Source organism: Streptacidiphilus sp. MAP12-16 (assembly GCF_041262165.1).
Lineage (GTDB): Bacteria > Actinomycetota > Actinomycetes > Streptomycetales > Streptomycetaceae > Streptacidiphilus.
The window spans coordinates 1-181,032 of sequence record NZ_JBGCBY010000017.1; the positions used below are offsets into that span (position 1 = coordinate 1).

A 181,032-nucleotide genomic window follows, 5' to 3' on the forward strand; every position below is an offset into this window, starting at 1 on the left:
CCGCCCCCCGTCCCCCTCGCCCCTTTCAACAAATATAAAACCCCCTTTTTTTCACAAAAAAAAACGGGGGGGGGGGGCCCCCCCCACCCCCCCCCCCCCCCCCCCCCGACTGCGTTGCCCGACGGCGGGTCAGTCCTCGCCGAGATAGGCCTTGCGGACCGACTCGTCGGTGAGGAGGTCCGAGCCGGGGCCGGAGAGGACGATCTTGCCGACCTCCATGACGTGGCCGGTGTCGGCGAGCGACAGGGCGGCCTGGGCGTTCTGCTCGACGAGCAGGATGGTGGTGCCCTGGTCGCGGAGTTCGGTGATGGTCGCCATGATCTTCTGCATCATGATGGGGGAGAGGCCCATGGAGGGCTCGTCCAGCATGAGCAGCTTGGGACGGGACATCAGGGCGCGGCCCATGGCTAGCATCTGCTGCTCGCCGCCGGAGAGCGTGCCGGACGCCTGCTTCTTCCGCTCCCCGAGGATGGGGAAGAGGTCGTAGGCGCGCTGCACGTCGCTTCGGATGCCGTCCTGGTCCTTCCGCAGGAACGCGCCGAGGAGGAGGTTCTCCTCGATGGTCATACGGGGGAAGATGTGACGGCCCTCGGGGGAGTGAGCGAGCCCGAGGGATACGATCTTGTGCGCGGGGACCGCACCCAGGGGCTGCCCGTCGAAGCGGATGCTGCCTCCGACGGGGGTAAGGAGGCCGGAGAGGGTGCGCAGGGTCGTGGTCTTGCCGGCACCGTTGGTGCCGATCAAGGTGACCACCTGGCCCGCCTCGACGCTGAAGGAGATGCCCTTCACCGCTTCGATCTTGCCGTAGGCGACGCGGAGGTCCTCGACCTCGAGCAGGGCGGTCACTGGTCCTCCTCGGGGGTGCTGCTTTCGGTGGTGCCCTCGGCCTCGGCCGCACCCTCGTACGGGGTGCCGAGGTAGGCGGCGATGACGCGCTCGTCGGCCTGGACCACCTCGGAGGTGCCCTCGACCAGTTTCTGCCCCTGGACGAGGACGGCGACGCGGTCGCACAGGTTGAAGATGAAGCGCATGTCGTGCTCGATGACGAGGACTGCGATGCCTTGGTCACGGATCGCGAAGACCAACTCCTCGGTGGCCCGGGTCTCCTGCGGGTTCATGCCTGCGGTGGGCTCGTCGAGGAGCAGCAGGCCGGGCTCGCTGGCGAGGGCGCGGGCGATCTCGAGCTTGCGCTGCTCGCCGTAGGGGAGGTTGCGGGCCAGGTGCTGGGCCTTGCGGGCGAGGCCGGTGAACTTCAGGAGTTCCATGGCCTTCTCGCGCGACTCGGCTTCCTCGCGGCGGTAGCCGGGGCCGCGGAGGATGGCGGAGAGGATGCCTTCCTTGGTGCGGGTATGGCGGCCGACGAGGACGTTCTCCAGCACCGTCATGTTGTGGAACAGCCGGATGTTCTGGAAGGTGCGGGCCATCCCGGCTTCGGTGACCTTGTAGGGCTTCGCCGGGAGGATCTTGCCCTGGTAGGTGACCTGTCCCTCGGTGGGGACGTAGAGGCCGGTGAGGCAGTTGAAGAAGGTGGTCTTGCCGGCTCCGTTGGGGCCGATCAGGCCGATGATCTCGCCGGTGTTGACGGTGAGGTCGACGTTGTTGACAGCGGTGAGGCCCCCGAAGCGCATGATGACGCCGCGTGCTTCGAGGAGCGGGGTGCCGGGGGCGGGGGCGCTGTCGGCGGCGGGTGCTGTGGTGGTGTCGGTCATCTGGTCACGCCCCTGCTGTGCTGAGTGTGGCTGCGGGCTGCTCCTCGGCTTCGTGGAACTCCAGCTGGCGGCGCCGGCTGGCGATGATGCCTTCGGGACGGAAGCGCATGAAGAGGATCAGGGCGATGCCGAACAGCAGTAGTTGCTGGCTCTGGACGAACTGGAGCTTGGCCTGCAGCAGGTAGAAGAGGGCCGCGCCGATGAGCGGGCCGCTGACGGTCCCCATGCCGCCGATGACGACGGCGGCGAGGAGGAAGGCCGAGTTGGGCGGAACAGGTCCGGCGAAGACGAAGGGGTCCGGTACGACGCTGAAGTTGACGTGCGCCATGACCGTGCCGGCGAGGCCGGCGAGTGTCGCGCCGAAGGCGAAGGCGAGCAGTTTGAATCGGAAACCGTTGATACCCATGGCGGTCGCGGCGATCTCATCCTCGCGGATCGCGGTCCAGGCACGTCCGATTCGGGAGTTGCTTGACCGGCTGAAGACGAGGGCGATGAATGCCGTGAGCAGCAGCATCAGCTCGAAGTAGTTGGCGAAGCGGCCGAGGGTGAAGCTGCCGAAGGTGTGGGACGCACCGAGGTTGAAGCCGAAGACACTGAGGTCGGGGATGTTGACGATGCCGTTGGGGCCGTTGGTGACATTGGGTCCGGAGATGCCGTCGAGGTTGTTGACGACGATACGGAAGATCTCGCCGAAGCCGAGGGTGACGATGGCGAGGTAGTCGCCGCGGACGCGGAGAGTGGGCGCGCCGAGGAGGACGCCGAAGAAGCCGGCGACGGCGGCGCCGGTGAGAGCTGCAGCCCAGAAGGGGAAGGTGACGTGGAGCACGGAGGTTGCCGCGCCGGACACCAGGGCTCCGGCGTAGGCGCCGACACCGAGGAAGGCGACATATCCGAGGTCGAGGAGACCTGCGAGGCCGACGACGACGTTGAGGCCGAGTGCGGTGGCTCCGAAGATGAGGATGTTGACGCCGATGGTCGCGTTGGCGTCGTTGCTCTGCGTGAACGGGAAGGCTGCGGCAGCGACGAACATGCCGATTGCTGCGAACGCTCGGTGGCGTGCGGTGATCGAGGAGATGCGGTCGAGGAGGCCGGAACGGCTGAACGCCCAGATGGCGAAGCAGAAGACGACCAGGAAGCCGACGAAGAGCTCACCGTAGGCGGTGTCGATGCCGAAGGTGAAGATTCCCAGGCCGAGCGCCAGAAGTCCGGTGATGATGAGGAGTTCGACGTACAGGGGCAGCGGGGCGCCTGGTTTGACGTCGCCGCGGGGGCCGAGGTAGCGGTTGATCGTCCGGCCGACATAGGCGAGGACGACGGCTCCGGCAACGCGGTCGAGGAAGGTGGTGAAGTCGGGGGATACGTTGTGTACCAGGAGGCCGAAGAGTAGGAGGCCGGCGATCGTGCCGAGGCCCTGGATCACCTCCTTCCTGGTGGTGCGCGGTGACGGGACCGTGCTGGCGCGAGGAAGTCCGAGCGCGCCGATGACGCCGATCAAGCTGGCGATTCCGGCGATCCAGCCCCCGGAAGTGAGGTTGGCCAGGCCGCCGAGTTCGGCGGTGATGGCACCGAGAGTGAACCACGTCGTGGCCAGCGCGCCAACGGCGAGGAGGAACGTGGGGCCTTCAGCGTTGCCGGGGGCGATCCAGCCAAGTCCGCGTGGACGGTAGGTCGCGAGGGCGAAGACAGCGGTCAGGGCGCCTGCGGTCAGCGTGAGCCACTGGAGCCCGCCCGGGAAGCCGTTGACGGTGAGGTCGCCGGGGAAGGTGGAGCTGTAGGTCCAGGCCAGGAAGGCGGAGGCGGCGGTGAGCAGGCCGCCTGCCAGGGTGAGTCCCCGGGCCACGCTGGCGGGCATGGGGATGGCCGGGCGGGGGAGGGGAGCCGGGGTCGGCTGGGTGTCGGTCATGGTGATCACGCCCTGTCCGCGACGCGCTCGCCCAGCAGACCCTGCGGCCTGATCATGAGCACGAGGATGAGGATGATGAAGGCCCAGACGTCCTGCCAGGCGCCGCCGCCGAACTGGCTCATGCCGGGGAGCTTCTGGATGTAGGCGGCTGCGAGGGACTGGCTGACTCCCAGGACGATGCCACCGAGCATGGCGCCGTAGATGTTGCCGATACCACCGAGGACGGCGGCGGTGAAGGCCTTGAGCCCGGCGAGGAAGCCCATGTCGAAGGAGACCTGGCCGTAGCGGAGGCCGTGGGACACTCCGGCGACGGCGGCGAAGGTCGCGCCCAGTGCGAAGGCGATGACGATGACCCGGTCGGTGTTGATGCCCATGAGCTTGGCGGTGTCGGGGTCCTGGGCGGTGGCCTGCATGGCGCGGCCGGTGCGGGTGCGCTGGACGAAGTAGGCAAGGAAGAGCATGGAGACCACGGACGAGACGACGACGAAGATGTCGGCCGACTGGAAGATGACCGAGCCGATGTGGAAGGGGCCGCCGGGGAGGGACGGGAAGATCCGGGGCGACTTGGCCTTCGGGTAGAAGCCCCAGACGAGTTGCTGGAGCGTGATGGAGAGCCCGATCGCGGTGATCAACGGTGCCAGACGTGGTGCGCTGCGCAGCGGCCGGTAGGCGAAGCGCTCGGCGACGATGGCGATGACCGTGGCTGTGAAGATGCCGCCGAGGAGCATCAGCGGCAGCGCGATCCACATGGAGGTGCCGGCGCCCAGGCCGAGGTAGACAGTCAGGGCGCCGAACGCGCCGGTCATGAAGATCTCGCCGTGGGCGAAGTTGATGAGCTGGACGATGCCGTAGACCATCGTGTAACCGACGGCGATGAGTCCGTAGGTTGCGCCGAGTAGTAGGCCGTTGGTTAGGTTTTGCGGCAGTTCGTGCACCGCTGGCCTCCGTTGTCGTGGCGGCGGGAGCCGGCTGGGGGTGGTTGTGGAACCGCGCGGGGGCGCCGCCGATGCAGCGCCCCCGCGCGGTGATCGTGCTGAGGAGTGGTGGCTGTGGGGTCAGCCGGAGAAGGTGCCCGTCTTGACGGTCGCCCAGACGCCACCCTTGACGCCGTAGACGGTGAGCTGCTTGTTGGTGGCGTCGCCGTACTGGTCGAAGGAGACGGTGCCGGTCACGCCGTTGAAGCTGACCTTGGACATGGCCGCCTCGATGGCCTGGCGCGGGTTGGCCGGCAGCTTGCCGTTGTTGGCGGCGGCCACGGACTTCACGGCCTCGATGATCGCCCAGGCGCTGTCGTAGGAGTAGCCGCCGTACGCCGCGTAGGGGTCGGTGTAGCCGCCGGAGGCGTAGTCGGAGATGAACTTCTTGGCGGAGTCGAGGGTCTCCACGGGCGCGCCGACCGAGGTGGCGTAGTCGCCCTCGGCAGCACCCTGGGCGAGCTTGATGTAGGTCGGGTCGTACATGCCGTCGCCGCCGATGAGCGGGATCTTGTCGCCCGCGGCCTTGAGCTGCTTGGTCAGCGGGCCGGAGTCCGGGTACTCGCCACCGAAGTAGACGAAGTCGGCGCCGGAGTTCTTGATGGCGGTGACGGTGGAGGAGAAGTCGTTCGCACCACTGGTGACGTGGTCCTGACCGACGACAGTGCCGCCGAGCTTGGTGAACTCGTCCTTGAAGGTGGAGACCAGGCCGACGCCGTAGGTCAGCTTGTTGTCGACCAGGAAGACCTTCTTCTTGCCCAGGGTGGTGAAGGCGTACTGGGCGGCGAAGGGGCCCTGGATGGCGTCGGTGGTGGCGGTGCGGAAGTAGGACTTGAACGGGCGGACCTTGGTGCCGGTCTGCCAGTTCGGGCCCTGGGTGAGGGTGGGGTTGGTGTTGGCGGGGGAAACCTCGACCAGGTTGGCGTCGTCGAAGATCTTCTGCATGGAGACGGCTACGCCGGAGTTCAGCGGGCCGACGACACCGACCACGTTGGAGTCCGCGACCAGGGCCGTTGCGTTCTGCTGGCCCTGCTGCGGCGACTTCTTGTCGTCCGTCGCCTCGATCTTGAAGGTGACCCCCGGGACCTCCTTGGTGGAGTTCGCCGTCTTGATCGCCAGATCGACGGAGTTCTTGATGCCGAGACCCAGTGCGGAGAGCGACCCGGTGAGCGGGGCGTCGACGCCGATGGTGACGGTGGTTGTGGCACCTGCGTTGCTGTTGTTGCTGCTGGCACGGGAGCCGCAGGCGGTGAGGCTGAGGGCGCCGGTAACGGCAAGAGTGGTTGCAATGAGCAGGGAACGGTTTCGCACGTTCAGTCCTTTCCTCATGGGCGAGGGTCGAACCGCGCGCAGGCCCCGACCTGTCGATCCGATGGCGCGGTGACTGGGCGTGACTTTAGGCCCCGATCAGCCGATTGGGCAGGGCTAACACGCTTGATGTGACGGTCTTGTTATGAGCTGAGGAAAACTTGAGCCTTCGCCCCGGGGTCCAGGGGCGGGACGGGGAATGTCCGGAGCATCCGAAGGGGTGCCGAATTTTCTACGGGCGAGCAGGTCAACGGACGGATGGGCGGGGACCTGCCGATGGTTTGACCGGAAAGCCTGTGCATGCCCGAGTGAGGAGTCGATCGACGTCTGCGGTGTACGAGTCGCCCAGGATTTCGCTTTGCGTCTGTATTGCGCGCGGGTTACTCAACGTTACGTCGATGAAAGGAAGATCATCATGCAGGGGCGCGTTCAGGCAGTTCTGTACGTCCACTGCCAGGCGTACCACCTGCGGTTTGCCGGGGTAGAGCACGATGGGCATGGCCGGCTGGACCGAAACGACCATTCCCCGGTAGGACTGTGCGATCTGAGTGATCGTCACGTTGTGATCACCGCTGTCGGTGAAGGTCAGCAGTAGCGTGAAACGTCGCCCGCTCGCGTCCGGGGGCGGGCCCACGCCGCTGTAGTCGACCTTGGTGATCTGGGCCGGCCAGGGAGGTGGGGGCGCCGCAATGGTCACTCGGTGGTGCTCATAAGCGACGAGAGCGCCGAGCAGAACGAGCACGACCGTGCCGGTGACCAGCAGGGTCCAGCGGCGGCGCCGGACTCCGAGGCCGCGCCACCAGGCGCCGAAGCGCCGCTCCAGGGCTGAACCGCCCGACTCGCTGAGCACGGTCGCGGGGGCGCCGGAGCCGCTCTCCCGGGACAGCTCGTGCGGGGTCTCGAGCGGGCCGATGTCTCCTGCCCGCTCGAACGGCTCCCGGCCGCCGGTCATCGGCCTCACCCCCTTCGCTGGGGCGTGCGATGCCCGGCGCGGGCGTGTGCCAAACATTCCGCGCCGGGCCCGTTGGCCGCTACTCGCGGGTGGCTCTCAGGTGTCGCGGAGCATGCAGGTGAGCCGGCAGCTGGTGATCCGCCGCCCCTGGTCGTCGGTGATCGCGATCTCGTACGTCGCGGCGGTGCGCCCACGGTAGACGGCGGTGGCGACACCGGTGACCAGGCCGGAGGTCGCGGAGCGGTGGTGGGTGGCGTTGAGGTCCACGCCCACGGCGTACCGTCCCGGTCCCGCGTGCAGCATCGCGCCGACGGAGCCCAGGGTCTCCGCGAGCGCCGCCGAGGCGCCGCCGTGCAGCAGGCCGTAGGGCTGCTGGTTGCCCTCCACCGGCATGGTGCCGACGACGCGCTCGGGGGAGGCCTCGACCAGGTGGATGCCGAGGCGCTCGCCGAGGTGCCCGCCGGAGAAGGTGGCCGCGTCGACGCCAAGCTTCGCGAAGTGGTCGATCACGTCCTGCGGGACGTTCAGCTTGAGGGCCGGCTCTGGGTGCTGCTCGGACATGGTGCTCCTGAGGGAGGTCGGGTGGTGCGTGAGCTGCCTGCGATCGTACGACCCGGCCTACGGGTAGCAGTGGTGGCGGTGTCAGTGGGAGGCACTGTCAGTGGCGGGCCATAGGATTTCGCCTGGAACCAGACCCGGCGGAACGGTGGCAGTAATGGCGAGCAAGACCGGTAACAGCAGCGCGGCGCGGCCCCGGCTGCTGCTCCTCGACGGCCACTCCATGGCCTATCGCGCCTTCTACGCCTTTCCCGCCGAGAACTTCGCCACCACCACGGGACAGCCCACCAACGCGGTGTACGGCTTCACCTCGATGCTCGCCAACATCCTCCGCGACGAGACGCCCAGCCACTTCGCGGTGGCGTTCGACGTGTCGCGGAAGACCTTCCGGGCCGGGATCTACCCGGAGTACAAGGCGACCCGCTCCTCCTCGCCGGAGGAGTTCCGCGGCCAGGTCGAGCTGGTCAGCGAGCTGCTGGACACGATGCGGGTGCCGCACCTGCGGCTGGCCGAGTTCGAGGCCGACGACATCATCGCGACGCTGGCGACCCGGGCCGCCGCCGAGGGCTTCGAGGTGCTGATCCTCACCGGCGACCGCGACGCCCTGCAACTGGTCACCGACGACGTCACGGTTCTCTACCCGACCAAGGGCGTCTCCGAGATGACCCGCTACACCCCCGAGAAGGTGTTCGAGAAGTACGGCGTCACCCCCGCCCAGTACCCCGACCTGGCGGCGCTGCGCGGCGACCCGTCGGACAACCTGCCCGGCATCCCCGGTGTCGGGGAGAAGACCGCCGCCAAGTGGATCAGCCAGTACGGCTCCTTCGCTGAGCTGGTGGCGCACGCCGACGAGGTCAAGGGCAAGATCGGCGAGAAGCTGCGGGGCGGTCTCGACGCCGTGAAGCTCAACCGCGAACTGACCGAGCTGGTCCGCGATGTGGAGCTGTCCCTGACCGTGGACGACCTCGGACGCCGGCCGTACGACCGGGACGCGACCATGGAGCTGCTGGAAGCGCTGGAGTTCCGCAACCAGGCGCTGCGGGACCGGCTCTTTGCCGTCGACCCGGGCGCGGCCGAGCCGGGCGCCGCCATCCAGGCCGCCGCTCCCGGCATCGAGGTCCAGGGCGAGATGCTCACCGCCGAGGGCACGCTGGCGGCGTGGCTGGCGGAGCACGCCTCGGGCGCGGCCAGGACCGGCCTCGCCGCCGACTACACCTGGGCCCTCGGCGAGGGCAGGGTCGGCGCGGTGGCGCTGGCCGTCGAGGGCGGCCCCGCCGCCTGGGCGGACCCGGCGGCGCTGGCCGAGTCCGACGAGCGGGCGCTCGCGGCCTGGCTCGCGGACGCCGCGCGCCCCAAGGCGCTGCACATCGCCAAGCAGGTCATGCGGGCCTTCGCCGAGCACGGCTGGCAGGTCGACGGCGTGGTCGCGGACAGCGCCCTGGCCGCCTACCTGGAGAAGCCCGGCCGCCGCACCTTCGGCCTGGACGTGCTCGCCGAGGAGTACCTCGGCCGCCAGCTCGGTTCGACCGCGGCCGCCGACATGGGCCAGTTGGCGTTCGGCGACGAGACGGGCGACGCCCACGACGAGACGGCGGCCGCTGCGCAGTCGCTGATGGAACAGGCCCGCACGGTCCTGGACCTGGCCGAGGTGTTCGAGTCCCGCCTCGCCAAGGACGGCGCGCTGGAGCTGATGCGGGACCTGGAGCTGCCGATCGCGTCGCTGCTCGCCCGGATGGAGCGGGCCGGCATCGCCGCCGATCTGGAGTGGCTGACGCAGCTGGAGATCCAGTTCGGCGCGGCGGTGCAGCAGGCGGTGAAGGAGGCGCACGCCGCGGTCGGCCACGAGTTCAACCTCGGCTCGCCCAAGCAACTGCAGGAGATCCTCTTCGGCGAGCTGGGCCTCCCCAAGACCAAGAAGATCAAGACCGGGTTCACCACTGACGCCGACGCGCTGACCTGGCTGGCCGCCCAGACTCCGCACGAGCTGCCGGTGATTCTGCTGCGGCACCGCGACCAGACCCGGCTGCGCAGCACCGTCGAGGGCCTGATCAAGACCGTCGCGGCGGACGGCCGGATCCACACCACCTTCAACCAACTGGTCGCCGCGACCGGCCGGCTCTCCTCGACCGACCCCAACCTGCAGAACATCCCGGTGCGCACCGAGGAGGGCCGCATGATCCGCCGGGCCTTCGTCGTGGGCGCGGGATACCAGGAACTGCTGACCGCCGACTACAGCCAGATCGAACTGCGGATCATGGCGCACCTGTCCGAGGACGAGGCCCTACTCGCTGCCTTCGGCAGCGGCGAGGATCTGCACACCACGGTCGGCTCGCAGGTGTTCGGCGTGGAGCCGGCCCAGGTCGACGCGGAGATGCGCCGCAAGATCAAGGCCATGTCGTACGGACTGGCGTACGGCCTCTCGGCGTTCGGCCTCTCGCAGCAGCTGAACATCGCCACCGGCGAGGCGCAGCGGCTGATGGACACCTACTTCGAGCGCTTCGGCGGGGTGCGGGACTACCTGCGCCGGGTCGTCGACGAGGCCAGGAACACCGGCTACACCCAGACCGTGCTCGGCCGCCGCCGCTACCTGCCGGACCTGACCAGCGACAACCGCCAGCGCCGGGAGATGGCGGAGCGGATGGCGCTGAACGCCCCGATCCAGGGGTCGGCCGCCGACATCGTCAAGATCGCGATGCTGAAGGTCGACGAGGCGCTGACCGCGGCGGGTCTGGAGTCGCGGATGCTGCTCCAGGTCCACGACGAGATCGTGCTCGAGGTCGCCGCCGGTGAGCGCGAGCGGGTGGAGGAGTTGGTCCGCCGGGAGATGGCCGCGGCGTATCCGCTGCGCGCGCCGCTGGACGTGTCGGTGGGCTCGGGCCGCGACTGGGAGACCGCGGCGCACTAGGCCTGTCCGGCCGATTTTCGTGTGCGCACGCCGTCTGCCACTCCACCTCGCCGTGTTGGCAGAGCGCTCTGGTAGCTCCGCTACGAACGGCGCTCCGCCGCCTCGCGAGGCACCGCCTCGCGAGGCACCGCCACGCGGCGGAGCCGCTGATGCCCGCAGCGGCGAAGATCGACCGGACAGGCGCTAACGCCCCCGGGGCGTACGGCCGGTCGGCCTGAGCTGCCGCCGGCTGAGCGGCGGTACGGACGTCGGTCAGCGCAGGGCCTCGCCGCTGAGGCGCTGGGCCAGGTAGACGGGCAGCACCGACAGCACGATCAGTGCCGCTGCCACCACGTCCACGATCGGGCCCTGGTTCGGCCGGGCCAGGTTGTCGAAGATCCACAGCGGCAGGGTCTGGGTGCCCGGCCCTGCCGTGAACGTGGTCACGACGATCTCGTCGAAGGACAGCGCGAAGGCCAGGAGTGCTCCGGCGAAGAGCGCGCTGCGCACCGCCGGCAGGGTGACGTACCAGAAGGTCTGGAAGGTGTGCGCGCCCAGGTCCGCCGACGCCTGCTCGCTCGACGGCGCGAGGCGGCGCAGCCGGGCCGAGACGTTGTTGAAGACCACGACGATGCAGAAGGTCGCGTGGCCGACCACGACCGTGAACAGTCCGAAGCCCACCCCCAGCGGGGTGAGCACGGTGCGGAAGGCGGCGTTGAGGGCGATGCCGGTGACGATGCCGGGCAGCGCGATCGGCAGGATCAGCAGGAAGGACACCGACTGCCGGCCGAAGAACCGGTAGCGGGTCGCGGCGAAGGCGGCCATGGTGCCGAGCACCAGGGCGATCGTGGTCGCCCCGAGCCCGGCCTTCAGCGAGGTGTACAGGGCCTGCCGCAGCCCCGTCTCCTGCCACGCGGCCGACCACCAGCGGGTGCTGAGCCCGGTGGGCGGCCAGGCGAAGGAGCGCGAGGAGTTGAACGAGTTCACCAGCACCAGCAGCAGCGGGACGTAGATCACGGCCAGTCCCAGTGCCATCGCGGCGCGCAGCGCGATCCGGGAGCCACGGGAGAGGTGCATGCGTGCCTCACAGGTTGTCGAGTGCGCCGGTGCGGCGCACGGCGAGCAGGTAGCCGATGATCAGCAGGACCGGGACGCAGGAGGTGGCCGCTGCCAGTGGGAGGTTGAGCGTGACGTTGGACGCGATGACGTTGCCCAGCATCTGGCTGGTGCCGCCGACGATCTGCACCGTCAGGTAGTCCCCGAGGCTGAGCGAGAAGGTGAACACCGACCCGGCGATGAGGGCCGGCTTGACCAGCGGGAGGACGACTCCGGTGAAGGTGCGCCAGGGTCTGGCGCCGAGGTCGGCGGAGGCGGCGAGCAGGCTGTCCGGGAGTTGTTCCAGCGCGGTGTACAGCGGTAGCACCATGTAGGGGAGCCACAGATAGGTCAGCACGATCACCACGGCGGGGATGCCGAACCCCGGTGAGGAGCCGCCGAACGGACCGGTGATCCAGTCGATGACCCCGCCGTGGCTGAGCATGACCCACCACGCGTAGGCCTTGACCAGGTATCCGGCCCACAGCGGGGTGAGCACGGCGACGAGCAGCAGGTGCCGGTTACGGGGGCGGGCGACCCGTGCCATGTAGAAGGCCATCGGGAAGGCGAGCAGCGCGTCCAGGACGGTCACGGCCACGGCGATGCCCAGGGTCCGCAGGGTGACCGAGCGGTACAGCGGATCGGTGAGCACCTGCTGGAAGTTGTCGGTGTTCCAGAGGTGTTCGATGTTGGACGTGAACTCGTTGGTGGTCCAGAAGGCCGACAGCAGCAGCACCGCCAGCGACCCCAGGTAGGCCAGCACCAGCCACGCCATCGGCGCGGAGAGCAGCGCGGCCAGGCGCAGGCCGGGGCGGCGGTGCAGCGCCCCGGCCAGCCTGCGTACGGGAGCGGGCATCAGCTCTTGATCTCGTTCCAGGCGTTGACCCACTGCGCGTACGTGGTGCAGTCGTTCTTGCCGCTGCCGTCGACGCAGAGCTGGGTCGGGGTGTTCCAGTAGTAGACGTTCTTCCAGTAGGCCTCGTCGGCCGCGTGGTAGTCGGTGCAGAAGTTGGCGTTGTCGGTGATCTGCGCGCAGGCCAGCGAGTTGGCCGGCGCCTCGCCGAAGTACTCGGCGACCTGGGCGTTGACCTTCGGTGAGACGATGTAGTTCATCCACTGGTAGGCGCAGTTGGGGTGGGCCGCATGGGCGGAGACCATCCAGGTGTCGGACCAGCCGGTGGCCCCTTCGCTGGGCAGGATCGCGTTGGTCTTCACCTTGCCGTCAGCGGCCACGGCCTGCTGGATGACCTCCCAGGTGGTGCCGAGCCAGTCGTCACCGGAGTCGAAGGCGGCCTGCTCCTTGGTGTAGTCGCTCCAGTAGGAGCTGACCTGCTTCTTCTGTGCCTTGAGCAGGGTGGTCGCGGCGGCGAGCTGCGTTGTGGTGAGGGCGTAGGGGTTCTTGATGCCCAGCGAGGGCTGGGACTTCATCAGGTAGAGGGCGGCGTCGGCGATGTAGATGGGGTCGTCGTAGGCGGTGATGTGCCCGCTGTAGGGGGAGCCCGGGGTGAACACGGCGGCCCAGGAGGTGGGGGCGGGGGTGACCTTGGCGGTGTTGTACATCAGCAGGTTGGCGCCCCGGCCGTGCGGGATGCCGTAGGCGACGCCCTTGACCGAGTTCCACGGCTGGTTCTTCAGACTGGGGTAGATCCCGGCGTAGTTGGGCACCAGGTCGGTGTTGACGGGGGCGACGTCGCCGCCCGCGATGAGGCGCAGGGTGGCGTCGCCGGAGGCGGAGACGGTGTCGTACTGGCCGGTCTTCATCAGTGCGACCATCTCGTCGGACGTGCCGGCGACCTTCAGGTTGACCTTGCACCCGGTGCTCTTGGTGAACGCCGAGACCCAGTCGACCGTCTTGCTGTCCTGGCCGTACTCGACATAGCCGGCCCAGGCGACGATGTTCACCACGCCCTCGCCCGGGCCCAGGGTCTTCTGCATGGGTATGCTCGGCGGGACGAACTGCGGAGTGGCGGCGCCGCTGCTGCCGGCCTTGGCCGAGCAGGCGGCGCTGAGCAGCAGGGTCGCCGCGGCGGCGAGTGCGGTGAGGGAACGGGCATGGCGCATGGGGTGCTCTCCAATCGCTGAACTGCTGGCTGCTGTGCTGGACCACCTGACGGGCTGGTCGTCAGTGGTCGTCAGTGGTCGTCATTGGTCGTTCAGCTGGACGGTGTGCTCCCGGCGCCAGGCCAGGACGACCGCGGAGCCGCGGTGGCGGGCCACGTCGGCGCTGGACTCGTCGAGGTTCTGGCGCAGGGCGACCAGGCGGGGGCCGGCTTCCAGGTCGACCAGGAAGCGGGTCTGCGCGCCCGCGTAGACGACCTCGGAGATCGTTCCGGCTGCGGAGCACTCGTCCGGTCCGGCCGGGTCGTCGGGGTGGGCGATGCGGATCTTCTCCGGTCGCACCGAGTAGCTGCCGGGGGCGCCGAGAACCTGTTCTGCGGCGGCTCCCTGGAGCAGGTTGGAGGTCCCGACGAAGCCTGCGACGAACGCGGTCGCGGGGCGCTCGTAGACCTCTGCGGGCGTTCCGGTCTGCTCGATCCGGCCGTTGTTGAAGACGGCGATCCGGTCGCTCATGGTGAGCGCCTCGTCCTGGTCGTGGGTGACGAAGACGAAGGTGATCCCGGCCTGGCGCTGGATCTCCTTGAGCTCGATCTGCATCTCCAGCCGCAGTTTGAGGTCCAGGGCGCCCAGGGGTTCGTCGAGCAGGAGCACGGACGGCCGGTTGACCAGGGCGCGGGCCAGGGCGACGCGCTGGCGCTGGCCGCCGGAGAGCTCGGCGGGGCGCCGGTCTGCGTAGTCGTGCAGCCGTACGGCAGCGAGGGCCTCGGTGGCCCGGCGGCTCCGCTCGGCCCTGGCGACGCCCTTCACCTTGAGCCCGTACTCGACGTTCTGGCGTACCGACAGATGCGGAAAGAGCGCGTAGTCCTGGAACACCGTGTTGACGTCCCGGTCGAAGGGCGCGAGCCGGGTGACGTCGGCGCCGCCCAGGAGCACCCGCCCGCTGCTCGGCTCCTCGAAGCCGGCGATCATGCGCAGGACGGTGGTCTTGCCCGATCCCGAGGGGCCGAGCATGGAGAAGAACTCGCCGGGGTGGATCTCCAGGTCGACGCCGTCGACGGCGCGTACCGCGCCGAAGGTCTTGGTCAGGCCCTGCAGGGCGACCGCGCCCGGGCCGGCCGTCGGAGGGTCGGGCGGTGGACTGCTGGGGGCCTGGGTGTCCGTCACATCGTCCTCGGCTTCCGGTCCCGGTGGTGATCTGCTGGGCCAGGAACTTAGGGAGTCGGGTGACGATTGGGCTATGGACCGTCGCACGGTCTTCCGACCCCGGGTTGTGCGCCAATACAGTCCGCGCCATGCCCGTGCTTCTGCGTGACCTCCTCGCCGTCGAGAGCCTCGCCCTGCGCTCCTGCACCGGCGGCGCGGGCCTGGACCGGTTGGTCAGCTGGGTCGCGCCGACCGAACTCGCCGACCCGACGCCCTGGATGGACGGTGGTGAGCTGATCCTCACCACCGGGCTGCGGCTGCGTACCGCCGCCGCGCAGGCCGCCTTCGTCTCCCGGCTGGCCGAGGCCGGAGCGGCGGGCATCGGCTTCGGCACGGGGCTGAGTCACACTGCGGTGCCCCGCGCGCTGCTGGCCGCCGCACAGGGGGTCGGCCTGCCGGTCCTCGACGTCCCCTACGACACGCCCTTCATCGCGGTCGGCCGCCATGTGGCGGAGCGCATCGCCGCGGAGCGGCACACCGCGCAGCGACGGCTGGTCGACGCGCACGACCGGCTGACGCAGGCCGTGCTCGCGGGGGAGGGCCTCGACCAGCTGCTGCGGACGCTGCGCCGTCAGATCGGCGGCCCCGCCGCGGTTCTGGCCGCCGACGGCGGGATGCTGGCGGGAGCGCTGCCGCCGACCCAGGCGCATCGCCTGGAGGTCGAGGTCGACGGGGTCGCCGTGGCGTGGCTGGTCGCGGGTGTGAGCGAGCGGCCCGAGCCGCTGCCCTACGCGGCCCGGCTGGTCGGGCTGGAGCTGGCCCGGCGGCTGTCCTTCCTGGCCGGTCGCCGGGTCCAGCTGGGCCGTCTGCTGGAGGAGGTGCTGACCGGCCCGCCGGACCGGTCAGCAGGGTCGTCGCCGGGGTGGGCGCCAGGGTGGTCGACGGGGTCGTCGCCAGGGTCGGCCGACCAGGGCGAGGACCGGCTGCTCGCCGTGCACGGCGTGGATCCGGGGCGTCGGTACCAGGTACTGCTGGGCCACTGGACGGCCTCCCGGCCCGGCCGGGAGGAGGAGACCCGGCGCCGCCTGGGCCGCCTGTCCTGGTCGCCGGCCCAGCTCGGTGACCGGGCCGACGATTCGTCGGCGGGGCCTGCCCACCCGCCTCTGTCGGCCGTCGTCGAGGGCGTCCTCATGGTCCTGCTGCCCGAGGACCGGGGGAACCCGGAGGACTTCGCCGAGGCGCAGGCCAAGGGACTGTGGGAGGCGCTGCGTCGCGACCCCCTGCGCGGCACCTCGGCCGCCGTCGGGTTGAGCGCTCCGGGCAGCGGCGCGCGGGGCCTCCAAGAGGGTTACCTGGAGGCCCGCGCCGCCCTGAGCCGGGGCGCCGCCGCGCCTGTGGCCGCCCCGCTCCGCCTCGCCGACCTGCTGCTGAGCCGGCCGTCGCCGGCGGTACGGCAGTTGAGCGAGCAGATGCTGCTGCCGCTGTCCCGCTTCGACGCCGAGCACCGGGCCGACCTCGTGGGCACGCTGCGCCGCTATCTCGCCACCGACGGCTCGGTCCAGGCCACGGCCGAGCAGCTGTTCGTGCATCGGAACACAGTGCGTTACCGGCTGACCCAGATCGAGGAGTTGACGGGTCGTTCGCTGAGCTCCACGAGTGACCGGGCCGAGCTGTGGCTGGCCCTGCTGGCGATCGGCCGGACGCCGATCGAGTAGAACCTGTTCTCATTTGGCACCTTCCGCGTTACGGTGCGGGCGGCCTGACGAGGGAGGTGGCCGGTGCGCGTGCTGATGGCTGCGGCGATCGGAGTGGTGCTCGCGGTGGGGCTCGCCCTGGCCCTGGTGCCGCTCGCGCATCAGGGCGGCCGCACCTCGTCCCCTCCGATGGTGACCAGCGCCCCGGCGCATCCGTAGAGGGGGCCGGTCGATGCATCGCAGGTCGAGTCTGCTGCTGGTCGCGCTCGCCGCCTTCCTGGCGGCGCTCGGCCCGCTGCTGCGCTGGTACGACTACCCGCGTGTGGTCGAGGTGCCCGCCAACCAGTACCAGGTCGTGGTGCTGCAGGCCAGGGACGCCACCCTGATCGACTACAGCACCCTCACCGGCGTCCCGCACCGGACCGTGACCATCGTGCAGACCCTCAGGGGGGACAGCGCCGCGGCCGCCGCCGAGAAGCGTCGCACCGGCCGCGACGTGGTGGTCTGGGACACCCTCTCCTACGTCCTCGGCAACGACGGCAGGATGATCTCCAGCATCCCGGAGGTCTACGTCTTCGACGCCCACACCCAGGACCCGGTGCACTGCTGCGGCGAGAGCGTCGACGGCGACCCGGTGACCCGCACCGGGATCGAGTACAAGTTCCCCTTCGACACCCAGCCCCGGGACTACCAGTACTACGACGAGCAGACCAGGACCTCCGCGCCGATCCACTACCAGGGCGTCCGAATGTACCGGGGGATGCGGGTCTACTACTTCGAGCAGACCATCCCCTGGACCCAGGTCCCCTTTCCCCGGACCATGCCGGCCGGTGTCACCGGCCTCACCCCGGCGAGTATCGCCGCGCTCGGTTACCAGCGCTGGTACACCACGGTCCGCACGTTCTGGGTCGACCCGGTGACCGGAGCCCCCGTCAACGGCGAGGAGCAGCACCACGAGGAACTGCGCTTCCCCGCCGCCGGCGGCAGGGCCCCGGTGACCGTCTTCGCCGGGGACGTGAAGATCCGGTCCGACTACCTGGACTCCACCGCTGCCCTGGTGAAGCAGCAGCGGATCCTCGTTCTGGCGCTCAGCACCTACATCCCCTGGGGCTTCCCGGTGGTCGGTGCGCTGCTGCTGGGCTGCGCGTTCCTGCTGGAGCTGCGCGGCAGGCGAAGGGACGGCCGGGCCTCGGCCGGTTCGGCGGGTTCTGCGGGCTCAGTCGGCGACGGTGACGAAGATGGCGGTGCCCGGCAGGTGCCGCCCCCGCAGCGGGCTCCAGCCGCCCCACTCCTGGGTGAGTCCGTCCGGCCACTCGGGTTCGACCAGGTCGACTAGCCGGAAGCCGGCGGCGGTGAGCTCCCGCACCCGGTCGCCGAGGGTGCGGTGGTGTTCGACGTACACCGCGCGGCCCTCCTCGTCCTGCTCGACATAAGGGGTGCGGTCGAAGTACGAGGACAGTGCGGTCAGCCCCTCCGGGCCCGGCTCGTCGGGGAAGGCCCAGCGGATCGGGTGGGTGACCGAGAAGACCCACCGCCCACCCGGGCGCAGGACCCGGTGCACCTCGCGCATCAGCTGCGCCGTGTCGGCGGCGAAGGGCACTGCTCCGTACGCGGAGCAGGCGTGGTCGAAGCTGCGGTCGGCGAAGGGGAGCACGGATGCGTCGGCCTGGACCAGCGGGACGGGCGGCAGGCCGAGCTGCTGGTCGATTCGCAGCGAGTGCTGGAGCTGACGGTGCGACAGGTCGAGGGCGACCGGTCTGGCCCCCTGGGCGGCGAGCCAGCGGGAGCACTGCGCGGCGCCGGCGCCGATCTCCAGGACGGTGCGGCCGCGCAGGTCGGCGGGGTCGCCGAGGAGGCGGGCCTCGGCCTCGTCGAGGCCCTCGGGGCACCAGGTGAAGCGGGCGTCGCCGAGGAAGGAGCCGTGCTCGTCCTGGTACTCGTCGGCGTTCCGGTCCCACCAGCGACGGTTGGCGTGGCTGCTCTCGCCGGCTCCGGCGTCGCGGCGGACCGCCTCGGCGTCGTCGAGGACAGGGTCGAGCTCGGCGTCGAGGTCCGTGTCGAGGTCGAGGCCCATGTCAGAAAGGTCGGTGGCGTCAGCGGGGGTTGCGGTGTGCTCGGTCATCTCCGGCGTAGCGTAACCTTCCCTGTGTAGCGTCGGGCGTCGCCAGTCGGGGTCGCCGTGTGTGTGTGCTGTGGGCTCCGGAAGTGTCCTGATTGACCATTTTGATGTGGTCTGTGTGGGCCCCTCCCGGCCTGCGGCATCCCGCATTGACCGTGCATGGCTGTCCCCGTATGCTACAAGTTGCGCTGCGGGCCTGCGCGCCTCGGACGGAGCAGGTCGCGCTCGCATCTGTTGAAGACCCCACAGTCACAGCCCGGGGTATCGGCTCCCAGAACAGGTCTGGGAGAGGCGATACACCGGCTCTGCCCTGTCTGGTCCTTGGTGGAGCGATAACGGGTCCCCGGCGTAGTAGTACCTACGACTTCATGTCCGTACCGGAGCCCTTTTCCTAATGACGACCAGCAGCACCGAGGCCCGTACCACCCCGCAGGTGGCGGTCAACGACATCGGCGACGCAGAGGCCTTCCTCGCGGCGATCGACGAGACCATCAAGTACTTCAACGATGGCGACATCGTCGAGGGCATCATCGTGAAGGTCGACCGTGACGAGGTTCTCCTCGACATCGGTTACAAGACCGAGGGCGTCATCCCCTCCCGCGAGCTGTCCATCAAGCACGACGTCGATCCGCATGACGTCGTCAAGGTCGGCGACAACATCGAGGCCCTTGTTCTCCAGAAGGAGGACAAGGAGGGTCGTCTCATCCTGTCCAAGAAGCGTGCTCAGTACGAGCGCGCCTGGGGCACGATCGAGAAGATCAAGGAAGAGGACGGCATCGTCACCGGTACCGTCATCGAGGTCGTCAAGGGTGGTCTCATCCTCGACATCGGCCTCCGCGGCTTCCTGCCGGCCTCGCTGGTCGAGATGCGTCGTGTCCGCGACCTCCAGCCCTACGTGGGCAAGGAGCTCGAGGCCAAGATCATCGAGCTGGACAAGAACCGCAACAACGTGGTCCTGTCCCGCCGTGCGTGGCTGGAGCAGACCCAGAGCGAGGTCCGTCAGACCTTCCTCACCACCCTGCAGAAGGGCCAGGTGCGCTCCGGCGTCGTCTCCTCCATCGTCAACTTCGGTGCCTTTGTGGACCTGGGCGGCGTCGACGGCCTGGTGCACGTCTCCGAGCTGTCCTGGAAGCACATCGACCACCCCTCCGAGGTTGTCGAGGTCGGCCAGGAGGTCACCGTCGAGGTTCTCGACGTGGACATGGACCGCGAGCGCGTCTCCCTGTCGCTGAAGGCGACCCAGGAGGACCCGTGGCAGCAGTTCGCCCGGACCCACCAGATCGGTCAGGTCGTCCCGGGTAAGGTCACCAAGCTGGTTCCGTTCGGTGCGTTCGTCCGCGTGGACGAGGGGATCGAGGGTCTGGTCCACATCTCCGAGCTGGCCGAGCGCCACGTGGAGATCCCGGAGCAGGTCGTCCAGGTCGGCGACGAGATCTTCGTGAAGGTCATCGACATCGACCTCGAGCGTCGTCGCATCAGCCTCTCGCTGAAGCAGGCCAACGAGTCCCTCGGTGCCGACCCGGCGTCGGTCGAGTTCGACCCGACCCTGTACGGCATGGCTGCCTCCTACGACGATGCGGGCAACTACATCTACCCGGAGGGCTTTGACCCCGAGGCGAACGACTGGCTGCCCGGCTTCGAGAAGCAGCGTGAGGAGTGGGAGCGCCAGTACGCCGAGGCGCAGACCCGCTTCGAGCAGCACCAGGCCCAGGTCATCAAGAGCCGCGAGGCCGACGCCGAGGCCGCTGCCGCGGGCGAGGGTGCGGCCCCCGAGGCCGGCGCCAGCGCCGGTGCGGGTGCGCTCTCCGGTGGCTCGTACTCCTCGAGCAGCGACGAGACCTCGGGCGCCCTGGCGACCGACGAGGCCCTCGCCGCCCTGCGCGAGAAGCTCGCGGGTGGCCAGAGCTGATCAGCGCCCTGCGCTGAGCATGAGCTCCAGCTGAGAAGAGCCCCCGTCCGGATCATCGGGCGGGGGCTCTTTCGTATGTCCACGCAGGCAATTCGGGCATCAGGGTCTTCTTACCGTGAACTAGGTCATAGATCATTAATCTTCCGATCCGGTGAATTCTGGGCGATGGTGTCAACAGCCCCTTCCCCGGATGCAAGGTCCCCGCATGCACGCACCCTCTTCCCGCTGTGGTGGGCCGTTCGCCGCAGTGGGACGGTTCAGCTTCCGGCATCGGCGTTGGGTGCTCGCCCTGTGGGCCCTGCTGCTCGCCGCCGGGCTGCTGTTCGGCACCAAGGTGTTCGACGCCGCCGCGCCGTCCGCGAGCGCCGCGGGATCGGAGTCGGCGACCGGCAGCGCGCTGCTGACCGCGTCCAGCGCCTCGGACCGGAGCATCACCGCACTCGTGGAGGGCAAGGCGGTGGACGACCCCGCCGTGAAGGCCGCCGTCGGTGCCGCTGCCACCGACCTGGTGCGGATACCGGGCGTGAGTGGGGTCACCGACACCTACAGCGCCGGAAGCACGGGGACGGCACTGCGTTCCAGTGACGGGCAGGCGAGCCTGATCCAGGTTCAGCTCAGCACCGACGAGGGCACTCCCAGCGGACAGAAGACTCTGGCTGCGGCCTCGCAGCGGCTCAGCGAGATCTCTGGCGCAGCACCCGGTACCACCGTGAAGCTGGGCGGCGCGCAGATCCTCGACGCCCAGGTGCAGCAGCAGACCAAGCACGACACCGAGCTCGGCGAGTTCGTCACCCTGCCGCTGACACTGCTGGTGATGGTGCTGATCTTCGGCGGCTTCCTGGCCGCCGGACTACCGCTCATCGGTGCGATCGGCTCGATCGCCGGGGCGCTGCTGGCCCTGCTGGGCTTCAGCCAGATCATGCCGATGGACACCAGCGTGCTGCCCATCGCCACCGTGCTCGGCCTCGGCCTGTCCATCGACTACGCGCTGCTCATGGTCAACCGCTTCCGGGAGGAGCGAAGCCGGGGCGCGGACGTCGCCGCAGCGGTGGAGCGCACCTCGGCCACGGCAGGCCGTACCATCGCGTTCTCGGCGCTGACGGTCGCCGCCGCGCTGTCCGGGCTCTTCGTCTTCGTCAGCCCGATCTTCCGGGCGGTGGCGGCCGCCGGGGTCAGCGTTGTGGTGATCACCGTCCTGTCGGGCCTGACTCTGATCCCGGCGCTGCTGGGCTTCGTCGGCCGCCGGATCAAGGCGCCGGTGGCGCCTGTCCCCGACGACGGCGTGTTCGCCCGTACCGTGCGCCGGGTGCAGCGCCGGCCGCTGCCGGTGGCGCTGGGGGTCGGAGCGATCCTGCTGGCCATGGCGGCTCCGTTCCTGACCGCGCATGCGCAGAGTGCCGGGGCCGACGTCCTGCCGAAGTCGTTCAGCAGCAGGGACGTGGCGGACGCGCTGGCCACCCGTTTCCCGCAGCAGCGACAGGCGGCGGTCACGGTCGCGGTGCAGGGGAGCACGGCGCAGGCCGAGGCGTATGCGCAGCACATCCGTACGCTTCCCGGCGTGTCTGGGGCGACCGTGCAGGCGAGCAGCGGAGCGTCCAGCACCGGGTCGTCCGCCACCGGGCCGTCCGCCACCGGGTCGTCGTCCGTCTCCGGGCTGGTCAGCGTCGGCGTGGACGTGAACGGCAGCATGCAGGGGGCGACGGCGCAGCGGGTGGTCGGCGAGCTGCGGGCCGACCGGGGTGGGTTGACCACCTGGGTGACCGGTGACGCGGCGACGGTGGTCGACTTCAAGCACGAGGTGGCCACGCGCGGGCCGTGGGCTCTCGGCCTGGTCGCCTGCGTGACCTTCCTGCTGCTGTTCCTGATGACCGGTTCGGTGCTGGTGCCGTTGAAGGCACTGCTGATGAACCTGCTGTCGCTCGGCGCTTCGCTGGGCGTGCTGACCCTGGTGTTCCAGGACGGATGGTTCAGCGGCCTGCTGGGCTTCACCCCGACGGGCGGCCTGGAGGCGTGGATTCCGGTCCTGGTGTTCGCCTTCGCCTTCGGGTTGTCGATGGACTACGAGGTGTTCCTGCTCTCGCGGATCAAGGAACTCCATGAGGAGGGGTATCCGTGCCGCTCCTCGGTGGAGCTCGGGGTGCAGCGCAGCGGGCGGATCATCACTTCGGCGGGGTTGCTGATGGTGGTGGTGTTCGCAGGCTTCTCGACCGGGAGCATGCTCGACATCAAGGAGATAGGTCTCGCGCTGGCGGTGGCGATCCTGGTGGACGCGACGCTGGTGCGGATGCTGCTGGTGCCCGCGACGATGACGCTGTTCGGAAAGCTCAACTGGTGGGCGCCGGCCTGGCTGCGGCGGTTGCACGCCCGCTTCGGACTGCGCGAGAACCAGACCCTGCCGGCGCTGGCCGTGCCGACCGAGGCGGCAGCGCTGCTGCCGTCGCCACGCACCTCGGACCCGACGTCGGTCGCCGCCTGACCGGAGGCCGTATGCTGCGGCCATGCTGAAGGTCGGGCTCACGGGTGGTATCGGGGCGGGCAAGAGCGAGGTCTCGCGGTTGCTTGCCTCGTACGGGGCGGTCGTCGTGGACGCGGACCTGATCGCCCGTGAGGTCGTCGCGCCCGGGACGGAGGGCCTGGCGGCGGTCGTCGCCGAGTTTGGCCCCGAGGTGCTGATGCCCGACGGCTCCCTGGACCGGCCGAAGCTCGGCGCCGTCGTCTTCGCCGACCCGGCCCGGCTGGCGGCGCTCAACGCGATCGTGCACCCCCTGGTCGGACGGCGTTCGGCGGAGCTTGAGGCGCAGGCCGGTACCGACGACGTAGTGGTCCACGACGTTCCGCTGCTCGCCGAGAACGGGCTCGCGCCCCGGTACGACCTGGTGGTCGTCGTCGACGCGGCCGACGGCACCCGGCTGGAGCGACTGGTGAAGCTGCGCGGCATGGCCGAGGCGGAGGCGGGCGCTCGGATGGCCGCGCAGGCGTCCCGCGAGAAGCGCCTCGCCGTCGCGGACCTGGTGATCGACAACGACGGACCGATGGAGCGGCTGGAGCCGCAGGTGCGAGCGATATGGCGGGAACTGCGGGAGCGGGCGGCGGGCTGAGCTGCCTGTAGGAAGCCACAAATTGCTCAACATTCTGTTGACGGTGGTTGTGGCTGGATCTAGGTTTCCTGCAACCGAAAAAGTAATTTCGAATCACGGAATCTCCGGATCGCCGTCCGGCCCTCGCTTCGCCCGGTCCGCAGGCCGTCCCCTGCCCGCCGGGCATTCCCCCCCATTCCGGTGAACGCACCGCACCCCTGGAGGCACCCGCGTGGACTCCGCACGTCCTGATTCGGCCGAAAAGTCCGCTGTTCACCCCGTCGACGAACTGCTTCCGGCTCCCAAGCTCATCGCCTACGGCCTGCAGCACATCGCCGCGATGTACGCCGGAGTCGTCGCGCCGCCGCTGATCGTCGGCGCCGCCTGCGGCCTCAGCGCCACCGAGCTCACCGTCCTCATCGGCGCCGCGCTGCTCACCTCGGGGCTGGCGACGCTGCTGCAGACCCTGGGCGTCTGGAAGGTCGGCTCCCGGCTGCCCTTCGTCAACGGCATCTCCTTCGCCGGCGTCGCCCCCATGGTCGCCATCGCGAAGACCGCGCATCCCGGTCAGGCGCTGCCGCTGATCTACGGCGGCATCCTGGTCGCGGGAGTGGCCGGATTCGTCGCCGCCCCCTACTTCGGCCGGCTCAACCGGTTCTTCCCGCCAGTGGTCAGCGGCACCGTGATCACCCTGATCGGGCTCTCGCTGTTCCCCGTCGCCGCCAACTGGGCGCAGGGCGGCAACCCCACCGCGGCCGACTTCGGGTCACTGCGCAACATCGGTCTCGCCGGAGTCACCCTCGCGGTGATCCTGCTGCTCAACCGCTTCCTCGGCGGATTCCTGCGCAGCATCTCCATCCTGATCGGCCTGCTGGCCGGCACCCTCGCCGCCGTCCCGCTCGGGAAGGCCGACTTCGGCCGCCTCGCGCACGTCCCTGTCTTCGCCGTTCCCTCTCCGTTCCACTTCGGCGCACCGCAGTTCCAGGCCGGTGCGATCATCTCGATGCTGATCGTGATGATCGTGTCGATGACCGAGAGCACCGCCGACATGCTGGCGCTGGGCGAGATCGTCGACAAGCCGGCCGACGGGGCCACCATCACCGCCGGCCTGCGCGCCGACGGCGCGGCCAGCGCTCTCGCCGCGCTGCTGAACGGCTTCACCGCCACCGCGTTCGCCCAGAACATCGGCCTGGTTGCGCTCACCAACGTGCGCAGCCGCTTCGTCGTCGCCGCGAGCGGTGTGATCCTGGTGCTGCTGGGCCTGTTCCCGGTGGCCGGAGCGCTCGTCGACGTGGTGCCGCAGCCGGTCCTCGGCGGGGCCGGCCTGGCTCTGTTCGGCACGGTCGCGGCCAGCGGCATCCGCACCCTCACCCGGGCCCGGCTCCAGGAGAACGGCAACCTGCTGGTCGTCGCCGTGTCCATCGGCTTCGGAGTGCTGCCGATCGCCGCGCCGACCTTTTACCGCGCCTTCCCGCAGGCGGTGCAGACGGTGATGACCTCCGGGATCAGCGCCGGCTGCCTGGTCGCCATCGCGCTCAACCTGCTCTTCAACCAGACCGGGCGGAACCGGGACGCGGAGGCGTCCCCGGCCGCCGAACCGGTCCTGGAGCCGGCAGCGGGCTGACCAGCCGTCAGTGACGCTGTCCCGCCGAGGGGTTGCCGCTCAGTCGGAGTGCCGGCCTCCGGTGCGCACGACGGCGGTGGAGTAGGCCGGCAGGGTGAGCTCGCTGCCTGCGGCGTGGTACGGGCCGTAGGCGGCGAGCACGTCGGTGCAGGGCCCACCCAGAGGGAGGGTGCGCTGCTCGGAGGACAGGTTGACCGCTGTGCGGTACGGCCCGCGGTGCAGGACCAGCCAGCGCTGCTCCTCGTCGTGGTCAACCCGGACGGCGGAGAGGTCCGGGTCGGTGAACGCCGGGTGGGCGCGGCGCAGCGCCAGCAGCGTGCGATACCAGGCGAGCAGGGTCGCGTGCGGCTTTCGGTGGGTCTCGGTCCAGTCGAGTCTGGAGCCGAGGAAGGTCGAGGCCGCCTGCGGATCGGGGACCTCCTCGGCCGACCAGCCGTGGCCGGCGAACTCGTTGCGGCGACCCGTGCGCACCGCCTCTGCCAGGCCCGGGTCCTGATGGTCCGTGAAGAACTGCCAGGTAGTGCCGGCGCCCCACTCCTCGCCCATGAACAGCATCGGTGTGAACGGTGCGGTGAGGACGAGGGCCGCGCCCGCCGCCAGCAGGCCGGGGTCGAGGGTGGCGGAGAGGCGGTCGCCCAGGGCGCGGTTGCCGACCTGGTCGTGTGTCTGCAGGTAGCCGAGGAGCCGGTGGGCGGGGGTGCGGCGGGTGTCGAGCGGGCGGCCGTGGGTGCGCTCGCGGAACGAGGACCAGGTGCCGTCGTGGAACCAGCCCCGGGTGAGGGTCCTGGCCAGTGCGCCGAGCGGCCGGACGGCGAAGTCGGCGTAGTAGCCCTGGCGTTCGCCGCTGAGCGCGGTGTGCAGGGCGTGGTGGAAGTCGTCACTCCACTGCGCGGCCAGGCCGAGACCGCCGCCCTCGCGGGGCGTGATCAGGCGGGGATCGTTGAGGTCCGACTCGCCCACCAGGAACAGCGGTCGGCCGGTGGCGGCGGCGAGGGAGTCGACCGCCGTCGCCAACTCCTCCAGGAAGTGGACCGCGCGGTTGTCGGCCAGGGCGTGCACGGCGTCCAGCCGCAGTCCGTCGATCCGGTAGTCGCGCAGCCAGGCCAGCGCGCTGCCGATCAGGTACCTGCGCACCTCGTCGGAGCCGGGGGCGTCGAGGTTGACCGCCGAGCCCCAGGGGGTGTGGTGGCGCTCCGTGAAGTAGGGGCCAAAGCGCGGCAGGTAGTTGCCGGAGGGGCCGAGATGGTTGTGGACGACGTCCAGGACGACCCCGAGGCCGAGCCGATGTGCTGTGTCGACAAAGCGCTTGAGTCCCTCCGGTCCGCCATAGGGCTCGTGTACGGCCCAGAGCGACACCCCGTCGTAGCCCCAGCCGTGGGTGCCGGGAAAGGGGCAGACCGGCATCACCTCGACCAGGTCGACACCGAGCTCGACCAGGTGGTCGAGCCGGGCGGCGGCGGAGTCGAAGGTGCCCTCGGGGGTGAAGGTGCCGATGTGCAGCTCGTACAGCACGCTGCCGGGCAGCGCGCGGCCCTGCCAGGGACTCGTCGACCAGCGGAAGGCGGTGTGGTCGACGAGCTGTGACGGCCCGTCGGGGCCCTCGGGCTGGCGCGGGGAGCGCGGGTCCGGAAGCAGCACGGGGTCGCCGTCCAGGCAGAAGCCGTAGCGCGTGCGCTCCGGATCGGCGGGCGCGTCCGCCTGCCACCAGCCCGGACGGGAGGGGTCACGGTGCATCGGATGGGGGGTGCCGTCGACAACCACGTCCACGCGGTGGAGGACTGCGGGGGCCCACAGCTCGAAGCGTTGCTGCGGGAGGCTGCTCGGCACGTCGCTGCTCCTCGGGACCTCGGGGTCGTCGGCGGTTGATGCTGCTGGCGGTTGATGCTGAGGGGGGGACCGCCCGGGGTTACCGGGCGCGGGCGAGCAGGGCGACCGGGAGCTCGGCGAGCAGCTCGGCCAGCGGCGTGCGGCCGTGCAGCCCGGTGCGCCCGGCGAGGGTGTCGGTCCAGACTCCCGGCGGCAGCTGCAGGGTCTGCCCGGCGTTCCAACCGCCGCGCCGGTCGTGGGCGTGCGGGAGCCGGGTGGCCAGGGCGAGGACGTCGTCGCCGCGACGATAGGCCACCAGGTGCTGGTCGGCGGGCACGGGGGTGTAGGCGCCGGTGAAACTGTCGGGGCGGGCGCGGCGCAGGCGCAGCGCGGTAGCGGTGAGGTGGAGCTTCTCCGATCGCAGGGAGTCGCGGCCGGACGGCTCGGCTGCCGCGGCGGAGCCGGTGGCGGCTCCGGCGGTGGACCCGGCAGTGGACCCGGAGTTGGCGCCGGGGTTGGCGCCGGGGCTGAAGCCCGGGTCGGCGGAGTCGAGGCGGGCGGCGAGGCCGGCCAGGTCCACCGGGTGGCGGTTGTCGGGGTCGACCAGGGTGCGCAGGGGCTCCTCGCTGCCCTGGTAGACATCCGGCACCCCCGGCATGGTGAGGTGCAGCAGGGTCGCCGAGAGGGTGTTGACCCGGGCGTACGGGGCGATCCGCTCGACGAAGGCGCTGATCCTGGCGGCAAGGCCGGGGGTGCCGGGGATGGCGCGGGCGAAGCGCTCCACGGCCCGCTCGTACCCGTCGTCGGGTTCCGTCCAGCTGCTGCGCAGCTTGGCCTCGCGGACCGACTTGAGGGCGGTGGCGGCCAGCCGGTCGCCGTCGACGGGCCAGGCGGCGAGCGCGGTCTGCCACAGCAGGTAGGAGGTGTGCGGGTCGAGCTGCTCGGGGACCAGGTCGGTCCAGACGTCGATTTCGTCGTGCCACTCCTCGGGGAGCTCGGAGAGCACGGTGAGGCGCGCACGAGCGTCTGCGCTGCGTTTGGTGTCGTGGGTGGAGAGCGCCGTCATGGTGCCGGGCCAGTCGCGCTGCATCCGCATGCAGTAGGCGTGGAACTCGTCGGGGGTGGTTCCCGGGCGGCCGGGGTCGCCACCGACCTCGTTCAGGGACAGCAGCGGGTAGCGGCGGTAGAAGGCGGTGTCCTCAACCCCCTTGGCGGCCACTGCGGAGGCGGTCTGTGCCAGCCTGACCCGGAACTCGTCCTTGGCCGGGCTGCGGCCGAGCCGGCCCAGGGCGAGGTCGCGGACCAGATCGGCGCTGGCGGCGTGCGGTTGGCTGAGCAGTGCGCGGGCGTCGGCGGTGGCGGTGGTGATCCGCTTGATGTCGGTGGGGTCGTCCGGTTCACCGGGGACCGGGTAGGGGCGGTAGACCGGGTACGCGGCCAGCGTTCCGGCGATGGCCTGGCGCAGCGCCCAGTAGGCGTGGTCGCGCAGGGCCGGGTCCTCGGCGCAGATCATCGTGGCGAGGCGGGCGAGCCGGGCGACCTCGGCGGCGAGCTCGCCGAGGGGGGCGACCATCTCCTCCCGGCCGCGCCGGGCGACGGCGGCTGCGTTCTCGACGTTGGCGGCGACGTAGCAGGCGTAGTCGGCGGTGATGTCCGCGACGCCTGCGCTGTCGGTGAGCAGGCTGTCGATCTGGCGCAGCGCGTCGTAGCCGGTCGTCCCGGCGCAGGCCCAGCTGCCCGGCAGGCGCTCCTCGCCGGTGAGTATCTTCTCCACGACGACGTAGGCCCCGCCGGTGGCGTCGGCGAGCCGCCGCAGATAGCCGTGCGGGTCGGCGAGGCCGTCCGGATGGTCGATCCGGAAGCCGCCTATCACGCCCTCCGCGTGCAGTCGCAGCAGCGTCGCGTGGGTGGCCCGGAACACCTCGGGCCGTTCGACCCGCACTCCCGCCAGGTCGGAGACGGTGAAGAAGCGGCGGTAGTTCAGTTCGGTACGGGCGAGGCGCCACCAGGCCAGCCGGTAGTACTGGCGGTCGAGCAGGTCGGGGAACGGCAGCCGTTCGGAGCCGGGGCGGAGCGGGAAGACGTGGTCGTGGTAGCGGAGCACGGGCGTGCCGTCCCAGTCGTCCAGCTTGAGCCGGGGCAGCTCGCTGCCGAGGCGGTCGCCGAGTACCGGCAGCAGGACCCGGCCGTCCTGCGCCGCCCAGTCGACGTCGAACCAGGCCGCGTACGGTGACTGCGGTCCCAGCCGCAGCAGCTCCCACCAGGCGTGGTTGAGGTGTTCCGGCACGGGTGTCGCCATGTGGTTGGGCACGGTGTCCACGATCAGGCCGAGGCCGTGGGTGCGGGCCTCGGCGGCCAGGGCGCGCAGGCCCGCCTCGCCGCCCAGCTGGGGGCTGACCCTGGAGTGGTCCACCACGTCGTAGCCGTGGGTGGAGCCGGGGACGGCTTCCAGCACCGGGGAAAGGTGGAGATGGGACACCCCCAGCCGGGCGAGGTAGGGCACGGCCAGCCGGGCCTCGGCGAAGCCGAAGCCCGGCTGGAGCTGCAGGCGGTAGCTGGCCGTCGGTGTGGTGCTGGCTGACGGTGCGCTCGCGGTCCGTTCGCTGGCATCTACAACGGTCATGCCTCACGCTTACCCCGTAGAGCGCCTGCGCACGACCCCGGCGGCCCACCCGGGGGAAGCGGTTTGCCGCGCGGCAGCTCAGCGACACCTCAGGAGGGGGAGGAGTAACGACCTGGGGAGCGATAGGGCTCGGGTCAGCGCACGCCGTCGCAGTGACACTGTGCGGCTCCGCCGCGTGGCTTCGATTGCCAGGCGCCGGGACGCCCTTGTAGCGGAGCTACTTGGGCCCCGCGGCGCCGGCCGCTGATGTCAGAGCGGCAACGCGGCAAGCGGAGGTGCCGGGCGGTGGGCGCCCGAACCCTATCGCTCCCCAGGTCGTAAGCCCGGGCTCGCCTTGACACCCCTGATGGGCCGGGGTACAGAGGAGAGATGCGCCAGGGTGTGCCGACAGACCCGCAAGGGTCGCGCGTGACCGGCGGTACCACGGCGACGCGCGCCGGGCTCGGGCCCGATGGTGCCCGCCGCCCTCGGCGCGATCCCGGTTCCACGCAGACCCCTGCGGACGGCGCCGCCCGCGAACGGCCGCCCGACCCGGCCGGGGAGCGGGACGAACTGCTGGCCCACGCGGTGCGGAAGGCACTCAAGGGCACCGACGCCTACAGCGGCATGGTGTACCTGCGCTCCCGCGACCGGCGTTCGCTCGTCCTCAGCACCGTCGCCGGCGTCCCGGTGTCCGTGCTGGGCTCGTTCCGCCGGCTCTCGGTGAACAGCCCGCTGCCCGCGCCGCTCGCCTACCGCTCCGGGCGCAGCGTCTCCCTGTCCGGCGCCGAGGAGACCATGCGGCGTTTCCCGCAGCTGCTGGTGGGCCTGCCGTACTCGTTCGCTTCGGCCTACGCGCCGATCGTCGCCGGCGAGGAGACCTTCGGGGTGCTGTGCGCGCTCTGGCCCGCCTCCGCCGCTGGGGTGCCCACGGGGGCCCGGCGGCATCTGCGGACCACGGCCAACCGGCTGGGCGGCGCTCTGGGGGCGCTGGTCGCGAGGGGAGCGCCGGTGGAGAGCGTCGGCGAGATGGCGGTGATCGAGCTGCCCACCGCGTCGGGCCCGGGAACCCGGGTGGGGTTGTTCGACTGGAACCTCGCCACCGGCGAGGTCTGGGCCGACGAGGTGGTGTGTGCGATCTTCGGGCTGGACCCCGACCGGTTCGACGGCCGAGCCGAGAGCGTGGCCGCCTCGATCCACCCCGACGACCTGCCGCAGCTGCGCGCGGCGGCCCGTCGCGCGCTGGTGAACGGGCAGGTGCTGGCGCATCGCCTGCGGGTGGTGACGGGAGTGAACCGGGCGCGAGCCGTCGAGCTGTGGGGGCGGGTGCCGGACGCCGCGGTCGGTTCGGGGCGCTCGCATCTGGTCGGCGCCGTGCTCGACACCGGGACGGGAGCGGCAGCCGCCGAGGCCGTCGAGCGGCTGAGGCACGGCATCTTCTCCCTCGATCCCGACGGCCGGGTCACCTATGCGAACCTCAGCACCGAACTGCTGCTCGGATCCCACCGGGAGGAGCTGCTGGGCCGGCACCTGTGGGAATCCCTCGAGTGGCTCTCCGACCCCGGGTACGAGGACCGCTACCGGGCGGCGATGATCTCCCGGCAGCCGACCGCGTTCCTCGCCTGCCGGCCCCCCGACCGCTGGATGGCCTTCGCGCTGCACCCCGACGCCCACGGGGTGACCGGCACCGTGGTCCCTTCGACCCAGCCTGCCGAAGGCGCCGGCACGGGACCGCCGGTGGCGGCCCCCTCGCCCGTACCGGCCACGATCGTCGGGCAGACCCCCGCGCCCGCGCGCGCCAGCCTCGGAGCCATCTACCACCTGGTGCAACTGGCCAGCGCGCTGACGCAGGCGGTGACCGTCCGCGAAGTGTGCGCGACCGTGGCGGAGGAGATTCTTCCGGCCTTCGGCGGCCAGGAGTTGGCGATCTACGTGATCGAGGACAACCGGCTGAACCTCGCCCTCCAGGTGGGCTATCCCGACGGGTTCCTGGACCGCTTCGAGGGGGTCCCGATGCGGGCCCGGCTGCCGGGGGTGGAGACGCTGAGCATCGGCGCGCCCATCTTCTTCGAGTCCGTCGACGAGCTCTCGTCCGCCTACCCCGGGATAGCGCTGGACGAGATGTGCGCCTGGGCGTTCCTCCCGCTGATCGCCTCCGGGCACCCCGTCGGCAGCTGCATCCTGGGCTTCGACGAGTCCCATCCGTTCACTCCCGACGAGCGCGGCGTGCTCACCGCACTCGGCGGACTGATCGCCCAGGCGCTGGAGCGCGCCCGCCTGTACGACGCCGAGTTCGCCCTCGCCCGCGGCCTCCAGCACGCGCTGCTGCCGCACCGGCTGCCGGAGGTGCCCGGTGTCACCATCGCGGCCCGCTACCTGCCGGGAACGCAGGGCATGGAGATCGGCGGCGACTGGTACGACGCCATCGTCACCGCCCGCGGACTCTGCCTGGTCATCGGCGACGTCGAGGGGCACAGCGTGGCCGCCGCCGCGACCATGGGCCAACTCCGCAGCGCAGTACGGGCGTTCGCCACGAGCGGGAACCAGCCGAACGAAGTGCTGGCCCGCACCAACGAGTTGCTGCCCGATCTCGGCCCCGGCCTGCTCGCCAGCTGCTGCCTGATCGAGGTGGACCCGGCCACCGGATGGGCCCGCGGGGTGCGCGCCGGGCACCTCCCGCCGCTGCTGCGGCACGCCGACGGCCGCACCGAAGTACTGGACGTGCCAGGCGGTGTCCTGCTCGGCGTCGATCCCCTCGCCGAGTACCCGATCGGCGAACTGCTGCTGCCGCCGGGGTCGTTGCTCGCCCTCTACACCGACGGGCTGGTCGAGGAACCGGGGATGCAGATCGACCAGGGCATCGACCTGCTGCGGGTGGCGCTCGCCCATGCCGATGCGACCTCCCTGGAGCAGCTGGCCGACCGGCTGTTGGGCCACGCCCGCCGTTCGACGACCCGCGCCGACGATGTGGCCCTGTTGCTCACGCAGTTCGCAGCCGAGCCGTGACCGCTACTCTGGACTCTCGCGATCAAGCACTGCGCGATCAGGCGCTGCGCGATCAAGCACTGGGAGGGTCCAGGCATGACCACCGGCAACGCGTGGATAGGTGAGCGGTCCGACGACCGGAGGCCGTCCGCGGACCTCCGCCCCGACATCCCGCACCCGGCCCGGATCTACGACTACTGGCTCGGCGGCAAGGACAACTTCCCGCCCGACCGGGCGGCGGCGGAGCACGCCATCAGCGCCTCACCGGACATCCCGGCCGCCGCGCGTGAGAACCGCGCGTTCCTGCAGCGCGCCGTGCGCCTCTGCGCCAGAGCGGGCATCCGGCAGTTCATCGACATCGGCTCGGGCCTGCCCGCCCGCGGCAACGTGCACGAGGTCGTCCACGAGACGGACCCGGACGCCCGGGTCGTCTACATCGACAACGACCCGATCGTGCTCGCACATGGGCGGGCCCTCCTGGCGAACAACCGCACCACCACCGTGCTGACCGGCGACCTGCGCGACCTCGACGAGCTGCTGGACCGTCCCGAGCTGCGCCGGCTGATCGACCTGTCGCAGCCCGTCGCCGTCCTGCTGGTCGCGGTCCTGCACTTCGTCAGCGACGAGGAGGCGCGCGCCGCGGTGAAGGCCGTGCACAGCCGGCTCGCGCCCGGCAGCTATCTGCTGCTGTCCCACAGCACGTTCGAAGGCAACCCGCAGCGGGCCGCCGAGGTGGCGAAGACCTGGGACAAGACCGACTCCCGGATCAAACTGCGCGGGCGGGCCGCTGTCGCGGAGTACTTCGAGGGATGGGAACTGCTGGAGCCCGGTGTCGAGTTCGTCCCGCTGTGGCGTCCGGACGGCTCCACCGAGAACACCACGCGATGGATGTACGCCGGCGTCGGCCGAAGGGCCTGAGCCCCGAGCGGGTGCCGAAGATCTAGGCCGGCCGCTGGAGCACCATCATCGAGCGGTCCGCAAGGTGCAGGCCGTCCCCGGCACGGACCTTGGCACCCGTGCCCGGGGCGATCACCCAGGGCAGGGCGGTGTCGACGACGACCTGCCACTCCCGGCCGTGGTTGACCGGGACGGTGAAGTCGATGCCGGAGGAGCCCGCGTTGAACATCAGCAGGAAGGAGTCGTCGGTGATCTTCCCGCCGCGCCGGTCCGGTTCGGAGATGGCGTAGCCGTTGAGGAAGACGCTGAGCGACTTGGCGTAGGACGCCTTCCAGTCCCGGTCGGTCATCTCCACGCCGGCCGGGGTGAACCAGGCGATGTCGGTGAGGTCGTCGTGGGTACCGGAGACCGGGCGGCCGTGGAAGAAGCGGCGGCGGCGGAACACCGGGTGGTCCCGGCGCAGCCAGACCATGTGCCGGGTGAACTCCAGCAGTTGGGAGGACGCGTCCTGGGAGGCGCCGGTCTCGTCCTCCTCGGCCTCGACCGGGCTCCGGCTGGGGCCGATGGCGGCCAAGGGCCAGCGGACCCAGGAGATCTCGCTGTCCTGGCAGTAGGCGTTGTTGTTGCCGAGCTGGGTGCGGCCGAACTCGTCGCCGTGGGAGAGCATCGGCACGCCCTGCGACAGCATCAGCGTCGCGATGAAGTTTCGCTGCTGGCGGGCCCGCAGCGACAGCACCGCCGGGTCGTCCGACTCGCCCTCCACGCCGCAGTTCCAGGAGCGGTTGAAGCCCTCGCCGTCGCGGTTGCCCTCGTGGTTGGCCTCGTTGTGCTTGTAGTTGTAGGAGACCAGGTCGCGCAGGGTGAAACCGTCGTGGCAGGTCACGAAGTTGATGGAGGCGATGGGTCGGCGGCCGTCGTCCTGGTAGAGGTCGGAGGAGCCGGTCAGCCGGGAGCCGAACTCGGCCAGGGCCGCGTTCTCGCCGCGCCACAGGTCGCGGACGGTGTCGCGGTACTGGCCGTTCCACTCGGTCCACAGCGGGGGGAAGTTGCCGACCTGGTAGCCGCCCTCGCCCACGTCCCACGGCTCCGCGATCAGCTTGGCCTGGGAGACCACCGGGTCCTGCTGGACCAGGTCGAAGAACGACGACAGCCGGTCGACCTCGTGGAACTGCCGCGCCAGGGTCGCCGCGAGGTCGAAGCGGAAGCCGTCGACGTGCATCTCGGTGACCCAGTAGCGCAGCGAGTCCATGATCAGCTGGAGCACGTGCGGGTGGCGCATCAGCAGGCTGTTGCCGGTGCCGGTGGTGTCCTCGTAGTAGCGGCGGTCCTCGGCGAGCCGGTAGTAGGCGGAGTTGTCCAGGCCGCGGAAGGCCAGCGTCGGGCCCAGGTGGTTGCCCTCGGCGGTGTGGTTGTAGACCACGTCGAGGATGACCTCGATGCCGGCGGCGTGCAGGGCCTTCACCATCGACTTGAACTCCTGCACCTGCTGGCCGCGGTCGCCCAGCGAGGAGTACGCGCCGTGCGGCGCGAAGAAGCCGATGGTGTTGTAGCCCCAGTAGTTGGCCAGGCCCAGTTCGACCAGGCGATGGTCGTGGACGAACTGGTGCACCGGCATCAGCTCGATCGCGGTCACACCCAGTTTCACCAGGTGTTCGATCACCGCCGGGTGGGCGATCCCGGCGTAGGTGCCGCGGATCTCCTCCGGGATGCCGGGGTGGAGGTAGGTCAGACCCTTCACATGGGCCTCGTAGATGACCGTGCGGTGGTAGTCCGTACGCGGCGGGCGGTCGTTGCCCCAGTCGAAGAAAGGGTTAACCACTACCGAGGCCATGGTGTGCGGGGCGGAGTCCAGGTCGTTGCGCTGCTCCGGGGAGCCGAAGTGGTAGCCGTAGACGGACTCGTCCCAGTCGATCCGGCCGCTCATCGCCTTGGCGTAGGGGTCCAGCAGCAGCTTGGCGCCGTTGCAGCGGTCGCCGTTGCCGGGCTTGTACGGGCCGTGCACCCGGAATCCGTAGCGCTGACCTGGCTGGATGCCCGGCAGAAAGGCGTGCCGGACGAAGGCGTCGGTCTCCCGGAGCTCCACCGAGGTCTCCGAGCCGTCGTCGCCCAGGAGGCACAGCTCGACCCGCTCGGCGACCTCGGAGAACACGGCGAAGTTGGTCCCGGCACCGTCGTAGGTGGCGCCCAGGGGGTAGGGCTGTCCCGGCCAGACCTGCATCGTCGTCAACAACTCCCGCTCGCGCCCGTGCCGACCCCTGCTGGAGGGGAGCGGCGACCGTCACGTGCCCTATGCCCATCGGGCGGGCCCGTTATGTCCACTCGCATGGTGTCGCAGGGTAACCGCAGACATGGCCGTTTCACTCGTTCTTCGCCCGAACGGGTGTCCCAGTACCCCCTGGTGACGGACCGGTACGGTGCCGACACGTGACGCCACTTGTCACTCCAGCCCCGCACGCTCCTGTGCTACCAGGTCCCTACAAAGTACTCTTGATCGTCCGGAGTCACTCGGACGGCCTACTCCGGACCCCTCGGCGCGGTACGTTGTCGGCGAAGGAAACGCTTTGCCGGCGCGGGACCTCACCCGGGGTCAGGTCGTCGGCGGCCGGTGGAGCAGCAGCAGCCTACGCAGCCCGAGCAGTCCATGCGGCACGCGCGGGCAGTCCACACCCGTGACGCAGGCAGGACACGCAGGCAGACAGCACACGCAGGCAGACAGCACACGCAGGCAGGACGCGCAGGACGTGCAGGAGAGGAACGGTGAGGTCCGGGATGGTCGTCCCCGACGGGGGTGCCGCAGGAGGCACGGCGCGGGGAGAGGCCCCGACCGCGGTCGTCCGCACCGGGTCGGGACGGACCGTGCCGCACCAGCCGGGCTCGCTGGAGCCCTCCCTCGCCTGGCCCGCCGCGGCCTGGGACGAGGCCAGGCTCCGGGTCCGCCGCGCCGGACGCGCCTACGTCTGGCTCAACCTGGTCGAGCAGCGGCTCCGCTCCGTCGTCGCCGAGGTACTGCGACCCGTGTACGAACCCGTGCACGGAGAGGACTGGGTGATCGCCGCCGCCGGTCCGGCCGGCGAGGAGTGGGTACAGCGCGCGGGCGCCGTACGCGAGGTCAGCCGCCGCAAGGGCTACCTGCTCGACCCCGACGACGACAACCTTGTGGTCTTTCTCACCCTCCCGCAGTTGCGGGAGCTGATGGTCCAGCACTGGCCGTGCTTCGAGCCGTTCCTGAGCGACCGTCGCGAGGTCGAACTCGCCCTCGACGAGCTCGAGGTCGCCCGGCACGTCGTCTCCCGCAACCGCGCGCTGTCCGAGAACGTCCTCGCCCAGGCCGAGCGCGCCGCCGCCCGGCTGCTGATGCTGCTCGACGGAGGGTCGGACGCCGTCCGGCTGCGCGCCCCCGTGGACGTGGTCGAGGAGCTGGTCGGAGACCGCTACGCCGACGTCATCGGCGTCCACCCGGACCGGGTCCGGCTGCAGCGCGCGCTGCCGGTCGAGGACCTGCTCGCCGGGGCCAGGCGGCTGGACGCCGTCGGCATCTCGCTCAGCCTGCTCTGCCAGAACTTCACCGGCCGTCGGCTGGTCGCCCTGGCCGACAGCGGCTGCCGGGTCCGGCTGCTCTTCCTCAACCCGGCCAGCAGCGCCCTGCGCCGCCGCGAACGCGAACTGGGCCTGGGGCGAGGCGAACTGGGCAAGGCCGTGGAGACCAACATCATGCACGTCCGGCGGGTCCGCGCCCGGCTGCGCGACGCGGGCGCCTTCGAGATCCGGGTCCACGACGAGCTGCCGCGCTTCACCGCCTACCTGGTGGACGGCGACGGTCCGGACGGCCTCGGCGTCGTCCAGTCGTACCTGCGCCGGGCCCGCGGCATCGAGTCCCCGGCGCTGGTGCTCCGGGGCGGCACGCCCGGGCCGATCCTGTCCGGGCGGCCGCCGGAGCCCGGGCTGTTCCAGGTCTACCAGGAGGAGTTCGAGGGCGTGTGGGGCGACTCCCGCCCCGTCTCCTGACCCCGTCTCCTACCCCGTCCCGGAGTTGTCCCCTGCTCCGCCTCCTGTCGTCACCCCGGGCTCCTGTTGTCAGTGGTGCACGGGATGATGGTGCAGCACCTGGAGGAGAGGACGGCACATGAGCTGGCTGCACGACACCCTGGTCGGGTTCGACCTGGAGACCACAGGGACCGACCCGGCCGAGTCCCGGATCGTCACCGCCGCGCTGGTCGAGGCCAAGGGCGGGGTGGTCGTCCGGCAGCGCGACTGGCTCGCCGACCCCGGCGTCGCCATCCCCGCGGACGCCGCCGCCATCCACGGCATCGGCACCGAGCGCGCCGTCGCCGAGGGCCGACCGGTCGCGGAGGTCGCCGACGAGGTCGCCGCCGCGCTCTGCGAGTACTGGCGCTCCGGCGTCCAGGCCGTGGTCTTCAACGCCGCCTTCGACCTCAGCCTGCTCAGTGCCGAGCTGCGCCGGCACGGCCTGCCCTCGCTGGAGCACCGCCTCGGCGGCGGGCCGATCGGTCCTGTGCTCGACCCGCTGACTGTGGACCGAGCCGTCGACAAGTACCGCAAGGGCTCCCGCACCCTGCAGAGCACCTGCGCGGTGTACGGGGTGGAGCTCGCCGACGCCCACCAGGCCGGCAGCGACGCCCTCGCCGCGCTGCGCGTGGCCCTGGCGCTCGGCCGGAAGTACCCTGCCGAGGTCGGCGGTCTCGCCCCGGTCGAGCTGCACCACCGTCAGATCGGCTGGCACGCCGCCTGGGCCGAGGGGCTGCAGGCCTGGCTGCGGACGAGCAAGGAGCCGCAGGCCGTGGTCGACGGCAGCTGGCCGCTGCGGGTGGCGACAGCAGTGGGCTGACCCTCTCTCCCCGTGCAGAGAGGGTCAGCCCACCGGACTGTGCCCGGCGAAGGCGTCACACGCGGGCCGGGACGGACTCCTCCGTGTGAGTCGCGGGCTGCTCGGTCGGCAGCTCGCCATGACCGAGGTCGGGCAGCCAGTCCAGCCAGCGCGGCAGGTACCAGTTGCGGTCCCCGAGCAGGCTCATCACCGAGGGCAGCAGCACCGCCCGGATGACGGTGGCGTCGATCAGCACGGCCACGGCCAGGCCGATGCCCATCTGCTTCATGGCCTGCATGTCCAGGGTGCCGAAGACCGCGAACACCGCCACCATGATCGCCGCGGCGCTGGTGACCACACCCGCGGTGCTGCTGATGCCGTGGGCGACTGCGGCGCGGGTGGCCAGGCCGCGGTCGTGCGCCTCCTTGATCCGGGAGACCACGAACACGTGGTAGTCCATGCTCAGCCCGAAGAGGATCACGAACAGGAACAGCGGGACCCAGGTCTCGATCGCGCCCACCCCGGCCGTGCCGAGCAGGGACGCGCCAACGCCGTGCTGGAACACCAGCGTCAGCGCGCCGTACGAGGCGGCCACCGAGAGCAGGTTGAGCGCCAGGGCGGTGGCGGCGATGGTGACGGAGCGGAAGGAGAGCAGCATCAGCAGGAAGGCGAAGCCCATCACGAAGGCGAACACGGGCAACAGACTGCCGGTCATCTGCGCATTGAAGTCCGCCGAGCCCGCCGTCCGGCCGGTCACCTCGGCCTGAGTGCCGGGCACGGCGCCGAGGGTGTGCGGGACGACCGTGCCGCGCAGCGCGGCCAGGGCGTCGTTGCTGGTCTTGTCGTTGCCGCTGCCCGCCATCGGCACGTCGACGAGTTCGAGGTGCTGCGCCGGATAGCGGGTGACCGTGATCGGGTCGTGCAGCAGTCCGGTCGCGACGGCCTGCTGCTTGAAAGCGCTGAGGGCGGCGGTCATGGCGGCCGAGTCGAGCTGGTCGGACGTGACGACGACGGTCGCCTGGTTGGGGTTGCCCGGGAAGGCGGCGGCGATCCGCTGCTCGGTCAGGACCAGGGGATTGCCCTTGGGCAGTTGCTGGGCGAAGGTCAGGTTCGCGGTGTTCATGCCGAGCATGGGCGCGGCCAGAGCGAGCAGCAGCGCGGTGGCGATCCCGGCGGAGATCACCGGGCGGCGCAGCACCCGGCCCAGCACGGCGCGCCAGAAGCGGCTCCCGGCCGGCGCAGCGGCTGCGGCCTCCGTGGTGCGGCGCCGGCGGAGGAAGGGGATGCGTCCCTTCTCGACCCGGTCGCCGAGCATGGACAGCAGCGCGGGCAGTACCGTGACCGAGCCGAGGACCGCGGTGATGACGACGAGGATGGTGGCCATGCCCATGGCCTCGAAGTCGGCGATCCCGGTCAGGAACATTCCGGCCATGGCGACGACCACGGTCAGACCGGAGACCATGACGGCCCGTCCGGAGGTCGCGGCGGCGATCTTCAGCGCGGCCTCGGGCGAGTGGCCCTTGGCGCGCTCCTCACGCTCACGGCGCAGGTAGAAGAGGCAGTAGTCGACGCCCACGGCCAGCCCGACCAGCAGCATCACCGAGGAGGCGTCGTTGCTGGTGTGGAGCAGGTGGCTGCTCAGCGCGACCAGCCCGCCTGCGGCGATGAACGCGGTCAGCGCGAGCAGTACCGGGAGTACGGCGGCGACCAGCGCCCCGAAGGCCACCAGCAGGATGCCCAGCGCGAGCGGCACCGCGGTCCACTCGGCCCGGCTGAAGTCATGGGTGAACATGTCGTTGAACCACTTGTTGGCGCTGGCTTCGCCGAACTCCTCGACCGTCAGCTCGGGGTGGTGCGCCTGGGTGGCCGCGACGGCGGCGAGAAGGGGCGCGACCCGCTGGTCGGCGGTGTCGGGGTCGCCCGCCATGGTGATCTCGACCAGCGCCGAGTGCTGGTCGGGGGCGATGGCCCCGCTGGTGTAGGGGGACTTCACGGCCGAGCTGGCGCCGGTGGCCCGGACGGCGCCGATGGTGTCCTCGACAGCGGTACGGAAGCGCGGGTCGGTCGCGGTGAAGGTGCTGCTCTGGATCAGCACGGTCTCGTGGGCCGGGGACTTGATGCCGGACTGCTCGATCAGCTGGTCGGCGCGGCCGGACTGGCCCACCCCGTTGTCCTTGCCGGTGGTCTGGATGCTGCCGGCCATGCCGCCGAGGACGGTGGCGAGGACGACGAAGAGCAGCCAGCCGAAGACGGCCGTCTTTCGATGCCGGGCACTCCAGCCGCCGATGGCGGCGGCGAAGCCGGGCCTTGCGGTCTTGTGGGCGCGGGATGTCACGGTGGTCCCCCTGGACTCTGGACTCCGGGCCCGGAGCCGTCGCGGGCTCCGGGCTGAGGTCTGCGCGGGCTGTGAGGTGTGCTGAAGCGCACAGACGACGCTACGGAGCCCGGATCTGACGGGACATCCGGCCAGCGGGCGATCCGCCCCTGGGCTTGGCCTCAGGGCGACTCGGGGGTTACCCCTACCCTCTCCGATCTGCTTCTCCGCCCTGAGGGGGAGAGGGATCCACCCGGGGGACGAGGAAACGGCCGGTCGGGAGGGGTGAAGATGGTGCAGGGGATCGCGGGGGTTCCGTCAGGGCGCCGGGGCCGAAAGGCCCGACTTGCCGGGCGGCTAGTCAGCTTCCTAAGATGCCTGAACAGAACTTACCTGCCGACCGGCTAGTCATTCGGTCCGATCGCGCTGCCCGTGCACCGACGCTGGGGCGGGGTGGTCCTCGCCTTGGAGGCGCACTCGCATGTTTCACCGGATAGGACGCACGGTCGTGCGTCACCCGATCTGGACGATCGTGGCGTGGATCGTCGCCGCCGTCGTGATCGTCATGACCGCGCCGACGCTGGCGTCGAACAGCGATGAGAGCAGTTTCCTGCCCAAGAGCTACGAGTCCATCCAGGCGATGGAACTGCAGCAGAAGGCGTTCCCAACGGCCTTCACCCCGGCCGCAGAGGTGCTCTACCAGCGCACCGACGGCCTGGCGCTCACCCCGGCCGACAAGACCGCGGTGCTGCAGCTCAACAAGGACCTCGCGGCCAAGAAGGTCGACCAGGTCCAGGGTGTCTTCCCCGGCCCCTTCTCCGCTGACGGCAAGTACGGCCTCGGGCTCGTCAAGATGGACGACAAGAGCGCCGGCCAGCCCAAGCAGGCAGACGCGGCCAAGGCCCTGCGTGACGACCTCCAGCAGCTGACCAAGGGCACCGACCTCAACGCCAAGCTCGGCGGTTCGGCGGCGCAGGTGCTGGACCAGCAGGACGCGTCCCAGCGCGGTCAGGCGCTCATCGGCGTGGGCACCTTCGTAATCATCATCCTGGCGATGCTGATCATCTTCCGGGCGCCGCTGATGGCGATCCTGCCGCTGGTGCTGATCGGCATCGTCGCGACGGCGGCCAACGGACTGATCGCGGACATCACCAAGCTGCTCGGGCTGCAGTCCAACAGCTCTGTGTCCGGCATCCTCATCGTCGTGCTGTTCGGCGTCGGCACGGACTACATCCTCTTCCTGATGTTCCGTTACCGGGAACGGCTGCGAGCGGGCGAGGACGCCAAGGAGGCCATGATCACGGCCGTCGGCCGGGTCGGCGAGGCCATCGCCTCCGCCGCAGGCGCCGTCATCATCGCCTTCCTCGCGCTGTCGCTGTCCTCGGTCTCCTTCCTCAAGCAGATGGGTCCGGCCCTGGGCATCGCGGTCGGCGTCACCCTGATCGCCGGTCTGACCCTGATCCCGGCCGTGTTCTCGCTGATCCCGCCGAAGGCGCTGTTCTGGCCGTCGAAGAAGTGGCAGGTCGAGCCGCAGAGCTCGAAGTTCGCCAGCGTCGGGCGCCTGGTGCAGCGCCGTCCGGCCATGGTCGCCCTGGTCTCCGGACTGCTCATGGTCGCCCTGGCGCTCGTGGCCACCAGCTACAAGGCCAGCTTCGACTTCGCCTCGGGCTCCATGCCCAAGACCAAGGAGTCGATGGTCGTCCAGGACACCATGACCCGGGCGTTCAGTGCGGGCGCAGCCCAGCCCACCCAGGTCTACCTGACCAGCGACAGCGGTACCGTCCTGGACAAGTCGGCGGTCAGCGGCCTGGAGGACAAGCTGAAGACGGTCCCCGGCGTCGCCCAGGTCGCCCCGGCCCGGTTCAACGCGGCGGGCAACACCGCGGACATCTCGGTCGTGCTCACGAACGACCCGCAGAGCTCGCAGGCCATGAACACGGTCGACAGCATCCGCACGGTCGCCCACGCCGCGGCCCCAGCCGGGGACAAGGCGCTGGTCGGCGGGGTCTCCGCGATCTACAAGGACATCAACAAGGCGATCAACCACGACTACCTGGTGGTCTTCCCGACCGCAGGGCTGCTGATCATGCTGATCCTGGGCCTGATGCTGCGCAGCGTGGTCGCCCCCTGGTACCTGATGGCCTCGGTGGGCCTCGGCTTCGCCGCGACCCTGGGCGCCACGGTGCTGGTCTTCCAGCACATGCAGAACCAGTCGGGGCTGATGTTCATGCTCCCGGTGTTCATGTATCTCTTCGTGGTGGCGATCGGCACGGACTACAACATCCTCATGATCGCCCGATTGCGGGAGGAGGCCCGGGAGGGCCGCAACCCGCGCGAGGCGGCGGCGCAGGCCCTGCGCCACGCCGGGCCGACGGTGGCGGCGGCCGGCGCGATCCTCGCCGGAACCTTCGCCAGCATGATGCTCGCCGGGAACACCCTCTTCGCGGAGATGGGCTTCTCGATCAGCTTCGGCATCGTGATCGCCGCGTTCGTCATGGCGATGTTCTTCACCCCGTCGCTGACCGCGCTGATCGGGCACGCCGCGTGGTGGCCAGGACACGCGGACCGTGGGCACTCCGGCCACGGGGAGAGCAAGGTCGTCGCCGGGAACTTCCCGGTACGGGACAGCGACGCCGAGGTGGACTCGCCGTCCCGCAGGTAGCAGTCAGCTCAATGCTGGGGCCGGGCACGCGATGACCGCGTGCCCGGCCCTGTCGGCAGATGAGCAACCACAACCAGGGGCGCGAGGAACTGCGCGACCAGCCAGCAACGAAGGTGCATGGTTGGCAGCGCAGTTCCCCGCGCCCCTGCTGTGCTACCTCGTGTGCCTCAGCTCAGGCTCAGGCGCTGAGCGCCTGCGGGCTGGTGCGGGCGAGCAGGGCCTCGTCGTATCGGCGGAGCAGAAGGCGGGCGAGCTCGGGAGTCGCGCCCAGGGGGGCGGCGACGGCGTCCACGCCGGCGGCGGCGGCCTCGGCGGCGATCCGGTCCGGGAGCAGGCCAGGGGCGAGCAGGTACGGAGCGACGGCGATCTGCCGGGCGCCGCGCGCCCGGAGGGCGGCGACGGCGGCGGCGACCCGGGGCGGGGCCGCGGAGGCGTGGGCCACCTCGACGCCCGCCCAGCCGCGCAGGCTCTGCCACGCGGCGGCGACCCGGCGGGTGACCGCGTTGGCGGCCGGGTCGGAGGACCCTGCCGCGGCGAGGACGATCCCGGTGCCCGCGGAGGGGTCCACGCCCGCCTCGGCGAGGCGGCGGTCCAGGGCGTCCAGGAGCAGCGGGGACGGGCCGAGGACCGGTCCCTGACGGATGATCAGGCGCGGGTTGCGGGCGGCGGCTTCCGCGAGGACGCCGGGGATGTCGCTGCGCGCGTGGAAGGCGTGGTTGAGGAGCAGCGGAAGGGCGACGACCTCACCCTCCAGGCGGCTGAGCAGTTGCGGGATTCGGGGCGCGCAGTGGTCCAGGTAGCCGACCTCGACGTCCAGGCCAGGGCGCCGCGCCCGCACCTGCGCCGCCAGGTCGGTGACCGTGGCGGCGTGGCGCGGATCGCGGCTTCCGTGGGCGACGAGGAGCAGCGTCGAGGAGGCGGGTCTCATCGGCGCGCCACCAGCAGACCCCGCGAGCGCAGCACCCGCCGCTCCAGCGGAGCGAAGATCAGCAGCTCGATGCCGATGCCGACGAGCAGGATCAGCAGGATCGTCGACAGCACGCCGGGCATGTCCTGGACCTCGCGGGCGTTCTCCAGCGACTGGCCCAGACCCAGACCCAGCGCCGGCGAGCTGGCGATCAGCTCGGCGGCCATCAGCGAGCGCCAGGCGAAGGCCCAGCCCTGCTTCAGGCCGGCCAGATAACCGGGCAGCGCGGCGGGCAGCAGCACGAACCAGACGCCGCGCAGCCCGGTTGCGCCCAGGGTGCGACCGGCCCGCAGGTAGAGCGGTTGGACCTGGTCGACGCCCGCGACCAGGCCGTTGGCGATGGACGGCACCGCGCCGAGCAGGACGACGGCGTAGATCGTGGCGTTGCTGAGCCCGAACCAGATGACCGCGGCCGGGACCCAGGCGACCGAGGGGATGGACTGGAGCCCGGACAGGATCGGCCCGATCGCCGCGCGTACCGGCTTGACCTTGGCCACGAGCAGGCCGATGGGCGTGCCGATGACGACGGAGGCGAGGAAGCCGAGCGCGCCCCGGGACAGCGAGGTCCAGATGGTGCCGAGGATGGTGCCCTGCAGCCACTGGTCGTAGAGGCTGTTCCACACGTCCAGCGGGCTGGGCAGCAGGTCCGGCCGCTTGAGGTGGGCCGCGTACGCGCCCTGCCAGAGGAGCAGGACCAGGACGACGGCGATCAGCGGCGGCAGGGCCTTGGAGAGCAGGACGCGGCGAAGCGGCGTGCCTTCGACGGTCTCGGTCTCCAGGGCGTCGAGGCCGGCGCCGAGGTCGGCCGCCTCGTCGGAGGTGCTGACGCCGGCCGGAGCCGCCTTGACGCTGTCGACCGCCGCGTCCACGGGCGCCTCGGCGTCGGTCGCGGCCGTCGTGGCTGTGGTGGTGTCAGTGCTGGACATGGCGGCGGATCTCCCCACGGAGCTGGTCGGTGATCTCGACAGAGAGGTCCGCCACTCCGGCGGACTCGATGCGGCGCGGCTGCGGCAGGTCGATCCGCCATTCGCTGGCGATCCGACCCGGGCGGGACGAGAGCAGCACGACGCGCTGGGCCAGGCGCACGGCCTCGCGCACGTTGTGGGTGACGAACAGGACGGAGACGTTCGTCTCGGCCCAGATCCGGGTCAGCTCCTCGTGCAGCACATCGCGGGTGATGGCGTCGAGCGCCGCGAAGGGCTCGTCCATCAGCAGCACGTTGGCGTCCTGGGCGAGCGCGCGGGCCAGGGCGACGCGCTGGCGCATGCCGCCGGAGAGCTCGTGCACGCGCTTCTTGTGCGAGCCGGTGAGGCGCACCAGGGTGAGCAGCCGCTCTGCCTCGGCACGGCGCTCGCCGCGCGGCAGGCCGCGCAACCGCAGCGCCAGCTCGATGTTCTGGCCGGCGGTGAGCCAGGGGAAGAGGGCGTGCTCCTGGAACATCAGCGCGGCCCGGCCACCGGGCACCTCGATGCTGCCGCTGGTGGGGCGGTCGAGGCCGGCGACCAGGTTGAGCAGGGTCGACTTGCCGCAGCCGGACGCGCCGAGGAGGCAGACGAACTCGCCCGGCGCGACGTTGAGGCTGATGTCGTCCAGGACCGGGTGCGCGTGGCCGCTGCGCCCGAACGTCTTGCTGACATGGTCGAGCGTCACGGCGGGGGGTTCGGTGGCGAGTGCGGGGCTGGTGGGCAGTTGTTCGGTGACTACCGGGGCCATCCGGTCACCTCCTGGGCTTTGTGCTGACGGGCGGGGAAAGAAAGAGGAGAGGGGGAGAGGGGCTCTGCCGGGGCCCGTCCCGGTCCGTGTGATCGGGCATCGACGCGGACACGGGACGGGCACCGGGGCTCAGGGGGTGCCGGGCTACTGCGCGCCCAGTCCGGCGGCGGAGACGGGCTGCTGGCCCGCCGCGCCGAGGACCTTGTTGAGCAGCGTCAGGTCGTAGATGCCGGTGAGGTCGGGCTTGGTGACGAAGCCGGCGGCGACGGAGTGGTCGGCCTGCGTCTTGAGGGTGGTGGCGAGCGGGTCGTTGGTGACGGTCAGTTCGGACCAGGCAGCGTCGAGGACCTTGGTCGGCAGCGCCTTCTTGGTGAGGGTCGTCAGCGCGGTGTTGGCGTCCTTCTTGGCCTGGTCGGGGTTGGCGAGGATCCAGGCGTTGGTGTCCACGGACGCCTTCAGTACGGCCTGGACGACGTCCGGGTGGGCCGTCAGGAAGCTCTGCGAGACGATCACGTTGGTGGAGACGAACTGGCCGTTCGGCCACAGCGACTTCTCGTCGACCAGGACCTTCGCGCCCTCGGCGACCAGCTTGGAGGCGGTCGGCTCGGGCACCCAGGCGCCGTCGATCGACCCGGAGGAGTAGGCGGTCGGGGTCAGCGAGTTGTCGGTGCGGACCACCGAGACGTCGCCGGCACCGGACTTGGCGTTCTCCTTGTAGCCGTTGGTGGCGAGGAAGTTGAGCAGCGCCACGTCCTGGGTGTTGCCGAGCTGCGGGGTGGCGATCTTCTTGCCCTTGAGGTCCGCGATGGTCTTGATCTTCGCGGGGTTGACGACCAGCTCCACGCCGCCGGAGGTGGCACCGGAGATGATCTTCAGCGCTGCGCCCTTGGACTTCACGTAGGCGTTGATCGCGGGGGAGGGGCCGATCCAGCCGATGTCGATGGCACCGGAGTTCAGCGCCTCGGCCTCGGCCGGCCCGGCGTTGAAGATCTGGGTCTTGATCGTGGTCGAGCCCAGGTCCTTGGCGAACAGGCCGTCCTGGACGCCGATCAGCGGGGTCGCGTGGGTGAGGTTGGCGAAGTAGCCGATGTGGACGGTGTCGGCGGACAGCTTGACCGTCGACGCGCCGCCGGAGCCGGCGGAGACGGGTGCAGCGGCCGTGGTGGCGGCCTTGGAGCCGTAGCCGCAAGCGCTGAGCAGACCGATGGTGGCGAGTCCGGCGGCGGCAGCGGAGACGGCGCGTCTGATGCGAGTGCGGTTCAGGGCAGACATGAATGGTCCTCACGAGGATGGCAGGAAGCGGGCTGTGGCGCTCAGCCGTCGCGCCATGGGTGCGCGGGGGCTGGGGCAGTCCGGGTCGGGCGGCGGGAATGCCGCAACGAGGACCCGGCGACGGGGATCAGCAGTTCCCCGTCAGCACCCACATCGGGCGACGCCGCCCTGGCCCGCGCCGAGCGCGCCGCTGCCTACGCGGCCGCCTTCCTTCGCCATGCGGGAGAATGCCTCGCCGCCCATCGTGAGAAGTCCCGTCATCAGAGGGTTCCGAACTCTAGAAAGCCTCGCCGGCCATACCGGCCGTGAGGGTGGTGCCGTCCGCCTGGTCGATCAGCAGGAACGAGCCGGTGCGGCGGTTGACCGCGTACGGGTCGAGCGCCAGCGGCTCGGAGGTGCGCAGCACCACCTGGCCGATGTCGTTGACCTGCAGGCTCTCGGGCTGTGCGACCCGGTCCAGGCTGTCGATGTCGATGCGGTAGGGGATGTCCTTGACGATCGCCCGCACCGTGCGGGTGGTGTGCTTGAGCAGCACCTTGTCGCCGACCCGCAGTGGACGCTCGTGCAGGTGGGAGACGGTGGCGACGACGTCCTGGGTGGACTGGGGCGCTGCGCCGGCCGCGATCAGGTCGCCGCGGGAGACGTCGATGTCGTCGGTCAGCCGCACCGTCACCGACTGGGGGGCCCAGGCGATGTCGGTCTGCTTGCCGAGGACGTCGATCCCGGCGACGGTGGTGGTCAGCCCGGACGGCAGGACGGTCACCGGGTCGCCGGCCCGCAGCACGCCGGAGGCCAACTGGCCCGCGTAACCGCGGTAGTCGCGGTGCTCGCCGCCCTGCGGGCGGATCACGTACTGGACCGGGAAGCGCGCGGGCTCGTCGGACGGGTCGCCGCCGACCGGCACCGTCTCCAGGTGCTCCAGCAGGGTGGGGCCGCCGTACCAGTCCATGTGCGCTGACGGCTCGACCACGTTGTCCCCGGCCAGCGCGGAGATCGGGATGGCGGTGACGTCGGGCACGCCCAGCGAGGCGGCGTACGCGCTGAACTCCGCTGCGATAGCGGCGAAGACCGGCTCGGCGTAGTCGACCAGGTCCATCTTGTTGACGGCCAGCACGACGTGCGGCACGCGCAGCAGGGCGGCCACCGCCGCGTGGCGGCGGGTCTGCTGGACGACGCCGTTGCGGGCGTCGACCAGGACGACGGCCAGCTCGGCGGTGGAGGCGCCGGTGACCATGTTGCGGGTGTACTGCACGTGGCCGGGCGTGTCCGCGAGGATGAAGCGGCGGCGCGCGGTGGCGAAGTAGCGGTACGCCACGTCGATGGTGATGCCCTGCTCGCGCTCGGCCCGCAGGCCGTCGGTGAGCAGCGCCAGGTCCGGCGCCTCCTGGCCGCGCTTGAGCGAGGCGTGGGTGACCGCCTCCAACTGGTCCGTCAGGATCGACTTGGAGTCGTGCAACAGTCGGCCGACCAGGGTCGACTTGCCGTCGTCCACCGACCCGGCCGTGGCGAAGCGCAGCAGCGCGGTCGCCGAGCCGGTCTCCAACGCGGGGGGTGTGTGGTGCAGTTCGGTCGACATGTCTAGAAGTACCCCTCGCGCTTGCGGTCTTCCATGGCGGCCTCGGACATCTTGTCGTCGGCCCGGGTGGCCCCGCGTTCGGTCAGGCGGCTGGCAGCCACCTCGGTGATGACGTCGGCGACGGTGGCGGCCTCGGAGTCGACCGCGCCGGTGCAGGACATGTCGCCCACGGTGCGGTAGCGGACCAGGCGGCGCTGCGTCGTCTCGTTCTCCTTGGGGCCGCCCCACTCGCCTGCGGTCAGCCACATGCCGTTGCGCTGGAACACCTCGCGCTCGTGGGCGTAGTAGATCTCGGGGAGCTCGATGTTCTCGCGCTCGATGTACTGCCAGACGTCCAGCTCGGTCCAGTTGGACAGCGGGAAGACGCGGACGTGCTCGCCGGGGGAGTGGCGGCCGTTGTAGAGCGACCACAGCTCGGGGCGCTGGCGGCGCGGGTCCCAGGCGCCGAACTCGTCGCGCAGCGAGAAGACCCGCTCCTTGGCGCGGGCCTTCTCCTCGTCGCGGCGCCCGCCGCCGAAGACCGCGTCGAAGCGGTTGCTCTCGATGCCGTCGAGCAGCGGCACGGTCTGCAGCGGGTTGCGCAGGCCGTCGGGGCGCTCACGCAGCCGGCCGCTGTCGATGAAGTCCTGGACCGAGGCGACGTGCAGGCGCAGGCCGTGCTCGGCGACCGTGCGGTCGCGGTAGGCCAGCACCTCGGGGAAGTTGTGCCCGGTGTCGACATGCAGCAGCGAGAACGGCACCGGCGCGGGCCAGAAGGCCTTCAGCGCCAGGTGCAGCATGACGATGGAGTCCTTGCCGCCCGAGAAGAGGATCACCGGGCGCTCGAACTCGCCGGCCACCTCGCGGAAGATGTGCACGGCCTCGGCCTCGAGGGCGTCCAGGTGCGACAGCGCGTACGGATTGTCGTAGGCGTCGGCGGTCAGGATGTCGGCAGCGGTGGTCACGCCAGTCCCCTCTCGGTGAGCAGTGCGTGCAGGGCGGCGGCCGAGTCGGCCACCGGCTGGGTGTGCGCCTCGATGCGCAGGGCGGGCGCGGTGGGCGCCTCGTAGGGGTCGTCCACCCCGGTGAGGCCGGAGATCTCGCCGGCCGCCTGCTTGGCGTACAGGCCCTTGACGTCGCGGACCGAGCAGACCTCGACCGGCGTGGCGACGTGCACCTCCAGGTACGGCGTCCCCTGCTCGGCGTGCCGGGTGGCGACTGCGTCGCGGGAGGCGGCGTAGGGGGCGATCACCGGTGCGAGCACCTTGACGCCGTTGGAGGCCAGCAGTTCGGCGACGAAGCCGATGCGCTGGATGTTGGTGTCGCGGTCCCCGGGAGTGAAGCCGAGCCCGGCGGAGAGGAAGGTGCGGATCTCGTCGCCGTCCAGGATCTCCACCCGGTGGCCCTCGGCGCGCAGGCGCTCGGCCAGGGCCAGGGCGATCGTGGTCTTCCCGGCGCTGGGCAGGCCGGTCAGCCACACGGTGGCGCCGCACTGCTGCACGGCGGCCGCCGTGGCGGGCGGTGCGTCGACGGTGGTGGTCATCAGGTCTGCTCCATCAGGGGGTGGGGGTGAGAGGTGGCCGGGCCGGAACGTCTAGAGGTGGATGCCGCACTCGGTCTTGCCGGCGCCGGCCCAACGGCCCGAGCGGGCGTCCTCGCCTTCGAGGATGCGGCGGGTGCAGGACTCCGGGGCGCAGCCGATGGAGGCGTAGCCGTCCATGAGCAGCGTGTTCAGCAGGATTCCGTGCTCGGCGACGTACGCGTCCACATCCGCCTGGGTCCAGCGGGCGATGGGTGCGATCTTCACCTTCTGCCGCTTGGGGTCGAAGGAGACGACCGGTGTGTTGGCGCGGGTCGGGGACTCGTCGCGGCGCAGGCCGGTCGCCCAGGCGTCGTATCCGGCGAGGCCGCGGTTCAGCGGCTCGACCTTGCGCAGCGCGCAGCAGCGGTCGGGGTCGCGGTCGTGCAGTCGCGGACCGTACTCTGCGTCCTGCTCGGCCACGGTCTGGCGCGGCGTCAGGGTGATGACGTTGACCGGGTAGACGGCGGCGACGGCGTCGCGGGTGCCGATGGTCTCCGCGAAGTGGTAGCCGGTGTCCAGGAAGATCACGTCGACGCCGGGCAGGGCGGTGGACGCCAGGTGCGCGACGACGGCGTCCTCCATGGAGGAGGTCACGGCGAACCGCCGACCGAAGGTCTCGGCGGCCCAGCGCATCACCTCCTGGGCGGAGGCGTCTTCCAGGTCGCGCCCGGCCTGGACGGCGAGGGCTTCGAGTTCGGCCGGAGAGTACGGCGATATCTCAGTCTTGGTGGTCATCTGACGGCCCCCCAGATGTGGATGAATGAGCGGAAAGCAGGCCAAGGAACTTCAAGGAGAACGCGCGCCGGCAGGATGCGCATTCCCAACTGCCGTGCCCGCCGTCCTCGCTCGGGCGCAGATCCTCGTCCCCGCAGTAGGGGCAGTAGAACGGTGCTGCGCGCTCGCTCATGCGCCCGCCTCGCTTCGCTCGGCAGTCGCTTCGCGAAATGCGCTTCGCTCGCTCACTTGAGAGCCTCCTCGTCCGCGCGCAGCGCCCACTCGGCGAAGCGCTCGTCGGCGGTCCGCTCCGCGTCGAAGCGGCGCAGCACGCGCTCGACGTAGTCGGGCAGCTCGTCGGAGGTGACCTTGAGGCCGCGGACCTTGCGGCCGAACGCGGCGTCGAAGCCGAGGCTGCCGCCCAGGTGGATCTGGAAGCCCTCGACCTGCTCGCCCTCCGCGTTCAGGACCAGCTGGCCCTTGAGGCCGATGTCCGCGGTCTGGATCCTGGCGCAGGCGTTGGGGCAGCCGTTGATGTTGATGCTGATCGGCTGCTCGAAGTCCGGAAGGCGCTTCTCCAGGTCGGCGATCAGGTCCTGGCCGCGGCCCTTGGTCTCGACGATCGCCAGCTTGCAGAACTCGATGCCGGTGCAGGCCATCGTGCCGCGCCGGAACGGGGAGGGGTTGACCTGGAAGTCCAGTGCCTCCAGCGCCGCGACCAGGGAGTCGACCTGGTCCGCCGTGACATCCAGGATGATCATCTTCTGCTCGACGGTGGTCCGCAGCCGGTCCGAGCCGTGGGCGGCGGCGACATCGGCGATCTTCGCCAGGGTGGCGCCGTCGACGCGGCCGACCTTGGGGGCGAAGCCCACATAGAAGCGGCCGTCGTTCTGCGGGTGGACGCCGACGTGGTCGCGCCACTGCGTGCTGGGCTCGGCCGGGGCGGGGCCGTCGACCAGCTTGTACTTCAGGTACTCGTCCTCGAGTATCTGGCGGAACTTCTCCGGTCCCCAGTCCGCCATCAGGAACTTCAGGCGGGCGCGGGTGCGCAGCCGGCGGTAGCCGTAGTCGCGGAAGATGCCGACCACGCCCGCCCACACGTCCGGGACCTCGTCCAGCGGCACCCAGGCGCCGAGGCGCTCGGCGAGGCGGGGGTTGGTGGACAGGCCGCCGCCGACCCACACGTCGAATCCGGGACCGTGCTCGGGGTGGACGACGCCGACGAAGGCGATGTCGTTGATCTCGTGCACGACGTCCTGGACCGGCGATCCGGAGATCGCGGTCTTGAACTTGCGCGGGAGGTTGGAGAACTCCTTGTTGCCGATGTAACGCTCGTGGATCTCGTCGACGGCGGGGGTGCCGTCGATGATCTCGTCCTGGGCGATACCGGCGACGGGGGAGCCGATGATGACGCGGGGGCAGTCGCCGCACGCCTCGGTCGTGGACAGGCCCACGGCCTCCAGCTTCTGCCAGATCGCGGGGACGTCCTCGATCCGGATCCAGTGCAGCTGGATGTTCTGGCGGTCGGTGATGTCGGCGGTGCCGCGGGCGTAGGTGTCGGAGACCTCGCCGATGGCACGCAGCTGCGCGGTGGTCAGCCGGCCGCCGTCGATACGGACCCGCAGCATGAAGTGCTCGTCGTCCAGCTCGTGCGGTTCGAGGATGGCGGTCTTGCCGCCGTCGATGCCCGCCTTGCGCTGGGTGTAGAGGCCCCACCAGCGCATCCGGCCGCGGAGGTCGGCCGGGTCGATCGAGTCGAAGCCGCGCTGGGAGTAGATCGTCTCAATGCGTGTCCGCACGTTGAGACCGTCGTCGTCCTTCTTGAACTGCTCGTTGGCGTTGAGCGGGGTGAAGTGACCCATGGCCCACTGGCCCTCACCGCGGTGGCGGGTCACCTTGCGGGTGGCCGCCGGGCGGCGCGCGGCGGCGTCGTCGGAGGTGGGGGTGGAGGCCATGGTGCGATCCTTCGGCAGATTGGGGCGGGGCCTGATGTTCGGCGGCGGTTCCCGGTCTGCACAGCGGCATTGACCTGCACGGGGTTGTGCGTGGAGCGTGCGGGTGTGCAGCGGTGACCTGACCGGGCCGACAGGCGGCGGGGTGAAGCGGCAGTATGGGCTCAGGTCACCGGACAGATGGCGCTGGACATGCGGCCGAGATCGACGTGAAGTCGACCGACCAAGGCAGTTCCGGCACCAGACATGGCAGAAGCGTCGCACGCCGATCTTTCTGGCGTCCACCGACGTCCAGTATGTGAACAATCCGGTCTCTCATGTCGAGACCGGTGGGTGACGGCTCAGATCGACGTCGGCTGCGGCCCGCGATCACCGCCGGCTCCATCCGCAGCCTGGGGCCTCTCAGCAGCGTACCGAAGGTCGCCTCCACGCTCTGCCGCGCACCGGCTGCCGGTCGGCGCCCGGCCGTCCACCATGTGGACGCCAGGACCGGCAGTCGGCGAGGGGTCGGCCGGGCGGAGGTTCCTCACCCCGGGTTCCTCACCCCGGGTTCCTCACCCCGGGTTCCTCACCCGGGTTCCTCACCCCGGGTTCCTCACCCCAGGTCGAAGCGCGCGGCGACGCGCAGCAGACCGGGGGAGAGGCGGCCGATCAGCCGGGCAGCCTTGGCCTCGACCGTCACCGGGACGACGGCGCGGTCCTTCCGCACCGCGCGGAGGATCTCGGCCGCCACCTTCTCGGGCGGGAAGTTGCGCCTGGCGTACATCCCGGAGACCCGCTGCCGCTGCGCGCTCTGCTCGGCTGCGTCCAGCCCGGAGAAGGTGGTGCTGCGGGTGATATTGGTGTTCACGATGCCGGGGTAGATCGCGGTGACGCTGATGCCGGACGCGGCGAGTTCGGCGCGCAGGCAGTCGGAGAGCATGGACACGGCTGCCTTGCTGGTGGCGTAGGCGGCGAGCATCTTGGACGGCAGGTAGGCGGCGGCCGAGGCCAGGTTGACGATGTGCCCGCCTTCGCCGCGCTCTGCCATCAGCGTCCCGAAGGCCCGGCAGCCGTGGATCACGCCCCACAGGTTGACGTCCAGCACCCGCTTCCACTCCGCCTCGGTGGTGGCGAGGAAGGTCCCGGAGTGGCCCACGCCGGCGTTGTTGACCACGATGTCGGGGACGGCGTGCTCGGCCGCGACCTTCGCCGCGAAAGCGTCGACTGCCGCGCCGTCGGAGACGTCCACCTGGTAGGCGTGGGCGTCCGCCCCGAGCAGCCGGGCGAGCTCGACGGTGCGGGTCGCCGCTTCGAGGTCGAGGTCGCAGACGACGACCTCCACCCCGTCCTCGGCGAAGGCCAGCGCGGTGGCCCGGCCGATACCGCCGCCCGCGCCGGTGATGACCGCCAGCCGCCGGTGCGTCCGAGGGAGGGCGGGCCCGCCCTCGTGGTGGGCGACGAACTCGCGGACCATGCGTGCCACTGTGGTTCCCTTCTCCAGCAGCGCCGACCAGTGGGTGGCCGGAAGGGTGCGGCGCCACAGCTGCGGCGCCCATCGCTCCAGGCCCTCGGTCAGCGCCGGGCTCACGTAGTTGTCCCTGGTCAGAGTGATCACCTGAACCGGTACGGCGGTCGGCCGCCGGCCGGGGCGCAGCAGCCGGGGCAGCATGTTCGCCCGATAGAGCGAGATCCCGCGGACGGCGTCGCCGGCAAGGGTCGGTTGCGGGTGTCCGGCGCGTGCCTTCACGCCCTCGGCCAGGCGCAGCACCGTGTCCCAGTGAGTCGCGAGCCCGTGCTGCCAGGCGGTGGGGGCGAGGCCGGGCAGGTGGAAGGCGACGATGTACCAGGAGTGTGCGGCCTGGGCGAGCAGCTGGGCGACGTGACGCGGCGTGGGGCGGCCGAGCCGGTGCCGGGCCCAGTGGCCGATGTGGTCCAGGCAGGGGCCCGAGATGGAGGTGTAGGAGGCGATACGGACGTCCGCAGCCGGGCGGGTGACGGCCTCCCAGGACTGGATGGAGCCCCAGTCGTGCGCCACGACATGGACCGGACGGTCGGGGCTGACGGCGTCGACGACGGCGAAGAGGTCGTCGGCGAGGAGCTCCAGGCGGTAGTCGCGGGTGCGCTCCGGACGGCCGGACGCACCGGCGCCGCGTACGTCGTAGCGGACCACGTGGTGGTCCTCGGCCAGCGCGGCGGCGACGTCGTCCCAGACCTGGTGGGTGTCCGGGTAGCCGTGGACGAGCAGCACGGTGGGGTGGGCGGGGTCGCCCTGTTCGTGGACGGCGAGCCGGAGGCCCGCGCCGCCGGCGACCGTCGACGTCCGGACGGCGGGGGCACTCATCGGGCGGCCTCGGCGGCAGCGGCGTTCGCGGCGTTCGCGGCGTTCTCCCAGCGGCGGACGTGCGGCAGGTCGTCGTCGAGCCAGTAGGCGTCGTCCTCGGTGACCACGAGCAGCTCTTCGAACTTCAGCCCCACGTCGCGGAAGCCGACATGCGGCTCGACGGCCCACAGCCCGGGTGTCGGCGCGTGCCGCGAGGAACGTCCGTCCGCCCAGAGCGGGGAGCGGCCCTGCAGCCGCTCGCTGACCAGCTCGCGGCCCAGGGTCTGCAGCGTGCGCACGCCGAAGCCGAACAGGTTCACCCCGGCCGGACCGCGCGCGGTCATCCGGGTGACCTGATGGCCGATCACCCGGCCCGGGTAGACCCGGTGCCGGTTGTCGTAGCCGTGCTTGGCGATCAGCGCGTCCACGGCGGCGTACACCTCGTTCAGCGGTTTGCGCTGCCGGACCTCCTGCAGGATCAGCTCGCGGTACTCGCGCAGGTCGAGCGCGATCCGGTCCCAGAGCGGGTTGTCGCCGATCTTCCCGGCGTAGCCGATGTCGGCGGTGTAGCCGTCGACGACGGGCGCGCAGTCGAGGACAAAGCACATGCCCTCCTCCAGCCGGCGGCCGGTGGCGAAGAACTGCAGCGGAGTCCTGAAGTGCCGGAACGCGGTGCGGTCGCCGAACCAGGCGAACGGCACGTGGAAGAAGTCCTGGACGCCTGCGGAGACCAGTTCCCGGCGCAGCCGGGAGGCGGCCTCACGCTCCGTCACCCCGGGGCCGAGCCAGTCGGCGACGTTCTGGGCGCAGCGGTAGGCCAGCTGCTGGAGTTCCCGGAACCGGTCCAGGTCCTCGGCGTCGAAGCGGAAGCGGGGTGGGGCGGACGTGCGTGCGGTCATCGGATCATCCGTCCAGTTCGAGGCATTCGCCCTCGGGGGCGCGGGACACGCAGACGAGCATCTGGCCTTCGGCCCGCTCCTGGTCGGTCAGCTTGCGGTCACGGTGCTCGACGGCGCCGGACGTCACCCGGCGGCGGCAGACGCCGCAGAAGCCCTGACGGCAGGAGTAGGGGGTATCGGGGTCGTTCTCCCGCAGCACGTCGAGGGCGGAGCGGTCGGCGGGTACCGGCAGGACCCTGCCGCTGCTGCGCAGCCGCAGGTCGAACGGACGGCCGTCGACGATCGGCGCGGCGCTGAAGCGCTCGAAGTGCAGAGCGGTGGCGGCGCAGGCGTCGAAGGCGCCGCGTACGGAGTCGAGCATCGGGGCGGGTCCGCAGACGTACACCGCCGATCCTGCGGGTGCGCGGCGCAGCAGCTCCGCGCCGTCGGGCGTTCCGTGCTCGTCGTCCGGCAGCAGCTCGACGCGGTCGCCGCCCAGCGCCGTGAGCTCGTCCGCGAAGGGCATCGAGGCGCGGGAGCGACCGGTGTGGACCAGCCGCCAGTCCAGGCCGCGACCGGCTGCCTCCCGGGCCATCGCAAGGATCGGGGTGATCCCGATGCCGCCCGCGATCAGGAGCACCGCCGGGTCGGCGGCGAACGGGAAAGCGTTGCGCGGTCCGCCGCCGGCGACCCGGGTGCCCGTGAGCAGGGTGTCGTGCACCTCGACCGAACCGCCCCCGCCGTCCGGCAGCCGGCGGACCGCGATCCGGTAGCTGCGGCGGTCGGCCGGGTCGCCGCACAGCGAGTACTGCCGGCGCAGGCCGGAGGGCAGCACCAGGTCGAGGTGGGCGCCGGGCTGCCAGGGCGGCAGCGGCCGGCCGTCGGGTGCGCTCAGCCGCAGCGAGACCACGTCCTCGGCCTCGGTCGCGCGGGCGGCGACGACCAGGTCCAGTGCGGCCGGCGGGGGCGGGAAGACACGGCGGCCGTAGCGGTCCTTCCTGGTGGCGATCGGCAGGTAGAAGCGGGTGACGGCGTCGAGGAAGCGCAGGAAGCGGTCGTCGCGGCCGCGCCCGTACAGGTCGGGTGGCAGCGGCACGGGGTCGTGGTTCATGGGTGGCGGTCCTTGTCCGTTCGCCGGTGCGGGGTGGCGGGCGTGTCTGCGGACGTCTCAGTGGGCGGACGTATCGGTGGACGTTTCCATGGACGTCTCAGTGGGCGGCGGCGCGGGCCGCAGGAGAGCTGCCCAGGTAGGCGACGGCCTGCCGGGTCGACCCCTCCTGGGTCGGGTGGTAGCGCGGGCTGAGGTAGCGCGCCGCAGAGCGAGACGCGCTGCCGAGCCGGGGGAGCAGCCCGCGCCGCGAGGCGGCGCGGTATCCGCGCCAGGTGGGTCGGGCTCCGGGGCCGAGCTCCGGGTCGGCCGCCATCAGGAAGCGGGTTCCGCGGACCCACAGGTGGAACAGCACAGGGCCGGTGATCGCCATGCTGCGGATGCGGCGTACGTAGCTCGGGTCGAGGTGCTGCAGCAGGTCGTAGGCGACACTGCGGTGCTCGACCTCCTCGGCCCCGTGCCAGCGGATCAGGTCGAGCATGGTCGGGTCGACGCCGACCCGGTCGAGGCCGTCGGCGTTGAGCACCCAGTCGCCGAGGAAGGCGGTGAAGTGCTCGACCGCCGCGATGATGGCGACCCGCTCGACCAGGTTCTCGCGCGCGGCGGTACCGGTCAGCTCCGGGTGCTCGCCCAGGACCCGGTGGAACAGGAACTCGGCCTGCCGGACGTAGGGGCGCGGGTCGAGGCCCTTCGCCAGCAGGTGGTCCAGGACTCCCTGGTGCGCCTCGGCGTGCACGGCCTCCTGGCCGATGAAGCCGAGGACCTCCTCGCGCAGCCGGTCGTCCCTGATCAGCGGCAGCGCCTCCTTGAGCGTGCGCACGAACCAGCGCTCTCCCTCCGGGAGCAGCAAGTGCAGGACGTTCACTACGTGCGTGGCCATCGGCTCGCCCGGCATCCAGTGCATGGGCAGGGCGGACCAGTCGAAGTGGACGTCCCTGGGCTGGAGCACCAGGCCATGGTGCTCCTCGCTCCGCGCCGGCTCCCGCTGCGTCGTGGACTGGGACATCGTCGCCCTCCTTATTGATGGTTACTCAACAGTAGGGGCTATTGAGGGCAAGTCAATAGGATGGGCGCATGGTTCGTTCTTCCGGTGCCCGGTTGTCCCCTGCCGATCGCAAGGCCCAGATCCTCACCGCCGCACGCGGCCTCCTGGAGGTGCGCGCCATCGACGCGATCTCCGTGGAAGCCGTGGCCGAGGAGGCGGGGGTCTCCCCAGGGTTGCTGTTCCACTACTTCGGCTCGCAGCGCAAGCTGCGCCAGGCCGTGCTCCGCGCCGTGGCGGACGAACTTCTCGACCATGTCAGACCTGACCCGGCGCTCAGCCTGGAGGAGCAACTTCGTTCCAGCGTCGAGGCGTTCGTCGAGCAGGTGTCCCGCCACCCCTCCGTCTACCTGGCCGTGGTCCGGCTGACCACCACCGGCGGCAACGCGGAGGCGCGGGCCCTGCACCGCGCCGTCCGGGCGACCTTCACCGACTGGATCACCGCCGGCCTCACCGGTGCGGGCATCCCGCCGAGCCCGCGGGTCGCGCTCGCTCTGGACGGTTGGCAGGCGTTCGTGGAGGAGATCGTGGCGACCTGGCTCGACCAGCCGACGTCGGTACGGATGGACCGGGCGGACCTGGTCGACCTCTGCGAGCGCAGCTGCTACCAGCTGGTCATGCTGGCGCTGGACGACGCCGGATCATGGGAGCAGATCCTCCCCAGGCTGCGCCGGTCGATCTAAGCGAGGCATAGGTCGCGCTTATGGGTCCATAGGCACAAGGCGGCTACCCAGGCAGGCCGACGGCGTCGAGGGTGGTAGCGAGGACCAACCTCCTCCCTCCGCCCCCCAGGCCTCCCTGTTCGTGCGAGCACGTACCCTTGCCGGAGCCCGCCCACCAGCCCCGGAGCCCGCCCACCAGCCCCGGCGCGCTCCCATCGGTCCCGCCCGCCCCGCCCCCAGCGGCCCTGCCAGTCAAAGGAACCATCTCCATGCCCCGCCCCCTGAGGGTCGCCATCGTCGGAGCCGGCCCGGCCGGCATCTACGCCGCCGATGCCCTGATGAAGTCCGACGTCGCCGTGGATCCCGGTGTGTCCATCGACCTCTTCGAGCGGATGCCCGCGCCGTTCGGACTGATCCGCTACGGCGTGGCTCCCGACCATCCCCGCATCAAGGGCATCATCACCGCCCTGCACCAGGTCCTCGACAAGCCGCAGATCCGCCTCTTCGGCAACGTCGACTACCCGGCCGACATCAGCCTGGACGACCTGCACCAGTTCTACGACGCGGTCGTCTTCTCCACCGGCGCCAGCGCCGACCGCGCGATGGACATACCCGGCATCGAACTTGACGGTTCGTACGGCGCGGCCGACTTCGTCTCCTGGTTCGACGGCCACCCCGACGTGCCGCGCACCTGGCCGCTGCACGCGGAGAAGGTCGCCGTGCTGGGCGTCGGCAACGTGGCCCTGGACGTGGCCAGGATCCTCGCCAAGACCGCGACGGAACTGCTCCCCACCGAGATCCCGCCGAACGTCCACGAGGGCCTCGCCGCCAACAAGGCGGTCGAGGTGCATGTGTTCGGACGGCGCGGTCCCGCGCAGGCCAAGTTCAGCCCGATGGAGCTGCGGGAGCTCGACCACTCCCCGAACATCGAGGTCATCGTCAATCCCGAGGACATCGACTACGACGACGGCAGCATCGCCACCCGCCGCGCCAACAAGCAGGCCGACATGGTCGCCTCGACCCTGGAGAACTGGGCGATCCGCGATGTCGGCGAGCGTCCGCACAAGCTCTTCCTGCACTTCTTCGAGTCGCCCACCGAGGTCCTGGGCGAGGACGGCCGGGTCGTCGGCCTGCGCACCGAGCGCACCCGGCTGGACGGCACCGGCAATGTCACCGGCACCGGAGAGATGCACGACTGGGACGTCCAGGCGGTCTACCGCGCGGTCGGCTACCTGTCCTCGGAACTGCCCAAGCTGCCGTTCGACACGCTCACCGGCACCGTCCCGCACGAGGCCGGACGCGTCGTCGAGGGCGGCGAGCACCTCCCCTCGACGTATGTGACGGGCTGGATCAAGCGCGGCCCGGTCGGCCTGATCGGCCACACCAAGGGCGACGCCAACGAGACCGTGGCCAACCTGATCGAGGACCACCTCGCCGGTCGGCTCCGTACCGCCGCCGCGCCCGGCGAGGACGCCGTCGTCGCCTTCCTCGATGACGCAGGTGTCCCCTACACGACCTGGGACGGCTGGTACCGGCTGGACGCCGCCGAGCGCGCACTCGGTGTTCCCGAGGGCCGCGAGCGCGTGAAGATCGTCGACCGCGAGGCCATGCTGGAGGCGAGCGCGGCACCGGTGACCACCGGTCAGCAGTAGTACCGGAGTAGGAGGAGTAACGGCCAGGGGAGCGATGGGGCAACGCGGCAAGCGGGGGTGCCGGGCGGTGGGCGCCCGAGCCCTGTCGCTTCCCAGGCCGTAGGCACTGCGGGGCGCCACCCGGGCCGGGTGGCGCCCCGCAGCGTCGGGCCCTCCGGCCCCGGTCCGGGCGGTGGGCCGGGAGGGGGTCCGCGAGGGGTGTCGGGGGAGGGGTCCGCCCCGTTCGTGACCATGGGCATGGCACCAAGTTGGATACCCTCGGTACTGTGCAACCAGCAGGCGAATCATCCCCCAAGGCCCGGCACCGGGCCCGGCGTTCCCGGCGCGCGGCCCGTCGCCGCGCCGGTGCGCCGTACCGTGATATCGCCTGGCAACTGCTCAGGGACACGACGAATACCTGCCTGGAGTACCGGGTCACCGGACTGGCCGCCGAGGTGGCCTTCTTCACGCTGATGTCCGTGCCGCCGCTGCTGCTGTGCGTGGCCGGGACGCTCGGCTACCTCAGCGCCGGCACGATCAAGGTCCTGGAACAGGACATCCTCAATGCGGCGAGCACCGTGCTGTCCGCCTCCTCCATCGACCAGACGGTCAAGCCGCTGCTCAAGAGCGTCTTCAGCGCCGGCAGACCGGATCTGATCTCGATCGGCTTCCTGCTCGCGCTGTGGTCGGGCTCGCGTGCCCTCTACGTGTTCGTGGAGACGGTCACCATCATGTACGGGCTGGAGGGCAAGCGCGGGATCATCCACACCCGGATGCTCTCCCTCGGCCTGTACGTGGTCGCGCTGATCGTCAGCACGATCGTGCTGCCGCTGATCGTTGCCGGGCCGGGCATGGTCGTCAGGGCGTTCCCGATGTCCGCGGGGACGGTGCACGCGCTGTACTGGCCGGCCGCCATGGTGCTGTCGGTCGTCTTCCTCACGACGCTCTACCACGTGGCAGTCCCGGTGCGGACGCCGTGGAAGGAGGACCTGCCCGGAGCGCTGGTCGCGCTGCTGATGCTGGTGGTCGGCAGCGCCATGCTCCGCTTCTACCTGGTGCACGCCGTCGAGGGCCCGACCGTCTACGGGTCGTTGGCCGCGCCGGTCGCGGTGCTGCTGTGGATCGGGGTCACCGCGCTGGCGGTGCTGATCGGCGCGGCGATGAACGCCGCGATCGACCGGATGTGGCCCAGCCGGGAGACGGCACTGGCGCGGGCGGAGAACGAACGAGCCCGCGAGGAGGCCGCCGCGGAGTTGGTCCGGCGGTCCGAGGCGCGCCGCGCGGCGGTCCGCAACCGAGCCGCCAACCCGCCGCCGGAGGGTGAGGAGGCGGAGGGGGAGGCCCCCGCCGAGTACCCGGAACGCTGGGCCGACTTCCTGCCGCCGACCAACTTTCGCGGCCGGATCCAGGCGGCCGGCGGGCAGCGCCGCAACCCGTACCCGCCGCCGGAGGAGCCGCACCGGCCGGGACGGGGTCAGCGGAACCGGAGTGACCGGAGCGACCCGGACGGACCGGACGGCCGGGAGCAGGACGAGCCGTGACGTCGTCCTGCGTGACGTCGCCGGGCGTGACGCCGCAGGTCATAAATGCGTTGCGGGCGCGCCGAGCGCTGTCGTAGCGTCACCTCCGTCCGGTGCAGGGTGTACCGGGAGTCGCAAGAGAGAGGGGTGAGCCCCGTGAACGTCACCTTCGTCACGGCTGCCCTGGGCAGCAACCCCGCCGACCTCTCCCACCTCCCGGCAGCAGACTGACACCGCAGCGCCCTTCGATCGACCAGCTGCGTCTGCCCGGCCGGGAGCATCTCCCGAAGGGCCCACCGCGTTGCTTCAGGCATCGTTCGACTCCGCTTACCCGAACCACCCCCAGCCGCTGTACGCCTACGGCTGGACCTCCGAACTCGACGACCTCTTCGCGCCGCTGGCCGGAGCCGGTCTCGTCCCCGGCCGCATCGTCCGGGTCGACCGGGGGCGTTGCGACGTCGTGGTCGCCGACGGCGACTCCGTCTCCACCGTGCGCGCCGACACCGGACCTGTCGCCGACCCCGATCCCCTGCGCCTGCCCTGCACCGGCGACTGGGCGGCGCTCTCCGTCGGCGCGGCGGGGACGTTCGTCCAGACACTACTGCCGCGCCGGACCGCCGTCGTGCGCTCTACCTCCTCCTTGCGATCCGAGGGCCAGGTACTCGCGGCCAACGTCGACACCGTCGTCATCGCCGCCTCCTTGGCCGTCGAGCCCGACCTCGGCCGGATCGAGCGCTTCCTCGCCCTCGCCTGGGAGAGCGGCGCCCAGCCCCTGGTCGTCCTCACCAAGGCCGACCTGGCCACCGACGCCGACCACATCCGCGAGGACGTCGAACGCGTCACGCCGGGCGCGGACGTCCTCGTCGTCAGCGCCGCGACCGGGCGCGGCATGGACGTCCTGGCCGCCTGCCTGCCCGGGACCAGCGTGCTGGTGGGCCAGTCCGGCGCGGGCAAGTCCACCATCGCCAACGCGCTGCTCGGCACCACCGCCATGGAGGTCCAGCAGACCCGTGGCGACGGCAAGGGCCGCCACACCACCACGACCCGCGAAATGCTGCCGCTGCCCGGTGGGGGAGTCCTCATCGACACTCCTGGGCTGCGCGGCGTGGGCATGTACGACTCCGCCGAGGGACTGCACCAGGTGTTCTCGGAGATCGAGGCTCTTGCCGCGGACTGCCGGTTCGGTGACTGCGGCCATGTCTCCGAGCCGGGCTGTGCCGTCCTCGAAGCCGTCGAGGACGGGTTGCTGACGCAGCGTCGGCTCGACAGCTACCGCAAGCTGCTCCGCGAGAACATCTGGATCGCCTCCCGTACCGACGCCCGCCTGCGTGCGGAACAGCTCAAGGTCTGGAAGGCACGCGGCAAGTCGGGCACCGAGGCCATGAAAGCCAAGGGCCGCCGCTGACAGCGTGCCCCGGTCAACCGGGTGGGGGCCTGCGCCGGAATCTCCGGGGCAGGCCCTGTCCGTCGTTCCACAGCGAGAAGGCGACGGCGGCGACCGCGAGAACCGCGATCACGATGCCGAGCAGGACCACACCAATCATCGGAACCTCCGCTGGACGGGGGTACAGCAGTAGTGCCCGGTGCCGTCGACCCCCACACCTGGCCACCTCTCCGAAGCGTCCGGTGGCAAAGCTGTTGCCCAGTCGTCGAACTGACGGGACCTTGCTTTCGCCGCCGGTGGGTAGGAGACCAGTCGAGGGCGCCAGAGCGACGCCCCCTGGTAGAGGAGACACGCCCATGAGGTCCCTGCGTGGCAACGCGGTCGAGACCGAGCGGCCCGTCGCCCAAGCGCGACGGTACGACCGGCGCCGCGTCCCCTGGTATGTCAGCATCCCGGTCACCTTCGCGGTGATCGTCGCGCTGTTCCTCGCAGCTGGTAAGTTCAACTGGCTGCCGGGACTGCCGAATCCGTTCGCCACCCGCCAGGTCGACCGCAGCCAGCCCGCGGTTCTGCAGTCGATCGAGAACATGAGCCGCTACGACGCTGCGGCGGGCAACTTCCAGATCGTCGTCGACCTCGACAACGAGGCGAAGTTCATGCCCTCGGCACTGCTCGGCAGCCGCACCCTGTATGTCGCGGCCGGCACCGTCGACTCCTTTGTCGACCTGAGCAAGGCCGGGGTGACCGTGTCCGCCGACCGCAGGACGGCCACCATCGTGCTGCCGCACGCGCAGCTGGCCCAGGCCGCTCTGGACCCCAAGCGGTCCTATGTGTTCGCCCAGCAGCGCGGCCTGTTCAACCGGATCGGGGACTTCTTCTCCGGCAACCCCGGCGACCAGCAGAAGCTCAACGTCCTTGCCGCGGAGAAGATCCAGACCGCGGCGGGGGCCAGCGGCCTGACCCAGCGCGCCGAGCAGAACACCGGATCCATGCTCAAGGGACTGCTCGGCTCGCTCGGGTTCACGCTTGTCACCGTCAGCTACAAGTGACCTGAGGGGGCGTCAGCAGGCGCAGGAGATGCCCGAGCGCGGAGCGGTCAGGTCGTCGATCGGCCGCTGTTCCGCGCCCTGGGCGCTCTCGTAGCCGAAGCCCTCGCGGACCCAGTACTCGAACCCGCCGAGCATCTCCTTCACGGAGTAGCCGAGCCGGGCGAAGGCGAGGGCGGCCCGGGTCGCACCGTTGCAGCCGGGTCCCCAGCAGTAGGTCACGACGGTGGCGTCGGGGTCGACGAGCTGCGGTGCGAGCTCGGCGATCCGCGCGGTGGGAAGGTGCAGGGCGCCGGGGATGTGTCCTTGGGCCCACGAGGCGTCGCTGCGGGAGTCCACCACGACGATGCCGGGGACGCCGGCCAGGAGGTCGGCGTGGACGTCGGAGACGTCGGCCTCGAAGGCGAGTCGGGCGGCGAAGTGTGCCGCGGCCTCGCCGGGGGCGGCGGGAGCGACGCCCAGCACGGCGCTGGTGCTGGTGCCGGTGCCGGTCGCAGCGCTCGCCGTGGACGCCGTGGTCGTTGCGGTGCTGCTCATGTGCGGACTCCTCGATGCGGGGTTTTCTTCTTGATGCACCGATCCTGCATCGGCCGCCGGAGCCGCCACGAGTGGCGTGAACGCCGATGGTCACGAAGATTCCGCCAAGCGCGATCGGGTGTGATCGCCATGTCCGATTACCGCCAGTTCCCTGCCGCCCGATGGCGCAGACTGGAGCATGTGATTGACGAGGAGACCGGTTACCGGGCCGTGAGCAGCCGGGACGCACGCTTCGACGGAGTGTTCTTCACCGCCGTCCGCACCACCGGCATCTACTGCCGTCCCAGCTGCCCCGCGATGACGCCCAAGCGCCAGAACGTCCACTTCTACCCGACCGCGGCTGCCGCCCAGGGCGGCGGATACCGCGCCTGCCGCCGCTGCCGGCCGGACGCCGTGCCCGGCTCCCCGGACTGGAACCTGCGCGCCGACCTGGTCGGACGCGCGATGCGCATGATCGGCGACGGCGTCGTCGACCGCGAGGGCGTCACCGGCCTCGCCGCCCGCCTCGGCTACAGCGAGCGCCACCTCAACCGCGAGCTCGTCGCCGAGCTCGGCGCCGGGCCGCAGGCCCTCGCCCGCTCGCAGCGTGCCCACACCGCCCGGCTGCTCCTGCAGACCACCGACCTCAGTGCGACCGACACTGCCTTCGCGGCCGGCTTCGCCAGCGTTCGCCAGTTCAACGACACCATGCGCGTGGTCTACGGGCTCACCCCCACCGAGCTGCGGCAGAAGCCGGCCCGGCCCGCGGCGACCCCCGGCACGATCCCGCTGCGCCTCGCCTTCCGCGGGCCGCTGGACGCCGGGCACGTCTTCGACTTCCTGGCACTGCGCGCCGTCCCTGGAGTGGAGGAGATCGTGACGACCGGGACGAAGGCCGGCGCCGCGCGGACCTATCGCCGAACGCTGGCACTCCCTGGCGGCCCCGGCATCGCCGAGGTCGACGAACCGCGCGGGCCGCAGGTCTGGCTGGACTGCCGGCTCCGGCTCGCCTCGCTCCGCGACCTCACCACGGCCGTTCAGCGGCTCCGTGCCCTGTTCGACCTCGACGCCGACCCGGACGCGGTCGACCGCGTTCTCGGCGCGGACCCCTACCTCGCGCCGCTCGTCGCCGCCCGCCCCGGGCTGCGCTCGCCGGGGCACGTCGACCCGAATGAGCTCGCGGTGCGGGCCGTCCTCGGCCAGCAGGTCACCGTCGCCGCCGCCCGTACCCTTGCCGGACGCCTCGCGGAGCACTACGGCGAGCCGCTTGCCACCCCCAGCGGCGGCCTCAGCAGGCTGTTCCCCACGGTGGAGGCGCTGGCCGAAGCGGACTCCGCCGACCTGGCGATGCCCGGCGCGCGGCAGCGTGCGCTGCGCGGACTGTGCGCGGCGCTCGCCTCCGCCGAGGTGGACCTGCGCCCCGGCGTCGACCGCGAGCGGGCGGCAGCGGCACTCCTCGCGCTCCCCGGCATCGGCCCCTGGACGGTCTCCTACGTGCGGATGCGCGCCCTCGGCGACCCCGACGCCCATCTGCCCACGGACATCGGAGTCCGGCACGGCCTGCGCGCGGTGAACGCACCCGAGTCGCTGGACACCACGAGCTGGCGGCCCTGGCGCTCGTACGCCGTCCACCACCTCTGGGCGGCGCTGAACTCCCCTGCCTCTTCCGAGAACTGACGATGGAGCACCTGATGATCCGTTACACCACGATGGACTCCCCGCTCGGCGCGCTGCTCCTGGTCGCGGACGAGGACGGCAGGCTCACCGCTGTACTCGCTCCGGACACCCGAGGGCAGGTGAGCGCCCCCGACCCGGCCTGGACCGAGGACTCCGCGCCCTTCAGCGCCGCAGTCGAGCAGCTCACCGCGTACTTCGAGGGTGACCTCAAGGAGTTCGACCTTCCCCTCGCGCCGCGCGGCAGCGACTTCCGTCGCCGGGTCTGGGACGCCCTGGACACCGTCCCCTACGGCACGACCGTCACCTACGGCGAACTCGCCGCGGCCGCAGGCAAGCCCCCGAACTCGGTACGGGCCGTCGCCGGAGCGGTCGGCGCCAACCCGCTGCTGATCGTGCGGCCGTGCCACCGCGTCGTCGGCGCCAACGGCTCGCTCACCGGCTTCGCCGCCGGGCTCGATGCCAAACGCCTGCTGCTGCGCCTCGAAGCGGCGGACCAGACCCTCTTCAGCTGACCCGCTCGCGCTCAGCCAGTGGAAGTGCCACTACCGGCCGTCGGCTGCTCCGCGCCCAGCGCCACCGCCAGCCGTTCCAGGCCGCCGAGGGCGTCCATCACCGCCGCGCTGTCCTCCGCCGAGAGCGCGGACAGCGCGGCGGCCATCCGCTGCTCGTGTGCGCGCTGCCAGTCGGCGAGCTGCCGGTGGCCCGCTTCGGTGACCGCGATCCGTGCCGTGCGGCGGTCGCCGGGGTCGGCCTGACGGTCGACGAAACCCGAGTCGAGCAACTTGCCGATGAGCCCGCTCACCGTGTTCGGCGCGAGCCGCTGACGGGACGCCAGCTCGCCCACCCGCAACGGCCCGGAGGCCAGCGTCTGGAGCAGCTCGACCTGCGCCATCGGCAGCGACTCCCAGGGGTAGTCGGTACGGATGCTGCTGCGCAGCGCGCGGCGCAGCCGGGTCACCACATCGGTGAGGCGCTGCACCTGCGCGGGGTCGGTGGCAGGAACGGCGGTGGTGGCGGCTTCGGCGGCTGGCTCGGGCATGTGCTCAGGGTAGCGAGCAGCGCCGACACCCCGGTCCCGGCCTAGGAGGGTGCTGAAGATCTAGGCCGGGCTCGCGACGCCCTGCGCTCGCGACGACAGCGGCTCCGCCGCGGGCGCTTACCGCGTTGTCTCCCCACCCTTCGGGCGGGAGGTACCCCCTGGTCGCCCTCTACCAACCACGGTTGGCTCCCTCCTCCGCCTTGCAATCGAAGCCGCATGACGCCGCTCCCTGATCCAGCCTAGATCTTCAGCACCCTCCTAGCGGCCACGCCTACGACTGCGGGGGCGAGGGCCGCCGGGCCACCCAGCCGCGCTCGTAGGCGTGCCAGCCCAACTGCATCCGGGTCGTGACCTCGGCGAGGTCCATCAGCCGCTTGACGCGCCGCTGGACCGTCCGGAGGCCGAGGTCGAGCTGCTTGGCCACGCTGACATCGGTCATCCCCACCAGCAGCATCGAGAGGATCTGCAGATCGATGCCGTCGGGCTGCTCACCCGCTTCGACCACGACGCTCTGCGGTTCCCCCGCGCCGCCGAGGCGGATCGGCAGCGCGTGGTCCCACACCGAGTCGAAGAGTCCGACCAGGGCCTCCAGCATTCCGCCTGCGCGGACCATCAGCGCGGACGGTTCGCCGGGCGCCGCCAGCGGGCGCAGCGGCATCATCGCTACCGAACGGTCCGCCAGGATCAGCTTGGTGGGGACCCGGTCGGCCACCCGGACCTGCTCGTCGCGTTCCAGCGCGGTCGTCAGCACGGTGCCGCCCTCGGGGGAGTCGAGGGCCGCGCGTTCGATGACCACCCGGTACGACACCCCGCGCGCCACCGCGACCGGCTCGGCCTCGTTGTCCAGCCCGCTGACCACGACCGGCGTATGGGTGACCAGGGCGAGCACCTCGCGCTCCGCGCCGAGCTGCAACTGCTCGAAGCGGTGCCGTACGGCGTCCGCGCCGGTGATCACCTCGACCAGGTCGCCCATGGTCAGGCCGACCGCGTTGCGCCGGTACTCCTGGGCGAGCGTGTCCACCGCCCGTTCGGCCTGCGTCAGTTCGTGTCTGCGTTGGGACAGCACCGCGCCCAGGGCGACGGCAGGCGGCGCTGCCACGTGCTGCCCTGGCTCGGTGGACGAGGGCGAGGCCAGGCCTAGCCGCTCCAGGCCGGCGAGCGTCCGGCCGACCTGCCCCTCGCGGAGGTCGAGCTTCCGGGCGAGCTCAGCCGCCGAGGCTGACCCGAGGCCGACCAGGAGTCGGTACACCTCTTCGTCCTCCCCGTCCAGTCCGACGAAGCCCAGCACCTGACCACCTCGCTCGTTCGTCCGCCCTTCGACTTCCCCGCAAGCGCTGGAGAGTCCGTCGTCCTCAAGGTCATCATGCCTGGCCAGGCGCTTCTGGGGTAGTCGGATTAATGGACCGGGCGCGCGGATCGCCGCGCGACCGGTTCGGCGCCACTGCTCCAAGAGTGTTCTGATTCGCCGGTTCCGCCCGGTGACCGGGTCCGCGACGTGGAGAATGGCGTCGGTCCAGGCATGCCGCATGTCGCTGAGGAGACGAATCGATGAGCAGCCAGGGTGCGTCTGCATCGGGTGGGGCGGACGGTTCGTGGTGGGACGCCGTCTACGCGGGGCCGGGGGACGAGGTTCCCGACACACCTCGCGCGGACTCGCGGCCGGGGACTGTCGACGACTGGTTCGATACCGCCAGCGGAATGATCGGTGGTGCGGCCGATGTGCAGGATGCCGAGCAGGGTCCTGCGGAGGCTCCCGCAGAGGCTCCCGCGGTGGGCCCCGAGACGAATGGGCCGCCGACGCTCGTGGACGAGCCCGTGCGAAAACCGGCTGTGCCCGAGCAGCCGCTGCGAACCCAGCCGCCGGTGATGCCTCCGCTGCCGAGGCGTCCGCCGCGGGTTCCGCCGCTCACCCCTGATCCCAGGGTCGTCGCTCCGCGCACCCCCGAACCGCGCACCCCCGAACCGCGCACCCCCGCTCCGCGCACCCCCGCTCCGCGCGCCGCCGAACCGGCGGACCGCTACGACGGGGACGTCTTCGAGGACGACGGTTACGACGGGTACGACGGCCTTGAGGGTTTTCAGGGCCGGGACGACGAGCGGGAGCCGCAGCCTCCTATCCCGGCCCCTGCCTCCGGCACCTCCTCCGCCCCCACGACCGCCGTCACCGAGCCGCTGCCGCACGTCGGCGAGCGTCCGCCGACCTACGAGCCCGAGCCGACGGCTCTGCCCGCCGCCGACCCCGACCGGCTCGCCGGTCTGGTCCCCGACACCGCCCTGGACGGTGCCCGCTACGGCACCATGACGCTGCGCGCCGCCTCGATACGAGGGGACTCGGCCCGGCACCGGGGCGAGTCGCGCGCCGACCGGCTGCTGACCGTGCGCTTCGGGGAGGGCAGCGAGGCGCTGCTGCTCGTCGCCTTCGCGACACCGCCCCACGCGGAAGACCCGGCGGTGGCGGACGAGGCATGCCGCCAGCTCGCCGCCGCCGTGGGCCGCAGCCGTACCGAGCTGCTGGCCGACCTGCGGGTGGGCGCGCAGGAGCGGCTCCGCTACGGCCTGCAGCGGCTGACCGCCCGCGCCGCGCTGCCGCTCCAGCGCTCCGCCGGGCAGGTCGGCGGCGCGGGCGGCGGCGCGGGCGGAGCCCTGCATGCGCTGATCGCGCCGCTGGACCCGACCAGTCGCCTGCGCGCCGGATTCGGCCTGGGCCCGGGCGGGTTGCTGCTGCTCGGCGACGACGCCTGGTACGACGCCTACGCGGGGCGCCGGTTGGTGTCGCAGCAGGGCGCCCCGGATACCGTCGCGCAGTCGGCAGCCGCGCAGGAGCCCGACCGCTTCCGCTTCCGGGTGGTGGTCCCCGAGCCCGGTGACGTGCTGCTGCTGTGCAGCGACGGACTCGCCCAGCCGCTGCGGGAGGAGCCCGCGGTGTCCGACTTCCTCGCCGACCACTGGGCGCATCCGCACCCGCCGGGCACCGTCGACTTCCTGCGCCATGTGCAGGTCCGCGCCAAGGGCTACGCGGCCGACCGGACCGCGGCGGCGATCTGGGAGGACTGACGCAGGATCAGCCGGCCGGGTCCTCGTCGGCTCGCTCCTTGGCCAACTCGACCGCCGGCGGCAGTACGGCAGGCTCCGGCACCGGGTCCTGCGCGGGAGCCGGGCGCGGGGTCACCGGGCCGGTCAGCGGCGACAGTCCGCCGTCCAGCGGCGGCGACTGTACGTCCTGGGGCGGCACCTGCGCCGCCGGCGCCGCCGACGCGTCCTGGACGGGCTGCGGCTGGTAGGGCTGCGGCGCGTACGCCGTCTGGGGGTACGGCATGGACGCCGCCTGCAGCGCGTACGGGTGGTCGGCGCCCGGGCCCTGCAGAATCCGCACCCGTTGCATCGTCGTGATCTTCCTGACCACGAGCAGCGCCAGCAGGGCCGCGAGGGCGCGCATGAAGTCAGTGGCGATGCCGAAACCGGCGGCCGTCTGCAGGTGGGACAAGGAGAGCCGGTCGCCCGCGACACCAACGATGCCTCCGATGACGCCGACCGCCCAGAACAGGCACCAGCCGGTCCACCAGGCGTTCAACAGCCCGGATCTCCGGGGGAACTGGTTGGGCGTCGGTTCCAGGGGACGGCTGGCCGCCCAGATGTCCCCGGCGACCCCGCGCGGGATCCAGAAGAAGCCGACAGGGATGAACCAGCCTCCGATCGCGAATCCCCGGGAGAAGGTCTTGGGATGGTTGGGTCCGAGGATGTCGGAGAGCACCCGAGACTTGTGGAACCAGATGATGAACACCACGACGACGGCGATGAAGGAAGGGAAGCCGATCAGCGCGCTGAGCACACCGACCGCGGCCGCGGCCGCGCCAATGGTTCCGTTGGCGGCCAGCGAGGACAGTTCGAGCACGCCGCCGACCACCGCGACCAGCCCGGCGAGGATCTGCACCCCGAACAGGAGCTGTGCCGCGATGGCGATTCCGGTCGGCGCAGCCGGGGCGGTGTAGGCCACCGGGTACAGCCCGGCGGCCTGCATGCCGCCGGGGGGCGCGGCGGTGTAGCCGCAGGCGGGGCACCGTCCGTACGGGTCGAGATACGCGGACGAGCAGGACGGACAGTGCACCGGGGGCTCCACCAGTTCAACCCGCTCCTGAGTGGCGGGGGCGGCTGATGCTATGCGACCGGTATGACAACCGTCCATTGACTTGATAGCCGCACGCCTGAGGTGATCAGCGCAGGTGAAGGGACTCGTCCAGGTATTCGCCGATGTGCGCCAGCGCTGACTCCCGGCCGGCTCCGGGAAGCCCTGTCACGATGGGCGTGCCGAAGCCGTCGAGCAGTGCACCGAACCGCACCGCGAAGCGTTCCGCGTCCACCTCCCGGAACTCGCCGCCCGCGATGCCCTCGCGCAGCAGCGCGACCAGGTCGGCACGCCAGACCGCCTCGATGCCCACCTGTCCGGAGCGCATCGGCTCGCTGGACAGCGCCCGTCCCCACACCTCGACCCACAGCGTCCAGCGCGGGTCGCCCGTCCCGGTCGGGAGGTAGAGCGCCACGTAGTCGTCAAGGCGACGGGCGGCGGAGGCAGCCGTCGCGAGCGCGGCGCGGCGGCGCTCCCCCAGCTCCGCCTCGCTCCAGCGCAGGGTCTCCAACAGCAACTGGTCCTTGCTGCCGAAGTAGTAGAGGAGGTGGCCGCCGCTCATGCCCAGTTCCCTGCCGAGACCGGCCATGGTCAGGCTGGCGAGTCCGTGCTCGGCGATGGCCGCCATCGCGGCGGCGAAGACCTCCTCGCGCGGCGGCGCGGGGCGCCGGCCCTGGGTCTGGCCCTGCGTCACGCTGCGCACCCCCTGAACTGCCTCGATGATGTCCGCCACCAGTAAACCAGCGGATGCCTGTGTGCCGTCTGCGCCGGATCTATTGACATGTCAGTGGCGCTCCACTGTTATGTGTTTCGCCAAGTTTGATTCTGTCCAAAGCTGATTCGTTTTGTGGTCCCTTCACCGCCACGCCCGGAGGTCCCCTTGCGCAGGTCCACCATGCTCGCCGCTCTGGCAATCGCAATGGCAGCGAGTCAGCTGACGCTCCTTCCGGCCTCCCCGGTAGCGGCCCAGGCCAACGGTGCGGGTCTCACCCCTCCCATGGGATGGAGCAGCTGGAGCTTTCTTCGTAAAAATCCTACAGAATCAAACATCGAGGCCCAGGCAGCCGCCCTGGCCAGCAGCGGACTCGTCTCCCACGGCTACCGCTACGTCAACATCGACGACTTCTGGTACCTGAACCCGTCGAACACCGTCGACGCCTACGGGCGTTGGGTCACCGACCCGTCCCACTTCCCCAACGGCATGGGAGCGGTGGGCAGCTACGTCCACGGCCTCGGCGAGAAGTACGGGATGTACCTGACCCCCGGTATCCCGGTCGCCGCCTATCAGCAGAACACCCCCATCCAGGGGACGTCCTTCCATGCCAGGGACATCGTCTCCAACACCAGCAGCTACGAGACCAACTACAACTTCGGCAGCGGGTCGATGTACTACATCGACTACGCCAAGAACCCCGCCGCCGCCCAGGCGTACCTCAACTCCTGGGCCGACCAGCTCGCCTCCTACGGGATCGACTACCTCAAGATCGACGGTGTCGGCGACTGGGACGTCCCCGACATCCAGCACTGGTCGCAGGCGCTGAACCAAACCGGCCGCACCATCCACCTGGAGCTCTCCAACAGCCTCGACGTCAACAACGGCTCGACCTGGAAGCAGTACGCCAACGGCTGGCGGATCGACGGTGACGTCGAGTGCTACTGCAGCAGCACGTCCTACCCGCTCACCAACTGGAACAACGTCTCCAGCCGCTTCGGCGACGTACCGCAGTGGACCGGCTTCGCGGGCCCCGGCGGCTGGAACGACCTCGACTCGGTCGAGGTCGGCAACGGTTCCAATGACGGCCTCACGCCGGACGAGCGGCAGAGTCAGCTGACCCTGTGGGCCATCTCCGGCGCGCCACTGCTCCTCGGTACCGACCTCACCCACCTCGACAGCGCCGACCTGGCCCTGCTCGGCAACGACGAGGTCGTCGCCGTCGACCAGGCGGGTCACCCGGCCCGGCCGGTCGACCGGCTGACCCAGCAGCAGGTCTGGTCCGCGCCCAACGGGGACGGCAGCTACACCGTCGCGCTGTTCAACCTGACCGGGTCCAGCGCCCCGGTCACCGCCCGCTGGACCGACGTCGGCTTCAGCGGCTCGGCCACGATGCACGACCTGTGGAGCCACACCGACCTAGGCAGCGCCGCGGGCAGCTTCACCGCCACCATCAATCCGCACGGTGTGCGCCTGCTCCGGGTCACCCCGACGGCGGGGTCCGGCTACACGGCCCTGCACTACAACCTGGTCAACGCGGCGAGCGGCAAGTACCTCGACGTCAGCGGCGGCTCCACCGCCGATGCGGCCGGAGTGGTGCAGCAGCCCTCGAACGGCGCCGCCGACCAGCAGTGGCAACTGGTGCCGACGGGCGACGGGTTCTACAAGGTGGACAACGTCAACAGCGGGAAGCTGCTCGACGTTCCCGGCGGCTCCACCGCCCAGGGCACCCAACTCGTGCAGTACCACGACGACAACTCCGCCGGATCGCAGTGGAAGCTCACGCCCACCGGCAACGGCTCCTACACCGTCACCGCCCGCTCCGACGGAAAAAACGCGGACCTGGCCGGCGACTCCGTCGTCCAGTCGGCCCCCGGCACGGCGACCAGCCAGCAGTGGAAGCTGGTCCCGGTGCCGACGCCCGGGGCACAGTACAAGCTGGTCAACGGAGCCAGCGGTGGCCGGATGGACGTCACCGCGGACTCCACCGGGGACGGCGCGAAGATCCTTCAGTGGCACGACAACGGTCAGGCCGACCAGTTGTGGACGTTCAACGCGCAGGGCGGGGGCGTCTACACCATAGGCAACGTCAACAGCGGCAAGCTGCTCAACATCCCGGGACCGACGACCAGTCAGGGAACCCAGCTGATCCAGTACCACGACGACGGCGGCTCCAACGCCCGGTGGACCCTGGTCGACGCGGGCCCCAACCAGGTCCAGCTGAAGAGCGTCTACGACGGGCAGTTGATCGACCTCGCCGCCAGCTCGCTCTCCGACGGCGGCACGGTACTGCAGTGGCCGGCCGACGGCGGCGCCAACCAGCTCTGGTCACTGGTGCCGCCGGCGTAGGAGTCGAGGCCGGTGGGTGCTGCCGGGTGCCGGTCCCAGACGAATGCTCGTACGATCTGCGCCATGAAGTACTCAGGCGCCTTCGGCCGTAGAGACGCGATGCTGGACGCCATCGCCCTGGTCGAGGCGAAGCGCCGCGAGCCCCACAACAACCCGGTGGGGCCCGCGATGACGCTCGTCGGAGAGGACCTGCGGCTGACCCTGGACGCCCTCGCCACGATCGCCGTGAAGGCGGCCGCGGCGACGGGCGATCCCGAGGCGGTCTTCCGGTCGCTGCGCTCGGCGACGCTCGAGATGGAGGCGTAGCGCCGGACACGGGCGCGAGCCGGACGGAGTACGCAGCGCCGAGGGCGGCGTCGAGCGGAGCGTCAGATGACCCTTCACGCGCGGCCGCCGACGGCTGGACGCCCTCGAATCCGCATTACCCCGAGTAGCACCCTGGCACATCCCATCGTGTACATGCCATCATAATCCGGCGTCCACATGGCCCTGGGCGCCCAACGGCGCCCCGCCCAACCCATGCGGGGCGCCCCCGGACCAGCTGCTGACCTTCCGTCACCCCGCAGGCGACGCCGCCCCCCATTCGCCGGTCGGTCTTAGGCCCTGGGCTGCTGCTGGGTGATGCAGTGGATGCCGCCGCCGTTGGCGAAGATCTCCCGGGCGTCGACGAGTTCGACCTTGCGGTCCGGGAAGTGGTGGGCGAAGAGCTCGGCGGCCTGCTGGTCGCGGGGGTCGTCGAAGGCGCACAGGACGACCGCGCCGTTGCAGAGGTAGTGGTTGATGTAGGAGTAGTCGACGGGCTCGCCGTCGTCCTCGAAGAGGACGGTGGGGGCCTGGAGTTCGACGACCTCCAGTTGGCGGCCGCGCGCGTCGGTGGCGGTGCGGAGAAGCGCGGCGATCTCCTGGGTGACCTCGTGGTCGGGGTGTGCGGAGTCGGGTTGGGTGTGGACCACGACGACGCCGGGCTTGAGGAAGGCCGCGACGATGTCGATGTGGCCGCGCGTGCCGAAGCGCTGGTAGTCGCGGGTGAGGCCGCGTGGAACCCAGATCGCCTTGGTGGTGCCCAGGTAGGCGTGGATCTCCGCCTCGACCTGCTCCTTGGTCCAGTCGGAGTTGCGGCCCTCGCCCAGTTGGACGGTCTCGGTGAGCAGCACGGTGCCCTCGCCGTCGACGTGGATGCCGCCGCCCTCGTTGATCAGGCTCGAGGCGAACCGGGGCACGCCGGTGAGGTCGGTGATCGCCTCGGCGATGTGCTGGTCGTGCTCCCAGCTGGCCCACTCCTGCGCGCCCCAGCCGTTGAACACCCAGTCGGCGGCCGCGAGTTCGCCCTTGCCATTGGTGAGGAAGGTCGGGCCGATGTCGCGCATCCAGGCGTCGTCCAGCGGTCGCTCGACGATCTCCACCTCGGCGGAGACATAGCGACGGGCGTCGTCGGTCTCGCCGACGTTCACGATCAGGGTGACCGGCTCGTAGCGGACGACGGTGTTGGCGACTGCGGCCCAGGCCTCGCGGGCGGCGTGCAGTTCGTCGCCGGCGAAGGTCTCGTTGGAGGTGGGGAAGGCCATCCAGGTGCGGTCGTGCGGCTGCCATTCGGCGGGCATGGAGAAGCCCTGCTCAGCGGGGGTGTTGGCGGCAGACATGAGCATGCGTGGGGCTCCTTTAGAGGAAGTAGAGGCGGCTGAGGGAAACCGAGTCGGCGGGCTCGGACTGGAGCAGTTCGCCGTCGAGCGAGACCAGTCCGCTGCGGGGGTCCACGTCGACCTGCCCGACGCGTCCGTTGCGGAGCAGGTCGCGCGGGCCGATGCCCCGGGTGTTGCGGACGGCGACGCGGCGGCGGCGGGTCGGCATGGAGTCGCCGTTCTGGACGGCCGCCTCGGCGACGAAGGCCACTGAGATGTCGGCGGCGGTCGAACCGTGCGCGCCGAACTGCGGGCCGAGGACCAGGGGTTCGCAGCGGTCGGTGGAGGCGTTGGGGTCCCCGGTGACCCCGTAGGCGGGGAACCCGGACTTGAGGACGAGCTGCGGCTTGGCGCCGAAGTGGTCCGGCCGCCACAGCACGAGGTCGGCGAGCTTGCCGACCTCGATCGAGCCGATCTCATGGGCGAGGCCGTGGGCGATGGCGGGGTTGATGGTGAGCTTGGCGATGTAGCGCAGCACGCGCTCGTTGTCGTCGCCGCCGTTGACCTCGCCGAACGAACCCGTGCCGTCCATTGGGCCGAGCTCGTACTTCATCTTCCCGGCCATGGCGAAGGTGCGGCGCACGGTCTCGCCGGCGCGGCCCATGCCCTGCGCGTCCGAGGAGGTGATGCCGATGACGCCGAGGTCGTGCAGCACGTCCTCCGCGCCCATCGTCCCGGCCCGGATCCGGTCGCGGGCCAGGGCGGCGTCACCGGGCAGGTCGACCTTGAGGTCGTGCGAGGTGACGATCATGCCGAAGTGCTCGCCGAGGGCGTCCCGGCCGAACGGCAGTGTCGGGTTGGTGGAGGAGCCGATGACATTGGGGACGCCGGCCATCTTCAGCACGTTGGGGACGTGTCCGCCGCCGCAGCCCTCGATGTGGAAGGCGTGGATGGTGCGCCCGGCCAGCACGGCGAGGGTGTCCTCGACCGAGAGGCACTCGTTGAGGCCGTCGGTGTGCAGCGCGACCTGGACGTCGTGCTCCTCGGCGACGCGCAGGGCGGTGTCCAGGGCGCGGGTGTGCGCGCCCATGTCCTCGTGCACCTTGAAGCCGGACGCGCCGCCCTCGGCGAGCGCCTCGACCAGCGGGGCTGCGTCCGAGGACGAGCCGCGGGCCAGGAAGCCGATGTTGACCGGCCATGCGTCGAAGGCGTTGAAGGCGTGCCGCAGCGCCCAGGGGGAGTTGACGCCGACGCCCCAGACCGGGCCGAACTCCTGGCCGATGATGGTGGTGACGCCGGAGGCCAGCGAGGCCTCCATGATCCGGGGCGACAGCAGGTGGACGTGGGTGTCGATGGCGCCGGCGGTGGCGATCATGCCCTCGCCGGACACGATGGTGGTGCCGGTGCCGACGACGATGTCCACGCCGTCGAGGGTGTCCGGGTTCCCGGCCCGCCCGATCGAGCAGATCCGGCCCTCGCGGATGCCGATGCTGGTCTTGCGGATGCCCTGCACGGCGTCGATGACCAGCACGTTGCTGATGACCAGGTCGCAGGTCTCGCGGACGGCCGCGGCCTTGAGGTGCAGGCCGTCCCGGGCGGTCTTGCCGAAGCCGGCCAGGAACTCCTCGCCGGGCTGCTGCGAGTCGGACTCGACCCGGACGATCAGGCCGGAGTCGCCGAGCCGTACCCGGTCGCCGGCGCGCGGGCCGTGGACGGCGATGTAGTCGTGCGGAGTGATGGTGCTGGTCGGGGCGTTCGCCGAGGGGTGGCCGTGGCAGCCCCTGGGCTCGAAGCTGCTCGCGGTCACTGCTGACCCTCCTCGAACGTCGTCAGGTACCCGGTGGCGCGGGCCTTCTCCAGGGCTTCCTCGCGGGCCCCCGGCGCGTCCAGCGGTCCGTCCACCAGCCCCGCGAAGCCGATGGCGACGCGGGCGCCGCCGATGGGCAGCAGCTCCACCTCGACGGTCGCACCGGCGTCGAAGCGCACGGTGGAGCCTGCGGGGACGGCGAGCCGGGTGCCGTAGGCGGCCGCGCGGTCGAAGGCGAGGCGCGGGTTGGCCTCGAAGAAGTGGAAGTGCGAGGTGACGCTGATCGGCACGGGCGAGGTGTTGCGCACCGGAAGCCGCAGCGACGGCTGCTGGGGTCGGTAGCCCGCGCCGTCGCCGGGCAGCGCCGCTCCGGGGGCGTCCGGACCGAGCGAACCCGCGCCGCGGAACGGGTCGTCGATGACGCAGAGCCGCGTGCCGTCGTCGAAGACTGCCTCGACCTGCAGAGTCGTCACGACGTCGGGGACGCCGGGCAGCACGTCGTCGGCACTGAGCACGCTGCGTCCGGCCTCGATGGCCTCGGCGAGGCGGCGGCCGTCGCGGGCGGCCTCGCAGACGGTGTCGGCGATCAGCGCGGTCGCCTCGGGCACGTTCAGCCGCACGCCGCGCGCACGGCGGGCACGGGCCAGCTCAGCGGCCGTGAAGATCAGGAGCCGGTCCCGCTCGGTCGGTGTCAGTCGCACAGTGCCTCGCCCCGTGTCATTCGAACGGCTGGAAGTTTAGAACGGCGTTCAAACCATTCCCCGCATTGAACCCCGACCGGGCTTCCGATGTCCAGCGTGGTGGCGGAGTGTCGTGCTCGCGCGACCGGTGTGGGTGTCAGTGGCGTCTGCGAGGGTGAACCGACCGGCACAGGTACAGACAGATCCAGACGTACGTAGCACGCGGCCCGCACCGAGCGTCGCTGGATCGTGGCGGCGTTGGCGGGTCGACCGCTGCCGGACCTGCGGCCGATCACCGACTTCGGCGCGGACTTCCGGCGGGAGGCAGGCGAAAGCGTGACGTCTCTGCTGGAGCACTACGCGGAGACGGAGGCGGAGATCGAGAAGATCGTCGGCGGTCTCGACGATCTCGGCGCGCTGTGCGCGCTGGAGTCGGCCCGGCAGTGGTCGGCCCGCTGGGTGCTGCTGCACCTGATGGCGGAGACGGCCCGCCATGCCGGCCACGCCGACGTCGTCCGGCAGTCCATCGACGGCCGGCATGCGGGAGAGCTGATGCAGGCCGCCGAGGGGCGTCCGGACGAGTGAACGGCGTCCGGCTCCGGTGGGCGGCGGGAATCAGGCAGCCCTCAGGCGGGCGTGAGGCCGAGGAGGGTGTCGCGGCGAGCGAACCAGGCGAGGGTGTCGGCGATGCCCTGGTCGAGGCTGAGCTGGGGCTTCCAGCCCAGGAGGCGGGCGGCCCGGTCGCTGCGGGTGAAGGCTCCGGCGTTGTCGCCGGGCCGGGGGCCGGCCTCCGCCACCGGAAGCGGTGCTCCGGTCACCCGTTCGAACGCGGCGATCAGCTCGCGGACCGTGGTGCCCTCGCCCGTGCCGAGGTTGATGACCTGGTACGGCTCGGGGCCGTCGGCGGGCACGGCCCGGTCGAAGTGCAGCAGTGCGGCGACGTGCGCGCGGGCGAGGTCCCAGACGTGCACATAGTCCCGGATGCCGCTGCCGTCCCGGGTGGGCCAGTCGGTCCCGGTGATCCGGAACGTCCCGCCGTTCCGCCGGGCCTCGATCAGCTTGCCCAGCGCGTGCGAGGGGAGCCGCACCTGCAGCCCGGTGCGCAGCTGCGGGTCCGCCCCGATCGGGTTGAAGTAGCGCAGCGACAGTACCCGCAGCGGCGTGGCCTGGGCGGTGTCCTTGAAGGCCAGTTCCATCAGCATCTTGGTACGGGCATAGGGACTGAGCGGGTCCAGTGCAGAGCCTTCGTCGACCGCGAAGTCCGCCCCCGGGGTGTATATCGAGGCGGAGGAGCTGAACAGCAGACGGTCGCAGCCGTTGCGCTGCAGGTGTTCGAGCAGCGCCACGGTCTTGGCGACGTTCTCCCGGTAGTAGCGCAGCGGCTCGGCCACGGACTCCGGTACGACGATGAGCGCGGCGCAGTGGATGACGGCACTGATCTCCGGGTGCTCGGCGAATATCCGGTCGACCAGCTCGCCGTCGGCGATGTCGCCCCGGTAGAAGGGTCGCCCCTCGGTGAACTCCTGCCGCCCTGTCACCAGGTTGTCCAGGATCACCGGAATGATGCCGTTGTCCAGGCAGGCCGAAGCGACCGTGCTGCCGATGAATCCGGCCCCGCCCGTGATCAGTACCTTCATGCCGTCCTGAGCCTCCATGCGCCGACCTCCCCCCGCGCGGTCGCTCTTCGATCGCGCTGACGTCCTGCTATGTGTCGACGTACGGACGGCCGAGATGGTTCCGTTATCGGGTCTCCATCAAACAGTGATGATCCGCGAGTGAGGGTGCGCCGCCATTGCCGCAGGTGCGATCATCCGACAGGATGAAGTCCGGATACGTGTCCGACAGCCTGAGCAGTTCGTTGGTCCCTGCGACTGGGCGGAGCTGAGCAGCCAAGGCCAAGAGCGGCAGGAGAACGATGGCGTCCACACCCCAGTCGCCACGGCTTCCTGCCGGTTCGGTCGGGACGCCGGTCGTGACCCCGCTCGTGCCGGAGCTGACGGAACTCGTCGGCGGCAGGCCCGACTGGCTCGAACCGGCGATGGCTGCCAACGGCATCGGGTCCTTCGACTGGGACATCCGCACGGACGTCATCGCCGGGGACGCCCGGGCCTGCCTCATCCTCGGCCTCGACATCGACGACTCGCTCGCGGACGAGACCGGCGACCATCACCACGCGGACCGCCCCGGACTGAACTCCGAGTCCTTCCTCGCGATGCTGCACCCCGAGGACGCCCCCACCGTGCGTCGCCGGGTCGAGCGCGCCGTCCAGGAGCTCGGGCAGTGCGGCGCCTATTACCGCACGGTCTTCGCGGACGGGGAGATGCACGCCGTCCGCTTCCGCGCCCGGGTCCTCGCCGACGAGCACGGACGGCCCGCGCACATGGTCGGCTTCGTCTGGGACGCCACCGTCGAGCTGCACAAACGGGTCCGCGCCGACCACCTCGCCGTGCTCCGCGAGGAACGCACCCGCTTCATCAAGGAAGCCGCGCGCGCCCTCTCCGAGGCCACCACCATGCAGGACGTCGCCCGCGTCTTCACTGAGCTGCCGCTGCCGGGCATCCCCCCGGACGGGCTCATCCTGGCGGTGCTGGAGAGCGGCCGAATCCAGATCCTCCGCTCCAGCGGCTACACCGAAGGCGCCCCGCCGCCGCACGACCACGTCCCGCTGGACGCCGACCACCCCGCCGCGCTCTGCCTGCGCACCCGCACCCCGGTGTTCCTGGGCAGCCGCGCCGAGTACAAGGACCGCTTCCCGGGGGCCTGGCAGCAGGTCGCCCCGGCACCCTCGCCTCGCAGCGCCTGGGCCTTCCTGCCCCTGGTCGCCAGCGGCCGTCCGATCGGAGTCTGCCTGGTCAGCTTCGACGAGGACCGGGCCCTCGACTCCGAGGACCGCACCCTGCTCAGCACCCTCGGCGGCATGGTCGCCCAGTCCCTCGCCCGGGCCCGGCTCCACGACGCCGAGCACGAGCTCGCCGCGGGACTCCAGCGTGTGCTGCTGCCCCGCCGCGTTCCGCCGTTGCCCGGCTTCACCACCGCCGTGCGCTACCTCCCCGCCGGGACCGGACTGCAGATAGGCGGTGACTGGTACGACGTGGTGCCGCTGCCGGGCGGACACGTCGGCCTGGTCATCGGCGACGTGCAGGGCCACGACGTGCACGCGGCCGGGGTCATGGGGCAGCTGCGGATCGCCCTGCGCGCCTACGCCGCCGAGGGCCACCCCCCGGCCGCGGTGATGGCCCGCGCCTCCCGCTTCCTCGCCGACCTCGATACAGGACACTTCGCGACCTGCCTCTACGCCGAGGTCAACGTCGACTACGGCGCCGTGTACGCGGTGCGCGCGGGCCACCTCGACCCGCTGGTGCGCCGTGCCGACGGCAGCAGCGCCGTGCAGCCCGTCGCGGGCGGCCTGCCGCTGGGCATCGACCCGGAGAGCTCCTACCCCGTCACCCGGTTCACCCTCGACCCCGGCGAGTTGCTGTTGCTGTGCACCGACGGGCTGGTGGAGACCCGCAGCGTCGACATCGACGAGGGCATGGAACGGCTGCGCCGCGCCATCGGCGGGCACCAACCGTACGGTCCCGGTGAGTTGGAGGCTCTGGCAGACCGGATCGAGACGGCGGCTGCGGAGAGCCACGAACGCGACGACGACATCGCCCTGCTGCTGCTCCGCTGGGACGGCCCGGCGGAGAGCCGGCCCCGGCAGCTGCGCCGGCGCATCCCGCAGGCGGACCTGGAGCAGATCTCCGAGGTGCGGGGCGAGCTGCGCGACGCCGTACGCCGCTGGGGTGTCGGCGAGCTCGCCGACACCGTGGAACTGCTCACCTCGGAGCTGGTCACCAACGCCCTGGTGCACACCGACCGGGACGCCCTGCTCACCGCGCGCCTCTACCAGGAGGGCGGGGATTCGGGGCCCGCCCGCTTGCGGGTCGAGGTCGACGACGAGTCCGACCTGTGGCCGCGACGCCGTACACCCGGCGAGCAGGCGTCCTCAGGGCGCGGACTGATGTTGGTGGAGGCACTGGCCGACGCCTGGGGCGTGGACCCGCGCGGCAGCGGCAAACGGATGTGGTTCGAGCTCATCCACCGGGACGGCTGAGCCACCGGGACGGCTGAGCGCGGGACGGCTGACCCACGGCGACGGCCGAGCCGCGGCATTGACATTCCGTCAGCCGTACAGCTGCTCCAGGTCCTTGAGCTTCTGTTCCAGCGAGTCCAGCCGGGGCAGCGTCAGGGTGTCGTCCTCGGCCGTCAGGTCGAAGGTCCGCTCCTCGGGGCGCGGACGCACCGGCAGCTCGACCACCGGTTCGACTGCCGCGACCTGTTCCTGAGCGGCTATGACGGGCTCCGCAGGAATGGATTGGCGCTCGCCGGAGGCGCTGCGGTGTGGCGCCGCGGGCAACGCCATCCGTCGGCCGTCCCTGCCCCGTGACCAACCCCGGCTGCTCAACGCCCGTAGCTCCGCCCGCTCATGGCGCGAGGCGCGGCGCTGCTCGTCCCGGTCGACCAGCCGCTGCCGCTTGTCGTCGCGCACCTCCTCGACCGCCTCGTCCAGCGTCCGGACGTTCTCCAGCAGCATCAACGACCAGGCGGCGAAGGTCTCCTTGGGCGCGCGCAGCCAGCGCACGATGCGGATCTGCGGCAGCGGGCGCGGAACCAGTCCCTGCTCGCGCAGTGCCGCACGGCGGGTCTGCTTGAGCGCCCGGTCGAACAGCACCGCCGCGGACATCGACATCCCCGCGAAGAACTGCGGCGCGCCGTTGTGGTCCACCCCGCGCGGGGCGTGCACCCAGTTGAACCAGGCCGACGCGGCGGCGAACAGCCACACCAGGATGCGCGAACCGAGAGCCGCGTCACCGTGGCTCGCCTCGCGCACGGCCAGCACCGAGCAGAACATCGCCGCGCCGTCCAGACCGAACGGGACCAGGAACTCCCAGCCGCCGGACAGCCCCAGGTTCTGCACGCCGAAGCCGACCAGCCCGTGGAACGACAGTGCCGCGGCGACCGCGGCGCAGCAGAACAGCAGCACGTACGAGGCGGACCCGTACAGGGCCTCCTTCTTTCGGCGGCGCTCCTCGCTGCGCTCCCATGAGTCGCTGCTCTCCCGTGCCGTCGCGCCGCGTGAACGCAGCAGGGTCGCCAGACCGGCGACGAGCAGGAGACCCACGACGGCGGCGACGCCCCACCCCAGCGTTATGTCCGTAACTCTCATCGTCTCGCCCAAACCTCGGCTTGTGCCCGAACGTTCCCCAAACCCCGGCTGCCGCCGAAGTGGGAACCATCCTGGCCCAAGCCGCCGTTGCCCATGGTGCTTTTGGGGCGGATACACCGGGAAGGGTGAAGTCTGGCGTCCTTGGCGCTAAGACCGACCGGCCGTGCGATCCGCGGGCTGCCCGTCGGCGAGCCACACCGGCACATTGCCGAACGCCCGGACCAGGCGGGACGCCTGGGCGCGCAGCAGGACCGCCTCGGGGGCGGGGGAGACCTCGGCCAGCGAGGCGAGCGCGGGGGCGATGCCGACCGCGAAACCGGTCTGCTCGCGCAGTCGCAGCGACTCGGCGAAGCCGTGCCGGGCCCCGGCGAGGTTGCCGTCCTGCTGGGCAATGGAGGCGAGATGCCGCCAGGTGTAGGAGAGCAGCAGGTTGTCCTGCTGCTGCTCGGCCCCGGCGTGGGCGCGGCGGTACGCGGAGCGGGCGGCGGCCGGGTCCCCGAGCAGGTTCTCCGCGACCAGGCCGCGTCGGAAGTCCAGCAGCGGTCGTCCCGCTGCGTCGGGCGGCAGCAGGGCAGACGCGCGGCCCAGCGCGGCCTGGGCCTCGTCCAGCCGGTCGTGTTCGCGCAGCAGCGTCGCGCAGTAGGCGAGATAGCCGCGGGCGCAGGCCGCGGCGGCGCGCTCAACATCGGTGCGGGCACCGGCCTCGGCCAGGCGCAGGGCGCTCTCGGCGGTTCCCCAGCCGTCGCCCTCGAACAGAGTGCGCTCGATCAGGAGTTCAGCCCGAGTCAGGGCAGCGTCGGGGGAGTGGGCGGCGCGGGCTTCCAGCAGTGCGGCTGCGGCCTCCCAACAACCCCGGGAGCGCAGCCGCCAGATCGTCCCCGCCTCGACGGCGACGGCCGGCTCGGTGGCCGGGGCGCTGCGGGCCACGCCGGCGGGGGTTCCGGGGGCGCGGCCGAGGTGGTTCGGGGCGGGGCCGGGCGCGGGGCCCGCTGCGGTGCCGTCACGTGAGTCGTCGATCCGGGCCGTTCGTTGCTCCGACGCCGTTCGATGGTCCGACAAGGACGGCTCCCCTCCGTGCTGCGGGCCGGTGGTGACGGAATTCCAACACGCGGCCGGTGAGCCACGCAAGATCAAACACACACCTGGTCGGGATTGATCGCGAAACGACCGCCGGACCGTGCCGGCGTCAGCTGCTGCCGCCGGTGCGCAGCAGCTCGCGTGCGGTCGAGTTCACCGGTTGCGGTACGCCTGCGAGATCCAGCTCGAACAGGGCGACCAGCAACTGGTCCGCCCGGTTGCGCGACTCCTGGTTGTATCCGGCGAGGGTGAACATGATCGGTTGCAGCTCGTCGGCGTGCAGCGTGTTCAGCCAGAGGCACTCGACGGCGCGCAGGTCGGCCGGCTCCGTCCAGGTGTCGACCTGGGCGACCACCCTGGTCCCGAGCAGGCAGACGCCCTCGCGGTCCTGCGAGTCGGAGACCTCCAGCTCGCCGAATCCGAGCCATTCCAGGTAGCGGGCGGCGGCCAGTACCGCGTCGTCGGAGGTGCGGACGGGGTGCGGCAGGAACGGCGGCCGGGTCGGGGCGGGTCGGGGCCGCGCGGGCGGTTGCACGGCCGGTTGCATCGGCGGCTGGACCTGCGGCCGTCCCGTGGCGGGACGCGGTGCGGGCCCGCTACGGGTCGGTGGTGAGACCGGGATCGGCCTGCGGGCGGTGTCCACCGGCAGCCGCACGGTCGCCCCGCAGCCGCAGGTGAACTCGGGCTGCGGCCACTCCTCGGAGCGCCCGCAGGAGGGGCAGCGCATGCTCAGCCAGGAGTCCTCCCAGGAGCGGAAGCGCACCTGGACCGGGATGCCCCCGCGCAGCAGCGGCACCTTGAGGCTGGCACCGCAGGGGCAGGGGAACACCGAGGGCTCGTAGGAGTGCTCCCTGCGGCAGGAGGGGCAGCGCACCGGCCGGGCCGAGGACTGCCGGGCGCCGGCGCCCTGATCCGAACCGCCCTGGCCCGAACCGCCCTGACCTGGGGTGTTCTGGCCTGGCGGGTTCTGGCCTGCGGCGTTCTGGCCGTCCAGGTGGTGGCCGCCCGTGCTGTCGGGCTGCGGCGTACCGGGCATGACGGACCATCCGTTCGGCTGGGAGTGTGCACCTGCCCCACCATCGTCCCTGATCCAGGGCGGTTCGGGGAGGGGCTTTCACGGAGACTCGGCCATGCGTGCCGTCTTTCGGCGCTGCGGCTCAGCCACCGATGGCCGACATGGGTCGCTCCGGCTGGCGGAAGTCCGCGCTGTTGATGTCGTGACCAGGGCCCTTGCCAGCCACCGAGGCCCGCCAGGCAGCCTCCACGGCGTCGTCGTCGGCGCCGCCGCGGAGCAGGGCACGCAGGTCGGACTCCTGGCAGGCGAACAGGCAGTTGCGAAGCTGGCCGTCGGCGGTCAGCCTGACCCGGTCGCAGCCGCCGCAGAAGGGTCGGGTGACGCTGGCGATCACGCCCACGACGGAGTCGGTGCCGACGACACGCCACTCCTCGGCGGGAGCGTTGCCCTCGCGCGGCAGCGGCTCCAGCACGAAACGCTCGCCGAGGCGTTCCAGGATCTCGTCGGCGGTGACCATGCGGCTGCGGTCCCAGGCGCCCTGGGCGTCCAGCGGCATGGACTCGATGAAGCGCATCCGGTAGCCGTGGTCGACGGCGAAGGCGGCGAGGTCGGCGATCTCGTCCTCGTTGACTCCGCGCACCGGCACAGCGTTGATCTTCACCGGGGCCAGCCCGGCGACCTGCGCGGCGGCGAGACCCAGCAGGACGTCGGAGAGGCGGTCGCGCCGGGTGATCTCGGTGTAGCGGTCCCTGCGGAGGGTGTCCAGGCTGACGTTGACGCGGCGCAGTCCGGCGTCACGGAGCGCGACGGCACTGCGTGCCAGGCCGATGCCGTTGGTGGTGAGGGACAGCTCGGGTGCGTCGGGTAGTCCGGAGATCCGCTCGACCAGACCGGGCAGGCCGCGCCGCAGCAGCGGCTCGCCGCCGGTGAGCCGTACCGAGCGGATGCCCAGCCGCCGCACCCCGATGTCGACCAGCCGCAGCATCTCATCGTCCGTCAGCAGTTCCGGCTTCGGCAGCCAGGCCAGGCCCTCCTCCGGCATGCAGTAGGTGCAGCGCAGGTTGCACCGGTCGGTGAGGGAGACCCGCAGGTCGGTGTGGATCCGGCCGAAGCGGTCCAGGAGCGGGAGCGGGCGAGTGCTGGGCATTGGCCCAGTAGAACGGGAATTCGAGTACGAGGTCCAGCGGGTGAAGCCCCGGTGAACTGAGGAGGCGGACCGAGTGGGCCTGTAGTTTCCTACAGGATGAGAGTGGCCGCCGTAGCGCCAGACTGGACGGATGACGTCCTCCCTCGTCGCCGTACCGGCCGCCCCGACCGCCCTGCTGCTCGCCGCCGGTAGCGGCAGCCGGCTCGGGTTGGGCCCGAAAGCGTTGCTGCCGCTCCAGGGGCGGCTGCTGGTTGAACACGCGGTGGACGTGCTCCGGGCGGGCGGCTGCCGGCGGGTGGTAGTGGTGCTCGGGTCCGGGGCGGACGAGGTGCGGGCGCGGGCGGATCTGGCGGGCTGTGAGGTGGTCCGCAACCCCGACTGGGAGTCGGGGATGGGCTCGTCGTTGCGTGCCGGTCTGGCGGCGCTGGCCGCGGACTCGCCGGCCGCGCTGGTCTCCCTGGTGGACACGCCGGGGGTGACGCCGGAGGCGGTCGCCCGGCTGCTGCGGGCGTACCGGGGCGGCGCGCAGCTCGCTGCGGCGGCGTACGGGGGCAAGCGGGCGCACCCGGTGCTGATCGGCTCCCGGTTCTGGCCGGAGGCGATACGCGGCGCGGTCGGCGACTCGGGCGCGCGGGCCCTACTCGCGGCACGCACGGCGGAGTTGACCCTGGTGGAATGCGGCGACGTGGCGCGGCCGGACGACATCGACACCCCGGAGGCCTGGTCCCGCTGGAGTGGACGGCGCTCCCGCTGACCCCCTCCGGGGTTGGTGCCCGACCGAGCGCGGCCCCTGCGGGCCGGCGCTCCGGTCGCGGTGCGGTGCGGGTTGCGGGCGTACCCGTGCTACCCACGCCCGGCTGAACCCGCGCGTCAGCTGAGCCCGTGCGGGGACGGTGCGTAGCCCGTGCTACCCACGCCCGGCCGGCCCCCGCCCGTCAGCTGAGCCCCTACGGGGCCGGTGCTCCGGTCGCGGTGCGGTGCGAGTTGCGGGCTACCACGCCCGGCCGGCCCCCGGCGCATCAGCTGAGCCCCTACGGGGCCGGTGCTCCGGTCGCGGTGCGGTGCGGGTTGCGGGCTACCACGCCCGGCCGGCCCCCGGCGCGTCAGCTGAGCCCCTGCGGGATGGTGCTCCGGTCGCGGTGCGGTGCGGGTTGCGGGCAGCAGTCCGGGCAACCCACGCCCACGCTTGCGCCCTGCGCGGAGCGCCCCTGCGCTGGAAGGGTCAGCCGCTGGCGGCGAGAGCGTGGCCGAGGCGGCCCGCGATCTCCTGCATCTGCGGGATCAGCCCGCCCAACGCGTCCCGCGCCTCCAGCGCCCTGATCCGCGCCTCGGGCCCGGAGATCGACAGCGCGGTCGGCGTCGGCGCCCCGGGGACGACGACGGCGACGCAGCGGACGCCGATCTCCTGCTCCTGGTCGTCCACGGCGAACCCGCCGGCCTTCACGGCGTCGAACTGCTGCAGCAGCCGCGCCGGCTCGGTGACGGTGTGCTCGGTGTGCGCGGGAAGCGGCCCGCGGCCCAGCACTCCGGCGGCCTCGGGCCGCGGCAGCTGCGCCAGCAGGATCTTGCCCACGGCCGTGCAGTGCGGCTGGACCCGCCGTCCGACCTCGGTGAACATCCGCATCGAGTGCCGCGAGGGCACCTGCCCGACGTACACCACCTCGCCCGCCTCCAGGACGGCGAGGTTCGCGGTCTCGCCGGTCGCCTCCATCAGCTCGGCCAGGTACGGCCGGGCCCAACTGCCGAGCAGACGCCCGGCGGTCTCGCCGAGGCGGATCAGTCGGGGGCCGAGGGTGTAGCGACGAGCGGTGTCCTGGCGGACGTACCCCTGTTGTACCAGCGTGCGGATCAGTCGGTGGATCGTCGGCATGGGCAGCCCGGAGGCGGACGCCAGGTCGCTGAGGGTGCTCACACCGCCTGAGTCGGCCAGTATCTCCAGCAGGTGGAAGGCGCGCTCGACGGACTGGACGCCGCCGGAACGGTCGGCCGCCGGAGCGTCGAGCGATGCGGGAGAAGCGGCCACGGGGCTACCTTCCTAGGGACGTGCCAGGGCAGGAGTACGGTGTGCCGCGAGAAACCTCAACAAAATGTTGAATTTCTGTATCGCGGAAACTAGCCTCCACCTTACAGAACCACGTCAGGGTCGACATCACTTTCGATCAACTGTCGTTCACCGCCGCCGACGGTGTGACCTCCCCAGTTTGAAGGAGCTTTGGACCACATGTCCGGACCGCAGGAATCCGACCTCTCCTCCATCACCCTCGCCGGCCTCCCGGTCGACCGCGGCGAGGAGGTCCTCACCACCGAGGCCCTGAACTTCCTCGCCGCCCTGCACCGTCGCTTCGAGCCCCGCCGCCGCGAACTCCTCGCCCTGCGCAAGGAGCGCCGCGCCCGCATCGCCGCCACCGGCACCCTTGACTTCCTTCCCGAGACCGCTGACGTCCGCGCCGGGGACTGGCGGGTCGCCGAAGCCCCTCGCGCACTCCAGGACCGCCGCGTCGAGATCACCGGCCCCACCGACCGCAAGATGGCCGTCAACGCACTCAACTCCGGTGCCAGAGTCTGGCTCGCCGACTTCGAGGACGCCACCGCCCCCACCTGGAGCAACCTGGTCGAGGGCCAGCTGAACCTGATCGACGCCTTCCAGCGCCGCATCGACTTCAGCACCCCCGAGGGCAAGTCCTACGCGCTGCGCCCCGACGCCGAACTCGCCACGGTCGTCGTCCGCCCGCGCGGCTGGCACCTGGACGAGGCCCATCTGCTCGTGGACGGCGAACCGATCGCCGGCGCCTTCTTCGACTTCGGCCTGTACTTCTTTCACAACGCCGCCCGGCTGATCGCCCGAGGTGCCCAAGACCCCAACTCCGGTCCTTACTTCTACCTCCCCAAGACCGAGAGCCACCTCGAGGCCCGGCTCTGGAACGAGGTCTTCGGCTACGCCCAGCAGGCCCTCGGCATCCCGCACGGCACCGTCCGCGCCACCGTGCTGATCGAGACCATCACCGCGGCCTTCGAGATGGACGAGATCCTCTACGAGCTGCGCGACCACGCCGCCGGTCTCAACGCCGGACGCTGGGACTACCTGTTCTCGATCATCAAGAACCTCCGCGACGCGGGGGAGCGCTACATCCTCGCCGACCGCAACTCCGTGGGCATGACCTCGCCGTTCATGCGCGCGTACGCAGAGCTCCTGGTCCAGACGTGCCACAAGCGCGGCGCCCACGCCATCGGCGGCATGGCCGCGTTCATCCCCTCCCGCCGCGACCCGGCCGTCAACGCCGCCGCCATGGAGAAGGTCACCGCGGACAAGGAGCGCGAGGCCGGCACCGGCTTCGACGGCTCCTGGGTCGCCCACCCCGACCTGGTCCCGATCTGCACGGCCTCTTTCGACGCCGTGCTGGGCGACCGACCCAACCAGAAGGACGTCGTCCCGGCGGGTACGATCACCGCCGCGGAACTGCTGGACGTCGCCGGAGCGGGCGGCAGCTGCACGGCCGCGGGGCTGCACAACGCCGTCCAGGTCGGCGTCCGCTACATCGAGGCGTGGCTGCGCGGCCACGGCGCGGTCGGCATCTTCAACATGATGGAGGACGCCGCGACCGCCGAGATCTCCCGCTCCCAGATCTGGCAGTGGATCTACAACGGCGTCGTCCTCGACGACGGCGCGAAGGTCACCCCGGAGCTGGTGCGCGCGCTCGTCGCCACCGAACTCGCGGAGCTGCGGGCCGAACTGGGCGACCAGGCGTACGCGGCGGGACGCTGGGCCGAGGCGGCCCAGCTGTTCGAACAGGTCTCCCTCGCCGACGAGTTCGTCGACTTCCTGACCCTACCGGGCTACGCCCTGCTCGGCTGAGCGGAGCACCCGCGGGTCCCACGGACCGGCGGCGGTGACCGAGGAAAAACCTGGGGAGGTCCTCCCTGGTCACCGTCGCCCGATTGATCAGCAGCCTGCATCCGAGAGTGTCAGCGGCAGTTCGGACGCCTGCCGTGGTTGGCCTTGCGCCGGCGCCAGCTCCGCTTGCGGGTGCGCTTGGACATCCTGCCTCCCTGGATTCCTGCTACAGGGAGATGATGGCGCGTCAGAAGCGCTGTGCCTACCGGCTGGGGTCGAGGATCAGCTTTCCGGTCGTGCGCCGGGCCCGCAGGTCCTCGTGCGCGCGGGCTGCTTCCGACAGCGGGTACGCCTCGCCGACCAACGGCTTCAACTCCCCGCTCGCGGTGAGCCGCAGCAGCTCCGCCATCGGCTCCGCGTGCAGCGCCGGCTTTCCGACGCAGTGCATCAGCCAGAAGCCGATGACGGCTCGCGAGTGTGCCATCAACTGCCCTGCGGTGACCGGCTTCGGCTCGGTGCGCGAGGCCATCCCGTAGGTCACCAGGCGTCCGAACGGCGCCAGCGCTGCCAGCGACGCGTCGAACACCGGCCCGCCGGTCATCTCCAGGACGATGTCGACCTTCGCGCCGCCGTTCGCCGCCACCAGCCGCTCCTTCAGGCCCTCCGCCTCGGCCTCCACGGCGACGTCCGCGCCCAGTTCGAGAGCCAGGTCGCGCTTCTCCTTGGTGGAGGCGGTGGCGATCACCCGCCCGGCCCCGAAGTGCTTGGCGAGCTGGACGGCGAGCGAGCCGGTGCCGCCCGCGGCGGCGTGCACGACCACCGTCTCGCCGGGGGCCAGTCGCGCGGACGTGCGCAGCAGGTGCCAGGCCGTGAGGCCCTGGACGACCAGGGCCAGCGCCGCGCCGTCGGACACCTCGTCGGGCACGTCCAGTGCCATGTTCTCCCAGGCCACGGCGCGTTCGGCGTAGCCGCCGGTCGCGGTCAGCGCGACCACGCGCCGCCCTTCCGGAGTCCGGCCGACGACCTCGCCGCCGGGGACCATCGGCAGCGTGCTGCTGGACAGGTAGGAATTCTCGACGGAGTGGGTGTCCGCGTAGTTGATACCGGCCGCGGCCACGTCGATCAGCAGCTGCCCCGGCTGGGCGACCGGTTCTGCCAGCTCGGCCAGTCGCAGCACCTCGGGGCCGCCGAACTCGGTGATCTGAATCGCCCGCATGCCCTGCTCCTTACCAGTGGGTAACACTTCTCGCCGCCAACATACCCGTTGGTATGTCGTAGTGGCAGGGGCGGGGTCAAACCCAAGCGACCGAACAATTCCACGCGAGGGTTCGCTCATTCTGCAACAGATATTGACGCCGCTGCCGCCATGCAGTTGAGTGCCAGTCGCCCCGGACATGCCACAGCGGCCTCCCTCCGCCTCTCCGTCAGCCGGGGCGTACCTCGGCACGTCCACTCACGTCCCAGGTCAGACCCGGCGAGGATGGAGAACCTCATGCCCACACGCACCACCAGCACGACCAGACGACTGCTCGCGGCGCTCACGGCAGGCGCGGCCGCGCTGACCGCGGCGTTCGCGGCCGCCATGCTGCCGGCTCCGGCGGCGCACGCCGAGAACAACGGCGTCGGGCTCACGCCCGCGCTGGGCTGGAGCAGTTGGAGCTTCGTCAGGCACAACCCCACCGCCGCGAAGATCAATGCGCAGGCGGACGCCATGAAGAGCAGCGGCCTCGCGGCGGCGGGTTTCCAGTACGTCAATGTGGACGACTTCTGGTACCAGTGCCCCGGCAGCCAGGGACCCAACGTCGACCAGTACGGCCGCTGGGTCACCGACACCACCAAGTTCCCCAACTCCGGCTCCACGGACGGCATCCAGGCCGTCGCCGCGCATGTCCACGCCGACGGCCTGAAGTTCGGCCTGTACGTCACCCCCGGCATCTCGCACCAGGCCGTCACCCAGAACACGGCGATCCAGGGCACCAGTTACCACGCCGCCGACATCGCCACCAGCACCGCCGAGAAGAACTACAACTGCAAGGGCATGGTCGGCATCGACTACACCAAGCCGGGCGCGCAGGCGTTCATCAACTCCTGGGCCGACGAGTTCGCGGCCTGGGGTGTCGACTACATCAAGATCGACGGAGTGGGCACGAGCGACGTCGGCGACCTCCAGGCCTGGTCGCAGGCGCTGCAGCAGACCGGCCGACCGATCCACCTCGAACTGTCCAACAGCCTCGCCATCGGCAGCGCCGCCACCTGGAAGCAGTACTCCAACGGCTGGCGCACCGGCGGCGACATCGAGTGCTACAGCTGCGAGTCCGGCGGCAGCAGCTACCCACTGACACACTGGGCCAGCGTCCAGTCCCGCTTCGCCCAGGTCGCTAGCTGGCAGCCCTACGGCGGCCCCGGCGGCTTCAACGACTACGACTCCCTCGAAGTCGGCAACGGCAGCAACGACGGGCTCACCGCGCCCGAACGGCAGTCGATGATGAGCCTGTGGGCGATGGGCGCCTCCCCGCTGATTCTCGGCACCGACCTCACCAACCTGGACGCCACCGACCTCGGCTACCTGAAGAACAGCGGGGTCCTCGCCGTGGACCAGGACGCGATCGACGCCTCACGCATCGTCAGCAACGGCAACCAGCAGGCCTACAGCAAGACCGAGAGCAACGGCGACGTCATCGTCGGCCTGTTCAACTACAGCGACACGAGCAGCACCACGGTGACCGTTCCGCTGTCCTCCGCCGGAATCAGCGGCAGCGCCACGGCGACCGACCTGTGGACCGGCGGCTCCCTGGGCACCATCAGTGGAAGCTACAGCGTCACCCTCGCCCCGGGCGCGGTCCAGCTGATCCGTGCCACCCCGACTTCCGGCGGTGGCGGCACTGTACGGGTCGAGGCGGAGGCGTCGGGCAACACCATCGCCGGTGCGGCCCGGATCGCCACCTGCTCCGCCTGCTCCGGCGGCGCCAAGGTCGGCTACATCGGCAACGGCGCGGCCAACTACGTCACCGTCAACGGCATCAACGAGGCGACGGCCGGCAGCCGCACGCTGACCATCAGCTACCTGCTCTCGGGCAGCCGCAGCTTCTACGTCAGCGTCAACGGCGGCCCCGACGTGCAGGTGAGCCTCACCGGCAGCAGCTTCTCCACGGTGGCCACGACCACCGTTCCGATCACGGTCCAGGCGGGAGCCAACACCATCAAGTTCCACAACGACACCGCCTATGCCCCCGACCTCGACGTGATCACCGTCGGCTGATCGCACCGGCCGGCCGCGAAGCGGGCACGCCGCTGCCCCGGACCCTCGCCGTGGGTCCGGGGCAGCGGTCCCCTCCGCGCGAGCGCGTCGGGGAGTCCGGGCGGCACACCGTCCAGTGGCGCCCGGAGAATGGGGGGTTCAGGAGCGGGCGGCGAGTTCCCTGGCCGCGTCGGCCGCGGCCTTCGCGATGCGGTCCTCGTTCACCGTGGTGAGGTGGCCGTTCTCGACCACCGCGCGGCCGTTGACCAGCAGCAGCGACAGCGGCGGCAGCGCGCCCAGGGTCAGCGCGGCGACCGGGTCGGCGATCGACGAGTGCATGATGCCGTCGACCTTCCACAGCGCCAGGTCGGCCAGCTTGCCGACCTCGATGGAACCGATCTCGTTCTGGCGGCCGAGCACTCGCGCCCCGCCCATCGTGCCGAGGCGCAGCACCTTACGGCCCGTCAGCGCGTCCGGGCGGCCGTGCAGCCGGTTGATCAGCAGCGCGTTGCGCAGCTCCGTGCCCAGCTCGCCGGACTCGTTGGAGGCGGTGCCGTCCACGCCCAGGCCGACCGGGACGCCGGCCGCGAGCATGTCCGGGACGCGGGCGATGCCGGCCGCGAGGCGCGCGTTGGACGAGGGGCAGTGCGCGACGCCGGTGCCGGTCTCGGCGAACATGGCGATGTCCGAGTCGTACATGTGGACGCAGTGCGCCATCCACACGTCCTCGCCCAGCCAGCCCACGCTCTCGAAGTAGTCGGTCGGGCCCATCCCGAACAGCTCCTTGCAGAACTGCTCCTCCTCGGCCGTCTCCGAGCCGTGGGTGTGCAGCCGTACGCCCTTGCGGCGGGCGAGAACCGCCGACTCCCGCATCAGCTCGGTGGTCACCGAGAACGGCGAGCAGGGGGCGATGGCGATGTGCAGCATCGAGTCGAACGAGGCGTCGTGGTAGCGGTCCACGGCGGTCTCGGACGCGATCAGGATGTCCTCGGTCCGCTCCACCGCGTGGTCCGGCGGCAGGCCGCCGTCGCTCTTGCCACGATCCATCGAGCCGCGGGCGGCCGTGAAGCGCATGCCCAGCTCGGCCACTGCCTCGATCTCGGCGCTGAGGATGTCGCCGGAGCCGTGCGGGAACACGTAGTGGTGGTCCATTGCCGTGGTACAGCCGGACTTGAGCAGGGCGGCGGCCGAGCCCTGGGCGGCGGCGTGGACGAGCTTGTCGTCGATCCGTGCCCAGGTCGGGTAGAGCGCCACCAGCCAGTCGAACAGGATGTTGTCCTGCGCCAGCCCACGGGTGATCCACTGGTAGAAGTGGTGGTGCGTGTTGACCAGGCCGGGGGTGACCAGGTGGCCCTCGGCGTTGATCCGGCGGACGACGCCCTGCAGCCACTGCGGGGCGGGGCCCTCGCCGACCGACTCGATGCGGTTGCCCGCGATGACGACGTGGCCGCGGCTGTACTCGTTGTCAGCGGCGTCCACCGTGGCGATGGCTGCGTTCTCGATGACGATGCGTTCGTCGGAGGACGGGGGGAGGGTGGTCATTGCGCCTCAGCTCCTTCAGCGGTGTCAGAGGTGCAGCGGTGGCGGGCCGCCGCGCCTGTGGAGTACCGCCGTCGAGTGGGCTGCCCAGGGCGGGACGGCGGGAGAATCCCTGGGGTACTTCTACACGCGACGGGCGGTGCTAGCTGACCGGAATCACCGGCACGACGCCCTCGCGGTGCACCGTACCCTCGATCAGGCCGTAGGGGCGATCCGCCGCGAAGTAGACCTCGTTGTTGTTCTTGAGGCCGAACGGCTCCAGGTCCACCAGGAAGTGGTGCTTGTTCGGCAGCTCCAGGCGGACCTCGTCCACCTCGGCGCGGTTGTTCAGCACCCGGCTGCCCATCGCGTACAGGGTCTGCTGCAGCGAGTAGGAGTAGGTCTCCGCGAACGCCTCGAGCAGGTGGCGGCGTACGTGGGTGTACGAGCGCTCCCAGTTGGGATGGAGCTCCTCGCCGCTCCAGGAGTGCTTCCAGCGGGCGGTCACCTGAGTGGCCAGGATGCGGTCGTACGCCTCCTTGAGGGTGGTGTACTTGTCCTTGATGTAGCCCCAGAACTCCGAGTTGGTGGAATTCATCACGGTGAGCTCCTTGAGCCCGGTGATCACCTGGAAGCTGGTGCCGTCGTAGACGATCTCGGCCGTGCGCACCTCGCCGCCGTTACGGACGAAGGAGTGGCCGACCTCCTCGGACCCTATGAAGCGTGCCGAGTTGTCCGGGGTCCTGATGCGGTCCCAGGTGTACTCCTCGATCCGGATCCGGGCCCGGTGGATCGGCTCGTTGTTGTCCACGAAGTGGCGCGCGAGGTGGATGCCGAAGGCTTCCGCCGACTCGATGCCGTGCTCCTTGGCGAAGGCGTACACCGTGTTCTTGGTGGTGTCCGTCGGCAGGCAGTTGGCATTGGAGCCGGTCAGGTGGACGTCGTCCAGGTCGCCGGAGAGCGCGACCGAGACGTTCAGGTCCTTGATCTCGTGGCGGGAAGTGTCACGGTAGACGCGGACGACACGGGTCTCCGCCTTTCCGTACTGGTTCTGGCCAAGAACGTGAGCCATGAGGCTTCTAGCTCCCTCGGTAGACGGAGTACCCGTACGGGTTCAGCAGCAGGGGTACGTGGTAGTGGGACTGGGCCGGGTCGACGGCGAAGACGATGGAGACCTCGGGGAAGAAGGGGCCCGCAGTGGTGAAGTTCAGTCGCAGGACCGTGCCCGCAGCCAGGTCGGGGACCGGCAGGTCCGTGCAGCGGCCGTCCGCGTCGGTGCCGGACGCGCCGAGGACGGTCCAGCCGCCGTCAGGAGCGCGCTGGGCCAGCTCGACCGGGACGCCTTCGGCTGGGCGGCCGGCGCTGGTGTTCAGCACGTGGGTGGAGATGGACGTCATGATTCCCGTCAGCTCTCGTTCAGTCGTCGGTGATAAGGCGGTCGATGCGAATGTCGTTGATCTTCCGCAGTTCGCCGCGGACGATCTCGCGCTCGGCCTCCGCGTCGTTGCCGAAGCGCCCGCGCAGCGCGGCGAGCATGGTCTCGGCGGTGCGGCCGGTGGCGCAGATCAGGAAGACATGGCCGAACTTCGCCTCGTAGGCGGCGTTGGCGGAGTCCAGATCGTCCAGTAGCGCGGTGTCGGCGCCGTGGACGCCGGACTGCTCCCGCTGAGAGGCGGCGTCGCCGGCCTTGGGCTGGCCGATCCGGGCGTGGCCGGCCATCGCGTCGTTCAGGTCGGCGGTCACAAGTTCCGCCATCGCCGCCGCGTTGGCGGCGTGGAGGGCGTCGGCGTCGGCCCAGGGGCGCGCCGAGCGGACGAGCTTCGCCCAGGTCGGACTGCTGCAGATCTCGACGAGCAGAGCGTCGAGGTCGGCGTCTGCCGCACCGTTCAGGCGGTCGAGCGGGGAGGTGGCGGACTCGGCCACGGGTGACCTCCTAGGAGGGGTGTCACCAAAAGCTAGAACCACCACCCCGTTACGTCAACAGTTTGTTGAAGAAAGGTGGTGCGGCAGGAGTCTGTCAGGCGTCCTTGCCGTTGGCCTGCTGCCGGTTCAGGTAGTTGTACACCGTGAAACGGCTGACGCCGAGCGCCGCCGCGACGGTTTCCACGCCGTGTCGGATGGTGAACGCGCCGCGCTCCTCCAGTTGGGCGACCACGCGCTGCTTGCTGGCGCGGTCCAGCGCGGTCAGCTCGCCGCCGCCGAACTGCCGCCGCACCTCGCCGAGCAGCCGGTCCAGTGCGCTCTCCAGGCCGGGCAGCCGCACCGCGACCGCAGGCTGCCCCTCCCACTCCAGCAGCACGTCGTCGGGCCGGGCCTCGTCCGGGTCGACCGCGCTGGCGCCCACGGCGTCCAGCAGCGGCTTGATGGCGTGGGCCAGCGGGTGGTCGATGGCAGTCATCCGGATTCCTCCGCACGGTCCGCTATAGGTCGGCCGTTCTCGTCCAGGGTGCTGACCTGGACGGAGATCCGGGTCGCGCCGCTGGTCAGGGCATCCTGGAGGAGTCGCGTGATCGCGGCCAGGGTGTCGGCGGCCTCACCCTCCGCGCTGGTGCCGAACGGGCCGACGTCGACCGTCAGTCCCGCCTCGTCCACCGCGCGGCGGGCGGCCTTGGCATGGTCGGGGAAGCCGTCGAGTGCAAACGGCTCTGTCGTGAACTCCACCTTCAATCGCACGCGCGCAGCGTATCCGACTACCCGTCGCCCGGATCCCTTCGCTTCAACAAAATGTTGCGGCACTCTTGACAGCCCGGCGACCCGGCATGCCATAGTTCCATCAAGCAGAAACTTGCTTCCGCATTGTGGAATTGGATGGTGACCGCATGACCGCCGCCGCACGCAACTGGCTCGACCAGCGCTGGACCGCGAACCTCTCGACCCTTTTCACCGAGCTGCCGCTGGTGCAGCGTCCCGCCGCGGCGGCCGAGGCCGGCTTCGACGCCGCCGAGATCTGGTGGACCCTCGACGGACCCACCCCGCCCGACGGCGACCTCGACGCGCTGCGCCGCGCCTTCACCGACGCGGGCGTCCAGCTCACCGGGCTCAACTTCGACGCCGGGAACATGGCGGCCGGCTCCAAGGGACTGCTGTCCCGGCCCGCCGACTCCCAGCAGTTCCGCGACAACATCGCGGTCGCGGTCGGCCTCGCCGACTCCCTAGGCTGCAAGGCCCTCAACGCCCTGTACGGCAACCGCGTCGAGGGCCTCGACCTCGCCGTCCAGGACGAGCTGGCGCTGGAGAACCTCGCGCTTGCCGCTCACGCCGTCGAGGCGATCGGAGCGGTCCTGCTGGTGGAGGCGCTGAACGCGCCCGAGGCCCCGCAGTACGGCCTGCTGTCCAGCAAGGACGCCGTCGCGGTCGTCGACCAGGTCAACGCGGCCACCGGCCTCGGCAACACCTTCTTCCTCTGCGACCTCTACCACCTGGCCCGCAACGGCGAGGACCTGCCGCAGGTCATCGAGCAGTACGCGGACCGCATCGGGCACGTACAGATCGCGGACGCCCCGCAGCGGAACCAGCCCGGCACGGGCGAGCTCGACTTCGCGGACCTGCTCGGGCGGCTGGACGCCGCGGGGTACGCGGGCTACATCGGCCTCGAGTACAAGCCGGCGCCGGGCGTGGCCACCGTCGACACCGTCGACTGGCTGCCCCGCGAGCTGCGCACCAGCGCCCGCGGCTAGCCAGAGGCACCTGCTCGGCCAGGCAACGACGTCAGGGGCGCGAGGAACTGCGCGAGAAACCGCGCACCTCCGTGGAGGGTTGATCGCGCATTTCCCCGCGCCCCTGGAAGTTGCCTGGCTGCCCCGGAACTTGACTGACCCTCATATGCGTAGGAGAACGACAATGTCCCGCACCATCGCGTTCATCGGCCTCGGCATCATGGGCAGCCCCATGGCTGCCAACCTGGTCAAGGCCGGCCACACGGTCACCGGCTACAACCTGACCCAGGAGCCCATCGACAAGCTCGTCGCGGCCGGTGGCAGGGGCGCCGCCGGCATCGCCGAGGCCGTGGCCGACGCCGAGGTCGTGATCACCATGGTCCCCGCCGACCCGCACGTCGAGCAGGCCATCCTCGGTGAGGGCGGCGTCCTGGACAACGTGAAGCCGGGCACGCTGATCATCGACATGAGCAGCATCACCCCGCAGACCTCGATCAAGGTCGCCGCCGCCGCCAAGGAGAAGGGCGTCCGCACCCTGGACGCTCCCGTCTCCGGTGGCGAGGCCGGCGCGATCGAAGCCGTGCTCTCCATCATGGTCGGCGGCGAGGCGGACGACTTCGCTGAGGCCAAGCCGCTGTTCGACGCGCTGGGCACCACGGTCATCCACGTCGGCCCGGCCGGTGCCGGACAGACCGTCAAGGCCGCCAACCAGCTCATCGTGGCCGTGAACATCCAGGTCGTGGCCGAGGCCGTGGTCTTCCTTGAGAACGCGGGCGTCGACCTGGAGGCCGCGCTGGACGTCCTCGCGGGCGGTCTGGCCGGTTCGACCGTGCTGAACCGCAAGAAGGCCAACATGGTCAACCGCGAGTTCGCCCCCGGTTTCCGGATCGACCTGCACCACAAGGACATGGGCATCGTCACGGCCGCCGCCCGAGCGGTCGAGGCCCCGCTGCCCGTCGGCTCCCTGGTCGCCCAGCTGGTCGCCTCGGCCCGCGCCAACGGCGACGGCTCGCTGGACCACTCGGCCCTGCTGCGCGGCGTCGAGCGCCTCGCCGGCCGCACCGTCTGAGTCCCCCACCCGACTTCTCTTCTACCGGAGGCCTCAATGGCTCGTATGACAGCCGCTCAGGCTGCAGTGGAGATCCTGAAGCGTGAGGGCGTCACTCACCTCTTCGGTCTGCCCGGCGCAGCGATCAACCCGTTCTACTCCGCGATGCGGACCAACGGCGGCCTGACCCACATCCTGGCCCGCCACGTCGAAGGCGCCTCGCACATGGCGGAGGGCTACACCCGCGCCAAGGCCGGCAACATCGGCGTCTGCATCGGCACCAGCGGCCCGGCCGGTACCGACATGATCACCGGCCTCTACTCGGCCAGTGCGGACTCGATCCCGATCCTGTGCATCACCGGCCAGGCGCCGGTGTCCAAGCTGCACAAGGAGGACTTCCAGGCGGTCGACATCACCTCGATCGCCAAGCCGCTGACCAAGGCGGCGACCACCGTCCTTGAGGCCGCCCAGGTCCCCGGCGTGTTCCAGCAGGCCTTCCACCTGATGCGCTCGGGCCGTCCGGGACCGGTGCTGATCGACCTGCCGATCGACGTTCAGATGACCGAGATCGAGTTCGACATCGACACCTACGAGCCGCTGCCGGTCTACAAGCCGGTCGCGACCCGCGCGCAGGTCGCCAAGGCGCTGGACATGCTCCAGGCCGCCGAGAAGCCGCTGATCATCTCCGGCGGCGGCGTCATCAACGCCGACGCGGCGGACCTGCTGGTCGAGTTCGCCGAGCTGACCGGTGTCCCGGTCGTCCCCACCCTGATGGGCTGGGGTTCCATCCCGGACGACCACGAGCTGACGGCCGGTATGGTCGGTCTGCAGACCTCGCACCGCTACGGCAACGCGACGCTGCTGGAGTCGGACTTCGTCCTCGGCATCGGCAACCGCTGGGCCAACCGCCACACCGGCGCGATCGAGCAGTACACCGAGGGTCGTACCTTCGTCCACGTCGACATCGAGCCGACCCAGATCGGCCGGGTGTTCGCGCCGGACTTCGGTATCGCCTCCGACGCCAGGGCCGCCCTGGAGCTCTTCGTCGAGCTCGCGCGGGAGCGCGGGGCCGCGGGCGAGCTCAAGGACCGGACCGCCTGGGCCCGTAGCTGCCAGGAGCGCAAGGGCCGGCTGCTGCGCAAGACCGACTTCGACAACGTGCCGGTCAAGCCGCAGCGGGTCTACCAGGAGATGAACAAGGCCTTCGGTCGTGACGCCCGTTATGTCACCACCATCGGCCTGTCGCAGATCCAGGCCGCGCAGATGCTGCACGTCTACGGTCCGCGCAACTGGATCAACGCCGGTCAGGCCGGCCCGCTGGGCTGGACCCTGCCGGCCGCGCTGGGCGTCGCCACCGCCGACCCGGCGGGCAACGTCGTCGCGCTGTCCGGCGACTACGACTTCCAGTTCATGATCGAGGAACTGGCCGTGGGCGCGCAGTTCCAGATCCCCTACATCCACGTCGTCGTCAACAACGCGTACCTGGGCCTCATCCGCCAGGCGCAGCGGAACTTCGACATGGACTACCACGTCCAGCTGTCCTTCGAGAACGTCAACGCTCCCGAGGTCAACGGCTACGGTGTGGACCACGTCAAGGTCGCCGAGGGCCTGGGCTGCAAGGCCGTCCGGGTCTTCGACCCGAACGAGCTCGGTGCGGCGTTCGAGCAGGCCAAGAAGCTCATGGCCGAGTTCCGCGTCCCGGTGGTCGTCGAGGTCATCCTGGAGCGCGTCACCAATGTGTCGATGGGCGGCGCCGGACTCGACTCGGTGAACGAGTTCGAGCCCGTCGCGACCCGGGCGTCCGACGCCCCGAGCGCCATCCTCAACACCCTCGGCTGACCACGGCGCCGAGCTGCGGTGCCGCCGCCTCGGGCCCCCGGCCCTGACAGCTCGCGGGCCCGAGGCGGCCGCCCACCCTCCCCCACCCTTCGGGCGGGGGGACCTCCAGCCCGCCGCCACCCTTCCAACGGCGCGCTGCGCGCGGCACCCCCAGACCTCTCCCCGTGCCCGGAGATCCCATCCGGTCGTGCCCCCGGGCACGGGGAGGGCCCAACCGGGCCAATAGATTTCCTCCCGGCGGTGTGACCCCTCCCTAGGTGGGAACATCCGGTCGTGCCCGCACCGCCGGGAGGATTCAGCCATGGCGAACCAACCTGACCCACCTGTGAGGACGACGATGCCGCAGTCGCAGACCAGTACCGGACATGTGGTCGTCGCCCCCGACAAGTTCAAGGGCAGCCTGACCGCCGCCGAGGCCGCCGAGCGCATCGCCGCCGGAATCCGCCGCGTCGCGCCCGGCACCGAGGTCCGGTTGCTGCCGGTCGCCGACGGTGGCGAGGGCACGGTCCTGGCCGCGCTCGCGGCCGGCTACCAGCGCGTCGAGGTGACCGTGAGCGGCCCGATCGGGGTTCCGGTCAAGGCGGCCATCGCCGTCCAGGGCGGCACCGCCGTAGTGGAGGCGGCCCAGGCCAGCGGCCTCACGCTGCTGCCGGAAGGAGTCAAGGCCCCGCTCACCGCGAGCAGTTACGGCACCGGACAGCTCATCGCCCGCGCGCTGGAGCACGGCTGCACCCGGATCGTCCTCGGCCTCGGCGGCGTCGCCTGCACCGACGGCGGCGCCGGCCTCGCCCAGGCACTCGGCGCGACCCTGCAGGACGCCGAGGGCAACGAGCTCCCGCCGGGCGGCGCCGCGCTGCGCCGACTGCACCACCTCGACCTCGGAGCCCTGCCGGGCACGCTCGCCGGTGTCGAGGTCGTCATCGCCGGCGACGTCGACAACCCGCTGCTCGGCGAGCGCGGAGCGCCCGCCGTCTACGGCCCGCAGAAGGGCGCGAACCCGGACGACGTGGCCGAGCTGGACCGGGCGCTGGCCTGCTGGGCCGACGCCGTCGCCAAGCTGACCGGCGCGGACCTGCGTGATGAGCCGGGCGCGGGCGCGGCGGGCGGCCTCGGCTTCGGAGCACTGGCCCTGCTCGGGGCCCGTATGCGGCCCGGGATCGAGCTTCTGCTCGATCTGCTGGGCTTTGACCAGGCGGTGCGGGGAGCCCGTCTGGTCGTGACCGGCGAGGGATGCCTTGACGTGCAGACACTGCACGGCAAGGCCCCTGCCGGGGTCGCCGCGGCGGCCACCGGGGCGGGGGTTCCGGTGGCCGCTGTGGCCGGCCGACTCGAACTCGACGAGGCCGCGTGGCGCGGTGCCGGTTTCGCCGCCGCCTACGCCCTCGCCGACCTGGCCGGCCCGGACGCGCCGGAGGGCGACAGCCTGACCCGCGCGGGCGAGCTCGCCGAGCTTGCGGGGGAGCGGCTTGCGGCGCAGTTCCTGGGCGACGACAGCTGACCTCCGCTCCCCTGAACTCCGCTCTCTCCGAGGGCGGCTCTGCAGAAAATGGGACATTGACGTTTTGTTGAAGGCGGTCGTAGGCTCGCCCTACTCAAACCGCCAGGTTGTTCCGGCTGCAGCGCACCATCCGCAGCTTTCCCAGCCGCACCGTGCCGTGCCAGCTCTGCCCGCCTGACCAGTCGGGCGGCCGCAGGCGCCCCGCCGATCCAGCCCGGAGGTTTTCTTGACCGCCTCGTCGCAGACCACCGTCTTCCGCTCCCGCCGCGCCGTCCTGCCCGAGGGCGAGCGCGCTGCCGACGTCGTCGTCCGCGCCGGGAAGATCGTCGAGGTGCTGCCGTACGGCGAGGCCGGGCAGCAGGGCGAGTTGGTCGACCTGGGTGAACTCGTCCTGCTGCCCGGCCTCGTCGACAGCCACGTGCACGTCAACGAGCCGGGCCGGACCGAATGGGAGGGCTTCGCCACCGCCACCCGCGCCGCCGCTGCCGGCGGGGTCACCACGATCATCGACATGCCGCTGAACTCCATCCCGCCGACCACCACGGTCGCCGGCCTCGACGCCAAGCGGAAGGCGGCCCACGGCCAGACCTTTGTGGACGTGGGTCTGTGGGGCGGGGCCATCCCCGGCAACACCGGCGACCTGGACATCCTGCACCAGGCCGGGGTGTTCGGCTTCAAGAGCTTCCTCGCCCCCTCGGGGGTGGACGAGTTCCCGCATCTGACCGGCAGTCAACTCGAGGAAACCCTCACCGAACTGGCCCGGATAGACGCGCTGGCGATCATCCACGCCGAGGACCCGGCGGTCCTGGAGGCCGCCCCGCAGCAGCCGGGCCCGCACTACTCCGACTTCCTCGCCTCGCGCCCCGACGACGCCGAGGCCACCGCGGTCGCCGGACTGCTGGCGACCGCTCGCCGCACCGGCGCCCGGGTCCACATCCTGCATGTCTCCTCCGCCGCCGTGCTGCCGATGCTGCGGCAGGCCCGCGCCGAGGGCGTCAGAGTCACCGCCGAGACCTGCCCGCACTACCTCACCCTCGCCGCCGAGCAGGTGCCCGACGGCGACACCGCGTTCAAGTGCTGTCCGCCGATCCGCGACGAGTCCAACCGCGACCTGCTCTGGCAGGCCCTGGCGGACGGCGAGTTCGTGGCTGTGGTCTCCGACCACTCGCCCTCCACACCCGATCTCAAGCATCTGGCCAGGTACGGCGGCGACGGCGACTTCGCCGCCGCCTGGGGCGGCATCGCCTCGCTGCAGCTGGGCCTGCCTGCGATCTGGACCGAGGCCCGCAGGCGCGGGTTCCAGCTCGCCGATGTCGTCCGCTGGATGAGCGCGGGTCCTGCGTCCCTCGCGGGGCTCTGTACGAAGGGGGCGATCGCCTCCGGTAGGGACGCCGACCTGGTCGCCTTCGACCCCGACGCCGCCTTCACCGTCGACCCCGAGGGCCTGCACCACCGCAACCCCGTCACCCCATACGCAGGCCGCACGCTGACCGGCGCCGTCCGCACCACCTGGCTTCGTGGCCGGGTCGTGGAGCTGGACGCGGACGCCGAGCCCATCGGCCGCATCATCGCCCGAGGAGAAGCATGAGCAGCAGTCAGAACCCTGCCCAGGCGCCCGCCGCCTTCACCGAACTGGTCAACCTCGCCGCCCGCAGTCTGGGCGCGGGCGTGGTGGACACCAACGACGAGTTGTTCGCCGAGAAGGAGAACCTGATCGTCGCGGCCCCCGCCGAGTTCCGCCCGCACACCTTCGGGCACAAGGGCCAGATCATGGACGGCTGGGAGACCCGCCGGCGCCGTGGCGTCTCGGCCGACGAACCGCACCCGACCGACGACGACCACGACTGGGCCGTCGTCCGGCTCGGCGCCGCCGGCGTCGTCCGCGGCGTCGTCGTCGACACCGCCCACTTCACCGGCAACTACCCGGAGACCGCGTCCGTCGAGGCCGCCTCGGTACCCGGGCAGCCCTCGCCGGCGGAGCTGGCTGCGGCGGAGTGGGTCGAGATCGTCCCGCGCTCCGCACTCAAGGGCGACACCGCGCACGAGTTCCCGGTCGACGTCGAGCAGCGGTTCACCCACGTGCGGCTGAACATCTGGCCGGACGGCGGCGTCGCCCGGCTGCGCGTCCACGGCGAGGTCGTCGCCGACCCGCGCGACCTCGACGGACTCACCTTCGACCTCGCCGCGCAGGAGCACGGCGGCGTCGCCACCGGCGCGTCCGACCGCTACTTCTCCTCCCCGCACAACCTCAACTCCCTTGGCCGCGCTGCCGTGATGGGTGAGGGCTGGGAGACCCGCCGCCGCCGCAACAAGGACAACGACTGGGTGGAGCTCGCCCTGGCGGGCACGGGAGAGGTGCTCGCCGTCGAGATCGACACCACCCACTTCGTCGCCAACTGCCCCGGCTGGGCCTCCGTTTCCGGCCGCGACGAGGCCGGGGAGTGGATCGAGTTGCTGCCCCGCATCCGGCTCCAGCCCGACACCCGGCACCGCCTGCGGGTCGAGCCGCAGCACCCGGTCACCGCGGCCCGGCTGGATGTGTTCCCGGACGGCGGCATCGCCCGGCTGCGGCTCACCGGCCGCCTCACCGAGGCCGGCCGCGCCGCGCTCGCGCTGCGCTGGCTGAACCTGGTCCCGGCCGCCGAGTCCCGGCAGGCGCTGGCCGAAGCCGGACTCACCGAGGTCGAGGCCGCAACGATCACCGCCGTCCGTCCGCTCGCTGACGCTGCGTCAGTGCATTCGGCCGTGGCCGCGCTCCAGCCCGCCGACATCCCGGACGGAACCGAGACCTCGCGCCGCCGGGCCGCGATCTGGCGGCTGCTGGGCGTCTGACGACGACGGCCCGTCCAGCAGCCGCCGCTCCACTTCCACCTACACGTCACCACCACCCGAGCCACTACCGAGGTACCTCCATGTCTCAGCTCCTTACCACTGAGTCCGGCGCACCCGTCGCCGACAACCAGAACTCCGCGCAGGCGGGTGTCGGCGGCCCGGTCCTGATCCAGGACCAGCAGCTGATCGAGAAGCTCGCCCGCTTCAACCGCGAGCGCATCCCGGAGCGCGTCGTCCACGCCCGCGGCTCCGGCGCGTACGGCTACTTCGAGGTGACCGACGACGTCACCGCGTTCACCCGCGCCGACTTCCTCGGCGAGGTGGGCAAGCGCACCGAGGTGTTCCTTCGCTTCTCCACCGTCGCGGGCAACCTCGGCGCCGGCGACGCGGTCCGTGACCCGCGCGGTTTCGCGCTGAAGTTCTACACCGAGGAGGGCAACTACGACCTCGTCGGCAACAACACCCCGGTGTTCTTCATCAAGGACCCGATCAAGTTCCCCGACTTCATCCACTCCCAGAAGCGCGACCCGTTCACGGGCGTTCAGGAGGCGGACAACGTCTGGGACTACTGGTCCTACTCGCCGGAGTCGCTGCACCAGATCACCTGGCTGTTCGGCGACCGCGGCATCCCGGCGTCCTACCGGCACATGAACGGCTACGGCTCGCACACCTACCAGTGGGTCGCCGCCGACGGCGCCGCGTACTGGGTGAAGTACCACTTCAAGACCAACCAGGGCATCCGCAGCCTCGACGCCGCCCAGGCGGGCGAGCTCGTCGGCCAGGACGCCGACAGCCACCAGCGCGACCTGCACCAGGCCATCGAGCGGGGCATCTTCCCGTCCTGGACGGTCCACGTGCAGCTGATGCCGGTCGCCGACGCCGCCGACTACCGCTTCAACCCGTTCGACCTGACCAAGGTGTGGCCGCACAGCGACTACCCGCTGCAGAAGCTCGGCCGACTGGTCCTGAACCGCAACCCCGACAACGTCTTCGCCGAGGTCGAGCAGGCCGCGTTCTCACCGAACAACTTCGTCCCCGGCATCGGGCCGTCCCCCGACAAGATGCTCCAGGGCCGGCTGTTCGCCTACGCGGACGCGCACCGCTACCGCCTGGGCGTCAACCACACCCAGCTCGCGGTCAACGCCCCCAAGGCGACCACGGTTCAGAACTACGGCCGCGACGGCGTCGGCGCCGCCAACTCGGCCGGGCGCGCCAAGAACTACGAGCCCAACTCGTACGACGGGCCGCGCCAGACCGACGAGGCCCTGGCCGCGCCGACCGCCGTTCAGGGCTGGACCGGCGCCCACGTCGCGCCCTCGCACGCGAAGGACGACGACTTCTTCCAGGCCGGCGAGCTGTTCCGGCTGATGTCGGCGGGCGAGCAGGAGCGTCTGATCGCCAACGTGGCCGGCTCCATCGGCTCGGTCAGCCGGGACGACGTGGTCGAGCGCGTGCTGCCGTTCTTCCACGCCGCCGACGCGGACTACGGCAAGCGCCTCCAGGCCGCGGTCGAGGCCTTCCGCAACGCCGAAGAGGCGTGACCTCCTAGCGGGAGGCGGCAGTCGGCAGCAGCCGGCCGACATCAGGACCAGCGGGCCCCCGGTGCAGCGTCGCACCAGGGGCCCGCTCGTGTCCGCCGCCCGCGCGTGCAGGGATGGCGGCGTGTCCCGTCGTCGGCGTGTCCCGGTAGCGGGGCGACTCCGTTCGGTGAAGAGTGGTCGCCGGGGGGATCGTCCGTACGCTCCGATCCGGAGGCATCGATGCCCGAAGTCAACGCCCCCTACGCGCCCGGCACGCCCTGCTGGGTCGACCTGATGGTCCCCGACCAGCAGGCCGCGCTCGAGTTCTACCGCGACCTGTTCGGCTGGGAGGGGGAGCCGGGACCGGGCGAGACCGGCGGTTACGCCATGTGCCGCAAGAACGGGTACGCCGTCGCGGGCATCGGCCCGTCGATGGACCCGTCCACGCCCACCGTCTGGACCACCTACCTCGCCAGTGACGACGCGGACTCCACGCAGGCCCGGATCACCGCGGCGGGCGGCAAGGTCATGATGCCGCCGACGGACGTCCGCACCTTCGGACGCATGGCCGTCGCCGGCGACCCGGCCGGTGCGGTCTTCGGCATCTGGAGCCACCAGGACTTCTACGGCGCGGAGCTCGTCAACGAGCCCGGGTCGATGGTCTGGAACGAGTGCAACTCCCGTGACGCCGACGCGGCTGCCGCCTTCTACCGAGCCGCCTTCGGCGTGGAGGTCGCGGAGATCGACGGGATGGGCGGCGGCTACCTGGGCATCCAGGTCAACGGCCGTCCCGTGGGCGGGCTGCAGCAGATGACCGAACCGCCCTTCCTGCGGGAGACGCCCTCGCACTGGATGACCTACTTCGCCGTCGAGGACACCGACAAGACCGTCGACGTCGCCATCGAGTCGGGCGCGGGCGTCATCATGCCCGCTGTGGACACCCCCGTCGGACGTATGGCCGCGCTCCTCGACCCGTGGGGGGCAGTCTTCTCCGTCATCCGCCCGATCGACCGCGCCTGAGCGGTCCACCCCTGTCAGCGCCATGCCCATCGGCCCAGTTGACGGATAGTCTGATGGGTATGGCGGCACAGAACAGCAGTCACCAGCTGGATCGGGCGCAGCCCCACGCGTCCCCGCGCAGCACCCTCCAGCGCGCCCTACGGCTCCTGGAGGCCGTGGACCGCAGGGCCCATGGCGCGACCGCGGCCGAGCTCGCCCGCGACGTCCAGCTCCGCGTGGACCCCGCACGCAGGCTGCTGCGCGCGCTGGAGCGCGAGGGCTACGTGCAGCGGCTCGACGACGGCGGATACGTGCTCGGCGGGGCATTCGCCATGCTCGGGCAGGCAAACCGCGAGCAGATGGTGCAGGCGCGGTTGCTCGCCAAGCTGTCCTCGCTGCGCGACGAACTCGGCGCTGCGGTGTACTTCAGCCGCTACCAGGACGGCGAGGTGTACGTGGACGCGGTGGTCGACGGCCCGTCCACTCCGAGCGTCCACGAATGGGTGGACTTCCGCGCCACCGGCCACGCCAGCGCCATCGGCAAGTGCCTGCTCGGTCAGCTCGACGACGACGCCCGTCGCGAGCACCTGAGCCGCCACCCGGTCGCCCGCTTCACCTCGCGCACCGAGGTCGACACGGACGCACTGCTGCACCGCCTCGACCGCCAGCCCGCGACCGTACCCGTCCTCGACCTGCAGGAGTACGCCCTCGGCACGGTCTGCGCCGCGGTCCCCGTCACCGCCGGCGACACCGTCGGCTGCCTGGCCTTCTCCCTCCCCCTCGACCAGGCCTTCCGCCTGCGCGAGGCCGCCGAGACCCTCTCCTCCCGCGCCGCCCCAGTACTGCTCGCCCTGGCCCTCTAGCGCCCGCCTGCCCGCCCGCACGCCCGCAGAGGTTCGAGCGGGACCCGCTGCTGGCCCTCACTCCCGTGCACCCGGCTCCGTTGTCCACCCGGGCGCTATCGCTCCCCAGGACGTAAGGACGCAGAGCCGCCGTCTCAGGTGACGCGGCCGGTCCCGGGCTTTCGGGCCAGCAGGCGTGCCTGCGGCCGCTTCTTCCCCTCCGAGATCAGCCGCGCGGTGACGCTGATCCCGGCCTGGCCCAGCAACTCGACGATGTGGTCGGGCCGCCACAAGTAGGTGTCGTAGGACACCGGGTGGCCGTACGCGCGCTCAGGGCGCAGCTGCTCGTCGCCGACATGGAAGCCCATCAGCACGTGGCCACCCGGGGCCAGGGTCCGATGGAACTCCGCGAATACCACCGGCAGCACCTCCGGCGGCGTGTGGATGATCGACCACCAGGCGACGATGCCGCCGAGTTCGCCGTCACCGATGTCCAGGGCGGTCATCGAACCCACGTCGAACCGCAGGTTCGGGTACGTCCGTCGGGCGATCGCCACCATGTTCGGCGACAGGTCCACGCCGAGCGCGGACACACCGAGCGAGTCGAGGTGCGCGGTGACGTGTCCCGGACCGCATCCGAGATCGGCAACCGGCCCACCGCCGTTGGCCTGTACGAGCTCGGCGAACGCAGCCAGCATCGTGCGTCCCAGCGGCTCTTCCGCGAAGAGTGTCTTCACCAGCTCGGCGTAGTCGTCCGCGACGGTGTCGTAGGACGAGCGAGTGGTGGTCAGGAAGGAAGGCTCAGTCACGCCGGACGACCCTAGTGCCTGTCCGGTCGCCGGCCCGCCGGTTTGGCCCAAACCCCGTGCTGAGGAGGTCAGGCGATGCGGCGGGGGAGGTCGGTCTCGCGGAGCGGGTGGTCGTGGTGGATGGGGCCGCTGTGGGCGGACAGCGGCAGGCAGGTGCCGCCGCGGCGATGGGCGACGATCTCGGCGGCCACCGCGACCGCGGTCTCCTCGGGGGTGCGTGCGCCCAGGTCCAGGCCGATGGGGGAGCGCAGACGGGCCAGCTCCAGCTCGGTCAGGCCCGCCTCCCGCAGCCGGTCGAGGCGTTCGTCGTGGGTGCGGCGTGAGCCCATCGCGCCGACGAAGCCCAGCGGCATCCGCAGCGCGCGTTCCAGCAGCGGGATGTCGAACTTGGCGTCATGGGTGAGCACGCACAGCGCGGTGCGGGAGTCGATGCGCCCAGCAGCGGCCTCCGCGTCCAGGTAGCGGTGCGGCCAGTCGACCACGACCTGGTCGGCGGTGGGGAAGCGGCGCTCGGTGGCGAAGACGGGCCGGGCGTCGCAGACGGTCACGTGATAGCCGAGGAAGCCGCCGATGCGGGCGACGGCGGCGGCGAAGTCGATGGCCCCGAACACGATCATGCGTGGCGGCGGGACGTGCGCCTCGACGAAGAAGGTGGCGACGTCGTCGGCGGCCGGGTCGCAGGGGCGGCCGTCCAGGGCGAGGGTGAACTGCCCGGTGCGGCCGGCCTCGAGCATGGCGCGGGCCTGCAGGACGGCGGAGTTCTCCAGCGCCGTGTGGGGGAGGCCGAAACTGCCGCGGTGGGCGTCGCCGGTGACGGCCAGCGCCGCGCCGAGCAGGTCGTCGGGTGCGCTGACGGCGCGGACCAGAGCGACCGGGCTGCCCGAGTGGACGTGGGCGAGAGCCGCGTCCAGGCCGGCCGAGGTGCCGGGGACCACCGGCTGGACAAAGACGTCGATGATGCCGCCGCAGGTCAGTCCGACCGCGAAGGCGTCGTCGTCCGAGAAGCCGAAGCGGTGCAGCACCGGCCGCCCCGACTCCAGCGCCTGCTGGCACAGTTCGTAGACGGCCCCCTCCACGCACCCACCCGACACGCTGCCCACCGCCTGGCCGTCGCCGTCCACGGCCAGCGCCGCGCCCGGGTCGCGCGGAGCGCTCCCGGACACGGACACCACAGTGGCCACGGCGAAGGAGGCTCCGGCGGAATGCCAGGCGTTGATCTGCTCGGCGATGTCCTGCACGGGGTGCTCCTTCGGTCGGTTGGAGGTGGTCGATGGAAGCGGTCGGGTGAGGGGTCGATCGGGTGGAGGGGGCGGGACGAGAGGTGGTTCCTGGAGGGTGGTGCCCCAGGACGCCTAGTGGATGCCGAGCCAGTCCTTGATCGGGTGCAGCGCGAAGAACACCACGAACACGATGGACAGGCCCCACATCAGGACGCCGGGTTCGCGCCACTTGCCGTTGCCGGCCTTGATCGCGACGTAGGAGATGACGCCCGCGCCCACACCGGCGGTGATGGAGTAGGTGAACGGCATCAGCGCGATGGTGAGGAAGGCCGGGATGGCGATCTCACGGTCGGCCCACTCGATGTGGCGCGCCTGGGAGAGCATCATCGACCCGATCACGACCAGGGCGGCGGCCGCGACCTGGCCGGGAACCATGCCGGCGAGCGGCGTGAAGAACAGCATGAAGGCGAAGACCGCACCGGTGACCACGCTGGAGAGACCGGTGCGGGCACCGTCGCCGACGCCGGTGGCGGACTCGATGAAGACGGTCTGGCCGGAGGCGCCGGCGATGCCGCCGATCGCGCCGCCCGCGCCGTCCACGAAGAGGGCCTTGGACAGGCCGGGCATGCGGCCCTGCTTGTCGGCGAGCCCGGCCTCGGTGCCGAGGCCGATGATGGTCGCCATGGCGTCGAAGAAGCCGGCCAGGACCAGACTGAAGACCGCGAAGCCGGCGCTCAGCGCACCCATCGCGTGGCTGCCGAACGCGCCGAGCAGGTCGACGTGGCCGAAGAGTCCGAAGTTCGGGGCCGCGATCGGGTTGCCCGGCCACTTGGGCACGGAGAGGCCCCAGGTGGAGGCCGGCAGGTTCAGGACGGCCTGCAGGGCCAGCGAGAGCAGGGTGCCGATGGCGATGCCGATGAGGATGGCGCCGCGGACCTTGCGGACCTGCAGGATGAAGATCGACAGCAGGGTGACGCAGAAGATGAGGACCGGCCAGCCGGTGAGGTTGCCGATCGAGCCGAGCTGCACCGGAGCATCCGAGTGGGCGGCGTCCGGGATACGGGTCACGAAGCCGGCGTTCACCAGGCCGATCAGCGCGATGAAGAGGCCGATGCCGATGGTGATCGCGTGCTTCAGTGCCAGCGGTATGCCGTTCATGATCATCTGGCGCAGGCCGGAGACGACCATGAGCACGATCATGAGTCCGTAGATGACACAGAGTCCCATGGCTTGCGCCCAGGTGACATGTGGTGCCATGACGGCGGCGAGGGTGTTGGACACGCTCAGGCCGGCGGCTGCGGCGAGCGGGGCGTTGCCGACGACGCCGAGCAGGATGGTGGTGACTGCGGCGGCGAGGGCGGTGGCCGTGGTGACCTGAGTGGGGTTCAGGTGCACGCCGGTGACGTCCGCGCCCGACAGGATGATCGGGTTCAGCAGCAGGATGTAGGCCATCGCCATGAATGTGGTGAGGCCACCACGGATCTCGTTGCCGATGGACGAGCCACGGGCGCTGATCCGGAAGTACCCGTCCAGGGCGTTCTTCGGTGCGGGCGATGCTGCGGGTGATGCTGCGGGCGACTCGAACTCGCTGTCAGCGGTAACTCTGGATTCCGTGGGGATCTGGGTCACGGGTTCCACTCCCAAGGTTCACAGGGGGTTGGGGTGGGGCTCGCGGCCGGCCTGGTGCCCGTCAGGTAGGGAGTCCAGGGGACGGTGCGGCTCGCTTGTTTGAGTGCCTGGGATGTACCGGCCCCGGCGAGGGCTGGTACGGCGATTGATCCGGTCGTGTGCCTTGTCATGCGGTGCTGCTCATTGCAGTGCTACTCATTGCGGTCACGCCATTGACGTGTTTCGTGCTCTTGGTGCTTCCCCGGGGCGGCCGGGAAGACGGGAGCCGCCCCGGGGAGGTAGGGGGTCTGACCGGGGGTCAGGTACGGGTGATGTGCTCCGGACGGACGGGGACCCGGTTCAGGGCCAGGCCGGTCGCGGCACGGATGGCCGAGACGATGGCCGGGGTCGAGGAGAGGGTGGGGGCCTCGCCGACGCCGCGCAGTCCATAGGGGGCGTTGGGGTCGGCGAGTTCGAGGATCTCGACCGGCTGCGGCGGGGTGTCCAGGATGGTGGGGATCAGGTAGTCCGTGAAGGAGGGGTTCCTGACCTTGCCGTCCCGGGTGATGATCTCCTCCATCACCGCGAGGCCGAGGCCCTGGGTCGAGCCGCCCTGGATCTGACCGATCACCGAGAGCGGGTTGAGCGCCTTGCCGACGTCCTGGCAGGCGGCCAGCTCGACGACCTTGACCAGGCCCAGCTCCACGTCGACGTCCACGACGGCGCGGTGCGCGCAGAAGGTGTACTGGACGTGGCCGAAGCCCTGCCCGGTCTCCTTGTCGAACGGGACGGTCGGGCGGTGGTGGTGCTCGCGGGTCAGGTCGATCGCCTGGTCGCCGAGCAGGTCCACCATGGAGATGAGGACTCCGGCGGAGGCCGAGACGACCTTGCCGCCGACCAGCGAGAGGTCGTTGTAGGTCCAGCCGTAGCGCGAACGCCCCAGGTTGAACAGCTCGTTGCGCACGGCCTCGGCCGCGAGCTTCACCGCGCCGCCGGTCATGTAGGTCTGGCGCGAGGCGGAGGTGGAACCGGCCGAGCCGACCTCGGTGTTGGCCGGCTGGATGGTGACCCGCTCGACGCCCAACTCGGTTCGGGCGATCTGGCCGTGGACGGTGACGCCGCCCTGGCCGACCTCCGCCATGGCGGTGTGCACCATCGCGACCGGCTCGCCGCCGATCACCTCCAGGCGGACCCGGGCGGTCGAGTAGTCGTCGAAGCCCTCGGAGAAGCCGACGTTCTTCAGACCCACCGCGTAGCCGACACCGCGGACGATGCCCTCGCCGTGGGAGGTGTTGGACAGCGCGCCCGGCAGCTCGCGGATGTCGAGGTTGGCGGTGTCCAGGGCGGGCGGCAGCGGCAGGTCCTTGACCCTCTGCAGCAGCTCCGCCACCGGCGCCGGGGCGTCGATCATCTGACCCGTCGGCAGGTACGAGCCCTGCGAGACCGCGTTGAGCTGGCGCAGCTCCACCGGGTCCATGCCCAGCTTCGCGGCGAGCCGGTCCAGCTGGGTCTCGTAGGCGAAGCACGCCTGGACCGCGCCGAAGCCGCGCATCGCGCCGCAGGACGGGTTGTTGCTGTAGAGCGCGACGGCGAGGACGTTGACGTTGGGGATCTCGTACGGGCCCACGCTCAGCGAGGAGGCGTTGCCGACGACGGCCGGGGAGGCCGAGGCGTACGCGCCGCCGTCCAGGACGATCCGGGCGTCCATGTAGACGAGCTTGCCGTCGCGGGTCGCGCCGTGCTCGTAGCGCATCTTCGCCGGGTGGCGGTGGACGTGCCCGAAGAAGGACTCCTCGCGGGAGTACACGATCTTGACGGGCTTACCGGTGCGCTGTGCCAGCAGGCAGGCGTGGATCTGCATGGACAGGTCCTCGCGCCCGCCGAACGCGCCGCCGACGCCCGCCAGGGTGAGCCGGACCTTGTTCTCGGGCAGGCCGAGGACGGGCGCGACCTGCTGGCGGTCCACGTGCAGCCACTGGGTGGCGATGTAGAGGTCGATGCCGCCGTCCTCGGCGGGTACGGCCAGGCCTGACTCGGGGCCCAGGAACGCCTGGTCCTGCATCCCGACCTCGTACTCGCCGACGACGACCACGTCGGCGAGGGCGCGCACGCCGTCGTTCACCCCGAGACCGGAGATCACCTTCTGCTGGTGCACGATGTTGCCGGAGGCGTGGCCTTTGTACTCGGCCGGGTCGTGGACGTAGCCGTAGGTCTCCGGGTCGAGGCACTGCTCCTCGGTGGTGATCGGCGGCAGGACCTCGTACTCGACCTTGATCTTGGCGAGGGCGCGGCGCGCGGTCTCCGGGTGGTCCGCGGCGACGATGGCGATGGCCTCGCCGTGGTAGCGGATCTTGTCGATGGCCAGGGCCGGCTGGTCCTGGATCTCCAGGCCGTAGTACTTGCTGCCGGGGATGTCCTCGTGGGTCAGCACGGCGTAGACGCCCGGCTGGGTGAGGGCCTCGGAGATGTCGACCGAGAGGATCCGGGCGTGGGCGTGCGGCGAGCGCAGCGCCATGCCCCACAGCATGTCCTCGTGCCACAGGTCGGAGGAGTACGCGAACTCGCCCTTGACCTTGAGGGTGCCGTCCGGGCGAAGTGGCGAGCCGCCGATGCCGTCCGGGTGCGCCGTGGTGATGTCCTGGAGGTTCTTCTCGCCGCGGATGGTCCGCGTGGCGCTGTTCCTGGTGCTCTCGGGACTCCTGGCGCTCACTGGGACACCTCCTGCTGCTGGCACTTGCGGGCGGAGGCGAGGCGGACGGCGTCCATGATCTTCTCGTAGCCGGTGCAGCGGCAGAGGTTGCCCGACAGGGCCTCGCGGATGTCGCCGTCGCTGGGTTGCGGTTCGCGCTCCAGCAGGTCGTGGGTCTGGACCAGCAGGCCGGGGGTGCAGAAGCCGCACTGGACGGCTCCGGCGTCGATGAACGCCTGCTGCACCGGGTCGAGGCCGGTCTCGGGGTCCGCCAGGCCCTCCACGGTGCGGACCTCCCGGTCCTGCACCTGGCCGGCCGCGACCAGACAGCTACAGACCGGCGCACCGTCGAGGTAGACCGTGCAGGAGCCGCATTCGCCCTGCTCACAGGCGTTCTTGGAACCCGGCAGGCCCAACCGCTCGCGGAGCATGTAGAGAAGGCTCTCGCCCTCCCAGACGTCGTCTGCCTCGACCGGGCGGCCGTTGGCGTTGAAGGTCACCCTCATGCTGCACTCCTCAGCGACTGCGTGTACTCGGTCCAGGTCCAGGTCAGCGTGCGGCGGGCCATCACCGCGAGCGCGTGGCGGCGGTAGGCCGCGCTGCCGCGCACGTCGTCGATGGGGGATGCGGCAGCGGAGACCAGCTCGCCGAAGCGCTGGATGGCGGCCGGGCCGATCAGTCCGCCGGTCGCCCACAGGTTGCGGTCGGCCAGTTCGTCGGCGAGGAACTGCTCGGCCTCGGTGGCGCGGCGCGGGGTGGGCGCGGCCGAGCCGATGCCGGTGCCGACGGTGCCGTTCTTGGGGTGCAGTGCGAAGCCGAAGGCGCAGACCGCGATGACCATCGCGTTGCGGGTGCCGATCTTCGAGAACTGCTGGGGTCCGTCCGCGACCGGGATGCGGATCGCGCGGATCAGCTCGTCCGGCTCCAGGGAGTTCCGCTTGACGCCCACGTAGAAGTCGTCGATCGCGATCAGCCGGGTGCCGCGCACGGAGGCGGCCTCGACGAAGACGTCCTTGCCGGCCGCCAGCAGGGCGGGGTGGGCGTCGCCGGCGGGGGAGGCCCCGCCGAGGTTGCCGCCCACGCTGCCCCGGTTGCGGATCTGCGGGGAGCCGACGGTGTTGCCCGCGATGGAGAGGCCCTGCAGCGGCCCGGAGAGCTCGCTGGTGATCCGGGCGTAGGGGACGGCCGCGCCGAGGCGGATGACCTCGCCCTCCTGGCCCTCGTAGGTGCCGGACTCCCAGTCGGTCAGCTCGGTGATCCGGTTCAGGTCGAGCAGCGCGGTGGGCCGGTGGCGATCGAAGTTGAGCTCGACCATCACGTCCGTACCGCCGGAGATCGGCAGTGCGGACGGGTTCCCGGCTTTTGCCGCGAGTGCCTCGTCCCAGGTGGCGGGCCGCAGGAACTCCATGCGGTGTCTCCTTCGTCAGATCTCTTGTAGTGCTGTGGAGCGGTGGTCGTCCGAGACGAGTGCTACAGACGAGTGCTACAGCAGTGGCTGGTGGCGACGCGGAAGGTGATGCGGGGCGGGCGCGTCGACCAGATTCGGTCGTGGCTCTGCGGTGTGTGAGCCAGTACACATTCGCGAGGGCAGGGAGAGGCAGTCACTGATGCCATGAAGCAGCGACCAGGTGCCCCTCCCCGGCGCTGTACTTTTCTCCAAGCCGAATGGTCGGCTGGCTGTCACCTGCCGGAGGCCGGGCGTTCACCTGGCTCCGGTGCTCGGCGCGGCGTCCGGGTGCACTGCCCGCGACCGGCGAACCACCCGGAAAGCGACCCGAAAACCGGGACGCGGAGCCGCCACCCCCGGGCGTAGTGTCTGGCGGATGACGACGCTGAACCCCTTCCTCAGCTCCAGCACCTTGCCGTACGGACTTCCGCCGTTCGGAGACCTCCGCGAGGAGCACTATCTACCCGCATTCGAGGCGGGAATGCGCCTGCACCTCGACGAGGTGGCCGCCATCGCGGGCAGCGCGGAGGCGCCGACGTTCGAGAACACGATCGAGGCACTGGAGCGCGCGGGCGCGGTGCTGCGCCGGGTGTCGCTGGTGTTCTTCAACCAGTCCTCATCCGACACCACGCCGGGCGTGCAGCGGCTGGAGGCGGAGATCAGCCCCCGGCTGGCAGCGCACGAGGACGCCGTCCACCTGGACGCCGCCCTGTTCGCCCGCGTCGACGCCCTGCACGGGCAGCGTGAGGAACTGCGCCTCGACGCCGAGTCGCTGCGGCTGCTGGAGCGCTACCACTCCCGCTTCGTCCGGGCCGGGGCGCGGCTCGGCGAGGCCGAGCAGGCGCGGCTGCGCGAGCTGAACGCGGAGCTCGCGACGGCGTCCACGACGTTCGAGCAGAACATCTTCGCCGACACCCGGGCGGCCGCGCTGATCCTCGACAGCGCCGAGGAGCTCGCGGGCCTGTCCGAGGACGCGATCGCCGCTGCGGCGGAGAACGGGCGGGCACTCGGTCATGAGGGTAAGTACGTCATCAGCCTGAAGAACTTCTCGAACCAGTCCGAGCTGGCGTCGCTGGATGATCCCAAGGTTCGCCGCCGGCTGCTCGCTGCCTCGCTGGCCCGGGGAGGGGAGTCCAACGGCGGGCTCGCCGTTCGGATGGCCGTGCTCCGGGCCGAGCGTGCCGCCCTGCTGGGCTTCCCCAGCCACGCGGCCTACGAGGTCGCCGACCAGACGGCGGGCACCACGGAAGCCGTCGAGGGGATGCTGGGACGCCTGGTCGGCCCCGCCGTCGCCAACGCGCTCCGGGAGGCGGAGGCGCTGGCCGCCCAGGCGGGTGTGGACGGCATCGAGGCGGCGGACTGGCAGTACTACTCGGAGAAGGTCCGCAAGGCCCGGTTCGACATCGACGGCTCGGTGATGCGTCCGTACCTGGAGCTGGAGTCAGTACTCAGGGACGGTGCGTTCTTCGCCGCCGGGCAGGTCTACGGCATCAGCTTCGCCGAGCGCCCCGACCTGGTCGCCCACCACCCCGACGCCCGCGTCTTCGAGGTCACCGACGCCGACGGCAGCCCGCTGGGCCTGTTCGTGGGCGACTTCCACGCCCGCGAGTCCAAGCGCGGCGGAGCCTGGATGAGCGAACTGGTGCAGCAGTCGCACCTGCTCGGCCAGTTGCCCGTGGTCGTCAACAACCTCAACATCGCCAAGCCCCCGGCGGGCGACCCGGTGCTGCTGACCTGGGACGAGGTCAGCACCCTGTTCCACGAGTTCGGCCACGCCCTGCACGGCCTGTTCTCGGACGTCCGCTACCCCCTGGTCTCCGGCACCGAGGTGCCGCGCGACTTCGTCGAGTACCCCTCGCAGGTCAACGAGATGTGGGCGGACTGGCCCCTGGTCCTGGCCAACTACGCCAGGCACCACGTCACCGGCGAGCCCATGCCGGCCGAGCTGGTCACCCGGATGAAGCAGGCGGAGTCCTTCGGCCAGGGCTTCCGGACCGTCGAGTACCTCGCCGCCGCCCTGCTCGACTGGGCCTGGCACACCCTGCCCGCCGGGGCCGAGCCCGGCGACGCCGAGGCGTTCGAGGCCGCGGCCCTGCGGCGGTACGGCCTGGCGCTGGACGCGGTTCCGCCGCGCTACCGCACCGGCTACTTCGCCCACATCTTCGCGGGCGGCTACGCGGCCGGCTACTACGGCTACATCTGGTCCGAGGTTCTGGACGCCGACACTGTGGAATGGTTCAAGGAGAGCGACCGGACGATCCGCGAGAGCGGTGAGATCTTCCGCCGCGAGCTGCTGAGCAGGGGCGGCAGCGTGGACCCACTCGGTGCCTTCGCCGCCTTCCGGGGCCGGGCGCCGGAGATCGAGCCGCTGCTGGCGCGACGCGGTCTCACCGGCTGAGCTGTCCGGGAGGCCGGGCTCGACGGTGCCCCGCCCGGCCTCCCGGGAGTTGCCGCTCGGCAGGCCCGGTCGGGTAACGTGCGGCAACACCCGCGCCACACTCGGCCACATAGACGGAGGTACCACCGTGCGGATCGGAGCCCTGCTCGCGCCAGCCGCACCCCGTCTGCGGCTGCTCGCCGGGCGTGAGGAGCTCGACCGGGTGGTCTCCGGCGTCATGACGACCGACCTGCACGACCCCGGCCGCTACCTGCAGGGCGGCGAGCTGGTGCTCACCGGCATGCTGTGGCGCTCCACGGCGGAGGACTCCGAGCGCTTTGTCCGTGGTCTGGCCGCAGCCGGGGCCGTGGGTCTGGCGGCGGGCGAGGCCGAGGTCGGACCGGTCCCCGAGGACCTGGTCGCCGCCTGCGAGCGGCACCGGATGCCGCTGTTCGCGGTCCCCGAGGACGTGGCGTTCGCGCAGCTCACCGAGTACGTGGTGCGCCAGGTGTCGGCCGACCGGGCGGCCGATCTGTCCGCGCTGGTGGAGCGGCACCGGGTGCTGGTGACGGCGAGCGGCGGCGCCGGTCTCGACGCCGTCCTGGAACTCCTCGGCGGCGACCTCGACCTCGACTGCTGGGTGCTCACCCCCAGCGGCCGGGTCGTCGCCGGACCACCCGGCCGGCTCAACCCCGCCGAACGTGAACAGCTCGTCCGCGCCCACCTGGACGGCCAGCGCCGCCGCTCGGGCCCGTCCGTGCGGGTCCGGGTCGGCGGCCGGCCGTTCTCGGTGCTGCCGGTCGCCGCCGAGGGCACGAGCCTGCTCTCCCAGTGGCTGCTCGCGGTCGAGGGGGACGTCACCGAGTGGACCCAGAAGCGGCAGCAGCTCGCTGAGAACCTGGCCCGGCTCGCCGGAGCCGAACGCGAGCGCCGCGACGAGAGCCGCAAGCTGCGCAGCCGCCTCGCCGACGAGGTGATCACGCTGCTGCAACGGGACGCCCCGCCGGAGGAGCTGAGCCGCGCCCTGGAAGCCTCGCTGGCGATGGCGCAGGGCGACGACAGCGCCCCGGAGGCATGGGTCGTGGTGTCCGCCGAGGGCGTCGGCCTGCCCGACGGAACCGTACGCGCGGCCCTGGTCGAGGCGCTGACCGGCGCGGACGACCGGGCGCTGGTCGGCGGCGGCGGGACCGGCGCGATCCTGCTGGTGCCGCAGGCGGAGGACGGAGAGCCGATGGCGGAGCGGCTGCGGGCGCTCCTCGCCCCGCTGGAGGCCGGGCTCGGCGCCGAGGGCCGCCTCACGCTGGGCGCGAGCGCCCCCGCAGGCTCGGCCGGCGGGCTGCGCGGCGCGCTGGAGGAGGCCCGGCACGCACGCCGGATCGCCGCCGCCCGGGTCGGCCGGATCTGCGTCAGCGGCCCGGAGGAACTGGCCTCGCACGTGCTGCTGCTCGCCGCCGTGCCGGACGAGGTGCGCCGGGCCTTCCGCAGCCGGCTGCTGGACCGGGTCGTCGGCTACGACCTGGAACACCAGGCCGACCTGGTCCGCACCCTGGAGGCGTTCCTGCGCTACGACGGCTCCTGGACCCGCTGCGCGGCCGCGCTGCACGTGCACGTGAACACGCTGCGGTACCGGATCGGCCGGATCGAGGAGCTGACCGGGCGCGACCTGTCCAAGCTGGAGGACCGGGTCGACTTCTACCTGGCGCTCGAACTCTCCTGACGCGGCCGCCGCGTCGTCGGAGATCGCTTCTCACTGCCAAAACGAGGCAGGATGGCAGCAGCCACCCGAAGACCCTGGTGAAGGATCGGAACAGACGTGAGCGGTGCGTACACACGGACGAGCGGCCGGCGGGCGACCCGGCGACGGGACGGCGCTCCGCGCCCGGGGCTGCTCCGCCTGCCGACCGTCGGCATCGACATCGGCGGCACGAAGATCGCCGCCGGGGTGGTCGACGGCGAGGGCCACATCCTGGAGCAGCTGCGCACCGAGACCCCGCACAAGAGCAAGAGCCCGAAGGTGGTCGAGGACACCATCACCGAACTGGTACTGGACCTGGCGGACCGTCATGACGTGCACGCCGTGGGCATCGGCGCGGCCGGCTTCGTGGACGCCGACCGCTCGCGGGTCCTCTTCGCCCCGCACCTGTCCTGGCGCAACGAGCCGCTCCGGGACGCGTTGAGCTCCAGGCTGCGCCTGCCCGTCGTGGTCGAGAACGACGCCAACGCCGCCGCCTGGGCCGAGTGGCGCTTCGGCGCGGGTGCGGGCACCGACCACCTGGTCATGGTGAACCTCGGCACGGGCATCGGCGGCGCCATCGTCCGCGACGGCTGGCTGGAGCGCGGACGCCACGGCATGGCGGGCGAGTTCGGCCATATGACGGTCGTGCCTGGCGGACACCGCTGCCCGTGCGGCAACCGCGGCTGCTGGGAGCAGTACTCCTCGGGCAACGCCCTGGTCCGGGAGGCCCGCGAGCTGGCCGCCGCCGAGTCGCCGGTGGCACAGCCGCTGCTGGACCGGGTCTTCGGCGATGTCAGCGCGATCACCGGGCCGCTGGTCACCGAGGCCGCGCAGCAGGGCGACGCCGTCGCGATCGAGCTGCTGCAGGAGATCGGTCACTGGCTCGGCCTGGGTATCGCCAACCTGGCCGCCGCACTGGATCCCGGACGGTTCGTCATCGGCGGCGGGGTCTCCGCCGCCGGCGAACTGCTGCTCGGCCCGGCCCGGGAGGCGTTCCGCCGCAACCTCACCGGGCGCGGCTTCCGCCCCGAGGCGGACATCGTGCTCGCCCAACTCGGCAACGACGCCGGTCTCGTCGGCGCGGCCGACCTGGCCCGGCAGGTGGCGCGGCGGTTCCGCACCGTCAAGCGCAGCCGGGTGGAGCGGCCCCGCCGCTGACGGCCTGCGCCCGTGGCACGCGGTGCCTCCGGAAAGTGAGCAGGTTTTTGCACCGGTGAAACGCTGACGCAACGTCAGGGCAACGGCGGGGCTCGACCTTCCGGTTGGATGCGCGCGGCTCCGCCGCGTCGCGCAAGGCACGCTCTCGACCTCCGACGGGAGGCACCGCGCAGTGATTCCCTATCCAAGTTGGCTCAACTCAGGCGACAACACGTGGCAGTTGGTGGCCGCGACACTGGTCGGACTGATGAGCATTCCCGGTATCGCGATCCTCTACGGCGGCCTGGTACAACGCAAGTGGGCCGTCAACACCATGCTCATGGCGTTCAGCGCATTCTCCATCGTCCTGGTCGCCTGGGTGCTCTACGAGTTCAAGATGAGCTTCGGCCAGCCGCTGCACCTCGGCCCCGGCATCCTGCACTCCGCGGTAGGCAAGCCCGGCCCCATCACCAGCGCCGCCGCCGAGACCAGCAAGGCGAACATTCCTCTGGTCAGCGGCCTGGGCCTGATGCCGGACTTCCGCTTCCCCCAGTCGACCCTCGCCTACTTCCAGTTCGCCTTCGCGGCGATCACCCCGCTGCTCTTCCTCGGCAGCGTCATCGGCCGGATGAACTTCAAGGCCTGGCTGCTGTTCGTGCTGCTCTGGTCCGGCCTGGTCTACTCGGTCAACGCCTTCCTGCTCTGGGGCGGCGGCTGGTGGGCGCAGATGGGCGCGCTGGACTACTCCGGCGGCTACGTCATCCACCTCGCCGCCGGGACCTCCGGCTTCGTCGCGGCGGCCGTCGTCGGGCCCCGGCTCGCCCGCGACCGGGCCCGGGCCGTTCCCAACAACCTGCCGCTGGTGGCCTGCGGCGCGGGCTTCCTGTGGCTCGGCTGGAACGGCTTCAACGGCGGCGACATGTACTTCGGCGGCCAGAACGCGGCCGCCGCCGTCCTCAACACCAACCTGGCCACCGCCGTCGCGCTGCTGACCTGGGTGCTGCTGGACATGTTCCTCGGCGCCCAGCGCAAGCCCACCTTCCTCGGTGCGGTCAACGGCATGATCGTCGGCCTGGTCGCGATCACCCCGGCGGCGGGCTTCGTCACCGGCGTCGGCGCCATCCTGATCGGCCTGATCGCCTCCGTCCTGGTATGGCTGTCCTGGAACAAGCTCGCCAAGCTGAAGTTCATGAGCAGGGTGGACGACGCCCTCGGCGTGGTCCACACGCACGGTGTCGCCGGCCTGGTGGGCGGCCTGCTGGTCGGCCTGTTCGCCGACCCGGCCATGGCGATCTACTACAACAAGGACGGCAGTGTCGTCTCCGTCGCCGGACTCTTCCACGGCCACGCCAAACAGCTCGCACTGCAGGCGGGCGCGGCCGGGACGATCATCGTCTGGGACGGTCTGATGACCTTCCTCATCCTGCGGCTCATCGGACTGTTCATCAAACTCCGCTCCCCGGACGAGGTCCTGGAACTGGGCGACCTCGCAGTCCATGACGAGGAGGCCTACCCGAGCGAGGAGGGGCTCGCTGCGGTCGGTGTCGGCAGCAGCCCGCCCCCGGCGGTCGAGGCTGCTCCGGCGAAGAGCGCCGAACCCGCCGCCGAGCCGTGAAACTGATCACGGCGGTGCTCCCCATCGCCGGGTTCGAGCAGGTGCGCGAGGCGCTGCGCACGCTCGGCATCCCTGGCGTCACCGTCAGCTCGGTGTTCGCCCGGGTCAGCCGTACCCCCCGGTTCGAGGTGTACCGGGGTGTGCGACGGCAGGTGGAGCTCCACCCCGCGGTCCGGATGGACATCGTCGCCTCGGACGCCGACGCGGCGGACGTGGTGCAGGTCATCACGGTCGCCGGCGGCGGCCGTGGCGGCTCGGTGTGGGTCCAGCCGGTGGAGCAGCTGGTCCGCATTCGCACCCGCGAGCGCGGAGAGGCCGCGCTGTAGTGGTGCGCTCCTCCGTACGCGACGAGGCCCGCACCCCCTGCCATCGGGGGTGCGGGCCTCGCCGGTGCTGTTGCTGGCGGCTGCCGTTGGTCACGCGGGCTGCTGTCGCTCGCTGGTGCGGGTGCCTAGGAGGGTGCTGAAGATCTAGGCCGTGAGCAGGGGGCGCAGGAAGCCGGACTGGAGCCGGACCACCAGTGGCGGGCCGAAGCGCTTCGCCAGCAGCATCACCGGAACCGCCACGACCGCGCCGACGACCAGGCCGACCAGCACGTCGTGCGGGTAGTGCGCGCCGACCCAGATCCGCGAGAAGCCCATCAGCAGCGCGGCGAGCGTGGCGATGATCCCCAGCCTGCGGTCGACCATCCAGAGCGCTGCCGCCGCTGCCGCCGCGATGGCGGAGTGGTTGCTCGGGAAGGACCAGTCGCCGATGCCGGGGCAGGGCAGCAGCGTGGCCGGGGAGGTGATCACCTGGCAGGGCCTGGCCTCGTCGAAGATGGTCTTGACGATGTCGTTGGCGATGTAGGCGATCACCACGGTGACCGGCACCGCCAGCGCCAGGGCCATCGCGGTGGCGCTGCGTGCGTTCCGTGCCTGCCACCAGCCCCAGATCATCATCAGGGCGAACAGTCCCAGGCCGTAGTCGGCGTAGGCGGAGATCACGTTGTCGAACCAGTGCGGGGCGTTCTGCGCCTCGGTGATGAACCAGTGGTACAGGCCTCCGTCGATGGAAGCGCCGTTCAGGGCTGCGAGGTAGATCACTTGCCGGACTCCGGGGAGGTGCTGTCGGTGCTGCTTGTGCCGGTCGCCGCCTTGCGGCTGCGGAGGATCTCCAGGGCGATCGGGATCACCGAGACGACGACGATCACCGCGATGATCGGGAGGAGGTACTTGTCGATGTTGGGAATGGTGTTCCCGAGGCCGTAGCCGGCCAGCGTGACGCCGACCGTCCACAGCAGGCCGCCGAGGACCTGCCAGACGGTGAACGTGCGCACGGGGACGCCGAGCGCGCCGGCCATCGGGTTGAGCACGGTGCGGACAACCGGGATGAAGCGGGCCAGCACGATGGCCTTGGCGTGCCCGTACTTGGCGAGGATCTCCTCGGCCCTGACCGCGCCCTGCTGCAGGTGCTTGTTGCTGCTGCGGGCCAGCAGCGACTTTCCGCCCTTCTGCCCGATCAGGTACCCGACCTGGGCGCCCGCGATCGCGCCGACGATCGCGCAGACCAGAACGGCGGCGAGGTTGAGGTGCACACCGTTCTTGCTGGTGGTGCAGAGCAGTCCGGCGGTGAAGAGGAGCGAGTCGCCGGGGAGGAAGAAGCCGACCAGCAGACCGGTCTCGGCGAAGAGCACGGCGGCGATGCCGAACGCCCCGAAGGCGGCGAGCAGCGAGTTGGCGTCCAACGGGTTCACCGCCAGATTGATCAGGGCCGTCGGGTCCGGGGCCATGGACGTCACACTCCTGCGATGGGGGACACTGGTTCGAGTCCGGGTGGCGGTGCGAGCTCATTGTCTACATGCGTGTAGTCAACGTGTGCCACTCTAGTGGATGGAAGTAACCGTCCCGGTGAGAGGTTGGAGTCGTTGGAGCGGAAGGTCGGAGTCCCGTGGCGATGATCGGACCGCAACGGCGCCACCCGGGAGAGCTGGAGGCTGGAGTCCTGGCCGTTCTCTGGGCCGGGAACCGCGGTCTCACCCCCGGTGACATCCAGCACGCACTCGGCGGAGACCTCGCCCGCACCACAGTCAACACCATCCTGTCCCGGCTGTACGAGAAGGGCGTGGTGGTCCGCACCCGGGTCGGGCGCGCGTTCGCGTACGCGCCCGCGCAGGAGGCACAGGACGCGCCGGGGCTCGCGGCCCGGAGGATGCGCTCCGAACTGGAGAAGGAGGAGGACCGGCAGACCGTGCTGGCCCGCTTCGTCTCCGGTCTCAGTGAGGACGACGAGCAACTGCTGCGCAGCCTGCTCAGCGAGGGCCAGGGCGGCGCCGACGGTGACGGGGCAGCGGACCTGGACGGGGCAGGGGAGGCGCGATGACCTTCGACGTCTGGGCGCCGCTGGTGCTGCCGCTGCTGCTCGCCCCCCTCCTCGCCCTCTCCTCCGTCCGCTCCCTCCCCGACCGGCTGCCTCCCCGGCTCGCCGCATGGCTGCTCACCGGGACCGCGGTCGGCCTCGCCGGGGCCGGCGCCGTCTCGCTCGGGTTGCTGGCGCTCGCCGCCCTGCTGCACCTGCCCTTCGTCGCGGCCGTTGGCCATCTCGACGTGCCGGTCGCACGGCACCTCGCCCCCGGCGCGGTGGTGCCTGTGGGCACCCTCGCGGCCGTGCTGCTGCTCGTCGTCGGGGTACGCGCCGCCCGGGTGCTGCACCGCCATCTGCGGGACCACGCCGAGGCGCGGCGGATCATCCACGGGCACCGCACCGGCGGCGACCTGGTCGTGCTCCAGGACGCGGTCCCCGACGCCTACGCCCTGCCGGGCGGCCCGCTGCCGCGGGCCCGGAACAGGGGCAGGATCGTTGTCACCACGGGCATGCTCAGAGCCCTCTCGGCAGCCGAACGCGAGGTGCTGCTCGCCCACGAGCGGGCCCACCTGACCTGTCGCCACCACCGTTTCCTGCTGCTCGCCGACCTCGCCGCCGCCCTGCACCCGCTGCTCCGCCCGCTGCGCGAGGGCGTGGCGTACAGCGTCGAGCGCTGGGCGGACGAGACGGCGGCGGTCTCCGTCGCGGACCGGCGCCTGGTCGCCAGGGCCATCGGCCGTGCGGCGCTCGCCGGCGCCGGCGGCGGTGACCTCAGCGGACGGTCGCGGCGGCTCGCCGGCGTTGCCATGGGCGTCGCGGCCGGACCCGTGCCGCGCCGGGTCGCCGCACTGCTCGGCCCCGACCTCGCCGTGTCGCCAGCCAGGATCCGGCGGCGCTCGGCGCTGACGGCCGCTCTGCTCGCGACCGTCCTCGCGCTGTCCGTGGGCTCCACCCTGGACGCCGCGAAGGACCTGCACCACCAGGTGGAAGCCGCGCAGCGGCCGGGCCCCGCCGGCTTCTCCGAGTAGCGCTGGGCGGACAAGCCCTGGGGCCGGCCGGTCGAAGTGCCCGCGGGTGCACCGGCGCGTGCACCGCTGCGCCGACCGGCGGGTGGGCGAGGATGTGCCCATGGCCTTCAGGACGCTGATCCTCGAACTCACCACCGGCAGCCGCGAGACCGTTCTCGACCTCACCGACCGCTGCAACGCCTTCCTCGGCAATGTCGCGGCCGGGCGTGACGGGCTGCTCAACGTGTTCGTGCCGCACGCGACGGCGGGCGTCGCGGTGATCGAGACCGGCGCGGGCAGCGACGACGATCTGCTCGCCACACTGCGGGAGCTGCTTCCCGCGGACGACCGCTGGCGGCACCGCCACGGCAGTCCGGGCCACGGTCGGGACCACGTGCTGCCGGGGCTGGTCGCCCCGCACGCGACCATACCGGTGCTCGGCGGGCGGCTGGCGCTCGGTACCTGGCAGTCGGTGGTGCTGGTCGACACGAACGGCGACAATCCCCGACGAACCGTCAGATTGTCCTTCCTGGACTGAGACCGACCGTCCTGGACCGATCGGTGCGTTCCAGAAGAATTCTTGGCATGGACACTTTTGTTCGAGGTTACCGGCTGGTACTTATCTAGTGGCACACATCACACCGTGTGCCACCACCCAGCAGTGGAGGCCCCATGCGCCCACCCAGCGCACGCTCGCTCCGCACGCTCACTCTCACCCTCCTCACCGCCCTCGGGCTCACTCTCACCGGACTGGCCGCCGTTCCGGCGAGCGCGTCCGAGCCCGGGTACGCCGCCCTCGGGGACTCGTACTCCTCCGGGCTCGGGGCCGGCAGCTATCTGGGCTCCAGCGGCAGCTGCGAGCGCAGTACGAAGGCATACCCGTACCTGTGGCAGGCCGCACACGCACCGGCCTCCTTCACCTTCGTCGCGTGCTCGGGGGCGACCACGGCGGATGTGCTGAACAGTCAGCTGTCCGGCCTGAACGGGTCGACGGGGCTGGTCAGCATCACCATCGGCGGCAACGACGCGGGATTCGCCTCCAGCATGGAGACCTGCGTCCTCGCCGGCACCAGCGCCTGCCTCTCCGCGGTGTCGACCGCGGAGAGCTTCATCAACAACCAGCTCGGCGCGCTGCTGGACAACACCTACGCGGCGATCCGCGCGCACGCTCCCAACGCGCATGTGGTCGTGCTGGACTACCCGCATCTCTACCAGGTGCCGGGGAGCTGCGTGTTCGGGATCAGTGACACCTCGCGCAACGCCATCAACGGCGCGGCGGACCAGCTGGACGGCGTGATCGCCAAGCGCGCCGCCAACGCGGGCTTCAGCTTCGTCGACGTGCGCGGCGCGTTCACCGGGCACGAGATCTGCTCCAGCGACTCGTGGCTGCACAGCACCACGTGGCCGATAAACGAGTCCTACCACCCGACGGCGGCCGGGCAGTCCGGCGGCTACCTGCCGGGGTTCACCTCCGCCGCGGGCTGATCCAACGGCGGCATGCAGCATCATTGGCGGCATGACCGACGATCAGGGGAGCCAGGCGTCCAGCCCCTTCATCCACCATGTGGAGCTGTGGATGGACGACCTGGCCACCGCCGAGCGGGAGTGGGGCCCGGTGCTGCTCGCGTTGGGCTGCGAGCCCTTCCAGCACTGGGAGGACGGCCGCAGCTGGCGGCGCGACGGCAGCTATGTGGTGATCGAGCAGTCCCCGGACCTCCGGCCCGGCGGCCACGACCGCCTGCGGGCGGGGATCAACCACCTCGCAGTGCGGGGAGAGCGGGAGTCCGTGACGAGAGCAGCGCTCTCGGCGGGCTGGAGCGTGCGGACGGACACCGGCCGGGCAGTGCACCTGACCGACGGTCAGGGTTTTGAACTCGAGGTCGTCTACGTCGAAGCGCCCGAAGTCGCTTCGGAGTAGAGCGCGTCGATCTCGCGCGCGTACATCTTGGTGACGGCCCGGCGGCGCAGCTTGAGCGAGGGGGTCAGCAGCCCCTCCTCCTCGGTGAAGTCGCCCGGCAGGACCCGGAAGGCGCGGATCGACTCGGCCCGCGAGACCGCGGTGTTGGCGGTGTTCACCACCCGCTGCAGCTCCGCGTGCAGGTCGGGATCGGTCCGGGCGACGGCCGGCGGTTCGAGCGTCCGGCCGCGGCGCTTCTGCCAGTGCTCCAGGGCCTCCCGGTCGAGCACGATCAGCGCCCCGATGAACGGGCGGTTGTCGCCGACGAGCATGCAGTGCGCGACCAGGGGGTGCGCCCTGACCCGGTCCTCCAGCACGCTGGGCGCGACGCTCTTCCCGCTGCTGGTGACGATGATCTCCTTCTTGCGGCCGGTGATGCTGAGATAGCCGTCGTCGTCCAGATGGCCCAGGTCGCCGGTGGCGAGCCAGCCCTGGCTGAGCGTCAGCCCGGTGGCGCCGGGGTCGTCCAGATAACCCTGGAAGACCTGTCCGCCGTGGAGCCACACCTCCCCGTCCTCGGCGATCCGCACGGTCGTACCGGGAACGGGGTGGCCCACGGTGCCGAACCGGGGCCGGTCCGGCGGGTTGGCGGTGGCTGCGGCGGTGCACTCGGTGAGGCCGTAGCCCTCGAACACGGTGATTCCGGCCCCGGCGAAGAACAGGCCGAGCTCCCGGTTCATCGCCGAGCCGCCCGACATGGCGTGCCTGACCCGGCCACCGAGCACGCCCCGGACCTTGCTGTAGACGAGCCGGTCGTAGATCTGGTGCTGGAGCCGCAGGCTCGGGCTCGGCCCGGGGCCGTCGCCGAACGCCTGCCGCTCCACGGCGGCGGCGTAGCGCACCGCCGCACTGACTGCCTTTTCGAACGGGCCGAGCTTCCCCGCCTCCTCGGCCGCCGCGCGCGCCCGCTGCATCAGCTTCTCGAAGATGTAGGGGACGGCGAGGATGAACGTGGGCTGGGTGGCCTCCATCGCGGGCATCAGGTCGGCGGGCGCGAGACTCGGCTCGTGCGCGAGGCGCACGCCCGCTCGCAGCGCGGCGACTTGCACCATCCGGCCGAAGACATGGGCGAGCGGCAGGAACAGCAGGGTGCTCGGCTGCTCGGTGTCGTTGTTGCGGAACACCGCCTGGTAGCGGGCCACCAGGTTGTCGGTCTCGGCGGCGAAGTTGCCGTGGGAGAGGACACAGCCCTTGGGACGTCCGGTGGTGCCCGAGGTGTAGATGACGGTGGCGACCGACTCGGGGGAGACCGCCTCGCGGTGCCGGTGCACCAGCTCGTCGTCGACGCCGCGTCCGGCGAGGGCGAGCGCCCTCAGTGCGCCGGAGTCCAACTGCCAGATGCTGCGCAGGTTCGGCAGCGCTTCGCAGACCGAGCCGACGGTCATGGCGTGGTCCTCGTGCTCGACGACGCAGGCCACGGCCTGGGAGTCGGCGAGGATCCAGCGGAGCTGCTCGGCCGAGGAGGTGGGGTAGACCGGGACGGGCTGCGCGCCGATGGTCCACAGGGCGTAGTCGAGGAGGGTCCACTCGTAGCGGGTGCGGGACATCAGGGCGACCCGGTCGCCGAAGCGGATGCCCTGGTGCAACAGGCCCTTGGCGATGGCGACGACCTGGTCACGGAACTGCAGCGCGGTGACGTCCTGCCAGCTCCCGTCCTCGGTGCGGCGCGAGAGCTGGACCAGCCCGGGGTCCTCGGCGGCGACGGCGAACACCGAGTCGGCGAGGCCGCCGGTGCGCAGCGGTGGCGCGAGCGCCGGAACCGAGTACTCCCGCACGCCTGCTCCCTCCATGCGTTCCGAGCTGAACGCCCGCCGGCCGCTACGTTGCGGCTGAATTTCGTAAGTTACTCGACGTAAACAATGCCGACCAGGGTGCTCGTCGATCTCCACGCTATGTGCACGAGCAGGTCACAACGCTCCAGGGTGTTGACGGGTCTGCCCCGCGCCCATAACTTACTCTCCAGTAAGTTCTGCTGGGCCCGGTACATCGCGCACGTCTGAGGCAAGGAAGTGGCCCCATGTCCGTCGCTCCGCCGCGCACTATCGCGCGCACCGTCGCCGCCGCCGACGGTGCGCCGATCGCCGTGTACGTGGAGGGCGACGCCGAGGCACCGGTCACCCTGGTGCTCGCGCACGGATGGACTCTCGACGCGAGCGCCTGGCAGCAGCACGCGCGTGACCTGACCACGGCCGGCTCCGGCTCGGCCGTGCCGGTCCGGGTCGTCCGCTACGACCAGCGCGGGCACGGTGCCTCCGGCGGCGGCAGCCGTCCGTGGAGCATCGACCTGCTCGGTGAGGATCTCGCCCACGTCATCGCGGAGACCGCGCCGACCGGGCCGGTCGTCCTCGGCGGGCACTCGATGGGCGGGATGACCATCATGGCCCTGGCCGCCGCGAGGCCGGAGCTCTTCGCCGAACGGATCGGCGGCGTCCTGCTCACCAGCACCTCGGCGGGGCGGCTCGACCCGCGCGGACGGCGGGACGTCCCGCTCAGGTCGCGCGCGCTGGGCCACGCCGAGTCCGCCTTCTTCGGCTACTGCTCACGCACGGTCGAGCGCTCCGAGCGCATCCGGGCCCGACTGCCCGGACCTGCGGGCAGGCTCAACCCCTACCTGGTCAAGCGGTATCTGTACGGTCCCGGGGCATCGCGCGAGGCAGTTCTGGCCGGGGCCAGGATGATCCACGCCTGCCCCATGGCCGCTGTCGCGGACTGGTTCCCGGCCCTGATGCGGCATGACAAAGCAGGAGCGCTGGGCGCGTTGAGGCAGGTGCCGGTCGAGGTCGTCGTCGGCACCCTCGACCGCCTGACGCCGGTCGCCCACAGCCGGCGTCTCGCCGCCGAATTGCCGGACGCCGAACTGCACGTCGAGCCCGGTTGCGGCCACATGCTGCCGCTGGAGCGCCCCGAGGTGATCAGCGCCAGGCTGCGGACCCTGGTGGCACGGGCGGCCGCGGGGACGGGCGACGGGGCGGGCGAGGGGACGGGCGACGGGGCGGGCCGGGCGGGTTGACCCGGTCTGTGCGGGAGTCGCACAAAGCTCACTTTCGTACGTCCAACTGATGCTCGAACTGATCATCAGACAGGTAGTAGGCTCACGCCGACACACAGGTACCTCCGCACCCTTCCCTGCCATCCAGTCGGTTCCGTCTCCGCGTGCACCCCTGCGGTCGGCCCGGAGGAGCCCATGCGCTTTCGCAGCAGATCGGTTCGCGCGAAGATTATCGCGCTGCTCCTGGTACCGCTGGCCTCGCTGACCGGGCTGTGGGCCTACACCACGGCCGGAAGCGTCAGCCAGGTCTGGGGTCTGATTCAGGTCAGCACCGACTACCGCTGGTTCGGCACCCCCGCGGACGACCTCTCGCGCGCCCTCCAGGACGAGCGCCGGGCCGCCGTCGCCTACGCTGCCGCACCCGCGGGCAAGGGCGATCTGGACACCCTGCACCGCGCCGAGGTGGCGACCGACCAGCTGGCCGCGGTGGTTCGGGCCCATGCCTCCGACGCCGGAAAGCTCGCCGACCTGAACGCCACCCAGCGCCTCGCGCTGAACGGCGTCCTCACCCAGATCGCCGGCCTCCCGGCGAGCCGCGGCCAGACCGAGCACCACCAGCTCGGCTGGGACGACGTCTACCAGTGGTACACCGACGCACAGACTCCCTTCTTCACCCTGCGCCTGCAGCTGAGCGACCTCCAGGCCGGCGACCTCACCCGCGAGGCGGGCAACCTGATCGAGCTGGTCCGCGCTCGTGAGTACATCTCCCGCGAGGACGCGCTGATGTCCGGCGCCCGCGCCGCCGGCCACTTCACCGAGTCCGAGTTCCAGAACTTCCTCGCCACCATCGACGGCGGGTCCCTGCTCTTCTCCGTGTACCAGCCGCAGCTGCCGGACCAGGAGGCCGCACTCTTCACCGGGTTCACCAGCGGGCAGGACTACGCCACCCTGGCCGGCCTGCAGGAGCAGGTCAGCGGGCTGGGTGTGGGCCGCGCCGTCGCCGGGGTCGACGCGGCCCACTGGCAGACCGCCGCGAACTCCGTGCTCGACCAGCTGAGCCGGCTCGACGTGCAGGCCGCGACCATCGAGGGCGATCGCGCCAGGTCCTACGCCATGGGCGTCATCTGGCGCGACGGGGCGGTCGGGCTCGCCGGACTTCTGGCGGTGCTGCTCACCCTGCTGGTGTCACTGCGCATCGGCCGCGGCCTGGTACGCGAGCTCGTCGAGCTGCGCAACTCCGCCTTCGAGCTCGCCGGAGTGCGCCTGCCCGAGGTGATGCGACGGCTGCGGGACGGCGAGCGGGTCGACCTCGCTTCCGAGGTGCCCGAGGTGCCGGCCCGCATGGGTGAGCACGACGAGATCGCCCAGGTCGGGCGGGCCTTCAACGCGGTTCAGCGGGCCGCCGTCGAGGCGGCCGTGCAGCAGGCGGAGCTGCGTCGCGGCATCGCCGCCGTCTTCGTCAACCTGGCCCGGCGCAGCCAGGCGCTGCTGCACCGTCAGCTCACCCTGCTGGACGAGATGGAGCGCCGGGCGGAGGACCCCGACGAACTCGAGGACCTGTTCCGACTCGACCACCTCACCACCCGGATGCGCCGCCACGCCGAGGGCCTGATCATCCTCTCCGGCTCCGCGCCCGGCCGTACCTGGCGCCGCCCGGTGCGGGTGCTGGACGTGGTCCGGGCGGCCGTCGGCGAGGTGGAGGACTACGCGAGGGTGCGGGTGCACCGGATGCCGCCCGTGGCCGTCGTCGGCGGCGCGGTCTCCGACGTCATCCATCTGGTCGCCGAACTCGTCGAGAACGCGGCGGTGTTCTCCCCGCCGCACACCCAGGTCCGGATCCAGGGCGAGGAGGTCGCCAACGGCTTCGCTCTGGAGATCGACGACCGGGGTCTGGGCATGGGGGAGGAGGCGCTGATCGCGGCGAACAACCGCCTGGCCACCGGCGGCGACTTCGACCTCGCCGACTCCGACCGGCTGGGGCTCTTCGTGGTCAGCCGGCTGAGCACGCGGCACGGCGTGCGGGTCTCCCTGCGGCGCTCGCCGTACGGGGGGACCACGGCGGTCGTCCTGCTGCCCCGCGAGCTTCTCGCCCCGGTCTCGTCGCGTCCCGGGGACGCCTCCGCGCCCGACGGCGATGAGACCTCGGAACCGGCGCTGCCCGTGCAGCGACGGCGGATGGGCCGCGAACTGCCGCAGTCGGCACGGATTGCGGCGGCGCAGAGTCCCACCCGGCCCCGGCCCGCGGTACCGGCCGTCCCGGCGGACGGGGAGCCGGTGGCCTCGCCACTGCCCCGGCGGCGAGCGCTGCCCACCCGAGCGGACAGCTACCTCGCGGCGCGGGACGGCGCCCGCGACGGCGCGGCAGGGGACGGTTCGCTGCGGGAGGGCGGCTCGGGGGACGGTGGCACGCGGGAGGGCGGCACCCGCGACGGTGGCACGCGGGACGCATCGGTGCGGGACCTGGTGCTGAGGGGCGCGCGCACGCCCGAAGCCCCCGCGCAGGACGCGTCCACGCCGCAAGCCCCCGCGCAGGCGCCCGCGCCGGTCGCCCCGCTGCTGCCGCGCCGGGTCCGGCAGGCGAACCTCGCGCCGCAGTTGCGGGTGGCGGCCGCCGAAGAAGGGGAGGGCCACCGGGCCCACCCCGAGCCTGAGCAGCCGGCCGGGCGGGAACGTTCACCCGAGGAGGTTCGGGCGACGTTCGCCTCCTTCCAGCGGGGTCTCAGCCGGGGCCGGGCCACACCCCAGACGCTGTCCGAACCGGCGCCCGAACCAGTGGGGCCCGGCGGCGAGGCACTCGCCGATCCCCCTGCCCGCGCAGCTGGGACACCCGAATCCGCACCGGAAGGAACACACCGATGACCGCACCGACGAAGCCGTCCGGCGACCTCAACTGGCTCCTCGACGACCTGGTGCGCCGGGTCCCCGAGATACGTCACGCCGTCGTCCTCTCCAGCGACGGACTGGCCGCGGGCGCCTCCTCGGCGCTGAGCCGTGAGGACTCCGAGCACCTGGCGGCAGTCGCCTCCGGATTCCACAGCCTGGCCAAGGGCGCGAGCCGCCACTTCCAGGCAGGCGCGGTCCGGCAGACCATGATCGAACTGGATCGGGCCTTCCTCTTCGTCACCGCCGCCGGTGACGGCAGCTGCCTGGCGGTGCTCAGCGAGGCCGAAGCCGACGTGGGCCTGGTCGCGTACGAGATGGCGCTGCTGGTCAAGCGGGTCGGGGAGCACCTGGGCAGCGAGCCTCGGGCGGGCCAGCCCGCAGTCCGGTGAGTGCTGCCGAGCAGGGCGCTGCCGAGCAGGGCGCTGACGAGGCGTGGGACGACGAGGAGTCCGCGCTGTCGCAGCTGGTCCGCCCGTACACGCTGACCAGAGGCCGGACCCGGCATGCCGAAGGGGCCGCCTTCGACGTGATCGCGCAGGTCGCGGTGACGGACCTGGCGGGGACCGCCGACGCCGAGGACGCCGAGGGCGCGGACGACCCGGAGCACCAGACGATCCTGGAACTCGTACGGGAGCGGCCGCTGTCGGTCGCCGAGATCGCGGCCGGGACCGACCTCCCACTCGGTGTCGTCCGGATCCTGCTGGGCGATCTGCTGGAGGCCGAGCTGATCCGGGTGAGCCGTCCCGTGCCCGCGGCGCTGCTGCCGCACGAGAGCGTGCTGCGCGAGGTGATCCAGGGCCTGCGCGCCCTGTAGCTTCCTCGGGCCCGTACGACCTGGGGAGCGATAGGGCTCGGGCGCACACCGCCCGGCACCTCCGCTGGCCGCGTTGCCGGTCTGACATCGGCGGCTGGCGCCGCGGGGCCCAAGTAGCTCCGCTACAAGGGCGTCCCGGCGCCTTGCCATCGAAGGCCGCGCGGCGGAGCCGCACAGTGTCACTGCGACGGCGTGCGCTGACCCGAGCCCTATCGCTCCCCAGGTCGTTGGTTCCATCGGGCGCTGTCGCTCTGTCGAGCGTGTAGTTCTATTCGGCCGATCGTCCGATGTATGCCCATTCGAATAGCTGATGCCCGGTCGGGTGATCTTCCCCCGTCGGGGCGGTGCGGCGGCGCAGCCCACGGCAGAGTCCCTGCTCATGGGACGCATCACAGATCCTTACCGAACATCGGCGCTCCGCGCGCCCGGGGCGCGTCGTGGCGACCTGGCGCACCATCACTGGCCGTGCACCACTTCGCCGCCTCCCCCGCCGCCCGTGCCGCCCCCACCACCCGTGCCGCCCCCACCGCCGCCTGCGCCCCCGTCCGGCGGGGACGAGCAGCCACCGCTGCCGCCGCAACCGCCGCCCCTGCCTCACTTCCACTGCCAAGTAGTTCCGCCGCCGGTGCGGCAGCCCGCCGCACATGTCGTGCCGCCGGCCCCGCGCCGTCCGGCACCCGCCCCGTACCACCCGGCCCCGGTCCGGCACCTGGCCGTCGTGCTGCCCGCGCCACCCGCCCCCAGTCAGCTGCACGCCGCGACCGTGACGCCGCGGGTCATCACGGACACCGCCGCGCCCGCGCCCACAGGTTCGCCCGAGGCCGCGTTCGTCTTTGTCGCGATCACCCTGCCCGCACTCATCTCGGCCGGGGCCAGTTTCGTCAACCACGCTTTCGGGAGACACCGTTGATCCTCGGCTTCGTCCTCTTCGCGCTGCTCGGCGGTCTTGCCGCCGTGATTGTCCTGGCCGCCTTCGGGCGGACCACCCGCTCCCGCGAGGGGGCGTTCTCCGGTGGCGCGTTGGGCTTCCTCGGCTCGGCCTCGCTCTCTTCGTTCATCCTGGTCGCCGCCTTCCTCATCGCCGGCTCCTGGGCCAACATCAACACCGCCCGGGGCCACACCTTCGACGAGGCCCGCGCCCTCAACGCCGCCTACACGGACGCCGATCCGACGACCCGTCCGTTGCTCCGGAGCTACGTCACCTCCGTGATCGGCAGCGAGTGGACCAGCATGGCCCGCGGCACGGCCAGCCCGGCCACCTGGAGCGACCTGGACACCGTGCGGGCGCACGTCGAGACGCTCGCCAACCCGGCCGTCCGCACGCAGGAGTTGAGCGACCTCGCCGCCGTCTACACCACCCGGCAGATCCGGCTCGCCGACACCTCGGCGTCGCTGCCGGCCCCGCTGTACCCCGCGCTGATCTGCACTGGCCTGCTGGTGCTGCTGTACGCACCGATCGCCGGACTGACCTTCCATCTGCGCGAGTCGATCGCGCTGGGACTGGTGGGCGCGATCGTCGGTTTCGGCGTCTACATGGTGCTGCACATGACCCACCCGTACGTCGGGCCGATCCACGTGACCCCGGTCGCCTACACCCAGAGCCTGGCCCGCTTCGCCCAGCTCTCGGGGGGCTAGGAGGGTGCGCCCCTTGGCCCGTCCCTGCCCGTAGCCTGGGCACGGCCGCCTAGGATGGCGCGCGTGGAGTCCATAGCCCCCTTCAACACGGCCCAGACCGCCCCCGTTGCGCTCAAGATCCTTGTCGCGGGCGGGTTCGGCGTCGGCAAGACCACGCTGGTCGGCGCGGTCAGTGAGATCCGCCCGCTGCGGACCGAGGAGCGGCTCAGCGAGGCAGGGCGGCCGGTGGACCCCACCGACGGCGTGGAGGGCAAGACCACGACGACCGTCGCCATGGACTTCGGCCGGATCGACATCCGGGACGGCCTGGCCGTCTACCTCTTCGGGACGCCGGGGCAGGACCGGTTCTGGTTCGTCTGGGACGAGTTGGCGGTCGGCGCGCTGGGTGCGGTGGTGCTCGCCGACACCCGGCGCCTCGACGACTGCTTCCCCTCGGTGGACTACTTCGAGCGACGCGGCATCCCCTTTGTGGTGGCGGTCAACTGCTTTGAGGGCGCGCGCGCCTACCCGCTGGACCAGGTGCGCGCTGCCCTCGACCTGGACAAGGGGATCCCGCTGCTGGAGTGCGACGCCCGGGCCAGGGAGTCGGCCAAGGAGGTCCTCGTCGCCGTGGTGGAACTGGCGGCCGGCGAGGAGGTTGGACGCCCTACGGCGTCGCGGACTTGACCGACAGGCTCTTGACCGGCAGCGCGGTGCTGGTCAGCGTCTGCGGGTTGTCGGACACGACGCGCAGGTAGGTGCTGCCCTTGGTGTTGAGGGTCAGCGGATTCCCCTGGCGGGTGAGCACGTAGCTGCCGGACTGCTGCGGCGCCAGCGTCCGCGGCCCCGAGGTCACCGTCCAACCGAAGTCCAGCCAGGCGTTGTTGCTCGTGGCGAAGGCCGGCGTGAGCGGGCTGGCGGAGACGTTGCGCAGCGAGACGTCGATCTGCTCGATGGTGGGGCTGCCCTGCGCGGGTGTCCCGGTGCGCAGCCCACTGATCCGCAGCGCCAGCGGCACCGGCGCGAGGACCGCGGCGAGGAGGCAGGCGACTGCCGGCAGCGCCAGCAGCACGGGGACTGCCCGCAGCACTCGGCGGTCCAGCAGCAGACGGGGGCGCCACTGCCAGGCGCGGCTGAAGTCGTCGTGGTCGCAGGTCGCGTAGGCAGTCAGCCAGATCGGGGCGAGCAGCACGAAGTAGGTCTCGGTGGAGCGCGTAGAGAGGTAGAAGGCGAGCCACGGCAGCAGGACCAGGGCCGGCGCCAAGCGCTGCGGGAACAGCAGGAAGGCGACGAAGGTCGCGACGAGCAGCGCGGCACCCGCCGCCGAGTACATTCCGAGGTCTCCGCTGCCGCCGGTCAGGTAGTAGCTGATGTCCACGGGCCCGAGGCCCTGCGGGCTGGCGTGCTGGGTGAGGACGGAGAACAGCCCGGTGGCCCAGGCCCGCCCGTCGCGGATCGCGAACGGGAGGCTGAGCAGCAGGAAGGTGCCGAGTGCCAGCGCGGCGTACCGTGCGGTCACCAGCAGTGCGCTCCGCCAGGGGAGTTCGCCGCGCCGCAGCAGCAGGATGCCCGCGAGCAGGAACGGGACGAGAAACCAGGTGAGTTGGTGCGCGGAGGCGGCGAAGCCCAGGCACACCGCGCCGAGCACCCCGCTGCGGCCGAGTACCCCGCCCGAGCCGGTCCTGGTCCAGCGGTGGACCGCGACTGCCAGGAACGGCAGGGTGAGGAAGATGGGGTAGCCGTTACGGGCATAGAAGAAGACCCAGGTGAAGCCAAAGCACATCAGGGTCGCCGCCGGGCGGAGCGGGGCCGGCAGCAGGCGGAACATCACAACGGCGGTCAGCACCAGTGCGCCGAGGCTCATGAGTCCGGCGACCGGCACCCAGGCCGGCATCCACGACGCGAACGGCGCGGCCAGCAGCACGCTCAGCGGCGGGTATCCGAAGCTGTCGGCGATGCCGCCGTTCATCAGCGGGGTCGTGCCCACCTGGAACTGTGCCGCGAAGCCGGGCCAGTGCATCCCGTAGACATGGCCGCCACTCGCGAACGACCGTGCGGCGAGGGTGATCAGCGGTCCCTCGTCGTCGCCGTACGGCTTGAAGTGGTGCCCGGCGCTCCCGGCGACGTACACCGCCAGCCGGACCAGCGCCACGAGCAGCACCAGGACGTCCACCCGGACCAGGTCCCGCTGCCGCCGTACGGTCAGGGTCAGCACGGCGAGCACCAGCATCGCCCCGTACAGCAGGACCAGCGTGGTCACCAGGTAGCGGTTGCCCAGGGCCTGGGACCGGAGCTGCTCGGCGGTGCCTTGGAACAGGGCCAGCAGGGCGAGCAGGCTCAGTCCGCGATGGAGGTACGACGGCCGAGGGTCCTGCGGCGGGTCCTGGGGCGTCGTGGTGCTGCCCGTCCGGGCGGCGGGGGTGAGTGTCATCCGTGCGCGCGTCTTCCGAGAGAAGGCGGAAACTGGGACTCCGGACACCACACGCTAGACCACCCGGGTAAGACCGACCGGCAAATGGAGGGTGGAAGAAGGAGCGGGTCGAGGGCCGAGTCCAGGCGGTGCCGACGAAGGAGCCATGGCGGAGCCCTGGCGACTGAGGAGAAGCCGTCTGGGCGAGAGCCGTCGGCCCGCGACGCCGCCCTCCATGTGCCGGTCGGTCTAGGACCGACCGGCACATGGGGAGCATCAGTGGCCGGGATCACCTGGTGTCGTGGGGCCTGACCAGGCCTGCGCGGGGCGGCCGGTGGCGAGCCCCCGGTAGCGGAACAGCGACCCCGCGCCGGGGTCCACGCCGGGGTCCGCCCGGGGTCCGCGCCCCCCGGCCGTGGTGACGTACAGCGTGTCGAGGCCGGGGCCGCCGAAGGCGCAGCTGGTCACCCGCGACGTGGGCAGTTCGACGGTCTCCAGCAGCTTCCCCTCGGGGGACAGGCAGCGGACGGCGGAGCCGCCCCAGAAGGCCACCCAGAGGTTGCCCTCGGCGTCCAGGGTCATCCCGTCCGGGTCGCCGCCGAGATCGGAGACGTCGAGCGCGCGTACCGGTTCCGCGAGCGGGCCGTGCTCGGGATAGGCGTAGAGCTCGATGCGGCGGGTGGGCGAGTCGATGTGCCAGAGCAGGTCGGGCTCGGGCCAGTCGAGTCCGTTGGGGATGAGCATGCCCTCACGCAGGGTCAGTACCCGTGGGGTACCGTCACGGTCGTACTCGAGGCGGTACAGCGGGCCCGGCGCGCGCGGCTCCGCGGACTCCATCGTCCCGGCGACCATACGCCCGTACGGGTCGACCTTGCCGTCGTTCATCCGGCGTCCGGGCCGGTCGGTCTCGACCTCCGCGACGGTCTCCAGGGCACCGCTGCCGGTGTCGAGCAGTGCGAATCCGTCCTCGACCGCGAGCAGGACCTTTCCGTCCCGGTACGGCGCGAGCGTACCCGGGCGCGTCCCCAACTCCAGCACGCCGACCCGGTCCTGGTCCTGGTCCAGCCAGCGGACCTGACGGTCCTCGATGCCGATCCAGTAGAGGCGTCGGTTCGGGCCGTCCCACACCACGCCCTCACCCAGGGCGAGGCGGCAGTCGTCGACGAGTTCCAGCGGCATGACGCTCCTTCGGCTTCGTGGGCCCACAATAGTTCTTCACGGGATCGGCACATCCGGGGGGGCGAGGGGGGCGGTGACCAGAGCGGTGGCGGATGTCACACCAGAGCCGTGCCCACGGGCCCGGACCCCCCGTGCGTCGCGGCCCCGGGTCCACTGGCGGTACGGCCTGGGCTTCGTGGGACTGCTGGTCAGCGTGGCGGCACTGGTGGCCGTGGGTCAGGTCGCGGGCTGGGTCGGGGACCCGCAGGCCGGTGCGCGGGCCAGTGCGGCGGCGGACTCGCGGGCGGCCGACCTGCAGGCGACGCTGCGCCGGCTGCCTTCGGGCGGCGGTCCGGCGGACGGGGGCGTGGACGAGGCGGCCTTCGACCGGATCGTCCGCGACGAGGACGGCACGGTGGTCTCCGTCGCCTACGGCCCCGGCGGCACCGACCTCCTCAGCTGGCACGGGGTCGAGCTGACCGTGCGGCTGCTCGGGTCGACTACCGGCGGGGCGCTGAACGGGCGTCACCTGACGGTGCTCCATCGCTGCTACCGCTACAGCTGGTCGGGCTCGCCGGCTCGGGCGGAGGTGCGGTCGGTCGACTGCCCCACCGACCCCTCCACCGTCTCGGACAGCGACTGGGCCGCGGCGGTCGGCCTGGTCACCCGGTTGGCGGAGCTGCCGGTCGCCGAGCAGGACGTCCCGGCGACGTCGACCGGCGTGGCGCGCCTGCTGGCCGAGGTGGGGCTGCCGCCCGGGACCGGGTGGGATGCCGCCGCCGAGCAGGGTGACACGCTGTTGGCGCTCAGCCGCGCGACGTCCTGCGTCTTCGTGGACGTGCACGCGGGCAGGCTCACCTCCTGGCCTGCTCCGCAGCTGGCCGCCTGCACCGCGGCGCGGGCGTACCAGGCCGTGGTGGCGAGCCGCGCCTGAGCGCCCTGAGGGCCTGAGCGCCTGAGGGCCTCAGCCCCTGAGCGCCTGCTCGACGAGGGCGCCCCCGGTGCCGGTCTCAGATGTCGCGGAAGGTCTCGATGTGCGCGCCCACCGAGTTGAGGCGTTCGGCCAGGTCCTCGTAGCCGCGGTTGATCACGTAGACGTTGCGCAGGACGGACCTCCCCTCCGCCGCGAGCATCGCCAGCAGCACCACCACCGCCGGGCGCAGCGCGGGCGGGCACATCATCTCCGCCGCCCGCCAGCGGGTCGGTCCCTGCACCCGGAGCCGGTGCGGGTCCATCAGCTGGACATCGGCACCGAGCCGGTTCAGCTCGGTCAGGTAGATCGCCCGGTTGTCGTACACCCAGTCGTGGATCAGGGTGGAACCCTGGGCCACGGCGGCGATGGCCGCGAAGAACGGCACGTTGTCGATGTTGAGGCCGGGGAAGGGCATCGGGTGGATCTTGTCGATGGGCGAGCTGAGCTTGGACGGCCGCACCAGCAGGTCGACCAGCCTGGTCCGGCCGTTGTCCGCCGGGTACTCCGCCGTGCGCTCGTGGTCCAGGCCCATCTCCTCCAGGACGGCGAGTTCGATCTCCAGGAACTCGATGGGCACCCGGCGGATCGTCAGCTCGGACGAGGTGACCACGGCTGCGGCGATCAGGCTCATCGCCTCCACCGGGTCCTCGGATGGGGAGTAGTCGACGTCGCAGTCGATCTGCGGCCTGCCGTGGACGGTCAGCGTGGTGCTGCCGACGCCCTCGACCTTCACGCCCAGCTGCTCCAGGAAGAAGCACAGGTCCTGAACCATGTAGTTGGAACTGGCGTTGCGGATGACGGTGACGCCGTCGTGCCGCGCCGCCGCGAGCAGAGCGTTCTCGGTGACCGTGTCCCCGCGCTCGGTCAGCACGATCGGCCGCTCCGGGCGGACCCGGCGGTCGACCTCGGCGTGGTAGATCCCGGTGGTGGCGGTGATCTCCAGGCCGAACCTGCGCAGCGCGTTGAGGTGCGGCTGGACGGTCCTGGTGCCCAGGTCGCAGCCGCCCGCGTAGGGGAGCCTGAAGGTATCGTGGCGGTGCATCAGCGGCCCGAGGAACATGATGACGCTGCGGGTGCGCCTGGCCGCCTCGGTGTCCATGGCGTCGAGGTCGAGCTCGGCCGGGGGGGTCAGCTCCAGGTCGCTGCCGTCGTTGATCCAGCGGGAGCGCACGCCGATGCTGCCGAGCACCTCCAGGATGCGGTAGACCTCCTCGATCCGCGCGACCCGGCGCAGCGTGGTCCGTCCGGTGGTCAGCAGCGAGGCGCAGAGCAGGGCGACGCAGGCGTTCTTGCTGGTCTTCACGTCGATGCTGCCGGACAGCCGCCGGCCGCCGATGACCCGCAGGTGCATGGGTCCGGCATAGCCCAGGGAGACGATCTCGCTGTCGAGAGCGGCACCGATTCGGGCGATCATCTCAAGGCTGATGTTCTGGTTGCCGCGCTCGATCCGGTTGACCGCACTCTGGCTGGTCTCCAGCGCTTCCGCCAATTGCGCCTGGGTCCAGCCCCGGTGCTGTCTGGCGTCACGGATGAGCTTGCCGATGCGCATGAGGTAGTCATCGATCACGGCGTGACTCTATCTCAGATGTGAGATAGCGGCCTGTGGAGGAACAGTGCGGAAGCAGGTTTTACCCTGATCGAGGGTTTGCAGGGTTCCGTAAGTGACTTACGTTGAGTGTCATACACTTGCGGTCATGACGCGACGACTTGCTGAAGTGGCGAAGAAGGTCGGGGTGAGCGAGGCGACGGTGAGTCGCGTCCTCAACGACAAGCCCGGGGTGTCCGAGAACACCCGTACGGCCGTCCTGACCGCCCTGGACGTGCTCGGCTACGAGCGGCCCACGCAGCTGCGGGGGGAGCGCTCCCGACTGGTCGGCCTGGTTCTGCCGGAGCTGCAGAACCCGATCTTCCCGGCCTTCGCCGAGGTGGTCGGCGGGGCCCTGGCCCAGCAGGGCTTCACCCCGGTGCTCTGCACGCAGACCGCCGGGGGAGTGTCCGAGGCGGACTACGTGGAGCTGCTGCTGCAGCAGCACGTCTCCGGAGTGGTCTTCTTCGGCGGCCTGTACGCCCAGGCCGACTCCCCGCACGAGCACTACGAGCGGCTGGCCCAGCGCGGGCTGCCCACCGTGCTGCTGAACGCGGCCATAGACGACCTGGACTTCCCGCAGGTGTCCTGTGACGACGCGGTCGCGGTCGAGCAGGCCATGGGCCATCTGGTGTCGCTGGGCCACCGGCGGATCGGCCTGGTGCTGGGTGCGCCGGACCACGTGCCCTCCCGGCGCAAGCTGTCGGCGGCGTTCCTGACCGCGACCCGGCTGGGGATCGAGCTGCCGGACAGCCACATCGAGCACGCGATGTTCTCGCTGGAGGGTGGCCAGGCCGCGGCGGCCCGGCTGCTGCAGCGCGGGGTCACCGGGATCATCTGCGCCAGCGACCCGATCGCCCTGGGGGCGGTGCGCGCCGTGCGGCGCAGGGGGCTGACGGTGCCGGACGACGTCTCGGTGGTGGGCTACGACGACTCCTCCTTCATGACCTGCACCGACCCGCCGCTGACGACCATCAGGCAGCCGATCGAGGCGATGGGGCGGGCCGCGGTGGACCTGCTGGCGAGCGAGATCGCCGGCGCCCGGGTCACCCACGACGAGCTGCTGTTCGAGCCCGAGCTGGTGGTCCGCGGCTCCACCGGGCCGGTGGCCGACCGAAGTTGAGCTGACGGGGCACCCGTCGGGCAGGCCAGGGGTCGGACGATCAACGTCCGACCCCTTCGTTGTGCCCTGTCGTTACAATGTCGAAATCTTGCAATATCTCGTCGACATATTGTGGTCATCTGCTGGTAGTGGTTAAGTGGCACGCGCCACACCGAGCCACCCCTCCCTGTAAAGCCCTGCCCCCAGAAGGGTCCTCAGATGACCATTGAGCGGCTGACCAGTCACCGCGTCCGCAGAACCACCTCCGTTCTCCTCGCGGCCTCCATCGGCCTCACCGCCGCAGCCTGCGGCAGCACTTCGTCCAACGGCGGCGGCAACAAGCCGGCCGCCGGCGGCGGCAAGGTGACCATCAGCATCGACTGCGCGCCGCCGACCAGTAAGCCGATCCCGCGTCAGCAGTGGTTCGACGACATCGCGTCGTTCGAGAAGGCGAACCCCAACGTCACCGTCAAGAGCATCGACACCTTCCCCTGCGAGACCCCGGCGCTGTTCACCGCCGCGCTCCAGGGAAAGACCGAGCCCAACGTCTTCTACACGTACTTCACCGACCGGCAGCAGGTGCTGAACTCCGGACAGGCCGCAGACATCACCTCGTACGTCACCCCGGCCACCGTCCCGGTCCTCAGCGACTTCCAGCCCTCGGTGCTCGACAGCCAGAAGCAGGACGGCAAGCTCTACGGGATACCCCGCAGCAACTACACCATGGGCATGATCATCAACCGGAAGCTGTTCCAGCAGGCCGGCCTCAACCCCGACAACCCGCCCACCACCTGGGCCGACGTCGAGAAGGACGCCCAGGCGATCTCCAAGCTCGGCAACGGGATCAACGGCTACGGCGACTACAGCGCCGGCAACAACGGCGGTTGGCACTTCACCGCCGAGATGTACGCCCTCGGTGGCACCATGGTCAGCGCCGACGGCAAGAAGGCCGCCTTCAACAACGACCAGGGCAAGGCGATCCTGACCAACCTGCACAAGCTGCGCTTCGCCGACAACGCCATGGGCAGCACCCAGCTCTTCAAGTGGGGCGACCTGCAGAAGCAGATGGCCGCCGGGAAGCTCGGGATGTACATCGCCGCCCCGGACGACATCACCTACATGGTGCAGACCCTCGGCGCCAAGTACGAGGACTACGGCATGGGCCCGATCCCCGGCGACGGCGGACCCGCCAAGGGCACCCTGGCCGGCGGCGACGACTACATGTTCAACGTCAAGGACACGCCCGACCAGATCAAGGCCGGGGTCGCCCTGGTCAACTACCTGTACCTGGTCATGGGTTCGGGCGTCACCTTCGACTACGCCCGGGCCAAGGCCAGCGGCCAGGCCGTCGGCATCCCGGAGCCGGAAATGTTCCAGGGCGCCACGCTGGCCAAGGACAACGCGCTCAAGGCCGCCTCCGCGACCATGCCGGTCACCAGCTTCTCACCGTTCATCAGCGCCAGCGTCCCCGGCGTCACCGAGCCCGCCAACGCCCAGGCCATCTACAAGGTCCTGGACACCGCGATGGCCTCCGCGCTCACCGACCCCAACGCCGACCCGGCCAAGCTGCTCGCCACCGCCGAGACCCAGGTCAACCAGGTTCTCGCCAACGCCCAGTAGCCGCCCCAGGAGACGAGAGCCAACGCGGGGCGACCGCCGCAACCCGGTCGCCCCGCCTCCGTTCCTCCGTCCCGGCATGTCAGGAGCCCCGATGGCGGCCATCGCCGTACTGGAGAGCAGCACCAAGCCCCAACCGCAGCGCACCCGGAGCACCTTCGTCCGCGAGCTGCGCCGCAACCTCACCGCGCACGCCTTCCTCATCGGCGCGGTGCTCAGCTTCGCCTTCTTCTCCTGGTACCCCATGGTCCGGGAGTTCATCATGAGCTTCCAGAAGACCAAGGCCGGCCACACCACCTGGGTCGGTCTGCACAACCTCGACCAGATCTCCAACGACCCCAGCTTCGGCCTCGCCTGGCGCAACACCGCCGAGTTCACGGTCCTCGCCCTGCTGCTCGGCTACGCGATGCCGTTCTTCGTCGCCATCCTGCTCAACGAGCTGCGGCACGGACGCGGTTACCTGCGCATCCTGGTCTACCTCCCGGTGATGCTGCCGCCGGTCGCCTCGCTGGTGCTGTTCCAGTACTTCTACAACCCGGACTACGGACTCTTCGACCACCTGCTGCGCATCCTGCACCTGCCGACCTCGCAGTGGCTGCAGTCCCCGTCGATGGCCATGGTGTCCGTCGTCATCGCCTCCACCTGGATGAACATGGGCAGCGCCACCCTGGTCTACCTGGCGGCGCTGCAGGGCATCCCGGGCGAGCTCTATGAGGCGGCCGAGATCGACGGGGCCGGAGTGCTGCGCAGGATCTGGCATGTGACGATCCCGCAGACCCGGCTGATCCTCTCGATGATGCTGATGCTGCAGATCGTCGCCACCATGCAGGTCTTCGTCGAGCCGTTCGTGCTCACGAACGGCGGCCAGGGCGTCAACGGCTCGGTCACCACCATCGTCTACCTGATCTACCAGTACGCCTTCAACTTCAGCAACTACGGCGCCGCGTCCGCCCTGGGGCTGCTCCTGCTCCTGGTGCTCGTCGGATTCGCCCTAATCTACCGGTGGTTGAACCGCCGCAGTGAGCAGTGAGGCCGGCCATGGCAGCAGCGACCGAGACATCGACCCGCACCCTGATCTCCCACGTCCAGCTCAACCGCCGCGGCGGCCGTGTCACCTACCGGATCGTGCTCGCGGGCACCCTGGCCGTGTTCACCCTGGTGTTCCTCGGCCCGCTCTACATGATGGTGACCGGCGGGCTGAAGTCCACCCAGGAGTCCATCCAGAACCCGCCCACGCTCTTCCCCAGCCACCTCTACCCCGGCACCTACAGCACCGCCTGGAGCGAGCTCAACCTCTCCAAGCTGCTGGTCAACACGCTGATCTACGCGTTCGGCGCGCTCGCCTTCCAGCTGGTCTTCGACATCGGCGCGGCCTACGCCCTGTCCAAGCTGCGCCCGGTGCTCGGCAACGTGATCCTCGGGGCGATGCTGGCCACGCTGATGATCCCGGCGATGGTGCTGATCGTGCCGCAGTACCTGACCGTGATCGACCTGCCGATCCTGCACCTCAACCTGCTGAACTCGCCCTGGGCGATCTGGCTGCCGTCCATCGCCAACGCCTTCAGCATCTTCCTGTTGAAACGGTTCTTCGATTCCATACCGCAGGAACTCCTGGACGCCGCCTCCATCGACGGCGCGGGCCCGTTCCGCACCCTCTGGTCCCTGGTGCTGCCCATGTCCCGGCCCATCATCGCGGTCGTCTCCATCTTCGCGCTGGTCAGCGTGTGGAAGGACTTCCTCTGGCCGCTGCTGGCCGAGCCCGACCCGACCCGGCAGACGCTCAACGCCGGGATCTACTCCCTCTCCCAGGGTGTCCCCGAGAACGTCCTCATCGCCGCGTCCGCCATCTCCGCAGTGCCCACGATCGTGTTCTTCCTGATCTTCCAACGCAACATCATGGGCGGCCTGACGGCTGGCAGCCTCAAGGGCTGATCCCGACGGCGAGTCCGCCGACGCCCCCCGCCGACCCCCGACAGATGGAGACCCCTACCGTGCACGAGCCCCAGTGGTGGCGCGGCGCCGCGATCTACCAGGTGTACGTCCGCAGCTTCGCCGACGCGGGCGGGGACGGCGTCGGTGACCTCGCCGGGGTACGCGCCCGACTGCCCTACCTCGCCGAACTCGGCGTCGACGCCCTGTGGTTCACCCCCTGGTACCCCTCGCCGATGGCCGACGGTGGCTACGACGTCGCGGACTACCGCGACATCGACCCCGCCTTCGGCACCCTCGCCGAAGCCGAGAAGCTCATCGCCGAGGCCCTCGACCTGGGCATCCGCACCATCGTCGACATCGTCCCCAACCACGTCTCGCAGGCCCATCCCTGGTTCCGCCAGGCACTGGCCGCCGCCCCCGGATCCCCCGAACGCGCACGCTTCTGGTTTCGCCCCGGACGCGGCGAGAACGGCGAACTCCCGCCCAACAACTGGCGCTCCCAGTTCGGCGGTTCGGCCTGGACCCGGAGCAGCGAACCCGACGGCACCCCGGGGGAGTGGTACCTGCACCGGTTCGCTCCCGAGCAGCCCGACCTCAACTGGGACCATCCCGAGATCCGCCGCGAACACGAGGACGTGCTGCGGTTCTGGTTCGACCGCGGCGCGGCCGGCGTGCGCATCGACTCGGCCGCCGAACTCGTCAAGGACCCCGCCCTCCCCGACTTCGACCCCGAACACCACCCGGACGGCGCGCCGCACCCCTACATCGACCGTGACGAGCTCCACGACATCTACCGCTCCTGGCGCACCATCGCCGACTCCTACGCCAAGCCCCGCGCCCTCATCGGCGAGCTCTGGCTCCCGGACCCCCAGCGCTTCGCGCAGTACCTGCGCCCCGACGAGCTGCACACCGCCTTCAACTTCGGTTTCCTCGCCTGCCCCTGGGACGCCGCCGAGCTGCGCGCCGTGATCACCACCACCCTCGCTGTGCACGCCCCCGTCGGCGCGCCCGCCACCTGGGTCCTCGCCAACCACGACATCACCCGCACCGCCACCCGCTATGGTCGCGAGCAGACCGGCTTCGACTTCGCTGCCAAGGCACACGGCATCCCCACCGACCTCGCCCTCGGCACCCGCCGCGCCCGCGCCGCCGCCCTGCTCTCGCTGGCCCTGCCCGGCTCGGTCTACCTCTACCAGGGCGAGGAACTGGCCCTGCCCGAGGTCGAGGACATCCCGGCGGACCGCATCGAGGACCCGATGTACCACCGCACCGGCGGCGCCGACCCCGGCCGCGACGGCTGCCGCGTCCCGCTGCCGTGGCACGGGGACCGGCCGCCCTACGGCTTCAGCCCGCCCGAGGCCGCCGCGGAACCATGGCTCCCCCAACCTGGCGACTGGGCCCCGCTCACCGCGGCTGCCCAGGACGGCGACCCCGGCTCGATGCTGACGCTCTACCGGCAGGCGCTGCGCATCCGTCGCGCCGAGCCCGCGCTCGGCGACGGGCCGATGGACTGGCTCGACTCGCCGCCCCGCGTCCTGGCGTTCCGACGCGGCGCCGGCTTCGCCTGCGTCGTGAACCTCTCCGACGCGCCCGTGCCGCTGCCCGAGCACGTAGCCGTGCTGCTCGCCTGCGGCCCGCTCCCCGGCGGCGTCCTACCCCCCGATACCGCGGTGTGGTTGCGGGTCACCTGACGGTCCCGCGACCACGCCGCAGGCTGCGCCGTTCCCGACGGATCGAGGGTTCCGGCGGGAACGGCGCAGCCACCCAGCCAGCCACCCAGCCAGCCACCCAGCCAGCCACCCAGCCAGCCACCCAGCCGCCCACCCCGGCCAACGGCCCGCCTCTCCGACCTCGAGGCACGGGCCTTCTGACGCACCATCCGCAGCGGTGTCGGTCGACCCCCACCGGGCCGGGACTTCCGGTCCGGCGGCGCTCATGGCAGAGTTTGCGCAAGCTTGCGGATCTTCTCCATGCGGGGGCAGCGGTGCACGAGTACGACGTCCTGGTGGTCGGCGGGGCCGGAGTCGACACCATCGTTCGAGTGGACGAGCTGGCCGTCCCTCCGGGCGACGCGGTCGTGGTCCCGCCCATCCGCGACTACGTCGCCCACACCGGCAACGGCGTGGCCTTGGGCTGCCACTTCCTGGGCCTGCGAACCAAGTTCATCGACTTCCTCGGGGACGACGCCCAGGGCGCGATGATCCTCGACGCCTACGCCCGTCACGGCCTGGACTTCAGCGCGCTGCCCGCTCCGGCCGGTACGCCCCGCAGCGTCAACCTGGTCGACCGGCAGGGCCGCCGCTTCTCCTTCTACGACGGCCGCCATCCGGCCGACCTGCGACTGCCGTCCGCGTTCTACCTGCCCTACCTGGAGCGCAGCCGCCACGTCCACCAGTCGATCGCCAACCACAACCGCGACCTCTACGACGACATCGAGCGCCTGGGCGTCACCAGCTCCACCGACCTGCACAACTGGGACGGCGTCCTTCCGCACCAGAGCACCTACGCCCACCGCTCCGACCTGGTCTTCATGAGCGCCGCCAACCTCAAGGCCGACGGCGCGCTCGCCCCGGTCATGCAGTCCGTTCTGGACCATGGCCGAGCCCGCCTCGTCGTCGCCACGGACGGTGCCGACGGCTGCCACCTGCTCACCCGGGCCGACCGGACGGTGCGTCACTTCCCGGCCGTGGAACCGGAACCGCACCGCCCGATCGTGGACAGCAACGGCGCCGGCGACGCCTTCGTCAGCGGCTTCCTGCACGCCTACTTCGCCGACCGTGACCTCGACGACTGCATCCACTCCGGGCAGGTCTCCGGTGCCTACGCCTGCGGCAGCGCGGGAACCCACACCGAGTTCATCGACGCTCCCACGCTCGAAGCCGCGACCGCCCCCAGCCGACGGCCGCCCCGGTGACCTCGCCGAAGCCGATCCGGCCGCCGTCAGGCCCCGCGCCCGGTGCGGTGGGGTACCGGAACCCAGGTCACGTCAGGTCTCCCTGCGGGCCGCGCCCGCTCCAGCTCCAGGCATAGCGGCCGTCGTCGCTAGCCCGCCCGCCCTCGGCCAGGTCCAGCGGCCGGAAGGTGTCGACCATGACCGCGAGCTCGTCGAAGAACTCCGCGCCGATGCTGCGCTCGTAGGCGCCGGGCTGCGGCCCGTGGGTGTGCCCGCCGGGGTGGAGTGAGACCGAGCCCTGGCCGATGCCGGAGCCCTTGCGGGCCTCGTAGTCGCCGCCGACGTAGAACATGACCTCGTCGCTGTCCACATTGGAGTGGTAGTAGGGCACGGGGATGGACAGCGGGTGGTAGTCGACCTTCCGCGGCACGAAGTTGCAGATCACGAAGTTGTTGCCCTCGAAGACCTGGTGCGCGGGCGGCGGCTGGTGGACTCGTCCGGTGATCGGCTCGTAGTCGCTGATGTTGAAGGCGTAGGGGTACAGGCAGCCGTCCCAGCCGACCACGTCGAAGGGGTGTTCGGGGACGGTGAACACGGTGCCGCCGACGCCGCCGCCTCCGGAAGCAGTGGAGACCCGGTGCTTGACGTAGATCTCGACGTCTCCCGCGCCCTCGTCGGCGAGCAGCGGTCCGACCGGTCCGCGCAGGTCGCGCTCGCAGAACGGCGCGTGCTCCAGCAGTTGCCCGTACTTGGAGAGGTAGCGCTTCGCCGGGGTGATGTGGCTGTTGGCCTCGATCGCGTAGAGCCGCAGCGGGGCGTCGCCGGTCGGCAGCCAGCGGTGGGTGGTGGCCCTGGGCACGATGACGTAGTCGCCGTCGCCCACCTCGATGCTGCCGAAGACGGTCTCCAGCACGCCCGTGCCGGACTCCACGTAGACGCACTCGTCCCCTATGCCGTTGCGGTACAGCGGCGAGGGCACGCCGGCGGCCACGTAGGCGATGCGGACGTCGGCGTTGCCGAGGACGACCCTCCGGTCGCGGACCGGGTCGGCGTGGCGCCAGCTCTCACCGGGGAACAGGTCGTGCAGCCGGAAGTGGTACGGCTTGAGCGGGTGGTTGGGCTCGGGCTTGTCCTCGGGGAGCTGCCAGACCCGGCTGTCCACCAGCGCGGACGGCAGATGCCGGTGGTAGAGCAGCGAGGAGTCCGAGAAGAAGCCCTCCTCGCCCATCAGTTCCTCGAAGTAGAGGCCCCCGTCCGGTCGACGGTGCTGGGTGTGCCTCTTCGGGGGGACCGTGCCCGCGCTGCGGTAGTACGCCACCTTCGCCTCCTGAGCGACTCTGGCCAGGACTTTCACCCCGGTAGGAGTGATGAAGCCATCCCATTGCGGATACCCCGCCGCTGTCAAGGAAGGGCCGTCCGGGAACCGCTGCGCCGGCACACCCCTGGTCAAGGAGCCGAACGGCAACGCTGTGGACACGCGGATGTAACGATCACCCGAGCTTTCAGAAACTTGCTGCAAGGACTTTCCATTCCGCTCACGCCGCTGTTACGTTCCTCCCCAAGCCCGACGGCAGCAACGGTGCGTCGGCTCGGGGAGGCTCCGTGCCAGGTGCCGACCCACCCACTCGGGCATCCACCCTCCAAGGAGTTCACAATGCGTCGTGGCATTGCGGCAGCCGTTCTGGCGGCAGCGATAGCGGTTTCTGCAAGCGCTTGCGGGAGTAGCGGCGGAAGCACCAGCTCGGGTGCCAAGGCTAGCGGTCCGGTCACCATCACCTGGTGGGACACCTCCGACGCCACCAACGAGGCGCCGACCTACCAGGCCCTGGTCGCCGACTTCGAGAAGGCCAACCCGGACATCACGGTCAAGTACGTCAACGTCCCCTTCGCTGACGCGCAGACCAAGTTCCAGACCGCCGCCGGCAGCAAGGGCGCGCCGGACGTGCTGCGCTCCGACGTGGGCTGGACTCCTGGCTTCGCCAAGGCCGGCTACCTGGTCCCGCTGGACGGCACTCCCGCAGCCGCGGACACCAGCACCTTCGAGAAGCAGCTGGTCACCCAGGCCACCTTCCAGGGCAAGCTCTACGGCGTGCCGCTGGTCACCGACACCCTGGGCCTGATGTACAACAAGTCGCTGTTCACCAAGGCCGGCATCGCCAAGGCCCCCACCACCTGGGACGAGCTCAAGGCCGACGCCGCTCTGCTCAAGCAGAAGGCCGGCGTCGACGGATTCGACTTCAACGCCGCCTCCTACTACGCGATGCCGTTCCTCTACGGCGAGAGCACCGACATGGTGGACGCCGCCGGGCAGAAGATCACCATCAACTCGCCGGCCGCGGTCAAGGGCATCGATACCCTCAAGGGCGTGCTCGCCAGCCCCGGCGTGACCAAGCTCGACACCACGGCCAACGCCTACGCGAACATGATGGACAAGTTCAACAGCGGCAAGGTCGCGATGATCATCCAGGGTCCGTGGGAGACCACCAACGTCTACAAGGGCGCGGCCTTCTCCGACAAGACCAACCTGGGCATCGCCGCGGTCCCGGCCGGCTCCACGGGCAAGTCCGGCGCCCCCATCGGCGGCCACAACCTGGTCGCCTACGCCGGCTCCGACGCCGCCCACCAGGCAGCCTCGGAGAAGTTCATCGCCTTCATGACCTCGGCCCAGTCGCAGACCACCATCGCGACCAAGAACGCCACCCTGCCGACCCGCAGCGACGCCTACACCCCCGCCGTCACCGCCAACCCCGGCATCGCGGGCTTCCAGACCATCCTGACCGCCGGCGTCCCGCGCCCGGCGCTGGCCGAGTACAGCTCCATCTACGGCCTCTTCAACACCGAGCTGCTCAAGATCCTGGCGAACCAGGAGAGCACCCAGACCGGCCTGAACAACGCCTCTATCGCGACCAAGAAGCTGCTCCCGAGCTTCGCCACCCAGTGATCCGCCGCCCGACGGGCCGTCCCCTCCGGGACGGCCCGTCGGGCGCAGCCGGGTGAACCGCCCACGTCGAAGAGCCGTAGACCCAGTGCCGCAGGGCCCGAGCGCCGCAGGGCCCGAGAGCCGCAGAGCCGAAGAGGTGTCAGACCGATGACCGTCGCCGTCCAGGGCAGAGCCCGCAAGGAGCGCCGCGACCGCGAACCCCGGCCGGGGCTGGTGGCCCGGCTGCGGCGCTCGTACGACCAGCACTGGTACGCCTGGGTGATGTGCGCCCCGGTCGTCGTTGTGCTCGGCGCCCTGGTGGGCTACCCCCTGGTCCAGGGTGTACTGCTGACCTTCACCAACGCCAACAGCCTCAACGTGGGCCGCACCATCGGCGTCAACCACATCCCCGACAGCTTCAGCTGGATCGGCCTGAAGAACTACGTCGACCTGCTGAGCGGCCCCGACAACCAGTTCTGGCCGCACTTCGTCTGGACCATCGTCTGGACCGTCGTCTGCGTCACCCTGACCGTCGGCACGGGTCTCGGCCTGGCCGTCCTGATGAACCGCCGGATGCGCGGCCGCACCCTCTACCGGCTGCTGCTGATCCTGCCCTGGGCCGTGCCGACCTTCGTCACCATCTTCTCCTGGCGGCTGCTGCTCAGCGACGGCGGCGCCGTCAACAGCCTGCTGGGGGCGCTGCACCTGGGACACCCCAGCTGGCTGAGTGACCCGTTCTGGCAGAAGGTCGCCGCGATCCTGGTCAACACCTGGTGCGGCGTGCCGTTCATGATGCTCTCCTTCCTCGGCGGCCTGCAGTCCATCCCCAGCGAGCTCTACGAGGCAGCGGAGATGGACGGTGCGACCCCCTGGCAGCGGTTCACCAACGTCACCCTGCCGGGGCTGCGCCCGGTCAGCAGCACGGTGATCCTGCTGGGGATCATCTGGACCTTCAACCAGTTCAATGTGATCTTCCTGTTGTTCGGTGCCGGCAGCAGCGACAGCGTGCAGATCCTGATCACCTACGCCTACCAGCTGTTCTTCGGCCAGATGCCGCAGGACTACGCGAGTTCGGCCGCGGTCGGCATCCTCTGCCTCTCCCTGCTGGTGGTCTTCACCGCCTTCTACCGCCGCTGGCTGGCCCGCAACGAGGTGACGACGGCGTGAGCACCCGAGCCCTCCCCGAACCGAGTGCCACCGCAGGAGCAGGAGCAGACCCCATGACCACCTCCGTGCGCCCGGCGGACCCGGGCACCGCCGCACCGTCCGCCGGCACCGCAGGCACCGCCGGTACCGCAGCGACCCGCTCGGGCCGACCGGGTCGCTCGGGCCGCCGCCCGCTGCTGCGCGGCGAGCGGGGCGTCCTCGCCTCGCTCGGACTGCACGGCGTGCTGGCCGTGACCGCATTCGTCGCGGCCTTCCCGGTCGCCTGGATCGTCTTCATCTCGCTCGGCCCGAACGAGAACGACTACCTGCACCCCGGCCGGATCTTCAGCCGGATGTCGCTGTCCAACTACCGCTACGTCATCGGCCACACCGGCTTCGGCACCTGGCTGATGAACTCGCTGATCGTCGGCCTCGGCACGATGGCAGTCGGCGTCCTCATCGCGGCCAGCGCGGGTTACGCGGTCTCCCGGATGCGCTTCCCCGGCCACCGCCAGCTGATGTACACGTTCCTGCTCACCCAGATGTTCCCGGTCGCGGTGCTGCTGGTGCCGCTCTACAAGATCATGGCGGGGCTCAACCTGCTGGACACGTACCAGGGTTTGATCCTCATCTACTGCACCACCGCCGTCCCCTACAGCGCCTGGCTGCTCAAGGGCTACTTCGACACCATCCCGGTGGAGATCGACGAGGCCGGCCGGATCGACGGGCTCTCGCCCTTCGGCACCTTCTGGCGGCTGATCATCCCGCTGGCCCGGCCCGGCCTTTCCGTGGCGGCGTTCTACACCTTCCTGACCGCCTGGGGCGAGGTCGCCTACGCTTCACACTTCATGCTCTCCGCCGACAAGTACACCCTGGCGGTCGGCCTGCAGACGTACATCAGCCAGTACAACTCGCAGTGGAACCTCATGGCGGCCAGCTCTGTCCTGATCGCCATTCCAGCCGGAATCGTGTTCTACCTGGTACAGAAGCATCTGGTGACCGGCCTCACCGCCGGCGGCACCAAGGGCTGACCGGCCCGCGCGACTCCCTCGTCACCTGCCCTCTCCTCAGCCTCAAGGGATTTCATGACCCAGCACCTCGCCGACCAGAACCTGCCCGTCGCGGCGGACGACGCCGAAGCCGTCACCACGGCCGACGCCGACGCCAACGCCACGCGCAGAACCGGCTGGTGGCGCGACGCGGTGATCTACCAGGTCTACCCGCGCAGCTTCGCCGACGCCGACGGCGACGGCATGGGCGACCTCGAGGGCGTGCGCAGCAGACTCCCCTACCTGCGCGACCTGGGCGTGGACGCGGTCTGGCTGTCCCCCTTCTACGCCTCCCCGCAGGCGGACGCGGGGTACGACGTCTCCGACTACCGCGCGGTGGACCCGATGTTCGGCGACCTCGCCGACGCGGAGCGGCTGGTGACCGACGCCCACGAGCTGGGCCTGCGGGTCATCGTGGACATCGTCCCCAACCACGCCTCCGACCAGCACGCCTGGTTCCGGCAGGCGCTGCGCGAGGGCCCGGGGTCCCCGCTGCGGAGCCGCTTCCACTTCCGCCCCGGCCTGGGCGCGGCCGGCGAACTGCCGCCCAACGACTGGGAGTCCATCTTCGGCGGCCCGGCCTGGACCCGCACCCGCAACCCCGACGGCACCCCCGGCGAGTGGTATCTGCACCTCTTCGCGCCGGAGCAGCCCGACTTCAACTGGGAGTGCCCGGCCGTCGCCGACGAGTTCCGCTCCATCCTGCGGCTCTGGCTCGACCTGGGCGTCGACGGGTTCCGGATCGATGTCGCGCACGGCCTGGTGAAGGCCGCGGGTCTCCCCGACATCGGCCTGCACGACCAGCTGCGGCTGCTCGGCAACGACGTGCTGCCGTTTTTTGACCAGGACGGAGTCCACGAGATCTACCGCGACTGGCGGCGAATCCTGGACGAGTACGGCACCGACCCGGACACCCGCCGCATCGCGGTCGCCGAGGCCTGGACGCCGACCGTCGACCGCACCGCCAACTACCTGCGCCCCGACGAGCTGCACCAGGCCTTCAACTTCCAGTACCTGGGCACCGCCTGGGACGCGGAGGCGCTGAAGGGCGTGGTGGACGTCACCCTGGACGCGATGCGCCCGGTCGGCGCCCCCGCCACCTGGGTGCTGTCCAACCACGACGTGGTCCGCCATCTCACCCGCTTCGGCGACGGCGAGGACCGCGAGCAGGACCTGCGCCGCGCCCGCGCGGCGACCCTGCTGATGCTCGCGCTGCCCGGTTCCGCGTACGTCTACCAGGGCGAGGAGCTCGGCCTGCCCGAGGTTCTGGACCTGCCCGACGCGCTGCGCCAGGACCCGGCGTTCACGCGGGCCAGGGGCACCAACGCCGAGGGTCAGGAGGGCATGCGCGACGGCTGCCGGGTCCCGCTGCCGTGGTCCGGCACCGAGGCCCCGTACGGCTTCGGCCCGGTCGCCGGCGGACCCAGCTGGCTGCCGCAGCCCGCCGAGTGGGCCAAGCTCAGCGTCGAGGCGCAGACCGGCGACCGCAGCTCCACTCTGGAGCTGTACCGCAGCGCGCTGGCCGCGCGACGCGAGCACCCGGCACTGGGCTCGGGCGACTCGCTCGTCTGGCTCGACGCGCCGGAGGGCGTACTCTCCTTCCGCCGCAGTACCGCTGACGGCGTGTTCGTCTGCACGGTCAACACCGGCAGTGAGCCCGTGCGGTTGCCCGCACCAGGCCGCGTCCTACTGTCGTCCAGTGACGTTGTCGTCATCGAGGACGAGATCGTGCTCTCGCCCGACACCACCGTCTGGTGGGCCCGCTGAGATGGCGGCTCCCTCAGGAGTCGTCCCCACAGCGCGTCTGGCCGACATCGCCGCACAGGCGGGGGTCAGCGAGGCCACCGTCTCCCGGGTGTTCAACGGGCGTGCGGGCGTCTCGCCGACGACCCGTCAGGCGGTGCTCGCCGCGCTGGACGTCCTCGGCTATGACCGCCCGATGCGGCTCCGCCAGCGCAGCGCCGGACTGATCGGGCTGATCACCCCCGAGCTCAACAACCCGATCTTCCCGGCGCTGGCCCAGGTCATCGAGCAGGTGCTGACCCGCTACGGCTACACCCCGCTGCTCTGCACGCAGACCCCCGGCGGTTCCACCGAGGACGAGCTCGTCGACATGCTGGTGGAGCGCGGAGTCAACGGCATCGTGTTCGTCTCCGGACTGCACGCCGACACCACCGCCGACATGGAGCGCTATGCCCGTCTGGCCGGGCGCGGCGTGCCGTTCGTGCTGATCAACGGCTACAGCGAGCACATCTCGGCGCCCTTCGTCTCGCCGGACGACCGGACCGCGATGCGGATGGCGGTCCAGCACCTGGCCGAACTCGGCCACGAGCGGATCGGCCTCGCACTGGGGCAGCGCCGCTTCGTGCCGGTGCTGCGCAAGCTGGAGGGCTTCGCGGCGGCCTGCAGCGACCTGCTCGGGCAGTCGGAGCAGGAGAGCGCGGATCGGGTCCAGCACACCCTGTTCAGCGTCGAGGGCGGACACGCCGCCGCCGCTACACTGCTGGACGCCGGCTGCACGGCGATCGTCTGCGGCAGCGACCTGATGGCCTTCGGGGTGATCCGCGCGGTGCGGCAGCGCGGGCTCACCGTCCCCGGCGACGTCTCCGTCGTCGGCTTCGACGACTCGCCGCTGATCGCTTTCGCCGACCCGCCGCTGACCACGATCCGCCAGCCGGTGGAGGCGATGGGCGCGGCGGCGGTCGACGCGTTGCTGGAGGAGATCAACGGCAACGCCATCCATCGCGCCGAGTTCGTCTTCCAGCCCGAACTGGTCGTCCGCGGCTCCACGGGGGCGGCCCGCCCCCGCAGTTGAGACCAGCCCCGGGTGCGGGGGCGGCCGTGCCTGGTCCTTCCCGCCCCGGGGCTCCTGCGTGCCCGGGAGGGTCCCGGCGTCAACGACCGGTCAGGAGCCGTGTGTTCTCCAGCTACCGCCGCATCTTCGCCGCCCCCGGCAGCGTCGCCTTCACCCTCACCGGGCTGCTCGGGCGACTCCCGATCGGGATGACGGGCGTCGCCGCCGTCTTCATGATCACCGGTGCGCACGGCTCCTACGGGCTGGCCGGCGCACTGGCCGCGACGGTGCTGCTGGTCGTCGCCGTGGCCGGACCGCAGATCTCCCGGCTGGTGGACCGCCACGGTCAGGCCCGCGTCGCCGTGCCGGCCCTGCTGCTGTCCACCGGCGGCGGACTCGCCGAACTGCTCTGCCTGGACTGGCACGCGCCGCACTGGACGCTCTTCCCGACCGCCGCCGTCACCGGCCTGGGTCCCAACCTCGGCTCGATGTCACGCGCCCGCTGGGCCGCGCTGTACGCGGGTGACGAGGACGTCCTGCACAGCGCCTATGCCTTCGAGTCCGTCCTGGACGAACTCTGCTTCATCCTCGGCCCGATCGCCGCGACCGCGCTCGCCACCGGGCTGTTCCCCTCGGCGGGCTTCCTGGTCGCCGGACTGCTGATCCTGGTCGGCGGGCTGGCGTTCTGCGCGCAGCGCCGCACCGAGCCGCAGCTCCGCCGGGACGCGACCGAGGAGCGCGGCTCCGCGATGCGCTCTCCCGGCCTGCGGGTGCTGGTACTGACTCTCGTGGCCACCGGCGGAGTGTTCGGGATCATGGAGATCACCACCATCGGCTTCGCCGACGCCCACGGCCACAAGGCCGCGGCCAGTCTCGTGCTGTCCTGCTACGCGCTGGGGTCCTGCGTCTCCGGACTCGCCTTCGGGCTCTGGAAGCCCAGTGGCGGCGCGGCCCGCCGCCTGGTGCTGTGCCTGCTGGCGATGACGGTCAGCCTGTCCCCGCTGCCCTTCGTCGACAGCCTGCCGGAGCTCGCCGCCGTGCTGCTGGTCTCCGGGCTCACCACAGCGCCGACGATGGTCACCAGCATGGGCCTGGTCCGCGAGGCCGTCCCGCAGGCGAGGCTCACCGAGGGCTTCAGCTGGGCCGTCACCGGTCTGCTGCTCGGCGTCTCGGGCGGCGCGGCCGTCGGCGGGTGGGCGGTGCAGCACCTGGGCGCGGGGGCCGGCTACCGCATCCCGATGGCCACCGGCGCCCTGGCCGTGCTGATCGCCCTGCTCGGCGCCCGCCGGGCTACCGGCCCGATCCCCGCTGCCGCCCCCGCTGCCGCCCCCGCTCCAGTCCCGACCGGTACCGATGCTTCCGAACCGTCAGGTAGGGCCGCCCAGGTGCAATAAGGTGCGATGCTGTACACCAGCTTGCCGGGGGCCAGCACCTCGGTGACGGACCGACGACTGGGGACGCTTTCTTGAACACAGCGCGGCTGGCGGATATCGCGGCACAGGCCGGGGTGAGCGAGGCCACCGTCTCCCGGGTGCTGAACGGCAAGCCGGGGGTCTCCGCGGCGACCCGGCAGACGGTTCTCGCCGCCCTGGACGTGCTCGGCTACGAGCGCCCCACCCGGCTGCGCCAGCGCAGCGCCGGTCTGATCGGGCTGATCACCCCGGAGTTGAGCAACCCGATCTTCCCTGCGTTCACCCAGGTCATCGAGCAGGTGCTGACCCGCTACGGCTACACGCCGGTGCTGTGCACGCAGACCCCGGGCGGCTCCACCGAGGACGAACTCGTCGAGCTGCTGGTCGAGCGCGGGGTGACCGGCATCGTCTTCATCTCGGGACTGCACGCCGACACGACCGCCGACACCGAGCGCTACGCCAAGCTCATCGGCCAGGGCGTGCCCTTCGTGATGATCAACGGCTACAGCCCGAAGATCGCCGCCGCGTTCATCTCCCCGGACGACCGCGCGGCGATGCAGATGGCCGTCCAGCACCTGGCGGGCCTCGGCCACCAGCGGATCGGCCTCGCGGTCGGCCCCGCCCGCTTCGTCCCGGTGGAGCGCAAGCTGGAGGGCTTCGCCGAGGCGATGCAGTCCCAGCTGGGCCTGACCGAGGCTGCTGCGGCCGCTTTGGTCCAGCACTCCCTCTTCAGCGTGGAAGGCGGTCAGGCGGCCGCCGGGGCCCTGCTGGACCGCGGTTGTACGGCGATCGTCTGCGGCAGCGACCTGATGGCCTTCGGCGCGATCAGAGCCGCCCGCTCCCGGGGGCTGTCCGTCCCCGGTGACGTGTCGGTGGTCGGCTTCGACGACTCGCCGCTGATCGCCTTCGCCGACCCGCCGCTGACCACGATCCGGCAGCCGGTCGAGGCCATGGGCGCTGCCGCGGTCAACGTGCTGCTGGAGGAGATCGGCGGCAACCCGGCGCAGCGCGGCGAGTTCGTCTTCCAGCCCGAGCTGGTCGTCCGCGGCTCCACGGCGGCCGCTCGTACCCGAGGCTGAGCCCGCGCGGGACCGGGATGCCCGAGAAAGCGCCGGAAAAGGGCATGCCTCAGGGCGCTACGGCGTCACCGTAGCGCCCTGAGGCAGTAGAGCGCCCCACTCCGCCTGCGCCGGAGGGGTCAGCCCTGATCGGGGTCCTGCTCGATACCGAGCGCGCCCAGGTAGTGGCCCAGCACCAGCCGGGCGACCGTCGGGTAGGCGCCCAGCGGTTCCGCGGCGGGGCAGTCAGCCTCAGCGGCCACGGCCTTGAGCAGTTCCTCCCCGACCTCGGGCCCGAACAGGTACGGGGCGAGCGCGGGCTGGCCGCAGCCGGTCGAGCGCAGGTGCGCGGCAGCGGCGGCCACCGAGCCCGGCTCGTCCAGCGCGGCCGCGACCACCGGGACCGCCAGCCGCGCCGCCAGCAGTACGCCGGTCACCTCGGCGAGTTGCAGGGCCTCGGCGCCGCCGACCGTGGCCAGCACGATGCCGTCGGCCGAGGTGTTGATGGCGAACAGCCGGGCCCGGTCCGCGCGGGCGAGCCCGGCCTCGGACAGGCGGACGTGCAGGGCTTCGGCCAGCAACGGGTGCGGGCCGAGCGTGTCGGTGATCCGGACCTCGCCGGGCAGCTCCGCCAGGGCGCTGCGGAAGGCGTCGGACGGGCCCGGCAGCAGCGGCACCACGACCGGGGCCGGGCGTTCCTCGGCGGCTGCTGCATCCAGCAGCGCGGACAGAGTGGGGGTTTCGTCACTGGTGGACGACAGGTAACCGGCCCTCACGTCGATCCCGGGCTGCTCCGCGCGGATCAGTGAGACCAGTTCGTCGACTATCTGCTGCGCGGCCTGGGTGGCCTCGGAGGGCACGGCCACGAGCAGCGCGGGGGCACCCGCGGGGATCTCGGGACGTTCGGGCCGACGGTGACGGCCGCGCGCCCGCGAACCGGGCGTGCGGACGGGCAGCGGGGTGCTGGAAGTGGCGGCAGAGCTCATGTCGGACGATCGTAGGTCATACGTACGGAAGACGGCAGTCGGGCACCCCGCTTTGGCATCTGCAGCCCGTTCCAGGGCTCGCATTTACCCGTAACCGCGACATTTCATCAATGACGGGTGCACCGGCGACATTTCGCCTCGGTGGAACCGGTTTCGGGGTGAGCAGCGTCACATAGCTGAGTGGTGCACATGATTACTGACTGTGTGTCACCGGGGCAATGCATGCCGTCGATCATGAAGTCCGGTCACCGCGCGCTGCACCGCCCCTGTTGCCGAGAGCGACGACGGTCGTGACTTATGTCCGATTCGCTCCGTCAACTTGCGAGGGCGGAGCGCGAGTTGTCACATGTGGTGAACGCACGTGCGCACGCATAAGCACCTGCACGTGCAACTGCACTGGCGTTATCATCACGTGCAGTGAGGCGCCTCGCTGCCCCATCCTGCACGGCTCGCACATCCTGGAGACACCAATGCGTCGCATGTACAACGGCATGGCCGCCACGGAGATCGAGGGTGTGGTCTGGCAGAAGAGCCGTCTGAGCAATTCGCAGGGCGACTGCGTCGAGTTGGCTCGGCTGGCCGATGGTGATGTCGCGGTACGCAACTCCCGCTTCCCTGAAGGGCCGGCGCTGATCTACACGCGGGCGGAGATAGCGGCGCTGCTCGACGGGGTGAAGAAGGGCGAGTTCGACCACCTGGCCGAACAGGCCTGAGCGGTACGGCCGGAGGCCCTGCGGCGGAGACCGCGGGATGGCGCGGGGCACGTTGTACGGAGGCTTGTCGCGAAGGGTTGTGCGGAGGAGCGGCGCGAGCAGGCGGCGGTACGGGAGGGCGGCTCAGCCTCCCCCGTACCGCCGCTCTTCCCCCTCCGACAGTTCGAAGAGAGCCCAGACCACCTTGCCGGCGGCCACGGGATGCCAGCCCCAGGACTGGCTGAACGAGTCGACCAGATGCAGACCGCGGCCGGACTCGGCGATCCAGTCGGCCTCCCGCGCGACCGGGCCTGCGGCGCTCGGGTCGCTCACCGCGCACACCACCTGCGGAGCGCGCCGAACCAGGCTGAGACGTATAAGAGGTGACGGAGTCTCAGCCTCGCCCTCGGCCGAGCCCGCGCTCAACTGACGGGTGATGGGACTCGGGTTGTGCGTCCCGCGTCGTCCCCAGTGACTGGTCCGCTGCTCGGGCACGCTTGCCGCCGAGGTCGCGGCGAGCGCGTGTCGTAGCGCGTTGGTCACCAACTCGCTTGCCACCAGCGCGATGTCATCGAAGAGCTCGCCGAGTTCCCAGCGGTTCAGAGTCAGCTTGGTGAACTCCCGCGCAGTGCGCACGGACTCGAATCGAGGGGCGAGCGCGCAGTTGACCACATCAGGGTCCGTGGCCAGTGCCGGGCTCAGGCCCATGAAGAGCTCCTCCCATAAGGGCGCTGCTGCAGACGTCGCTGCCGGTGTCGGCCCTGCCGGGGTCGCGCGCGCGACGTCGGTCTCCGCCTCGTCCGCGAAGGGCGGACGGGGCGGCAACTCGACGTCGCGTGAGGGGGGAGCGGGGTCCCCGCAGGACTGCCAGTGGGTGTGCAGGTGCACGTGCATCATGGTCCTCTCCGCATACGTCAGATGCAAGAGTGGATTCACGTGCATGTGCGAAGTAGGCATCTGCACGTGCAGATTCATATGCAGGGAGTAGTCTCATGGTTGCTCGCCGCAGGCGCCGCCATTGGTTCAGCCAGGCTTCTTGACTCCCGGCTGTCGATTCGGGCACCCTTCGCGGCCGGACAGTGGCAGACTGTGCGCTGATTTCACCGGGTGGAGGTTCAACGGAATGACCACAGTTCAGCCGGGGAGCGGCTCGATGGTGCGCCGTATCCTCCTCGGCTCCCAGTTGCGCCGACTCCGTGAGGCAAAAGGAATCACCCGCGAGGACGCGGGCTACACCATCCGGGCCTCCGAATCGAAGATCAGCCGCATGGAGCTCGGCCGCGTCAGCTTCAAGGAGCGGGACGTGACGGATCTTCTCAGCCTGTACGGCGTGGACGACGAGACCGAACGCGCCGCCCTACTCACCCTGGTCCGCGAGGCCAACCAGGCGGGATGGTGGCACAGCTTCAGCGACGCCATGCCCAACTGGTTCCAGACCTACGTCGGCCTGGAGGAGGCCGCCGCCCTCATCCGCACCTATCAGGTGCAGTTCATCCCCGGCCTGCTGCAGACCGAGGACTACGCCCGCGCGATCATGCTGCTCAACCGCCCGCACATGGACGTGAGCGAGGTCGACCGCCGCATTGGCGTCCGGATGCGCCGCCAGAAGCTGATCGCGGACGGCGACGGACCGCGCCTGTGGGCGGTCGTGGACGAGGCCGCGCTGCGTCGCCCGGTCGGCGGCCCGGCCGTGATGAAGGTCCAGATCCAGCGGCTCATCGACGCCGCCGAGATGCCCAACGTGGTCGTCCAGGTGATGCCGTTCCGCTTCGGCGGGCACGCGGCCGAGAGTGGGGCCTTCACCATCCTGCGCTTCCCGGAGCAGGACCTGCCCGACGTCGTCTACCTGGAGCAGCTCACCAGCGCCCTCTACCTCGACAAGCGGGACGACGTCGACCAGTACATCCAGGTCATGGAGCGGCTCAGCGTCGACAGCCAGACCCCGGAGAGCAGCATCGAACTGCTGAGCTCACTTCTCAAAGAGTTCTGAGCCGGGCGCCGCACCGGGCCCGAGTGCCTGATCGAGGCCGTACCGGACGAAGATGTCGCCCCGGATCAGCGCGGGCGACGTCTCCGCGCCCGGCAGCAGCAGGCCCATGCACGCGCCCATGAGCGCGCTGCGCAGCACCGCGTGCTCCGCGACCGGGTCGGTCGCGCCGCGGCGCCGCAGCACCCCCTGGAGCAGGGCGCCGAACCGCTGCTGCTCCGCGTCCTGGATGAACCCGCCGGAGTCGGGCGCCAGGATCAGCGCCAGATGCGTGCGCATCAGCGTCGAGCGGGCCAGGGCGAGCCCGAGCACCGTGTCGATCGCCGTGGCCAGCCACAGGTCCGGATCGTCGTCCTCAGCGAGTTCCGCGAGCGCGGCGGAGAGCGTCAGATGCATCAGCCGGTGTGTGGAGGACTGCAGCAGGTACCGCTTCCCGGGGAAGTAGTACGAGACCAGCCCCCGAGCCAGCCCCGCCCGTTCGGCGATGTCGCCGAGCGTGGTACCAGCGAAACCCCGCTCATCGACCAGTTCGACCGTCGCCTGCATGATGCGCGCTTGTGAACGGGCGCGCATGGCCTCGTTGACTGCTGGGCGTCGGGGTGACATGGTGCTCCTGCGTTCATTGGCTGCAGGCCAATATACGGCTCGCCTCGAACGCGTGTGTCCGCCCGGGCGGGCTCGCCGACGCGGGGGATCGGCGAACCGCCCGGGCGGGCCGATCGGCCCGCCCGAACCCCGTGCAGGCGGGCCGAAGCGTCAGCGCCGTTCCGGGGCGGTGACCTGGTCGGAGAGGTCGCCGGCCGAGGGCACGCCGGTCGGCGCCGCGCCAGCCGGCACCGCGTAGTCCGGCACCGGGTAGCCGATCCGCGCCGCCCGTCGCCGGTCCAGCAGCGCGCCGGTCGCGGTGACCAGCAGTCCGATCAGCGCCACCCCGGTCACCACTGCCAACGCGTTCCGGTAGCCGCCGAGTTGGGCGTGTGCACCAGCGCCCGCCCCGCCGCTGGTCGCTCCGGCGGTCACCACAGCGGTCACCACGGCGAGCACGGTCGCGCCGCCGACCTGGAAGGCCGTGTTCACCAGGCCGGAGGCCAGTCCCTGCTCCTCGTCGGCGACGCCCGACGTCGCCTGGATGTTCAGCGAGGGGAAGACCAGAGCGAAGTGCACGCCGAGCAGGACCATCGACGGCAGGATCACGGTGAGGTAGTCGCCGTGGGCGCCGATCCGCAGGAAGTTGGCGTAGCCGAGCAGTGCCGCCGGGAATCCGACCAGCATCAACCTGGTCGTGCCGTAGCGGTCGACCAGCGTGCCCATCTTCGTCGCCGAGGCCGCCACCAGCACCCCGGCCGGCAGGAACGCCAGCGCCATCTGCAGCGCCGACCAGCCCAGCAGCGACTGCAGATACAGCGTGGCGACGAACTGGAACCCGACGTAGGCGCCAAAGCAGGCCAGTGCACCCAGGTTGGCCCTGGCCACCAGCCCGTTCCTGAGGATGCCGAGGCGGACCAGTGGATGCGCGGTCCGCTGCTCGATCGCGACGAACGCCGCGAACAGTGCGGCCACGAGTACCAGCGACAGCACCGTCCGGGTGCTGCCCCAGCCGGCCCCCTGGGCCTGGGTGACCGTGTAGACGAGCAGCAGCAGGCCGCCGGTGGCGGTCACCGCGCCCGCCAGGTCGTAGCCGCGCCCGTCCCGCTCGGGACGCGCCTGGCGCGGGATCAGCCGGCTCCCGACCGCCAGCGCCGCCAGTGCCAGCGGGAAGGGCATCAGGAAGGTCCAGCGCCAGCCGACTTCGGTCAGTAGCCCGCTCAGCACCAGCCCCAGCGAGAAGCCGCTCGCTCCGCAGGTGGTGTAGATGCTCAGGGCCCGGTTGCGCTCGTGCCCCTCGGGGAAGGTCGTGGTGATGATCGACAGCCCGGCCGGGGCGGTGAACGCGGCGGCAACGCCCTTGACGAACCGGGTGGCGATCAGCAGGCCGCCGTCGTCCACCAGCCCGCCGAGCAGCGAGGCCACCGCGAAGACGGCGAGGGCGGTGAGGAAGACCCGGCGGCGGCCCAGCAGGTCGGCCGCGCGCCCGCCCAGCAGCAGCAGTCCGCCGTAGCCCAGGACGTAGCCGCTGACCACCCACTGCAGGGAGGCCGTGCTGAGGTGCAGGTCGGTACGGATGGAGGGGAGGGCGACGCCGACCATCGACACGTCGAGGGCGTCGAGGAAAAGGGCCGCGCACAGGACGACGAGCGTGCCCCAGAGGCGGGGGCTCCAGCGGGCGGCGTCGGTCGTCGCGGGGGGAGTGGCTGTGGTCATGCCGAGACACTACATGCAGTTGCATTCAATGCGTATGAATTAAATGTGAACGCAATAAGTTCAACTGCATCTGCTACTCTTGCGCCGTGTCCACCCCAGCGCCCAACGCCGCCGTCCCCGACGAGCACGGCCTCGTCGATGCCTGGCGCACGCTGCTCGCCCGCCAGGCCGCGACCGCCTGCGCGCTCGACCGCGAGCTCAACGAGCGTCACGGCCTGGGCATGAGCGAGTTCGAGGTGCTGGAACGCCTCGTCGAGGGCACGGAGGGGGACTGCAAGGCGACCCTGCGGGTCCAGGAGCTGGCCACCTCGGTCCACCTCAGCCAGAGCGCGCTGTCCCGGTTGATCGCCCGTCTGGAGAAGGCCGGTTTGGTCGAGCGCTCCATGTGCGCCGAGGACCGCCGCGGCGTCAGTGTCTGCCTCACTTCCGAGGGCCGCTCCCGGCACGCCGCCGCGCGGCCCACCCACCGCTCCGTCCTCGCGGCGACACTCGCCCCCTGATCGAGTCCGCTGGAGTCCTGCTTCAGAGTCCTGCTGCAGAGGCCTGGAGAGGCCTGGTCGCGCGGCACAAGGACGCGCTCAGGGCCGCAGCGCCGCCCGCGCGCCTTCCGCCTCGCGCTGGGCCGCGCGCACGGTCTCCTCGATGCAGCTCTCCGGGCAGGCGTCCGGCATCGCGGGGTGCCTGCCGATCACGATTACGCCGAGGACGATGCAGGCCAGTCCCACCGCCTCCCAGGCCAGCGCTCCCGGTGTCACCCGAAGCTCGTCGCCGAGGAAGCCCACGCCGCAGGCGATCCCCGCGAGCGGCTGCGCGGCGGTCAGCGCCGGCAGCGACATCTTCAGCGGCGCCGACTCGAACGCGCTTTGCACCAGGATCAGTCCCAGCACGCCGATCGCCACCACGGTGTAGGTCTGCCAGCTGTGCAGCAGCAGCACCAGGCCTCCGCGGTTGAACCGCTGCCCGGCCGTACGCGTCAGCGCGTCCTGCACGCCGTAGAGCAGGCCGGCCGCGAGCGCCAGCAGGGTCGCCTCCTCGAACAGCGGCATCCGCCGGGCTATGGAGACCAGTAGCAGCGCGATCCCCGCCACCACGCCGAAGACCAGCCAGTGCCGCAGCACCCCGGACTCGGTGCCGCCGCCGGTCGGCTGGCCGCTGACGATGAACACGGTCACGCCGGTGGCGAGCAGCAGCACCCCGCCCCAGCCGGACCGGCCGAGGGTCTGCCGGGTGATCCGCCGCGCCAGCCCCATGGCAAACAGCAGGTTTGTCGCGAGCAGAGGTTCCACGAGGGAGATCCGGCCGGCGGACAGCGCCATCGCGCTCAGCACCTGGCCGCCGATCATGAAGAGGAGGCCGAGCAGCCACTCCCGTTGCCGCATCAGGCGCAGCAGCAGCCGGTAGGAGAGCATCTCCGAAAGGGGGGCGCGCTGCGCCGCGTGCTGCTGAAGCACGAATCCGAGGCCGAGCAGACAGGCCGCGCTCACACTGAGCAGAAAAACGGTCACGAAGTGTTCACCCCACGTCCAGACCAGCTCGAATGCCGTGGCATTCTGCCCGTCCACACACCCTGCCCGCCCGAGCCAGGGGTGGCCGGATGTGTCGGACATGGACTGTTCCAGGGAAGCGTAGCGCGGCCTACTGGGAATGGCCTGTGCGTCAACCGAATTCTGGATCCGCCTGAGCGCGCCGTGGCTCGGCGGGTGTTCGGCCGACCCCGGATGAGTCAGATGAGTGCGTGCAGGCCCGGAGCGAAGGCCAGTGCCAGTGGCGCGCCCACCGCGGCCAGGGCGCCGACGGTGAGCCGCAGCCGGTGGGCGACCGACAGCCGGGGCTCTCCGGCGAGCAGCCGGTCGACCCGGCCTGGGACCTCGGAAACCAGCGCCGGGCAGCTCTCGGCGGGGCCGGGTGCGGTGTTGAGCTCGACCAGGGCGAGCGCGGTGGCCAGTCGGCCGTGGCGGCGCGCTGCCGAGTCGTCGGCTGCGAGCTCGACCAGGCGGCCGACCTGCTCGCGGAACAGGACGAAGATCCCGGCCCCGGGAAAGCCGGTGTTCAGTGCCTCCGCGCACTGCAGCAGCCAGTGGTGCCTGGCCCGCACATGTCCGCGCTCGTGCGCGAGGACAGCGTCGAGCTCGCGGTCGCTCAGGCGGTGCAGCGCGCCGGTGGTCACGACCAGCCGCGCCCGGGGGCCGGGCAGAGACCAGGCCTTCGGCTGGGTGTTCTCCAGGACGACCAGGCGCTCGCCCGAACCTGATCCGGACCGGCTGCCCAGGCCCGCCGGCAGCTCCGGCGCTCTGAGTGCCAGCTCCCGCTGGCGGCGGCGGCGCAGCGCGCGGGCCGAGTGGACCTCCAGGCCCAGCGCCATCGCCGTACGGACCCCGCCGACGGCGAACAGGAAGGCGCCGGCTATCGCCCAGGGCCGGGCCAGGGGAAAACCGTAGGCCGCCTCCACTCCGTGCGGGGCGCCCGAGAACAGCAGGTCGCGTGCGGCCGGCCAGGCCGCCGCACCGGTCAGCACCAGAGCCAGGCCGCAGCAGAGCAGTGTGGCGACAACCAGGCACTGCCACGCCCACAGGGCGAGCACCGGCTCGCGCTCCGCCCAGCGCGCCCGCGCCAGCAGCCGCGGACCGGCTGTGGCCAGTACCAGGCCGAGCAGCAGCAGAGCGGGCAGGGCGTTCAACGAGTGCCTCCGCTGGCGGGACCGTGGGCACGCGTCACTGCGTGCGGCACCAACCTATGCGCCGTGGGGAGAGCGCGGAATCGCTTTCCGGCAGGCGTGACACACGCCACCCCGGCCGTTCACATGGCGAGCAGCATCGTGAACATGCCCATGCCCAGAACCATGCGGCAGGCGTGCGGCAGTTCCGGAGCACCGAGCAGCCGCGCGGTGACCGACCCCGGACTGGCCGGGTCGGGCCCGGCGCCGACGGCGGCCGACCCCGGTACGCCGATCAGCCGCAGGCCGCCCACCAGCGCGTACCCGCCGAAGAACGCCAGCAGCGCCCCCGTCAGCAGCGGCAGACCGGCTCCGGCCGCAGCGCCCGACGCGCCGGCCACCCCCGCCATCCCGGCCACCCCCGCCATCCCGGCCATCCCCGCCATCCCGGCCATCCCGGCCGTCCCCGCCATCCCCGCCATTCCGACGGAGCCCGCGGCCGCCATCGCCACGGCCATGTACACCATCGCCAGATGTCCCACCCCGTGGTACAGGTGATGCCCGCGGTGCCCAGGCCCCTGGGACCGCGACAGGCCGGCGGCGAGCGAGCAGACGGCGGCTGCGCCGAAGGGCACCACCCACACCAGCACCGGCACACCCCGTCCCAGCCCGTAGGGGAGCGCCATCACCGCCATGCCCAGACCCTTCAGGGCCTCCGAGGCGTCCAGCTCCCGGTCGGCCCGGTTCGCGCCGCGACGCAGCAACCGCAGCAGGCAGTAGAGGCCCGTCGCGCCCATCAACCCGGTCAGCAGCCAGCCCACTGCGGCGGGACCATGCATCCGGGCTCCCCTCGGCGACGGCGACTCCCGCCGGGCAGGGGCCGGCGCGATTCCAGCATGACGCTGCGTGGTCGTCCGTTGACAGGGCGCAGTGGGGGGCGCACGAACGCAGGCGCGGCATCCCTTCTGTCCCCCGATCCATCGGGTTGTCCCCCTGCTAGCGGACGACCCCAGGGGCGCGGCGTACTCCCAGAGGAGTACGCCGGGAGGTGCCTGCCCCCACTGGACTACGCGGTTCGCGATCGTGAATCATCCCCCGGAGTGTCTTCTGCGGAAGCAGGTCTCGTTACGTTTGAGCGGCCCGAGCCACTAGGTGCACAAACCGGCAGTAACCGCCCGGTGGCAAAGCGACCAAAGATCCGAACAGGGACGAGACCTCACCATGGGCCGACTGATCCGCCTCCCGATGCAGCGCCGTGCCGGCTCGCAGCCCCCCACCCCGCCGCGCGCCGTGATCGTGTCCGCCAGCGTGGGCGCGGGCCACGACGCCGTCGCCGAGGAGCTCGCCGCGCGGCTGGAGGAGGCCGGGGTCGCCGTCGACCGCCACGACTTCCTCGACCTGCTGCCGGGCCCGGCCGGACGCGTCCTGGTCGGCTCGTACCACCGGATGCTGGAGCGGGCCCCCTGGACCTGGAAGCTGCTCTACGGCGGCATGGACAACCAGCGCATGATGAGCATGCAGGCGACCCTGTTCACCCTGCTTGCCGGCCGCCGAATGCGGTCCGTGATCCCGGCCGACACCAGGATCGTCGTCTCCACCTACCCGCTGTCCAGTCAGGTCCTCGGACGGCTGCGCAAGCGCGGCCGCGTCGAGACCCCCGTGCACACCTATCTCACCGATTTCTCCGTGCACCAGCTGTGGGCGTCGCCCGACGTGGACGCCCACCTGGCGGTCAACCCGGTCCCGGCGGCCCAGGCCCGCGCCGCGGGCTGCGCCGGGGTCTCCGTGGTCACCCCGCTGGTCGACCGCCGGTTCACCCCCACCACGGACCGCCTGCGCCACGCCGCCCGGGCCCGCCTCGGCCTGCCCCAGGACGCGCGCCTGGCCCTGCTGGTCGGTGGATCCTGGGGTGCCGGCGAGATCGAGCGCACCGTCGGTGACATCGAGGCAGCCGACCCGGGCATCACCTGCGTCGTGGTCTGCGGCCGTAACGAGGCGCTGCGCGAGCGGCTGCTCGCCGCCGGCGTCCGGCACGCCTACGGCTGGGTCGACGACATGCCCAGCCTGATGCACGCCTCCGACGTGCTGGTGCAGAACGCCGGCGGGATGACCGTGCAGGAGGCCGTCGCCAGCGGCCTGCCCGTGGTGACCTACCGGTCGATTCCCGGTCACGGCCTGACCAACGCCGCCGCCCTGGACGAGGCGGGAGTGGCCCGCTGGGTCCGCAGCCATGGCGAACTGGCCGACGCCCTGGCCCAGGCAGTACGGTCGAGCAGAAGCTCCGCAGTGGCGTCCCCGTCCGGGGCGGACTCGGTGCAGCTGCTCCTGGAGACCTCCGGCCTCAGCCACCTCGCCGAGGTCCGTGCCCTCGCCCTTGCCGCGAACGCTGCCGCCGCAGCAGCCGCGGCCGTTCCCTTCGGCCCAGTCGCCGAGATGGAGTCCGTCCGTTGAGCCGAGTCGTGAAGGCAGCCGCAGTCGTCGCCGGGGGTCTGGCCCTCGCCCACGCAGCGCCTGCGCTCACTTCCATCCAGCCGCTGGAGCCGCTGCGCACCCGCCTGTTCCCCGGCTACGCCGGCCAGGGCGACCCCGGCCACATCGCGCTGACCTTCGACGACGGGCCCGACCCGCTGTCCACGCCGCGCTTCCTCAAGCTGCTGGAGCGCCGGGGCGTCACGGCCACGTTCTTCCTGCTGGGTTTCATGCTGGAGCGCGACCCCGGCCTGGGCCGGGAGATCGCCGCCGCCGGACACGAGGTCGCCGTCCACGGCTACCTGCACCGCCCGATGCTGCTGCGCACGCCTCGCCAGACCCGCGACGACCTGAGCCGCGCGCACGCCCTGGTGTCCGAGGCCACCGGCGAGACCCCGCGCTGGTACCGGCCCCCGTACGGCATCGCCACCACCTCGGCGCTGCGCACCGCGCGCGGGCTGGGCATGGATCCGGTGCTGTGGACCAGCTGGGGCGCGGACTGGCGCGCGGGCGCGACCGGCAGCTCGGTCTACGACACGGTGACCCGCAACCTCAAGGGCGGCGGCACGATCCTGCTCCACGACTCGGACTGCACCTCCGCGCCGGCCTCCTGGACCGCCACGCTCAGCGCCCTGCCCAGGCTCCTCGACCACTGCGAGGAGCAGGGCTGGAAGCTGGGCCCCCTCGCCGCGCACGGGCTCTAGGAGGGTGCTGAAGATCTAGGCCGGGCTCGCGGCGTCCTGCGACTCCGCTTGCCGCGTTGTCTCCCCCACCCTTCGGGCGGGAGGTGCCCCCTGGTCGCCCTCTACCAACCACGGTTGGCTCCCTCCTCCGCCTTGCAATCGAAGCCGCATGACGCCGCTCCCTGATCCGGCCTAGATCTTCAGCACCCTCCTAGCCCTACCCGGAGCACCACTCGGAAGCCCTGCTCCGAGCTACCGCCGCCCGGCCTACAGCCGCCCGGCGGCGGTCAGTCGGCTGAGGAAGCGCTTGGTCCGCTCGTGCCGCGGGTCGCCGAACACCTGCTCCGGCGGCCCCTGTTCGAGGATGACCCCGTCGGCGAGGAAGCAGACACGGTCCGCGACGTCTCGGGCGAAGGCCATCTCATGGGTGGCCAGGACCATCGTCAGTCCCTGCCCCTTGAGGTCCCTGACCACCTCCAGCACTTCGGCGACGAGCTCCGGGTCCAGCGCGGCGGTGATCTCGTCCAGCAGCAGCAGGCGCGGGTCGCCCACGATCGCGCGGACGATGGCGACGCGCTGCTGCTGGCCGCCGGAGAGCCGGTCGGGGTACTCCCGCGCCTTCGCGGCCAGGCCCAGCCGCTCCAGCAGCTCCATGGCCCGGGTCTCGGCTTCCTCCCGACTGAGGCCGTGGACTCGGCGCGGCGCGAGGGTGAGGTTCTGCAACACCGTCAGATGCGGGAACAGGTTGTACGCCTGGAAGACCACACCGATCCGGCGGCGCACGGCGTCGGGGTCGACGCGCGGGTCGGTGATCTCCTCGCCGTCGAGGAAGACCGCGCCGTCGTCGATCTGTTCCAGCAGGTTGGTGCAGCGCAACAGCGTGGACTTGCCCGAGCCGGAAGCGCCGATCAGCGCGGTCACCGTGTGCTGCGGCACGTCGAGGTCGACGTCGTGCAGGATGACGTGGTCGCCGAAGGTCTTGCGCACCGACTCCAGCCGCAGCACCGGCTCGGTGACGTCGCCAATACGGGTGTCGGGTCGGGTGTCGGTGGTCATACGACGCCTCCCTGGCTGCGCCGGCGGTCCATCCGGCGGGTGAGCCAGTCGGTGAACCGGGTCATGGGGATGGTGAGGGCGACGAAGAGCAGCCCGGCCACGATGTAGGGGGTGAAGTTGAAGCTCGCCGCCTCCTGGATGCGGGCGGCGGCGACCGCGTCGACGGCCCCGCCGATGGACACCAGGCCGGTGTCCTTCTGCAGCGACACCATGTCGTTGAGCAGCGCGGGCACCACCCGGCGCACCGCCTGCGGCAGCACCACGAAGCGCATCGTCTGACTGTTGGTCAGTCCGATGGAGCGGGCTGCGGCACGCTGGCTGGGATGTACCGACTCGATGCCCGCGCGAAACACCTCGGCCACGTAGGCCGAGTAGTTTACGACCAGGGCCGTGCCACCGAGCATCACCGGATCGTTGGTGACGCCGGTGAGCTGCAGCGCGGGCACCCCGAAGACCATGATCAGCAGCAGGATGATCAGCGGCAGCCCACGGAAGAAGTCGACGTACGCCGTGGCGAGGAGACGCACCGGCAGGAACACCGGACCGCGCAGCGTCCTCGCGGCTGCGATCAGCAGCCCGAGCACCAGCACGGCCGCTCCGCAGACGACCAGCATCTCCAGGTTGAGCACCAGGCCGCGCAGGACGTCGGGCAGTGCCGCGCGCGCGTACTGCGCGTTGAAGAAGGTCTCCCTGGTCCGCGCCCACCCGGGCGAGCCGGTGATCACGAAGAACAGCACGCAGGCCGTGGCCAGGGTGCTGGCACCGGCGATCAGCGCCGAGCGGCGGGCGCGGGTGCGCCGGTACTGCTCTCGGGCGAGACGGCGGGTGGACGGGACGTACCCGCCGGGGGCGGCCACCGCAGTGGCCGCCCCCGAGGGCGTGCTTCCGTCCGGAATGGCACCGTCGGCGGAGACGGTCACTTCAGCACCGGTGCGGTGTCGGAGGCCGGCAGCCACTGCTTGGCGATCTTGTCCAGGGTGCCGTCGGTACGCAGCGAGTCCACGGCCTGGGAGACGCAGGAGGTCAGCACGCTGCCCTTGCTGAGCACCAGGCCGAACTGCTCGCTGCCGCCGGTACCCGCGGCGTCCTGGGCGAACTGGCCGACGACCTTGGCGGTGGGCACCTGCACCGAGGTGACGTAGAACGCCGTGGGCAGGTCGACGACGATCGCGTCCACCTGGTGGTTCTTCAGGGCGGCCACGGCGAGGTCGGTGGTCTCGAAGACGGCCGGCTGCGCGCTCGGCTTCACCAGATTGCTGATCACGGTCAGGCCGGTGGTGCCGACCTGCGCGCCGAGCTTGGCGCCCTTCAGCGCGCTCACGTCCGTGGCGCCGGCGATCTTGGAGCCCTGCAGGGTGACCACGGCCTGGCGCACGTCGTAGTAGCCCGAGGAGAAGTCCACGGCCTGCTTGCGCTGGTCCGTCACCGAGACCTGGTTGATGTCGAAGTCGAACTTCTTCACGCCGGGGGTGACCGCGTTGTCGAACGGGACCGTGGTCCAGGCGACCTTGCCCTGTGCGTAGCCGAGACGGTCCGCGACCGCGTAGGCGACGGCCGACTCGAAGCCCTTGCCGTTGGCGGGCTTGTTGTCCTGGAACCACGGGTCGTACGCCGGGTTGTCGGTGCCGATCGTCAGCGTTCCCGAGGTCTGCGTCTGCAGGGCGCCCTTGGCGCAGGTCGCCGCCGAGGCGGCGCCGGAGCCCGAGCCGGTCGTGGCGGAACTGCTGGACCCGGCCTGGCTGCTGGTGGCCTGCGGAGCACAACCCGCCAGCGCGAGCAGCGCTGCACTCGCCGACAGGACGGCCAGACGGGTTCTTCCGGACTTGGTGGTCATCAGTTCAGCTCCTGGGGGGACGGCATCCGGCGAAGGCACGGAGCCACGGTGAACCGGCAGCGTACCGGGACTGATCCAGGGCACCCCCGGCGGCCCGACGTCGTCCCGCATCGTGGGCAGCGAGCGCCGGAACGACAACCGGGAGAAAGTTGGCTGTATAGCACCAAATCAGGACAAGATCTGAGCTGATTCCGCTGCACGAGACTCGCCCTTGAACAGAAGAACCTTCTGTATATACGGTGTCCACACAACAGTTCCTCCGGTGCAGACAGGGTTGACATGCAAAATCTCTCGCCCACTCTTCCTGTGGCAGACAGTGCGACGATTGAGATCGCATCGAGCCCCGCCTGGAAGCAGCTCAAGGACGCAGTCGAGGCCATCCGCCCGCTGCAGTCCAAGGACGGCTCGATCGACCTCAACTCCAGGGGCGCCGGCACGCGCGACGAGGCCGACGTGCTGCTTGCCACGGTCACCGAGGCCATCGGGGAACTCGCCCCCCTCTTCCCCCACGACGCGGCCTACCTCGACGCCGTCGTCACCGACCTGGGTCGCTGGGCGGAGTCCGGCTACGCCGTGCCCGACTTCCTCGACTCGCTGCTCGCCTTCCAGCCCGCCGCTCAGCGCCAGGACGGCCTGGTCCACCTGGTCGTCTTCCCCATGTACACGCAGAACGGCAACCCGGACCGCAACCTGGAAGCCGTGCTGCTCACCGTCGTGTGGCCGGACTGGCTCGCCGAGCTGGAGCGCACCCGCTTCGACAACCCGATGTTCGTGCCGATCACCTTCATCGACTTCACCTCGGGTTACGACACCAACTCCGCTGTGCTCTTCCCCGAGACCGTCGCCGTCCGCGAGGCGCCCGAGCGCTTCACCTGGGGTGGCATCTTCTGCGACCGCGAGGCCGCCCGCTTCCGCGCCGTCAGCACCGCCGCCGTCGGCGCCCTCGGCCTGGACATCCCGGCCGACGCGGAGACGCTGCTCCAGGACCAGACGCTCGCCGAGCAGACCTTCGTCCTGTGGGACCTGGTGCACGACCGCACCCACAGCCACGGCGACCTGCCGTTCGACCCGTTCATGATCAAGCAGCGCAGCCCCTTCTGGATGTACGGCCTCGAGGAGCTCCGCTGCGACCTCACCGCCTTCAAGGCCGCTGTCCAACTCCAGGCCGAGGGCTACGAGCAGGGCCGCGACGTTCAGTACGCGATCCTCTTCGACCGCATGTTCCGCTTCCCCGTCAGCGGCGGACGCGTCCGCAACTACGACGGCCTGGGCGGCCAGCTGCTCTTCTCGTACCTGCACAAGCACGACGCGCTGCGCTGGACCGACAACCGGCTGCGCATCGACTGGGACCGTGTCGCCGCCGTCACCACCGACCTCTGCACCGAGATCGAGACGCTCTACCGCGACGGCATCGACCGGCCCAAGACCGCGCACTGGATCGCCGCGTACCAGCTGGTGTCCCGCTACCTGACCCCGCACCCCGCGTCGGTGTGGGCCAAGGGCCCGGACGCGCTGCCGCTGACCGAGCACAGTGACAGCAAGTCGCTCAACAAGGCGCTGTGCGACGCCGTTCTCCCGGACGAGTTCCCGCTCAGCATGTTCTTCGAGGCCCTGTCGAAGAAGCTGTCCGGAGTCATCGCCTCCACGACCGGCATCACCGGCACCCGCGACCTGCGGAGCGCCGCGTGAGCACCCCTGCCCGCCCCCTCGCCGGGCGCGTCGTCGCCGTCGCCGGCGCCACCGGCCAGGCCGGGCGTGCCACCGTCCGCCGCCTCGCGGCCGACGGAGCCACCGTTGCCTGCGCCGGAACCGATCCGCGACGCCTCGACGCGCTCCTCGACGCCACCAGGCGCGCGGTTCCCGGGGCCACCGTCGTCGGCCAGGTCCTCGACCTGCTCGACCCCCAGGCCGCCCACGACTGGGCTGACCACATCGAGGCCGAGCACGGCAGTGTCGACGGACTCGTCCACCTGGTCGGAGGGTGGCGTGGCAGCAAGAAGTTCACCGACATCGACCTCTCCGACTGGGACTTCCTGCACGACCAGCTGGTGCGCACGCTCCAGCACACCTCGCTCGGATTCCACGACGCCCTGCTCCGCAGCCCGGCCGGGCGGTTCGCGATCGTGTCAGCGGCCGGCGCGGCCAAGCCCACCGCGGGCAACGCCGCCTACGCGAGCGCCAAGGCTGCCGCCGAGACCTGGACGCTGGCGCTGGCCGACTCCTTCCGCGCCGTCTCGGCCGCGGCTGCCGCCGAGGCCGAGGCCGCGGTGGGCGGGACGTCCGATCCCCAACCCCAGCGGGCGGCAGCTGCGATCCTGGTCATCAAGGCCCTCGTCACCCCCGAGATGCGAGCGGCCAAGCCCAACGCCAAGTTCGCCGGTTTCACGGACGTCGCCGATCTCGCCGAGGCCATCGCCGACCTGTGGAACCGACCTGCCGCCGACCTGAATGGACAGCACCTGTGGCTGACGCCGCGATGAACGACACCCCCACGACCGACGCGCAGCGCCGCCACGACCCCAGCGTCCGAGGCTTCGCCAGCGACAACTACGCGGGGGTCCACCCCGAGATCCTCGCCGCCTTCGCCCTCGCCAACGACGGCCACCAGGTCGCTTACGGCGAGGACGACTACACCGCCCACCTGCAGGAGGTCTTCCGGCGCCACTTCGGCGAGCGGGCCGAGGCGTTCCCAGTCTTCAACGGCACCGGCGCCAACGTGGTCTCGCTCCAGGCCCTGCTCCCGCGCTGGGGCGCGGTCATCGCCGCCGAGTCCGCGCATATCAACGTGGACGAGTGCGGGGCGCCGGAGAAGATCGCCGGCATCAAGCTGCTCACCGTCCCCACCCCCGACGGCAAGCTCACCCCCGAGCTCATCGACCGTCAGGCATGGGGCTGGGGCGACGAGCACCGCGCGCAGCCGCTCGCGGTCTCCATCACCCAGAGCACGGAGCTCGGCACCTGCTACACCGCCGAGGAGATCCGCGCCATCTGTGACCACGCCCACGAGCGCGGCATGCTCGTGCACGTCGACGGCTCACGCCTCGCGAACGCCGCCGCCACCCTCGGTCTGCCGCTGCGGGCCTTCACGACGGACGCGGGCGTCGACATCCTCTCCTTCGGCGGGACGAAGAACGGCCTGCTGCTGGGCGAGGCCGTGGTCGTCCTCAATCCGGACGCGGTCCGGAACATCCTCTTCCTGCGCAAGATGTCCATGCAGCTCGCGTCGAAGATGCGATTCATCTCGGTCCAGTTCGAGGCTCTGCTGAGCGGAGACCTGTGGTTGCGGAACGCGGGACACGCGAATGCCATGGCCAAGCGCCTGGAGGCCGCGGTCCGCGACATCGAAGGGGTCGAGGTCGTACGCCCCGTACAGGCCAACGCGGTGTTCGCGCTGCTGCCGCGAGAGGTGAGCGAGCGTCTGCAGAAGCGTTACCGCTTCTACTTCTGGAACGAGCACACCGGAGAGGTCCGCTGGATGGCGGCGTTCGACACCACTGAGGCGGACATCGACGCCTTCGCCTCGGCGATCGCCGAGGAGATGGGCAAGCGCTGACGCGCTGATCCGATGACGAAGCGGGCCCGGCGTGGAAGCGCCGGGCCCGATTTCGTCCCACGGGGAAGATCCGGTAGTGTTCTCCAGGTCGGAACGGGCAAGCGGCCTGGGAAGACAAACAAAAACTACCTCGCCAGCGAGGATCGACCGGTAAATCGGTCTGATAAGCTGGAAAACGAAGGAAGCGCCCGGAGAGACCGGTGAGACGGTCTTGAAGGAAGCGTCCGTTCCTTGAGAACTCAACAGCGTGCCAAAAGTCAACGCCAGATATGTTGATACCCCGTCCATCCACTATCGGTGGGTGGTC

The 181,032-nt window shown here is 71.0% G+C and carries 150 protein-coding genes and 2 pseudogenes; 76 read left to right on the forward strand and 76 right to left on the reverse strand.

Going from position 1 to position 181,032, the window contains the following annotated elements:
- Nucleotides 1-129: 129 nt before the first annotated feature.
- The 7 genes from ABIA33_RS22245 to ABIA33_RS22275 form a co-directional block, all read right to left on the reverse strand.
- The gene (locus ABIA33_RS22245; RefSeq protein WP_370084123.1) at nucleotides 130-846 is read right to left on the reverse strand and encodes an ABC transporter ATP-binding protein; all 717 of its coding nucleotides are present in this window, start codon (nucleotides 844-846) and stop codon (nucleotides 130-132) included.
- The gene (locus tag ABIA33_RS22250) at nucleotides 843-1,709 is read right to left on the reverse strand and encodes an ABC transporter ATP-binding protein (protein ID WP_370084124.1); all 867 of its coding nucleotides are present in this window, start codon (nucleotides 1,707-1,709) and stop codon (nucleotides 843-845) included. Before ABIA33_RS22250 ends, ABIA33_RS22245 begins: the two co-directional genes overlap by 4 nt.
- A 4-nt stretch (nucleotides 1,710-1,713) precedes the next feature.
- A complete protein-coding gene (locus ABIA33_RS22255; RefSeq protein WP_370084125.1) occupies nucleotides 1,714-3,612 on the reverse strand; it encodes a branched-chain amino acid ABC transporter permease in 1,899 nt (632 codons plus the stop codon).
- Between the two features lie 5 nt (nucleotides 3,613-3,617).
- The gene (locus tag ABIA33_RS22260; protein WP_370084126.1) at nucleotides 3,618-4,547 is read right to left on the reverse strand and encodes a branched-chain amino acid ABC transporter permease; all 930 of its coding nucleotides are present in this window, start codon (nucleotides 4,545-4,547) and stop codon (nucleotides 3,618-3,620) included.
- 120 nt (nucleotides 4,548-4,667) lie between these two features.
- Entirely contained in the window at nucleotides 4,668-5,897 is a 1,230-nt protein-coding gene (locus ABIA33_RS22265) for a branched-chain amino acid ABC transporter substrate-binding protein (RefSeq protein WP_370084127.1), read from the reverse strand.
- Nucleotides 5,898-6,141: 244 nt separating this feature from the next.
- A complete protein-coding gene (locus tag ABIA33_RS22270) occupies nucleotides 6,142-6,846 on the reverse strand; it encodes a hypothetical protein (RefSeq protein WP_370084128.1) in 705 nt (234 codons plus the stop codon).
- 96 nt (nucleotides 6,847-6,942) lie between these two features.
- Nucleotides 6,943-7,407: a PaaI family thioesterase gene (locus ABIA33_RS22275; protein WP_370084129.1), complete on the reverse strand. Its 465-nt coding sequence runs from the start codon at nucleotides 7,405-7,407 to the stop codon at nucleotides 6,943-6,945.
- A 154-nt stretch (nucleotides 7,408-7,561) separates the two neighbouring features.
- On the opposite strand from ABIA33_RS22275, the gene polA reads away from it, so the two are divergent.
- A complete protein-coding gene (polA, locus tag ABIA33_RS22280) occupies nucleotides 7,562-10,309 on the forward strand; it encodes a DNA polymerase I (RefSeq protein ID WP_370084130.1) in 2,748 nt (915 codons plus the stop codon).
- Nucleotides 10,310-10,561: 252 nt separating this feature from the next.
- Here polA and ABIA33_RS22285 read toward each other — a convergent pair whose 3' ends face one another.
- The 4 genes from ABIA33_RS22285 to ABIA33_RS22300 form a co-directional block, all read right to left on the reverse strand.
- A complete protein-coding gene (locus ABIA33_RS22285; RefSeq protein WP_370084131.1) occupies nucleotides 10,562-11,365 on the reverse strand; it encodes an ABC transporter permease in 804 nt (267 codons plus the stop codon).
- A gap of 7 nt (nucleotides 11,366-11,372) precedes the next feature.
- Nucleotides 11,373-12,239 carry an ABC transporter permease gene (locus tag ABIA33_RS22290; RefSeq protein ID WP_370084132.1) on the reverse strand — a complete coding sequence of 289 codons (867 nt, stop codon included), beginning with the start codon at nucleotides 12,237-12,239 and terminating at the stop codon, nucleotides 11,373-11,375.
- A complete protein-coding gene (locus tag ABIA33_RS22295) occupies nucleotides 12,239-13,444 on the reverse strand; it encodes an extracellular solute-binding protein (protein ID WP_370084133.1) in 1,206 nt (401 codons plus the stop codon). Before ABIA33_RS22295 ends, ABIA33_RS22290 begins: the two co-directional genes overlap by 1 nt.
- 81 nt (nucleotides 13,445-13,525) lie before the next feature.
- On the reverse strand, nucleotides 13,526-14,605 hold the full coding sequence (locus ABIA33_RS22300; RefSeq protein WP_370084134.1) for an ABC transporter ATP-binding protein: 1,080 nt from the start codon (nucleotides 14,603-14,605) through the stop codon (nucleotides 13,526-13,528).
- 128 nt (nucleotides 14,606-14,733) lie between these two features.
- Between ABIA33_RS22300 and ABIA33_RS22305 the strand changes: the two genes are divergently transcribed.
- The 3 genes from ABIA33_RS22305 to ABIA33_RS22315 all read left to right on the forward strand — a co-directional run bounded on the left by ABIA33_RS22305 (nucleotide 14,734) and on the right by ABIA33_RS22315 (nucleotide 17,614).
- Nucleotides 14,734-16,299: a PucR family transcriptional regulator gene (locus tag ABIA33_RS22305; RefSeq protein WP_370084135.1), complete on the forward strand. Its 1,566-nt coding sequence runs from the start codon at nucleotides 14,734-14,736 to the stop codon at nucleotides 16,297-16,299.
- 63 nt (nucleotides 16,300-16,362) lie between these two features.
- Nucleotides 16,363-16,497 carry an SPW_0924 family protein gene (locus tag ABIA33_RS22310; RefSeq protein WP_370084136.1) on the forward strand — a complete coding sequence of 45 codons (135 nt, stop codon included), beginning with the start codon at nucleotides 16,363-16,365 and terminating at the stop codon, nucleotides 16,495-16,497.
- A 13-nt stretch (nucleotides 16,498-16,510) separates the two neighbouring features.
- Nucleotides 16,511-17,614 (forward strand): DUF3068 domain-containing protein, encoded by a 1,104-nt coding sequence (locus ABIA33_RS22315; protein ID WP_370084137.1) that lies wholly within the window; start codon nucleotides 16,511-16,513, stop codon nucleotides 17,612-17,614.
- On the opposite strand, the gene ABIA33_RS22320 is transcribed toward ABIA33_RS22315, so the two are convergent.
- A complete protein-coding gene (locus ABIA33_RS22320) occupies nucleotides 17,495-18,352 on the reverse strand; it encodes a class I SAM-dependent methyltransferase (protein ID WP_370084260.1) in 858 nt (285 codons plus the stop codon). The genes ABIA33_RS22315 and ABIA33_RS22320 overlap by 120 nt on opposite strands.
- 439 nt (nucleotides 18,353-18,791) lie before the next feature.
- Here ABIA33_RS22320 and rpsA point away from each other — a divergent pair, with 439 nt between their 5' ends.
- The 4 genes from rpsA (at nucleotide 18,792) to ABIA33_RS22340 (ending at nucleotide 25,007) form a co-directional block, all read left to right on the forward strand.
- Nucleotides 18,792-20,306: a 30S ribosomal protein S1 gene (gene rpsA / locus ABIA33_RS22325; protein WP_370084138.1), complete on the forward strand. Its 1,515-nt coding sequence runs from the start codon at nucleotides 18,792-18,794 to the stop codon at nucleotides 20,304-20,306.
- Between the two features lie 205 nt (nucleotides 20,307-20,511).
- Entirely contained in the window at nucleotides 20,512-22,782 is a 2,271-nt protein-coding gene (locus ABIA33_RS22330; RefSeq protein ID WP_370084139.1) for an MMPL family transporter, read from the forward strand.
- Between the two features lie 22 nt (nucleotides 22,783-22,804).
- Nucleotides 22,805-23,404, forward strand: a complete 600-nt coding sequence (gene coaE, locus ABIA33_RS22335; RefSeq protein ID WP_370084140.1) for a dephospho-CoA kinase — start codon at nucleotides 22,805-22,807, stop codon at nucleotides 23,402-23,404.
- A gap of 211 nt (nucleotides 23,405-23,615) precedes the next feature.
- Nucleotides 23,616-25,007: a nucleobase:cation symporter-2 family protein gene (locus ABIA33_RS22340; RefSeq protein ID WP_370084141.1), complete on the forward strand. Its 1,392-nt coding sequence runs from the start codon at nucleotides 23,616-23,618 to the stop codon at nucleotides 25,005-25,007.
- A gap of 39 nt (nucleotides 25,008-25,046) precedes the next feature.
- On the opposite strand, the gene treZ is transcribed toward ABIA33_RS22340, so the two are convergent.
- Complete coding sequence (treZ, locus tag ABIA33_RS22345) at nucleotides 25,047-26,834, reverse strand: malto-oligosyltrehalose trehalohydrolase (RefSeq protein ID WP_370084142.1); 1,788 nt, start codon at nucleotides 26,832-26,834, stop codon at nucleotides 25,047-25,049.
- Between the two features lie 79 nt (nucleotides 26,835-26,913).
- Entirely contained in the window at nucleotides 26,914-29,436 is a 2,523-nt protein-coding gene (gene treY, locus ABIA33_RS22350) for a malto-oligosyltrehalose synthase (RefSeq protein WP_370084143.1), read from the reverse strand.
- Between the two features lie 408 nt (nucleotides 29,437-29,844).
- On the opposite strand from treY, the gene ABIA33_RS22355 reads away from it, so the two are divergent.
- Together ABIA33_RS22355 and ABIA33_RS22360 are read left to right on the forward strand one after the other, a co-directional pair.
- Nucleotides 29,845-32,421: a SpoIIE family protein phosphatase gene (locus ABIA33_RS22355; protein WP_370084144.1), complete on the forward strand. Its 2,577-nt coding sequence runs from the start codon at nucleotides 29,845-29,847 to the stop codon at nucleotides 32,419-32,421.
- A gap of 75 nt (nucleotides 32,422-32,496) precedes the next feature.
- Entirely contained in the window at nucleotides 32,497-33,318 is an 822-nt protein-coding gene (locus ABIA33_RS22360; RefSeq protein ID WP_370084145.1) for an SAM-dependent methyltransferase, read from the forward strand.
- A gap of 22 nt (nucleotides 33,319-33,340) precedes the next feature.
- On the opposite strand, the gene glgX is transcribed toward ABIA33_RS22360, so the two are convergent.
- Nucleotides 33,341-35,515, reverse strand: coding sequence for a glycogen debranching protein GlgX (glgX, locus tag ABIA33_RS22365; protein ID WP_370084261.1), 2,175 nt, complete (start codon nucleotides 35,513-35,515; stop codon nucleotides 33,341-33,343).
- A gap of 551 nt (nucleotides 35,516-36,066) precedes the next feature.
- Here glgX and ABIA33_RS22370 point away from each other — a divergent pair.
- A complete protein-coding gene (locus ABIA33_RS22370) occupies nucleotides 36,067-37,302 on the forward strand; it encodes an SAV2148 family HEPN domain-containing protein (RefSeq protein ID WP_370084262.1) in 1,236 nt (411 codons plus the stop codon).
- Between the two features lie 118 nt (nucleotides 37,303-37,420).
- Nucleotides 37,421-38,143 (forward strand): exonuclease domain-containing protein, encoded by a 723-nt coding sequence (locus tag ABIA33_RS22375; RefSeq protein ID WP_370084146.1) that lies wholly within the window; start codon nucleotides 37,421-37,423, stop codon nucleotides 38,141-38,143.
- Nucleotides 38,144-38,198: 55 nt separating this feature from the next.
- Here the strand turns inward: ABIA33_RS22375 and ABIA33_RS22380 are convergent, their stop codons facing one another.
- Nucleotides 38,199-40,457 carry an MMPL family transporter gene (locus ABIA33_RS22380; RefSeq protein WP_370084147.1) on the reverse strand — a complete coding sequence of 753 codons (2,259 nt, stop codon included), beginning with the start codon at nucleotides 40,455-40,457 and terminating at the stop codon, nucleotides 38,199-38,201.
- A 460-nt stretch (nucleotides 40,458-40,917) separates the two neighbouring features.
- Between ABIA33_RS22380 and ABIA33_RS22385 the strand changes: the two genes are divergently transcribed.
- Nucleotides 40,918-43,098 (forward strand): MMPL family transporter, encoded by a 2,181-nt coding sequence (locus ABIA33_RS22385; RefSeq protein WP_370084148.1) that lies wholly within the window; start codon nucleotides 40,918-40,920, stop codon nucleotides 43,096-43,098.
- Between the two features lie 178 nt (nucleotides 43,099-43,276).
- Here the strand turns inward: ABIA33_RS22385 and ABIA33_RS22390 are convergent, their stop codons facing one another.
- From ABIA33_RS22390 to ABIA33_RS22460, 15 genes are all read right to left on the reverse strand, one after another.
- A complete protein-coding gene (locus tag ABIA33_RS22390) occupies nucleotides 43,277-44,026 on the reverse strand; it encodes a sirohydrochlorin chelatase (protein ID WP_370084149.1) in 750 nt (249 codons plus the stop codon).
- Nucleotides 44,023-44,991: an ABC transporter permease gene (locus ABIA33_RS22395; RefSeq protein WP_370084150.1), complete on the reverse strand. Its 969-nt coding sequence runs from the start codon at nucleotides 44,989-44,991 to the stop codon at nucleotides 44,023-44,025. The genes ABIA33_RS22390 and ABIA33_RS22395 overlap by 4 nt, the downstream gene beginning before the upstream one ends.
- Complete coding sequence (locus ABIA33_RS22400) at nucleotides 44,978-45,778, reverse strand: ABC transporter ATP-binding protein (protein WP_370084151.1); 801 nt, start codon at nucleotides 45,776-45,778, stop codon at nucleotides 44,978-44,980. The genes ABIA33_RS22395 and ABIA33_RS22400 overlap by 14 nt, the downstream gene beginning before the upstream one ends.
- A 144-nt stretch (nucleotides 45,779-45,922) precedes the next feature.
- Nucleotides 45,923-47,050 (reverse strand): aliphatic sulfonate ABC transporter substrate-binding protein, encoded by a 1,128-nt coding sequence (locus ABIA33_RS22405; protein ID WP_370084152.1) that lies wholly within the window; start codon nucleotides 47,048-47,050, stop codon nucleotides 45,923-45,925.
- A 277-nt stretch (nucleotides 47,051-47,327) separates the two neighbouring features.
- Complete coding sequence (locus ABIA33_RS22410; RefSeq protein WP_370084153.1) at nucleotides 47,328-48,626, reverse strand: sulfate adenylyltransferase subunit 1; 1,299 nt, start codon at nucleotides 48,624-48,626, stop codon at nucleotides 47,328-47,330.
- Between the two features lie 2 nt (nucleotides 48,627-48,628).
- Nucleotides 48,629-49,549, reverse strand: a complete 921-nt coding sequence (gene cysD, locus ABIA33_RS22415; protein WP_370084263.1) for a sulfate adenylyltransferase subunit CysD — start codon at nucleotides 49,547-49,549, stop codon at nucleotides 48,629-48,631.
- 17 nt (nucleotides 49,550-49,566) lie between these two features.
- The gene (gene cysC, locus ABIA33_RS22420) at nucleotides 49,567-50,148 is read right to left on the reverse strand and encodes an adenylyl-sulfate kinase (RefSeq protein WP_370084154.1); all 582 of its coding nucleotides are present in this window, start codon (nucleotides 50,146-50,148) and stop codon (nucleotides 49,567-49,569) included.
- Between the two features lie 51 nt (nucleotides 50,149-50,199).
- Entirely contained in the window at nucleotides 50,200-50,922 is a 723-nt protein-coding gene (locus ABIA33_RS22425; protein WP_370084155.1) for a phosphoadenylyl-sulfate reductase, read from the reverse strand.
- The gene (locus tag ABIA33_RS22430) at nucleotides 50,906-51,094 is read right to left on the reverse strand and encodes a hypothetical protein (protein WP_370084156.1); all 189 of its coding nucleotides are present in this window, start codon (nucleotides 51,092-51,094) and stop codon (nucleotides 50,906-50,908) included. The genes ABIA33_RS22425 and ABIA33_RS22430 overlap by 17 nt, the downstream gene beginning before the upstream one ends.
- 52 nt (nucleotides 51,095-51,146) lie before the next feature.
- Complete coding sequence (locus ABIA33_RS22435) at nucleotides 51,147-52,856, reverse strand: nitrite/sulfite reductase (RefSeq protein ID WP_370084157.1); 1,710 nt, start codon at nucleotides 52,854-52,856, stop codon at nucleotides 51,147-51,149.
- A gap of 161 nt (nucleotides 52,857-53,017) precedes the next feature.
- Nucleotides 53,018-53,101: a putative leader peptide gene (locus tag ABIA33_RS22440; protein WP_332262522.1), complete on the reverse strand. Its 84-nt coding sequence runs from the start codon at nucleotides 53,099-53,101 to the stop codon at nucleotides 53,018-53,020.
- Nucleotides 53,102-53,448: 347 nt separating this feature from the next.
- Nucleotides 53,449-55,176, reverse strand: coding sequence for an SDR family oxidoreductase (locus ABIA33_RS22445; protein WP_370084158.1), 1,728 nt, complete (start codon nucleotides 55,174-55,176; stop codon nucleotides 53,449-53,451).
- Nucleotides 55,173-56,054, reverse strand: a complete 882-nt coding sequence (locus ABIA33_RS22450) for a M24 family metallopeptidase (RefSeq protein WP_370084159.1) — start codon at nucleotides 56,052-56,054, stop codon at nucleotides 55,173-55,175. Before ABIA33_RS22450 ends, ABIA33_RS22445 begins: the two co-directional genes overlap by 4 nt.
- Before the next feature lie 4 nt (nucleotides 56,055-56,058).
- Complete coding sequence (locus ABIA33_RS22455) at nucleotides 56,059-57,144, reverse strand: 2Fe-2S iron-sulfur cluster-binding protein (RefSeq protein WP_370084160.1); 1,086 nt, start codon at nucleotides 57,142-57,144, stop codon at nucleotides 56,059-56,061.
- A gap of 97 nt (nucleotides 57,145-57,241) precedes the next feature.
- Nucleotides 57,242-58,147: a metal-dependent hydrolase gene (locus ABIA33_RS22460; protein WP_370084161.1), complete on the reverse strand. Its 906-nt coding sequence runs from the start codon at nucleotides 58,145-58,147 to the stop codon at nucleotides 57,242-57,244.
- A gap of 68 nt (nucleotides 58,148-58,215) precedes the next feature.
- Here ABIA33_RS22460 and ABIA33_RS22465 point away from each other — a divergent pair, with 68 nt between their 5' ends.
- From ABIA33_RS22465 to rsgA, 4 genes are all read left to right on the forward strand, one after another.
- The gene (locus ABIA33_RS22465) at nucleotides 58,216-58,866 is read left to right on the forward strand and encodes a TetR/AcrR family transcriptional regulator (protein WP_370084162.1); all 651 of its coding nucleotides are present in this window, start codon (nucleotides 58,216-58,218) and stop codon (nucleotides 58,864-58,866) included.
- A gap of 248 nt (nucleotides 58,867-59,114) precedes the next feature.
- Nucleotides 59,115-60,497 (forward strand): FAD-dependent oxidoreductase, encoded by a 1,383-nt coding sequence (locus tag ABIA33_RS22470; RefSeq protein WP_370084163.1) that lies wholly within the window; start codon nucleotides 59,115-59,117, stop codon nucleotides 60,495-60,497.
- 266 nt (nucleotides 60,498-60,763) lie between these two features.
- The gene (locus tag ABIA33_RS22475; protein WP_370084164.1) at nucleotides 60,764-62,017 is read left to right on the forward strand and encodes a YihY/virulence factor BrkB family protein; all 1,254 of its coding nucleotides are present in this window, start codon (nucleotides 60,764-60,766) and stop codon (nucleotides 62,015-62,017) included.
- A gap of 280 nt (nucleotides 62,018-62,297) precedes the next feature.
- Complete coding sequence (rsgA, locus tag ABIA33_RS22480) at nucleotides 62,298-63,401, forward strand: ribosome small subunit-dependent GTPase A (protein WP_370084165.1); 1,104 nt, start codon at nucleotides 62,298-62,300, stop codon at nucleotides 63,399-63,401.
- Nucleotides 63,402-63,414: 13 nt separating this feature from the next.
- Here the strand turns inward: rsgA and ABIA33_RS22485 are convergent, their stop codons facing one another.
- Nucleotides 63,415-63,540: a hypothetical protein gene (locus ABIA33_RS22485; RefSeq protein ID WP_370084166.1), complete on the reverse strand. Its 126-nt coding sequence runs from the start codon at nucleotides 63,538-63,540 to the stop codon at nucleotides 63,415-63,417.
- 196 nt (nucleotides 63,541-63,736) lie between these two features.
- Between ABIA33_RS22485 and ABIA33_RS22490 the strand changes: the two genes are divergently transcribed.
- Nucleotides 63,737-64,429, forward strand: coding sequence for a DUF4230 domain-containing protein (locus ABIA33_RS22490; RefSeq protein ID WP_370084167.1), 693 nt, complete (start codon nucleotides 63,737-63,739; stop codon nucleotides 64,427-64,429).
- 12 nt (nucleotides 64,430-64,441) lie between these two features.
- Here the strand turns inward: ABIA33_RS22490 and ABIA33_RS22495 are convergent, their stop codons facing one another.
- Nucleotides 64,442-64,963, reverse strand: a complete 522-nt coding sequence (locus ABIA33_RS22495; RefSeq protein ID WP_370084168.1) for a rhodanese-like domain-containing protein — start codon at nucleotides 64,961-64,963, stop codon at nucleotides 64,442-64,444.
- 129 nt (nucleotides 64,964-65,092) lie between these two features.
- Here ABIA33_RS22495 and ABIA33_RS22500 point away from each other — a divergent pair, with 129 nt between their 5' ends.
- Entirely contained in the window at nucleotides 65,093-66,619 is a 1,527-nt protein-coding gene (locus ABIA33_RS22500; protein WP_370084169.1) for an AlkA N-terminal domain-containing protein, read from the forward strand.
- A gap of 14 nt (nucleotides 66,620-66,633) precedes the next feature.
- Nucleotides 66,634-67,131: a methylated-DNA--[protein]-cysteine S-methyltransferase gene (locus ABIA33_RS22505; RefSeq protein WP_370084170.1), complete on the forward strand. Its 498-nt coding sequence runs from the start codon at nucleotides 66,634-66,636 to the stop codon at nucleotides 67,129-67,131.
- 11 nt (nucleotides 67,132-67,142) lie between these two features.
- Here the strand turns inward: ABIA33_RS22505 and ABIA33_RS22510 are convergent, their stop codons facing one another.
- On the reverse strand, nucleotides 67,143-67,658 hold the full coding sequence (locus ABIA33_RS22510) for a MarR family winged helix-turn-helix transcriptional regulator (RefSeq protein ID WP_370084171.1): 516 nt from the start codon (nucleotides 67,656-67,658) through the stop codon (nucleotides 67,143-67,145).
- 271 nt (nucleotides 67,659-67,929) lie between these two features.
- Nucleotides 67,930-68,946: a helix-turn-helix domain-containing protein gene (locus ABIA33_RS22515; protein ID WP_370084172.1), complete on the reverse strand. Its 1,017-nt coding sequence runs from the start codon at nucleotides 68,944-68,946 to the stop codon at nucleotides 67,930-67,932.
- A gap of 260 nt (nucleotides 68,947-69,206) precedes the next feature.
- Between ABIA33_RS22515 and ABIA33_RS22520 the strand changes: the two genes are divergently transcribed.
- Nucleotides 69,207-70,712, forward strand: coding sequence for a hypothetical protein (locus ABIA33_RS22520; protein ID WP_370084173.1), 1,506 nt, complete (start codon nucleotides 69,207-69,209; stop codon nucleotides 70,710-70,712).
- A gap of 7 nt (nucleotides 70,713-70,719) precedes the next feature.
- Here ABIA33_RS22520 and ABIA33_RS22525 read toward each other — a convergent pair whose 3' ends face one another.
- On the reverse strand, nucleotides 70,720-71,763 hold the full coding sequence (locus tag ABIA33_RS22525) for a DUF4328 domain-containing protein (RefSeq protein WP_370084174.1): 1,044 nt from the start codon (nucleotides 71,761-71,763) through the stop codon (nucleotides 70,720-70,722).
- A gap of 106 nt (nucleotides 71,764-71,869) precedes the next feature.
- Nucleotides 71,870-72,475, reverse strand: coding sequence for a TetR family transcriptional regulator C-terminal domain-containing protein (locus tag ABIA33_RS22530; protein ID WP_370084175.1), 606 nt, complete (start codon nucleotides 72,473-72,475; stop codon nucleotides 71,870-71,872).
- Nucleotides 72,476-72,700: 225 nt separating this feature from the next.
- On the opposite strand from ABIA33_RS22530, the gene ABIA33_RS22535 reads away from it, so the two are divergent.
- On the forward strand, nucleotides 72,701-74,842 hold the full coding sequence (locus ABIA33_RS22535; protein ID WP_370084176.1) for an RICIN domain-containing protein: 2,142 nt from the start codon (nucleotides 72,701-72,703) through the stop codon (nucleotides 74,840-74,842).
- Nucleotides 74,843-74,905: 63 nt separating this feature from the next.
- Nucleotides 74,906-75,148 carry a hypothetical protein gene (locus ABIA33_RS22540; RefSeq protein WP_370084177.1) on the forward strand — a complete coding sequence of 81 codons (243 nt, stop codon included), beginning with the start codon at nucleotides 74,906-74,908 and terminating at the stop codon, nucleotides 75,146-75,148.
- Between the two features lie 290 nt (nucleotides 75,149-75,438).
- On the opposite strand, the gene ABIA33_RS22545 is transcribed toward ABIA33_RS22540, so the two are convergent.
- The 3 genes from ABIA33_RS22545 to ABIA33_RS22555 all read right to left on the reverse strand — a co-directional run bounded on the left by ABIA33_RS22545 (nucleotide 75,439) and on the right by ABIA33_RS22555 (nucleotide 78,969).
- Entirely contained in the window at nucleotides 75,439-76,482 is a 1,044-nt protein-coding gene (locus ABIA33_RS22545) for an agmatine/peptidylarginine deiminase (RefSeq protein ID WP_370084264.1), read from the reverse strand.
- Between the two features lie 19 nt (nucleotides 76,483-76,501).
- Complete coding sequence (locus tag ABIA33_RS22550; protein WP_370084265.1) at nucleotides 76,502-78,199, reverse strand: urease subunit alpha; 1,698 nt, start codon at nucleotides 78,197-78,199, stop codon at nucleotides 76,502-76,504.
- A gap of 65 nt (nucleotides 78,200-78,264) precedes the next feature.
- Complete coding sequence (locus tag ABIA33_RS22555; protein WP_370084178.1) at nucleotides 78,265-78,969, reverse strand: urease subunit gamma; 705 nt, start codon at nucleotides 78,967-78,969, stop codon at nucleotides 78,265-78,267.
- 210 nt (nucleotides 78,970-79,179) lie between these two features.
- On the opposite strand from ABIA33_RS22555, the pseudogene ABIA33_RS22560 reads away from it, so the two are divergent.
- Nucleotides 79,180-79,533 (forward strand): annotated as a pseudogene (locus ABIA33_RS22560) (DUF664 domain-containing protein); the annotation flags it as partial.
- Nucleotides 79,534-79,574: 41 nt separating this feature from the next.
- Here ABIA33_RS22560 and galE read toward each other — a convergent pair.
- Nucleotides 79,575-80,603: a UDP-glucose 4-epimerase GalE gene (gene galE / locus ABIA33_RS22565; RefSeq protein WP_370084179.1), complete on the reverse strand. Its 1,029-nt coding sequence runs from the start codon at nucleotides 80,601-80,603 to the stop codon at nucleotides 79,575-79,577.
- 317 nt (nucleotides 80,604-80,920) lie between these two features.
- On the opposite strand from galE, the gene ABIA33_RS22570 reads away from it, so the two are divergent.
- Entirely contained in the window at nucleotides 80,921-83,044 is a 2,124-nt protein-coding gene (locus ABIA33_RS22570) for a SpoIIE family protein phosphatase (RefSeq protein WP_370084180.1), read from the forward strand.
- A 69-nt stretch (nucleotides 83,045-83,113) separates the two neighbouring features.
- Here the strand turns inward: ABIA33_RS22570 and ABIA33_RS22575 are convergent, their stop codons facing one another.
- The 4 genes from ABIA33_RS22575 to moaA all read right to left on the reverse strand — a co-directional run bounded on the left by ABIA33_RS22575 (nucleotide 83,114) and on the right by moaA (nucleotide 87,396).
- On the reverse strand, nucleotides 83,114-84,157 hold the full coding sequence (locus tag ABIA33_RS22575; RefSeq protein ID WP_370084181.1) for a DUF2637 domain-containing protein: 1,044 nt from the start codon (nucleotides 84,155-84,157) through the stop codon (nucleotides 83,114-83,116).
- Between the two features lie 147 nt (nucleotides 84,158-84,304).
- Complete coding sequence (locus ABIA33_RS22580; protein ID WP_370084266.1) at nucleotides 84,305-85,084, reverse strand: hypothetical protein; 780 nt, start codon at nucleotides 85,082-85,084, stop codon at nucleotides 84,305-84,307.
- A 259-nt stretch (nucleotides 85,085-85,343) separates the two neighbouring features.
- Nucleotides 85,344-86,270 carry a hypothetical protein gene (locus tag ABIA33_RS22585; protein WP_370084182.1) on the reverse strand — a complete coding sequence of 309 codons (927 nt, stop codon included), beginning with the start codon at nucleotides 86,268-86,270 and terminating at the stop codon, nucleotides 85,344-85,346.
- A gap of 121 nt (nucleotides 86,271-86,391) precedes the next feature.
- Nucleotides 86,392-87,396 carry a GTP 3',8-cyclase MoaA gene (gene moaA / locus ABIA33_RS22590; protein ID WP_370084183.1) on the reverse strand — a complete coding sequence of 335 codons (1,005 nt, stop codon included), beginning with the start codon at nucleotides 87,394-87,396 and terminating at the stop codon, nucleotides 86,392-86,394.
- A 130-nt stretch (nucleotides 87,397-87,526) separates the two neighbouring features.
- Between moaA and ABIA33_RS22595 the strand changes: the two genes are divergently transcribed.
- The gene (locus ABIA33_RS22595) at nucleotides 87,527-88,150 is read left to right on the forward strand and encodes an NTP transferase domain-containing protein (protein WP_370084184.1); all 624 of its coding nucleotides are present in this window, start codon (nucleotides 87,527-87,529) and stop codon (nucleotides 88,148-88,150) included.
- A 468-nt stretch (nucleotides 88,151-88,618) separates the two neighbouring features.
- On the opposite strand, the gene ABIA33_RS22600 is transcribed toward ABIA33_RS22595, so the two are convergent.
- On the reverse strand, nucleotides 88,619-89,419 hold the full coding sequence (locus ABIA33_RS22600) for an IclR family transcriptional regulator (protein ID WP_370084185.1): 801 nt from the start codon (nucleotides 89,417-89,419) through the stop codon (nucleotides 88,619-88,621).
- A 198-nt stretch (nucleotides 89,420-89,617) separates the two neighbouring features.
- On the opposite strand from ABIA33_RS22600, the gene aceB reads away from it, so the two are divergent.
- Nucleotides 89,618-91,249 (forward strand): malate synthase A, encoded by a 1,632-nt coding sequence (gene aceB, locus ABIA33_RS22605; protein WP_370084186.1) that lies wholly within the window; start codon nucleotides 89,618-89,620, stop codon nucleotides 91,247-91,249.
- Between the two features lie 241 nt (nucleotides 91,250-91,490).
- On the opposite strand, the gene ABIA33_RS22610 is transcribed toward aceB, so the two are convergent.
- Nucleotides 91,491-92,444 carry a zinc-binding alcohol dehydrogenase family protein gene (locus ABIA33_RS22610; RefSeq protein WP_370084187.1) on the reverse strand — a complete coding sequence of 318 codons (954 nt, stop codon included), beginning with the start codon at nucleotides 92,442-92,444 and terminating at the stop codon, nucleotides 91,491-91,493.
- Between the two features lie 276 nt (nucleotides 92,445-92,720).
- On the opposite strand from ABIA33_RS22610, the gene ABIA33_RS22615 reads away from it, so the two are divergent.
- Nucleotides 92,721-94,487: an alpha-galactosidase gene (locus tag ABIA33_RS22615; RefSeq protein WP_370084188.1), complete on the forward strand. Its 1,767-nt coding sequence runs from the start codon at nucleotides 92,721-92,723 to the stop codon at nucleotides 94,485-94,487.
- Between the two features lie 138 nt (nucleotides 94,488-94,625).
- Here the strand turns inward: ABIA33_RS22615 and ABIA33_RS22620 are convergent, their stop codons facing one another.
- The 6 genes from ABIA33_RS22620 to ABIA33_RS22645 form a co-directional block, all read right to left on the reverse strand.
- Nucleotides 94,626-96,008, reverse strand: coding sequence for an 8-oxoguanine deaminase (locus ABIA33_RS22620; protein WP_370084189.1), 1,383 nt, complete (start codon nucleotides 96,006-96,008; stop codon nucleotides 94,626-94,628).
- A 139-nt stretch (nucleotides 96,009-96,147) separates the two neighbouring features.
- Nucleotides 96,148-97,056, reverse strand: a complete 909-nt coding sequence (pucL, locus tag ABIA33_RS22625) for a factor-independent urate hydroxylase (protein ID WP_370084190.1) — start codon at nucleotides 97,054-97,056, stop codon at nucleotides 96,148-96,150.
- Nucleotides 97,057-97,063: 7 nt separating this feature from the next.
- Nucleotides 97,064-97,381: a hydroxyisourate hydrolase gene (gene uraH / locus ABIA33_RS22630; RefSeq protein ID WP_370084191.1), complete on the reverse strand. Its 318-nt coding sequence runs from the start codon at nucleotides 97,379-97,381 to the stop codon at nucleotides 97,064-97,066.
- A gap of 19 nt (nucleotides 97,382-97,400) precedes the next feature.
- Nucleotides 97,401-97,907: a 2-oxo-4-hydroxy-4-carboxy-5-ureidoimidazoline decarboxylase gene (gene uraD, locus ABIA33_RS22635; protein ID WP_370084192.1), complete on the reverse strand. Its 507-nt coding sequence runs from the start codon at nucleotides 97,905-97,907 to the stop codon at nucleotides 97,401-97,403.
- A 94-nt stretch (nucleotides 97,908-98,001) separates the two neighbouring features.
- A complete protein-coding gene (locus ABIA33_RS22640; protein ID WP_370084193.1) occupies nucleotides 98,002-98,382 on the reverse strand; it encodes a helix-turn-helix domain-containing protein in 381 nt (126 codons plus the stop codon).
- Entirely contained in the window at nucleotides 98,379-98,657 is a 279-nt protein-coding gene (locus tag ABIA33_RS22645) for a thiamine-binding protein (RefSeq protein ID WP_370084194.1), read from the reverse strand. The genes ABIA33_RS22640 and ABIA33_RS22645 overlap by 4 nt, the downstream gene beginning before the upstream one ends.
- 146 nt (nucleotides 98,658-98,803) lie before the next feature.
- Here ABIA33_RS22645 and ABIA33_RS22650 point away from each other — a divergent pair, with 146 nt between their 5' ends.
- The 9 genes and pseudogenes from ABIA33_RS22650 to ABIA33_RS22690 all read left to right on the forward strand — a co-directional run bounded on the left by ABIA33_RS22650 (nucleotide 98,804) and on the right by ABIA33_RS22690 (nucleotide 110,239).
- Entirely contained in the window at nucleotides 98,804-99,661 is an 858-nt protein-coding gene (locus tag ABIA33_RS22650; protein ID WP_370084195.1) for a TIM barrel protein, read from the forward strand.
- A gap of 145 nt (nucleotides 99,662-99,806) precedes the next feature.
- Nucleotides 99,807-100,709, forward strand: a complete 903-nt coding sequence (locus tag ABIA33_RS22655; RefSeq protein ID WP_370084196.1) for a 2-hydroxy-3-oxopropionate reductase — start codon at nucleotides 99,807-99,809, stop codon at nucleotides 100,707-100,709.
- A gap of 36 nt (nucleotides 100,710-100,745) precedes the next feature.
- The gene (gene gcl, locus ABIA33_RS22660) at nucleotides 100,746-102,527 is read left to right on the forward strand and encodes a glyoxylate carboligase (RefSeq protein ID WP_370084197.1); all 1,782 of its coding nucleotides are present in this window, start codon (nucleotides 100,746-100,748) and stop codon (nucleotides 102,525-102,527) included.
- A gap of 301 nt (nucleotides 102,528-102,828) precedes the next feature.
- The gene (locus tag ABIA33_RS22665; protein WP_370084198.1) at nucleotides 102,829-104,025 is read left to right on the forward strand and encodes a glycerate kinase; all 1,197 of its coding nucleotides are present in this window, start codon (nucleotides 102,829-102,831) and stop codon (nucleotides 104,023-104,025) included.
- A 226-nt stretch (nucleotides 104,026-104,251) separates the two neighbouring features.
- Entirely contained in the window at nucleotides 104,252-105,613 is a 1,362-nt protein-coding gene (gene allB, locus ABIA33_RS22670) for an allantoinase AllB (protein ID WP_370084199.1), read from the forward strand.
- A pseudogene (gene alc / locus ABIA33_RS22675) lies at nucleotides 105,610-106,644 on the forward strand (allantoicase); the annotation flags it as partial. The gene allB and the pseudogene alc, both read left to right, overlap by 4 nt.
- Before the next feature lie 293 nt (nucleotides 106,645-106,937).
- Entirely contained in the window at nucleotides 106,938-108,398 is a 1,461-nt protein-coding gene (locus tag ABIA33_RS22680; protein WP_370084200.1) for a catalase, read from the forward strand.
- 219 nt (nucleotides 108,399-108,617) lie between these two features.
- A complete protein-coding gene (locus ABIA33_RS22685; protein ID WP_370084201.1) occupies nucleotides 108,618-109,397 on the forward strand; it encodes a VOC family protein in 780 nt (259 codons plus the stop codon).
- Nucleotides 109,398-109,456: 59 nt separating this feature from the next.
- On the forward strand, nucleotides 109,457-110,239 hold the full coding sequence (locus tag ABIA33_RS22690) for an IclR family transcriptional regulator (RefSeq protein ID WP_370084202.1): 783 nt from the start codon (nucleotides 109,457-109,459) through the stop codon (nucleotides 110,237-110,239).
- Between the two features lie 134 nt (nucleotides 110,240-110,373).
- Here ABIA33_RS22690 and ABIA33_RS22695 read toward each other — a convergent pair whose 3' ends face one another.
- The 6 genes from ABIA33_RS22695 to ABIA33_RS22720 all read right to left on the reverse strand — a co-directional run bounded on the left by ABIA33_RS22695 (nucleotide 110,374) and on the right by ABIA33_RS22720 (nucleotide 117,952).
- A complete protein-coding gene (locus tag ABIA33_RS22695) occupies nucleotides 110,374-111,027 on the reverse strand; it encodes a class I SAM-dependent methyltransferase (protein ID WP_370084203.1) in 654 nt (217 codons plus the stop codon).
- A gap of 68 nt (nucleotides 111,028-111,095) precedes the next feature.
- Entirely contained in the window at nucleotides 111,096-112,265 is a 1,170-nt protein-coding gene (locus ABIA33_RS22700; RefSeq protein WP_370084204.1) for an XdhC family protein, read from the reverse strand.
- Between the two features lie 114 nt (nucleotides 112,266-112,379).
- Nucleotides 112,380-113,876: an NCS2 family permease gene (locus ABIA33_RS22705; protein ID WP_370084205.1), complete on the reverse strand. Its 1,497-nt coding sequence runs from the start codon at nucleotides 113,874-113,876 to the stop codon at nucleotides 112,380-112,382.
- Nucleotides 113,877-114,174: 298 nt separating this feature from the next.
- Nucleotides 114,175-116,517: a xanthine dehydrogenase subunit D gene (gene pucD / locus ABIA33_RS22710; RefSeq protein ID WP_370084267.1), complete on the reverse strand. Its 2,343-nt coding sequence runs from the start codon at nucleotides 116,515-116,517 to the stop codon at nucleotides 114,175-114,177.
- Between the two features lie 44 nt (nucleotides 116,518-116,561).
- Nucleotides 116,562-117,050, reverse strand: a complete 489-nt coding sequence (locus ABIA33_RS22715) for a (2Fe-2S)-binding protein (protein WP_370084206.1) — start codon at nucleotides 117,048-117,050, stop codon at nucleotides 116,562-116,564.
- Nucleotides 117,047-117,952 (reverse strand): xanthine dehydrogenase family protein subunit M, encoded by a 906-nt coding sequence (locus ABIA33_RS22720; protein ID WP_370084207.1) that lies wholly within the window; start codon nucleotides 117,950-117,952, stop codon nucleotides 117,047-117,049. The genes ABIA33_RS22715 and ABIA33_RS22720 overlap by 4 nt, the downstream gene beginning before the upstream one ends.
- Nucleotides 117,953-118,367: 415 nt before the next feature.
- On the opposite strand from ABIA33_RS22720, the gene ABIA33_RS22725 reads away from it, so the two are divergent.
- From ABIA33_RS22725 to ABIA33_RS22745, 5 genes are all read left to right on the forward strand, one after another.
- Nucleotides 118,368-120,389: a M3 family metallopeptidase gene (locus ABIA33_RS22725; protein ID WP_370084208.1), complete on the forward strand. Its 2,022-nt coding sequence runs from the start codon at nucleotides 118,368-118,370 to the stop codon at nucleotides 120,387-120,389.
- A 127-nt stretch (nucleotides 120,390-120,516) separates the two neighbouring features.
- Nucleotides 120,517-122,085: a PucR family transcriptional regulator gene (locus ABIA33_RS22730; RefSeq protein ID WP_370084209.1), complete on the forward strand. Its 1,569-nt coding sequence runs from the start codon at nucleotides 120,517-120,519 to the stop codon at nucleotides 122,083-122,085.
- Between the two features lie 96 nt (nucleotides 122,086-122,181).
- On the forward strand, nucleotides 122,182-123,261 hold the full coding sequence (locus ABIA33_RS22735; protein WP_370084210.1) for an ROK family glucokinase: 1,080 nt from the start codon (nucleotides 122,182-122,184) through the stop codon (nucleotides 123,259-123,261).
- 172 nt (nucleotides 123,262-123,433) lie between these two features.
- The gene (locus tag ABIA33_RS22740; RefSeq protein ID WP_370084211.1) at nucleotides 123,434-124,855 is read left to right on the forward strand and encodes an ammonium transporter; all 1,422 of its coding nucleotides are present in this window, start codon (nucleotides 123,434-123,436) and stop codon (nucleotides 124,853-124,855) included.
- Entirely contained in the window at nucleotides 124,852-125,181 is a 330-nt protein-coding gene (locus ABIA33_RS22745; RefSeq protein ID WP_370084212.1) for a P-II family nitrogen regulator, read from the forward strand. The genes ABIA33_RS22740 and ABIA33_RS22745 overlap by 4 nt, the downstream gene beginning before the upstream one ends.
- A 144-nt stretch (nucleotides 125,182-125,325) precedes the next feature.
- Here the strand turns inward: ABIA33_RS22745 and ABIA33_RS22750 are convergent, their stop codons facing one another.
- Nucleotides 125,326-125,940: a phosphatase PAP2 family protein gene (locus ABIA33_RS22750; RefSeq protein ID WP_370084213.1), complete on the reverse strand. Its 615-nt coding sequence runs from the start codon at nucleotides 125,938-125,940 to the stop codon at nucleotides 125,326-125,328.
- Nucleotides 125,937-126,626: a DedA family protein gene (locus tag ABIA33_RS22755; RefSeq protein WP_370084214.1), complete on the reverse strand. Its 690-nt coding sequence runs from the start codon at nucleotides 126,624-126,626 to the stop codon at nucleotides 125,937-125,939. Before ABIA33_RS22755 ends, ABIA33_RS22750 begins: the two co-directional genes overlap by 4 nt.
- Nucleotides 126,627-126,790: 164 nt before the next feature.
- Here ABIA33_RS22755 and ABIA33_RS22760 point away from each other — a divergent pair, with 164 nt between their 5' ends.
- The 5 genes from ABIA33_RS22760 (at nucleotide 126,791) to ABIA33_RS22780 (ending at nucleotide 130,123) form a co-directional block, all read left to right on the forward strand.
- Nucleotides 126,791-127,216 carry a BlaI/MecI/CopY family transcriptional regulator gene (locus ABIA33_RS22760; RefSeq protein WP_370084268.1) on the forward strand — a complete coding sequence of 142 codons (426 nt, stop codon included), beginning with the start codon at nucleotides 126,791-126,793 and terminating at the stop codon, nucleotides 127,214-127,216.
- Nucleotides 127,213-128,226, forward strand: coding sequence for a M48 family metalloprotease (locus tag ABIA33_RS22765; RefSeq protein ID WP_370084215.1), 1,014 nt, complete (start codon nucleotides 127,213-127,215; stop codon nucleotides 128,224-128,226). Before ABIA33_RS22760 ends, ABIA33_RS22765 begins: the two co-directional genes overlap by 4 nt.
- 100 nt (nucleotides 128,227-128,326) lie before the next feature.
- The gene (locus ABIA33_RS22770) at nucleotides 128,327-128,743 is read left to right on the forward strand and encodes a secondary thiamine-phosphate synthase enzyme YjbQ (RefSeq protein WP_370084216.1); all 417 of its coding nucleotides are present in this window, start codon (nucleotides 128,327-128,329) and stop codon (nucleotides 128,741-128,743) included.
- A gap of 134 nt (nucleotides 128,744-128,877) precedes the next feature.
- On the forward strand, nucleotides 128,878-129,690 hold the full coding sequence (locus ABIA33_RS22775; RefSeq protein WP_370084217.1) for an SGNH/GDSL hydrolase family protein: 813 nt from the start codon (nucleotides 128,878-128,880) through the stop codon (nucleotides 129,688-129,690).
- A 31-nt stretch (nucleotides 129,691-129,721) separates the two neighbouring features.
- Complete coding sequence (locus tag ABIA33_RS22780) at nucleotides 129,722-130,123, forward strand: glyoxalase (RefSeq protein ID WP_370084218.1); 402 nt, start codon at nucleotides 129,722-129,724, stop codon at nucleotides 130,121-130,123.
- Here the strand turns inward: ABIA33_RS22780 and ABIA33_RS22785 are convergent.
- Nucleotides 130,090-131,937 carry a long-chain fatty acid--CoA ligase gene (locus tag ABIA33_RS22785; protein ID WP_370084219.1) on the reverse strand — a complete coding sequence of 616 codons (1,848 nt, stop codon included), beginning with the start codon at nucleotides 131,935-131,937 and terminating at the stop codon, nucleotides 130,090-130,092. The two genes, ABIA33_RS22780 and ABIA33_RS22785, sit on opposite strands and share 34 nt — an antisense overlap.
- Nucleotides 131,938-132,179: 242 nt before the next feature.
- Here ABIA33_RS22785 and ABIA33_RS22790 point away from each other — a divergent pair, with 242 nt between their 5' ends.
- The 7 genes from ABIA33_RS22790 to ABIA33_RS22820 all read left to right on the forward strand — a co-directional run bounded on the left by ABIA33_RS22790 (nucleotide 132,180) and on the right by ABIA33_RS22820 (nucleotide 139,149).
- Nucleotides 132,180-133,172, forward strand: a complete 993-nt coding sequence (locus ABIA33_RS22790; RefSeq protein WP_370084220.1) for an alpha/beta fold hydrolase — start codon at nucleotides 132,180-132,182, stop codon at nucleotides 133,170-133,172.
- A gap of 174 nt (nucleotides 133,173-133,346) precedes the next feature.
- Nucleotides 133,347-136,010, forward strand: a complete 2,664-nt coding sequence (locus tag ABIA33_RS22795; protein ID WP_370084221.1) for a nitrate- and nitrite sensing domain-containing protein — start codon at nucleotides 133,347-133,349, stop codon at nucleotides 136,008-136,010.
- The gene (locus ABIA33_RS22800; RefSeq protein ID WP_370084222.1) at nucleotides 136,007-136,423 is read left to right on the forward strand and encodes a roadblock/LC7 domain-containing protein; all 417 of its coding nucleotides are present in this window, start codon (nucleotides 136,007-136,009) and stop codon (nucleotides 136,421-136,423) included. Before ABIA33_RS22795 ends, ABIA33_RS22800 begins: the two co-directional genes overlap by 4 nt.
- On the forward strand, nucleotides 136,420-136,848 hold the full coding sequence (locus ABIA33_RS22805; RefSeq protein ID WP_370084223.1) for a DUF742 domain-containing protein: 429 nt from the start codon (nucleotides 136,420-136,422) through the stop codon (nucleotides 136,846-136,848). Before ABIA33_RS22800 ends, ABIA33_RS22805 begins: the two co-directional genes overlap by 4 nt.
- Before the next feature lie 625 nt (nucleotides 136,849-137,473).
- On the forward strand, nucleotides 137,474-137,758 hold the full coding sequence (locus tag ABIA33_RS22810; RefSeq protein ID WP_370084224.1) for a hypothetical protein: 285 nt from the start codon (nucleotides 137,474-137,476) through the stop codon (nucleotides 137,756-137,758).
- Nucleotides 137,755-138,483 carry a hypothetical protein gene (locus ABIA33_RS22815; RefSeq protein ID WP_370084225.1) on the forward strand — a complete coding sequence of 243 codons (729 nt, stop codon included), beginning with the start codon at nucleotides 137,755-137,757 and terminating at the stop codon, nucleotides 138,481-138,483. Before ABIA33_RS22810 ends, ABIA33_RS22815 begins: the two co-directional genes overlap by 4 nt.
- Before the next feature lie 63 nt (nucleotides 138,484-138,546).
- Entirely contained in the window at nucleotides 138,547-139,149 is a 603-nt protein-coding gene (locus tag ABIA33_RS22820) for an ATP/GTP-binding protein (protein WP_370084226.1), read from the forward strand.
- On the opposite strand, the gene ABIA33_RS22825 is transcribed toward ABIA33_RS22820, so the two are convergent.
- On the reverse strand, nucleotides 139,130-140,893 hold the full coding sequence (locus ABIA33_RS22825; protein ID WP_370084227.1) for a hypothetical protein: 1,764 nt from the start codon (nucleotides 140,891-140,893) through the stop codon (nucleotides 139,130-139,132). The two genes, ABIA33_RS22820 and ABIA33_RS22825, sit on opposite strands and share 20 nt — an antisense overlap.
- A 255-nt stretch (nucleotides 140,894-141,148) precedes the next feature.
- Nucleotides 141,149-142,051 (reverse strand): SMP-30/gluconolactonase/LRE family protein, encoded by a 903-nt coding sequence (locus ABIA33_RS22830; protein WP_370084228.1) that lies wholly within the window; start codon nucleotides 142,049-142,051, stop codon nucleotides 141,149-141,151.
- A gap of 175 nt (nucleotides 142,052-142,226) precedes the next feature.
- On the opposite strand from ABIA33_RS22830, the gene ABIA33_RS22835 reads away from it, so the two are divergent.
- A complete protein-coding gene (locus ABIA33_RS22835; RefSeq protein WP_370084229.1) occupies nucleotides 142,227-142,964 on the forward strand; it encodes a hypothetical protein in 738 nt (245 codons plus the stop codon).
- 76 nt (nucleotides 142,965-143,040) lie between these two features.
- Here ABIA33_RS22835 and ABIA33_RS22840 read toward each other — a convergent pair whose 3' ends face one another.
- Nucleotides 143,041-144,570 (reverse strand): helix-turn-helix domain-containing protein, encoded by a 1,530-nt coding sequence (locus ABIA33_RS22840; RefSeq protein ID WP_370084230.1) that lies wholly within the window; start codon nucleotides 144,568-144,570, stop codon nucleotides 143,041-143,043.
- 127 nt (nucleotides 144,571-144,697) lie between these two features.
- On the opposite strand from ABIA33_RS22840, the gene ABIA33_RS22845 reads away from it, so the two are divergent.
- The 6 genes from ABIA33_RS22845 to ABIA33_RS22870 all read left to right on the forward strand — a co-directional run bounded on the left by ABIA33_RS22845 (nucleotide 144,698) and on the right by ABIA33_RS22870 (nucleotide 152,153).
- Nucleotides 144,698-145,711 carry a LacI family DNA-binding transcriptional regulator gene (locus ABIA33_RS22845; RefSeq protein ID WP_370084231.1) on the forward strand — a complete coding sequence of 338 codons (1,014 nt, stop codon included), beginning with the start codon at nucleotides 144,698-144,700 and terminating at the stop codon, nucleotides 145,709-145,711.
- Nucleotides 145,712-145,909: 198 nt separating this feature from the next.
- Nucleotides 145,910-147,310: an ABC transporter substrate-binding protein gene (locus ABIA33_RS22850; RefSeq protein WP_370084232.1), complete on the forward strand. Its 1,401-nt coding sequence runs from the start codon at nucleotides 145,910-145,912 to the stop codon at nucleotides 147,308-147,310.
- 91 nt (nucleotides 147,311-147,401) lie between these two features.
- On the forward strand, nucleotides 147,402-148,337 hold the full coding sequence (locus tag ABIA33_RS22855) for a carbohydrate ABC transporter permease (protein ID WP_370084233.1): 936 nt from the start codon (nucleotides 147,402-147,404) through the stop codon (nucleotides 148,335-148,337).
- 8 nt (nucleotides 148,338-148,345) lie between these two features.
- On the forward strand, nucleotides 148,346-149,239 hold the full coding sequence (locus tag ABIA33_RS22860) for a carbohydrate ABC transporter permease (RefSeq protein WP_370084234.1): 894 nt from the start codon (nucleotides 148,346-148,348) through the stop codon (nucleotides 149,237-149,239).
- A 44-nt stretch (nucleotides 149,240-149,283) separates the two neighbouring features.
- On the forward strand, nucleotides 149,284-150,930 hold the full coding sequence (locus tag ABIA33_RS22865) for a glycoside hydrolase family 13 protein (RefSeq protein WP_370084235.1): 1,647 nt from the start codon (nucleotides 149,284-149,286) through the stop codon (nucleotides 150,928-150,930).
- A 293-nt stretch (nucleotides 150,931-151,223) separates the two neighbouring features.
- On the forward strand, nucleotides 151,224-152,153 hold the full coding sequence (locus tag ABIA33_RS22870; RefSeq protein ID WP_370084236.1) for a carbohydrate kinase family protein: 930 nt from the start codon (nucleotides 151,224-151,226) through the stop codon (nucleotides 152,151-152,153).
- A 67-nt stretch (nucleotides 152,154-152,220) separates the two neighbouring features.
- Here ABIA33_RS22870 and ABIA33_RS22875 read toward each other — a convergent pair whose 3' ends face one another.
- A complete protein-coding gene (locus ABIA33_RS22875; protein WP_370084237.1) occupies nucleotides 152,221-153,450 on the reverse strand; it encodes a homogentisate 1,2-dioxygenase in 1,230 nt (409 codons plus the stop codon).
- A 336-nt stretch (nucleotides 153,451-153,786) separates the two neighbouring features.
- On the opposite strand from ABIA33_RS22875, the gene ABIA33_RS22880 reads away from it, so the two are divergent.
- The 7 genes from ABIA33_RS22880 to ABIA33_RS22910 all read left to right on the forward strand — a co-directional run bounded on the left by ABIA33_RS22880 (nucleotide 153,787) and on the right by ABIA33_RS22910 (nucleotide 162,532).
- A complete protein-coding gene (locus ABIA33_RS22880; protein ID WP_370084238.1) occupies nucleotides 153,787-155,073 on the forward strand; it encodes an extracellular solute-binding protein in 1,287 nt (428 codons plus the stop codon).
- A gap of 147 nt (nucleotides 155,074-155,220) precedes the next feature.
- The gene (locus tag ABIA33_RS22885; RefSeq protein ID WP_370084239.1) at nucleotides 155,221-156,219 is read left to right on the forward strand and encodes a carbohydrate ABC transporter permease; all 999 of its coding nucleotides are present in this window, start codon (nucleotides 155,221-155,223) and stop codon (nucleotides 156,217-156,219) included.
- Between the two features lie 53 nt (nucleotides 156,220-156,272).
- Nucleotides 156,273-157,229 carry a sugar ABC transporter permease gene (locus ABIA33_RS22890; RefSeq protein ID WP_370084240.1) on the forward strand — a complete coding sequence of 319 codons (957 nt, stop codon included), beginning with the start codon at nucleotides 156,273-156,275 and terminating at the stop codon, nucleotides 157,227-157,229.
- Between the two features lie 54 nt (nucleotides 157,230-157,283).
- Nucleotides 157,284-159,014 carry a glycoside hydrolase family 13 protein gene (locus tag ABIA33_RS22895; protein WP_370084241.1) on the forward strand — a complete coding sequence of 577 codons (1,731 nt, stop codon included), beginning with the start codon at nucleotides 157,284-157,286 and terminating at the stop codon, nucleotides 159,012-159,014.
- Nucleotide 159,015: 1 nt separating this feature from the next.
- On the forward strand, nucleotides 159,016-160,062 hold the full coding sequence (locus ABIA33_RS22900) for a LacI family DNA-binding transcriptional regulator (protein ID WP_370084242.1): 1,047 nt from the start codon (nucleotides 159,016-159,018) through the stop codon (nucleotides 160,060-160,062).
- A 101-nt stretch (nucleotides 160,063-160,163) separates the two neighbouring features.
- Nucleotides 160,164-161,435: an MFS transporter gene (locus tag ABIA33_RS22905; protein WP_370084243.1), complete on the forward strand. Its 1,272-nt coding sequence runs from the start codon at nucleotides 160,164-160,166 to the stop codon at nucleotides 161,433-161,435.
- 71 nt (nucleotides 161,436-161,506) lie between these two features.
- Nucleotides 161,507-162,532 carry a LacI family DNA-binding transcriptional regulator gene (locus ABIA33_RS22910; protein ID WP_370084244.1) on the forward strand — a complete coding sequence of 342 codons (1,026 nt, stop codon included), beginning with the start codon at nucleotides 161,507-161,509 and terminating at the stop codon, nucleotides 162,530-162,532.
- A 119-nt stretch (nucleotides 162,533-162,651) separates the two neighbouring features.
- On the opposite strand, the gene ABIA33_RS22915 is transcribed toward ABIA33_RS22910, so the two are convergent.
- Nucleotides 162,652-163,497, reverse strand: coding sequence for a sirohydrochlorin chelatase (locus ABIA33_RS22915; protein ID WP_370084245.1), 846 nt, complete (start codon nucleotides 163,495-163,497; stop codon nucleotides 162,652-162,654).
- Between the two features lie 470 nt (nucleotides 163,498-163,967).
- On the opposite strand from ABIA33_RS22915, the gene ABIA33_RS22920 reads away from it, so the two are divergent.
- On the forward strand, nucleotides 163,968-164,210 hold the full coding sequence (locus tag ABIA33_RS22920) for a DUF397 domain-containing protein (protein WP_370084246.1): 243 nt from the start codon (nucleotides 163,968-163,970) through the stop codon (nucleotides 164,208-164,210).
- A 123-nt stretch (nucleotides 164,211-164,333) separates the two neighbouring features.
- Here the strand turns inward: ABIA33_RS22920 and ABIA33_RS22925 are convergent, their stop codons facing one another.
- The gene (locus tag ABIA33_RS22925) at nucleotides 164,334-165,086 is read right to left on the reverse strand and encodes an ATP-binding protein (protein WP_370084247.1); all 753 of its coding nucleotides are present in this window, start codon (nucleotides 165,084-165,086) and stop codon (nucleotides 164,334-164,336) included.
- 226 nt (nucleotides 165,087-165,312) lie between these two features.
- Here ABIA33_RS22925 and ABIA33_RS22930 point away from each other — a divergent pair, with 226 nt between their 5' ends.
- Nucleotides 165,313-166,179 carry a helix-turn-helix domain-containing protein gene (locus ABIA33_RS22930; protein WP_370084248.1) on the forward strand — a complete coding sequence of 289 codons (867 nt, stop codon included), beginning with the start codon at nucleotides 165,313-165,315 and terminating at the stop codon, nucleotides 166,177-166,179.
- Here ABIA33_RS22930 and ABIA33_RS22935 read toward each other — a convergent pair.
- Both ABIA33_RS22935 and ABIA33_RS22940 read right to left on the reverse strand, forming a co-directional pair.
- Entirely contained in the window at nucleotides 166,159-166,782 is a 624-nt protein-coding gene (locus ABIA33_RS22935) for a TetR/AcrR family transcriptional regulator (RefSeq protein WP_370084249.1), read from the reverse strand. The two genes, ABIA33_RS22930 and ABIA33_RS22935, sit on opposite strands and share 21 nt — an antisense overlap.
- Before the next feature lie 150 nt (nucleotides 166,783-166,932).
- Nucleotides 166,933-168,477, reverse strand: a complete 1,545-nt coding sequence (locus ABIA33_RS22940; protein ID WP_370084250.1) for an MFS transporter — start codon at nucleotides 168,475-168,477, stop codon at nucleotides 166,933-166,935.
- Between the two features lie 86 nt (nucleotides 168,478-168,563).
- On the opposite strand from ABIA33_RS22940, the gene ABIA33_RS22945 reads away from it, so the two are divergent.
- Nucleotides 168,564-168,977 carry a MarR family winged helix-turn-helix transcriptional regulator gene (locus ABIA33_RS22945; protein WP_370084251.1) on the forward strand — a complete coding sequence of 138 codons (414 nt, stop codon included), beginning with the start codon at nucleotides 168,564-168,566 and terminating at the stop codon, nucleotides 168,975-168,977.
- Between the two features lie 78 nt (nucleotides 168,978-169,055).
- Here ABIA33_RS22945 and ABIA33_RS22950 read toward each other — a convergent pair whose 3' ends face one another.
- The 3 genes from ABIA33_RS22950 to ABIA33_RS22960 all read right to left on the reverse strand — a co-directional run bounded on the left by ABIA33_RS22950 (nucleotide 169,056) and on the right by ABIA33_RS22960 (nucleotide 171,969).
- Entirely contained in the window at nucleotides 169,056-169,982 is a 927-nt protein-coding gene (locus ABIA33_RS22950) for a DMT family transporter (RefSeq protein WP_370084269.1), read from the reverse strand.
- Between the two features lie 218 nt (nucleotides 169,983-170,200).
- Complete coding sequence (locus tag ABIA33_RS22955; RefSeq protein WP_370084252.1) at nucleotides 170,201-171,154, reverse strand: M56 family metallopeptidase; 954 nt, start codon at nucleotides 171,152-171,154, stop codon at nucleotides 170,201-170,203.
- A gap of 119 nt (nucleotides 171,155-171,273) precedes the next feature.
- Complete coding sequence (locus tag ABIA33_RS22960; protein WP_370084253.1) at nucleotides 171,274-171,969, reverse strand: DUF5134 domain-containing protein; 696 nt, start codon at nucleotides 171,967-171,969, stop codon at nucleotides 171,274-171,276.
- 382 nt (nucleotides 171,970-172,351) lie between these two features.
- On the opposite strand from ABIA33_RS22960, the gene ABIA33_RS22965 reads away from it, so the two are divergent.
- Together ABIA33_RS22965 and ABIA33_RS22970 are read left to right on the forward strand one after the other, a co-directional pair.
- Nucleotides 172,352-173,581 (forward strand): glycosyltransferase, encoded by a 1,230-nt coding sequence (locus ABIA33_RS22965; RefSeq protein ID WP_370084254.1) that lies wholly within the window; start codon nucleotides 172,352-172,354, stop codon nucleotides 173,579-173,581.
- A complete protein-coding gene (locus ABIA33_RS22970; RefSeq protein WP_370084255.1) occupies nucleotides 173,578-174,303 on the forward strand; it encodes a polysaccharide deacetylase family protein in 726 nt (241 codons plus the stop codon). The genes ABIA33_RS22965 and ABIA33_RS22970 overlap by 4 nt, the downstream gene beginning before the upstream one ends.
- A 246-nt stretch (nucleotides 174,304-174,549) precedes the next feature.
- Here the strand turns inward: ABIA33_RS22970 and ABIA33_RS22975 are convergent, their stop codons facing one another.
- Genes ABIA33_RS22975 through ABIA33_RS22985 form a run of 3 tightly spaced genes read right to left on the reverse strand, consistent with a single transcriptional unit; the run spans nucleotide 174,550 to nucleotide 177,172 of the window.
- Entirely contained in the window at nucleotides 174,550-175,338 is a 789-nt protein-coding gene (locus ABIA33_RS22975; RefSeq protein WP_370084256.1) for an amino acid ABC transporter ATP-binding protein, read from the reverse strand.
- Nucleotides 175,335-176,234, reverse strand: coding sequence for an amino acid ABC transporter permease (locus ABIA33_RS22980; RefSeq protein ID WP_370084270.1), 900 nt, complete (start codon nucleotides 176,232-176,234; stop codon nucleotides 175,335-175,337). Before ABIA33_RS22980 ends, ABIA33_RS22975 begins: the two co-directional genes overlap by 4 nt.
- A 20-nt stretch (nucleotides 176,235-176,254) precedes the next feature.
- Complete coding sequence (locus ABIA33_RS22985; RefSeq protein WP_370084257.1) at nucleotides 176,255-177,172, reverse strand: ABC transporter substrate-binding protein; 918 nt, start codon at nucleotides 177,170-177,172, stop codon at nucleotides 176,255-176,257.
- A gap of 279 nt (nucleotides 177,173-177,451) precedes the next feature.
- Here ABIA33_RS22985 and ABIA33_RS22990 point away from each other — a divergent pair, with 279 nt between their 5' ends.
- The 3 genes from ABIA33_RS22990 to ABIA33_RS23000 are packed head-to-tail and all read left to right on the forward strand — an operon-like array spanning nucleotide 177,452 to nucleotide 180,725.
- Nucleotides 177,452-178,861: a DUF6421 family protein gene (locus ABIA33_RS22990; protein ID WP_370084258.1), complete on the forward strand. Its 1,410-nt coding sequence runs from the start codon at nucleotides 177,452-177,454 to the stop codon at nucleotides 178,859-178,861.
- The gene (locus ABIA33_RS22995) at nucleotides 178,858-179,652 is read left to right on the forward strand and encodes an SDR family NAD(P)-dependent oxidoreductase (protein WP_370084259.1); all 795 of its coding nucleotides are present in this window, start codon (nucleotides 178,858-178,860) and stop codon (nucleotides 179,650-179,652) included. Before ABIA33_RS22990 ends, ABIA33_RS22995 begins: the two co-directional genes overlap by 4 nt.
- Nucleotides 179,649-180,725, forward strand: coding sequence for a low specificity L-threonine aldolase (locus ABIA33_RS23000; protein ID WP_370084271.1), 1,077 nt, complete (start codon nucleotides 179,649-179,651; stop codon nucleotides 180,723-180,725). The genes ABIA33_RS22995 and ABIA33_RS23000 overlap by 4 nt, the downstream gene beginning before the upstream one ends.
- Nucleotides 180,726-181,032: the final 307 nt, after the last annotated feature.

What these genes read in the sequence shown, in the direction of transcription:
- ABIA33_RS22250 (WP_370084124.1), bottom strand. Translation starts at nt 1,709, where the DNA reads ATGACCGACACCACCACAGCACCCGCCGCCGACAGCGCCCCCGCCCCC.
- ABIA33_RS22255 (WP_370084125.1), bottom strand. Translation starts at nt 3,612, where the DNA reads ATGACCGACACCCAGCCGACCCCGGCTCCCCTCCCCCGCCCGGCCATC.
- ABIA33_RS22270 (WP_370084128.1), bottom strand. Translation starts at nt 6,846, where the DNA reads ATGACCGGCGGCCGGGAGCCGTTCGAGCGGGCAGGAGACATCGGCCCG.
- ABIA33_RS22275 (WP_370084129.1), bottom strand. Translation starts at nt 7,407, where the DNA reads ATGTCCGAGCAGCACCCAGAGCCGGCCCTCAAGCTGAACGTCCCGCAG.
- polA (WP_370084130.1), top strand. Translation starts at nt 7,562, where the DNA reads ATGGCGAGCAAGACCGGTAACAGCAGCGCGGCGCGGCCCCGGCTGCTG.
- ABIA33_RS22285 (WP_370084131.1), bottom strand. Translation starts at nt 11,365, where the DNA reads ATGCACCTCTCCCGTGGCTCCCGGATCGCGCTGCGCGCCGCGATGGCA.
- ABIA33_RS22290 (WP_370084132.1), bottom strand. Translation starts at nt 12,239, where the DNA reads ATGCCCGCTCCCGTACGCAGGCTGGCCGGGGCGCTGCACCGCCGCCCC.
- ABIA33_RS22295 (WP_370084133.1), bottom strand. Translation starts at nt 13,444, where the DNA reads ATGCGCCATGCCCGTTCCCTCACCGCACTCGCCGCCGCGGCGACCCTG.
- ABIA33_RS22305 (WP_370084135.1), top strand. Translation starts at nt 14,734, where the DNA reads ATGCCCGTGCTTCTGCGTGACCTCCTCGCCGTCGAGAGCCTCGCCCTG.
- ABIA33_RS22315 (WP_370084137.1), top strand. Translation starts at nt 16,511, where the DNA reads ATGCATCGCAGGTCGAGTCTGCTGCTGGTCGCGCTCGCCGCCTTCCTG.
- ABIA33_RS22320 (WP_370084260.1), bottom strand. Translation starts at nt 18,352, where the DNA reads ATGGGCCTCGACCTCGACACGGACCTCGACGCCGAGCTCGACCCTGTC.
- rpsA (WP_370084138.1), top strand. Translation starts at nt 18,792, where the DNA reads ATGACGACCAGCAGCACCGAGGCCCGTACCACCCCGCAGGTGGCGGTC.
- ABIA33_RS22330 (WP_370084139.1), top strand. Translation starts at nt 20,512, where the DNA reads ATGCACGCACCCTCTTCCCGCTGTGGTGGGCCGTTCGCCGCAGTGGGA.
- coaE (WP_370084140.1), top strand. Translation starts at nt 22,805, where the DNA reads ATGCTGAAGGTCGGGCTCACGGGTGGTATCGGGGCGGGCAAGAGCGAG.
- treY (WP_370084143.1), bottom strand. Translation starts at nt 29,436, where the DNA reads ATGACCGTTGTAGATGCCAGCGAACGGACCGCGAGCGCACCGTCAGCC.
- ABIA33_RS22360 (WP_370084145.1), top strand. Translation starts at nt 32,497, where the DNA reads ATGACCACCGGCAACGCGTGGATAGGTGAGCGGTCCGACGACCGGAGG.
- glgX (WP_370084261.1), bottom strand. Translation starts at nt 35,515, where the DNA reads ATGCAGGTCTGGCCGGGACAGCCCTACCCCCTGGGCGCCACCTACGAC.
- ABIA33_RS22370 (WP_370084262.1), top strand. Translation starts at nt 36,067, where the DNA reads ATGGTCGTCCCCGACGGGGGTGCCGCAGGAGGCACGGCGCGGGGAGAG.
- ABIA33_RS22375 (WP_370084146.1), top strand. Translation starts at nt 37,421, where the DNA reads ATGAGCTGGCTGCACGACACCCTGGTCGGGTTCGACCTGGAGACCACA.
- ABIA33_RS22385 (WP_370084148.1), top strand. Translation starts at nt 40,918, where the DNA reads ATGTTTCACCGGATAGGACGCACGGTCGTGCGTCACCCGATCTGGACG.
- ABIA33_RS22390 (WP_370084149.1), bottom strand. Translation starts at nt 44,026, where the DNA reads ATGAGACCCGCCTCCTCGACGCTGCTCCTCGTCGCCCACGGAAGCCGC.
- ABIA33_RS22395 (WP_370084150.1), bottom strand. Translation starts at nt 44,991, where the DNA reads ATGTCCAGCACTGACACCACCACAGCCACGACGGCCGCGACCGACGCC.
- ABIA33_RS22400 (WP_370084151.1), bottom strand. Translation starts at nt 45,778, where the DNA reads ATGGCCCCGGTAGTCACCGAACAACTGCCCACCAGCCCCGCACTCGCC.
- ABIA33_RS22405 (WP_370084152.1), bottom strand. Translation starts at nt 47,050, where the DNA reads ATGTCTGCCCTGAACCGCACTCGCATCAGACGCGCCGTCTCCGCTGCC.
- ABIA33_RS22410 (WP_370084153.1), bottom strand. Translation starts at nt 48,626, where the DNA reads ATGTCGACCGAACTGCACCACACACCCCCCGCGTTGGAGACCGGCTCG.
- cysC (WP_370084154.1), bottom strand. Translation starts at nt 50,148, where the DNA reads ATGACCACCACCGTCGACGCACCGCCCGCCACGGCGGCCGCCGTGCAG.
- ABIA33_RS22425 (WP_370084155.1), bottom strand. Translation starts at nt 50,922, where the DNA reads ATGACCACCAAGACTGAGATATCGCCGTACTCTCCGGCCGAACTCGAA.
- ABIA33_RS22430 (WP_370084156.1), bottom strand. Translation starts at nt 51,094, where the DNA reads ATGAGCGAGCGCGCAGCACCGTTCTACTGCCCCTACTGCGGGGACGAG.
- ABIA33_RS22435 (WP_370084157.1), bottom strand. Translation starts at nt 52,856, where the DNA reads ATGGCCTCCACCCCCACCTCCGACGACGCCGCCGCGCGCCGCCCGGCG.
- ABIA33_RS22440 (WP_332262522.1), bottom strand. Translation starts at nt 53,101, where the DNA reads ATGTCTGGTGCCGGAACTGCCTTGGTCGGTCGACTTCACGTCGATCTC.
- ABIA33_RS22445 (WP_370084158.1), bottom strand. Translation starts at nt 55,176, where the DNA reads ATGAGTGCCCCCGCCGTCCGGACGTCGACGGTCGCCGGCGGCGCGGGC.
- ABIA33_RS22450 (WP_370084159.1), bottom strand. Translation starts at nt 56,054, where the DNA reads ATGACCGCACGCACGTCCGCCCCACCCCGCTTCCGCTTCGACGCCGAG.
- ABIA33_RS22455 (WP_370084160.1), bottom strand. Translation starts at nt 57,144, where the DNA reads ATGAACCACGACCCCGTGCCGCTGCCACCCGACCTGTACGGGCGCGGC.
- ABIA33_RS22460 (WP_370084161.1), bottom strand. Translation starts at nt 58,147, where the DNA reads ATGTCCCAGTCCACGACGCAGCGGGAGCCGGCGCGGAGCGAGGAGCAC.
- ABIA33_RS22465 (WP_370084162.1), top strand. Translation starts at nt 58,216, where the DNA reads ATGGTTCGTTCTTCCGGTGCCCGGTTGTCCCCTGCCGATCGCAAGGCC.
- ABIA33_RS22470 (WP_370084163.1), top strand. Translation starts at nt 59,115, where the DNA reads ATGCCCCGCCCCCTGAGGGTCGCCATCGTCGGAGCCGGCCCGGCCGGC.
- ABIA33_RS22485 (WP_370084166.1), bottom strand. Translation starts at nt 63,540, where the DNA reads ATGATTGGTGTGGTCCTGCTCGGCATCGTGATCGCGGTTCTCGCGGTC.
- ABIA33_RS22490 (WP_370084167.1), top strand. Translation starts at nt 63,737, where the DNA reads ATGAGGTCCCTGCGTGGCAACGCGGTCGAGACCGAGCGGCCCGTCGCC.
- ABIA33_RS22495 (WP_370084168.1), bottom strand. Translation starts at nt 64,963, where the DNA reads ATGAGCAGCACCGCAACGACCACGGCGTCCACGGCGAGCGCTGCGACC.
- ABIA33_RS22500 (WP_370084169.1), top strand. Translation starts at nt 65,093, where the DNA reads ATGTCCGATTACCGCCAGTTCCCTGCCGCCCGATGGCGCAGACTGGAG.
- ABIA33_RS22505 (WP_370084170.1), top strand. Translation starts at nt 66,634, where the DNA reads ATGATCCGTTACACCACGATGGACTCCCCGCTCGGCGCGCTGCTCCTG.
- ABIA33_RS22510 (WP_370084171.1), bottom strand. Translation starts at nt 67,658, where the DNA reads ATGCCCGAGCCAGCCGCCGAAGCCGCCACCACCGCCGTTCCTGCCACC.
- ABIA33_RS22520 (WP_370084173.1), top strand. Translation starts at nt 69,207, where the DNA reads ATGAGCAGCCAGGGTGCGTCTGCATCGGGTGGGGCGGACGGTTCGTGG.
- ABIA33_RS22535 (WP_370084176.1), top strand. Translation starts at nt 72,701, where the DNA reads ATGGCAGCGAGTCAGCTGACGCTCCTTCCGGCCTCCCCGGTAGCGGCC.
- ABIA33_RS22540 (WP_370084177.1), top strand. Translation starts at nt 74,906, where the DNA reads ATGAAGTACTCAGGCGCCTTCGGCCGTAGAGACGCGATGCTGGACGCC.
- ABIA33_RS22545 (WP_370084264.1), bottom strand. Translation starts at nt 76,482, where the DNA reads ATGTCTGCCGCCAACACCCCCGCTGAGCAGGGCTTCTCCATGCCCGCC.
- galE (WP_370084179.1), bottom strand. Translation starts at nt 80,603, where the DNA reads ATGGAGGCTCAGGACGGCATGAAGGTACTGATCACGGGCGGGGCCGGA.
- ABIA33_RS22575 (WP_370084181.1), bottom strand. Translation starts at nt 84,157, where the DNA reads ATGAGAGTTACGGACATAACGCTGGGGTGGGGCGTCGCCGCCGTCGTG.
- ABIA33_RS22585 (WP_370084182.1), bottom strand. Translation starts at nt 86,270, where the DNA reads ATGCCCGGTACGCCGCAGCCCGACAGCACGGGCGGCCACCACCTGGAC.
- moaA (WP_370084183.1), bottom strand. Translation starts at nt 87,396, where the DNA reads ATGCCCAGCACTCGCCCGCTCCCGCTCCTGGACCGCTTCGGCCGGATC.
- ABIA33_RS22595 (WP_370084184.1), top strand. Translation starts at nt 87,527, where the DNA reads ATGACGTCCTCCCTCGTCGCCGTACCGGCCGCCCCGACCGCCCTGCTG.
- aceB (WP_370084186.1), top strand. Translation starts at nt 89,618, where the DNA reads ATGTCCGGACCGCAGGAATCCGACCTCTCCTCCATCACCCTCGCCGGC.
- ABIA33_RS22610 (WP_370084187.1), bottom strand. Translation starts at nt 92,444, where the DNA reads ATGCGGGCGATTCAGATCACCGAGTTCGGCGGCCCCGAGGTGCTGCGA.
- ABIA33_RS22615 (WP_370084188.1), top strand. Translation starts at nt 92,721, where the DNA reads ATGCCCACACGCACCACCAGCACGACCAGACGACTGCTCGCGGCGCTC.
- ABIA33_RS22620 (WP_370084189.1), bottom strand. Translation starts at nt 96,008, where the DNA reads ATGACCACCCTCCCCCCGTCCTCCGACGAACGCATCGTCATCGAGAAC.
- pucL (WP_370084190.1), bottom strand. Translation starts at nt 97,056, where the DNA reads ATGGCTCACGTTCTTGGCCAGAACCAGTACGGAAAGGCGGAGACCCGT.
- uraH (WP_370084191.1), bottom strand. Translation starts at nt 97,381, where the DNA reads ATGACGTCCATCTCCACCCACGTGCTGAACACCAGCGCCGGCCGCCCA.
- ABIA33_RS22640 (WP_370084193.1), bottom strand. Translation starts at nt 98,382, where the DNA reads ATGACTGCCATCGACCACCCGCTGGCCCACGCCATCAAGCCGCTGCTG.
- ABIA33_RS22650 (WP_370084195.1), top strand. Translation starts at nt 98,804, where the DNA reads ATGACCGCCGCCGCACGCAACTGGCTCGACCAGCGCTGGACCGCGAAC.
- ABIA33_RS22655 (WP_370084196.1), top strand. Translation starts at nt 99,807, where the DNA reads ATGCGTAGGAGAACGACAATGTCCCGCACCATCGCGTTCATCGGCCTC.
- gcl (WP_370084197.1), top strand. Translation starts at nt 100,746, where the DNA reads ATGGCTCGTATGACAGCCGCTCAGGCTGCAGTGGAGATCCTGAAGCGT.
- ABIA33_RS22665 (WP_370084198.1), top strand. Translation starts at nt 102,829, where the DNA reads ATGGCGAACCAACCTGACCCACCTGTGAGGACGACGATGCCGCAGTCG.
- ABIA33_RS22680 (WP_370084200.1), top strand. Translation starts at nt 106,938, where the DNA reads ATGTCTCAGCTCCTTACCACTGAGTCCGGCGCACCCGTCGCCGACAAC.
- ABIA33_RS22685 (WP_370084201.1), top strand. Translation starts at nt 108,618, where the DNA reads ATGCCCGAAGTCAACGCCCCCTACGCGCCCGGCACGCCCTGCTGGGTC.
- ABIA33_RS22690 (WP_370084202.1), top strand. Translation starts at nt 109,457, where the DNA reads ATGGCGGCACAGAACAGCAGTCACCAGCTGGATCGGGCGCAGCCCCAC.
- ABIA33_RS22715 (WP_370084206.1), bottom strand. Translation starts at nt 117,050, where the DNA reads ATGAGGGTGACCTTCAACGCCAACGGCCGCCCGGTCGAGGCAGACGAC.
- ABIA33_RS22720 (WP_370084207.1), bottom strand. Translation starts at nt 117,952, where the DNA reads ATGGAGTTCCTGCGGCCCGCCACCTGGGACGAGGCACTCGCGGCAAAA.
- ABIA33_RS22725 (WP_370084208.1), top strand. Translation starts at nt 118,368, where the DNA reads ATGACGACGCTGAACCCCTTCCTCAGCTCCAGCACCTTGCCGTACGGA.
- ABIA33_RS22755 (WP_370084214.1), bottom strand. Translation starts at nt 126,626, where the DNA reads ATGGCCCCGGACCCGACGGCCCTGATCAATCTGGCGGTGAACCCGTTG.
- ABIA33_RS22760 (WP_370084268.1), top strand. Translation starts at nt 126,791, where the DNA reads ATGATCGGACCGCAACGGCGCCACCCGGGAGAGCTGGAGGCTGGAGTC.
- ABIA33_RS22765 (WP_370084215.1), top strand. Translation starts at nt 127,213, where the DNA reads ATGACCTTCGACGTCTGGGCGCCGCTGGTGCTGCCGCTGCTGCTCGCC.
- ABIA33_RS22770 (WP_370084216.1), top strand. Translation starts at nt 128,327, where the DNA reads ATGGCCTTCAGGACGCTGATCCTCGAACTCACCACCGGCAGCCGCGAG.
- ABIA33_RS22775 (WP_370084217.1), top strand. Translation starts at nt 128,878, where the DNA reads ATGCGCCCACCCAGCGCACGCTCGCTCCGCACGCTCACTCTCACCCTC.
- ABIA33_RS22780 (WP_370084218.1), top strand. Translation starts at nt 129,722, where the DNA reads ATGACCGACGATCAGGGGAGCCAGGCGTCCAGCCCCTTCATCCACCAT.
- ABIA33_RS22790 (WP_370084220.1), top strand. Translation starts at nt 132,180, where the DNA reads ATGTCCGTCGCTCCGCCGCGCACTATCGCGCGCACCGTCGCCGCCGCC.
- ABIA33_RS22795 (WP_370084221.1), top strand. Translation starts at nt 133,347, where the DNA reads ATGCGCTTTCGCAGCAGATCGGTTCGCGCGAAGATTATCGCGCTGCTC.
- ABIA33_RS22800 (WP_370084222.1), top strand. Translation starts at nt 136,007, where the DNA reads ATGACCGCACCGACGAAGCCGTCCGGCGACCTCAACTGGCTCCTCGAC.
- ABIA33_RS22825 (WP_370084227.1), bottom strand. Translation starts at nt 140,893, where the DNA reads ATGACACTCACCCCCGCCGCCCGGACGGGCAGCACCACGACGCCCCAG.
- ABIA33_RS22830 (WP_370084228.1), bottom strand. Translation starts at nt 142,051, where the DNA reads ATGCCGCTGGAACTCGTCGACGACTGCCGCCTCGCCCTGGGTGAGGGC.
- ABIA33_RS22845 (WP_370084231.1), top strand. Translation starts at nt 144,698, where the DNA reads ATGACGCGACGACTTGCTGAAGTGGCGAAGAAGGTCGGGGTGAGCGAG.
- ABIA33_RS22850 (WP_370084232.1), top strand. Translation starts at nt 145,910, where the DNA reads ATGACCATTGAGCGGCTGACCAGTCACCGCGTCCGCAGAACCACCTCC.
- ABIA33_RS22855 (WP_370084233.1), top strand. Translation starts at nt 147,402, where the DNA reads ATGGCGGCCATCGCCGTACTGGAGAGCAGCACCAAGCCCCAACCGCAG.
- ABIA33_RS22860 (WP_370084234.1), top strand. Translation starts at nt 148,346, where the DNA reads ATGGCAGCAGCGACCGAGACATCGACCCGCACCCTGATCTCCCACGTC.
- ABIA33_RS22865 (WP_370084235.1), top strand. Translation starts at nt 149,284, where the DNA reads ATGGAGACCCCTACCGTGCACGAGCCCCAGTGGTGGCGCGGCGCCGCG.
- ABIA33_RS22880 (WP_370084238.1), top strand. Translation starts at nt 153,787, where the DNA reads ATGCGTCGTGGCATTGCGGCAGCCGTTCTGGCGGCAGCGATAGCGGTT.
- ABIA33_RS22885 (WP_370084239.1), top strand. Translation starts at nt 155,221, where the DNA reads ATGACCGTCGCCGTCCAGGGCAGAGCCCGCAAGGAGCGCCGCGACCGC.
- ABIA33_RS22890 (WP_370084240.1), top strand. Translation starts at nt 156,273, where the DNA reads ATGACCACCTCCGTGCGCCCGGCGGACCCGGGCACCGCCGCACCGTCC.
- ABIA33_RS22895 (WP_370084241.1), top strand. Translation starts at nt 157,284, where the DNA reads ATGACCCAGCACCTCGCCGACCAGAACCTGCCCGTCGCGGCGGACGAC.
- ABIA33_RS22900 (WP_370084242.1), top strand. Translation starts at nt 159,016, where the DNA reads ATGGCGGCTCCCTCAGGAGTCGTCCCCACAGCGCGTCTGGCCGACATC.
- ABIA33_RS22915 (WP_370084245.1), bottom strand. Translation starts at nt 163,497, where the DNA reads ATGAGCTCTGCCGCCACTTCCAGCACCCCGCTGCCCGTCCGCACGCCC.
- ABIA33_RS22920 (WP_370084246.1), top strand. Translation starts at nt 163,968, where the DNA reads ATGCGTCGCATGTACAACGGCATGGCCGCCACGGAGATCGAGGGTGTG.
- ABIA33_RS22925 (WP_370084247.1), bottom strand. Translation starts at nt 165,086, where the DNA reads ATGATGCACGTGCACCTGCACACCCACTGGCAGTCCTGCGGGGACCCC.
- ABIA33_RS22930 (WP_370084248.1), top strand. Translation starts at nt 165,313, where the DNA reads ATGACCACAGTTCAGCCGGGGAGCGGCTCGATGGTGCGCCGTATCCTC.
- ABIA33_RS22935 (WP_370084249.1), bottom strand. Translation starts at nt 166,782, where the DNA reads ATGTCACCCCGACGCCCAGCAGTCAACGAGGCCATGCGCGCCCGTTCA.
- ABIA33_RS22940 (WP_370084250.1), bottom strand. Translation starts at nt 168,477, where the DNA reads ATGACCACAGCCACTCCCCCCGCGACGACCGACGCCGCCCGCTGGAGC.
- ABIA33_RS22960 (WP_370084253.1), bottom strand. Translation starts at nt 171,969, where the DNA reads ATGCATGGTCCCGCCGCAGTGGGCTGGCTGCTGACCGGGTTGATGGGC.
- ABIA33_RS22965 (WP_370084254.1), top strand. Translation starts at nt 172,352, where the DNA reads ATGGGCCGACTGATCCGCCTCCCGATGCAGCGCCGTGCCGGCTCGCAG.
- ABIA33_RS22975 (WP_370084256.1), bottom strand. Translation starts at nt 175,338, where the DNA reads ATGACCACCGACACCCGACCCGACACCCGTATTGGCGACGTCACCGAG.
- ABIA33_RS22985 (WP_370084257.1), bottom strand. Translation starts at nt 177,172, where the DNA reads ATGACCACCAAGTCCGGAAGAACCCGTCTGGCCGTCCTGTCGGCGAGT.
- ABIA33_RS22990 (WP_370084258.1), top strand. Translation starts at nt 177,452, where the DNA reads ATGCAAAATCTCTCGCCCACTCTTCCTGTGGCAGACAGTGCGACGATT.
- ABIA33_RS23000 (WP_370084271.1), top strand. Translation starts at nt 179,649, where the DNA reads ATGAACGACACCCCCACGACCGACGCGCAGCGCCGCCACGACCCCAGC.